Source organism: Polynucleobacter ibericus, from assembly GCF_018687955.1.
GTDB lineage: Bacteria > Pseudomonadota > Gammaproteobacteria > Burkholderiales > Burkholderiaceae > Polynucleobacter > Polynucleobacter ibericus.
In genome coordinates, this window is record NZ_CP061309.1 from 342,133 (window position 1) to 570,152 (window position 228,020).

A 228,020-nucleotide genomic window follows, 5' to 3' on the forward strand; every position below is an offset into this window, starting at 1 on the left:
CAACCAGCGGGTAAAGGCTGCTTTCTCAGTATCGGTAGCAAGGTCAATGACTTGCTCAATTGTTAAGGCGGATAAGTTTTTGTAAGCAGGCTTAGTGAAGTGCTTAGCGACACGATCCCATTCTGCTTGCGTGAAGTTGTCATCACCATTTTTGATATGTAGCCATTCACCTTCAACTTGGCGACCGAACTCTTCTGGACCTAAGGCTTTGACTAATATCTTGATGCGTGCCTTATAGAGGTTGTCTCTTCTACCAAAGCGGTTATATACACGCAATAAGGCAGTCAAATAGCTTGGTAATGCATTCCACGAAAGGTCGTTCTTGATGAGTGAGCCTAGAATAGGTGTACGTCCCATGCCACCGCCTGCATAGACATCCGCTATGAGTTCACCTTGTGCATTCTTCTTCAGCTCAATACCAACGTCATGGCAAAGCAATACAGTGCGATCTTCTTTGGCGCCATTGACTGCAAACTTAAACTTGCGTGGTAAGTGGGCAAATTCAGGATGTAGTGTTGACCACTGACGTAAGAGTTCGCAAACTGGACGTGGATCAACATACTCATCAGCAGCCACTCCTGCAAAAGCATCGCTCGTAATATTACGGATGCAGTTGCCTGATGTTTGGATAGCGTGCATTTCTACTTTAGCTAGTTCAGCCAAAATATCGGGAGTGTCTTCGAGTGTGACCCAGTTGTATTGGATATTTTGTCGCGTCGTGAAGTGACCATAACCGCGATCATATTGTTCAGAAATCAATGCCATGGTGCGCAATTGCTGAGCGCTAAATAGGCCATAAGGAATAGCAACGCGCAACATGTAGGCGTGACGTTGGTGATACAGACCATTCTGAAGGCGAAGAGGGCGGAATTCTTCTTCGGCCAGAGTACCATTCAGGCGTCTGGCTACTTGATCCCTAAATTGGGCAACCCTTTGATCTACAAGGGTTTGGTCGATAGAGTCGTATTTATACATAGCAATGGATTGTCATGTATTTTCAATATTCCTTCAAATACTCAAAAATCGATTCTATATATCTAAATTCATATAAAAGGCCTTTATCTATTTAATTTATGAAAACTCTATGAAAAATGATAAATATTCCATTGTACAGATTCTGTTATATGGAATATCATGAGCTATGATCCGCTCATTTTCTTGTGCACTTACTAGAGATTTATTTGAAAGCAGGGCTACAAGAAGGTCTGTAAACATAGAAAGGGTGGCGCGACGCAAGTTGTTGCAAATACATGGAGCTGTTAATTTGTTAGATTTGAGAGTGCCGCCAGGGAATTTGCTGGAGGCCTTAATAGGAAATCGCAAAGGACAACATAGCATTCGAATTAATAGTCAGTGGAGAGTTTGCTTTATTTGGCGAGAAGATGGCGCGTATGGCGTAGAAATTGTGGATTACCACTAAGGATATGACGATGACAAAATTACTTGATGAAATTCATCCCGGTGAAATATTGTTAGAAGACTTTATGAAGCCAATGGGTATTACAGCGCGACAGCTCGCCGCCGATATCGATGTCTCACCAAGTCGCATTAGTGAGATTGTGAATGGTGCTCGCCCTATTACTGCCGATACTGCCTTGCGTCTTGGCCTCTTCTTTTCAATGGAGCCTAGATTTTGGTTAAATCTGCAATCAGAATATGACATGCGGATTGCAAAAAGGACTCTACAGAAGGAAATGGAATCTAGAATTCGAGTCTTTAAGATGGCTGCATAATTGTTAGACTCACAAATTAAAAAGCCCCGATACTTCGGGGCTTTTTAATTAGGCAGGACTATTGAAAGGGTGGGCTTAGTTCCTACAGTCTAAATTCTCGATAGTGCCTGTAGAGATTGGCGATAGAGGCAAAGCCAAGGACCACGATGAGTACTGAAAATAAGTATTCGATAGTGAGGTAAGTGAAGATGCCCATCTGAATCAAGATAGCTGCACCAATAAAGGCAGCAATAGAACCAAAGGCTACGTATTTGAAATTGGGGATAAAGGCGCCCAAGGTAATTGCCACAAAAATAAGATATAGCTCAGACACCAATTGATCGGCAGTGACAAAGATGCTATTGGTAAGTTCTGGGTTGGTCAATTTGCCCAAAACAGCAATCACTAGAATACTTCCCAAGATGGCAAAGTTCAGTTTTGCCTTAATCAGAATCGTTTTTAGTTGATCGCCCATAGTCTTATGAAGCGCTACCGTTAAAGACTAGGGTGATACCAACCCACAGGATGATGAAGGCAATTAAAACAGTGGAGCCAATTTTCTTGAGGAAATATTCCAAGCTATCCATGTAAGCTTCATCGCCCCTACCAAAGTAGTGATCAAAGCGCTTCCAAAAAAGACGGCCTACAACCAATGGCAGCAATATTGCGACGATTCCTAAAATAATGGTGAGCGTGTTGTCCATGCTAAAGCCTTCTCTGCTAACAATCCCAAGTGACTGGGTGTAAAAGGGTAAAGAATACCCGTTTTTATTTTCCCCCCTCATAGGGCTGATCTGATCTGGGTCTTTCTGACTTATTTAGGCTTAAAAGGGGATTGTTGATACAGTAGAGGCTACTTTTCAATTACTTTTCTCGAAAGCCAAATATATGACCGAATTATCGAACTCTCAGATTCAAGAGCTCCGTGCAAAAGTATTAGGCGCAGCCGCTAAAGTTCCCGGTGCATTAATCGGACTCGGAATTTTATTCATTGTGCTAGGGATGATTGGTGTTGCAGGTCAAACATTGTTTTCTTTTGTTTCCGTAAATATTCTGGGTATTTTCTTATTTGCTGGCGGTCTATTGCAAGGTGCCCATGCCCTCAAATCACAAGGCTGGAAAAGCGTTGGCGTGCAACTCATTTTGGCAGCGCTTTATATTGCTGCAGCAATCTTTACTTGGGCTTTCCCAATTCCGGCGCTTGAGGCAATCACACTATGGTTAGCAGCAATCTTTTTTGTAACTGGTGCATTGCGTCTAATCACAGCATTTCAGCATCGCCTCTTTCGTGAATGGTTCTGGTTAGTATTGTCTTCGGCGATCTCTATCTTGATGGGCGTGTTGATAATGAACGGCTACCCAGAATCCAGTCTTTGGTTGCCAGGAATGTTGATTGCGATTGAGCTCTTGTTACAAGGCTGGTCCTTATTATTTATGGGCCTAGCAGCGCGCTCACTTGTTAAGTAAATCAGCACGTAAGTAATTAAATTGAGTTCAGCAGAGTAAAGAGCATTCATCATGACCATGAAAAAAACAGACCTCTATAAGAATTTAGCTTTGAAAACAGCTCAGGGAATGAAGAATGCCGCCAAGACTCCTAAACTCGGTGCAGATGAGAAGGCAAAGTCTAAAAAAGAGCTAGCAAGTGCCAACCCCTTGCTAGCTTCCTTGATGGGTAAGACCAAGTCTAAGTAATTCTTGAAGCAATCATCCCCGCTTATTCTGATTGATTTTCTAAAGGTCTTTGCGGCCTTGATGATTATTCTTCACCATCTCTCAAGTTATGGACAGATTGCAGAGGATGCGCGCGGCGTCCTTCCTGGGGTAATGACTTGGCTATTCGAGTATGGCCGTTATGCGGTACAAATCTTTTTAGTCATGGCGGGCTACTTGGCTGCTCAGTCCTTAAGTCGACATGCAAATACCAAATTTAGTGCCCATGGTCTACTCAAGCTGATTCTGAATCGCTATCTTCGTTTATTTACGCCTTATGCCGCAGCACTGATTTTCACGATTGTGTGCGCATACATTGCGCGCTTATGGGTCAATGATGAATTTGTTGGCGAATCAGAAACGCTTGCTCAATTTTTAGCGCACCTCTTTTTTATTCAGGGCATCTTAGGGCTTGATTCGATCTCTGCAGGTGCCTGGTATGTTGCGATTGATTGGCAGCTCTATTCTGTATTGGCAATCTTGTTCTTATCGTTTCCAAGCTACCAGGCGCTGATTTGGTTGCTTAGCATTTTGGCAGTCAGTTCTTTATTGTTCTTTAATCGCTCTACTGACTATGAAGCATATTTTATTTATTTCATTGGCTCATATGGTCTAGGTGTCCTGGCGTATCTAGCGAGTGGTTTTCAAGATGCTGGTGTGAAGCGTGTAGCTAAGATAGCCCTGATTCTTATTGGCCTTCTTATTGCCGCCGCCTCGTTGCAGGAAATTTGGCTCAGAAACTTCCTTGCTTGGTTTGTAGCTTTGGCTTTGTACCTATGGGGTAGCACTCAATACCCTCAAGGCATTGCTCAAAGCGGCTTATCAAGAGTGATAGCCTGGGGTAGTCAGCGCTCTTATTGTGCTTTCCTGATTCACTTCGCTTTTATCTTATTGGCAAACACGCTCTACATTGCCATTGGTTTGCATGCTCGCGAAAGTGGAGCATTGGCCATAGTTTTGATGCTAGGTGTCCTGGCTTGCAGTATCTTTACAGCTAATTATGTCTATCGTTGGATAGAGATTCCAGCAAACAAACTCAAGGTCTAGAAGTAAGTCTGGAACACAGCCTAGATCAAAGCCCCATATCCTTCAGTACGCGGAAGATTTCACGATAAGCCTTGGGTGGTTTATTTTGTTCTTTCTCACGACGTGCATTTCGAATGAGGGTACGCATATTCTGAATGTCCATATCAGGATATTGCTCAATCATTTTGGTAAATGCTTCATCATTGGCAATCAGCCTGTCACGATAGCTTTCTAAAAAATGTAGCTTTGCAGTTTCGGCTTTGCTAACACCCTGAATGGCGTCTAACCTTTTTTGAATGGCATCCAACTCTTCTTCGTCTAAGAAGCGCATGAGCTTACCTAGATATTGCTTATGACGGCGAATGGCTTCAAAACTCTTAATCTTGTTTGTTTCAGCAATGGCAGTCTTAATTGCCTCATCAAGAGGGATGGTCTTTAGGGCATCGCTACTCAGAGCAGCCAAAACCTCTGCCAATTTCTGGCGCTCCGTCATTTGGCGCTTTAGCTCGGATTTGCTTGGCCCCTCATCCAAATCATCTTTCTTGGGGGTGCGATTCTTTTCGTTGACATGCATATGGCTATTTTAGACGGGTATTTGATCTTTCTAGCGTAATTGCCTAATTTCTTCAAATTCGGAAATTTGGTAAATAATGGAGTTTAAATAGAGCCATATATAAAAGTAGAGACATGAGTACAACAAGTCATCCAAACGTATACGACTACATCATTATTGGAGCCGGTAGTGCAGGCTGTATGTTGGCAAAGCGTTTAACCGAAGACCCCAATAAGAAGGTTTTGTTGATCGAGGCTGGCAAGAATGACAACTACATCTGGATTCATATTCCGGTTGGGTATCTCTATTGCATTGATAACCCCAGGGCAGATTGGCGTTTCAAAACTGCTGCTGAAAAAGGTTTGAACGGTCGCTCATTGTTATATCCCCGTGGCCGCGTATTGGGTGGATGTTCATCCATTAACGGCATGATCTATATGCGTGGGCAAGCTCGTGACTACGAGTCTTGGGTGCAGGCTACTGGTGATGAATCGTGGTCTTGGGAAAATGCTTTGCGTCGTTATAAATCATTTGAGGATTACCACGGTGCTGCTAATGAGTGGCATGGTAAAGGCGGGGAGTGGACCGTTTCAAAACAGCGCTTACGTTGGCCCATCATGGATCGCTTTAAAGAAGCTGCGGTGGAGGCGGGCATTCCAGCTACAGATGACTTTAATCAGGGTGATAACTTTGGCGTGGGTTACTTTGATGTGAGTCAGCGTGCTGGTTGGCGTTTAAATACTTCTAAAGCTTTTTTAAGAGATGCTGCTAAGCGTAGCAATCTCACTGTACTGACCGAAGCTGTCGTCAGTAAGCTGAAGATTGATCCTGTAACTAAAAATTGTTTAGGCGTTGAGTACCTAAAAAATGGTGTTGCTGCAGAAGCACTATGTGCAATCGAGCAAGGTGGTGAAGTCTTGTTAAGTGCTGGTGCCATTGGTAGCGTACAAATTCTGGAGCGCTCTGGCATTGGTGCGGCTGCCCATTTACAGTCTTTAGGTATTCCGGTGGTAGAGGACTTGCCTGGCGTTGGTGAGAATTTACAAGACCATTTGCAATTACGCATGGTTTATAAAGTCAACGGCATCAAGACATTGAACACCAAGGCCAATACGCTCTGGGGCAAGATGATGATTGGTTTGGAATATGTGCTCAAGCGCTCTGGCCCCATGTCGATGGCGCCATCACAGCTGGGTGCGTTTGCATACAGCTCACCAGAACAAAAGAGCGCCAATGTGGAATATCACGTGCAACCATTGTCGTTAGAAAAGTTTGGTGAAGATTTGCATTCATTCAATGCATTCACAGCGAGTGTTTGTAACTTGCGCCCCACTTCACGAGGCAGCGTGCATATCAACTCCACTGATCCGGAAGCGCCACCAGTCATTAGCCCAAATTATTTATCGACCGAAGAAGATCGCAAGGTTGCTGCCGAATCTTTGCGCTTGACTCGTAAGATTGTTGAGCAATCTGCACTTGGACCTTATGCGCCAGAGGAATATAAACCTGGAATGCAATATCAAACCGATGCAGAGTTAGTAAAAGCTGCTGGTGATATCGGTACAACGATTTTCCATCCAGTAGGTACTTGCAAAATGGGGCGCGCTGATGATCCAACAGCGGTGCTAGATTCTGAGTTGCGCGTCAGAGGCATTCATCATCTGCGCGTAGTGGATGCTTCTGCCATGCCAACCATTACCTCAGGCAATACTGCAGCTCCCACCATGATGATGGCCGAGCGTATCGCGGAATTGCTGACGAGTGCCTAAGACTTCTCAGAAAAGTTACTCATTACCCGCTAGCCATCTATTGCTAGCACTTGCGATTGTGGCGGTGTGGGGGACGAACTTTGTGGTGATTAAGTTATCGCTGCATGCTTTTCCACCATTCTTATTTGCAGCACTACGCTATACCTTTGCCTTTATCCCTCTTGTGTTCTTTATGAAAAAACCCAAAGTATCTTGGGCCAATCTGTGCATTTATGGTCTTGCAGTTGGGGTGGGGCAGTTCGGGGTGCTGTATTTCGCGATCGATGGTCGCATTTCTCCAGGGCTGGCTTCACTAGTGATTCAGACGCAGGTATTTTTTACTATCGGCTTTGCCATGTTTTTTGCTAGAGAGCGTTTGCGAACTTATCAAACAATTGCGTTGCTCGTGGCAATCATAGGCTTGATAGTTATTGCACTGCACACGGATGCCAATACTACTTTCCTGGGGCTTGCTTTGGTTGTGTTTGCCGGTCTTTCTTGGGGTGTAGCCAATACCGTAAGTCGCAGGGCCGGTTCTATCAATATGTTGTCCTATGTAGTTTGGGCGAGTGCTTTTGCAATTCCTCCTTTATTTGCTATCTCCATAGTCTTTGAGGGTGGCTGGGATCATATGAGTACCTCATTAACCTCAGCCCCAGCAGGGGCTTGGGCAGGTGTTCTTTGGCAGTCTTGGGCAAATACCATTTTTGGCTACTCTGCTTGGGCCTGGCTACTCTCCAGACACCCAGCGGCAGTAGTGGCACCCGCTCCCTTGTTGGTGCCTATTTTTGGTATGGGGGCTGCAGCCTATTTCTTGGCTGAACCATTGCCTCTATGGAAGATCATGGCGGCAGGGTTAGTGATTACTGGCTTAGTCATAAACCTTTTTTGGCCCAATATCGAGCGCAGTCTAAAGCGGCGATTTTCCTGAGCTGTTGGGGCTAATGTAAAACCCTAATACAAGGCTCTTTTTTTGCCTTTGTATTAACAGTAAGATAACTGTTCGTTTGTGTTTTACCTATAAAAAAGTATTTATTCATTAGCAATTTTTAGTCATGGAGACTTTATGAACATTCGTCGTCACATTTTTGCAGTAGCTGCTACTGCAATGCTCTCTACCGGTGCTTACGCTGCCGATATCAAACTAGGTCTATCTGGACCATTCACTGGCGGCTCAGCCTCAATGGGCGTGAGTATGCGTGATGGCGTGCGTCTTGCCGCTAAAGAAATTAATGCTGCTGGCGGTATCAATGGCAACAAAATCGTTTTGATTGAACGCGACGATGAAGCAAAAAATGAGCGTGGCGTGCAAATTGCACAAGAGTTGATTAACAATGAAAAAGTTGTTGCTACTTTGGGTTACATCAATACTGGTGTTGCATTGGCTTCACAGCGCTTCTATCAAGATGCGAAGATTCCAGTGATGAATAACGTTGCTACTGGTTCTATCTTGACTAAGCAGTTCCCAAATGCACCAGAGAACTACATTTTCCGTAATGCTGCACCTGACAATATTCAAGCACCATTGATCGCTAAAGAAGCGGTTGAGAAACGTGGCTTGAAAAAGGTAGCGATTTTGGCTGACTCTACAAACTACGGCCAGTTGGGTCGTGAAGACTTAGAGAAGGCATTGAAAGGTTATGGCGTAACACCAGTAGCTGTTGAGAAATTCAACATTGGTGACGTTGATATGACTTCACAATTGCTCAAAGCAAAAAATGCTGGTGCAGAAGTCATTTTGACTTACGCAATTGGACCTGAGTTGGCGCAAATTGCTAACGGCATGGCTAAGTTGGGTTGGAAAAAACCAATGATTGGTAGCTGGACTTTGTCTATGGCTAGCTTTATTGATACAGCGGGTAAGAATGGTGACGGCGCAACAATGCCACAAACCTATATTCAAACTCCATCTACAACTCCTAAGCGTAAGTCTTTCCAAGAAGCTTACTTAAAAGAGTTCAAGCCAAAAAATAACAACATCGCTTCACCGGTTTCTGCTGCTCAAGGTTACGACTCTGTATACCTCTTGGCTGCAGCGATCAAGCAAGCAAACAGCACTGAAGGACCAAAGATTTTGGCAGCATTGCAAGATCTGAAAGCTCCAGTTGATGGCGTTGTTATTACTTACAACAAACCATTCTCTGCAACTGACCACGACGCTATCAAGATGAAAGATGTTGTGATGGGTGTAGTTGAAAGCGGTCGCGTTGAATTCTTGAATGCTGAGGATGCAACAGCGAAGAAGAAGTAATTTAAGCTAAATTGCAGTGCAATCTTTTTATATATATATTGCGCTGCAACATTAGAAAAACAAAGCGCCGCCCAAAAGGCGGCGTTTTGCTTACAATGTCGGATTCGTTAATAAAACAGTTTTAAGTATCTTTTAGGCCAACAAAATGGACATGCTTGCACAAATCCTCTCTAGCGGTATCGCTGTGGGGATGATCTATGCGGTAATCGCTTTCGGTTTCCAGCTCACCTTTGCCACATCGGGCACTTTGAACTTCGGTCAAGGTGAAGCGCTGATGTTGGGCGCTCTCGTAGGTTTAACCTGCGTTGATACCTTTGGAATGAACTACTGGGTCATGATTCCAGTAGTTTGTTTATTCGGAATGATTCAAGGTAGCTTTGTCGAGCTTATCGGTGTACGTCCTGCGATCAAAATTAAATCTGAGTTTGGTTGGATTATGTCCACCATCGCTCTCGGTATTATTTTTAAGAACGTTGCTGAAAACATTTGGGGTCGCGATGCATTGCCATTCCCATCGCCTTTACCAATGGAGCCAATGAGCTTCTTGGGCGCGAGTATTCTGCCAATGGAAATTTTGGTGGTGTTTGGCGCGCTGGTAATGATGTTATTAGTCGAGTTCTTTAACCGTAAAACGATTTACGGTAAGGCTGTAGTAGCAACTGCAAACGATCGCGATGCTGCTGGTTTGATGGGTATTAACACTAGCGTGGTGATTACCTTCTCTTATGCCCTATCTTCCTTGACTGCTGCGTTTGCTGGTGTATTGATTGCACCTCTGACATTGACTGGCGCGAGTATGGGCGGCGCCTTGGGTCTAAAGGCTTTCGCGGTTGCGATTATTGGTGGCCTCTCAAGCGGTATGGGAATTATTGTAGGCGGCCTCATTCTAGGTATCGTTGAAACGGCTACCGGTTTTTATATCTCTACTGGTTACAAAGATGTTCCAGGTTTGATTTTGTTATTGCTCGTATTGGCATACAAACCATCTGGTCTCTTCGGCAAATCTGCGATTAAGAAAGTTTAATGATGAAATTGAAGTCTCTATTACCTCTATTAATTGCGATTGGGGCACTCTTTGCCCTGCCGTTATTTGTTCATAATCCGTATTACATTCACTTAGTTGAAACCATTCTGATCTACACCATCTTGTTATATGGTTTGGATATTGTGGTGGGCTATGTTGGTCAGGTTTCCTTGGGTCATGCTGCTTTGTTTGGAATTGGCTCCTACACCGCCGGTGTTTTGTATTTCCATTTCGGCTGGACTATTTGGGGAACATTACCTGCGTCTATCGTAGTCACTTCCATTTTCGGCGGTATTTTGGCTTTGCCAGCCTTGAAGGTAATCGGACCTTATTTAGCGATGGTGACCTTGGCTTTTGGAACGATTGCACAGATTCTCATTAACGAGATGACTTGGTTGACTGAAGGTCCATTAGGTATCAAGATTCCTAAGCCAGACTTAATGGGCGTGCCAATGACTAAGGCCGAGTACTTCTGGATGGTTGGCATCATTTTGATTCTCTCCATGATCGTAGTAGATCGCTTTGTTAAATCACAAGTAGGCCGTGCATTTGAGGCTTTGCGTGACAGCCCAATTGCTTGCGACTGTATGGGTGTGTCCGTATATCGCTTTAAGGTGATCGCATTTGTGATCAGCGCAGCCTTTGCAGGTTTGGCTGGTTGCTTGTATGCCTACTCTGAGCAATATATTTCACCTAACACCTATAACAACGAACTTGCTGTTCTGTTCTTGCTCGGCATCATCATGGGTGGACGCAAGTCTCGCTTGGGTGCGTTGATTGGCGCGGCCATTATTGTGTTGTTGCCTAAGCTCTTGGATGACATCAACTTGTTCCGTATTGTTGCTTCGATTATTGCGATCGTAGTGTTGGTTGGTGCTGGTATGGCCCTTTCCAAGCAACAAACTACTCCAAGACGTGTAGCGGTTCCGATCGCTGGCGTTGTAGGTTTAGCTGCATTCTCATTCTGGCTCAACACGATCTCTGACTGGCGCTTGAGTATTTTCGGCTTCATGATTTTGCTCGTGGTGTACTACCTGCAAAACGGTATTGTTGGTTTTGCAAAGAGCTTCTACCAATCTATTGCCGGTAAAGCTAAAACAGTTCGCGGTGGTGATCACGAAGAGGTGGATGATTCCATCAGCTTTATTAGCGCCGTTGGTCAACAGAATGCAGGTGCAGAGCTTCTCAAAGTAGACTCATTGTTAATGCAGTTCGGTGGTCTAAAAGCGTTGAATAACGTTGATCTTAGCGTCAAGCGCGGCACCATTCATGGTCTGATCGGTCCTAACGGATCTGGTAAGAGCACGATGATGAACGTATTGACTGGTATCTACATACCTACAGCTGGTAGCGTCTTATATGCTGGTGAAAGCGTTGTTGGTAAGACATCTTCTGACATCGCTTTGTCTGGTATCGCACGTACCTTCCAAAACGTTCAGCTGTTCGGTGAAATGACTGCTATCCAAAATATTTTGGTTGGCTTGCATCACACCTTTAAATCGAACATGGTAGAAATTGCTTTAAATCTGCCGCGTTATAAGAAAGAAGAGGCTGATGCACATGCTCGTGCAATGGCGCTTCTCAAGTTCGTAGGCTTGGATGACTTGGCAAATGAAGAGGCGCGTAACTTGCCATACGGTAAGCAGCGTTTGCTCGAGATTGCCCGTGCCCTGGCATTGGATCCTGAGTTGCTCTTGTTGGATGAGCCCGCTGCAGGTTTGACAGCTCCTGATATTAAAGAACTCTTGCGCATTATTCGTAAGATCCGCGATAGCGGTATTACCTTCATCCTGATTGAGCATCACATGGATGTGGTGATGTCAGTTTGCGATACCGTTTCTGTATTGGACTTCGGTCAGAAGATTGCAGAAGGTAAACCAGCTGAAGTTCAGGCAGACGAGAAGGTGATTCATGCCTACTTGGGTACTTAATCACTAGAACATATTGAATCGGTAAATACCATGTTATCTATTAAGAATCTTGAAGCAGGCTACGGCAAAGTAAAGGTCCTCCACGGCATCAATATTGATGTTCCTAAAGGACAAGTCATTACTTTGATTGGCTCAAACGGCGCTGGCAAAACCACTACCATGCGCGCTATTACAGGCATGATCAAGCCAACGGCTGGTGAAGTGACATTAGGCGGCGAAAAAATTGATGGTTATGACTCTCATAAAATCGCCCGCCTAGGTTTAGCGCACAGTCCTGAAGGCCGTCGCGTGTTTACGACGATGTCAGTCACTGACAACCTTTTATTGGGTGCATTTCCACGCTTTACAGGCAGTCGCCCTAAAGGCGATATTAAGAACGACCTCGAGAAGTCTCTCGAAATGTTCCCGCGCCTGAAAGAGCGTCGCAATCAGTTAGCTGGCACTTTGTCTGGTGGTGAACAGCAGATGTTGGCAATGGCACGCGCTGTGATGCTCAATCCAGAGATTATTCTCTTGGACGAGCCATCCATGGGCCTTGCACCAATCTTGGTTGAAGAAGTATTTAGGATTATTTCTAATCTGAAGTCACAAGGCGTAACGATGTTATTGGTTGAGCAGTTTGCTGCTGCAGCCTTGAACGTAGCGGATTACGGTTATGTACTGGAAAACGGTAAGATTGCCACTCATGGCCCTGCTGCTAAGCTCAAAGATGATCCAGCTGTGAAAGCTGCTTATTTGGGTGGTGCAGGCGGTCACTAAGTAGTTATCGAAACTGTGAGCAATAAAAAAGCCCTTAGTAATAAGGGCTTTTTCTTTTCCTAGTTAGATAGCAGTTTTACCGCTTCCCGAATCAGTAGGGCACGGTAGCCCATATACATGGCAACTAAAGTAAATCCAAATAGAAATAATTTTGGAATGAGAGCACCCTCTGCTACCAGTTCACTATTGAGCAATCCAATTGCTACCGCAAAGAAGAAGAGGGCGCCAAGACCCAGCATGATCCAGTTTTCGTTGCTGCTGACTTGTTGAGTTTGGTTGTTATAGGCGAGAACCTGAAGAGCTTCGCCTTTTTGATATCCCGCTACTGTTATGTGATCACCATCAGCAATTTTCATCGGCGATGAAAATTTTGCTTCGATACTTTTATCGCCCAAATTAAATTGAGAGATGAAGAAGCGCTGATAGTAAACCGATGAATGGTCATGGGTTGGCTTTTCAGGATTTACGTATTCGAGCAATTCATGATTTAAATTGCTGACCGTTCCTGAAATAGCGCTAATTGAGCTAGATAGGAAAGAGCTAGGCTTGGCAGTAAACATCAGCAAAACTCCTAAAAGGCTGAATATCAGAATATAGACTACGGACGTTAACGGTCTTCTCATAAGGCGTTGATGCCCTTTAGAGCAAGGCTGACTGCTACGGCAAAAGTGAATAAGGCAAAAATTTGCTGTAGCCTAGGACCACTTAATTTTTTGCCAAACGCCCTGCCTATTAAAAGACCGCTTAAAGCACCTAGGGAAAAGGGAGCTGCAAGCGCTAAATCTAGATTGCCTGAGACTGCAGAAAATATTACTCCACCGCTGGAGATGATTGCAAGCACGCCCAATGAGGTGGCAACTATCGAATGGGCTGGTAAATCGGTATAACGTTTCAATGCGGGAACAATCACAAAGCCGCCACCTACACCCAGCAAGCCAGACAAGAAACCGGCCCAACCGCCAGACAGCATCAGTGATCTAGCGCAAGGGATATTCCAATTTAATTTACCAATTTCTGAATTCAGAAGACATGGAGGTGGTTTATTTTTCGGCGCGGGGAGGCGAAGGATTTCTCCTCTGGCCTTTATAAATAGACGGGTGGATACAAAAAATAGGGTGCAACTAAATAGAAGCAGCAATGGTGTATTCGGTACTATTTGCGCCACCCAGAGACCAAGTGGGGAAAGGAGTAGTCCAAACATGGCCATGAAGCCAGCAGCTTTATAGCGCAAAATTTTATTTTTTAGACCCAAGAGCGCGCCGACTCCTGCGGAGAGTGCAATTGCAGAGAGGGAGATGGGTGCCGCCTCGGCAATGGGTAGGTGCAGGACGAAGACGAGTAATGGAACTGACAAAATGCCGCCGCCAGCGCCAGTAAGGCCCATCAATAAGCCTACGATGAGACCCAGGGAGGGGCTGATAAGTATTGAGTAGTCCATTGCAATTAATTTTATATTAAGATAATATATAAATATATATATCAAACACTATTTTTAACATTCAATGCGATATTGTCATGAAAGGTCATTGTGAGCCAAAGCCCTAAAGCAGATGTTAAAGCGTTTTTTGATCCAGATACCTGGACCTTTACCTATGTTGTTTTTGCGGGCAAACAAAGCCCATGCATAGTGATTGACTCGGTACTGAACTATGACTCTAAATCCGGTAGAACCTCCACTCGGTCGGCTGATGAAGTGATTAGCTATATACAAAGCGAGCAATTGCAGTTGACTTGGGTTTTAGAAACCCATGCGCATGCAGATCATTTAACAGCGGCGCCCTATATACAAAGTAAGTTAGGCGGCAAGATTGTTATTGGCGATCACATCACTAGTGTGCAAAACGTATTTAAGAGTGTTTTTAATCTGGATGAGCAGTTTGTAATTGATGGATCTCAATTTGATTACTTGCTAAAAGATGGGGAGTCATTGAAATTCGGAGACTTATCTTTAAAAGCCCTCTATGTACCTGGACATACGCCAGCTTGTATGGCTTATGAAATTGGCGATGTCTTGTTTGTGGGCGATACTTTATTCATGCCAGATGTGGGTACAGCGCGTTGCGACTTTCCTGGCGGTAACGCTCAGACCTTATATCAGTCGATTCAGAAGGTCTTGTCATATCCTGCTGAAACCAAGTTATACATGTGTCATGACTACCCTCCAACGGATCGTCCGGTAGCCTATTGCACAACGGTGGGCGAAGAGAGGAAGTCGAACATTCACGTGCACGATGGAGTGAGTGAGGAAGAATTTGTGCGGATGCGCAATCAACGTGATGCTACCTTAGAGATGCCTAATCTCATATTGCCATCGATTCAGGTTAATATCCGTGCGGGACATCTGCCCGAGCCAGAGGCGAATGGAAAATCGTACTTAAAAATTCCACTGAATGCACTTTAATATGGCTATCACTAAATCGGAACTTAAAAAAATGCAAGCGTCAGCAGACGATGCTTGTAAGTTGATGAAGGTTTTATCCAATAGCGATCGTATGATGTTGTTATGTGAAATTGGACAAGGCGAAAAATGTGTCAGCGAGCTTGAGGCTGCCCTAGATCTACATCAACCAACGTTATCTCAGCAATTAACCGTGCTTCGTAAAGAAAAGCTAGTAAAGACACGTAGAGAGGGTAAGCAAATTTACTATTCTCTGGCTAGTGAGGTCGCTATAGCGGTAATGAGTTTGCTCTATAAGCATTATTGTAAAAAATAGCTGTCTCAATCGGTAGGATTGGGACCGTGAGTTTTTTTGAATGCATGCAGTACAAAAGTAGTAATGAAGATTAAGCCTGCTATCCAATGGATATCGACTACCCACTCACGAGTCTCTGCGGGGCCGTAGTAGAGTAGGGCACCAGAAATGAGTAGCACAGCCAAAAAGGTCAATTGACCAATGCCGCTCCACCATTTTTTCTTGGATTTATAGCCTGCCTTGATGTGAGAGGGCAGTACTGAACCTATTGCTAGGGTGGCTAGCATCGCTGCAATTCCGTGGGTCGCTAAGATGCCATGGGTTCCAAGGGTAGATCGTTGAATTTGGAATTGATGCCCTAGCAAATACACCAGTCCAGTAATAGAGCAGGTCATCATTCCATAGATAACAAACAATCTTTGCCAGCCTGGCATTTTGCCCAAACGACTCATACTGAAATCCTAAGGGCTTGTGCTGAGAAGTGCTTAAAGCAGGGGTGATCTTCGTTATTTGATAAGGCTAAGACTTTAGTGAGGGCATCTGCATAGACGCACTCTTTAGCGAGAATGGAGAAGGAGCCTAAAACCTCAGCATGTACTTCGGAAAAATTCTGAGCTAAGGGGTTAATGATGTGGCTAATCTGTTGATCCCTTTTTGCAAAGTAAAGACTACTAGTGGCAATGGCACCATCTTTCAAGGATCCAATCTCAATCAACTTTTCAGGAGTCTCTGGATCGCGGATCTGAATTGGTAGGGCGGTTTTGCCAAATACCCGTAAGTCACCACCAGCATTTACTGAGCCTGATGTTATTCCCTCGGAGATTAAGACTCGCACTGCCATATCAACTGCAAACCCCTTGGCGATTCCACCCAAATCTAGGCAGACTGGACGTGTCGATTTAATGAGATCGGGAGCTAAGAACTGAATATCTTCAATTCCACCAAGATCATGATTTTTAAATGTGATGTGCCGTGGCAATAAGCCGGCAGCCACAAGACGATGCCCAATGCCACAATTGAATAGACCATCTGATGCAAAATGAACATTCTTGGCAATCTTGATGACTTGGGCAGTCCATGGATGAACTTCAACGGCCTCTTTATGGGCAAGATGATTAATGATGCTCAGTTCGGTATCAGGATTGTGAAACCCCATGAGATCTTGTACTTTTTCAATTGCTGCAAATGCGTTCTCAACCGCCATGAATCCATCCTCATCTTCTCGAGTACAGATTTCCACAAAAGTCCCCAGCAGAGGTTTGCAGCGAATCATTTTGCTTTAGCTGTTTGGGGTTGAGCGGTTAGTTTGGAGATATTCCTGAGTGTTAACTCATGAAGAACTGCAACCCGCTTCACCCCATCAGTGAGGTGCTTGCAAGATAAGGTGGCACCCCCAATATTTTGAATATCTTTATTGAGCTTAATAGGATCATTCGCAGTCTTGCCAATAAATTGCTTGCGCCATTGCGCTTCTGCAACTTCATAGCCGTAGGACTCGACATATTCCAGAACTTCAATACCAGCGATACTGCCATTGGGATGAATGGCAACAGCATAGGTAATCATTTCATGTTTACCAACCACTTCATCAATGACTAGCCAACTACCATCAGATGCCTTCCAGATGCGATCACCTTGAAAGGGGTGGCGAATACTGGATGCAATACGCATCTTTTCTTGTAAATCATCGGTAATGATGATGGGGGTCTTTGAGAGCGCCTTATTGGGGAGGAGAATTTTTTGTGCCTGTTCTACAGAAATATAAATCTTGGCGTGAGCAATGATGGGTGCGCTCATCATTGCCAGGCTAAATACAGCTAACGGGTAAGGTTTCCAAATCATCATTTCTTTTATGCAGTCAGCAATTCATTTGCTTCGTTGCAAAGCGCTTGGATTTCTGGATTAACGCCCTGAAGATTGGAGAGTTTTTCAAACATCATGAGTGCCCTTTGCTTGGCGGTTTGACATTGCGTGGCCTGAAATTTCACTAAGTGAGTCAGCGCTGCAACTAATAGGTTCTGAATTTCCATGAATTCTTTCGTTTAGTTTTTAATTAAGAGGGAAGCCAACTTTGACAATGAATTCGTTTACTGAATGACTATCCCAGACGCGTGCATTTGAGCACTCGGCCTCGCCACCGCCCATACAGTTTCCGCCTGCAAGTTGATAACGCCAAGCGCCAGTGACCCACCAATCTTTTGCGGCATAGTGCATATTGGGGCCCACAAAAGTAGCTCTTTGTACTTGATTGCGTAAATTCAACTCTGAATAGTCGTTATGAAAACGGGCTTCAACACCGGCAGACCATTTGGGTGCGAAACGATAGCTAGCACCTACTAAAAAATCTAACATCGATTCCGGTACATTGCCGTTCTCAATAAACTTCAAACGTTCATTGGCTACGACAACGTTGCCCGCCACAATCAGTCGGTCATCAATAAAGTTCGATTGCAGTAGAAGCCGCGCTGCGAGCTCATCTTTATTCCTACCCCATGTCGGCTCCAAATACAGCCCCAAGCCCACAGGTGAGGTCACTGGATTGGTAATGCGATAGATGGCTTCAAGGGACCCGCCTTCAATTCCACTTTTCTTATAGGCAGTGGATGGGTCATGTGAGGACGGGACGCCATAACCACCAGTGCAGGTTGGTGAATCTCCGCACGCATCGGGGTTGGTGTAGTTTTGACTGGCGTTGGTGTAGTAAGAGTTGATATAGCCCGCTATTTGTAAATCATTTGTCAGGCCGTACTCCAATTCCGTCCTTGCAGTCCAGGCATCGTAAGAACCGGCAGCTTGTTGTTTGTTTAATTGCAAGCGTTGCTCAAATTCCCACTTACCCTTAGGTTGTAAATCTAAGGTGTAGATCCAGCCAAAAGCACCCTCACCAGCATGGGCAAAAGAAAAATGAAGGGTGGCAACGAGGAAGAGGCTAAATGCGAGAAGTCTATTAATGGTCAATTTCATGGTCACTTGTAGTTGATGGTTAAGAAGTCTAAATGAGAATGGTTCTCAATATAGCATCAAATGAGAATGATTCTCAAGTAAAAAAATGACCATGAAATCAAAAATGGTGTTTCTTGTAAGGCTTTCTAAATTTGCTTGTAAGATTTCCCAAGATGAATGCTGAGTCCTTGGAAAAACTGGTTTTAATGAAAATGCCTTTTGGTAAGCATGCAGGACGTGCTTTGGCTGATTTGCCTGGAAACTATTTGGCTTGGTTTGCTCGCGAAGGATTTCCCAAGGGTGAGCTCGGTGAGTTATTGGAGTTAATGCACACGCTAGACCACAACGGATTGCGCGGACTCCTGGCGCCTATACAGCGGGCTCATGGCCTGCAGGCCAAATCTAAATTACTTTGAGCGAATGATGAGGGTGACGCGATTGCGTTCGTAAGTCACGGTTAGCGATTCAGGTGGACTACTTTGCATTAAGCTTGCCTGTAAGTTGGCCTGAGATTCGATTTGAGAGGCAATCTGTTTCGCCAGATTCTCATTTCGGTCGTATTGAATCTGAATACTCTCAATCTTGCCTGCCTTGATATTTTCAATGACGCCATTTAGCTTACTAGATGAGTAATCGTCAAAAAATACGGGATACCATCCACCAAGTAATGGCCTGGGAGCCTTTGTTTTTAGGGGTTCTGTCGATATAGTTGATTGCTTATTCGCATTGCCATCAACTGCCAAATGAAAATCAATCCCCGTCTTTTGGACTAGTTCTTGATAAGTAATGGGAGGTGTCATATGTGCTTCATTCGTGTTCTCAACCCAATAGGCCCAGGCAGTATTTTTATTAGGGTCGTAAACCAATTTATATAAATGCGTAGGAATAGTTACGCGATTTCTCCCAATGCTGCCTCCATTCCCAGTGGAGCCTGTGAAGATATAAACATCGCCATCTGCTCTTTTGACATAAGCTCTAGTCGGCTCTTCCACGTTCTTGGCCCAGATCCCCTGATTATTTTGTCTTGCTTGAGGCATCATATTGGCCAGTGAGAATGATTGAGCCATGGAGCGTTCATTGCTCATGTCTCCGGCAGGGGCGTTGTGACCGCGGTCAAAACCGCTGCCGCGGTAATCAGAGAGTAGGGCGCGCTCAGAGATCGGCAGTCTAGCTTCTTCATAGAACTGGTTACTCCTACGGGGGCGTGGAGAAGAGAGTTGCTCTTTATTCAGTTTCTCCACTGTGTAGATCGGTTTTTTATCTTGCGGGGAGTAATAGATGGCAAAGCTATCAAAACATAGATCTCGCCCCGCTTGCGGGCTAGTTGGAACTTGCTGCGCTGGGAACAGATCCTTGCAGTCCTCAAAAGCAGCAAACGCATTGAGCGAGGCAGAAATTGCGACAAGGGCAAGAAGGTTGCGTAAGAATTTCATCGCTTCATAGTGTATGACCTCTGCTTTGTATATTCCCCTCTTTTTGTCTTTAGCTAGCCCCGAGGCTAATAAGAAATAGCGCTCGATGGATGTTTTTCTAGATATCAAAAGTCGTTTTTTAATAGCAGCCCCTATATCAATACAAGGTGGCACTAGTGCTTGACTTGCTACTACCCATAGAAAAGCTGAGGGGCTGAAACACTAGATGTATGGTTTTGGGGTTCAAATTTTTGGTCTAAATCGCAAAAAAGTCCTCTTTAAGGCATTTTTTTATAGAGTGAAATTAGCGCTTCCTAACTTCTATAAGTGATTGATTTTATTCATGAATATACATATTTAGAGTGAGGTCTAGGTAATCTCCCCAATTTCTAGATCAATAAGTTATTGATTTGTGCTTCCTTATTCTTGACTTGATATAAGAATCTTCTTAGGATGACCCATGTTTTTAAGATATTGCAATGCAGCATAAAACGGCAGTCCAGTTTTTTGAGGTCTTGCAAACAATGAATGAGTAAATATTTATCAAACAATTTGAGTAATATGCAGAATGCGCAGCCTACAGTATTGGCTGCTAAAGACCTGCTTGCGCATGCCATGGCTCCAGTCTATCGAGTCATCAATGGCTTAATTGTTGTAACTGTATTTATGGTTGTTGGCCTTTGGCTCTCAGGCAACGGCACCAATGCTGGACCTTTTGATTTGGCTCGCATCTTGGTTCCGGACGAAGCGCGCCATATGGTTTGGAGTAATGGCTTTGGGATGCTCAACCAATATAAGGATTCGAGTGAGCTATCTTCAGCTCAAGCTGCCGATACTGAAATTGCAGCAGTCATCTATGGCAAGTCTAAGGTGCAAACTGCAACAGGCTTAGTCAGTGCGAAGCAGCAGACTGTAGCCTTGTTAATGCCTTCAGTAGCGCAGATGCAGGTGAAGTCTATTTCTCATTTGTCCGATCGCATTCCAACATCGAAGATTGATCCACAGGCTTTAGATAGCAATCTCATGGGATCTATTCAGAACCAACGTGCAGTTGCAGATTTTTTTGAGAAAAAATACAAGCTTGATCGCGCCAAGATCGAAGAGTATGTTTCAAATACCATCCTGATTGCTAAAGAAGTGAACATTGATCCTGTACTACTATTGGCGGTGATTTCGGTTGAATCTAATTTCAACCCAAATACCAAGAGTCATGCCGGCGCAGAAGGTCTCATGCAGGTTATGACATCAGTACACAAAGATAAGTACGCTATTTTCGGCGGAACTTCTGAGGCCGTTAAGCCAGAAGTTAATATTCGTGTTGGCGCCTATATTCTGAAGTACCTGATCGCTACAGCAGGCTCATTGCGCAATGGTTTGAAGTATTACGTTGGTGCTGCGAATGCTGAGGATGATGGTGGCTATGCCGATAAGGTAATGGCCGAGAGAAATCGTCTCATTGGCTTATGTCAAAACCGCTCGCCTAATCGCTTGACATTGAACGGCAAGGATCTACGTTCTTAATCTAGCGAGCATTGAGATAGAAATATAAAAAGCCACCCTTGGGTGGCTTTTGTTTTACTGCAGCAACTAAATGTTTTAGTTAACGCCGTGGAGTTCCACATCAAATACAAGAGTCGCATTTGGAGGAATCACGCCCCCCGCACCGCGTGGGCCATAACCCATCTCAGAAGGAATGATCAGAGTGCGTTTGCCGCCAATTTTCATGCCAGCTACGCCTTCATCCCAACCCTTGATCACATGACCAGCGCCCAAAGGGAAGCTAAATAATTGGCCACGATCTAATGAGCTATCAAACTTCTGGCCTTTGTGATCTGCTGCTTTCTCATCGAATAGCCAACCGGTGTAATGCACGTCTACATGATTGCCGGCAGCAGCTTCTTTACCTTCGCCCACAACAGTATCGATTTTTTTGAGTTCACTCATCATGTTTTCCTATTTCACGCAAATTGATTGGCTAGTATATTCTGAGCTCTGTAAATTCTCACGGTGAGCTTACTTTAGCTAAAAAGCATGACAAATTATTGGACAAATTCTGCCTATAGCACCCTGGCAATCAGCCCTGACCGCCAATTATTGGTAACAGACGACTTTTTGCGTACTTATATGCAAAGGCCAGAGCTGAAGCTAGTACCGGAATCGTGCCCTGTGGAGTGCTCACTACACCAGCGCCTGACCGAACACCCACGAGCAGAAGTACTCGAGTCTGAAATCTCTGCGATGGCAGATGAGGATATTCAGGAGAACTATCGCGTCTGGTTGCGCTTTCGCACGCGTTTATTAGCTGCAAACTCTTTAGAGTCTTTTTACATGAGTTTGTTTAAAGGCGAGGGGGTCGATGTTCCCCCATTGTTTATTGCCCAGCTAGCTCAAATATTCGTTCGACATATTCTAGGGGATGAAGTGCATCCTTTAGAAGCCCGTATGGGAGAGCTCTTTTTTAGGACTCAGAAAATTAGCGTCATTGATGACGGCATTGTGATGGGCGCGGATGAAGAAGTGGTAGCCAAAAATGCTCAGGCAGGCGATACAGGGAACATCATGGATTTGCTAAAAGGTAAGTCAATGACTATGCGCTCAGCCGATCTAGATGTGATCCACGAAGACAATGCCGATGAGTACTGGCCGCGTAATGAAGATTTTGATTTGGCGGTGCAGCTCAATTTTGGGCATGAGCCTATTAATCATTTTTGCCGTGTCTTGGAAAAATGGATCCAGCATTTTCTGGGCGCTGGTGTACGTATTACGCCGATGCAGCAGATTAGCGATCCGAAGTGGTCTTGGCATGTTGGCTTAGATGCAGCTGCTACTGAAATACTCAATAAGCTTTACAACAAAGAGCTGGTGGAGTCCGACGAGCTACAAAAAGTCATTTGTTTATTTCGTCTCGACTTTATTGATGAGGCCGCTGTAGCCAAGGCGCAGGCTGGCAAGCCGGTCTACATGGCTATTGCCATGAATGATCAACAGCAGCTCAAATTAAAACCGCAAAATCTATTGTTTAACTTGCCACTGGCAAAAACTTCCTAGACTGTTACTCGCGATTTCTGGCGCTGCCGTGCAAGCCAGAAAATCGCGAGGCCACTGACAACCACGGGAATAATCGATCCCCAGTTTAGGATGCTCCAGCCATGTGATGTGATGAGTGCGCCTGATCCAAAAGAAGTGAAGGCCATTGTGCCAAACACACAAAAATTAATGGCAGCCTGCGCTTTATCACGTTCATTAGGCTGATAGGCAGTCATTGCCAAAGAAGTGGCGCCAGTAAATAAAAAGTTCCAGCCAACACCGAGTAAAAATAGGGCGATGAAGAATTGATGAAGATTAGTGCCGCTCAGCGCAATAGCAATACAAATGAAGTTCAGCACAACGCCGACCCCCATAATTTTGAGCACTCCAAATCGTTGGATGAGAGAGCCTGTAAAAAATCCAGGGGCAAACATACCAATCACGTGCCACTCTAAAACTAAAGCGGTGTCTGAAAAAGGCAAGCCACAGATTTGCATCGCTAAAGGGGTAGCGGCCATCAAGAGATTCATGACGCCATAACCTAAGGCTGCGCCAATAATGGCGACCATAAAAGCCGGCTGCCGAAGAATCACTTTTAGAGGGCGACCATCGGTAAGTGCATGCTGGGTCTTAAATTCTTGAGGAAAGTGTATGAACTGCATCACTCCTATGCCAATCAGTCCCGCGATAGATAGAGTGAGGTAGGCCCCCAAAAAGGCGGTATCAAATAGATCACGCGTCCAGGAGGCCAGATTAGGCCCAATAACGGCACCCAGAATGCCGCCAGCCAATACCCAAGAAACGGCCTTATCCCGCTGACTAAGGTCTGTGAGCTCTGCGGCAGCAAAGCGGTAGAGCTGGCCGTTGGCGCTGTAATAGCCTGCAATAAATGTTCCCAGGACCAATAGCCAGAAGTTTCTACTAATAGCGGCATAAGCGCATAAGAGCGCAGACAGCATTGCCACCAATAGGCCAAGCTGGAAGGAAATCTTGCGACCAAAGTAATTTTGGGACTTGGCCACTATTGAGGTTGAGAAGGCTCCCCCAACAACATATCCCATGACGGGTAGGGTGGCCATCCAGCTTACCGGCGCCAGACTAAGCCCTACCAGGCCATTAATCGCGATAAAAGTGACGTTATTGGTGAGGAACAGACCCTGGCAAATGATCAGTAGCACCAGGTTTTTATTGAGTAAAGGGTGCTTGCTGGCCATGGCTTGCAGTTTACGTCGAATTTGAGGTCTCTATTAGCTTGGTGGATTCCCTTAAATTGGCCTTCTTCAGCGACTTTAAGCAGCAAAAGCACCATTTTGACTAAGGCCGATGATTTAAAATGAAGGACTCGCCTCATTGGCAAAAGGTACGCTAAAAGCGACTTGCGCAATGTGGATTTGAGAGCGACAGGGTAAAAACCTGACTCTGTAATTTGTTCAATATTGAGGAAACATTCATGGCTTCAGAGAAATCAAAGATTATTTACACGCTGACAGATGAAGCGCCACTTTTGGCGACTTGCGCATTTCTGCCAATCATTCGTACATTTGCAGCACCTGCTGGCGTAGAGATTGTGACGAGCGACATTTCTGTTGCTGCTCGTATCTTGGCTGAGTTTTCTGATTGCCTGACTCCTGAGCAACAAGTTCCAGATAACCTAGGCGCTCTCGGCAAGATGACTTTATTGCCTGACACCAACATCATTAAGTTGCCAAACATTAGCGCCTCTGTTCCTCAGTTACTTGCTGCTATTAAAGAACTGCAATCTAAAGGCTACAAGATCCCTAATTTCCCTGAAGATCCAAAAACAGACGAAGAAAAATCTATTCGTACCCGTTATTCCAAATGCTTAGGTAGCTCTGTAAACCCGGTATTACGCGAAGGTAACTCTGATCGCCGCGCTCCTCCTGCTGTAAAACGCTACGCTCGTAAGAACCCACATTCCATGGGTGAGTGGAGTCAAGCTTCCCGCACGCACGTATCCCACATGCACGGCGGCGACTTTTACTCAAGCGAGAAGTCAATGACGATGACTAAGGCATGTGACGTAAAGATGGACTTGGTAACCAAGAGCGGCAAGACTATTGTTCTTAAGCCAAAAGTCTCTTTGCTAGCCGGCGAAATCATCGACAGCATGAATATGAGTAAAAAAGCGCTCTGCGAGTTCTATGAAAAAGAGATCGAAGACGCATACAAGACTGGCATGATGTTGTCCTTGCACGTCAAGGCAACCATGATGAAGGTTTCTCATCCAATCGTATTTGGTCACGCAGTCAAGATTTTCTACAAAGACGCTTTTACAAAACACGCAAAATTGTTTGAAGAGTTAGGCGTCAATGCCAACAACGGCATGAGCAGCTTGTATGAAAAGATCAAAACTTTGCCAGAGTCTAAGCGCGAAGAAATCATTCAAGATTTGCATGCTTGCCACGAGCACCGCCCAGCATTGGCGATGGTAGATTCCGCTAAAGGAATTACCAATCTCCATTCTCCAAGCGATGTGATCGTGGATGCTTCTATGCCAGCAATGATTCGTGTTGGAGGCAAGATGTGGGGTGCTGATGGCCGCCTCCATGACACCAAGGCGGTTATTCCAGAAAGTACTTTTGCCCGCATCTATCAAGAAATGATTAATTTCTGTAAGACACACGGTAACTTTGATCCAACGACGATGGGTACAGTACCTAATGTGGGTCTAATGGCTCAACAGGCTGAAGAGTACGGTTCACACGACAAGACTTTTGAAATTCCAGAGGCTGGTGTAGCCCGCATCGTTGCTGACGATGGCACCGTATTGCTTGAGCAAAATGTTGAAGAGGGTGATATCTGGCGTATGTGCCAGGTTAAAGATGCCCCAATTCGTGACTGGGTCAAGTTGGCCGTTAATCGTGCACGTCTTTCCAATACTCCAGCAGTATTCTGGTTAGATGAGTACCGCCCACATGAAGCTGAGCTCATTAAAAAGGTTAAAACCTATTTAAAAGACTACGACCTCACGGGAGTAGATATCGAGATCATGTCTCAGACTCGTGCAATGCGCTACACCTTAGAGCGTGTGATTCGTGGCAAGGACACTATTTCTGTAACAGGTAATATTTTGCGTGACTACCTCACCGACTTATTCCCGATTATGGAATTGGGAACCAGTGCAAAGATGTTGTCTATCGTGCCTTTGATGGCTGGTGGCGGCTTATTTGAAACCGGTGCCGGTGGTTCTGCTCCAAAGCACGTTCAACAGTTGGTAGAAGAAAATCACTTGCGTTGGGATTCGCTTGGTGAGTTCTTGGCTTTAGCGGTATCTCTTGAAGATATCGGCGATAAGACGGGTAACAATAAAGTCAAAATCTTGGCGCGTACCTTGGATGAGGCGACTGGTAAGTTATTGGATAACAATAAGTCACCTTCACCACGTACCGGTGAGCTGGACAACCGCGGTAGCCAGTTCTACCTGGCAATGTACTGGGCTGAAGCATTGGCTGCTCAAACCGAAGACAAGGAATTGCAAGCGTTCTTTGCACCTTTGGCAAAATCATTAATCGAGAATGAGCAAAAAATTACAGCTGAACTCAAGGCAGTTCAAGGCAAGCCAGCAGATATCGGCGGTTACTTTATGCCTGATGCCGAGAAGTTTGAAGCGGTGATGCGCCCTAGTCCCACTTTGAATGCGGCTCTGAAAGCAGCAGGGATGTAATAGGTAAAAATGCTAAGTACATAATTTTTAAATTAAGTATAGTATTTATAGGCAAACCTTTGGGTTTGCCTTTTTAATTTATAAATACCTATTTACTATTTTTGAGTGATGCCTAAACCAAAAGACCTGGTTGAATTGAGCTATCTGAGTGAAGCGATCTCGGATATGTCTTTTCTTGGCTTAATGCGTTTATTGGAGTCAGCTCGCGCTTTTAATCAGCAAAATGGTATTACCGGAATTCTGTTGTACGACAACCAGCAGTTCGGTCAAATCATTGAAGGTGAGCGCGCAAGCGTAATGAAGGTTTGGAAGCGCATTCAGGAAGACAAGAGACATCATCGCGTTGAACTCTTGGAGATTCGGGAAATTTCGGAACGTAGTTTTCCAGAGTGGTTGCTGCGTTTCTATGGTGGTGAAACGCTCACTCGAGACTACCCAGCCCTGGCTGACATGGTTGGGGGTATGGACAAGCACAGCTTGGCCCTAATGAACAAAATGCGCGCGAGTCAGACTTAAGCAAGAAATTCCCATCGGTAGCAAAATAGGTCTATTCCATTCCTGAGGGAGCGCGGCATGCGTTTTATCGATAAGACCATTCTGGCGAGTGATATCACTCCTAAAGCCGTATTTGAAAACCGTCGCAATATCATTAAGACCGCTGCAGCAGGTGGCTTCGGTATGGCACTGGCGCCATGGTTCTCGAGAGAGGCTCTTGCTGCTACCCCAGAAAAGCTAGCGGCAACCTTAAATCCTGCTTTCGCAGATAGAGATGGTCTTACTGCGTATAAATACGTTACTACCTACAACAATTTTTATGAGTTTGGTACGGATAAGGCAGACCCAGCTGCGCATGCTGAGTCCTTACAAACGCGTCCCTGGACAATATCTATTGAGGGCTTGGTAAAAAAACCCATGACACTCGATATTGATGCGCTTCTGAAATTAGCGCCAATGGAAGAGCGTATATATCGGATGCGCTGTGTTGAGGGATGGTCAATGGTTATTCCTTGGGATGGCTACTCACTTTCTAAGTTAATTAATAAGGTTGAACCCCTGGGATCAGCAAAGTATGTGGAATTTATTTCATTGGCAGATCGCAAGCAAATGCCAGGAATTAAAAGCAACATCATTGATTGGCCCTATCGCGAAGGACTGCGTATGGATGAGGCCATGAATCCTTTGACGCTCTTGACCTTTGGCTTATATGGTGAAGTCTTACCTAAGCAAAATGGGGCTCCAGTTCGCATTGTAGTTCCTTGGAAGTACGGTTTTAAGAGTGCCAAGTCAATTGTCAAAATCCGCTTTACTGAGGAAATGCCTAAGACGAGTTGGAATCAATTTGACGCGCGTGAGTATGGTTTCTATTCAAATGTAAACCCCCAAGTAGATCACCCGCGATGGAGTCAGGCGGTTGAGCGGCGCATTGGGGATCCTAAAGGTATGTTTGCGCCGAAAATAAAGACGCAAATGTTTAATGGCTATGCTGATCAAGTAGCGAATATGTACGCGGGAATGGATCTGAAGAAGTACTATTAGTAATGAACAAACTTTATTCAGCACTTTTTAGTACCTGCATTTTGGTGCTGAGCTTTTCTGCTTATGGGCAGGGTAGTGATGTACCAGTCAAGACAATCCCGTCACTAGATGTGCCGCGCTATTTAGGTACCTGGTATGAGATTGCAAAATATCCCAATTGGTTTCAGAAGAAATGCGTGAGTAATACCAAAGCAGTCTATTCGGCCCGGACTGATGGCACTCTCAAAGTCTTGAATAGCTGTAAAACTGCTGGAGGTGAAACATCCGAGGCGGAGGGTACGGCGCGTCAGATCGGAGCAAAAGATTCTCCCAAGTTAGAGGTGCGCTTTGCCCCAGCATGGTTATCTTTCATACCCTTGGTATGGGGTGATTATTGGGTGATTGATTTAGACCCACAGTATCAGGTGGCTGTGGTGAGCGATCCAAGTCGTGAATATCTCTGGATTCTTTCTAGAACTCCGCAATTAGATAAAAAAGTCTATGAAGATGTTTTGCAGCGCATACAAAATCAACTGTTTGATATACGTAAGCTAGAGCTAACTACGCAGGCTCCTGCAAAGTAAGCTCGTAAAGTCATTTAATAAGTAATGAGGTTATGACAGCGCATTTACTGCCACCCGGTATTGAAGTTTTCGAAAGAGGCTGGCTCTCTGCGAACAATATTTTTCACTTTGGTGAGGAAGATGTCTCCTTGGTGGACTCCGGCTATTGTGCTCACCAAAATCTGACACTCGATTTAGTCCATAACGCTTTAAAAAAACACGAGCTGCCAAAGCTCAATAAGCTTGTAAATACGCATCTTCATTCGGATCACTGTGGTGGCAATGCCGCACTAGAGGAGGCATTCGGCTGCAAGATATACATTCCTGCTGCTGAAGAAGTGGCAGTGAAGAACTGGGATAGTACTTTGTTAAGCTATGACAACTTGGGGCAGGAATGTCCGCAGTTTACGCATCACAGTCTATTAATTCCAGGGCAGGAGATATTGCTTGGAAGATATCTCTGGAAAATATTATCCGCGCCAGGACACGACCCCCATTCGGTGATGTTGTATCAGGTAGAGCATCGCGTCTTAATCTCTGCTGATGCTTTGTGGGAAGAAGGTTTTGGAGTCATTTTTCCTGAGCTCTGGGGTGAAGCTGGGTTTGAAGAGGTAGCGCAAACCTTGGATTTGATTGAAAGCTTAGCGGTGGATCTCGTGATTCCAGGACATGGTGCACCGTTTATGGATGTTGCGAAAGCGTTGGCTACTGCACGCTCACGCTTGGATTACTTAGCCTCAGATCCGGATCGCAACGCACGTCACGGCGCTAAGGTGCTTCTAAAATATCGATTATTGGAATGGCGTAATCGCGATATAAATCAAGTGAATGGTTGGATTGCCAAGACGCCAGCATTAATCAGCGCAGCAAAATTACTGAATATGGATATGGACGAATTTGTTCAGTGGTTGCCTAAGGCGTTAGTGAAATCTGGCGCAGCAAAATTAGATGGCGACACCTTGATTGATCTGGCTTGATTGCTTAGTTTAAAAGCTTAGAGAAATCTTTCCGTAGACAGACCAATCATAAAGTTGGTAGGTTTGAATCACTTGTTTCGCACCACCAATTGCTATTAATAGATTTTTACTAAGGCGTTGAGTCAGCATTGCATCGATTGGCACAAACCAACCTCCGCCTGCAGCGTTATATACGGCGCCATTCTCATCCCAAAAACGAATCTGCGTACTAGGGCCTAAGTTCAGCCCAACGGTTGGATATAGCTCAAGACGGCTTGCTAGGGGTGGTAGAGCGCTTCCAGCTGGCGCTTTTGCATTAAAGCCGATCATATATCTGGCTAATGGCGAAATATCCGCAAGCACATTTTGCCCATTATCTGCTGGTTTAAAAGAAGTACTCACTTGAGGTCCCGCAAGCCATTGACCAGTATTGCCAAGTGGCGCGAATAATCTTGCGCCAACATTGGCGATCCACCCTGCCTGGCCACCCCATATTGTCAACATGGCATTGTTAGCAGAAAAGGTTCCGGTGGATTGTGCTGGAAGCTGTGGCCCATAGGCAGCGGTGTAGGCGGTATCAAGCCTAACCATGCCATGCCAATCCCCAATGTTGACGGGGTTGTAGTAGCGCAACTTCAGGGTATCGACATAATTTTGTGAGCCTTCATAGTCATGGTATCCCCAGAATTCCAGCGTATGATCTTTTGATCTATCTTGTGATGTGTTTACAAGCCCTAAAATAGATGTAGATGAAGTCTGTTCTGCAGCACTCACCAAAGCAGTAGAAATGCATAGCAAGAAAAAGATGATTGTGCGCAGAAATGCCATATAGGCATTAATATTAAATTACAAACCCCTATTTACTAAAGATTCGAAGAGGAAGTATGGAACATACCGTATTAGTTACTGGCGCTACTGCAGGTTTTGGAGAGGCGACTGCTCGCCGCTTTTTGGCTAATGGCCACAAAGTAGTTGCTGTTGGTAGAAGAGCAGAGCGCTTAGAGGCTTTAAAAAAATCTTTATCAGCGGAGCAGCAGCAAAAAATCTTCACTATGGTGGTGGATGTTTGCGATAGTGCTCAAGTCGATGCTTTAGCATCTGCCCTGCCAGCAGAGTTTTCAAAAGTTACTGTTTTAGTCAATAACGCTGGTCTTGCCCTAGGCTTGGAGCCGGCACATAAAGCATTTTTGAGTGATTGGGATCAGATGATCGACACCAACATTAAAGGGCTCGTACACATGAGTCGTGCATTTTTGCCTGGCATGGTGGAACGTAAGTGTGGCCATGTTATTAATTTAGGCTCTGTTGCCGCAAATTATCCTTATCCAGGTGGGAACGTGTATGGCGGCACCAAAGCATTTGTAAAACAATTTAGTTTAAATTTACGAGCGGATCTCATTGGTACTCCGGTACGTGTGACTTGTATTGAACCCGGAATGTGCGCTGGCACTGAGTTCTCTAATGTCCGCTTTAAAGGTGACGATGCAAAAGCAGAAAAAGTCTATACCGGTGTGCAAGCCTTGAGTGCCGATGATGTAGCAGAGACAATTTATTGGTCAGCTACTCTACCAAGTCATATTAATATCAATGTCTTAGAGGTAATGCCGGTCCAGCAAGCCTTTAATGCATTTAATGTACATCGCGGCGAGTTTTAAGGTTTAGGTTTATTCCACTGGTAAAACTTGGGGTAGACACGCATTACTACGGGGCCATCAAAGTCCCACGATTTACAGGTTCCCAAGTAAAGCGGTGGTTTGTTGCCTTCGGGGTCAAAGAAGGCTCCTGGAATGGATTGAAAGGCTGCGGTAGCAAGGTTGGTAAGTAGTTCCCGCAAATGTGTGCAGCCTTTGATTCCGCCTAGGTGAGTGTCTATCGTTTTGCGCCAACCTTTACCAATGCGCTCTCCAATCAGAGAGTCCATCGGTGGAATGGCTGCTGAACATTCTGCATGGGGTTGTTCATCCATCACTACCTCAATTTCTTGAATGACAAATTCTCTATTCAGGGTGACGCGTACCCACATATCGTGAAAGGCTTCGCCTGGTTGCCAGAGATGTGCGGTAGTCTGGAAAGGATTTGTTTTGAAATCCTTTAGATGTCCTTCGATATCCCATAAGCCATCTTCTCTGGCATAGCCCTGAAAAGTAACTTCTCTGGTATGGAGTAGAGCACGTGGTTTTGGGGCGGAGAGCATAGGGTAGGCGTCTTTAATTGCAAGGATCTCTAATAATAATGAATTACTAAAAACTGCTGACAGGCTTAATGCCAGCCTGCTCTGTAGTATCCTTTGCAGCATATGGCAAAACCTATTTCTTTAGAAAAAATTCTCTTTAGCCAAGGCTTTGGTACGCGTCGCTACTGTAGCGATTTGGTATATGCCGAGCTAGTAAAGGTGAATGGCGAGCTAGTACAGGATCCTGAAGAAAGAATTGCCACCGAAAATCTAATTCTCAATGTAGAGGGTAAGGATTGGGAGTATCACGAGAAAGCCTACTTAGCATTTAATAAGCCAGCTAACTACGAGTGCTCGCATAAAACAACGCATCATCCGAGTGTTTATAGTTTGCTGCCAAGTCCTTTTGTGGAGAGAGGTTTGCAGTGTGTTGGTCGTCTAGACTACGACACTACTGGGTTGCTCTTAATCTCGGATGATGGTCAGTTCATTCACAAAATGACGACACCCAAGAAAAATATTGGTAAGGTGTATGAGATCACCACACCAGAACCGATTACGCAGAAACAAATTGATCATTTAATGAATGGTGTTGTGCTTGATGATGATCCAAAACCTTGCTTTGCTACCGCATGCAAACAGTCGTCAGAAAATGTTTTAGCAATGACAATTGTCGAAGGTCGCTATCACCAAGTAAAGCGCATGATGGCAGCGGTTGGCAATCATGTTACCAAGCTTCATCGCACTGAAATTGGCGCATATAAAATGCCTGCCGATCTAGCCGAGGGTGAATGGCGCTGGTTGTATCCAGAAGATCTAAAACAGCTCTCGCAGAGCGTTTCTAATTAAAGGAATTCTGCTTTGATAATCGATAACTTCAATTTAGATAAAGAAATCCCCCTTTGGTCCTTGGACGCAGATGGAAAAGCAATTACGCGGCAGTTTGCTTTTGTAGACTTCAAGCAAGCTTTTGAATTTATGACGCTAGCTGCGCAATATGCTGAAGAAATTGACCATCATCCTGATTGGTCGAATTCATGGAATAAGGTGAAGGTGAGTCTAACTACCCATTCAGCTGGTACTCTGACTAAATTGGATATTCAGTTAGCAAAGGCAATGGATGCCTTTGCTTCCCAAGTAAATCAAGTGTAATTAGTGCTCTTCGCCTTCGTGGTCTTCCTCATTCATACTCATGAGGATGGTGGCTAATAAACCATAGACTACTTCGGTAGAGATCATCCCGTCTTCATCGAGCTCATCAATTAAGTCATTTAGTCGATCCTCGGTAGGCTCATTGAGCAAGGTCATTGCACACTCGCACCCATAGTCAAAATCTTCATCATTCTGGGTTTGGTTCTCTTCGGTCATATTTATCCTTAATTGAGCAATCAGGATAGCAAATTGCAGCAAAATTCGATACAGCTAAATCAATCCTTTTTGTAAGTCTCCAGCTCTATCTGTGGTGAAGGCCGCAGTACTTGCCAAAATAGTCTTGGGCTTGGTTTACAGTGCTACTTATGAAGCTATTAAAGCCAATGATTTTCTTATTTTGCCTGGTGCCCCTGGCTCGCTTAATATGGCTTGGCGCATACGATGGGTTGGGCGCTAACCCTATTGAGTTCATTACCCGCTCAACCGGTACTTGGGCGCTGGTCTTTCTCTGCATCACCTTGGCGATGACGCCTTTGCGTTTAATTACAGGTTTAAGCGCTTGGATTAAGCTGCGCCGTATGTTGGGACTCTTTTGCTTTTTCTACGCCTGCATCCACTTTTTGATCTGGTTTTGGCTGGATCAGAATTTAGATCTTCAATCGATGTGGAATGATGTTGTGAAGCGTCCATTTATTACGATGGGTTTTCTGACTTTAGTATTGCTGACCCCTTTGGCGTTGACTTCAAATCAGTGGTCAGTCCGCCAACTGGGAAGACGCTGGACCATCTTGCATAAGCTTGTATATTTGATTGCCTGTACTGCAATACTTCACTATTGGTGGCATAAGGCGGGTAAGAACGATTTAGATACCGTTTCTATTTATGGGGCAATCATTTTGCTATTGTTGATTTGCCGTATTCCTATAGTTAGAAATATTCTGCAGCGCAAACGAAACTCTGTGACTTAAAATTCCGTGGTGTAGCGCACGATTAGGCGGCGCGTTTCGACAAAACCATTCTTGATTTCCATGTCACGTCCATACTGCAGGCTAATCCTACCAAAGGGGTAGTACGCAAGTGCGCTTAATAAAAATCGCTGAGTATTTACGACATTATTCTGATAAGTATTGCCAATCGTAGTGGCACCGCCAGCGACATAAAAGTAAGAGGCACCCAAAGTGTAGTTTTGATTAATCTTATAGATTGGGCCAAGCTGTGTGGTTGTCAACGGCTTCTGGTTTAAGGAGGTATTGGTCGCTGATAAACACGCTGCAGCACACTGGCTATTCCCACCAAACCACATCGTATCCACTGCGATCATGCCATCTAGATTTTCGATGATAGGTTGTTGATAGCCCATCTGAATATCAGATCTATAACGGTTCTCACTAGTATTAAAAACTTGTTGGCTGTTATAGCCACCAGTGGGCACTGTTAAATAGCCAGCCAATCCAAAGTATTTTCTTTTCTCTCTATCAGCATACGGCCAAATGGCTGTTGCAAGTGTGATATCCCCAAACCCAGTACTTGCTGGGTAGCTTGCTAAAGAGCCTGCTGGCTTTATCGTGCCATAGGGAAGTTGTAGATACGATATGGCTGGTAGATCTTTTATCGCATAACTCGTGCTAACACGGGCGATCGCACTTTGAGTGCCAATATCAGGACTGCCATATGGCCTGGTTGATACAGCCGTACCATTTCTATAAAAAGTGCTGTTATCTGTATTAACGTAGCTAATCATCGCGTGACTCTTCCCCGGTAGGGGCGCAACAATATCGTTAGGTTGTAGATCAATTGCCAAGACAGTCGTTGGTAACGCCAAGAGGGTGAGGGCAATAAAGCGAGTTAAATTCATGCCAGCATTGTAATTAATATAAAAAGAAGAGGTAATGCAGGGCTACCCTACAATAGGCTGCATGAATATACCCCTCTCAAAGCTAAGTCCATTCCTCTTATTAATGGGTGTCGTAGCCTGCTCTCAAACTGCTCCTAAACCCCCTGGGTCAACTACTTTTTCTCCTTACAGCCCGCAGCAGATTCAGGAATTTAATAAACAGCCTCTTTCTCCGGTGGAGGGTCCGTTTGGCCCGGTGGATCGGCAGGCAGAAGATCTTCGTCTGGCTAAAGAACGCGCATTAGATTCAAAATTTTATAATCAACCAAAAGGCGAAGAAGAGGCTGAGGCAATCGAAACACAATCAGCTGATCCCTACCAGGCTACAAAACCACTTTTAACCTTCTAAGCAAGAATAAGTTCTGGCATTGAATTGAATTGCAATAGTGCTTGAGCTTCTTGAGGTGTAGCATTTAGCCATGCGCTAAATAGCTCGGAACGTAATGGAACCACGGTACGTTTTTCATCTTCAGGTTTATGCATACGCTGCATGACTGGATGGTCAGCAGCATTAATTGTGAGCATGGAAAAAGAAACAATCAGTTCACCAGTCTCTGGTTCAGTCCAAGTATCCCAAATTGAAGCTATGGCCATTGGTTCTTGATTGGCTTGCTTGATGGTAGAACGTACTGCTTTGCCTGACTCATAACAAGGCTCATAAAAAGCATCTGCTAAAGCTAGGGCGTAATGCCGCTTAACCCAAGCATGTTTATATGAGGGTTTTTCAGCTACTGTTTCTGCTCTGGCGTTATAGGTCTTTCTACCAAATGTTTCCTCTTTGGCCCAAGATGGTAGTAGGCCAAAGCGTGCCAAACCAATGGCAGTTCGGTCGGTATTGTGGCTTTTGAGAATGATCGGCCCAGAGTAAGTCGGAAAGATATCGTGGGCGTTAGATGCGGGCAGATCAAGGTCAAAATGGGATTTAACCCAATCTACGTTGGTAGTCGTGAGGTATTGAACACACATGGCTTGATTTTACTGCTGCTTATGACGATTTATTGAATGCCTACTGGTAAAATTGAGGTCAAATTTTAGAAAGATCTATTCCTAATGAAACCTTTTACTTCGATATCCAATTCAATAGTAGTCCGCTTTATTGCTGCTGGCTTATTCTCTGCTGCCCTGATGGGTGGTGCTCATGCGCAACAAAGTGGTTTACCAATTAATGCTGCGGCATCAGTTAATGGCGTGATTATTACTAATGACATGGTTGAACAAGGTATTAAGGCTGCCATTTCTCAAGGACAAAAGGATTCTCCAGAATTGCGCAAAGTGGTGATAGAAAAGTTTATTGAGGTGCTCTTGCTTTCACAGCAAGCTGAGAAAGATGGTCTAGCAAATTCTGAGAGAGCTAACACGCAATTAGCCATGATTCGCCAAAATTATTTAGCAGATCTTGAGCTATCTACTTATATGTCAAAAAATCCCATCACTGATGCAGATGTCCAGGCTGAATACAACAAAGAGCTTGCCTCTTTGGGTCCGCAAGGCATGATTGTGGAGTACAAGGTGAGTGATATTGCAGTAGCTAGCGAAGCCGATGCTCAAGCAGCGTTGGCCCGTATCAAGAAAGGCGAGGCATTCGATAAGGTTGCCAAGAGCGTTTCTTTGGCGCCAAACAAGGTACAGGGTGGTGCCGTAGGCTGGATTCAGCCTGGTCAGATAGCCCCGCAATTGTCTTCAGTGTTGATTTCTCTTGCAAAGGGTCAGGTTTCACCAGCGCCAGTTCAGGTGCAACAAGGTTGGTACTTAATTAAGTTGGAAGATAAAAAATCAACCAAACCACCTTCATTTGAACAAGCAAAGCAAGCTATTCGTTCTGGGATGATGCAAAGAAAGCAATTTGAGTTCTTGAGTCAGATTGCAAAAGACGCCAAGATCGTAGTGCAGTAAAAATAGATAAAAGCAGCTGTAGTTGGATAAAAGGACTCCTCGGAGTCCTTTTTATTTACGCTCTAATGTAATAAAGCTGAAGGTAATGTCACCTTCCGAGCCGGGAGTGCGCTCAACCTCTTTCCAAGCGGATAGATTGGGTACTTCGAAAAAGGTGTCGCCACCCTCAATATCTAAATCGATTTCAGTAATGTAAAGACGATCGGCCTTATCAAAGGCTTGCTTAAAAAGTTGTTCACCACCAATGACAAAGACACGCTCAAACTCGCTTAAGCTATTCAAGGCTTCATCTAACGATCCAACTAACTCGCCGCCGGTTGCGACGTAGTTAGTATTGCGGCTCACTACGATATTGCGACGACCAGGCAGAGGGCGTCCAATCGATTCCCAGGTCTTGCGTCCCATGATGACTGGATGACCCATAGTGACACGCTTGAAGAACTGTAAATCAGCCGAGATCTTCCAAGGCATTTGATTATCACGACCAATGACGTAATTACGTGAGCGCGCAACAATCATAGAGATAGCAGGTTGAGTCATAAGTACGATTCTTAAATGGCTACAGGAGCTTTAATATGGGGATGGGATTCATAGCCAACAATTTCGAAGTCTTCAAACTCGTAATCAAAAATTGAATCTGGCTTACGTAAAATATTGAGTTTAGGCAATGGTAAGAAGTCTCTAGAGAGCTGTAGATCAACTTGTTCTAGATGGTTGCTATATAAGTGGCAATCACCACCTGTCCAAATAAAATCACCAACCTCTAGATTGCATTGTTGCGCCATCATATGGGTGAGCAAGGCATAGCTAGCGATATTGAATGGTACGCCCAAGAAAATATCAGCGCTGCGTTGATAGAGTTGGCATGATAATTTTCCATCGGCTACATAAAACTGGAAGAATGCGTGGCAAGGCGCTAAAGCCATGCGCGGAATATCTGCTACGTTCCATGCGGAAACAATGATGCGGCGTGAGTCTGGATTCTTCTTAATAGTCTCTACTACTTCGGAGATTTGATCGATATGCTGACCGTTTGGTGCGGGCCATGAGCGCCACTGATAGCCGTAGATAGGGCCTAAATCACCATCAGGCGCAGCCCATTCATTCCAGATGGAGACACCACGATCTTTGAGCCAATTATTGTCCGTGCTACCTTTGAGAAACCAGAGTAATTCGTAAATGATGGATTTGAGGTGCAGTTTTTTAGTGGTCACCATCGGAAAGCCGTCAGCCAAGTTAAAGCGCATCTGGTGCCCAAATACGGAGACCGTGCCAGTTCCAGTCCTATCAGACTTTTGAACCCCCTTGGCGAGGACTTCCTTCATGAGATCGTGATATTGACGCATATATATTGGCTAAAAGTGGTTATGTATTAACAAACTAAGGATAGCTTACTCGAATGTGGGCGACTTTACTCCCAGTACCTTGTGAAGCTTAGGGGACGTGGTCGTATATTGGAGTTGAATCTGCTTTTCGGGGTTCAGATACTCGGCAGCTGCAAAAGCGGCTAAGGCAGCCTCATGAAATCCAGAAAGAATCAGTTTTTTCTTGCCCGAGTAGACATTGATATCGCCAACGGCATAAATTCCTGGGATGCTAGTTTCAAATTTTGCGGTATCAACACAAATTTGTTTGCGATCGATATCCAGGCCCCACTCTGCAATCGGCCCTAATTTAGGAGAGAGTCCATAAAATACCAAAAGGTCGTCTAAGGGGATTTGCTTCGATTCACCATCAATATTCGTGAAAGTGATCTCAGTAAGTAATTCATCTTGCGCTGTATAAGCAGTTACTTGCCCGATGAGAAGTTGCATTTGATTCTGGGCGCAAAGCTCACGCATTTTGGCAATCGATTTTGGAGCTGCTTTGAATTCATCGCGTCGATGAATTAAGGTGACACTAGCAGCAATTTCAGAAAAATGAATTGCCCAATCCAAGGCGGCATCCCCACCACCGCAAATTACAATTTTTTGGTTTGCAAATTGCTCAGGATTTTTGACGTGATAGAAGACTTGCTGATTGACATAGGCATCAATGCCTTCAAGGTTCATAGTGCGAGGCTGGAAGGCCCCTACACCCGCAGCGATAAAAACTGTTTTGCTAATGAAGTGCTTATCTAGTGAGGTGCCAATCAGAAAGCGGCCATCAGCTTGACGCTCTAGCTTGCTCACCTCTTGACCCAAATGAAATTGGGCGCCAAATGGCTCAATTTGCTTTAGTAAATTATTGGTGAGTTCACGTCCAGTGCACACTGGAATTGCGGGAATGTCATAGATAGGTTTGTCTGGGTAAAGTTCGATGCATTGACCGCCCACTGCTGGCAGTGAATCAATGACATGAGCTTTAATTTCTAGCAGGCCTAATTCAAAAACCTGAAAGAGGCCCACTGGACCGGCGCCAATAATAAGGGCATCGGTTTCTATGGGTGAGTGCGACACGAACTGAATGGATTAGAAAATTACTTTACTAGCTGATCAAGTTTGCTCTTAACGTCTTTCCACTCATCAGCATCTGGAAGTGCTGCTTTAGACTTTGTAATCGAAGTCCAGGAAGGGGAGAGGTCAGCATTGAGCTTGATGAATGCTTGTTGATCGCCGGGTACATCGTCTTCGGCATAAATCGCATTTACTGGGCACTCTGGTACGCAAACTGCACAGTCAATGCACTCATCCGGGTCGATGACTAAAAAATTAGGACCTTCACGAAAGCAGTCAACAGGACAAACATCAACACAGTCGGTGTATTTGCAACGGATACAAGCTTCGGTAACAACGTAAGTCATGGCGGTTTTGTTCAAGAGCCCCAAAAAGCCGGGTGCTAAGTTATAAAACCTCGATTTTAGCCGAAATAGCCTATTTTTCAGGCGAAAGGGTTAATTTACTTGAGGTAAAGTTCCCACTATGAATACACAAGCCAGCAAGCAAAAACCCAAAATTCTCGTGGCAAGAGCCATTTTTCCGGAGGCTTTGGCCAAGCTGGAGGAGTCTTTCGAGGTTCGCTCTAATCAAGGGGATCGGATTTTTAGTCCCGAAGAGTTGCAAAAAGAACTCTCCGGTGTTGTAGGGGCTTTAGTCGCAGGCAGCGAAAGAATTGATGCTCAAGCCCTTGCTCATGCCAAAGATCTCAAGGTGGTGGCCAATATCTCTGTGGGGTACAACAATTTTGATGTACCAGCAATCACTGCAGCTGGCGTGATGGCTACCAATACTCCGGATGTATTAACAGACACCACAGCGGATTTTGGTTTTGCTTTGTTGATGGCAACAGCAAGACGCATCACCGAATCGGAACATTGGGTGCGTGCAGGCCAATGGGATAAGTGGTCAATTGTGAACAACCCACTTGGTATGGATTTACATCACAGCACCGTGGGTATTATTGGTATGGGCCGTATTGGTCAGGGCATTGCTAAGCGTGCTTTAGGTTTTGGTATGAATGTTATTTATCACAATCGCAGTCATTTATCAGAAGCTGATGAAAAGGCTTGTGGCGCAAAGTACGTTTCTAAAGAAGAATTACTTCGCACTGCCGATCATGTGGTTTTGGTTTTGCCATACAGCGCTGAGAGTCACCATACGATTGGCGCCAAAGAAATCGCTTTCATGAAACCGACTGCAACCCTCATAAACATTGCCCGTGGCGGTATTGTGGATGATGCGGCTTTGGCCCAAGCGCTGCAAGAGAAAAGAATTTTTGCTGCTGGCCTTGATGTATTTGAGGGTGAGCCAAAAGTGCATCCAGAGTTGCTTAAATTAAGCAACGTTGTGCTTGCTCCACACATTGCTAGTGCTACAGAAAAAACGCGTAGAGCAATGGTAGATTTAGCTGTAGATAATTTACGTGCAGCACTTGAGGGAAAAAAACCGCCTAGCCTCATTAATGCGGAAGTGCTTAAGTCTTAGTAAAGCCAATCAAATTCATAAAGTAGTTGTAGTAGAAAAAAATAAAGCCAAGTCATGCTTGGCTTTATTGCTTGAAGCAATGCTTCGAATCAATATTGGCTATTCAGCGTCAATTTCTTCTGTAAGCTCGCGCATTGCTAATTCAATACCACCGAATTTTCCAGCAACCCAGTTATACACTTTGCAGGCAATCCATAGCAATCCAAAGCCTAGCAGGGCATTGAGAATGAGTGCGGAAAGTACAGTAAATCCTGGAATAGCCCCATCACGAATAAAGGCTACGAATAGCGCCAGTAAAACAATGGGTACCGAGAAGCAGAGGTAAACCAAAACTAAAGTTTTGGCGGTGTGCATTGGGTCGAGAAAGACGAGTTCTTTTTTGGTGAGTTTCATGATGACGCAATCTTAAAGCAGTCCATCAAAAAGCGCTATATCTACCCAGTCTCCAGCGGCAATATTTCCCTGGTCGTGACCAAGAATCACAAAGCAATTAGCCTCACTCATAGAGCGCAAAATTCCGGCGCCTTGGCTGCCAGTCAGTCTGACCGAAGGCTTACCATCAGCTCCTCGTCCCAAGATGGCGCGCTGAAACTCGGTGCGACCTGGTTTTTTCCGGATTGGTGCCTCGGCTATTGCTTGGGTCAATGGAGGTTCGGTTTGATTTGCGCCGTTCAGTTGCAAAAGAGCTGCGCGGACAAATTGATAGAAGGTCACCATCACTGCCACTGGATTTCCTGGCAAACCAAAGAAGAGGGTTTTGCGAGCAGGTGATTTTCCAGCCACTGGCTTGAGGACTCCAAAGGCCATGGGGCGTCCGGGACGCATCGCAATTTTCCAAAAACCGACATCGCCTAGTTCTTGCATGATCTGTTTTGTGAAATCCGCCTCACCTACAGATACGCCACCAGAAGAAATAAGTACATCTGATTTACTGGCTGCTGCAATAAAGGCTTGCTTCAAAGAGGCGGGGTCATCGCGCACAATGCCGCAGTCAATGATGTCTAGATTGAGTCGATTTAGTAGGCCAGTCAGACTATAGCGATTGCTGTCATAAATGCTACCTGCATCTAAGGGTTCACCCAGAGTGCGTAATTCATCGCCTGACGAAAGGATGGCTACTTTAAGCCTGCGCTTAACTGGTAGGGATGCAATACCGAGTGATGCGGCTAGACCCAGATCGGAAGGACGTAGCAAGCGACCGGCTGAAATGGCAGGCTTGCCTTGTTGCAGATCTTCACCACGTAAGCGCCTGTTCTCACCAAGTTTTAATTGATCCTGCTTGAATTCAATTGCGAGATCATCTTTGCTAGTTGTAAATTCTTGTGGAATGACCGTATCGCATCCAACCGGCATGACCGCACCGGTCATGATCTTGAGGCACTCTCCTAGTCCAACACTGCCTTCATAAGGCTTGCCTGCAAATGCAGTACCAATAATCTTTAGTGAGATAGTTGGGTAACTCGTATCGAGGCATTTGCCATCAAATGCATAGCCATCCATAGCGGAGTTGTCTGCAGCGGGAACATCGATTGGTGAAAGAAGATCTTTTGCTAGGATTCGATTGATTGCTTGATCTAGCGCCACAGTTTCAATGTCGGCAGGATCATTAATGGCTGCAGATTCAGCAATGAGGTCATCTACCAACTCGGCAATAGCCTTACGTGCATCATTCACATGGAGTGAGGAAGTCATCAGGATGGGCTGGTTTGGTGAATGGTTCATGCTGATACCGCTTCTAGTGACTTGAGTTCTTCGGGGGTATTCACGTTGGCAAAAACCAAAGGATCATTAAAGATCACTGTACCGCTGCGTAACTCTTTAAACCAGCGATCTATTTTCAGATCACCCTTCAGTAGAAAGTGGGTAAGAGAGTCTAGTAAGTTTGCGCGCATCAAACAAAATACAGGCTGAGCCCATACCTTGCCATCTACCTCCTTGCTAGAGGCATAGACCAATTGAAAATCACCACGCTCCATCTCAGCACTCATTAGCTCCGCGAGATTGTTGGGAAGCAAGGGTGAGTCACAAGGAGAAGTAAGAAGGAGGGGAGTTTTGCATGCCTTCAGACCAACAGAGAAGCCAGCCAAGGGGCCTGAGAAGTCTGGAGTTTCATCCATGATCACGGGGTATCCATAGCTCGCATACTTTGTAATATTGCGGTTGGCATTAATGATGATGGACTGAGTTTGAGGCTTGAGCTTTGCAATGGCTGACTCTATCAATGGCTTGTCATGGAAAGGAATTAATCCTTTATCAATGCCGCCCATTCGTTGTGCGCGCCCACCTGCGAGAATGAGCCCAGTGATGTCTTTACTTGAAATCATTAGCCACCAATGTAAGACATTTCAACCTTGCGATTGCCGGAGGCTAGATTCGCAGTATGAGAACCACGAATTTCTGAATAGTGATCTTCGCGAGTCGACCAAGTATTCATTACGGCATTAGCAATTTCTAAATCTGATTTGCCAGAGCGTAATAGAGTTTTGAAATCAAAACCTTCGTTGGCAAAAAGGCAGAGGTACATTTGCCCATCGGTAGAAATGCGCGCCCTTGTACATTCATGGCAAAAGGTTTGAGTAACACTAGAGATCACTCCAATTTCACCTGAGCCATCAACGTAACGCCAGCGCTGTGCAACTTCACCGGTGTAATTAGCCTCAATGGTTTCCAATGGAAAGACTTCATTAATGCGGGCAATCACTTCTTTGGAGGGCAGGACTTGCTCCATATTCCAACCATTGGAGCTACCCACATCCATAAATTCAATAAAGCGCAGAATGACACTGCTACCTTTAAAGTGTTTTGCCATCGCTACGATCTCATGATCGTTGGTACCTTTTTTGACGACCATGTTCACTTTGATGTTTTGGAAGCCAACCTCTTGCGCTGCTTTAATACCGTCAAGCACATCAGCGACTGGAAAATCAACATCATTCATTTTTTTGAATATCGCGTCATCTAGTCCATCGAGGCTTACCGTTAATCGTTGTAGGCCTGCTGCTTTTAAGGCAGCCGCTTTTTTACGCAGAATGCTACCGTTGGTTGTTAGTGTCAGATCAAGCGCCTTACCTTCGGATGTCTGAATCTTTGCCAGCATCTCAATCAACACTTCTAAGTTCTTGCGAAGCAAAGGCTCGCCACCAGTTAACCTAATTTTTTCAACGCCTAATGTGGCGAAGATAGAGGTGAGGCGAGTGATTTCTTCAAAGCTGAGTAATTCTTTATGAGCAAGATAGGGATAGTTTTGATCGAATACTTCTTTGGGCATGCAATAAGTGCAACGGAAATTGCAGCGATCCGTTACGGAGATACGGAGATCTCTTAGGGCGCGCCCCCGAGTATCTTTGGTATGACCATGAGGCGTGACAAGTTGCGAGCCAATAGAAGGCGCTAGGCCTCTGCCTTCATCAATGCGGATCGGGATTACTTTTGGGTTTACTTTTTCAACCATGATCTCAATTATGGCTGTGAAACGGGGTTTCTGCCAAACCGCCAAATATCCTTTTGGGATAAATGGCAGTCTGGAGAAAAGCTTGAATAAGCGTTAAACCGTTTTTTCTTGGCCGCCGGTTTCCACTAAAACCATTGGACCTTCAGGAATACTTGCTGCAGGCTTAGGTGTTCTACCTAAGTTTTGGATACTAGGTTCACCCTGTATCTGGCTTTGTGCTTCAGCGTGCTTGGAAGAGTCGGTGGCAACCCAAATCATGCCAGCTGATTGCACAACGCTATGCAAAGGCGTTTCTTCAAGTGCCTGGAAGGCAACTTTAGGAAGTTCCGGCGCAGGCTTAGCAATCACTTCTAACTTAGCAGCTGCAGCAACTGGTGCTGGAGCAGATGCTGGAGCTGAAGTCGGAGCCGGAGCCGGAGCAGAATTTTGTGCAGGGCGATTCGATTGACGTGGAGCACGTGGTGCGCGCTCTGGTCTTTCTTGCTTCTCTGTAACGGGTTTTGCATTGCCAAAGCTATTAGCAAGGTTTTGCATTGGCATAGTGGCAGATGTACCAGCCATCCCTACGGGAGGGCCTGCAAATGGACTTGCTGATGGAGTAGCGGAAACAGCAGTTGCTGCATCACCATTCTCTGTACGCTCACCACGTTGACCGCGACCACGACCACGACGGTTGCGACCACGACCACGACGCTCTTCACCATCAGCACTCGGAGTTGCTTCGCCAGCAGGAGCCGCTTCAGTTGCAGGGGTTGCTGCTGCTGGATTAGCTTGACGCTCTGGCTTTGGACCATTCTGGTTACGATTGCCGTTGCGGTTGTTACGGCTACGATTGTTATTAGTGCCTTCTGCTGGAGTGCCATCGGCCGCAGTTGCTGCTGGGCGCTCTGTACGCTCACCGCGACGATTACGGCCACGATTGCGATCATTACCATTGCGGCCTTGATTGCGACCACGTGGGTTACTTGGCGCAGGCTTTTCTTCAACAGCAGGAGATGAACCAAAAAGGCTCTTAATAAATCCAAAGAAACCACCAGAGCTCTCTGCTTTGACTGTTTCAGTACGGGCAGGACGAGGTTGGCTAATTGGTGCAGGTTGTGTTGGAGTGATGCCTTTAACGGCAGCTTCTGGACGCACTTTGACATCAGCGTCTTTTTTGCTAACGGTTGTGTCTGTTTCCAATTCGCGAGCAGCTTCTTCTGCCATGACATAGCTAGCCTTTTGATCATCAAGACGTGGATCATCATGACGCAAACGCTCTAGTTTGTAATGTGGAGTTTCTAAATGCTTGTTTGGAACCATCAAGACATTGACTTTGAAGCGAGTTTCAATCTTGATTACTTCAGCACGTTTTTCATTCAATAGGAACGCAGCCACTTCGACTGGTACCTGTGTATGAATCGCTGCTGTGTTTTCCTTCATTGCTTCTTCTTGGATGATGCGCAGAACTTGCAATGCAGAAGATTCAGTGTCGCGAATGTGGCCTGTGCCGTTGCAACGTGGGCAGGTTACATGGCTACCTTCAGATAATGCTGGACGCAAGCGTTGACGTGACATTTCCATCAGGCCAAACTTGGAGATCTTACCCATCTGTACACGAGCGCGGTCATGGCGCAAAGCATCGCGCAAGCGATTCTCAACATCCTTCTGAGCCTTGCTGGATTCCATATCGATGAAGTCGATCACGATCAAGCCACCCAAGTCACGTAAACGTGCTTGACGGGCGATTTCATCCGCAGCTTCTAAGTTTGTACGAGTAGCTGTTTCTTCAATATCAGAACCACGAGTTGCGCGAGCTGAGTTCACGTCAACTGAAACTAAAGCTTCGGTGTGGTCGATCACGATTGCGCCGCCTGATGGCAGTGGCACAGTACGTGAGTACGCAGTTTCGATTTGATGTTCAATCTGGAAACGAGAGAACAACGGCACGTCATCTTGATAGCGCTTCACGCGTGGCAAGTTGTCCGGCATGACTACCGACATAAATGCGGCAGCTTGTTCGTAGATGTCATCAGTATCGATGAGGATCTCGCCAATATCAGGCTGGAAGTAATCACGAATAGCGCGAATCACTAGGCTAGATTCGAGGTAAATCAATAGTGGAGCAGAGTTGCCTTTAGCAGCCTCATCAATCGCTTTCCACAACTGCATGAGGTAACTTAAGTCCCATTGCAATTCTGTAGCGTCACGACCAATACCAGCTGTACGAGCAATGATGCTCATGCCATCTGCTACTTCTAGTTGAGCCATCGCTTCGCGGAGTTCTTGGCGGTCTTCACCTTCAATACGGCGAGAAACACCACCTCCACGTGGGTTATTTGGCATTAAGACCAAATAGCGGCCTGCCAAGGAAATAAAGGAGGTGAGTGCAGCACCTTTTTGGCCGCGCTCTTCTTTTTCTACTTGAACAATGATTTCCTGACCTTCGCGCAAGGCATCCTTAATGGAAGCGTTGCGGACGTCGATTCCTTCTTTAAAGTAGCTGCGGGCTACTTCCTTGAATGGCAAAAAGCCATGACGTTCTTCGCCGTAATTGACAAAGCAGGCCTCAAGGGAAGGTTCAATTCGGGTAATGACACCTTTGTAAATATTGCCTTTGCGTTGTTCGCGACCGGCGGCTTCGATATCGATATCAATCAGTTTTTGACCATCAACGATGGCAACTCGCAACTCTTCTTGTTGAGTTGCATTAAACAACATGCGTTTCATATAACACTCTCCTATGGGGGAGGGCGTCGTTGCGCGCTGCGTTAGGGGACAAGTTAGATGCCGCTTGGGACTAAGCCTAAGGCGGTATATGAGTGTGGATCATGCAAATCTAGGCATTTTTTGCCTAGTTCACCCAGTTAACGGTTGGTTAAATCGGTGCCACACTTGACGATCGCCGCAGAGACCTCCTTTAGGTCATCAATGCAGGCGCGCGCCTAAAAAACTGTCTTCTAATCGCGGGTCGCGGCATACGGCACACCAACCCTGCGCCTCATTACAACGGGGGAGGGGCAACCCCGGGAGTCTTTTAAAGGGCGACTCCAAGCTCCACGATTCAAACCTGACTTCAGGCTCGTCTCGGGCCAATAAATTGGCTAGAGCGTTGATTATACGGCACAAGTTGCGTGACAATGGGGTATTGTTGAGTCCCTTGTCATCCCTCGCTGGGGTCACAAGAGAGATAAATCATGAAATCCGAACCCATTTCCAAGCCTTCTACGGTAAAAACGCCCTCTACCTCAGTGCCCGCTGCGGTGCGCCTTCAGACCATTGGTCCGGAAGAGGCTGGCCAGCGTTTGGATAACTATTTACTGCGCTGGGCTAAAGGAGTCCCTAAAAGCCACGTTTACCGAATTATTCGTTCAGGAGAGGTCCGGGTCAATAAAAAGCGGGCTGAGCCAACAACGCGCCTCATTGAGGGTGATGTGGTGCGCTTACCGCCGGTTCGAATTGCCGAGCCTGCCCAAATTGCTGCTGTTAATAGTGCTCAAACCAAATCCCGGGCGCATGGCTATTCCGACAAAATGCCTATCCTTTTTGAGGATGAGGCACTCTTAATTGTGAATAAGCCAGCCGGTTTGGCTGTTCATGGCGGATCAGGTATTGCCCTTGGGGTCATTGAGACCTTGCGCATTACCCGTCCAGAACTCAACTTTCTGGAATTGGTACATCGCTTAGATCGCGATACCTCTGGAGTATTGCTCTTGGCTAAAAAGCGCAGTGCTTTAGTAGAGTTACATCGTCAAATCCGCGAGGGTCAAACTGACAAGCGTTACTTCTTACTCGCGCATGGTGAAATCGTTCAGGGCGCACAAACCATGCAACTAAAGTACCCGTTGCATAAATATCTACTGCCCAATGGTGAGCGTCGCGTTCGCGTTGACCCAGATGGTTTACCAAGCCATACCGCTTTGCGAGTCACTAAAACATTGAAGCGTGAAGATGCCACCATTACTTTGGCTGAGGCTCAACTCAAGACAGGACGTACCCATCAGATCCGGGTGCACTTGCTAAAGCTGGGCCACGCAATTTTGGGCGATGATAAATACGGCTTTGAAGATTTAGATAAGGCGATTAAATCAAAACGCCTTTATCTGCATGCGCATCTAGCTGGTTTTACGCATCCCCGAACCGGTGAAAAGATGCGTATTGAGTCACCATTGCCCCCAGAATTTACCGCCATGATGAAAACTTTTGAGCAGTAAGAATAAGAATTCAGAAGAATGCCGCATACAAATAAATCAAATCGACCTTATGACCTCATTGTTTGGGATTGGGATGGAACCATTATGGATTCCACACCAACGATCGTGCATTGCATTCAGCAAGCGTGCCGCGATTTAGGTTTTAAGGCGCCCGATGATACCTTGGCCAGTTCAGTGATTGGCTTGGGTATTCAGGACTCATTAAGAAGAGCGGTGCCTTGGGTTGAGCCAATTCATTTTCAAAAACTCACAGAACGTTTTCGCTATCACTACTTAGCAAAAGACCATGAGCTTGATTTGTTTGTCGGCATCCGTGAGCTCTTGCAAGAATTACATGATCAGCAGTATTTACTGGGCGTTGCTACGGGCAAGTCCCGTGTGGGTTTAGACCGCTCACTCAAGCATCATCAAATTGGCCATCTTTTTCATGAGACCCGAACTGCCGATGAATCTTTCTCTAAGCCTCATCCGGGAATGTTGCTGGAGTTATCGGATGTGATGCAGGTGCCGACACGCCGTATGTTGATGATTGGCGATACGACGCATGATCTAGATATGGCAGCCAATGCTGGTGTTGATGCGGTAGCTGTTACCTATGGGGCTCATCCCCCGAGCACTCTAAAGGAGTCACCATCATTAGTGCATGTAGATGATGTTGTGCAGCTTTCGCAGTGGCTTAAAAATAATGTGTAATTTCATAATTGAATGAGTTAATTAGTAAGTAAATTAGCAAGACTGAGGAATTTAAAAGATGGAAAACAATCCAAACCCAAACTGGGAACGTCAAGCGCTTGAACATCTTCTCTTGGAGAATTTAAAAGAGACTCGCAAAGCCCGTCGCTGGAAAGCGGTATTACGAGTACTTACATTGCTAGTCATCGTGGGCGCACTTCTTTCGATATTTGATTTTCATCTACCAGGCAAGGGCATGGGGGTTGAAAAGCATACGGCCTTAGTGACGCTCGAAGGTGAAATTTCCTCTAGCTCAATGGCCAATGCAATGGATATCAATTCCTCTTTATTAGCAGCTTTTGAGAATGAGCAAAGCGCTGGTGTTGTATTGCGCATTAACAGTCCCGGCGGCTCTCCAGTTCAGGCAGGGATCATTAATGATGAGATTCATCGCTTACGTAAATTACATCCTAAAAAACCATTTTATGTAGTGGTTGAAGATATTTGCGCTTCAGGTGGTTACTACGTTGCAGTAGCGGCCGATCAAATCCTGGTTGATAAAGCCAGCTTGGTTGGGTCTATTGGCGTAATCATGGAGGGCTTTGGTTTTACGGGTTTGATGGATAAGCTAGGCGTTACTCGTCGCATGATTACCTCAGGCTCTAATAAAGGCATGATGGATCCATTTAGCAAAGAGAATCCCAAGCAAGTTGAAATGGTGAAGACCATGATTGATGAGATTCATCAGCAATTTATTACGGTAGTGAAAGAGGGGCGCGGGGATCGCTTAAAAGATGTGCCGGATTTATTCTCTGGGCGTATTTGGAATGGTGAGCAGGCTGTGAAGATCGGCTTAGCAGATGGTTATGGCACGGTTGAATCGGTTGCGCGCGATATTTTTAAGGCGCCGGATATTCTGGACTACACCATGAAAGAAAACTTTGCTGAGCGTGTTGCCAAACGCTTTGGTGCTGAGGCTGGAGCGGCTGCCGGTAAAGCTCTGGTAAAGACCCCAGATCTAAAGTAAAACGAAGGCGCTAAAGATCTAGGCCAATAGTAGAAATACTGTTGGCCTATTTTGTAATGGGGCGCAGGCAGCTTTATTCGGATAGCGTTTACGCCAATCCGCAATCGATAGGGTTGTGATCATTTCTGATGGCAGGCTGAGATCTACTCCAAGACAGAGCAAGCTTTGTGGCGCCAATGAATTGAGACAAGCCATCAACATCGCAGTATTGCGATATGGAGTCTCAATCCAAATTTGGGTTTGTTGTAATTTGCGAGACTCCACTTCGAGTTGTTTGAGTTTGGCGGTTCGCTCATGAGCATCATTTGGAAGATAGCCCTGAAAAGCAAAGCGTTGGCCATTCAGTCCGCTAGCCATTAGCCCCAGCAAAATCGAGCTTGGGCCCACAAGTGGCCTTACTGTGGCGCCTAGCTTATGTGCTGCTAACACTAACTCTGCACCTGGATCCGCCACCCCTGGTACGCCTGCCTCCGACATTAAACCCATGTCATTTCCAGCAAGTAAGGGCTTGAGTAAATCTGCAGGTTTTACCGAGTCACCATACTTAGCATTGCGAGCTGCTCCACGCCATTCACTCATTTGCATTTCTTGGATGGTGCATGCCAATGGTGACACAGCATCAATGGCTTTTAAGAGGGCGCGCGCTGTTTTAGCGTCTTCCACAATCCAATGTTTTAGCTTGGCGGATTGCGTAATAGTTTCGGATGGCAGTACCCAAGGTAATTGCTCTACACGACCATCGTCACCCAATGTGTTGGGAACTAAATACAGAGTACCGAGCTTAGTCATGAATTACTTTTTGTTTTAAGTTTTAGATGGAATCGCAAAACCTGCATCACGCAGCAGGCCTGTCAATGCAATCAGCGGCAAACCAATTAAAGCAGTTGGGTCATCACTTTTAATCGACTCTAGGAGGCTGATGCCTAGACCTTCAGACTTAGCGCTGCCGGCACAATCGTATGGCTCTTCAGCAAGTAAGTAGGCCTCTAAAACACTGTCAGATAGTTTACGAAAGGTCACTTCAGTGGGAACGCATAAAGTAGTTTGGGTATCGCCCTTCATTAGGCATAGAGCAGTTTGGAAAATGACTGTTTGACCGCGCATGAGTTGCAACTGAGCAAGAGCCCTTTCAAAATTACCAGGCTTTCCAATAGCTGCGCCACAGAGGTCCGCAACTTGATCGGAGCCAATCACCCAGGTATGAGGATGTTCTTTAGCAACGGCTGCTGCTTTTGCGTGCGCAAGGCGTAATGCCAATTCGAGCGTGCTCTCACCGGTGAGTGGCGTCTCATCCACTTTAGGTGAGATCACTTCAAAAGGAATGCGCAGACGCTCTAAAAGTTCACGGCGATATTTCGACGTAGATGCCAAGATGAGACTTGGGTTTTGAGGCGAGCTGCTTGAGATACTCATGGTGTTCTGCACTTTCGGGCTGGCATTCATTTAGACTAATGCTATGAATCGTAATCAAGTTTTACCTCAAGTCGAACTATCTGCTGAACCTAGTGCTTTGAAGAGGGTGGATTTTTGCGCCCCCCAATCCTATAAAGGGACTGGTTTTTTAAGCATCCCAGATATGCCCAGGGTGGCCCAGGAGGCTTCAGCCATTAATGCAGGGGATGGCTTTGATTGGTCGGTTCAAACCCACTTTGAAGATGCTCCTGGCAGTGATCCACATCAAATTCTGGAATTAGGTCTGAAAGGCCGTTTGCACCTGGTTTGCCAGCGTTGTTTGCAGGATTGCGCCGTAGATTTGGATGAAAACCGTCGATTTTTGCTGGTTACTACTGATGAGGAGGCCGATTCGTACCCCTTAGAGGACGAAGAGCAAGAACCGTTGGTCGTTACCCAGCATTTCAACCTACTGGAAACCATTGAGGATGAGATTTTGTTGTCCTTACCCTTGATTCCAAAGCACCCAGAGGGATTTTGCGAACCCCATGCTTCCACCTTTGGGGATGAGGCGGATGAAGATGCCCCAAATGAGCGGGAAAATCCCTTTAACATATTGAAAAATATGAAGAAAAACTGAAATCAGAGGTTTGATTTCTATTGTTGTTTTGAGGACGTTTTGTCAATAAATCAAGCATTTAGGCGCTTTTCCATGTTAGAATGTCGCCTTGCTTAGGAGTTCAATATGGCCGTTCAACAAAATAAAAAATCACCTTCCAAACGTGGCATGCACCGTGCGCACGACTTTTTGACCGCACCTGCTACGGCTGTTGAAGCCACGACTGGTGAGGCTCATTTGCGCCACCACATTTCACCAAATGGCTACTATCGTGGTCGTAAAGTTGTTAAAACTAAAAACGACTAATTTTTTAGTCTAAACAGATAGAAGCGGCTCCAGTTAAAGCCGCTTTTTTCTTGGATAAATCACTTGCAGCAATCAATGAGCTTATGAGCGTTACTCTCGCTATTGATGCCATGGGCGGAGATCATGGAGTCGTCGTGACGGTTCCCGCTGCCTGCGATTTCCTGGAGAAACACGCGGATGTGAGGATCACTCTCGTTGGCGATCCCGATTTAATCAAACAAGTGTTGAGTAAATCTCCTAAAGCTCCCATGGAGCGCATTCAAATTATTCCCGCTAGTGAAGTTGTCTTGATGGATGACCCCATCGAGGTTGCTTTGCGCCGTAAAAAAGATTCCTCTATGCGCATTGCCATTGAGCAAGTTAAAGAGGGCGCTGCTGATGCAGTGATCTCTTCTGGCAATACCGGCGCGCTCATGGCGATCTCTCGCTACATTCTGAAGACACTTGAGGGTGTTGATCGTCCCGCAATTGCAACTGCCATCCCTAATGAATTAGGACGTGGCACAACTATGCTGGATCTTGGCGCAAATGCTGATTGTGAGCCGATGCATTTAGTGCAGTTTGCACAAATGGCCAATGTCATGGTGCAAGTAGTCGACGGTAACCCAAACCCCTCAATCGGCTTGCTAAATATTGGCGAAGAAGTGATTAAAGGTAATGAGGTTGTTAAGCAAACGAGTGAGTTGCTGCGCAAAACCTCTTTAAACTTTTACGGCAACGTAGAAGGTAATGATATCTTTAAAGGCACAACCGACATTGTGGTGTGTGATGGTTTTGTTGGTAATGTGGTGTTAAAAGCTAGCGAAGGTTTAGCAAAAATGATGAGTGGTTTGATTCGCGAAGAATTTAATCGCTCATTGCTCACTAAGCTGATGGCAATCTGCGCTATGGTGCCCTTATTGCGTGTTCGTAAGCGTGTTGATCATCGTCGCTATAACGGTGCAGTATTGTTAGGTTTGCGTGGTTGCGTGATTAAGAGTCATGGATCCGCCGATCGATTTGCATTTGGCTTTGCATTGGACCGTGCTTATGAAGCTGCTAAGAACCGTATGGTAGAGCGCATTGCTGCAGCCTTTGTGGTGGAGACAAAAGAATGAGTATTTTTGCAAGAGTCGCAGGAACCGGTAGCTATCTTCCAGAGCTGCGCTTAACCAATCAAGATTTAGTGGATCGACTTGCTAAAACTGGCTTAGAGACTAGTGATGAATGGATTAAAACGCGCAGCGGTATTTCTGCACGCCACTTTGCCGCTGAAAATGAGCTTACTAGTGATCTCGCAGTAAAGGCCGCTCAAGCAGCATTAGATTCTGCGGGGATTACTTCAGAAGACTTAGATCTGATTATTTTGGCCACCTCTACACCTGATCATTTGGGCGGCTTTCCAAGTACTGCTTGCGTAGTACAGGACAAATTAGGTGCGCATACTGCTTGTGCCGCGTTTGATGTTCAGGCAGTTTGTGCTGGCTTTACTTATGCGCTCGCCATTGCCGATGCTTTTATTCGTTCTGGTACATACAAAAAAGTTTTAGTCATTGGCGCAGAAACATTCTCCCGGATTCTGAATTTTCAAGACCGTGGTACCTGCGTTTTGTTTGGTGATGGTGCTGGAGCAGTTGTGCTCGAGGCCTCTAAAGAGGCTGGCATTTTATCTACGGCATTGCATGCAGATGGAAGCCAGCGCGATATCTTATGTGTCCCTGGGCGCGCTGGTAACGGTGAAGTTCATGGCTCCCCATTTATGACGATGGACGGTCAAGCGGTATTTAAATTGGCAGTTAAGGTTTTGGAGCAAGTGGCTCACGAAGCGCTTGAAAAAGCCAATCTCAAGCCGGAGCAAATCGACTGGTTGGTTCCGCATCAGGCAAACATTCGCATCATGGAGGGTACAGCCAAGAAGATGGGTATGTCCATGGATAAAGTCATTGTTACCGTGCATGAGCATGGCAATACCTCGGCTGCATCGATTCCATTAGCCCTCGATGCGGGTGTACGTTCTGGTCAAATTCAACGTGGTCAGTATCTTTTATTAGAAGGTGTTGGCGGCGGCTTCGCTTGGGGTGCGGTTGCCCTCAAGTATTAATGCGTAATATAAGTATTCTTATTTATTCAAATCATTATTTAGCGAATTAATCTCATGACATTTGCATTCGTATTTCCAGGCCAAGGTTCTCAATCGGTTGGCATGCTCAATTCTATTGCGCAGCGCCCAGAGGTACGCGCAACATTACAAGAGGCCTCAGATGCTTTGGGCGAGGACGTCACCAAACTGATCGCTGAAGGCCCTGCAGAGGCCTTGTCATTAACTACCAATACGCAGCCAGTGATGTTGACTGCTGGTGTGGCTTTTTATCGTGCCTGGTTAGCTGCCGGTGGCGCTACTCCAAAAGTGATGGCTGGTCATAGCCTCGGTGAATACTCTGCCTTGGTGGCATCGGGCGTAATTTCTTTTAAAGACGCTGTTCCGTTGGTGCGTTTTCGTGCTGAGGCAATGCAAAGTGCAGTACCGGTTGGTACTGGCGGTATGGCTGCCATTTTAGGTTTAGATGATGCAACTGTCATTAAGGTTTGCGCTGAAGCGAGTGCAGCATCTGGTGGCGTTGTTGAGGCCGTGAATTTCAATGCCCCGGGTCAGGTAGTGATTGCTGGTGCAAGTGATGCGGTCACTAAGGCATGTGAGTTATTGAAGGCTGCCGGTGCAAAACGTGCATTGCCATTGCCGGTGTCTGCACCGTTCCATTCTTCTTTATTGCAGCCGGCTTCTGAAAAACTCAAAGGCTACTTAGCCAATATTGAATTCAACGCCCCAAGCATTTCTGTCATCAATAACGTGGATGTGGAAATCTTAAATGATCCTGTAGCGATTAAAGATGCGTTGGTGCGCCAAGCTGCTAAGCCTGTTCGCTGGCAAGAAACGATTCAGGCAATGGCGGGTCAAGGAATCACCCAAGTGGTTGAGTGTGGTCCTGGCAAGGTATTGGCGGGTCTCACCAAGCGTATTCATGATCAAGTCACAGGCGTACCGGTATTTGATGACGCCAGCTTGAATGAAGTTCTGGCAAGCTTGAAATAAAACAATCGACATAGCGGAAGATAAATATGAATCTCGACTTAAGTGGACAAATTGCTTTGGTAACTGGCGCCTCACGGGGCATTGGCCAGGCGATTGCAGATGAGTTAGTGAAGTGTGGTGCAAAGGTAATTGGTACTGCTACGTCAGAAAGTGGCGCCAAAGCGATTGATGAGCGTTTAAAGGCTTCGGGTGGCGCAGGCAAAGTGTTGAATGTGACTGCACCAAATGCTTGTGAAGAAATAATCGACCTGATCGTGAAAGAATATGGTGGCATCAATATTTTGGTGAATAACGCTGGCATCGCGCGTGACAACTTAGCTATGCGCATGAAGTCCGAAGAGTGGACCGATGTAATTGACACTAATTTAAGTTCAGTCTTCCGCCTGTCTCAAGCAGTGATGCGCCCAATGATGAAGGCTCGCGGTGGCCGCATTATTAACATCACCTCTATTGTTGGTCATATGGGCAATCCTGGTCAGGCGAATTACGCTGCTGCCAAAGCAGGCGTTTCTGGAATGACCCGTGCCTTGGCTCGTGAAATTGGTAGCCGCAATATCACCGTCAATTGTGTGGCTCCTGGATTTATTGATACTGATATGACTCGCGCTTTGAGTGAAGAACAGCAAAATGCCCTCAAAGTGAACATTCCTTTGGCGCGTTTGGGTAGTCCTGAGGATGTTGCTCAGGCGGTGGCCTTTTTGGCCTCTCCGGCGGCTGGATACATTACGGGTAATACCCTACATGTCAATGGCGGACTATATTTAGCCTAACGGCAAAGCTAGGATTTGGTCATTTTTAGGCGAATTTGCTAATTCGGTCCGCCAAACTGATAAAATCCTTTTCATCGTTTTTTACAACCCCTGGGGAAATTAATGGACAACATCGAACAACGCGTTAAGAAAATCGTCGCTGAGCAATTAGGCGTCGCAGAAGGAGAAATCAAGAATGAATCTTCTTTCGTGAACGACTTGGGCGCTGACTCTCTTGACACTGTTGAGCTGGTTATGGCTTTGGAAGATGAATTCGGTATCGAAATTCCTGATGAGGAAGCTGAAAAGATCACTACAGTTCAGCTCGCGATCGACTTCGCTAAATCAAAAGCTCAGGGTTAATTCCCTAGCCTAGGTATTACTGTGTCAGCATCAAATGGCCGACGCCGGGTAGTAGTTACCGGCCTTGGTCTCATCTCACCTGTTGGTAACTCGGTTGATGTCGCTTGGTCTAATTTGCTTGCGGGTAAATCAGGCATAGCGACCATCACTAAGTTTGACCACACTCCACTGAGCGTTCATTTCGCTGGAGAGGTGAAAGATTTCAATGTCGAAGAATATGTATCTGCCAAAGAGGCGCGCCATATGGATACCTTTATCCATTACGGCATTGCTGCAGGTACGCAAGCGATTCGCGACAGCGGTCTAGAGATCACAGAGCAAAACGCCGAGCGCGTAGGTGTGATGGTTGGTTCCGGTATCGGCGGCCTGCCAATGATTGAGGAAACGGGTGCTGAGTTATTGGCTCGTGGCCCTCGTCGTATCTCACCATTCTTTGTGCCGGGATCAATCATTAATATGATTTCTGGTCATCTCAGCATCTTGTTTGGACTCAAAGGTCCAAACGTTGCTGCAGTAACTGCTTGCACCACTGGTTTGCATAGTATTGGTTTGGCTGCACGCTTAATTCAGTACGGTGATGCTGATGTTATGGTTGCAGGTGGTGCTGAATCCACCATCTCTGCATTAGGCGTTGGTGGCTTTGCTTCTGCAAGAGCACTCTCTACCCGTAATGATGATCCTGCAACGGCATCACGTCCTTGGGATAAAGACCGAGATGGTTTTGTTCTGGGCGAAGGTGCTGGCGTTATTGTGCTCGAAGAGTACGAGCATGCAAAAGCACGCGGTGCAAAAATCTATTGTGAGTTACTTGGCTTCGGTATGAGCGGCGACGCGTATCACATGACCGCTCCAAATATGGATGGCCCACGTCGTTGTATGGTGAATGCTATGCGCGACGCTGGCTTAAATGCGGATCAAATTCAGTACATTAATGCTCACGGCACCTCAACTCCATTGGGTGATAAGAACGAAACTGGCGCGATTAAGGCTGCCTTAGGCGATCATGCCAAAAAGACTTTAATTAACTCTACTAAGTCTATGACTGGCCACCTTTTGGGCGGTGCTGGCGGCCTGGAGTCTGTTTTCACGATTTTGGCTCTTCATAACCAAAAATCGCCACCTACTATCAATATCTTTAACCAAGACCCTGAGTGTGATTTGGACTACTGCGCCAATACTGCTAGGGACGTGAAGATTGACCATGCAGTCAAAAACAACTTTGGCTTTGGGGGTACTAACGGTACCTTGATTTTTGGCAAACTGACCTAATATTCTCTTTATCTTCATTGTTGGTTTTCACCAAGTAGGTCTATAGCATTATGAAAAAGTATTTAATTGCGCTCTTGGCTATTTTGAGTCTGGGGCAAATCGCATTTATTCCATCCGCCTCTGCGCAAAATCCTCGCGTCAGCATTCCTGACTTTGCGGATTTGGTTGAGCGTGCGAGTCCAGCCGTTGTCAATATCCGAACCACTGAAAAAGTAGTGCAGCAACAGGCTCAGGGTGGCATTCCGGGGATGCCTGAAGATCAGGCCGAATTCTTCCGTCGTTTCTTTGGTGTACCGATTCCTGGAATGCCAGGTGGACCTAAACAGGCGCAACCAAATCCTGGCAAACCACAAGAAGCAGATCGTGGTGTGGGTTCTGGTTTCATTATTGAGTCCAACGGTTTGATCTTGACAAATGCTCACGTGGTTGAGGGCGCCACTACTATCTATGTAACATTGACAGATAAGCGTGAGTTCAAAGCAAAGCTACTCGGTATGGATAAGCGTACTGACGTTGCCGTTGTCAAAATTGAAGCGCGAGATCTACCGAAGTTGCCTTTAGGTGACTCATCTAGAGTGCGTGTGGGTGAATGGGTGTTGGCGATTGGCTCCCCGTTTGGCCTTGAGAACACGGTCACTGCAGGCATTGTCTCGGCTAAGAGCCGTGACACTGGTGACTACTTGCCTTTCATTCAGACTGACGTTGCAGTTAATCCAGGGAACTCTGGAGGACCACTCTTAAATACTGCTGGTCAAGTGATTGGCATTAACTCTCAAATTTTTAGTCGCTCTGGCGGTTACATGGGTATCTCCTTTGCGATTCCAATTGATGAAGCAATGCGTGTAGCAGATCAGTTACGCACTAATGGCAAGATGACTCGGGGTCGCATTGGTGTTGCATTGGGTGAGATGACTAAGGAGGTGGCTGAGAGTTTGGGCTTAGGCAAACCTCGTGGCGCCTATGTTCGTAATGTCGAACCAGGTGGTCCTGCCGCTGCTGGTGGAATTGAAGCGGGCGATGTGATTCTGAGTTTTAACGGTCGCGATATTGCTAGATCAACCGACTTACCAAGAGTAGTTGGCGAAACTAAGCCCGGAACTTCAGCGCCATTGCAAGTTTGGCGCAAGGGTGCGACTCGTGATTTAACCGTAACGGTTGCAGACACAGACTCCACTCAGGCAGCCAACAAGAAGTCTGATGCGCCTGCAGCAAACGCCAATAGCGCAAATGCCTTAGGGGTGGCTGTTAGCGATCTCTCGGACGCTAAAAAGAAGGATTTGAATATCAAAGGCGGGGTTGAGGTGACTGGTTTAGGGGAAGGGCCCTTGGCTAGAGCCGGAATTCGCCCTGGAGATGTCATTATTCGGGTTGCAGATGCCGATATTACGGGTGTCAAGCAGTTTGAGGCGTTAGTGAAGGGCTTGGATGCTAATAAGGCGGTCCCGGTCTTCATACGGCGCGCTGACAGTACTTTGGTGGTGCCTGTAAGGCCTAAATAACCCTATTTTGAGCCCTAAAATGGGGATTGGCGCCTTTTGGGCGCCACCCATTACAATCACTTTAAGACGACTTTTTGCAGCGCATCATCGTGGTGCGTTCTGACAAGGCGTTTTTTGAATGACCTATAAGACGCTATGGATTTAATCCGCAATTTTTCTATCATCGCCCATATCGATCACGGCAAATCGACGCTTGCTGATCGCATTATTCAACTATGTGGCGGTCTTTCTGATCGCGAAATGGAAGCCCAAGTTCTTGACTCAATGGATATTGAGCGTGAGCGCGGCATTACGATTAAAGCTCAAACTGCAGCTTTAAATTACAAGGCTAAAGACGGCAAGATTTACAACATCAATCTTATTGATACTCCGGGACACGTTGACTTCTCTTATGAGGTAAGCCGCTCCTTATCTGCCTGTGAAGGCGCGTTGCTGGTGGTAGACGCTAGTCAAGGTGTTGAGGCTCAAACAGTGGCCAACTGCTACATGGCACTGGAGTTGGGTGTCGAAGTTGTACCGGTACTGAATAAGATTGATTTACCCCAGGCAGATCCTGAGCGCGCTAAAAAAGAAATTGAAGACGTCATTGGTATTGATGCGTCTGAAGCAGTCACTTGCTCAGCCAAAACAGGTTTGGGTGTTGAGGATGTGATCGAGGAAATGATTGCTAGGGTGCCCCCACCAACCGGCAATGCAACAGACCCATTACAAGCCTTGATCATTGACTCCTGGTTTGATAACTACGTAGGCGTTGTCATGCTGGTGCGCGTTGTGAATGGCACCTTAAAGCCAAAAGAAAAAATTACCTTAATGGCTAATGGTTCAAGTCATTTAGTTGAGCACGTCGGCGTGTTCAGTCCGAAGTCTGTGGACCGTCCAGAGTTATCTGCTGGTCAAGTAGGTTTTGTGATTGCTGGCATTAAAGAATTAAAAGCAGCTAAGGTAGGCGATACAGTGACGCATTCTCCGGGACAGCAAGGCAGAGCCCCTGCTGCTGCACCGTTACCTGGTTTTAAAGAGGTTAAGCCACAAGTATTTGCTGGTTTGTATCCAGTCGAGTCTAGCGAATACGATCAGTTACGTGAATCCTTAGAGAAGTTGCAGCTCAATGATGCCTCGCTCTTGTATGAGCCAGAGGTTTCTCAGGCGCTTGGTTTTGGTTTCCGTTGTGGCTTCTTGGGTTTGTTGCACATGGAGATTGTGCAAGAGCGCTTAGAGCGTCAGTACGGAATGAATCTCATCACTACCGCTCCAACGGTGGTGTATCAGGTGGAGCAATCTGATGGCTCGATCATATTGGTAGACAATCCATCGAAGATGCCTGAGGCCAGCAAGATCAATACGATTCTTGAGCCTATCGTGACAGTGAATTTATATATGCCCCAAGAGTATGTGGGTGCAATCATTACCTTATGCGTTGGTAAGCGCGGCATTCAGATGGATATGAATTACCTCGGTCGTCAGGTCAAACTGACTTATGAGTTGCCAATGGCTGAGATCGTTTTAGACTTCTTTGACAAAATGAAATCCATCTCACGTGGCTATGCCTCGATGGATTATGAATTCAAAGAATATCGCCCGGCAGACGTGGTAAAGGTAGATATCCTCATTAATAGCGAGCGAGTGGATGCACTCTCTGTGATTGTTCACAGAAGCAATAGTCAGCATCGCGGCCGTGAAGTGGTTGCCAAGATGCGCGGCATCATTCCCCGTCAAATGTTTGATGTAGCGATTCAGGCGGCCATTGGTAGCAATATTGTGGCGCGTGAGAACGTCAAAGCTTTGCGTAAGAACGTCTTGGCTAAGTGCTACGGCGGAGATATTTCTCGTAAGCGCAAGCTATTAGAGAAGCAAAAAGAAGGTAAGAAGCGTATGAAGCAGGTGGGTAACGTAGAGATTCCACAAGAAGCCTTCTTGGCGATTCTGCAGGTGGAGGATTAATGAACTTTGCTCTCATCCTCTTCATCCTCGTAATCATTTCTGGAATTGCTTGGGTTGCTGACAAACTTCACTTTGCCCCGCAAAGACGTTTGGCTGGCAATGATCGTATGCCTTTATGGCTTGAGTACACAGCCGGCTTCTTTCCGGTCATTTGTGCAGTCTTTGTATTACGATCCTTTATTGCTGAGCCCTTCAAGATTCCTTCTGGCTCCATGATCCCGACTTTGCAAATTGGTGATTTCATCTTGGTGAATAAATTCACCTATGGCATTCGTTTGCCAGTGATTAATCAAAAGATAGTAGATCTTGGTTCCCCTAAGCGTGGCGATGTTGTTGTGTTTCGTTACCCGCGGGATGAGTCGGTCGATTACATCAAGCGTGTAGTGGCTTTGCCAGGCGATGAAATCACTTATGAAAATAAACGCTTAACAATCAATGGCCAACCCCTGCAATATAGCGGGGGCGAATCATATCTTGATCCTGAGAGCATGCGTTATGCCAAGCGTTTTACGGAAACCTTCCCAGTAGATTTGGGCGGCAACCGTCATGAGATCCTCAATGACCCCGATCGTCCGTCTGCTGTATTTCCGATGGAGCGTTTCCCGGGTTCTGAATTCTGTCAGTATCAGCAGTCTGGTATGACATGTAAGGTGCCTGCAGGACATTACTTTGCGATGGGTGATAACCGCGATAACAGCGCAGACTCACGCTACTGGGGTTTTGTGCCAGATAAAAACATTGTTGGTAAGGCCTTCTTTGTTTGGCTTAATTTGGGCAATCTTGGCCGTATAGGCGGATTCGAGTAAACATCATGAATGCGCGCGCCGTTATCGAAATTGGACCGCTGCAAGAGCGCCTTGGATACACCTTCAAGAAACCAGAGTTACTAAATCAAGCCCTGACTCACCGGAGTCATAGCAAGAAAAATAATGAGCGCCTTGAGTTTTTGGGAGACTCTATTCTCAATTGCGTCGTCGCTGAAATGCTCTATGAGCGATATTCCGATTTAGATGAGGGTGATCTCTCAAGAGTGCGTGCCAATTTGGTGAAGCAACAAGCCCTATATGAAATCGCCCAAACTTTATCTTTGTCGGATTACTTACGCTTAGGTGAAGGTGAGTTGAAGAGCGGGGGCTTCCGTCGTCCTTCAATCCTTGCAGACACATTAGAGGCAGTTACAGGGGCTATCTTCATGGATGGCGGTTTTGAGGCAGCGAAGACGAGCTTACGTAAGCTATATTCCATTATCTTGGCGCACGTTGATCCAAAAACTTTAGGTAAAGATGACAAAACGCTTTTACAAGAGTGTTTACAAGGCTACCAATTGCCATTGCCAACCTACAACGTTACCGGCACTACTGGTGCTGCACACAATCAACAGTTTGAGGTTGAGTGCTTAATTCCTAGTCATAAGGTAGCTGTTAAAGGTGAGGGCGCGTCACGTCGTGCCGCTGAGCAAGCTGCAGCAAAGCTGGCATTAATTGCCATGCTAAAGGCATTGCCACAAGAATCTCGAAAACCTAAAAAGACTCGGTCAGCCAAAAAGAAAGCAGCTAAAAAAGAAGTGACCGAAGAGCAGTTCAATCTTAAGCTGAAGGGCTAATTGTGTTTAGATGCGGCACTATCGCCATTGTTGGGCGTCCTAATATGGGTAAATCAACTCTTCTGAATGCCTTGGTTGGTCAGAAGATCAGTATTACCTCTCGTAAAGCGCAAACGACACGTCATCGTATTTTAGGTATTCAAAATCGCGAAGAAGCGCAATTCATCTTTATTGATACGCCTGGTTTTCAGACACGTTTAATGAATACTCTAAACAAGGCACTCAATCGCACGGTTACAACTGCCTTGCAGGATGTCAACGTAGCGTGCTTTGTAGTTGAGGCGGGTTACTTTGGCGAAGATGACAAAAAAGTATTGAAGTTGCTTCCGGATGATTTGCCAGTGGTTTTGGTGTTAAACAAGTTGGATTTATTTAATAGCCGCTTTCAGACTCCATCTGAGCGCGACCAGGCTTTGCTGAGTTTTATTAAAGAGATGGCTCGCCCTTGGTGTGAGTTAGGCGGCCATGAGGACCAGAAGTGCGAGTTTGCTGAAATCGTGCCGATGAGTGCCAAGAGCCCAGGCGATATCGAAAGATTATTGGATGTGCTTGAAGGCTATTTGCCTGAAGCTGAGGCTGTATATGATGGTGATACCATCACGGATCGTAGCGAGCGCTTCTTAGCAGCAGAAATTCTGCGTGAAAAAGTATTCCGTTTCACTGGCGAAGAGTTGCCTTACACCAGCACTGTAGTGATTGATCAATTTAAGATGGATGGCAAGATGCGTCGCATTGCAGCAACCATTTTGGTTGACCGGGATAGTCATAAAGCGATGATCATCGGTCAAAAGGGTGATCGTCTTAAAAAGATTTCTACTGATGCCCGTATCGATATGGAAAAGCTTTTTGATGGCAAGGTCTTTTTGGAGACTTGGGTCAAAGTGAAACGCGGCTGGGCTGATGATCGAGCTGAATTGCGGGCTCAAGGTCTGGAATAAATTCAATGGCCTCGATTCGCATTGCTGACGAGCCTGCTTTTGTATTGCATAGCATTCCCTATAAAGAAACCAGCTTAATTCTGGATGTCTTTACTCGGCAATATGGCCGGATGGCTTTAATTGCTAAAGGCGCCAAGCGTCCTCACTCCACATTGCGTCCGGTTTTGCAGCGCTTTCAGCCGCTCCTAGTTTCTTGGAGCGGTAAATCCGAGTTACGTACCTTAACAAAGTCAGAGTGGGTGGGAGGTATGCCTTCATTGGTGGGCGATGCTCTGCTTTGTGGCTTCTATCTCAATGAATTACTTGTGAAGTTTTTGGCGCGTGAGGATGATTACGAGAAGCTCTATGATCGCTATGCTGAAACCATTAACGCCTTATCTAATTTAGAATTTGAATCTAAAGGATTAGAAGAAATCCTGCGCCCCTTTGAGTTATCCCTTCTCCAAGAGACGGGTTATGCAGCTGCTTTAGACCGCTGTGTTGAAACCAATGAATCGCCTATCGCACATGAGCAGTATGTATATCAACCAGAGCGTGGAGTTCGTCCAGTTCAGGTGGATGATCCAGGGCATTGGCCAGTACTTACAGGAAAATCATTGTTAGCCATTGCTATCGGGGATTTTTCGGACCCAGAAACGCTTTCTGAGAGTAAGCAATTAATGCGCTTTTTGCTCGGCTTGCACTTACAGGATCAGGTTTTGACAACCCGTCAGATTTTGATTGATTTGAAGAAAATCTAGTAATCTATATAAATGAATAGCCCCCAAACCATTGAACTGGGTATCAATATTGACCACGTTGCCACTTTGCGTAATGCACGTGGCACGGTTTATCCTGACCCGCTAAGAGCGGCAGCCTTGGCTGAGGAGGCGGGCGCAGATCTCATTACGCTGCATCTACGTGAAGATCGTCGTCATATTAAAGATGCTGATTTATTGGCTTTACGCCCACTCATTAAAACGCGTATGAATCTCGAGTGCGCAGTAACGCCTGAGATGATTGATATTGCGTGCAAGGTAAAACCGCACGATGTATGTTTAGTGCCAGAGAAGCGCGAAGAGGTTACTACTGAGGGTGGTTTGGATGTGGTAGGTCACTTTGATGCTGTTAAAACAGCTACCAAGAAATTAATGGATGCTGGAATTCGGGTCTCTCTTTTTATTGACCCTGAGGAAAAGCAAATCCAAGCCGCTAAAGATGTTGGTGCAACTGTAGTCGAGCTGCACACCGGTCGTTATGCCGATTTAGACGGTGCCGAGCAGGTAAAAGAATTAGAGCGTATTCGTAAGGCTGCAATCTTTGGAAAGCGTATTGGCATGAGGGTGAACGCCGGTCATGGTTTGCATGAAGGCAATGTAATGCCTATTGCAGCTATCACCCAATTATCTGAACTCAATATTGGCCATGCCATTGTTGCCGAGGCCTTATTTAAAGGTTGGCAAAAAGCAATTACTGATATGAAGGCCTTGATGATTCAGGGTAGAGCAAGCGCTTAAGCATCAATAACAAAAAACTACTGACATCAATGATCATCGGTATCGGCACTGACATTCTGCAGATTGAGCGCTTACAAGCAGCTTACGATCGCACTAATGGTCGCTTAGCCGAAAAAATTCTTGGTCCTGATGAGATGCTGGTATTCAAACACCGCCTCTCTAGAAACCACAAACGCGGTATTGCCTTCTTGGCAACCCGTTTTGCCGCGAAAGAAGCCTTTTCAAAAGCGATTGGATTAGGCATGAGAATGCCAATGACTTGGCGCTCACTCCAAACTTTAAATGAGCCTAGCGGTAAACCAGTCACCTCATACCTAGGTGCTTTAGCTCTATTTATGCAAGAAAAAAATTGGGAAGCTCACGTCACTGTGAGTGATGAACAAGATATGGCAATTGCGCATGTCATTGTGACGCAAAAATAACTCCAGAAATTAATATACAAAGAGGAAGAGATGAATAAAGCGACCATGAATCCAGGCCCAATTACATTAGATGTAGTTGGGCAGGAATTAAATGCTGAGGATCGTCGCCGTATCTTGCACCCTTTAACTGGTGGCGTCATTTTATTTGGCCGGAACTTTGCTAATCGCCAGCAGCTCACAAAACTCACCGCTGCGATTAAAAAATTACGTCCTGATGTGTTGATTTCAATTGACCATGAGGGTGGTCGAGTGCAGCGCGCTAAGACTGATGGCTTTACTCACCTGCCTGCAATGCGCAAATTGGGCGAGTTGTGGAGTGCTAAAAGCAACTCTACTCATCCTGCAGAGTCTGCTGCGATCGCTATGGCGGCAGCTACTGCTTGTGGTTATATGCTGGCAGCCGAGTTACGGGCTTGTGGTGTTGATTTCAGTTTCACACCAGTTCTAGATTTGGATTTTGGTCGAAGCGGTGTGATTGGTGATCGATCTTTTAGTCGTGATCCACAAATTGTTTTTGCTCTAGCGAAAAGTTTGAACGAAGGCTTGCGTCTTGCGGGGATGGCTAACTGTGGCAAGCACTTTCCAGGCCATGGTTGGGCTGAGGCTGATTCACACGTAGCCATTCCAGTGGACGAACGAAGCTTAAAAGAAATCCTAAATGATGATGCTAAGCCTTATGAGTGGCTTGATCTCAGCTTGGCTTCCGTGATGCCAGCGCATGTGATTTATCCGAAGGTGGATAAGAACCCAGCAGGCTTTTCTAAGGTCTGGCTGCACTCTATCTTGCGCCAGGAATTAGGATTCGAAGGCGTGATCTTTAGTGATGACCTGTCAATGGAGGGCGCAAGCGTTGCAGGCTCTGTAGTGAAGGGTGCCGAGATGGCTTTAGAAGCTGGCTGTGATGCAGTGCTTATCTGCAACCGTCCAGATCTTGCCGATCAATTGCTCTCAAAACTCAAAGTTTCAAAAGCAAAACAAGCGGAATCTGCAACACGGTTAAATCGTCTCATGCCATTAGCGCCAGCGCCAACATGGGGCGAGTTGCAAAATGAGGCCCAGTATCAGCACGCTAAAGGCTTGCTTTCACAGCTAGGTTTGATTGTTGAGTAAATTAAATTCATTCGTAGAAATAAAAAAGCCCGGCATGCCGGGCTTTTTACATCGTAACAAGCTATTTGCAAATTAGTTAGCGCGGCTACGATATTCACCGGTGCGAGTATCGATTTCGATCTTGTCGCCAGTGTTGCAGAACAATGGAACTTGCAATTCATAGCCAGTAGCCAATTTTGCGTTCTTCAATACTTTGCCTGAACTAGTATCACCTTTAACTGCTGGCTCTGTGTAAATGATTTCACGAACTAATGAGTTAGGCATCGCTACTGAGAGTGCTTTACCTTCGTAGAACACCACTTCACAAGGCATGCTTTCTTCGAGGTAGTTCAGTGCATCACCCATGAATTCGGCTTCAACTTCATACTGGTTATATTCAGTATCCATAAATACATACATTGGATCTGCAAAATAAGAGTAAGTGCATTCTTTCTTGTCGAGGATCACAACATCAAATTTGTCATCAGCTTTATAAACACCTTCATTTGGCGCGCCAGTTAACAAATTCTTGAATTTCATCTTCACAACTGAGGAGTTGCGGCCAGAGCGGCTGTATTCGGCCTTTAAAACGACCATGGCATCAGTGCCAATCATTACTACGTTACCAACGCGGAGTTCTTGTGCTGTTTTCATCTTGCTATTCCTGGGGGCAGAGCTAATTTTCTGCAGTTTTTATCAAAAACAAGATTGTAACCGCCCGCAAGCCTTTATTGCTTGGGATTAGGCGACAAAGCGGATTAAACGCGCTGGCAAGCCACCATCTGCTTGCTTTTCCAGTAAATGAGCACGCCAGTGCTTGGCATGTGTATTCCAGATACCCAAGCTATCGAACCATACGTTTGGCATCGCCCAGGTCATTGCCGCAATCGTGGCAAGCCTTAATTCTTGACTAGCATCCTCTAGATATAGATCCAGAAAGGCAGCTAATTTGACTTCATGGGCGCGATCTTCTTGGGGGTAAATATGCCAAATAAATGGTTTGCCTGCTAGCTGGGCTCGCACAAAAGAATCTTCACCACGGACGATATTGAAATCACATTGCGATAGCACCCAGTCATATTCATCTTGGCATGCGAATGGCATGGATAGCAACTGTAAATTTTTGGTTAAAGAGATTGGCTGCGCTCCATAAAGATTGAGTTGCTCTGCATGACCATGGGTAAGTAAGACATCAATATCTTCACCAAGGTTAGCTAAATCAGCTAACCATTTTTTAAGAGGCGCTCCTGGGTAGCAAAAGATGCTAATTCGTTTTGCATTGGGACGCATCTTCGACCAGATGACTTGTAGGTCTTTCGGTATTTGTTTCTCGGTGAGATGACCTTCTGCTGGAATGGGATCGAGCAGTAGCCCGCCTGCTTCATCTTGAAAGCCGGGAAAGAAAAAATACTTCGGAATACCATGAGATTGAGGAGATGCCTTGCCATGAAACTCGGTCACCCAAGGTTCCGCACTCAAATACTCTAGGTTAATGATGATGGGCTTAATGGGGGCAATAAACAGTCCTGCAAGATAGCGTTCTGGTAAGTCGCATCCAAAAGCCTCAATCACAACATCGGATATCTGTACCGGATGTCTGGCATTGGTATAGCTTGCTTCCCATGGCTGCAGGTCAATTCTTTGCTTAATAACTGGATCTACGCCCGAAGCGAGTAAATTAAGGGTTGGCAGATCATCGCAAAAAATACGGACCTCTTGCCCATGAATGCTTGATAAGCTTCGGGCTAGACGCCAGCAAACACCAGCATCACCATAGTTATCGACGATTTGACAGAAAATATCCCAACGCATGAGTAATTCGCTTTTTGAAACCCTTCAGCAGGATGTTAAACGGCTACCCGGATTGCCGGGGGTATATCGCTTTTTTGATGAAGCGGGACATATTCTGTATGTAGGCAAAGCTCGCAACCTTAAAAAGCGTGTTTCTAGTTATTTTCAACGCACCCAGTTATCACCGCGTATTGAGCTGATGGTGGGCAAAATTGCCCGCTATGAGACAACGGTAACACGGACAGAAACTGAAGCCCTTATTCTAGAGAACAATCTCATTAAAGAGTTGGCTCCACCATTCAATATTCTGTTTCGTGATGACAAGTCATATCCCTATGTCATGTTAACGGGGCATCAGTTCCCCAGATTAGCTTCTTACCGTGGGAAAATTGATAAACGTAATCATTACTTTGGACCATTTCCCAATAGCTGGGCGGTGCGGAATAGCGTGCAGATTCTGCAAAAGGTATTCCGCCTAAGAACCTGTGAGGACTCGGTATTTAAGAATCGCAGTCGTCCCTGTCTATTGCATCAAATTCATCGCTGTAGCGCTCCTTGTGTTGGTCGTCTGAGTGTTGAACAGTATGGTCAAGATGTGGCTCAAGCCACCCGTTTTCTAGAGGGCGACCATAGTCAAGTTTTATCTGAGCTTGAAAAAGAAATGCACAAGCATAGCGAATCAATGGAATTTGAGATGGCCGCCGTATTGCGTGATCGCATTGCAGACTTGTCTAGCGTTTTACAGCAGCAATCGATGGACACGGTTGCTGACGGCGAGGGTGACGTTGACATCATCGCAGTTGCGCAAATGGAGGGTATGGTTTGCGTCAACTTAGCAATGGTACGAGGTGGACGTCACTTGGGTGATAGGGCATATTTCCCCAAAGGATTACGCACTATTTCTGGTGAGTTACCGCCTCCTACAGAGATATTAGAAGCCTTTATTGCTCAGCATTATTTAGAAGAGCATGCAGATGAGACAAGTACTAATTTAATTCCGCCTGTATTGGTTTTAAATCATGCTTTGCAATCAGCAAGTGATGATCTAACTCAGTTAAGCGAATCTCCCCCTGAAGATTTGCATGAGCTATTAAATTCACAAGCAGGTAGAAAAATTACTTTCTTACATCAACCTCAGGGGCAAAGACGTCACTGGCTTGCAATGGCTGAAGGTAATGCCAAGATTGCTTTAACTAAGCGATTGGTAGAGACTGGTGGTCAGTTAGCAAGAGCGCGCGCATTAGCTGATGTACTCAGTCTCGAGCTAGAGAGTCTTGAGCAGTTGCGAATTGAGTGTTTTGATATTAGCCATACTTCAGGTGAAGCAACCCAAGCATCTTGTGTGGTTTACGCGAAGAATGCAATGCAATCGAGTGAGTACCGACGCTTCAATATCAATGACATTACCCCAGGTGATGATTACGCAGCAATGCGTCAAGTACTACACAGACGTTACGCTAATTTTCAGGAGCTTCCTGTGGAAAAAATCCCGCAGGTCATTTTGATTGATGGCGGTAAAGGTCAGGTTGAAATGGCAAGGCAAGTGCTCTCTGAGTTCGGCATGGATATTGGTTTGATTGTCGGTGTAGCCAAGGGTGAGGGCCGAAAGGTTGGGCTGGAGACGATTATTTTTGCGGACGGGCGCGAACCTTTGGAATTGGGTATCGATAGTGCAGCGCTGCTACTGGTGGCTCAGATACGGGATGAGGCCCATCGCTTTGCCATTACCGGCATGCGGGCTAAACGCGCTAAAGCAAGGACGATTTCTCGCTTAGAAGAAATTGAGGGTATCGGTGCCAAGCGTCGTCAAAAGTTGCTTGCGCGATTTGGCGGTCTAAAAGGCGTTGCCAATGCCAGTGTTGAAGAGATTGCCAGTGTGGAGGGTGTCTCTTTAACGCTGGCTGAGCAGATATATCGCCAGCTTCACTAGAGCTGCTCTACTTAGTTTATGCTTAGCAAATGCCCTTCAATCTACCGATCGCCTTAACCTGGTTGCGTGTTGCAGCGATTCCGCTCCTAGTGGTGGTGTTTTATCTTCCAAATTCTTGGCTCACTCCATTTGAGAAGAATCTGATTGCGGCAATCATCTTTATTTCTGCCGCCATTACTGATTGGTTAGATGGATTTTTGGCGCGTCGCTTAAAACAAGAATCGGCGTTTGGACAGTTTTTAGATCCTGTCGCAGACAAACTCATTGTTGCTGCTGCATTGCTAGTTTTATTAAATATGGATCGGGTGCAAGTTTGGGTGGCCCTCATCATCATTGGTCGAGAAATTACTATTTCAGCTCTGAGGGAGTGGATGGCGTTATTAGGCGCTGGAAAAAGCGTGGCGGTTCACATGGTTGGTAAGCTCAAAACGACTGCTCAACTCGTAGCAATCCCATTTTTATTGCTCAATGACACATTATTTGGTTGGCTAAATTGCGCGCGATTGGGCACCTGGTTAATTTGGATTGCCTCTTTTTTAACGCTTTGGTCGATGTTTTATTACATGAAAAAAGCCTTGCCGCAGCTTGCTGGAAAAATCGACTAGGCATTACAAAGCCCAGCCAGTTAAGCTTTTGAGGGCCATTGAATTACAGTAAATTTTAGGTTTTACAAGGAATAATGCTTTCTTGTAGATTGTTTGTTAAACTACTGCCCTGTTATGCGGGAATAGCTCAGCTGGTAGAGCGATACCTTGCCAAGGTATAGGTCGGGAGTTCGAACCTCCTTTCCCGCTCCAAGTTCGATGGGAAGCCCTCAAAAGCTTCCCATTTTTGATTTGGGTATATGGCGCGTTGGCCGAGTGGTTAGGCAGGAGCCTGCAAAGCTTCGTACGGGGGTTCGATTCCCTCACGCGCCTCCAACAATTTGTCTTGACGAATTAGGCGCATCACCTAAAATGCTTTTAAATTAGTTAAGTAAATTTGTTAACCATCTAAAACAAAAAATGATCACTACCAATAATCTTAAAGTCAGTGCGATAGCACTGTTTTTGTCAGCTTTATTGGGCGCTTGCGCGAGCTCGGGTGATTCTCCATCTGGCTCCCCACAGGAAGTCCAGGAATTGCAAACCCAGTTACTAGGCGACATGTTGTTACCCCAAGGTGCGCGATTAAACGGTACTGATTCAATCATTATTGGACGTGGCAATGAATGGGTTGGAAGAGCGGTTGTGAATGCCTTGCAAGGCGCTACCGATGTTTATGCATTCTTCCAGTCTGAATATCCTAAGAATGGTTGGACTACAGTAACAGCGGTTAAAGCAAAAACCAGTATTTTGGTTTTCACAAAAGCCGATAGAACTGCAACGATTGAAGTAGTGGATGGTTCATTAGGCGGCCCTAAATCAGTCATTATTATTACTTCATCACCTAAAAATGCAAATGTAGTTGCTCCTGCACGTAAGTAAGGAAATTGCCAATCAGTCTGCTGATTGATGGAAATAAAAAAGGCCTCTTGTCAGAGGCCTTTTGCTTTAGGGGCTCTAGCTTAAAGCCCTTCAGCCCTGATTAAACCAACAGCTTGTCCTTCGACCGCAAAGTTCGGCTGGCGATCATCTACCAAAATATTTTTGAAGTCTGGATTTTCGGCTTGTAATTCGATGATCATACCGTTCGCAGTTTTCTTTTGCTGCCAACGCTTCACAGTAACTTCATCATCAAGGCGAGCAACAACGATGTCTCCATTGCGAACTTCAGTTGTTTTTCTCACAGCCAAATAATCACCATCTAAAATTCCAGCATCGCGCATGCTCATGCCTTTTACTTTTAATAAGTAATCAGCACCTTTGCTAAACAAGCTTGGGTCAATCGGCACATGTTTCTCAATATGTTCTACAGCCATGATGGGGGAACCAGCGGCAACTCTTCCAATCAAGGGCAACGTGAGTTGCTGTAATGCACCCGAGGGTAAAGACAGTTGGCGATATTTATTGCTGTTGTGCGATTGATTAAATCGTTGTGGAATACGAATGCCGCGAGAGGTGCCTGGTGTTAATTCGATATAGCCTTTTTTGGCTAGCGCTCGAAGGTGCTCTTCAGCTGCATTGGCGGAAGCGAATCCCAATTGCGTGGCAATCTCTGCACGAGTGGGTGGAAGACCACTCTCATCGATGGCCTTGGTAATTAACTCCAAAATTTCATTCTGACGTGGAGTGAGCTTTGGGAGGGCAGTCAGCTCCTCCGGAAAATCGACTGTGTTTATGTCCATACTGGGATTGTATACAGCAGTATTTGAGATATCAAGTTATTTAAGGGGGATAATGGGGTATGAGTTCACATCAAAATACTCCTGAAACTTCACCCCATATTCTGGTTTTAGGTATGGGCGGCACAATTGCCGGCCTAGCGCCAAGCCCGGCAGATAATCCTATGCAATATGAGGCTGGCCAAGTGGAAGTTGCCTCTTTGTTAGCTCATATTCAATCTGCCGTACCCGAGAGTATTCAGCTGGTTTCCAGCCAGGTAGCGAATATCAATAGCCGCAACCTCACGGAGCCCTTGCTGACCCTTTTAGGCGAAGCTGTGAGAGAAGCCCTTGCTAATACCTTGGTTAGGGGCGTAGTGATCACTCACGGAACAGACACTCTGGAAGAGACGGGGGTCTTTCTGCAATTGACTTGTGGCAAATATGCTCAAGATTTAGGCAAAAGAGTGATCTTGACTGGCTCGATGTTGCCCGCTAATGCGCCTAAGGCCGATGGACCATCCAACTTGTTGGATGCCATTCGCTGGGCCTCAACCCCAATTGATAACTGCCCTGGCGGTATTTATGCCGTAATGGATGGCAGGGGTTGTTTGGCTATGGATCTTGCAAAACGGCACGGTAGCGCCCTGAATGCCCCCATTCAGGACTCACCTAGTAGTTCGGTTGGACTCATTAACCCATCCTGGCTATACGGCGTAAAGGCGGTTCAGGCCCTCTGGACTGAGGATTTGCCGATTCCAAAGGAAAACGAATGGCCATGGGTGGAAATTTTGACTAGTCATGCTGGTGCTCGTTCAGAGACCATTACCCATTGGCTGAATTCCAAGGTAAAGGGTCTGGTTCTTGCTGGTACTGGGATGGGGAGCATTCACGATGCCTGGAAGGATTCTCTGATTGCTGCGGTAAAGCATGGAATTGCTTTGGTGCGAACCACCAGAACTGGGGCTGGCGAAACCATGCCTAATCTTCCTGAAAAGGATATGGTTGGATGTTTGGCATCAGGCAGTCTGACAGCTCCCAGGGCCAGAATTGCTCTTCAGTTATCTCTCAATGCTGAAAAACAAGCCCAAGCAGCAGGTAAATCCCTGACTTGGCAGGATTTTTTTGCTAGAATAGCGGTCTTGCCTGTAATTCGGTAAGCGCTGAAAAGCGGCTGTAAAAGTGTTGTAAGTTTTACCTACAATTTGTTACTACCTTGTCACACTGGCGCTGGGTTCACAACCATCAGAACTTAGCAAGACGCCCAGGTGACTTAATCCTTAAGGAGTGTTTGATGCGTCATTATGAAATCGTCTTTATCGTCCATCCGGACCAAAGCGAGCAAGTACCAGCAATGATCGATCGTTACAAAGCTACATTAGCAGCTGCGGGCGGCAAAATTCATCGCATGGAAGACTGGGGTCGTCGTCAGATGGCTTACATGATCGACAAGCTTGCTAAAGCCCATTACGTTTGCATGAATATTGAGTGCGACCAGAAAACCCTGGAAGAGCTCGAGCATGCGTTCAAATTTAACGATGCTGTTTTGCGTCACCTCATCATCAAGACTAAGAAAGCCGAAACAGAGCCTTCTATCATGATGAAAGAAGTGCAACGTGAAGAAGCACGTAAATCAGCTCAAGCCGACGCTCCTGTAGCGGCAGCCTAAGTTAGAAATTTGAAGAGGAATACACAGACTAGAAAACGTATCAGAGAAGCGGAGTGGCGTTGAATCATTTCACCCTAACTGCAATCTTGGTATCTAAAGACGCGATTCGATTTACACCAGCAGGAATACCGGTGATGCATTGCCAGCTAGAACATAGCGGCCAAGCAAACGAGGTAGGAGTGGCAAGGAAAATTCAGATGAACGTTGAAGCCATCACAATCGGTCCGATACAAAAGGATCTAGAGCGAATGGATTTAGGAACTGAGGCAGTGTTTGAAGGATTCTTAGCACCCAAGACTCTACGTAATCAAAGACTTGTTTTCCATATTACCCATATTCAATTGAAAAATTAAAGAGGAAATCATCATGGCGTTTGGAAAGAAACCCGATTTCAAAAAGAAACCAGCTCAGAACCCATTGTTCAAGCGTAAGCGTTATTGCCGTTTCACTGTTGCTGGCGTAGAACAGATTGACTACAAAGATGTAGATACATTGAAGGACTTCATTGGCGAAAACGCTAAGATCACTCCTGCTCGTTTGACAGGCACAAAAGCTAAATACCAGCGTCAGTTGGACACTGCTATTAAGCGTGCTCGTTACTTGGCTTTGTTGCCATTCTCCGATCAACACAAGAAATAATTAGGAGCCCTCAATGCAAATCATTCTTTTAGAAAAAGTAACAAACCTGGGCAACCTCGGCGACATCGTGCGCGTTAAAGACGGTTTCGCTCGTAACTTCTTAATTCCACAACGTAAAGCTCGTCGTGCGACTGAAGCAGCTATTGCTGACTTTGCAGTACGTCGTGCTGAGTTAGAGAAATTGGCTGCTGAGAAATTGGCTGCTGCTGAAGCTGTTGGCATCAAGCTCAAGGACTTGGTTCTTGAAATTGGTCAAAAAGCAGGTGTTGACGGTCGTTTGTTTGGTTCTGTAACCAACCATGACATCGCTGATGCTTTGAAAGCTAAAGGCTTCACAATTGAGAAGTCTTCAGTTCGCATGCCTACTGGCCCATTGAAAATGGTTGGTGATCACCCTGTAGCGGTTGCTGTTCATACCGACGTAGTTGCAGACATCACTATTCGTGTAGTTGGCGAGCAAGCTTAAGTTTTAGAACTGTAAATAAGCCACATGGCTGAATCCCGTTCACGTTCCGTTACGCTGAATCCCGGCATGATGGGTTCTGGGGATGCAGTCGTGCAGGCTTTAAAAGTCCCGCCACATTCTGTAGAAGCCGAGCAATCATTGCTCGGCGGTCTACTGATCGATAACTCTTCTTGGGATAACCTGGGTGGAGTATTAAACGATAAAGATTTCTATCGCCCCGAACACGCTTTGATCTACAAGGCGATTGCTCGTTTGGTTGGCGAAAATCATCCCGCTGACGTCATTACCGTTCATGATGCAATTAAATCTGAGCAGGGTGGTGATTTGGTTGGTATTGATTACCTTAATTCCCTAGCCCAAAACACACCTAGTGCCGCGAACATTAAAGGCTACGCCGATATTGTTCGTGATCGTAGTATTTTGCGTCGTCTGATTGAAGTGTCAGACAGTATTGTGAATTCTGCATTCGTACCAGAAGGTCGCACTGTTAGAACCTTGTTGGATGAAGCCGAGTCACGCATTTTGCAAATTGGTGAAGAAGGTAGTCGCAAAGCCGACTATCTCGAGATTGAACCCTTGCTAAAGGCTGTAGTAGCTCGTATTGATGAGCTCTACAACCGTCAAGGCGGCAGTGATATCACTGGTATTGCAACTGGCTTTTTGGATTTAGATAAGCAAACTAGTGGCCTACAAAAAGGCGACTTAGTAATTGTGGCTGGAAGACCTTCGATGGGTAAGGCGCAACCTCTAGATGCAAAAGTAAAGACTGTGGATGGGTGGAAGTTAATGGGTGATCTGAAGTTTGGTGATCGCCTTGCTTCTGTCGATGGTCAGCACTCTATGGTGACTGGTATTTATCCACAAGGCATTAAACAGATTTATAAAGTCACTTTCTCCGATGGGCGAGTGGCTGAGTGTTGCGATGAGCACCTATGGCGTGTGATGTACCGAGATTGGTCGGGGCCACGCGTTATCAATACAGCTCGCTTAATGGAAATGCTGCAGTGTGTCCGCTACAAAAATAGATTATGGGTTGATCCTGTGTCTGGCGATTTTGGTCACTCGAATGCATTGCCGATTCATCCATGGGTTTTAGGTGCGTTGCTAGGCGATGGCACTCTCGCACTATCTCATAGCTCTGTGATGTTTTCGACCAAGTCGCCTGAGCTTATTGAGCGCATGAATATGCTTGCTAACTTTGAGATGGAGTTAGTGCATGCTAATGCTTATGACTGGAGATTAGTCTCGAAAGAGAGAATTGCCGCTAATGGTCAAAGAGCGGCCGTAAAGACAAATTATTTTAGATCTGCCTTAAATGAATTAGGCGTTCTAGGCTGTAGAAGTTTTGATAAATATATTCCAGTTACCTATCTTGAGGCGAATAAGAATTCTCGTCTCGCGTTGTTCCAAGGATTAATGGACACTGATGGTTGGATTGAAAAGTGGGGCTCCATTCGTTTTTGTACAGCAAGCAAGCAATTGTCTGAGGACGTTGCATCTTTGGCTAGATCATTAGGCGGTATTTGCTCCATAGCGCATAAACAGTCTAACTACACCTACAAGGGTGAAAAGAAGCAAGGTCGTGTATCTTATTTTTTGAATATGAGCTTTGGACCTGGTTTTCAAGCGTTTACTCTGCCTGAAAAGACTGAAAGATTAAGAGTAAGTTGGGATCGTCAACGTAGACTTTCATTCAGGAGTATTGAGCCTTCTAGAGTGTCTCAGGCCCAATGTATTTCAGTAAGCCATCCTCAAAGAACTTATATAACGAATGATTATGTTGTTACCCACAACACTGCATTTGCATTAAATATTGCTGAGAATGTCGCTCTAGCAGAAGGTTTACCTGTCGTCGTGTTCTCCATGGAGATGTCAGGCGAACAGTTAGCAGCTCGTTTGCTCGGATCAGTAGGGCGTGTTGATCAAAGTCGTATGCGTACTGGTAAGTTGCAGGATGATGAGTGGCCACGTGTTACCGATGCCATTGCTCGTTTAAGTAATACCCAAATTTTGATTGATGAGACTGGCTCTTTATCCAGCTTAGAGTTGCGTGCTCGGGCGCGTCGCATTGCCAGAAACTTTGGTGGAACGCTAGGTTTAGTGGTGATCGATTATTTGCAGTTGATGAGTGGATCTGGTTCAGAGAATCGCGCTACTGAGATTTCTGAAATATCTCGCTCACTGAAATCTCTCGCAAAAGAATTGCAATGCCCTGTAGTAGCGCTCTCTCAGTTAAATCGTGGTCTTGAGCAACGGCCAAATAAACGTCCGATCATGTCTGACTTGCGTGAATCTGGCGCTATTGAACAAGATGCAGACTTAATTATGTTCATCTATCGTGATGAGGTGTATCACCCAGATACCACTACTGATAAAGGTGTTGCCGAAATTATTATCGGTAAGCAGCGTAATGGACCAATCGGAACAGTTCGCCTCAGTTGGCAAGGTCCGTATACCAAGTTTGATAACTTGGCGATGGGATCGATTGGTTACTCTTCTGGTGGATACGAGCCGTTCTAAGCAAAGAAATAATCTAAAAACTAAATAGAAGAGCAAATAGATAAAAAAGCCTCACACTGTGAGGCTTTTTTTATGAAGCAAATAAATGAGATCAACTAAGCAATCTTATTTACCGCCTTCACATTTTTTGATGGAGGCTGCTTTAGCTGCACCATACAGCGGCTTACCGTCTTTGCTAACTGCCTTAGCTTCACAATCATTTGGTTTTGCATCTCCCATACATTTTTTGATAGAGGCATCTTTTGCTGCCCCATACAGAGGCTTACCCTCTTTGCTGACTGCCTTGGCTTCACAAGCCGCTTGATCAGCAAAAGCATAGGTTGGCAGAGCAAAACTCAGAGCAATACTTAAGGCAACGATGATTTTTTTCATGACATCTCCTGTAGGGGGCAAATGAGTAAATAGATTACTCGATAAATGACTGTAATCAAAATGCAGAATTTCGGAAACATAGGGAAAGCGCTATTAACCCTAAAGAATCTGACGATCAAGGCGTCATACGACGTGCTTCCGTAAACTTTGCCGCCCAATAGGGCGAAGTGATGTAGTCGAGCCGCACGGTTCCGCCAGCGCTTGGAGCATGGACAAATCTGCCTTGTCCGACATAGATTCCAGCATGTGAATATTTTTCTCCGGTGGTGTTAAAGAACACCAGATCCCCCGGTGCGGGTGGCTGACCTTCAATACTTCTGCCTTTACTGCTCATTAGCTGAATAGTCCGCGGTAGCTTGATCCCTGCCGCTTTGTTATAGACGTACACAATTAGCCCACTGCAATCAAATCCACCCTTTGGGGTATTGCCGCCGTATCGATACGGAACATCTACCAAGCCTACCGCAGTAATAGAAATATCCTCAGTGCCAACGCTGGTGTCCTGCTTAAATTGGGCAACCCTAGTGGACGACGCTGATTTTCCGCTGAATATGCTACAGCCGCTTAAGATCAGCAAGCTACAAATAAAAATGCCGCACCCTACAAGAGTGCGGCATGAGAAAGGTTTCTTAGAGCGCGTCAGCAGCATGATCCGCTAGACGTGAACGCTCACCGCGGGCTAGAGTCACATGACCACCGTGACGCCAGCCTTTGAAGCGATCAACCACATAAGTTAAGCCAGAAGAACCTTCTGTCAAATAAGGCGTATCAATCTGAGCAATATTACCTAGGCAAACGATTTTGGTTCCTGGGCCTGCACGGGTAACCAAAGTTTTCATTTGCTTAGGAGTCAGATTTTGCGCCTCATCAATGATCACAAACTTACTGACGAAAGTTCTGCCACGCATGAAGTTCATGCTCTTTACTTTAATGCGGGAGCGAATGAGTTCTTGAGTTGCGGCACGACCCCATTCTCCAGCACCGCCATCTTCATTGCGTTGAAGTACTTCAAGGTTATCGTCAAATGCACCCATCCACGGCTGCATTTTTTCTTCTTCGGTACCTGGTAGGAAACCGATGTCTTCGCCAACGGGTACTGTTGCACGGGTAATGATGATTTCGTTATAGCGCTTGCTATCAAGTACTTGCTCTAGGCCAGCAGCCAAAGCAAGCAGGGTTTTTCCAGTTCCTGCTTGACCTAACAAGGTCACAAAATCCACATCTGGGTTCATCAGTAGGTTCATGGCAAAGTTCTGCTCGCGATTGCGGGCGGTCACGCTCCAGACATTATTTTTCTGATGAGAAAAGTCACGCAAGGTTTGCAAGAGCGCAGTCTTGCCATTGATTTCTCGCACTTGAGCATAGAAGGGCGTTGATCCGTCAGGGTTCTCTTGGTAGACAAACTGATTGACCAACATACTTTGTACAGATGGCCCAGTGACGCGATAGAACATAGTCCCAGATTTGGAGTCAGCCCAGCTTTCCATATCTTTACCATGTTTAGGCCAGAAGTCTGCATTCAAAGGCATGACACCGGCATACATCAGATCGCGATCTTCTAATACTTGGTCATTAAAATAGTCTTCAGCAGGTAAGCCAAGCGCGCGTGCTTTGATGCGCATATTGATATCTTTCGATACCAACACTACCTCTTGACCTTTTCGAGTTTTCTGTAATTCGCTAACAACAGCAAGAATCAGGTTGTCACCCTTTCCTTCGGGAAGTCCTTCTGGCAATGCTTGTGTAGTTAATTTAGTCTGGAAAAATAAGCGACCTGTGACATCTTGATTGCCAAGCTTATTAAGAGGGATGCCTTCATCTAGGGTGCCGCTGGTGCCGGCAATCAATTGATCCAATGATCTGCTAACGGTTCTGGCATTACGAGCTACCTCGGTCATGCCTTTCTTGTGGTTGTCCAACTCTTCAAGCGTCGTCATTGGCAAGTAAAGGTCATGCTCCGAGAAGCGGAACAGGGAACTTGGATCATGCATCAAGACGTTTGTATCGAGAACGAATAGGCTAGGAGGCCCAGTACGCACTACCCGTTTAGGTTTTGCAGGTGTAGCTGCCTTGTTCTCATTGCGCTGATTATGCGCAGGCCGATGATCCGCCTTAATTTTTTCGAGGGCTACTTCAGCTGCTGATAAATCTTCTTCCACATCGTTGGTCCAATCAATAGCTTCCACTACCACTGGTTTTGCTGGTGCAGGACGTTTCTTTAAGTCGGGAGTATCTTTACGACTGAGTTTTACTTGATCAGCAATTTGAGTGGGTATCGGGGGCAATGGCATGGACTCTCCTAAAAGAAAAAACCGTCAAGCGGAGTGCGTTGACGGTTTATTACAAAACTGGTTGCATCGATGGTTAAAAAACGGAGGGGGTTGCTCTCCGCACCTGATCTGAGATATTCAGGTTTCTGGTTCAAACGGATTGTCAGACTTTCCCGTCGTTTACGGTGCATATGAATCACTTTACCCCAAATTTTGGGGTTTGCAAGCACCTCGGATCAAATTATTGTAAAAATTATTTAGTGGCTTGAGCCGCTTGTAATACTTCTGTCACATGACCTGGAACCTTAAGGCCGCGCCACTCTTTTGCGAGCTTACCGGAGGAGTCAAACAAGAAGGTGCTGCGCTCAACGCCACGGACTTGTTTGCCATACATATTCTTCATCTTCATAACGCCAAAGATCTGGCAAAGCTTTTCTTCAGTATCTGCAACCAACTCAAAAGGCAGCTCTAATTTGCTACGGAAGTTGTCGTGCGATTTGAGGCTATCGCGGGAAACACCCACTACTAGTGTATTGGCTTTGGTAAATGCTTCGATGTTGTCTCTGAATTCACCAGACTCAGCAGTGCAGCCTGGGGTCATATCTTTAGGATAAAAATAGAGAACCAGTTTTTTACCTTTTGCGGACGCTGGTGAAAACGTCAATCCAGATGTTGCTGGAATTGCGCACTGTGGCATGGGTTGACCAATGGCTACTGTCATGATGATCCTTCGTTGGTTGATTGTCTCTTGGTTCTAACTATTTTGAATAATTAAATCACCACTGCGATTGGGGATTTCACCCCAAGTCACTGGCAGTACAGCTATTTTATCGAGTTGCTTGGTGGCTTCCCAGGATTTATGAAGCTCGCCCATGGTGACAAGGTCGTGACCTTGATTTAGCCATCCAGCAAGCAGTTGCTCAAATGCGGGCAATAACTTTTGACCTTCCAGTTCAGCGTGGAGAGTAAAGACCTGGTCATTCGGATTGCTTTGGGTGATCTCTAAAAGCTTTTTGACTGCGCCAAATTCATCGGCACCATCGATGCCAATCAGTTCATCAAAAGTAGGGAGTGTTGTTGGGTATTGCACATGTTTCGCTTTGCCAGATGGTAAGGCAAGGCGATAGGGCATGAGATTGGGCTCAGCTCTACCATCGGAAGAGTAAGTAATTCCCCATTGATCAAGTTGCTCAAAAGCAGTTTCGTTCATTTGCCAACCAGCAGCACCATAAGTGACTGGCGTATGCCCAAAGATTTCTACAAAACGATCCCAGCTTTTTTGCATCATTGCTTTAGTCCATGCTGCGTCTTGATTGCGCACAGCATCTTGCCAAGCCACATGATCCCAAGTATGAATACCAGTCTCATGACCTGCCTGATCAATGGCACGCATCTCTGCGGCTGCTTTTTTACCGATATCAGGGCCCGGGATAAGTACGCCATAGAGCAGTGTTTTTATGCCATAGTGCTCAACGACAGAAGTGCGGCTAACCTTTTTCAGAAAGCCCGGACGAAAGACGCGCTTTAAGGCCCAGCCAGTGTGGTCTGGCCCAAGGCTAAATAGGAAAGTGGCTTTTAAGCCAAAGCGCTCCAAGGTGCGGGCAAGATTGGGAACGCCCTCTTTGGTGCCGCGTAAGGTATCAACATCAACCTTGAGAGCAATCTTAGCCATGAACTCTTAAATTTACTTTTACTTATTCTTTATCAACTAGATGACGTGCTTTTTCTACATCTTCACGATAGGCTTCAAAAATATTCTTCAGCGCATCAGACATAGTTGTAGTTGGCTTCCAACCAAGCTCACTCATCGTGTTATCAATCGCTGGCACACGATTCTGCACATCTTGATAACCTTCGCCGTAATAAGCGCCAGAAGTAGTTTCGACAATCTTCACTTCATTGGCATTCTTGGCGTACTCAGGAATACTGCGAGCAATCTCTAACATTTGGTTAGCGAGTTCGCGAATAGAGTGATTGTTTTTAGGATTGCCAATGTTGTAAATCTTGCCATTAGCAACACCATCTTTATTATCGATAATGCGCATCAAAGCATCAATGCCATCATCAATATAAGTAAAGGCACGTTTCTGGGCGCCACCGTCAACGACGTTGATAGGTTCGCCGCGTACGATGTGACCCAAGAACTGAGTCACCACACGGGATGAGCCTTCTTTTGGTGTGTAGATGCTATCTAAGCCAGGTCCAATCCAATTAAATGGACGGAAGAGCGTAAAACGTAGGCCTTCCATGCCGTAACCCCAAATCACTCGGTCCATCAACTGCTTGGAGCAAGCGTAGATCCAGCGTGGCTTATTGATTGGGCCGTAAACCATATTGGATTTAGAAGGATCAAATTCACCGTCCTCACACATTCCATACACTTCAGAAGTGGATGGGAACACCAAATGCTTTTTGTATTTGACTGCGGAGCGCACGATCGGAAGGTTGGCTTCGAAGTCGAGCTCAAATACCTTGAGTGGTTGCTGTACGTAAGTCGCAGGCGTTGCAATGGCAACTAAGGGCAGAATGACATCACATTTACGAATGTGGTATTCAACCCATTCTTTGTTGATGGTGATATCACCTTCAAAGAAGTACATACGTGGATGGTTAATCAAATCACCCAGACGATCATTTTGCATGTCCATGCCATAGACATCCCAATCGGTTGTCTCCAGAATGCGCTTGGAAAGGTGGTGACCAATAAAACCGTTAACACCAAGAATGAGTACTTTTTTCATCTTTACTGCCTCGTCTTAATCTAATTTATTTGCTTGCTGGAAACCATTCCAATATTTCAACTGCTTGATGGTCGCCACAAATGCCGAATACCCGATTATCAACCACTTGGACGCCGCAAACCCCAAGATCTAGGTTGGCTGGAAATGGCCCTTTTAGGCTGGTGCGAGCCACAATCATGACTTTGCCATTGTGTTCAGTAAAGGCGCCTGGATAAGGGGGTGCAACGGCTCTGACAAGGTCGTGGACCTGTTTGGCTGTCTGATTCCAGTGAATTTGCCCATCTGCGGGCTTTCTGCCACCAAAATAGCTGCCTTTTTGCAGGTCGTTCGCTTGGCGGGGGACGATTCCCTTCAAAAGGCTTGGTAGGACTTGATTTATTACGTTTACTGCTGCCTGACTTACTTTGCTAAATACGTCTGTAGCGGTCTCATCTGGGCCAATATTGACTGCGGCTTGACCAACAATATCACCTGCATCTGGTTTAGCTTCCATCACATGCAAGGTTGCACCTGTTTCGGTTTCACCATGCAGGATGGCCCAATTGACGGGTGCACGACCACGATACTTTGGTAGTAGCGAGCCATGCATATTGAGTGCAGCAATTTTGGCGCAGGCCAAAATCTGTGCGGGAATCATAAAGCGATAGTAAAAAGAAAAAATATAGTCGGGCGAGATTACCTCGAGCTTCGGAATTAAATCTACTAGTTCAGGTGCACTTGGTGTGATGTACGGAATATTTTTTTCTTGGCAGAGCTTTGCCACACTGCCGAACCAAACATTCTCATTGGGATCATCTTCGTGGGTGACAACCAAGTCAATCTGTATACCCGCACTGAGAAGTGCCTTTAGGCAATTAACACCTACATCGTGATAAGCAAAGACGACTGCGTGCAATTATTTTTTCTCTAAAACAGTTTGCACAACATAGCGAGGGCGCTTGCGGATCTGTTGATAGATGCGACCAATATATTCGCCTAACAGACCAAGCCCAAAGAGCATCACGCCAATGAGGAAGAACGTCAGAGCGAATAGAGTGAAAACGCCCTCAACCTCAGCACCCAGAACGAAGCGACGCACGAGCAGATAAGCAAACAAGCTGCCTGCTGCAAGGGATAGGAGCATGCCGAGGATCGAAAAGATCTGTAGTGGCATTACAGAGAAGCCAGTGACCAAATCAAAATTCAAGCGGATGAGTTGATACAAGCTGTACTTAGATTCACCAGCAAAGCGCTCTTCATGTTTGACAGAAATTTCTACTGGGTTAGCAGAAAATGTATAAGCCAGCGCTGGGATGAAGGTATTGCTCTCATCGCATTGACGCACTAAATCAACGATACGACGGCTATAGCCGCGTAACATACAACCTTGATCAGTCATTGTGATACGCGTAATGTTTTCGCGTAAGCGATTCATGGCGCGTGAAGCAAATTTTCTAAAGAAGCTGTCTTGACGATCTGCGCGAATAGTACCGACGTAATCATGACCTTTTAAAAGTTGCTCAGTCAATGCATCAATTTCTTCAGGTGGATTTTGTAAGTCAGCATCCAAAGTAATGATGTGTTCACCTTTGGCGTATTCAAAGCCAGCCATGATGGCCATGTGTTGCCCAAAGTTGCTGTGAAATAAAACTGCGCGTGTCACATCAGGACGCAACTCCACTTGCTTGGAAAGGATGCCTGCCGAACGGTCTTTACTGCCGTCATTGACGAAGACAATTTCATAGGCAATCTTGCGCTTGGTGGCTAAAGCATCCAATGCAGGATAGAGACGGTCAAATAGAGCCTGGAGACCATCTTCCTCGTTGTAAACGGGGATAACAATACTGAGTGTTGGGTTAGCAACTAAATTTGCAGTCATGCCGCAATTTTGCCTGATTCTGTAGACTTAACCCAAGAACACTAGTTTTTACGGTATTTCTGCAAAATTCCGACGAAACCCTTGGCGATGCGGCCAATATCTTCATCTGCCATCGCGGGGAATAGAGGAAGAGTCAGAATGGATTTACCAATACGTTGTGCAATTGGCGTGTCTGAGGTTTTATAGCCTTGGTTTTTATAAAGCGTAAAACCAGTGATCGCGGGGTAGTGAACACCAGTGCCAATGCCCAAATCTTTTAAGTCCGTCATCACTTGAGCGCGATCGGCTTTTAACTGATCTAAGGGCAATACAACTTGGAACATATGCCAGTTGCTATCGGTGAAGTTTTCCACTGGAAGTTCTAATTGAAGATCATCTAAGCCGGCAGTTTTTAATTCAGCACGAATGGCATCAAAGTAATGGCGTGCTAATTGAGTACGACGTGCTTGATAATTGGGAAGTTGCTTGAGTTGCTCAAGGCCGATTGCCGCATTTACATCCGTCAAATTATCTTTGCCACCTAATACGTCAACATCCATGCCGTCCATACCCTGACGGGTTAATCCTTGTAGGCGGAATTTCTCAGCCAGCTTTGCTTCATCAGCATTGCTTAATACAAGGCAACCACCCTCAACAGTGGTGAGATTCTTGTTGGCCTGAAAACTAAAGCTGACTAAGTCTCCAAAGCTTCCAATTTTTTTGCCCTTCCACAGGGATCCAAAGGCTTGCGCAGCATCTTCAATGACGCGAAGATTGTATTGACTGGCTAATGCGTATAGCTGATCCATGTCAACTGGCAAGCCTGCCAAATAGACCGGCATGATGGCGCGCGTCTTTGGTGTGATTGCAGTGGCAACCTTATTTAAATCAATATTGCGTGTCACGGGATCGATATCTACAAAGACTGGTTTTGCGCCCACACTCAAGATGACATTGGAAGTTGCGACCCAAGAAATAGGTGTAGTGATGACCTCGTCACCTTCACCAATGCCTGCGACTTGCAGTGCAATCTTCATGGTTGCAGTGCCGTTAGCAAAACAGCGCACCGGACGATCGCCAAAGTATTTACTTAAAGTCGTTTCAAATTCTGCCAACTTTGGACCTGATGTTACCCAGCCCGAACGCAGCACTTCAGAAACGGCGTCAATAGTTTCTTGGTTGAAGCTGGGGCGCGTAAACGGGATAAATTCAGGAGTGGAATTTGACATGATGTCTTATATTACTTTAATGAGTTACTGCGTCACGTTCGATGTATCTGGATGCTTCACGATGACCCTGCGAGAGTCGCGATCAACTTCTTGCATGGGGAAGTTTTTAGCCTTCAGTGCATCAAACTGCTCAGGAACCATAAGTGCATAGGCTGTTTGATCTTCTTGCCAACGGGCTATAAATGCATCTAAAGTCGGCATCCACAACTCTGGCTGCTGATTGACGCCAAATTCAAGCTCGTCGGGTGATTCCACCATGATCATCGTTCTGCCTAAATAGAACGGCACGGTGTGGTCAAGGAGTTTTACAGAATAGAAATTTACTTTTTCAGGAATAGAAGCTTTTACTCGTTGCACCAGATCGATACCAGAAACTGCGCGACCTAAAGTCTCATGACCCGTACCTGCGATGATGGCGCATAGAAAAAATCCACAAGCAAAACTCACAATACTTTGAATGCCATTGCGCTTGCTTTGCCATGCTGCGTAGGCGCTAAAAATAACCAACGCTACCAATGCAGCTATGACCCAATAGGTGTAACGCGCATAAGCTTCAATCTCATCAGGCCTAGCTTGCTTGCCAATGGCATCCAAAAAGAAAAATCCAATACAACCGAGAATGGCAAACCCAATGGTCTGCAGCTTCCACGGTAAAGCCATAGTATTGGTGTGTCCAAGTAAGTGATCTAAACGGTTGCCAACGATTAAAGCAAGCGCTGGAAATACGGGAATGATGTAGCCAGGTAGCTTAGAGCGAGAGACGCTAAAGAAAGCAAAGATGACCACAAACCAACACACCAATAACCAGCCTGCAGAGAACTCGCGGCGGCGCTCACTCCAGGCTTGGGCAATGGCTCCGGGGATTTGAAGAGCCCAAGGAATGATGCCAATGAGAAGCAGCGGAATAAAGTAATAAATGGGACCTGTTCTGCTATGCGCATCTTGGGTGAAGCGCTGCAGATGTTCGTGAATAAAAAAGAATTCTAAAAACTCAGGGTTACGTTGTGCAACCAATACAAACCAAGGTGCAGTAATTGCTAGGAACAAAATACTGCCGCTGAAGATACGGAGACGAGACCAAATTTTCCAGTCCCAAGTGCTGATAGAGTACGCAATAAAAACCATTGCAGGAATTGCTGCGCCAATCACACCCTTAGATAAAGTAGCTAATGCCATGAAAGCCCAGCAAGCCCACATCCAATTTCGACAACTATTTTTATTGTGGGAAGTTTGTGCAATTAACAAGCTACATAGAGCTGCAACTAAAAATGAGGACAAGCCCATATCTAGCGAGTTGAAGTGTCCACTAATGATCCACATCGGACTAGAAGCTAAGACTACTGCTGCTAACCATCCTGCTCTGGCGTTATAAATTCGTGCGCCAGTAAACCCGACAAATAGAATTGTGAGAAAGCCAGTTAGGGCAGTCCATAGACGTGCTTGCCAATCACCAATACCAAAGACCTGAAATGTAGTTGCTGTTGCCCAAGCCTGTAATGGTGGCTTTTCAAAATACTTATAGCCGTTGTAGCGGGGTGTGATCCAATCGCCAGTTACCAGCATCTCGCGGGCAATTTCTGCATAGCGCCCCTCATCAGACGGAATGAGGTGACGATAGTTCAGGGTGCCAAACCAGAGTAAGCCGTAAATGATGACCAACAGCAAAATCTTGCCTGGATGTAGAGCGGACGACTGCCGAATTTGACCAAATTGCATTAAACGGGCTCCACAATCAGGGCCAGCAATACTTGGCGACCTTCACCAACCAGGATGTTGTATGTCCGGCAAGCAGCTTGCGAATTCATAATTTCAAAGCCAATTTTGGCCTGAACTAGGGCTTTGAGCAGTTCTGGCTTGGGAAAGCGTTGGCGACTACCAGTCCCAATGATGACTAATTCTGGTTTTAAATCAACCATTTGCGAGAAATGGCTAGCCTCTAGGCTATCAAATGACTGGGCCGACCAATTTGAGATGGCGCCATCGGAGCTCAGAAGAACTGCATGGTCGTATGGGGCCTTATTGATCTCTACGTAGCCATCGCCGTAGCCAGTGATCGTATTTGCTCCGGAGTGGGGGTCAGATTGAAGCTTCAAGTGGACTCTCTGTCATAATTATGTGGATTATAGCTAGCTGTTTTTTCTCATATTTCAAGAACTTACCTTTAAATTTATTGTGAAACCGATCCTAAAGTCCCAAAAGCTCAATAACGTCTGTTACGACATACGTGGGCCGGTGCTCGAGCTTGCTCAGCGCATGGAGGAAGAGGGTCACAAAATCATCAAATTAAACATCGGAAACGTAGGGGTTTTCGGTTTCGATCCGCCTGAAGAGATTCAGTTGGACATGATTCGCAATTTAAGTAATGCCTCAGCATATTCTGATTCCAAGGGAATCTTCGCTGCTCGTAAAGCCATCATGCAGTATTGCCAAGAAAAAGGCATTCAAGGCGTGACCTTAGATGATGTGTACACCGGCAATGGCGTTTCGGAACTCATCGTACTTTCAATGAACGCACTGTTGAATGACGGCGATGAAGTTTTGGTACCGATGCCGGATTATCCGCTCTGGACTGCAGCTGTGAGTTTGTCGAGTGGTACCCCTGTTCATTATCTTTGCGATGAATCCAAAGATTGGGCTCCGGACTTAAATGATCTGCGTAAAAAAATAACGCCGCGCACTAAAGCAATTGTGGTGATTAATCCAAATAATCCTACTGGTGCGATTTACTCCAAAGAAGTCTTAATTGAGATGATAAACATCGCTCGCGAACATGGTTTGATTTTGTTTGCCGATGAAATCTACGACAAGATGTTGTATGACGGTGAAAAGCATATTTCTCTAGCATCCTTATCAACTGATGTAGTCACCATCACCTTTAATGGCCTCTCTAAGAATTACCGTTCATGCGGCTACCGCGCTGGCTGGATGATTGTTTCGGGCGATAAAGAAATGGTGCGCGATTACATCGAAGGCCTCAATATGCTGGCCTCGATGCGCCTGTGTGCAAACGTGCCAGGTCAATACGCAATTCAAACTGCTTTGGGTGGTTATCAGAGTATTAATGACTTAGTTGGTGAGGGTGGCCGCCTTGCGAAGCAACGTGACCTTGCTTGGAAATTGATTACTGATATTCCTGGTGTTACCTGTGTGAAGCCGAAGTCAGCCTTGTATTTATTTCCAAGGTTAGACCCCGAGGTTTATCCAATTGAAGATGACCAACAATTTGTTGCTGATCTCCTGAAAGAAGAAAAAGTTTTGTTAGTGCAGGGCTCTGGTTTTAACTGGGGTAAGCCTGATCACTTCCGCGTAGTGTTCTTGCCTCACGAAGATGTTCTCAAGGAAGCTATTAGCCGCCTTGCCCGTTTTCTGGAGCGTTATCGTAATAAGCACAGCCGTAAGGCTTCTTCAACTGCAGCAAAGGCATCATGAAACCGATTCAAGTAGGTCTATTAGGTATTGGCACTGTTGGTGGTGGCGTATTTACCGTTCTCGAGCGCAACCAAGACGAGATTACACGTCGCGCTGGGCGTGGTATTCGAATTAATACGGTTGCCGATTTAAATGTAGAGCGCGCTAAAGAATTGGTCAAAGATCACGCCCAAGTAGTGAGTGATGCGCGTGCGGTGATTAATAACCCAGAGATCGATATTGTTGTTGAGCTCATTGGTGGCTACGGCATTGCTAAAGACTTGGTTCTTGAAGCTATTGCAGCTGGTAAGCATGTTGTTACAGCAAATAAGGCATTGATTGCCGTTCACGGTAATGAGATTTTTAAAGCAGCCCATGCTAAAGGCGTGATGGTGGCATTTGAAGCTGCTGTTGCTGGCGGCATCCCTATCATTAAAGCCTTGCGTGAAGGTTTAACAGCTAACCGCATTGAATGGGTCGCTGGCATTATCAATGGCACAACCAACTTCATCCTGTCGGAGATGCGTGACAAGGGTTTGGATTTTGGAACCGTTCTTAAAGAAGCACAACGTTTAGGTTACGCAGAAGCAGATCCTACTTTTGATATCGAAGGAGTGGATGCAGCTCATAAAGCAACTATCATGAGTGCGATTGCCTTTGGTATTCCAATGCAGTTTGAAAAAGCGCACGTTGAAGGTATTACCAAATTAGATGCGATTGATATTAAATACGCCGAACAATTGGGCTATCGCATTAAGTTGCTAGGCATTGCCAAGAAAACTACCTCTGGTGTCGAGCTACGCGTACACCCAACCTTAATTCCTTCGAAGCGTTTGATTGCAAACGTTGAAGGCGCTATGAATGCAGTACAAGTATTTGGTGATGCTGTCGGTACTACCTTGTATTATGGTAAAGGTGCAGGCTCCGAGCCAACTGCTTCTGCAGTGATTGCCGACTTAGTGGATATAACCCGTTTATTAAGTGCCGATGTAGCGCATCGCGTGCCTTACTTAGCCTTCCAACCAGATGCTGTTCATGACACACCCGTTCTCCCGATTGGCGAAATTACTACTAGCTACTACTTGCGCTTGCGTGTAGCAGATCAAGCTGGTGTATTGGCAGACATTACTAAGATTTTGGCTTCACATGGCGTATCTATTGATGCGCTCTTGCAAAAAGAAGCTGATGAAGGTGAAAGCCAAACTGATTTGGTGGCGTTGACTCATGAAACCAAAGAAAAGAACATGCTTGCCGCAATTAAAGAGATTCAAAATCTCAAAACGGTTGCTGGTGAGGTAGTGAAGATCCGTTTAGAAAATTTGTCTTAAGTAAAACTCAGCAAAATACATGCGTTACCAATCTACCCGTGGCAATAGTCCAGAACAATCCTTTCTAGAAATTTTATTGGGTGGATTGGCGCCTGATGGCGGCTTGTATTTGCCTACCCAGTATCCAAAAGTTACTGCGGCGCAATTAGATTCTTGGCGTGGTTTGTCCTACGCAGATCTTGCTTATGAAGTATTGAGCTTGTATTGCGACGATATTCCTGAGTCAGATTTAAGAGCGCTATTGCGTAAAACCTATACCGAGCAGGTGTATTGCAATGGCCGCCCTCAAGACAATGCTAAAGACATCACGCCGATACATTGGTTGGGTGAAGAGCATGGCGCACGTATTGGTCTTTTAAGTCTATCGAACGGTCCTACATTGGCTTTCAAAGATATGGCCATGCAGTTACTGGGCAACCTCTTTGAATATGCTTTAAAGAAAAATGGTCAGCATCTCAATATTTTGGGTGCTACTTCTGGTGATACTGGAAGTGCTGCTGAATATGCAATGCGTGGCAAAGAGGGCGTGAAGGTGTTCATGCTTTCTCCACGCGGCAAGATGAGTTCATTCCAGTCTGCGCAAATGTATTCCTTGCAAGACCCCAATATTTTTAACTTGGCAGTCGCTGGCGTCTTTGATGATTGCCAAGATATTGTTAAGGCAGTGAGCAATGATCACGCTTTTAAAGCTAAAAACCAAATTGGCACGGTGAACTCCATTAACTGGGGACGTGTAGTTGCTCAAGTGGTGTATTACTTCCAAGGATATCTCTTGGCTACTAAGTCTAGCTCCGAGAAAGTCTCATTCACTGTTCCTTCAGGTAACTTTGGCAACATCTGTGCTGGCCACATTGCCCGCATGATGGGATTGCCTATCGAGCACTTGATTGCTGCCACAAATGAGAATGATGTACTCGATGAGTTCTTCCGTACTGGTGTTTATCGGGCACGTAAGTCTGCTGAAACATTGCACACTTCAAGCCCTTCCATGGATATCTCCAAGGCCAGCAACTTTGAGCGTTTTGTATTTGATTTTATGGGTCAAGATGGCCAAGCCACTGCAGCTATGTTCAAGCAGGTGGATGAAGCAGGCGGCTTTGATATCTCAAAAGATGCTGTCTTTAAAGACCTTGGTAAGTATGGCTTTCAATCAGGTCGCAGTACTAACGAGAATCGCCTAGCAACGATTCGTGACATCGACCAACGTTATGGCGTCATGATTGATACGCATACTGCTGATGGTGTGAAGGTTGCCCGAGAGCATTTGCAAGCTGGCATACCGATGATAGTTCTCGAGACAGCATTACCGATTAAGTTTGAAGAGACGATTGAGATTGCTTTGGGTCGTCCCGCTGAATGTCCGCCGGCTTTTAAGGATATTAAGTCCAAGCCACAGCGTGTAGAGAATATTGATGCGGATGTAAATCAGGTGAAAACTTTCATCACTACACATCTGGGTTAATTTTTAACCCAGAAAAATTCAAGTAATAAAAAATCATATGACTAAGCCACCAATGTTGACCGCACAGCAGGCTTTGGACCATTTGCTTTCTCATGCTCAAGTTGTTGTTGAGAATGAAAAGGTTCCAATGCAAGCTGCTCTAGGGCGCGTGCTTGCTGAAAATGTGAATAGCTTAGTTGATGTGCCGCCTTTGGATAACACTTCTATGGACGGTTATGCTGTGCGAACTGCTGATACCCAATCAGTCGGTAGTGTTCTTAAAATTGCGCAACGTATTCCAGCTGGCTCAGTTGGAACGCAGCTGGAGTCAGGTACTGCTGCCAGAATCTTTACTGGTGCCCCTGTTCCTCCGGGCGCTGATGCAGTTGTGATGCAAGAAGATTGCACAACAGACAGCGAAACTAATCAGGTAACTATCAACATTGCACCAACATCAGGTCAGTGGATTCGCCGGAGGGGTGAGGATTTAACAACCGGCAAGGCTTGTTTAACTGCCGGCACATTTTTGCGCCCACAAGAGTTGGGGGTAGCAGCTTCAGCTGGTTTAACTCATTTGCATGTAAAACGTCGTGTAAAGGTTGCTGCATTCTTTACCGGTGATGAGTTAGCGCTTCCTGGTGAGCCACTGAAACCAGGTGGTATTTATAACTCGAATCGCGATACCTTATTAGCCTGTCTCAAATCATTGGGTTGTGACGCAACGGATTTAGGTATTGTTCCGGATCGTTTAGATGCAACGCGTGAGGCATTGCGCAAGGCTAGCAAAAATCATGACTTGATTATTACTTCTGGTGGTGTATCCGTTGGTGAAGAGGATCACATCAAGCCTGCAGTGACTGCTGAAGGAAGATTGGATTTATGGCAGATCGCCATTAAGCCTGGCAAGCCTCTGGCATTTGGTACGGTACGTAAATCATCTGAGCCCAAAGATGGTGAAGCTTGGTTTATTGGTTTACCTGGCAATCCTGTATCCAGTTTTGTGACCTTCCTACTGTTTGTACGTCCTTTTATTTTGAAGTTACAGGGTCGTGAAGCAAGGCAAGCTCAGTCCTACCCAATGCGCGCAGATTTTGATTGGTCAAAAGCGGATCGTCGCAATGAATTCTTGCGAGTCAAAATCAATGATCAAGGCGGTCTAGACTTATTCCCAAATCAAAGCTCTGGTGTACTTACGAGCGCTTCTTGGGGTGATGGCCTGGTTGACTGTCCCCCAAATCAGCCAATTAAAGCGGGTGATCTTGTGAAGTACATCCCCTTTGATGCGCTTCTCAAATAATCGGTTTACGATTAACTCATGAAACTCGAATTACGATTTTTTGCCTCACTACGTGAAGCGCTTGGCGTCTCGCAAGAGAGCGTCACTATTACGGATAACGTAAAAACGATTGCTGACCTCAGGGCGCACCTCGTTACGCGCGGCAATCCTTGGTCTGAAGTTTTAGCGGATGGCAAGGTATTGCGCTGTGCTCTAAATCAGCATATGGTTGATGCAAATACTGCATTACAAGATGGTGCTGAAGTGGCTTTCTTTCCACCAGTGACCGGAGGCTGATATGTCGATCAAAATCCAAGAAAGCGATTTTGACCTTAGCGCTGAAATAGCTGCGCTGCGCAAAGGCGATCCACGAGTGGGCGCAGTAGTCACCTTCTTGGGTACCGTGCGCGATATGAATGATGGTAGTCAAGTAAAGGGCATGACCCTTGAACATTACCCTGGTATGACTGAGAAGGCGCTAGAGCAAATTCTGGAGCAAGCTAAAGCACGTTGGGATATCTATCAAACCTTAGTCATTCATCGTGTTGGACCGCTACTACCTGAAGATCAAATCGTTTTGGTTGCTGTAACTAGTGCTCACAGGGGTGAAGCTTTTTCTGCCTGCGAGTTCATCATGGATTACCTTAAAACGGCAGCCCCATTCTGGAAAAAAGAAGATACCCCTGAAGGTGCTCGTTGGGTTGACGCCAGAGTGACTGACGAGGCTGCAATGGCCCGTTGGGAAATGAAGTAGTTCCCGTCAGTATTTCTCATTACCTATTTAATTTTAAAAAACGCCAATTTCTCTGACCGAGGAAGTTGCTTTAATTTGATCTCTGCCTTTGAGGCTTCAGATCGATCCGTATGCTCTTGTGTAGCTAAAAGGACAACTGGTCTGCGAGCTCTTGTATAGCGAGCGCCTTGCCCTGAGTTGTGAGCTTCTAGGCGATGTTCTAGACGGTTGGTGATGCCGGCATAGTAGGTGCCGTCAGCGCATTCCAGTAGGTAAACAAGCCAGGTCAAAATCGGTATAAATTCGCTTAAAAAGAAGGTCTAAAAACCTTGAAATTTGTCATATTGCCCTTATATTCTATAGATAGATATATGGAGTACATAAATGAGAATAGATAAATTAACAACTAAGTTTCAAGAGGCCTTAAGTGAGGCCCAAAGTATCGCTTTAGCCAAAGACAACCAATATATTGAGCCAGCCCATGTCTTGCTGGCAATGTTGCGTGATTCTGATGGTGGCGCAAAGAGCTTGCTAACAAGAGCGGGCGTCAATGTGGCCGGTCTCGAAAAAGGTGTGGAAAAAATTATCAGCAACCTTCCTGAAGTGCAGGGCACTAGCGGGGAAGTCCAGGTTGGCCGAGATCTCAGTAATTGGTTGAACTTGTGCGAAAAAGAAGCTAACAAACGCAATGATCAATTTATTGCTGGCGAGTTGTTCTTGTTGGTGGTTGCAGATGACAAAGGCGAGCTCGGCAAGGTTGCTCGCGAGAATGGCTTAAATCGTAAATCGTTAGAAGCGGCTATTGATTTAGTGCGCGGAGGAGAATCAGTGAATAGTGCAGATGCTGAAGGTCAACGTGAGGCCTTAAAGAAATACACAGTGGATTTAACAGAGCGTGCTCGCATGGGCAAGCTCGATCCAGTAATTGGTCGTGACGATGAGATTCGTCGCACCATTCAGATATTACAGCGCCGCGGTAAGAATAACCCTGTACTCATTGGTGAGCCAGGCGTGGGCAAAACAGCGATTGTTGAGGGCTTAGCCCAGCGCATTGTGAATGGCGAGGTTCCTGAAACACTGAAGAACAAACGTGTCTTGGTGCTGGATATGGCTTTGCTACTGGCTGGCGCTAAATACCGCGGTGAATTCGAAGAGCGTTTAAAGGCAGTTCTCAGTGACGTTGCTAAAGACGAGGGTCAAACCATTATCTTTATCGATGAGATTCATACGATGGTTGGCGCTGGTAAAGGCGATGGCGCTATGGATGCCGGCAATATGCTCAAGCCTGCCTTGGCGCGTGGTGAGTTGCATTGTATTGGCGCCACTACGCTCGATGAATATCGTAAGTACATCGAAAAAGATCCAGCGCTTGAGCGTCGTTTCCAGAAAGTGATTGTAGAAGAGCCTAGTGTTGAAGCAACGATTGCTATCTTGCGTGGTTTGCAAGAGCGCTATGAACTTCACCATGGTATTGAAATTACCGATCCAGCCATTGTGGCAGCTGCCGAGTTATCGCATCGCTATATTACTGATCGTTTCTTGCCAGATAAAGCTATTGACTTGATTGATGAAGCCGGTTCACGTATCCGCATGGAGATTGATTCCAAGCCAGAGGTGATGGACAAGCTCGAGCGCCGCCTCATTCAGTTAAAGATTGAACGTGAAGCCGTTAAGAAGGAAAAAGATGAGGCTTCTCAAAAGCGTCTGGGCTTAATCGAAGAAGAGATTAAGCGTCTTGGTGCTGAGTATGCCGATTTAGAGGAGATCTGGAAAGCGGAGAAGGGTGCTGTATTGGGTGCCGCCAATCTCAAAGAAGAAATCGAAAAAGTGAAAGCAGATATTGCGAAGCTGCAGCGCGATGGCAAGTTAGAGCAAGTTGCTGAATTGCAGTATGGCAAGCTACCTGAGCTCGAGGCAAAGTTGAAGTCTGCTGCTGCAGCAGAGGCTAAAGGCGATAAAGATGGTGTAGTGAAGAACAAATTACTGCGCACTCAAGTTGGCGCAGAAGAAATTGCAGAAGTGGTCTCTCGTGCGACTGGTATCCCGGTATCGAAGATGATGCAGGGTGAGCGCGACAAGTTATTGAAGATGGAAGAGCTCTTGCATAAGCGCGTGGTTGGCCAAGAAGAGGCTATTCGCGCAGTGTCTGACGCTATCCGTCGTTCACGTGCTGGCTTGGCGGAAGAGAATCGTCCGTATGGATCATTCTTATTCCTTGGGCCTACTGGCGTTGGTAAGACCGAGCTTTGTAAAGCATTAGCTGGTTTCTTGTTTGATAGTGAAGATCACCTTATTCGTATTGATATGAGTGAGTTCATGGAGAAGCATAGCGTGGCGCGTTTAATTGGAGCGCCTCCAGGTTATGTGGGTTACGAAGAGGGCGGTTACTTAACTGAGCAAGTGCGTCGTCATCCTTACAGCGTGATCTTGTTTGATGAAATCGAGAAAGCACATCCAGACGTATTTAACGTGCTACTGCAAGTGCTGGATGATGGTCGCTTGACGGATGGTCAAGGCCGCACTGTGGATTTCAAGAACACCGTGATTGTGATGACTAGCAATATTGGTTCGCATCTCATTCAGTCCATGACGGACAAAAAGCAGTCTGAGATTAAAGAGGCTGTATTTGAAGAGCTGAAGAATCATTTCCGCCCTGAGTTCTTAAATCGGATTGACGAAATCGTCGTGTTCCATGGTTTAGATAAGGGCAATATCGCGAATATTGCGAAGATCTTGCTGAAGAACTTGTCAGATCGCTTAGCAAAAGTGGATATGCAGCTTGAGGTGAGTGATGCTGCCTTAAATAAAATTGCGGAGGTCGGCTTTGACCCAGTCTTTGGAGCAAGGCCACTTAAGCGGGCAATTCAGCAGCACATCGAGAACCCTGTCTCTAAGATGATCTTGGAAGGCAAGTTTGGTCCTAAGGATGTGGTGCCAGTGGATGTTGATAAGGCGGGTGACTTTAGCTTTAGCCGTCAGGTTCACTAAGCAGTATAAAAAGTAGTTCAGCAGGAATATTCCTGCACCAGTAAACTCGGCACATGACTGTTGCGCTTAGTAGGCGTGCCAGTGATGTCCGGGTTATTGGTCTCATTAGCCTGGCTCACGGCAGCTCTCATTTTTTCCATTTAGTACTTCCTCCCATGTTCCCATGGTTGAAGGATGCTTTTGCACTAAGTTATGCCGAACTCGGCTTGCTGATGTCAGTTTTCTTTGTAGTGTCTTGTATTGCTCAGGCCACATCTGGTTTTCTAGTAGATCGCATAGGCGCACGACCGGTGTTGTTCGGTGGTGTTGGATTGCTGGTGCTTGCAGCCCTGGTGTATTCCCAAAGTAATGGTTATGCGATGTTGTTATTGGGGGCAGTCATTGCTGGCTGTGGTAATGGTATTTTTCACCCCGTTGATTACACGCTCATCAATCACAAGGTATCACCACCCAATCTTCCTTATGCATACTCAATGCATGGTGTAACGGGATATTTAGGTTGGGCAGCAGCTCCCGCCTTTATGGTTGCGATTGCGCAATTTTCTGATTGGCGTATTGCATTCTTGTCTGCTGCCTTACTAGAGGCATGTATCTTAGCGATCCTTTGGCTAAATAAAAGCTACCTCCTTGATAACGTCAAGGAGCGCCATGAGAATACCCATGCAAGCACCCAAGCCGCTAATCCTGGGCTTGCTCAGGAGAGTCCATTTGCGTTTCTGAAGTTAACTGCAGTTTGGTTATGCTGGATTTTCTTTTTCTTCAGCATGGCATCTACGTCGAGCTTGCAATCATTTGCTCCGAGTGCATTATTTAATATCTATCAAGTTCCTATAGATGTAGGAAGTTATTACATTACCTTGCTAGCACTTGGTAGTGCTGGCGGTGTTTTGTTTGGGGGTTATCTCGCCGCAAAACTTCAAGCACCAGAACGCATCGTTTCTACTTGTTTATCTGTAACGATTGTGATGTGCTTATTGCTGGGAGCGGGATTTATTCCGGTGAGTCTGATTCCAGTATTGTTCTTTGGATTGGGTTTTGGTTATGGTGTGGTTGCTCCATCAAGAGACCTCTTAGTGAAGTCGGTGACTCCTAAAGGGGTAGCGGGGCGTGTATATGGAATCGTTTATTCGGGAATTGATTTAGGCGCTGCTGTTGGCCCATTTATTTTCGGTTTCTTCATGGATGCTGTATTACCAAAGGCCTTGTTCTTTGGCATTGTTTTATTCCAATTGATGATCATTCCAACCGTGTTCAAGGTGTCAGCTGGAGTTGTGCCCAAGACCGCTTAATCGCAGCTTATAAATTTCATAATATGAAATGTCATTACGCTGCATAAAATTCCCTGCAGAAAGTACCTAGCCATTTCATTTCAATCAGTGGGTAGCCATTCCACATTGCAAAAAATACAATATAAGTTATTGAATTTAAATAACTAAATATTTTATTAAATTCCTTCAATTTTACTTGCTTGCTTTTTTGAACTAGCTAAACTCTTATATAAGACATAAGACTTAAATGAGTCTTAAGAGTCCTTAAATTTTGAAGTACTTGTTTAACTTAGGGAGAAAAACATGGCAGATCGCAAAGCAGAAATCGCAGCACTACAAAAAGACTGGGATACCAATCCACGCTGGAAAGGTATTACACGGGGTTACACGGCTGAGGACGTAGTACGTCTGCGCGGCTCATTGAAGATTGAGCACACTTTAGCTAAGCATGGCGCTGAGCGTCTTTGGGACTTAGTGAACAATGAAGCTTACGTAAACTGTTTAGGTGCTTTGACTGGTGGTCAAGCAATGCAACAAGTTAAAGCTGGCGTACAAGCTATTTACTTGTCAGGTTGGCAAGTTGCTGCTGACGGTAATTCTTACGCAGCAATGTATCCAGACCAATCTTTATATCCAGTAGATTCAGTTCCTAAGATGGTTGAGCGTATCAATAACTCATTCCAACGTGCTGATGAGATTCAAACAGCTAAAGGCATCAACAAAGGCGACGCAGGTTACATTGAGTATTTCGCTCCTATCGTTGCTGACGCTGAAGCTGGTTTCGGTGGCGTATTAAATGCTTTCGAATTGAGCAAAGCATTGATCAAACAAGGTGCTGCTGGCGTTCACTTCGAAGACCAATTGTCTTCTGTTAAGAAGTGCGGTCACTTGGGCGGCAAGGTATTGTTGCCAACTACAGAATCAGTACAAAAATTGATTTCTGCACGTTTGGCTGCCGATGTTATGGGTGTTTCTACCATCATCTTAGCTCGTACGGATGCTGAGGCTGCCGATTTGTTGACATCAGACTACGATGCAAATGACAAGCCATTCTTGACAGGTGAGCGCACTCCAGAAGGCTTCTATAAAACACGTAAAGGTTTGGATCAAGCGATCTCCCGTGGTTTGGCATATGCTGCTTACGCTGATATGGTTTGGTGTGAAACAGGTACGCCTGATCTTGAGTTTGCTCGTCAGTTTGCTGAAGCAATTCGTGCGAAGTTCCCAGGCAAGATGTTGGCTTACAACTGCTCACCATCTTTCAACTGGAAGAAGAACTTGGACGACGCAACTATTGCTAAGTTCCAACGTGAATTAGGCGCTATGGGTTACAAGTATCAGTTCATCACATTGGCTGGTATCCACTCTATGTGGTACAACATGTTTGACTTGGCTCAAGACTACATGCAGCGCGGTATGACTGCATACATCGAGAAAGTACAAGAGCCTGAGTTTGCTGCTCGTGACCGTGGTTACACATTCGTTTCACATCAGCAAGAAGTTGGCACTGGTTACTTCGACGACGTAACTACTGTTATTCAAGGTGGTAAGTCTTCTGTAACAGCGTTGACTGGTTCTACTGAGGAAGAGCAGTTCCACTAAGAATCCCTAAGTAGTACGTAGTAAGCAGTCATATACCAATGCTGCCGCGGCACCTAAATGACCCCACAAGGGTGACTTAGGTGCCGTTTTCGTTTACATTCTCCCCATGACCAATTGCGTACTCTGTAAAGACGAACTTAAGATCGAAGATGGGCAACTGATTTGGCGCGGAGATGACTGCCGTGTCATTCTGGTAAACGACCCCGACCTGCCTGGCTTCTGTCGGGTGATCTGGAATCGCCATGTAGCCGAGATGACTGATCTGACCTATGGTGAGCGCGATCATTTAATGGCTTTGGTGTTTGCTGTTGAAGAAGCTGTACGCCAAGTCATGCATCCAGATAAGGTGAATATTGCCGCCCTGGGTAACATGGTTCCCCACATTCATTGGCATGTCATCCCTAGATTTAAGGATGATGCATTCTTCCCAGGGTCGATTTGGTCAAATAAGACTCAAGATACTTCACTTGCAACACTAGATGCTAGAAGAAAAAAAGCGCAGGATTTGCCTGCCGCCATCAAAGCTGCGATTGCAGCACTTTCGTAAACATCAGGCTGATATTCATGAATTTATTTAAGCAATTAATTGTCGTTGTCGGAATTTTTCTGGCCGGTTGCTCCACTGTAGCAAACTACCAGGCAGATCTACAAACTTGGGTCGGTCAATCTGAGCAAGCTCTGGAGGCTGGTTGGGGGGTGCCAGTATCCATTGTGATTAGTGGGCCAACTCGATACTTAACTTATGCTCGTAATGATGGAGTCTATGTTCAAGGTGGTTATTGGGGTAGAACAGTGACTCCTTTGTATTGCTCAACAGTATTCTCAATTCAAAATAATATTGTGGTGCGGGCACAATTTCAGGGAAATGAGTGCACTGCCTATTAATCTTAGGGCGTATTCATTAGGGTTTGCCCGTTTTAGTCGAGATTTATTGCTATAACTATTGCAATAGAATTTGATACATATCCACTAACTTTTAAGGCTATCTATGCATTCGCTTAGCAAGTTTGCTTCAGCGCTGATTTCATGCTTTATCTTCAGTGTAGCTAGCGCTCAATCCGGCGTTAATAATCGGCCTGAGGCCCCAAAAAGACCTCAGCTACCCAAGGGGATGACTGCAATCGAGCCGGCTGCCTTGGATTTGCTCAAGGCAATGACAAATAAGCTTTCGGCAGCAAAGTCGATGCAATTTGAGGCTCTGGTCCAGTCTGAATTTCCATCAATTGATGGTCTTCCGGTAATTTATTCAACTGCCGCAAAGGTTGCGCTACAGCGTCCAAATAAATTTGATGTTGTCGTCTGGGGTGATGGTCCTTCGAGTGAGGTTCTATTCAATGGCAAGAAGCTATTTGCCTATAGCCCTGAAAAGAATCTCGTTGCTGTTAGTGATTGTCCGGACAATATTGATGAGGCTGCAAAATTTGCCTACGATAAAGCTGGCTTATTTTTTCCTGGCGATGACCTGATCCTTTCTAATCCCTATGAGCATTTAACCCAAGGCTTAACGGATGCTTTTGTAGTAGGTAAGACTAAGCTAGTTGGTGGTGTTGAAACCAATGTGATTGTGATGGCTGGTAGACAGTTACAAGGTCAAATTTGGATTGGAGCGAAGGACAATCTTCCTTATATGGCTTCCTGGATTTATCTTGGCGATAAATCTTTACCGAGAACAACGCTCCAATATAAGAATTGGAAGTTAAATACCAGTATTCCAGATGCACGTTTTGACGCCAGCAGATTCTCTAAAGCCCTCACCATTGAATTTGCGCAGCCAGATGCGCCACTTAAATAGAAGAATCGGGGACATCATATGAAAATTTTTGCTTATGTTTTATTAAGTTTGGTTGGATTAATAACATTAACTGCCACTACTGATACTCAAGCTTACTGGCATGGATATCGCGGGGGTTGGCGCGGTCCAGGCTGGGGTGGTGGATGTTGGCGTTGTGGACCTGGATGGGTTGGTCCAGCGGTGGTGGCAGGCGCTGAAGTTGTTGAGGGATCTACTGCACCGGTGGTAGTAGAGCAGGCTCCTCCCCCTGTTTATGTGCAGCAGCCTACTCAAGTAGTGGCGGCTCCTGCTCAACAGGTGGTATCTGCACCCGGACCAGCGGCTCCAGCGGGTACTTATTCCATTCCACCGGTTGGATCTACCTTCCCTAACTTGTTGCCGGGATGTTTTCTGGCGCCAAGAAATGGTATTAATTTCTACCAGTGCCAAGGATTTCGGATGAGGCCTCTATATGGCGGAAATGCTTTTTACTACCGAGTAGTTCCTGGATGAAAAAAACCACCTTCGGGTGGTTTTTTGTTCTCGTTAATATTCGATTTGAAAATCTAGATGAGTTTCTTTAACGCCTCTAGATACTTCTCTGGATTTAGTGGCTGACCTTCTCGCTGTGCTTCCCACATCACCTGTCCTAGACATTCCATGATGGCGTGTTGCGCATCATGCATTGAGCCTAGTTTCTGCGACAGCTTCTCCGCAATCTCTTTAATGCCCGGCGGTTGATTAATGGAGATCTGCTCACTGATCGACAGGTGCATTGATAGATGCAAGAACGGATTGGTTTCACCGCGTTCCGGGGTGTAGTCTTGTCCTAGGGCGCCTTCTGGATCCGTGAGTAAGTCGTGATATTCGGGATGCTCAACCATCCAATCACTTGCAAGTGTTTCCATGGGATCAAGAATATGATTCTCAGTCTTCTTTTTCCAGGTATCGCAGAAAAAACGACGTACTTCTTCACGGGTTGGATTAAATATCGCCACGAACTTTTCCTTTACCTGTTTTTTGTTTGAAACCGCACAAGGGTTCAACAATGCATTGTGCGCAATCTGGGTTGCGTGCCTTGCAAGTATATCGGCCATGCAGAATAAGCCAATGATGCGCATCTAATAGATATTCTTTGGGCACGCGCTTAAGTAATTGCTGCTCCACTTTGAGAACATCCTTGCCTGGCGCTAGGCCAGTTCGGTTGGATACTCTAAAAATATGAGTATCAACAGCCATGGCAATTTTTCCAAAGGCAGTGTTCAGAATGACGTTGGCTGTTTTTCTACCAACACCTGGAAGAGCCTCTAATTCTTCGCGAGTCTGTGGAACTTCGCCTCCATGCTTTTCAAGAAGTAGTCTGCAAGTTTCCTGAATATGTTTGCCCTTGGAGTTGAATAAGCCAATATGCTGAATATAGGGTCTGACACCTTTCTCGCCCAAGTCCAGCATGGCTTGTGGGGTATTGGCAACTTTATATAGCTCGCGTGTGCCCTTGTTGACTGATATATCGGTAGCTTGTGCAGATAGTAATACTGCAATTAATAGCTCAAATGGCGAGCTGTATTCCAGTTCAGTTTCTGGTTTAGGATTATTGGCTTTGAGCTGCTCAAAAAAAGCACGCCGCTTTTCTGGATTCATCATTGCTTTTGCTGTGCTCGTGCAATGGCTGCAGCAATGATGGCGCGCTTACGTTCTTGCTCTTTCAGTTCATCTGCTGATGATGGGTTTTCAGAATTGATCGCCACTAACTTGTTTGCAGCTTTTTTTGCCAAGCGATCATCATTATCTTTTTGTTCACGATCAAGACGTTGCTCGCGATCGTGATAGCGCTGACGAGAAACATCTGCTAAATCTTGAGACCAAGCATCCCAGCCAGTTTGATTGTCGGTCACATCAATCATGCTGATGCAATCTACGGGACATGGTGGAATACAAAGGTCACAACCCGTACACCATTCTGTCAACACCACATGCATTTGCTTGGAAGCCCCAACAATTGCATCAACAGGACAAGCCTGAATACATAAGGTGCAGCCAATGCATTTTTGAGGATCTATTAGCGCTACCGGTCTTGGGCGCTCAAATCCACACTCTGGATCGATAGTGGGGTGAAGATCAAAGGCATCTTGCGGGTAGATAGGTATCAAGACCTTACTAAGGCGTTTGATGCCTTCTATGCCACCGGGAGGGCAGCGGTTAGGTAGAGCATCGCCAGACGCCATTGCCTCAGCATATCCGTGGCAATCAGGGTAGCCGCATTTAGTGCACTGGGTCTGTGGAAGAATATCTTCCAGTTGATCGATGAGGTTATTGGAATGACTCATTGAAGTGCAATCTTCTTAAAATTAAAGGCTCCGAAGAGCCCTTAATTTATGCCGACTTAGTAGTCCGAGTAGCTGTTTTCTTCGTATTCTGATGCTCACGTATGAACGTTTTGATTTTCGGGTAAACCTTCTCACGCCAACGACGACCAGCAAAGATACCGTAGTGACCGGCACCAGCAACTTCATAATGGTCTTTATTATCTTTCGAGATGCCTGCACACAAATCATGTGCTGAGCGCGTTTGGCCGCTTCCGGAAATATCGTCAAGCTCACCTTCAATAGTGAGGAGTGCTGTCTTTTTAATATCTTGTGGTTTGACTAACTCACCAGATACTTTCCAGGTGCCATTAGGTAATGCATAGTCTTGGAAAACAGTTTTAATGGTATCGAGATAGAACTTGGAATCTAAATCTAGCACCGCGTTGTACTCATCATAGAAACGAATGTGAGATTCCGCATCCTGTTCATCTCCACGAACTAGGTTTTGGAAGTAATCCCAATGAGACTGTAAATGGTTCTGCGGGTTCATAGCGATAAAGCCAGTGTGCTGTAAGAAGCCTGGATAAACCTTGCGGCCAGCGCCTGGATATGTAGGTGGCACGCTATAAATCACGTGACTTTCAAACCACTCATAAGACTTTTGATCAGCCAAGTTATTTACGGCTGTTGGTGATTTGCGTGCATCAATTGGGCCACCCATCATGATCATAGAGCTTGGTGTTGCTTCACCAGCGCTTGCCATTAGAGAGATCGCGCCTAAAGTTGGAACGGTTGGTTGGCATACAGAAATAACATGTAAATTTTCTGCGCCGATAGTACGAATGAAGTCTTGAACATAATGAACGTAGTCATCAAGACCAAACTCGCCATCTTCTACTGGCACTAAGCGCGCATCAACCCAATCAGTGATGTAAACCTTGTGATCTTGCAAGAGGGTACGTACAGTATCGCGCAATAAAGTTGCGTGATGACCAGACATAGGAGCAACTACCAATACAACAGGATCTTGTTTGAGGCTCTTAATGGTTTCTACATCATCAGAAAAGCGCTTAAAACGAACTAGATTGCAAAAAGGTTTTGCAACGATTGTTCTTTCATGAATCGCGACTTCGTGACCATGTGCTTTAACAGAGCGAATGCCAAATTCTGGTTTCTTATAGTCTTTGCCTAGACGATAGAGAAGTTCATAGCTAGCTGCCAGTCGATCTGATCCTGGAACTTTGGAGGCAGGATTAGATGCATTAATAAAGGCTTCAGAAGCGGCGCGCGCCCATGAGCTAACAGGTTGAAGTAGAGCTTTTTGAAATTCGTGTAACTGATATAGCATGGTACCTCCGGTAATTCAGTGTATCCGCTTATTACGCTTAATTAAGCTAATACGCGGGCGATTGCTTTAGCCACCTTATCAATATTTTTAGTATTGAGTGCTGCAACACAAATGCGTCCAGTAGATAGGGCATAAATGCCGTCCTCTTTCTGTAAGCGCTCAACTTGCTCAGCCGTTAAGCCTGAGTAAGAAAACATGCCACGCTGCTTCTCGATAAAAGCAAAGTCTTGCTTCACTCCAGCGGCAGCGAGTTTTTCAACCAGACCATGACGCATTGATTTAATGCGATCACGCATTTCTGCCAACTCATCTTCCCAGAGCTTTCGTAACTCTGGTGAGTTCAAAACAGCAGCAGCAATTGCGGCGCCATGAGTTGGGGGGTTGGAGTAGTTGGTTCGGATCACACGCTTTAATTGCGAAAGCACGCGAGTAGATTCATCTTTGCTTTGTGTCACGATAGACAGGGCGCCAACACGCTCGCCATAGAGCGAGAAAGACTTAGAAAAAGAGCTAGATACAAAGAAAGACATGCCTGATTCAGCAAAGAGGCGCACAGCAATACCATCTTGCTCAATCCCAGCCGCAAAGCCTTGGTAGGCCATATCTAAGAAGGGGATGAGACCTTTGTTTTTACAGATGTCGATCACTTGACGCCATTGCGCCTCAGTAATATCCGCGCCAGTTGGATTGTGGCAGCAAGCATGCAACAACACGGTCGTGTTCTTTGGGAATGACTCTAAAGATTTCACCATGCCATCAAAATCGACACCGCGAGTTTTGCCGTCGAAGTAGGTGTACTCCACTACATCAAAGCCAGCGGATTCAAAAATACCGCGATGGTTTTCCCAAGTTGGGTTACTAATCGCGCAAGGTGCATTTAGGTTTAGGCGCTTAATAAAATCAGCGCCAACTCGTAATGCACCTGTACCGCCAAGACATTCAGCAGTCACAACGCGACCATCTTTGATGAGTGATGATTCAGCACCAAACAATAAATTTTGCACTGCACTGTTATATGGATTTGGGCCTTCAATAGGGATATAACTACGTGGCGAGTGTTTTGCAACAATTGCCTCTTCCGCTTTAATTACTGCCTTCAAAAGTGGAACCTTGCCTTCGTCTGTGTAATAAACGCCAACACCTAAATTTACTTTGTCAGCACGTTGGTCTGCAACGTAGGCTTCTGTGAGGCCAAAAATAGGATCTTTAGGGGCTAATTGAACGGAGGCAAACAGTGTCATTTGAGGTCGAAATTGGTAGTTAGAGGGTAATTAGAGGTCGTTTTGTTCGTAATTGACGTTAAATTCAGCTTAATTGTCGGTTTTTGAGGCCAGAATCAACTATTTCCTAAGAAAAACGGCAAAATCATTGTTTGTACAAAATTCGCTGTGAAGAAAACTCACAGATGAAATGATAGCCGAGATGCCCCCTAAGTTACCGAAAACTGGATCAAAAACTGAAGTAAAAGCGGTTGAGAAAAGCCCTGCTGCGGATCCTTTGGGTGAGGCTGGTCACGACCTGGATCCAGCCAAGTTCGTTACCTTCCCAGACTCCCCTTACCAGCTCTATCAGCCATTTTCCCCTGCTGGAGACCAGCCACAGGCTATTGATGCCCTGGTGGAGGGTGTTGAGGATGGATTGACCTTCCAGACGCTTTTGGGGGTTACCGGCTCCGGCAAGACCTTCACCATGGCCAATGTGATCGCTAGAACCGGTCGTCCAGCCATCATTTTTGCCCCTAATAAGACCCTAGCTGCCCAGCTTTATAGTGAATTTAGGGAGTTTTTCCCTAGAAACGCAGTTGAGTACTTTGTCAGTTATTACGACTATTACCAGCCAGAGGCCTACGTTCCACAGCGTGATCTCTTTATTGAAAAAGACTCTTCGATTAACGAGCACATCGAGCAGATGCGCTTATCCGCGACCAAGAGTTTGTTAGAGCGTCGTGACGTCATCATTGTTGCAACAGTATCGGCAATTTACGGCATTGGTAATCCTGGCGATTATCACAGTATGGTGATGACTTTGCGTCCAGGTGACAAGATGAGTCAGCGCGATATTTTGATGCGCCTCATTGCTATGCAATACGACCGCAATGAAACTGATTTCAAGCGCGGCGTATTTCGAGTACGTGGCGATACGATTGATATTTTCCCAGCTGAACATAATGAGCTGGCAGTACGCGTTGAGTTGTTTGACGATGTCATCGAAAGTTTGCAATTCTTCGATCCTCTCACTGGAAAAATTCGTCAGAAGATTCCACGGTTTACCGTATACCCAAGTTCGCACTACGTGACTCCGCGCGACACAGTTCTGAAAGCCATCGAAACAATCAAAACAGAATTGCGCACTCGCTTAGATGAGTTTGTAAAAGATGGCAAGTTAGTTGAAGCACAACGTCTTGAGCAACGTACTCGATTTGATTTGGAGATGCTTAATGAGTTAGGTTTCTGTAAGGGTATTGAGAACTACTCCCGTCACCTGTCTGGCGCCGCCCCTGGCGAGGCCCCGCCAACGCTGGTGGACTATTTGCCAAATGACGCGTTGATGTTCCTAGACGAGAGCCACGTGCTGATTGGGCAGCTTAATGCCATGTACAACGGCGATAAATCTCGTAAACATACTTTGGTGGAATTTGGTTTCCGCTTGCCTTCGGCAATGGACAATCGCCCGCTCAAATTTACTGAGTTCGAAACGAAGATGCGTCAAACTATTTTTGTTTCTGCAACACCTGCTGATTATGAAAAAGAACATCAAGGTCAAGTAGTTGAGCAAGTTGCTAGACCAACGGGGTTAGTGGATCCTGAGATTGAAGTCTTGCCAGCAAGCACGCAGGTCGATGATTTGTTAGATCAAATTCATGCACGCGTCAAAGTGGGTGAGCGTGTATTGGTCACTGTATTGACTAAGCGTATGGCGGAGCAATTAACAGACTATCTTTCAGACAATGGTGTAAAGGTGCGCTATGTTCACTCGGATATCGATACTGTGGAGCGTGTAGAAATTTTGCGTGACTTACGCTTAGGTGTCTTTGATGTACTAGTCGGTATTAATTTATTGCGTGAAGGTTTGGACATTCCTGAGGTATCTCTCGTTGCAATTTTGGATGCCGATAAAGAAGGCTTCTTACGTTCTGAGCGCAGCTTGATTCAGACCATTGGACGAGCGGCTCGCAATGTGCGCGGTAAAGCCATTTTGTATGCCGATCGCATCACAGACTCCATGAAGCGGGCGATGGGGGAGACTGAAAGGCGCAGAACCAAGCAAGTTGCTTTCAATAAGCTCCATGGTATTGAGCCCAAAGGGGTCCAAAAGCGTATTAAAGACATTATTGATGGCGTTTACGACGTCAAAGAGAAGCGCCAGGAGATGCAGACTGAGCAGGAGCGGGCTCGCTATGAGGATATGGGCGAGAAGGATTTAGCAGCTGAAATTAAGCGCCTAGAGAAACAAATGAACTCCGAAGCTAAGAATTTAGAGTTTGAAAAGGCTGCCAGCACCCGCGATAGGCTTACCAAGGTCAAAGAAATGGCTTTTGGAGCCCGATCTAGGGACTCTGTCTAGAGTCAAGTAGCTAATTCCTGGCTTGTATTGAGGTTTTTGGGATAATTCCCGAGCAGATTGCTAGGGATTATGTTAAAGTTGAGTGGAATGGTCGGGTATTACCCGCCCGACTGTTAGCTGTCCATAACAATCCATTACCAAGGTGACATATGAGACTTACAACCAAAGGTCGTTTTGCAGTAACCGCAATGATTGATTTAGCCCTGCGTGAAACGCATGGCCCTGTAACTTTGGCCGGAATTAGCCAAAGACAAAAGATTTCCCTTTCTTACCTCGAGCAATTGTTCGGCAAATTACGCCGCTTCAATATCGTGGAGAGCACGCGTGGTCCCGGCGGTGGTTACACCCTGGCCCGCCCCTCTTCAGAGGTGAGTGTTGCCGATATTATTGTTGCGGTCGATGAGCCTCTCGATGCAACTCAATGCGGCGGCAAAGGAAATTGCCATTCCGATGATGAGAATCATGGTCGCTGTATGACGCACGATCTCTGGAGCAATCTCAACTCTAAAATGGTCGAGTACCTGAGTTCGGTGAGCTTAAAAGATTTAGTGCATCAACAAGAAGGGCGCGGTATCGTCATTCAAGATATGCGCCAGAAGAAAATTAAAGTTGAAAGTTCAAAAGCTGAAAAACTAGCTCCAGCACTTGCGGCTAAAAAAGAAGCGGCGCCAAAAGCACCATTAGTGAATTCAGTATTCAATTTGGCACGCCAAAGTTAATAACAAATCACCTAACAATAGATAAATCATGAACGCACCACAAGCTTTACCGCAGCAACCGGTTCCTATGTTTAGCCCTGAACACTTCCCTGTGTACATGGACTATTCGGCTACTACACCGATTGATCCTCGCGTGGTTGACAAAATGTTGCCTTACTTACGTGAGCAGTTTGGTAATGCCGCTTCCCGTAGCCATGCTTATGGATGGGCTGCAGAAGAAGCGGTTGAGTGGGCGCGTTCTGAGGTTGCTCAATTAGTGCACGCTGATCCAAGAGAAATTGTGTTTACTAGTGGCGCTACTGAAAGTATTAATTTGGCCTTAAAAGGTGCTGCGCATTTCTACAAGGATCGTGGCAACCACATCATCACCGTTAAGACCGAGCACAAAGCTACTTTAGATACTTGTCGTGAGCTCGAGCGCGAAGGTTATGAAGTCACTTATTTAGACGTATTGCCAAATGGCTTGATTGATTTTGCACAGCTTGAAGCTGCGATGAAGCCAGGTACGATTTTGGCATCAGTAATGTATGTCAATAATGAAATTGGTGTTGTGCAAGACATTCCTGCGATTGGTGATTTGTGTCGTTCGCGCGGTGTGATTTTGCACGTAGATGCGGCTCAAGCTACTGGCAAAATAGAAATCGATCTTGAAAAGATCAAAGTAGATTTGATGAGTTTTTCTGCGCACAAGAGTTATGGTCCAAAAGGTATTGGTGCTTTGTTTGTACGTCGTAAGCCCCGTATCCGCATTGAAGCGCAGATTCATGGTGGCGGTCACGAGCGCGGCATGCGTTCGGGAACTCTTGCGGTTCACCAGATCGTAGGCTTGGGCGAGGCATTTCGCATTGCCCGTATCGAGATGGCAGAAGAGAACAAACGTATCCGTGCCTTGCGCGATCGCTTGCTCAATGGTCTGAAGGATATTGAAGAGGTCTATGTCAATGGCGACATGGATGATCGTGTTCCCCATAACCTTAATATTAGTTTTAACTATGTTGAAGGCGAGTCTATGTTGATGGCGCTTAAGGATTTAGCGATCTCATCTGGTTCAGCATGCACCTCCGCCTCCCTTGAGCCTTCTTACGTGTTGCGTGCCTTGGGCCGTAACGATGAGTTAGCGCACAGCTCTATACGCTTTACCTTAGGCCGCTTTACAACTGAAGAAGAAGTCGATTTCACCATCAAGTTGGTGAAAGAAAAGATTGCCAAGTTGCGTGAGCTATCACCACTTTGGGAAATGTATAAAGATGGGATCGATCTCAGCACGATTCAATGGGCAGCACACTAAAAATATAAATACATAAAAATTACAGAGGAAATACCATGGCATATAGTGAAAAGGTTATCGACCACTACGAAAATCCCCGTAACGTTGGCTCATTCGAAAAGGGCGACGAGAGTGTGGGTACTGGCATGGTTGGCGCACCAGCTTGCGGCGACGTAATGAAGTTGCAAATTCGCGTGAACGATCAAGGTGTGATCGAGGATGCAAAATTTAAGACTTATGGCTGCGGCTCTGCAATTGCCTCATCTTCATTGGTTACCGAGTGGGTCAAAGGTAAAACTTTGGATCAAGCGCTCGAGATAAAGAACTCCCTGATTGCTGAAGAGTTGGCTTTGCCACCAGTAAAAATTCACTGCTCTATCTTGGCGGAAGACGCTATAAAGGCAGCTGTAGCTGATTACAAAGAAAAGCATCCGGCGAAATAAAGAAAAAATAAGAAGTCAAAACTATGGCAATTACCTTAACCGACAAAGCAGCTGCACACGTAAACCGCAATCTAGAAAAGCGCGGTAAAGGTTGTGGTTTGCGCTTGGGAGTTCGCACAACCGGTTGTTCCGGTTTGGCTTATCAACTCGAGTATGTGGATGAGCCTGCAGCTGAAGACCAGGTATTTGAATCTAATGGTATTAAAGTATTTGTCGATCCAAAGAGCTTGGCTTACTTAGACGGTACAGAGCTAGACTTTGTACGTGAGGGTTTGAACGAGGGGTTTAAGTTTCAAAATCCAAACGTAAAAGATGAGTGTGGTTGTGGCGAATCCTTCCGCGTCTGACGATTACTTTCGCTTCTTTGGATTAAATCAGCAATTCAAAATCGACTTGCCTGCCCTTGATCAGGCGTACCTAGCAATTCAGAGGGAAGTACACCCTGATCGCAATGCACGCGGCAGTGATGTAGAGCAGCGCCTTGCAATGCAGATGGCCACCTTAGCAAATACTGCTTTGCAGACCCTCAAGAATCCTATTCAACGTGGGCTCTATATTTGTCAGCTTCATGGGGTTGATGCCAAGCTAGAAACCAATACCGCCATGCCTGCCGCCTTTCTAATGAAGCAAATGGAATGGCGCGAGAATTTAGATGAGCAGGCAGAAGATCTGGCTGCCCTAGAAGTCTTGATGTCTGAGGTCGAGCAATCTAAGCAAGATACTCTTGCTGAAATTGCTCAGGCAATCGATGGTGCTAAAAACTATACGCGTGCTGCCGAGTTGCTGCGCGGTCTACTTTTCATCGATAAGTTCGCCGCAGAGCTCGATGACACCATTTCTACGCTGGTTTAACTCTCGCGTAAATTAAACTCAATCCCTTATGGCTTTATTACAAATCTCCGAACCTGGTAAATCACTAGCGCCTCATCAGCGGCGAATTGCCGTAGGTATTGATTTAGGCACTACCAATTCCTTAGTGGCTATCGTGCGCGATGCACTGCCTAAGGTATTACCAGATGCGCAAGGTCGAGAGTTATTGCCTTCAGTAATTCGTTACTTGCCAAACGGTAGAACTCAGGCAGGCTTTGAGGCGCTTGAGAGTGTGGTGATTGACCCCAAGAACACCATTGTTTCAGTGAAACGATTTATGGGACGCGGCTTATTGGATATAGAGCATATTGAAAGTGCTCCGTATGACTTTGTTGATCAGCCTGGCATGCTCAAGCTGAGAACGGTGGCTGGTGATAAGAGCCCCATTGAAGTCTCCGCAGAAATACTCGCGCGTTTACGCCAACTAGCTGAAGACTCTGTCTCTGATGACATCGTGGGTGCGGTGATTACAGTTCCCGCCTACTTTGATGATGCACAACGTCAAGCAACTAAAGATGCTGCGAAGTTAGCGGGGATTGAAGTTCTGCGTTTACTAAATGAGCCTACTGCCGCTGCCATTGCCTATGGTCTAGATAATGCTTCTGAAGGTGTCTACGCAGTTTATGACTTAGGTGGTGGTACCTTTGATATCTCCATACTGCGTATGAGTAGAGGGGTGTTTGAAGTGCTCTCTACTGGTGGTGATTCTGCATTAGGCGGCGATGATTTTGATCATCGCTTGTATTGCTGGGTGATTGAGCAGGCAAAGCTTTCTCCGCTCTCGATCCATGATCACGCAACGCTCTTGCAGGCATGTAAGCATGCCAAAGAACAATTAAGTCACAACCCTTTGGCACGAGTTCATGAAACTCTTGCTGATGGCACTGTAGTTAATGTTGGTGTAAGCCAAGCGCAACTCTTTGAGATCACTCAGAACTTAATCAATAAAACATTAGTAGCCTGTAAAAAAGCTTTGCGTGATGCTGGTCTAAAGGCTGAGGATGTTAAAGGTGTTGTGATGGTAGGCGGTTCAACCCGCATGCCTAATGTACAACGTGCCGTTGGAGAACTCTTTGGTACACAGCCATTAAACAATCTGAATCCAGATCAAGTGGTTGCATTGGGAGCAGCGATGCAGGCTGACTTACTAGCAGGTAACCAAAGCAAAGATGATGAGTGGCTTCTTTTGGATGTCATTCCACTATCGCTCGGTATTGAAACCATGGGCGGTCTGGTGGAGAAGATTATTCCTCGTAATACGCCGATTCCAGTTGCTCGAGCTCAGGATTTCACGACCTTTAAAGATGGTCAGACTGCTTTGGCGATTCAGGTGGTGCAGGGTGAGCGTGAGCTGGCTCAAGACTGTCGCTCATTAGGTAAGTTTGAATTACGTGGCATCCCAGCTATGGCTGCAGGTGCAGCGCGCATCCGGGTTACCTTCCAGGTAGATGCTGATGGCCTTCTATCTGTCAGCGCTACTGAGCAAGGCTCTGGCGTGAAAGCCTCTATCGATATCAAACCCTCTTATGGCTTAACGGACGCGGAGATTACCCGCATGCTGCAAGACGGTTTTGCCTCCGCTAATGAGGATATGCTTTCCAGGTCTTTGCGCGAAGAACAGGTAAATGCACAGCGTTTATTAGATGCAGTGCAAACAGCACTAAATAGTGATCGTGCATTGCTGAGTAAGGAAGAGCAAGTCGTCATTGATCAAGAAATGGCGACATTACAAAAGATTTTGAATGACGAAACTGATAGCGCTGTTGTTCGTAAGGCAGTTGATCATGCTGCCAAGGCAACCGATGATTTTGCACAAATGCGCATGAACGCTAGCATTCAGAAGGCTTTATCCGGCAAGAATGTTGCTGAAATTTAAAAATACAAATTGACCAACAATAGAAAAGAATCATGACTCAAATCGTCGTACTACCGCATAGTGAGTATTGTCCGGAAGGGGCCGTTGTAGAAGTTGCTCCAGGCACTTCGATCTGCGAAGCTTTATTAGAGAATGACATTCCGATTGAACATGCTTGCGATATGGTGTGTGCTTGTACTACTTGCCATGTCATCGTGAAAGAGGGCTTTCAAAGCTTGAATCCTCCTGATGAGAATGAGGAAGATATGCTTGATCGTGCGTGGGGATTAAATCCGCAGTCCCGTCTGTCTTGCCAGGCTATCGTGGCCAAACAGGACCTAGTGATTGAAATTCCTAAATATTCAATCAATCATGCCAAAGAAAACCATTGATGCACCAATATAGAGCATAAGGCTCTAAATCCATGCAATAGCTACAAAGTAACAGAGGTACGAGGATTAATATGAACTTGTAGTCGATGCAGTAGTTCATTCTTTAGGTAGTACCTCCAAAAAAATCTTTTAAGCCATCCTTCGGGGTGGCTTTTCTTTTGCTTAATAATTTTTATTATGCTAAATTACATTATGTAAATATACATATTGTTAGTGAATGTCATTTTCAGCACCATTCAAAGAGGAGAATTAAATGAAATGTAACGTTGGTGGTATCGATCGCGTTCTGCGCATCGCAGTAGGTTTGGTGTTAACTGGGCTGGCAGCAAGCAATGTAGTTGGCGCTTGGGGTTGGATTGGCATCGTGCCTTTGGCGACAGGTTTGTTTAGGTTCTGCCCACTCTATCCAGTTCTTGGAATTAATTCATGTGGAACAGGCCCTGATTCCAGTAGTGGCGGTTGCTGTAAATAATGATGAAATGAAAAAAGCCTCGTAATACGAGGCTTTTTAACGTGTCATTTACTAGGTAATGCTTACTAAGCTACCGCCTCACGAATCATTCCGGCTGCAACGGTATGGTTTGTTGCTTCATCAATTAGGATGAATGCACCAGTGCGTTGGGACTGATCAAATAAATCGGCAACAATCGGTTTTTGTAGGATGAAGTCCACACGGCCGATTGCATTGGTAGAAAGTGTATGCACATCGCTTGATTGCAAGAGTGTTTGCACATCTAGCACCTGTTGAATTGCTTTTACCTTTGCGCCAACGGTATTGGTGGTGTGGCGTAAGGCATATTTGCGGCTCAAGGAAAGTGGTTCGCTATCTAGCCAGCACAAATCAGCAGAGAGCTGCTTACTCAGCACTGGCGGATGACTATCTTCCGCGCTAATGAATAGAGATCCGCGTGACACATCAATATCTTCGGATAATTGAATTGCTACTGCTTGACCTGTTTGCGCAGAATCCACCGCATTGCTGCCATTAGTCTGCTTACTGCTTGAGCGATTGTCTAGGTATATCTCAGTAACGGTTGCTTCTGAGCCGCTAGGAAGGACCTTAATCTTTTGACCCTTACGGATACTGCCAGACTCAATCTCACCAAGGTAGCCGCGGAAATCATCAGAAGCACTGCCATCTTGACGGGCTACATATTGAACCGGGAAGCGAAGTGCCAGTTTTTCTGACTCAGGGCTAGTGTCTAGGCTCTCTAGCCACTCAAGCAGGGTAGGTCCTTTATACCAAGGTGTATTTTTACTAGCAGTAACTACGTTAGCACCCAGCAATGCGGAGATTGGAATCAAAGTTGGTTTAGGTAAGCCAATCTTTTGGGTCAGATCTTCGATCGATGTCTTGATAGTATTAAATACTTTTTCATCAAACTCATACAAGTCCATCTTATTGATGGCAAACACTACGTGACGCAGACCCAATAAATGAACAATCGCAGCATGACGCTTAGTCTGTGCTAAAAGCGTTGCTGGTGTAGTGTTGAGATCAACGCGAGTTGCATCTACTAGGATCACAGCGACATCCGATTGAGATGCGCCGGTAACCAAATTGCGAGTGTATTGCTCATGCCCTGGGGCATCAGCCACGATAAATTTACGCTTCTGAGTAGAGAAGTAGCGATAAGCTACATCAATGGTGATGCCTTGTTCACGTTCAGCCTCTAGTCCATCAGTCAAAAGGGCTAAATCTACACCTGCATCAGATGAGGTAACACGGGCATGCTTGGTTTTGGAGAGTGACTCTAGTTGATCTACCAGAATAGATTTGGTGTCATAGAGTAAGCGGCCAATTAAAGTGCTCTTGCCATCATCCACGCTGCCGGCAGTAATGAAACGCACCACGTTTTGGTTCATATTTTGATTGGTAGTCATCAGAAGTAACCTTCTTTCTTGCGGCGCTCCATAGAGGCCTCATTGGTTTGGTCGTCCATGCGGGTAGCTCCACGCTCAGTAATTTCAGTAATAGCCGTCTCCGCAATAATCTCGAGTGGAGTTGCGGCGGTGCTTAAGACTGGGCAGGTACAGCTGATGTCACCAACGGTACGAAAACGCACACTTAATATCTCGCTGATATCGCCAGGTGCTTTAGGAGTTACATCGGTTACTGGAACTAATAGACTGTTTTTCTTTACCACTTCACGTTGGTGAGTGTAGTAAATGCTTGGAAGCTCTAGTTTCTCGCGAGAAATGTATTGCCAGATATCAAGCTCCGTCCAGTTGGAGATGGGGAACACGCGCATGTTTTCACCTTTAGCGATGCGAGCGTTATAAAGATTCCAGAGCTCAGGGCGCTGGGCTTTAGGATCCCATTGGCCGAATTCATCGCGGAAAGAGAAGATACGTTCCTTGGCACGGGCTTTTTCTTCGTCGCGACGGGCGCCGCCCATTAGGGCGTCGAATTCATGTTCTGCAATGGCTTCGAGCAAAGTTACGGCTTGCGCAGCATTCCGAGAATCTGTTTCTTTGCGTAAACGCACAGTCCCTTTTTTGATGGAGTCTTCAACATGACCCACAATCAGCTTTACGCCAGTCTTTTCAACCACGGCATCACGATAGGCAATGACTTCTGGATAGTTGTGGCCAGTATCAATATGCAAAATGGGGAAAGGAAGCTTTACAGGACGATCACCGAATTGAAATGCCTTGCACGCTAAGTGAAACATCACAATAGAGTCTTTGCCGCCAGAGAACAGCATGGCTGGGTTGGCGCACTGCGCTACTACTTCGCGAATGATGTAAATCGATTCTGCTTCAAGCCAGTCTAGGTGATCATCTAATAATTTTTTTTCTTGCATTTTCTACTTCGTTCTTTGCTAAGTTCTATTAAATATTTTCTTAATCTTTAATACTTTATTTGTTGACGTGTAAGCCACATTCTTTGCTATCACTTTGCAGCCACCACCAGCGTCCAGCACGAATGTCTTCGCCCTTCTTGACCTCACGGGTGCAAGGCTCGCAGCCTATGCTGGGATAGCCTTTGAGGTGTAGCGGATGGATAGGAACGTTCTCTTGCTTGATGTAAGCCCAGATATCAGATTCAGTCCAGTCAAATAAAGGATTGAATTTGGCGATACCTCTCGCATCATCTAATTCTTCTAAATTGAGTTCAGTACGTGTAGTCGATTGCTCGCGTCTTTGGCCTGTCAGCCATGCATCAGCACCGAGTAATGCTGCATTAAGTGGTTTGATCTTGCGAGCGCCACAGCAAGCTTTTTTAGGCTCTTCGCCATCATAAAAACCATTCATACCGTATTGATCGATGAAGCCCTGAACATCTTCTTCTTTGGGATAAACCTTTTCAATGGATATACCGTAGCGATCTTCAGTAGTCTTGACCATATCAACAGTCTCTTGATGTAAACGACCGGTCGCTAAGGTAAATAATTTGATAGATGCAGCAGCTTTACTAATGGCATCGGTAATCACCATATCTTCAGCGGCAAGGCTGGTTGCAAAACGGACATCAGAAAAGCGCTTAGAAATGTCTAAGAGTCGTTGCTTGAGGGTTATTGATTTCTCGGCAAGCTCAGCAGGAGTCAAAGTGCTCGGGGGGATAGACCAAAATTCAGGGGTAATCATGAAGAGACGAGCTTAATTCCAACTAAAAAGAGGGTTGCTGCAAGCGTATTTCTAGTTGCCTTTTCAGAAAGGGAGCTAGAGAGCTTAGCGCCTAGCCATATGGCTGGAACAGAGCCCAATAAGAGTCCAAACAATAAATCAAAATGCACGTTACCCAACCACCAGTGCCCTATTCCAGCAAGGGCAGTAAGTGGTACGGCGTATGCAATGTCAGTGCCAGCAACTTCGGCAGGCTTGAGGTGTGGATATAGAATTAATATCAGAGTAGCGCCAATGGCACCAGCACCAATTGAGGATACCGTTACTAGAACCCCAATCACTGCACCAACGGCAATAGTTGCAACTTTTAAATTTGAGCCGCTGGGCAAAAATTTTGGATTAGCTTGTACCCACCCCAGAATCTTAGCTCGAAAGAGTAAGGAAATGGCAGTAAGTAAAACTGAAATTCCGATAGAGACGCTAATAAAGTGATTAAAGTTTTTTGAAACAGGGCCAATGATCTTTAATGCCAGGATAGAAAGGATCGCTGTACTAACACTTCCAATGCATAGCAATTTCACTATATCCCAACGAACATTGCCGTGAAGTCTGTGTGCGGCAGTGCCAAAGCCTTTGGTGATTGCAGCAAATGCTAGATCAGTTCCAACTGCTGTTGTTGGAGCAACGCCAAAGATAATGGTTAACAAAGGGGTCATTAACGATCCTCCACCCACGCCTGTCATTCCCACCAGTAAACCCACTAAGGCGCCAGAAATAATAAATTGGGATGAGTCTTGAAAAAATTGCAGCATGAGATAAATCCTGATTTAGGCGAATGATTGTTCAAACTCTTCGAGTTTGATGGCATTCATGATGAACAGAATTTGACGTTGAAAGCTTTTGCGTTCTTCAACTTGATCATGGGGTAAACGATCGTGCTGACGCAGTAAGTTGGTGATCACTGGATTGAAGTGCTCTCTAACTGGTGACATTGCAATTCCTTCGTAAATATCTCGTTATAGAGAATTTACCAAGGCGTCTATATATTCACAAGGAATATATAGCGATATCTAAATGACTTTTAGATATATAGAACTAGGCTGAATTACTTTTCTACGAAAGCACGTTCAAACACATAGTCACCAAGTTGACCGAGGCTAGGGGAGACTTTGAAGCCTTTGGCATCTAGCATCTCAGAAGTTTCTTTGAGCATAGAAGGGCTACCGCAGATCATGGCGCGATCTACTGCTGGATCTAATGGTGGCAGGCCGATGTCTTTAAACAATTGACCAGATTCAATGGCAGTAGTGAGTCGCCCAGTGTGTTTGAAAGCCTCACGGGTCACTGTTGGGTAGTAGATCAACTTTTCACGAATGAGTTCGCCTAGATATTCGTCTTGTGTGAGCTCATTTTTGATGTAGTCCTCATACGCGAGTTCACTCACAAGGCGTACACCATGAATTAAGACAACCTTCTCAAACTTTTCATATGTTTCAGGATCACGAATAATGCTCATGAAAGGCGCAAGTCCAGTGCCAGTACTAAATAAGTAAAGATGCTTGCCTGGATTTAAATCATCTAACACTAATGTGCCAACTGATTTTTCACTCACCAAGATGGGGTCTCCAACTTGAATTTTTTGAAGTCGGGAGGTAAGGGGGCCATCTTGAACTTTAATGCTCAAGAACTCTAAATGCTCTTCGTAATTCGGGCTAGCAACGCTGTAGGCTCGGACTAAAGGCTTGCCTTCAACCTCAAGACCAATCATCAAGAAGTGACCGCTGCGAAAGCGTAAGCCTTTATTGCGGGTTGTAGTAAAGCTAAATAGAGTGTCATTCCAGTGATGAACTGACAGAACGGTTTCGGTATTGTAGGCGGCCATAAATGCGTATTAATTGGTGATAGCAAAAGGGTAATTATCCCATTCTTGGAGCGTGATATTGAGCTTAATCCCGCTAAAAATAGGACTCTGTAGTGATATAGATCAGACTTTTAGTAATAAAGAATTGATTTATCGACCCACATGGGCCCATTAGCTATTATCTAGATATGAGAAATGGCTATTATTTGCTTTTATCGCTTCTGAGTTTGAGCTTGGTCGTATTTGCGGTCATCCTGCAGCAAGTGGGCTATCAGGGTGTGAGCTTTTTGCCTTGCCCCCTCTGTATTTTGCAAAGAGTGGGTTATTTGGGCATCGCTATTTTTTGCTTTTTGGCAGTGGGTATTGCTCCTCTACGGAAGTTCTTTCATGGTTTGGCAGTTTTAGCTGCCGCTTATGGCTTATCCATTGCGGCTCGCCAAGTTTGGCTTTTATCTCACCCAGAATCTTCTTGTGGCATTGATCCATTAGAAACTTGGATTAATCAATTTCAGTTAGTACAAAACTTACCTTGGCTATTTAAGGCGGATGGTTTATGTTCTGCAAAGCTCCCGGCTATTCTAGGATTGCAGGTGCCTGAGTGGTCATTATTGTGGTTTGCTGTTTTCTTATTGGTATTGGTGCTGACCTTCTTTAGAAAACCTTAGCTTATAAAAGATTTGATTCTCGGCAAACGATTACCCTCAATTTCTGAGAAATAAAAAAGCACCCTAGGGTGCTTTTATTTTTACTCTTCTTCGCGACGTAAGTGCGGGAAGAGGATGACATCGCGAATGTTAGGTGCATCAGTTAGTAGCATTACCAAGCGATCGATGCCAATACCGCAGCCACCAGTTGGAGGCATGCCGTACTCGAGAGCGCGGATGAAGTCATGGTCGAAGTACATGGCTTCTTCATCACCAGCCTCTTTTTGCTCTACTTGCTTACGGAAGCGATTCGCCTGATCTTCAGCATCGTTTAGTTCTGAAAAGCCATTGGCAATCTCACGACCAGTGATAAAGAGTTCAAAGCGCTCAGTGATGCCTGGGCGAGTATCAGATTCTCTTGCGAGTGGACTCACTTCAATTGGGTAGTCGATGATGTAAGTCGGCTCCCACAGATGTTCTTCAGTAACTAATTCAAATAAGGCGAGTTGGAGGGCGCCAATCCCTGCGTTCTTGAGAGTTGGTGCGTCTGGATTCTCGCCACCTTTCTTCAATTCAGCGCGAATGAAGTTGATATCTTCGAGTTGAGCTGCTTCATAGCTCTTACCTGATTGGCCGCAGTACTTCAATATGGCTTCAGTAATGGTCAAGCGTTGGAACGGCTTGCTCAGATCAAGCTCGCGGCCTTGATGTGTCAATACGGCAGTGCCTTGTGCATCAATTGCGGCAGCACGAATTAATCCTTCGGTAAAGTCCATGAGCCAACGGTAATCTGTATAGGCTGCATAGAATTCCATCATCGTGAATTCTGGGTTATGACGTGGGCTTACGCCTTCATTGCGGAAGTTGCGGTTAATTTCAAAGACACGCTCAAAACCACCAACCACTAAACGCTTGAGGTAAAGCTCAGGAGCAATACGCAAGAACATTTGCATATCGAGTGCGTTGTGGTGAGTAATAAAAGGCTTGGCTGCTGCGCCACCAGGAATAGGGTGGAGCATCGGAGTTTCAACTTCCATGAAGTCGGCATCTAACATATGGCGACGTAATGAAGCAATCGCATTACTACGCGCTTTAAATGTATTGCGGCTTTCGGGATTCACAATCAAATCCACATAGCGCTGACGGTACTTAGTCTCTAAGTCTGAGAGGCCATGGAACTTATCTGGCAATGGCCGCAATGATTTGCTGAGGAGGCGTAAATTGCTGCACTCTACTGATAGCTCCCCTTTATTGGTCTTAAAGAGATTGCCTTCAGCAGAGATGAAGTCACCCATATCCCAATGCTTGAATGCACCATGAACATCAGCACCACTGAGTTCATCATTAATATAAAACTGAATCTGTCCACTGCGATCTTGAATGGTTGCAAAGCTTGCCTTACCCATTACGCGTTTCAGCACCATACGTCCGGCTACTTTGACATGAACTTTCTTTGCCGCTAGTTCTTCTTTGGTCAGACTGTCATAGTGCGCATGCAAATCTGCCGCCAAATGCGTTGGAACAAAGTCATTTGGAAAAGCAACGCCGCCAGCACGAAGCTTGGCTAATTTTTCACGGCGCTCCGCAATGATGTGATTCTCATCTACTACTTCAGTAGCGGGGGCAGCATCTAAGTTGGTTTTATCGTTCATATCTATCGTGGTGCAGTAATGGGTGTGGGGTTGTTATACGCCTTGTTTTAGGCTGGCTTCAATAAAGGCATCGAGATCACCATCTAATACTTTTTGTGTATTAGAGATTTCAACGTTAGTTCGTAAATCTTTAATGCGACTTTGATCAAGAACGTAGGAGCGGATTTGATGGCCCCAGCCTACATCAGTCTTGCTAGCCTCTAATTTGTCTTGCTCGGCACGACGCTTTTGCATCTCATGTTCATACAGTCGTGACTTGAGCATACTCATCGCTTCAGCGCGGTTGCGGTGTTGGCTGCGATCGTTTTGACACTGCACCACGATTCCAGTTGGAATATGGGTTAAGCGGACCGCTGAGTCTGTTTTATTAATGTGCTGACCACCCGCACCAGAGGCGCGGTAGGTATCGGTACGAATATCTGCGGGATTAACATCAATCTCAATCGAATCATCAATCTCTGGGTAAACATAAATAGAGGCGAATGAGGTGTGACGACCGTTTGAAGAATCAAAAGGAGATTTACGTACTAAGCGATGCACCCCAGTTTCTGAGCGGAGATGGCCATAAGCATATTCACCATCTACCTTGATGGTTGCGCTCTTGATGCCAGCAACGTCGCCATCAGATTCTTCCAGGATTTCTGTTTTGTAGCCTTTGCGTTCGCAATACTTAAGGTATTGACGATAGAGCATGCTAGCCCAGTCGCAGGCTTCAGTACCACCAGCACCAGCTTGAATATCAATAAAGCAGTTGCAAGAATCCATCTCGTTATGGAACATACGGCGGAACTCTAAATCGCCGATGATCTTGCTATAGCTTTCAACATCTTGCTCAATGGCGGCAATAGTTTCAAAATCACTTTCCTCTTTAGCCATATCGAATAGCTCAAGAGCGCCAGTAATGTTGGTATTAAGATCGGTGAGAGTGGCAACTACGCCATCGAGCAACTTCTTCTCTTTGCCCAGCGCTTGCGCTTTCTTTTGATCATCCCAAATGGTGGGATCTTCCAGAATAGAGTTAACTTCGGTAAGACGACGTGACTTTACGTCGAAGTCAAAGATACCCCCGAAGTGCTTGCTCACGGGTGAGCAGATCGGACAAGGTATTCGAAATAATATTGAGTTGTTCAGCTTCCATCCCCTAATTATAAGGGGGTTATTGCGTCGGACCCTTAGGCGCTGGCGGCCTCATCATGGGCTTCAATCATCAGTTGTACACGGGCTTGGCCTTGGTAGCGGTCAGTGACTAGACGGTAGGCCAATTTTGCTTTGGCTGGCAAGCTTTGGGTGTGGTTAAACCAAACGGCAGTGAGTGGTTTATTGCCTGCCTTGAGCTCTGCTGCCCCAATAGGGCGCACCATCAGGCGCAAATGCTTTTCTTTCATAAGGCTTTGCTGGGTAATCTCAAATTCCCCATAAAAAACAGGCTGAGGAAAGCCTTGGCCCCAGATCTCTTCGGCGAGGAGGTCGCCAATTTCAGGGGTAAATTCTGAAAGCTCCAATACTCCATCATGAGCATGGCGACGCTCTAGCAATTCGTCGGTTAGCAAGCTACTCGCTACTTCCTGAAAGCAGGCGTCAAACTTTTCAAAATCACTTTTACGAATGGTTAAGCCTGCAGCCATTGCATGACCACCAAACTTTAAGATGAGCCCAGGTTCACGTTTGGATACCAGATCTAAAGCATCTCTTAAATGAAAGCCGGTGAGCGAGCGACCGGAGCCACGCAATTCTTCGCCGGTGCTGCCATCGGCAGGAGCAAACACAATTGCTGGACGATTAAAGCGTTCCTTTAGACGTGAGGCAACAATACCCACTACACCTTGATGCCACTCTGGATTCCATAAACAAATGCTAGTGCGCTCAGCCATGGTGCCATCAAGCTGGTCTTCAGCAAGATGTGAGAGGGCGGTTTCTTGCATACCCGTTTCAATCACGCGGCGCTCACGATTAATACGATCGAGCTCATGCGCAAGGTTGATTGCTTCATCGGCGTTATCGGTCAGGAGTAGACGAATGCCTAAGGTCATATCCGCTAGACGTCCAGCAGCATTGAGTCTGGGGCCGATAGCAAACCCAAGATCAAAGGTATTGGCCTTGCGTGGATCACGTGTTGCCGCCTGAAAGAGGGCTTGCATCCCGGGTTGAGATATTCCCGCACGAATCCGCTTTAAGCCATTTGAAACCAATACTCGATTGTTGCGATCCAGTTGAGCAACGTCAGCAACTGTACCCAAAGCGACGAGGTCTAGAAGGTTCTCTACTTTCGGCTGCGTCTCATTCGTAAATTTTCCGCGCTTACGTAGTTCAGCACGTAATGCGACTAGAAGATAAAACATGACGCCAACACCGGCGAGTGCTTTACTCGGGAAAGTGCAACCTGGTTGATTGGGATTAACGATTGCCAGAGCTTTGGGTAAATGATCTCCAGGAAGATGGTGGTCAGTTACGATGACTTCCATACCTAGTTCTTTGGCACGGTCAACACCGGCTTCACTAGCAATACCGTTATCGACAGTAATCAAATATTTTGGTTTGGGATTTTGCTGTGCAGCCAATTCCACAACTTCAGGGGTCAGGCCGTAGCCCATCGTGAAACGATTTGGGACTAGAAACTGAATCGGGGTCTCCGGCCCACCCAGCATGCGTAGGCCGCGCAGGCCAACGGCACAAGCAGTAGCACCATCGCAGTCGTAGTCAGCAACGATGAGCATCGGCTCTTTTTTTTCAAGGATATCGGCTAGCAAAGAAGCGGTAGCGATGCAATTCTTGAGCTCGACTGGTGAGAGTAGCTGCTTTAGATCAAGTGAGAGTTCTTCTGGTGATTGCAAACCCCTGGCAGCATACAGTCTCGCCAACAGCGGATGTAAACCACTTTGTGCTAACCAAGTAGCAGTGCGCTCGGAAAAAGGGCGTTGAGAAAAAAGACTCATGCTTGAGTTATTTCTTTCCAGGTAAGTACTTCTGGTTTCTTCCAGAAAGCCCAAGATTTTTTATTGAGATCTTTAGCAGTCAAGATTCGTTCACGTTTTTTACCATTGGGAAAATCAATGATCAATACTTCGTCTAGCGATTTATCTTGCAGTGCTTTACTTAATTGTGGCCATGCTAGTTGTGGCTGATCAATCCAAGCAAAACTGCCACCCAGATTTTTTTCATTAATCTGAGTTTCTTGCGGCAGCGCTAAAAGCCTTGCCAAGCCGGACAGTATAGGGTGTTGACCAATGATTCGCTGTGACTCCTTCAGGGCGGATGGGGTCTGAACATCATTCAGTTTGCCAATACCGCTAATCCATAGCGAGTTAATGCTCGGCATGCCGCGTTGCTCCCGTTCTTCATTGACAGGGCCGATATGCCATAGCATCTGAATTTCATTCTGGAGTTTGCGCCAGCGTTTTGCGATACCTTCTTCGTTGGTATCTCGCGGCATCCACCAATCAATATTGCGACCATGCGCTTGATCAACGCTGTAACTAGCTAAGCTAGCAAATGGCCCTGCTGGAATAAACCAATAGTGACGATTCTCAAAAAGAATGTTCCCCTGAAAATCTTCTTCTATAAAAGGAAGCGCCGCTTTGAGGAGTTGTGTAGATTCTTCTGCTGTAAGATCAATCTGATTCTGACCCATCAAAATTAAGTGGTCTCTAGTGGCATGCAGATGAACTGGCTGTAGGCAGGCAATCCACTCAGTTGGATTGATGTTTTGTTTTGATTGCCCTAGAAGTAATACAGGTGCCAAAGGGGCTTTTTCACCTAGCAAGAAGCGCTCATGGGGCAAGCCTTGGATGGGGCAAGAGATATCGCCTTCATCATCCAAGGCATCTTCCCCTGAAAGCATCAGGGTAAAGCGGCGCAGAGCGGCTTTGGAGAGGGTCGAATTAGTAGTCATTCCCCTGATTTTAGGTGGCATTTGAGTATTCCATCAGATCGCCCGCGCGATTCACTAAACTGTGGCTATGTTGAAACTCCCTATTGAGCTAGAAATTGGCCTGCGCTACACCCGATCTAAGCGTCGCAAGACGGTAGGGAAGCGTGATGGCTTTCTGTCCTTTATTTCCGGAATCTCTACCGCTGGCATCGCTTTAGGTGTTGCTTCGCTGATTGTGGTGCTTTCAGTGATGAACGGTTTTCAAAAGGAAGTGCGTGATCGCATGCTCTCAGTGTTGTCCCATGTAGAGATTATTTCTCCAGAAGGTTTAGCAAATTGGGAACCACTTGCACTTAAGGTAGCACAGCAACCCCATATTGTCGGTGTAGCTCCAATGGTGAGCTCGCAAGGCTTACTGAGTCGCGACAACATGATGAGAGGTGTGGTCATTCGTGGCATCTTGCCAAGTGAAGAAGGAAAAGTTTCTGATTTACCAAAGCAATTTGTCGCTGGCAATATTGATGATTTAAAGCCAGGTAGTTTTGGCGTGGCTCTAGGTGCACAACTGGCAGCAATTGTGGGTGCGCGGGTTGGTGATCGCATTAACTTAATTGTTCCTGAAAGTGATTTAACTCCGGCAGGTGCCATGCCACGCATGCGCGCACTTCAAGTAGTAGGCATTGTTGACAGTGGACATTATGAATACGACAGTTCCTTAGCTATCATGCACTGGAAGGACGCCGCCGCCTTGTTACGCTTACGTGATCCGTCTGGTTTGCGTGTCAAAGTTGATGATATGCAGCGGGCTCCGCAAGTTGCTAATGAGCTGGCAGCCATTGTTCCTCAGGCACTTTGGGTAACTGATTGGTCAAGATCTAATCGCAATTGGTTTGCTGCCGTTCAGACCGAAAAGAAAATGATGTTCATCATTCTGACTTTGATTATTGCAGTCGCTGCTTTTAACTTAGTGTCGACCTTGGTGATGACAGTAAATGAGAAGCAGGCTGATATTGCCATTCTGAGGACAATGGGTGCAAGCCCTGGGCTGATTCAAAGAATCTTTTTAATTCAGGGCCTCTCTATTGGATTACTCGGCTCTCTAGCGGGGGTCGCACTTGGCTTATTGATTGCTCTCAATATTGATGTCATTGTGCCGGTTATTGAAGCGATCTTCCGTGTGCAGTTCTTGCCACGCGAGGTGTATTTTATTAGTGAGTTGCCTTCTGATGTTAGAGCTAGTGATGTATTTACTGTAGGCTTAATGGCTTTTGGTCTATCCGTGTTGGCAACCTTGTACCCAAGTCGTCGTGCGGCCAAAGTACAACCTGCGGAGGCTCTGCGCTATGAGTAATACAGAAAATTTGGTCCTTAAAGCGAGAGGCTTGGCCAAGACCTATGGCCAAGGACCTACTGCAGTTGAGGTTCTTAAGGCGATTGATTTGGATGTTTCTCCATCAGAGAAGGTGGCTATTGTTGGCTCCTCAGGTTCCGGGAAGAGTACTTTGCTGCATCTCTTGGGCGGTTTAGATAATCCGAGCGCTGGTTCTGTAATTTTAGCCGGCTCTAATTTGAATAACTTATCAGTAAAAAAGTTAGATCAGCTGCGCAACCATAGCCTAGGCTTTATATATCAATTTCATCATCTCCTAGATGAATTTAGCGCTGTTGAGAATGTGGCTCTTCCTTTGCGTATTCGTGGGCTGAGTAATGACGAGTCTATGGACCGAGCCAGCAATATGCTTAAAGCAGTAGGCTTATCTAGCCGTGAACTCCATACCCCCGGAGAATTATCTGGTGGAGAGCGTCAGCGTGTTGCAGTTGCTCGCGCCTTGGTGGGTAATCCGGCTTGCGTCCTAGCAGACGAGCCAACCGGCAATCTGGATACAGAGACTGCTGATGGCGTATTTGATTTGATGTTAGATATTGCTCGCGATCAAGGTACAGCCTTTGTGATCGTGACACATGATCCAGTGCGCGCTAAACGTTGCGATCGTATATTGCATTTAGAGCGTGGAGTATTAAAGACATTTTCAGTATGAGTGGACATCCCATGTGGATCGATACCCATTGCCATTTAGATGCTCCTGAGTTCGCGAGCTCATTGGATTTAGTTATTCAGAGAGCCGCTGGCAGCAACGTCAAGGCAATTCTTCTGCCTGCAGTTAAAGTAGCGGACTGCTCCCATGTAAAAGAGCTCGCCCATCAGTATGGCCAACAAATTCCCGGTTTGGTCTACACCCTGGTGGGGGTACATCCCCTCTATACCAATCAAGCTCAAGAGGGTGATATTGAGATTCTCGAGAAGCACATCATTGACTCGCTAGCCGATCCACGCTTTGTGGGGGTTGGTGAAATCGGTCTGGATTATTTTGTGGAAGACTTAGATCCGCACAAGCAAGAATTTTTCTTTAATGCTCAATTGGATTTAGCGCAGAAATATCAGTTACCTGTAATTTTGCATGTTCGTCGCTCACAAGATGCGATATTGAAGGCTTTACGTCGTCGAAACATCCCCAGTGGAATTGCCCATGCTTTTAATGGCAGCTTTCAACAGGCAGAGCAATTTATCGAGCTTGGTTTTAAGCTAGGATTTGGCGGCGCAGCAACTTACGAGCGAGCATTACAAATCCGCAGACTCCTAAAAGAATTGCCTATTGATAGCATCGTTACTGAAACGGATGCACCAGATATTCCGCCAGCATGGTTAAGGGCGGAGGGTATTGCCTTTAACGAACCCGCTTTTGTGGAGAGAATTGCAAGAGAATTAGCCGCAATTCGAGGGGTTGGTGATGCTGAGTTTGCTTCTGCGGTTTGGAGTAATGCAATGCAGGTATTGCCCCGCTGGTCGGCTCTCTGCGCTGATCTACCCAATCTCAATCTAGCACCTTAATTCATTGCGCTTAGCTATTACGGCGTTTATCGCCGGGGGATCACTCCTTCTCCTTTTGCCGCAAGTTCCAGGAGATTGGGTGTTTATCTGCATAGCAGTCAGCACTCTGTGTTTGTCAGTAATTTACTTTGCCCATCAATCCGCACTAACAAAAAAGCTTGCCATCATAGGCTTACTATTTACGTTGGGGTTTGCATGGAATGCGCACTATGCTGAGAAGCGCTTGGAGAATATTCTTGCCATAGAGTTAGAAGGCAAAGAATTTACTCTTGAGGGTAGGGTCGCAGCATTACCGCAAAGTAATTCATCAGGTGCTAAGTTTGCATTTGAAGTAGACCATGCTATCTCTGGAAGAGAAGCTCTCGCTCAATTCCCAAAGAAAATTTATCTAGGTTGGCAGCCGGCCTGGAGAAATCCTCAAGATATCCCTGAGATCATTCCAGGTCAACGCTGGAAACTGAAGGCTAAGCTCAAGCGCCCCTACGGCTCACTGAACTCCTATACCTTTGATTTTGAACGATGGTCCTTTCATCAAGATTTTGGTGCTAGTGGCTCAGTAAGGTCTGGGGAGTTATTAAATGCGAAAGATATTGCTTGGACTGAATTTGAGTTGCGTATTGAGCTTACGCGTTGGCACTTACGAAAAAAGATTCTGACCATGCTCCCAGCAGATGCGCGTTATGCAGGCGTCTTGGTAGCTTTGGTGATGGGCGATCAAAATGCGATCAACCAAGATGACTGGCAGGTGTTTAACGCAACTGGTATTGGGCATCTGATATCGATATCAGGACTACACGTCACTATGTTGGCGGGTGTAGGGGCTTCATTCGCTGCATTTATCTGGCGTCGACGTACTTGGCCTCTCATTGCACCCGTCAGCAAAGTGGCGGCTGTATCGGGATTTGTCACTGCGTTTATTTACGCATGGTTGGCGGGCTTTCAGATTCCGGCACAAAGAACAATGTATATGGTCGGAGTAGTCGCATTTGCTTTATGGACTGGCAGAAATCCCCGTTCATTTGATATTTGGTGGTGGGCTCTAGCATTTGTATTGCTCATCGATCCCATGGCGCCTTACACCCCCGGTTTTTGGTTATCTTTTGGTGCAGTAGCTGCCATTTTGTATGCCATGGGGAATTCCTCTGGTTTATTGGGAATTCCTACTGGCAAAGAGTTAGAGGTGCACTGGACATGCCGTGCATTACAGGCTCTACGTGAAGCCTGTCGGGTACAGGTTGTTGTTACCTTGGCATTACTACCATTTACTTTGTTTTGGTTTTATCAAGTCTCCCTCGTTTCGCCATTGGCAAATGCATTCGCTATCCCACTGGTGAGTTATATCGTGACACCGCTAGCGATTACAGGTTCCTTGTTGCCAGAATTTATTGGCCGTTGGCTATTATGGCTAGCCCATGCCTCAATGGAATATTTGACAATTGCCCTCGAATGGATGGCAAGCTGGAGTTGGGCTGTCGCTTGGTCGAGGCAGCCTGAGTGGTGGATGCTACTTATTTCTGGTTCTGGAATTGTGTATGCCATTCATCCTGGGGATATTAGTAAAACATGGAAGCGGAGATTCATTGCCATCGCCTTATCCGCACCTTTATTTTTTTGGCCGACCCAATGGAATGCAAATCTTGGTCAAGGAGAATTTAGAGCAAACGTTTTAGATATTGGGCAGGGGACTGCGGTTCTCATTGAGACTGCTAATAAAAAATTGCTATATGACACTGGTCCCATTCAGGGAAAAAAGGATGATGCAGGACAGAGAATTATTCTTCCGTATTTGCGGGGGAGGGGAATTCATCAGATTGATCGCATGGTGATTAGTCATAGCGATAGTGACCACGTTGGTGGTGCAGCAACCCTTCTAAAGCACATTCAATTTGAATCTATGATGGGATCCTTACCTAGCGCTAATCCACTGTTACAAAACTTAGAGGCAAGAAAGATCCCTGCTATTCCTTGTCGCTTTGGACAACGCTGGGTATGGGATGGTGTGGAATTTGTGATTTGGCATCCCCATGAAGAAACGGTATTTTCTGAACAATATCCAGGTAAGCCAAATGAAATGAGTTGTACCCTTGAAGTGCGCAATCAGGAAAGCTCACTGTGGTTAACTGGCGACGTAGAAAAGCAAGGTGAAGCTGAAATTACTGAGCGTTTAGATTCTGCAATGTTGCGAGAGATTGGTAAGCGAGAATTGATATTGATGGCGCCACACCATGGAAGCAAAACCTCTTCATCATTAGAGTTATTAAAACGATTAGAGCCTGATCAGGCTTTCGCACAAAATGGGTATCGAAATCGCTATGGGCATCCGCATCCCGATGTCAAGACGCGTTATAAGGTTTTGGAGATTCCTTTTTATCAAACTCCAGAAACTGGAGCTCAGACTTGGTTATTTAAAAATAATGCAAAGCCTTCGACACAATTTTTGAGGCATGATATAAAACGACTATGGCATCGCTAGATGTCGAATTGAATAAAAGGATTTGCATATGAATAAGCTACTCGCCTTATCTTCTTTGGTTGTTGCTATTACAGTTGGTTGTGCTGGAGCGAATGTGCGACCCCTCGTAGATATGAAGGGCGTGAATGAAGCTGCTTATGAGAAAGATTTAAGTGATTGCCAGGCTTATGCTCAGCAGCAATCTGGTATGGGTGGAACTGCTGCAAAAGGTGCTGGCGCTGGCGCTGTTGTAGGCGGCCTACTGGGTCTGGTTACTGGTGGTAATACAACGGGCATTGTTCAGGCTGCTGGAGCTGGTGCCGTGATTGGTGGTGCAGGAGGTGCGTTTACAGGAAATCAGGCCCAGGAGGCTGTTGTAAAGAGATGTTTGAGTGGCCGTGGGTATAAGGTTTTGAACTAAAACTGCCCTCAATCATCCTTAGATCGCTAAAAAGCCTGAGAAATCGGGCTTTTTTAATGCCCAGAAAAGCAAAAAGCCCTTAAAAATTAAGGGCTTAGTACGTAATTCTTGGTTGCGGGGGCAGGATTTGAACCTACGACCTTCGGGTTATGAGCCCGACGAGCTGCCAGACTGCTCCACCCCGCGTCTGAAGCTGAAATTCTACCATTTTTTGGGGGTCTCTGTCGAGGCATTCCTGTAAATAACGCATAAATAAGGCGTTTTTAGGAAGAAATTCTCGTTTTAATGAGTGCCAGCAAGGAGTAACATATTGCCACGCAACATCACCTTAGGGTTTATTAATGTCCGTTAGCAATCCAGAGTTTTCAGAGTCATCCTTATTAAGACCTGTAGAGATTTCTCGAGAGGATCACCCTCATAAAAAGGGCGCTTCAATTTCGTTGATGTTTGCTGCTATCGGGATAGTCTTCGGCGATATCGGCACTAGCCCTCTATACGCATTAAAAGAATGTTTTAGTCCTGAGCACGGTATTCCGTTTTCAACGGATGCAGTCTATGGAGTGATCTCCATGGTGTTCTGGGCTTTTGCGATTGTGGTCTCACTTAAATATGTTTTGTTTGTGATGCGTGCAAACAATCATGGTGAGGGCGGCATTCTGGCTCTCATGGCTTTGGCATTAAGAACAGCGCCTGCTAACTCTAAGCGATCATTGCTCATCATCATGGCCGGAGTGTTCGGCGCCTGTATGTTTTATGGTGATGCCATCATTACGCCAGCGATTTCGGTTTTATCTGCAGTTGAAGGTCTGGAGGTAATTTCACCTGATCTCACTCGGTATGTCATACCAATCACCATTTTTATTTTAGTTATCCTCTTTTTTATCCAGAAGACAGGCACTGATCTAGTTGGAAAGCTGTTTGGTCCCATCATGATCCTCTGGTTTGTTGCTATTGGCGTGATGGGTGTACATCAGGTTATTCAGAACCCAGCGATTTTTGCAGCTATTAATCCAATGTATGCGATTAGCTTTCTGATTGAGCACTCATTACAAGGCTTTATCGTTTTGGGCGCAGTCTTCCTAGTATTGACTGGTGCAGAAGCTTTGTATGCTGATATGGGTCACTTTGGACTCAAGCCTATTCGTATGGGTTGGTTCTTTATTGTGATGCCTTGCTTGCTCCTGAATTACTTCGGACAGGGTGCAATGTTTTTGAATGATCCAGAAACCATCACGAATCCATTTTTCTTGATGGTGCCTGAGTTCTTGGTATTTCCGTTGGTCATTTTGGCTACTTCAGCAACTGTTATTGCTTCACAAGCAGTTATATCAGGCGCTTTCTCAATGACCAGTCAGGCAATTTTGCTGGGCTTTTTACCTCGCATGAAGGTGCGCCATACCTCTGACAGAGAAATTGGACAGATCTATATGCCGCTAGTGAATTGGGTGCTGTTGATTCTGGTGATTGCTGTAGTGTTGGCGTTTAAGCAATCAGCGAACCTGGCTGCTGCCTATGGTATCGCCGTGACAACCACTATGATTGTGACAACTTTCTTGGCAGCAATCGTGATGCGTGTTGTATGGCGCTGGAACTCTCTGTTGGTTGCTTTAGTAATTGGCGCTTTCTTAGTAGTCGATTTGGCTTTCTTAACCGCCAATCTATTAAAAATCATGGAAGGTGGCTGGTTCCCATTATTGTTAGGCGCTGTTTGCTTCCTATTCTTGATGACCTGGTATCAGGGGCGTAAGATTTTGCGTCAGAATGCCATGAATAACGGCATTGAATTAAAGAGTTTTATTGACTCATTGATGATGCATCCTCCTCATCGGGTAGAGGGAACTGCAATCTTCTTAACTGCACACGTGGATTATTTGCCAGTCTCTTTTCTGCACAACTTAAAACATAACCATGTATTACATGAAAGAGTATTTTTCTTAAAGGTAAGCATCTGGGATGTGCCATACGTAAAAGATAGCGAGCGTATTACTCTGCGGGATCTTGGAAATGGAATTTATGTAGTGCGTGCGGTGTATGGCTTTAACGAGACCCCAGATATGGGTCAGATTATTGAATTGATCCAGACATCATCCGATCTCAAGTTTGATTTAATGAACACCTCCTTCTTTTTATCGCGTGATACGATTGTTTCAACGAGTGTTCCAGGAATGGCCGTCTGGCGTGAAAAACTGTTCTGTTGGATGTATCAAAATGCTGGACGCCAGTCTGACTTCTTTAAGATCCCTGCAAACCGCTTAGTTGAATTGGGCGCAAAGGTCGAGATTTGAGAAAAAGTCTTTTGCTCCAATCAAAGATATTCATCTCAATATTTTTGTTATCTACTGCGTTGAGTGGCATTGTAGTGGCCACTCCCGCAGAAGAGGCCGAGCTTGAGCAATTAGATAAGATTGAGCAAGAGCTTGAGCTTCAGCGTGAGTGGGCTAAATACCGTTGGGGTAAAGCATCTTCCGAGTGCTACCAAAAGTATTGGGTTAATTCTTGTATCAAAGATGCCAGGGCAGACTATCGCAAAGAAATTGATCCAATTCGTACGCAAGAAGTCGCTTTGCATGAAGTGCAGCGTAAGCTTCGTGAGAGCTTGAAAAATCAGGAAGATATTAAACGTGCTGCTGAGCGTGCATCACCAGAAAAAGCTGCGGAACGAGCCGCCAATCAACGCGAGTTTGAGCAGAAACAAAAAGATGCTGCAGTACGAGCGGCTGACTTAGAGCAACGTCGTAAAGATGCGCCTAAACGCGCACAAGAAAATAAAGCGGGCACTCAGCTCGATTAATTTCTCCCCATTTATTTTTATATTCATTTAGGTAACTCTTGGCTAAAGTCAAAACAGTTTATATCTGCCAGTCTTGTGGCGGCACCTCTGCTAAGTGGCAGGGTCAGTGCCCGTCTTGTCAGGCTTGGAATACTCTGGAAGAAGGTCTGCCCGAAACCACATCCAATGCTCGTTTTCAGGGCTTGGCACAATCATTGCCAAGACAAAAGTTATCCGCCATTAGCGCGGAAGATCTCCCGAGGTTTAGTACGGGTGTCGAGGAGTTTGATCGTGTGCTTGGCGGTGGCTTAGTACCTGGCGGAGTTGTACTGCTCGGTGGTGATCCTGGGATTGGTAAATCTACATTACTACTACAGGCATTGGCGGAGATGAGTTCTGCTGGTATGAATGTGCTCTATAGCAGTGGTGAAGAATCTGCTGCCCAGATTGCCTTACGCGCTAAACGTATTGCATTAGACGCTCCGCAACTGGAAGTTTTGGCAGAAATTCAGTTAGAAAAACTGATCTCTATTATGGATACCGTGAAGCCGCAGGTATTGGTAGTGGACTCTATTCAGACTTTGTATTCAGAGGTGTTGAGTTCAGCTCCGGGTTCGGTAGCCCAAGTGCGCGAGTGCGCAGCCCAATTAACCAGAGCCGCTAAATCGAGTGGAATCTGCGTATTGATGGTGGGTCACGTCACCAAGGATGGTCATCTTGCTGGTCCTCGAGTGCTTGAGCATATTGTCGATACCGTTTTGTATTTTGAAGGCGACACCCATTCATCTTTCCGCTTAGTCCGTTCTATTAAGAATCGCTTTGGCGCTGTGAATGAGCTAGGTGTGTTCGCTATGACTGAAAAAGGTCTACGTGGCGTTACTAATCCATCAGCTATCTTCTTATCGCAACACGAGCAAATGGTTCCGGGTGCTTGCGTATTAGTTACACAAGAAGGTAGTCGCCCTTTGTTGGTAGAGATTCAGGCTCTGGTAGATACGGCGCATGTCCCTAATCCCCGTCGTTTAGCAGTCGGCTTAGAGCAAGCTCGCCTAGCAATGCTGTTAGCGGTATTGCATCGTCACGCTGGCGTTGCTTGTTTTGATCAGGATGTTTTCTTGAATGCAGTTGGCGGTGTCAAAATTTCTGAACCAGCGGCTGACTTGGCTGTCTTGCTCGCGATTCAATCGTCGATTCGCAACCGCGCACTACCTAAAGAGTTAATTGTGTTTGGTGAGGTTGGTTTGGCCGGAGAGATTCGTCCTTGCCCTCGTGGCCAAGAGCGCTTAAAGGAAGCTGCAAAGCTAGGCTTCACAGTGGCCATCATTCCAAAAGCCAATATGCCTAAGAACAAGATCCCAGGGTTAAAAGTAATTCCAGTTGAGCGCATCGATCAGGCAATTGCAGCTGCAGCAGAACTTAGTTAATTAGCGCAGATCTTCTGCTTGAATCAATAAGACCTGCTCTTCACCGGCAGATACTTCCATCCAGATAGCCGGAATTTGTGGGAATGCTTTTTTGAAGTTCTCATACTCATTACCTATCTCGAGCAAGATTGCGCCACGTTCTGAAAGGTAGTCAGGTGCAAGGGCAATAATGCGTCTGATGATATCCATGCCATCATCACCACCTGCTAAAGCTAACTCTGGTTCCGCGTGATATTCCGCAGGGAGTGCGCTCATTGAAGTGGCATTCACATAAGGCGGATTGCAAATAATGAGATCGAAGAGATTGTCTTCATTGGGTTCGGGTAGCGCATCCCACAGGTCACCATTCAATAGCTCTACTTGAGAGCTCAAGCTATGACGATCAACATTGCGTGCTGCTACGGAGAGTGCAGGCATGCTGATATCGCAGGCGCTCACATGAATGTCTGGGCATGAGAGCGCCAAGAGAATGGCCAGCGAGCCATTGCCAGTACAAAGATCAAGCGCTTTACCGTCGGCTGGCAACCAAGGCTCCAAAGAGCCATCAACGATGAGCTCTGCAATCCAAGAGCGCGGAACAATGCTTTGCTCGCTGCAGAAAAACGGCACACCCATGAGCCATGCTTCACCCAAGATGTAAGCAAGCGGTTTGCGTGTGGAGATCCTGGTATCTGCTACGACTGCTGACTTTTGTTGGAGTTCTGCTGAAATAGCGTCTTCCAAGTGCTCAAGGGCGTCGGTAGGGCTGAGATTGAGTTGCTTGCTCACAATCCATAAAGCCTCACTTTGTGCATCGATTGCACCATGACCGTAATGCAGATTGGCTGCGCTAAGCTTCTGTGCAATCAGATCGATGCACTGGTTAACTGTAATTTGTTGCTGAGGCTCAGGGTCCATGATGGAGGAGGTCTTTAGAGAAAATGGCGGTACGCAATTAAGCAAGTAAGTACTTAGGCAATTAACTGCTCGAGCGTCTTGCGATAGATATTTTTGAGTGGCACCACATCATCAACAATGACGCACTCATCAATTTTGTGGCTTGTTGCATTGAGGGGGCCAAACTCTACAACTTCTTTGCAGATCTTGGCGATAAAACGTCCATCACTAGTGCCACCAGTAGTGGAGAGTTCTGTATCAATATTGGTTTCTGCTTTGATAGCTGTGCGTAGTGCACCTGCTAGAGCACCATCACCGGTGATGAATGGGCTACCACCCAATACCCAATCGATCTCAAATTCTAGACCAGCATCTTTCAGAATCTTTTCTAAGCGCTCACGCAATTGCTCTGGTTTGCTTTCGGTAGAGAAGCGGAAATTAAAGTCCACGACCAACTCACCAGGGATGACATTATTTGCGCCAGTGCCTGCATGTACATTCGAAATCTGAAAACTTGTAGGTTGGAAGTATTCATTACCTTTATCCCACTCAGTTTCAACTAATGCGGTAATTGCTGGCGCAGATAGATGAATAGGATTCTTGCCAAGGTGAGGGTAGGCGATATGTGCCTGAATACCTTTTACTTTGAGTTTGCCGGATAAGGATCCGCGACGACCATTCTTAATCATGTCACCAAGTTGATCAACCGAAGTCGGTTCACCGATGATGCAATAGTCCAAACGTTGACCTTGCTTTTGTAAACGCTCACACATGATGACGGTGCCATCATTGGCAGGACCTTCTTCGTCACTAGTAATCAAGAAGGCAATGGAGCCTTGATGATCTGGGTGCGCGGTGACAAATTCTTCTGTAGCTACTACAAAGCCAGCGAGAGAGGTTTTCATATCCGCTGCACCACGCCCATAGAGCATGCCGTCACGAATTGTTGGAGCAAAAGGATTGCTCGTCCACTTTTCTAATGGACCTGTTGGTACTACGTCAGTGTGACCAGCGAATACCAAGACTTTGCCTTGATCGCCACCCAGACCTTTTTTGATTGCCCACAAGTTGGTTACCTGAAAATTTTCAGGACCACTCACAACACTCTCAGTATGAAAACCAATTGCTTGCAGACGCTTTGTAATTAAATCTTGGCAGCCACCATCAGCTGGCGTTACGGAATGGCAGGCAATGAGAGCTTCAGTGAGCTCAAGTGTGGCGCTCATAGGCTTTACTTAGTCGCGGAGTAATTCGTTAATGGCAGTCTTTGCTCGTGTTTGGGCATCAACCTTCTTCACAATGATTGCTGCATACAAGCTGTACTTACCGCAAGCCGAGGGAAGTGAGCCTGGCACAACTACTGAACCGGCTGGAACACGACCGTAGTGAACTTCACCAGTTTCACGATCGTAGATCTTGGTGCTTTGGCCAATATAGACACCCATCGACAAAACAGCATTTTCTTCGATAACAACACCTTCAACCACCTCAGAGCGGGCGCCGATGAAGCAGTTGTCTTCAATAATGACTGGACCAGCCTGGATTGGCTCCAAAACACCACCGATGCCAACGCCACCAGAGAGGTGTACGTTTTTGCCGATTTGGGCACAAGAGCCGACAGTTGCCCAGGTGTCCACCATGGTGCCTTCGCCTACATAGGCGCCAATATTGACGTAGGAAGGCATTAAAACAGCATTTTTGCCAATAAATGAGCCGCGGCGTGCTACAGCAGGAGGAACTACGCGAAATCCGCCGGCAGCAAAGTCGGCGGCAGTGTAGTTTTCAAACTTACTAGGAACCTTGTCGTAAAACTGGGTAAACCCCCCAGCACTCATTGGTTTATTGTCTTCCAGGCGGAAAGAGAGCAAAACGGCCTTCTTAACCCATTGATTTACTTCCCATTTGCCTACATCGCGGCGCTCAGCTACGCGAATAGTGCCGGCATTAAGACCCTCTAAGACGGCATTTACGGCATTACGGACATCCCCGGGGGCGCTATCTGGAGAGAGGTTTGCGCGGTTTTCCCAGGCTTGTTCAATGATGTTTTGTGGTGATTGGCTCATGCTTTTTAGTTAACTATCAGATTGTTAAGGGATTTTGTCCCTGAGGGTAGATTAATCATTATATAGATGGGGCAAAAACGCGTCTAAGTAGGCAAGAGCTTGCTATCATCTTCCCACTTTAGCTTTAATTTTCACCCCCTTATTTGAACCTCTTTTTTCCCTGCAAAGTACGCCGTGCAACTGAAATCCATCAAACTTTCCGGCTTTAAGTCTTTCGTCGACCCAACCCATTTTGAAATGCCTGGCCAATTAATTGGCGTTGTGGGTCCTAACGGTTGCGGAAAGTCAAACATTATTGACGCCGTCCGCTGGGTTTTGGGCGAATCTCGTGCCAGCGAATTGCGCGGCGAATCCATGCAAGACGTTATTTTTAATGGTTCAGGTTTACGTAAGCCATCTGGCCGCGCTAGTGTTGAACTCATTTTTGATAACACTGAAGGTCGTGCTCAAGGTCAGTGGAGCGCTTTTACAGAATTAGGTATTAAACGTGTTTTGACACGTGATGGTAATTCCAGTTACTACGTGAATAACCAAGTAGTCCGTCGTAAAGATATTCAAGATATTTTCTTGGGCACTGGTATGGGTCCAAGAGGTTACGCCATTATTGGACAGGGTACGATCAACCGTATCTTAGAAGCCAAACCAGAAGAGTTGCGTGTGTTCTTGGAAGAAGCAGCGGGTGTTTCTAAATACAAAGAGCGTCGCAAAGAAACTGCTTCCCGTTTAGAAGACACTGTCGAAAATTTAACTCGCGTTGAAGATATCTTGCGGGAGCTTGATCAGCAGCTCACTCGCTTAGAAAAACAAGCCACTGTTGCTGAGCGTCATGCCGAGCTTTCTACGCAGATGAAATCACAACAGCAGTTATTGTGGTTTGTGCGTCAGACCGAGGCTGGTAAAGAGCAAGAGCGTCATGCCAATGGCATCCGCGACACCCAGGTTGGCCTAGAGGAGCAGACCGCAAAGCTGCGTCATGCCGAGGCTGAATTAGAGACTATGCGTACTCAGCAGTACGCATTACAAGATAAAGTTTCGCAAGCGCAAGGTGACTTGTATCAGACTAATTCTGATGTAAGTCAGGTTGAATCACAGATTCATTACGTGCAAGAAGCGCGTCAACGTTTGCAGCAACAAACTCAAGATTTACAAGCACAGTTACAACGCTGGACAGTGCAAGAAACAGATGCAGCACAAGCGCAACGCACAACAGAGCATGAGCTGTCGTTAGCTGCCGAAAAAGAACAAAGACTCTTAGCAGATTTAAATGGTTTGCAAGAGCAGATGCCTGGTCGCGAAGAGGCTTATCAAAATGCGTCACGTGAACTCAATAGTGCCCGTGATTCATTAGCATCAATTGAACAGCGTTTAGCTAGTTTGGGTGAGCGCCTTCGTTCAATGTCAGCTCAATCTGATGAGCTAAAAGGGCGCGAGACTCGCTTAGTTGGTGAGTTTGACGGTTTACGTCGCCCTGATGCTGAAGCATTGCAGATGGCGATTGATCGTCAGGCAATGGCTGCACGCAAAGTGGAAGAAGCCAAGCAGCGTGCTGGTGAAGCTCAACAACGTGTTCCTGCTGCCGATGAAGCGCGTAATACTGCACAACAACAAATTCAAGTAGCAAATCAAGATCTTGCTCAGACCGAAGCTAAGCTTACTGCATTGACTGCTTTGCAAGCGAGCGTTCAGGCTCAAGGCAAGATCGGACCTTGGCTGGAAAGTAAGGGTCTTAAAGAAAGTAAGCGCCTCTGGCAGGAGCTTAAAGTAGAGAGCGGCTGGGAAGCTGCCTTGGAATCTGTATTGCGCGAACGATTAGCCGCTGTTACCGCCAAGAGCGTACAAGAAACATTGGCTTTGGCTAATGATGCGCCTCCTAGCCGTTTGGCAATTTTGCTTACCGAAGAAATTACGCCAGCACATACCTCTGCTCCAGCCGACTTCACGCCATTATTGAGTCGCGTACAAAGTGCTGGTGCTGCAAGACTCACCTCAGTATTGCAAGAGTGGTTAGACAATATTTACATTGCTAGCAGTCTTGAAGATGCTTTACATCGCCGTGAAAAATTACCGGCTGGTGGTGCATTTGTGACTCAACAAGGTCACTTAGTAAGCCGTGTTGGTGTTCAGCTCTATGCAGCTGACTCTGAGCAGGCTGGTATGTTGGCGCGTGCGCAAGAGATGGAAAGTCTTGAGAAGCAGTTGCGTGCACAACAACTGATGCAAAGCGAATTGAAGGGTGAGTTAGACCAATGTGTTGCTAACTACCAAGCAGCACATCAAGCTGCAGAGCAGGCACGTGAAAATGCTGAGCATGCCGTTCAAGAAGCGCATGGCTTTGAAGTAGAAAGAATGCAGCTAACTCAAGCTGAAGAGCAATACAGTAATCGTGCTGCACAGATTCAGGGTGAGTTAAGCGAATTACGCCAGCAAATGGAGCAATTAGCTCAGATTCAAGAGCAATCTGCCGCTGAGTTAAATGAATCTGAAGAGTCCAAACAAGGTTTGCAAGAAGCTTTACAGATTGCCCAGGAAAAATTAGAGCGATCCACTGAAGAGCGCGATCGTTTGCGTGAGTCACTGCGTGCCGCTGAAATGGCTGCGCAAGAGGCAGCATTTGCAACACGTTCACTCCAGCAGCGTATTGCTGATTTGCAGCGCGATCAAAGTACTGCACGTACTCAGATCATGGAGATTCAGGATAAGCATGATGCCGCCGCTCAAGAACTAGAAACTTTGAGTGATGAAGAGGCGCAAGATAAATTACAAGGCTTGTTATTGGCTCGTAGTGCTCGCGAAGCCGCTTTAGCCAATGCGCGTACTGAACAAGATGCCTTATTGCATCAATTACGTGAAGCCGATGAGGCTCGCATGCAAGTAGAGCGTAGCTTGCAGCCAATGCGTGACAAGGTAGTGGATTTGCAGTTGCGTGAACAAGCTGCTCGTTTGAACTTTGAGCAATTTGCTACCCTGTTGTCTGATGCCGAGGCTGACCTCACAGCGCTTGAAGCCAACTTCAGCACAGACCTGAAAGTTGGTGCATTGCAGAGCGAAGTCAATAGCCTGAATGCCGAGATTCAATCATTGGGCCCAGTCAATATGGCCGCATTGGATGAATTATCTAGCTCACGTGAACGTAAGCAGTTCTTGGATGCGCAGTCTGCTGACTTGAACGAAGCGATGCAGACTTTGACAGATGCGATTGCTAAGATTGATGCAGAAACCCGCGATCTATTGCAGGGTACTTTTGATCAGGTGAATACCCACTTTGGCAAGCTCTTCCCTGAGTTGTTTGGTGGCGGTCACGCTGAATTGGTAATGACAGGTGAAGAAATCCTTGATTCTGGCGTCCAAGTCATGGCCCAGCCTCCTGGCAAGAAGAACAGCTCCATTTACCTTCTCTCCGGTGGTGAAAAGGCTTTGACAGCGATTGCTTTGGTCTTCTCACTCTTCCTCTTAAATCCAGCACCATTCTGCTTGCTTGATGAGGTTGACGCTCCATTGGATGATGCAAATACCTTGCGTTATGCAAATCTTGTCGCCAAAATGTCAGATAAGACACAGTTTTTGTTCATCTCACATAACAAGATCACTATGGAAATCGCTCATCAATTGATTGGTGTCACAATGCAAGAGCAGGGCGTATCCCGCATTGTTGCGGTAGATATTTCTTCTGCTGTTTCAATGGTAGAGGCCGCCTAAGTGTACGTAGAACAAATCATGACGATGTTAGGTTTGTCAGATTTGCAATTTGCGCTGGCCGTTATAGGAATATTAATTCTGATAGCAGTGGCTATTCTGAATATTAAGTACGCTCGGGCTCGCCGTAAGGCCAAAGAGCAAAATGAATATTCTCTAGATGATCGTTTTGCACGTGAACCTACTTTTGGTCAAGGTTTTGCAGATGGCGATGCTTCTGGCCGAGCTGAACCTAGTTTCGGTGAATCTATCCCAACGATTTCTGCCCCAGAAAAGTTTGCCATTGATCCCCGTATTGATTGCGTCATCACACTTCGCTTTGATGAAGGTATTAGTGGTTCAGAAATCTTGGCAGAAATTAATGCCTGGACAGATCTAGAGGCTCAATCGACTGCACGCTGGATGTGTGAAGGCTTAAATGCCAACTTAGATGTTGCTGAAGATTGGGAAGAGCTTCATCCTGACTCAAGCTACTCAGATTTGCAGCTGGCTATTCAGTTGGCTAGCCGTAAAGGCCCGATTGGTGTTCTAGAGTTATCCGATTTTTGTTCTCGCGCTCAAGCACTTGCCGAGACTTTGGGGTCGCAAATCGATATGCCTAGCGTAAGCACCATGCTAGATGGCGCTAAAGAACTAGATGTGATGGCTGCCGAGAGTGATATTCAATTGAGTATCAATATATTGTTTGATGAGCCATGTCCTTGGGGTAACTTCGATGCTTTGATGCGTCAACGTGGTTTCAAGCTGTCTCGTAATGGTCGTCAGTATGAATATCAAAGCAAGGGCATCGTGCTTTTCACCAGCGCTGATTTAGATCCGAATAAATCCGTAACCCAAGTAACCCTATTGCTAGAGGTTCCTTTAGTTCCACAGGATGAGCGTGCATTTGAAAGAATGCTTGCCGAGGGCGTTGAAATCGCACAAGCTGCTCACGGCCGCCTGGTAGATGACAATGGCATTAACTTAAGTGAAGCTGCTGTCATTAGTATTCGTCAGCACCTCGATATTCTCTATGCCAATCTTGAGAAATCCGGCGTTCCTGCTGGATCTTCTACAGCTAGCAGACTATTTAGCTAGGAAATTACTTTGTCGTCCACTAGTCCGACAAATTTAGCGGAGCGTTACGCATTTCTACAGGCAGAGCTTGCTCGTCTAGAGCATGCTTACTACGTTCTGGATAATCCTCTTCTTCCCGATATTGAATATGACCGTCTCTACAGAGAATTGCTTGAGATTGAGGCTGCTCATCCTGAATGGATCACTCCAGAATCTTTATCTCAGCGCGTAGGTGGGGTTGCATTAAAAGAATTTGATTCGGTTACTCATGCAGTACCAATGCTCTCTCTAAATAATGCATTTGAAGATGCTGAGCTTATTGCTTTTGATCGTCGTTGCCGTGAGGCACTTCATTCAGATCATGTTGCTTATGCAGGTGAATTGAAGTTTGATGGCCTAGCAATTTCTCTTCGCTATGAGAATGGTTCATTGGTAACGGCAGCTACTCGTGGTGATGGTGCCAGCGGTGAAGATGTTACTGCCAATATCAAAACGATTCGAGCCATTCCACTCAAACTCACTGGCAAAGATATTCCGAAGGTTTTAGAGGTGCGTGGTGAGGTCTTTATGTACCTCAAGGACTTCGAAAAAATGAATCGCCAAGCAGCAGAATTGGGTGAGAAAGAATTTGCCAACCCCCGTAATGCTGCAGCAGGTAGCCTTCGTCAATTAGATTCGAAAATCACTGCTAAGAGACCACTTTCTTTCTTTGCTTATGGATTAGGCGCCCTAGAGCCGCAGTCTTGGCTACCCAAAACTCATGAAGAGTTGCTTAATGCCTATGCAGATTTGGGTTTACCAGTGTGCTCTGAGCGCAAAGTGTTGCACTCAGTAAAAGAGATCTTAGCTTTTTATAACGAGATTGGTGCCAAGCGGGATTCACTGCCGTATGACATTGATGGCGTTGTCTATAAGGTGAACTCATTTGCCGAGCAAGCTAAGTTAGGCTTTGTCTCAAGAGCCCCTAGATTTGCACTTGCCCATAAATATCCTGCTCAAGAAGCACTCACTACAGTGTTGGGTATTGATGTGCAAGTAGGGCGCACAGGAGCAATTACTCCGGTAGCGCGACTGGCTCCGGTAGAGGTTGGTGGAGTCACTGTCACTAATGCTACGTTACACAACGAAGATGAAGTTAAGCGCAAGGATGTGCGCATTGGCGATACGGTATCAGTCAGAAGGGCGGGGGATGTAATTCCTGAGGTGGTATCAGTGATCAAGGATCGTCGTCCTGAAAACACGCAAGAGTTTCAAATGCCAACCCGCTGTCCTGTGTGTGACTCTCATATTGAGCGTCTGGCAGATGAGGCGGTAGCTCGTTGTAGTGGTGGACTCTTCTGCGGTGCTCAGCGCAAACAGGCTTTAATTCACTTTGCTCACAGAAGAGCTCTAGATATTGAGGGTTTGGGCGAAAAGATTGTTGATCAGTTGGTAGACAACAACCTAGTTAGAACTCCAGCAGATCTCTACAGATTAGGCTTCACAGCGCTAGCCAATCTTGAACGTATGGGCGAGAAGTCATCAGATAACCTCATTCAAGCAATTAACCAATCCAGAAATACTACGCTAGCAAGATTTATATTTGCCTTGGGTATTCGTCATGTAGGTGAAACCGCGGCGAAAGATTTGGCCAATCATTACCGGTCCATGCATGCATTAATGGATGCAAATCTCGAAGACCTGTTAACAGTAAAAGATGTTGGCCCTGTAGTTGCAGACTCGATCACGAGCTTTATGCAAGAGGCTCACAATCGTGAAGTAATTGAGCAACTGCTGGCATCCGGAATGCAGCTCGCTGTAGAAGAAAAAGTCATTAGCACTGCAGTAGCTGGTAAAACTTTTGTTCTGACAGGTGCATTCCCAACGATGACAAGAGATCAAGCTAAAGATCTTCTCGAAAAAGCAGGCGCTAAAGTTGCAGGATCTGTCTCCAAGAAAACTGATTATGTGGTTGCCGGTGCGGATGCTGGTAGCAAGCTAACTAAAGCAGAAGAATTAGGTATTCCGGTAATTGATGAAGCGGCGATGCTCGATTTGCTAAATTAATTAAGTAAATTTTGTTTTACTTCAGATTTTGCTGCTGAAAGCTAATAAATGTATCTGGATTAATTCGCATGCTACCTTGGAATGGGTGCCCAAAAATAACAATTAAGAATAGTGTTGCAGCTAGTGAGGCCGTAATAAAGCCCGTTACAATCACATGCATCGTAACGCTCTCAGCTGTATACAGATAGCTCACTGCAATAGTTAAAAATGCTGATAGAAACATCACCATCCATATAACCATTGGCACAGGAGTTTTGGTAGAAATAATTCTGTCTCTACGTGCATCAAAAAGCTCGCTTAATCTATCTAGCGCCTTAGATTGGGTATTTGCCATGATTAAGTTATTAGTTTTAAATTGAAGCAACGCATCATTGCTATGCATCAGGATAAGCCTTCCTTTATCGCTTACGGCTTGATTTGCATTCATTGCAGGCCATTCTTCTTTAATGACCACATCTACATACTCTCTAACATCCTTTATCAATAGAGATCTTGTCGGCTCAGAAACGCCTTGAGCTGCTTTATAGAAATCCTCCACAGCGTGAGCCTCTTGGTTTACCCCCTGATCAACACTCGTATAGAAATTCCAAGTACTTACAACGATGAGTGAAATCAACACGGAGCTAAACAAACCAACTGTACTCAGGGACAAGCTAATGCAGTCATTGTTGGCTTTATTCAATGCGTTTGGAAATATTTTTTTAAATACCAGCAATCCAATTATGGCTAGAGCCGTGGAGATTGACACTGCAAGCAAGCAGACCAACCATGCCGGAGCATCAAGATGATTAACGTAGATAAGGTTTATTAAATACATAATTAAGCCCCTAAAGCTTCTAACAACTCTGTCTCTAGCTGAATCTGCAGTTTAGGATTCTTGCCCAAGTTAGCTGCATCTAAGAGCAGAACGTCTTCTACTCTTTCGCCAAGCGTATTAATTCTGGCCGTATGAATCGATACCTGATGCTTCGCTAACACTCTAGAAATTGTGTACAGGAGGCCTGTACGGTCGCTTGCTGATAGCGCCAGTGTGTAATACCTACCGCGGTCATCTGGAACCATGTGTACCCGTGGTTGAATCGGGAAGGTGCGTGATTGTCTTGAAAGGCGACCCATGCTTGGATTGGGTAAAGGTTCACTGTTAGTAATGGCTGCGGTTAATTCAAACTCGACTAGCTGAATGATGTCGCGATAGCTGCCACCTTCATCTACCAAGTTACTGCCAGAAATTTGGAAAGTGTCTAAAGCATAGCCATGACGCGTTGTGTGAATGCGCGCATCCCAAATTGAGAAGCCGTGTCTCTCAAAGTAGGCGCAGATTCGGGCAAACAGATCTTCTTGGTCTTTTACGTAGACGGCAACTTGCAAGCCTTCACCAATTGGTGACAACCTTGCTCGCACAATTGGCTGATCACTGTTCACCTTGTTATATAGGTGGCGCGTAAGCCATGCAATATCGGATGAATCCTGTCTTAAGAAGAAAGCTACGTCTAACTGCTTCCATAAATCTTCATATGATTCATCGTTGATGCCATACAGCCGTAATTTAGCTTTTGATTCCTCTTGATGCTGGGCTAACTCGGAAGATGCATCAGGCTTTGCTCCACCCAATACTCGGAGTGTTGCGCGATAGAGATCCTCTAAGAGTTTGCCTTTCCAGGCATTCCAAACTTTAGGGCTAGTACCGCGGACATCGGCAACTGTTAATAGATAAAGTGCAGTGAGATGACGCTCATCGCCTACTTTTTTGGCAAATGCTTTCACTACATCAGGATCGGTAATGTCTTGTTTCTGAGCTGTTTGGCTCATATTGAGATGCTCAGCAACTAACCAAACTAATAACTCGGTATCTTTTTTATCGAGACCATGGTCCTTAGCAAACTTACGCATGTCTGCTTTACCTAATTGCGAATGATCACCTCCGCGTCCCTTGGCAATGTCATGGAAGAGGGCTGCAATAACAAGCAGCCAAGGTTTCTCAAAGTGCGCGATGAGACTGCTGCAGAATGGGAATTCATGAGTATGCTCAACAACCATGAAGCGGCGCACATTACGCAACACCATGAGGATGTGTTGATCAACGGTGTAGACGTGAAATAAGTCATGCTGCATCTGTCCGACGATTCTTCTGAAGGCGGGAAGATAGCGACCTAATACGCTACTGCGATTCATGAGATGGAAAGCGCGACTCACGCCTTCAGGTTGTTTCAAGATCTCAATAAAGAGCGCTCTATTAATGGGGTCAGCGCGCCACTTACTATCCATCTTGGTTCGGGCGTTATACAGTGCCCTAAAGATAGTTGCGGATAGGCTTTTGACATTCGATGTTTGAGCAAATACTAAGAAGGTTCTCAGAATTTGCTCTGGATGTTTTTGATAGAGCTGAGGGTCAGTAATGTCTAATACACCTTGGCGCTCAATAAAGTGCTCGTTACCTTCGCCTGGAATAGCAAGAATTGTTTTGGACTCTTGTGGAAAGAGAAGGGCTTCAATGTTTTGCAAGAGAACGTCATTTAATTGAGTTACCGCTTTGGCTGCCCAATAGTAGCGACGCATAATGGCTTCGCTTGCTTGACGCGACGATTCTTCTTTGATGCCCATCGATGCTGCAAGCGCCGCCTGTAAGTCGAAGGCGAGTACATCCTGCCTCCGCCCCGCGAGTAAATGTAAATTAGCGCGCAGAGTCTCTAAAAAGCGTTGATTGCGATTGAGTTCAGTCAGCTCTCTTTGGGTAACTAGGCCTGCCTCATTGAGGTCTTTGAAGGTGTTGCCTAGTAAAGCCGCCTTACTAACCCACGAGATCGTATGTAGGTCACGCAAACCTCCAGGACTTTCTTTGCAGTTCGGTTCTAAGGAGTAGGGGGTATTTTGATACTTGTAATGACGCTGAATTTGTTCGGCCTGTTTAGCTTGGAAGAATGCCTTGGGATCCATTGCGACTTCAAAAGCATTTGCAAAGTCTTTAAATAAGGACTTCTTGCCACAAAGGAGTCGCGCCTCAAGTAATGAGGTGCGCACAGTTACATCTTGATCGGATTCAGAAATACACTCCGCAACATTTCTGACGGAGGCGCCGATTTCTAATCCGGCATCCCAACAGCTTGCAATAAATTGCTCCACTTGCTTGGATAAAGCTCTGGCTTGCTCTTCATCCGCTGGAAGCAGAATCAATATATCGATATCAGAGTAAGGAAATAAAGCGCCTCTACCGTAGCCTCCAACCGCTACTAAAGTAGCTTCATTATTTAAGCCGCAGCTATTCCATAAATGACTAAGGAGTTGATCGCTCAGCTTAGTAAGTTGCTTCGTGAGTTTACCTACGGACTGTGATTTTTTGAATTCTGAATAAGCAATTTCTCGAGCAGCACGAAGACTTGCAGCATCAACAATTGTTTTGCTCATGTTGGCTGACTGCGCTGTTTCCATTGATTAAGCAGTTGTTATCGCGGGTCTAAATGAAAGGCCTTTTACGCAGTCAGGGGGAGGGTTGCTGCCTTCTGACCAAGTAAGTACTTCAACGCCAGTTTGAGTGACTAAAAGGGTGTGCTCCCACTGGGCTGACAAGCTGCGATCTTTTGTTTTAACAGTCCATTGATCGGGCATAGTGCGAATATCTCGCTTGCCAGCATTAATCATGGGCTCAATTGTGAAAGTCATGCCAGCCACCAGTTTTTCACCAGTGCCAGGTTTGCCGTAGTGAAGAATTTGTGGATCTTGATGAAACACTTTGCCAATGCCATGGCCACAGTATTCACGTACTACTGAGTAACCTGCTTTTTCAGCATGCGTCTGAATGACGTGACCGATGTCACCAAGTGATGCACCTGGTTTTACTTGAGCAATGCCAAGCCACATGCATTCAAAAGTAATTTGAGTAAGACGTTTTGCCATGACAGAAACTTCACCCACCATGAACATGCGACTTGTGTCACCGTAGTAACCATCAGGCGTGATAACAGTGATATCTAAGTTGACTACATCACCAGTTTTGAGAATCTTGTCTCCAGGAATGCCGTGACAAATCACATCATTTACTGAGGTGCAGATAGATGCCGGAAAAGGAGGGTAGCCTGGCGGTTGGTAGTTCAATGGCGCGGGGATGGTCTTTTGGACGTCGCGCATGTATTCATGGCAAATCCGATCCAATTCGCCTGTGCTCACTCCTGCTTTGACGTGAGGGGCTACATGATCGAGAACTTCGCTGGCTAAGCGGCCAGCTTCGCGCATCCCGAGGATGTCTTTTTCTGCGGTAAATACACTATTCATGCCTTGATTATCAACGACTTGGAAGGTTTTGGCTTGACCATATTGCCTAAAAATTAGGCAATTAACCCGTTTTTAGACTATCTGAGGGCTATTTCGAGCATCAGGCCCTTTATTTGAGTGGGGGTGACCCTGGCTAGAGCATTGATATTTAAGCTATAATTTTGGTCTCAGGTCTATTTTGGACTTGAAATCGCGAGTTGAGCCTTCCAGGGTGGCGTTTTTTAGCGCAGCTAGGACTCAACTTTAGAAAGAACCCTTAGGAGAAGTTATGTCAGTAACTATGCGTCAAATGCTGGAAGCCGGTTGCCATTTTGGTCACCAAACTCGCTTCTGGTCCCCAAAGATGGCCCCATTTATTTTCGGTCATCGCAACAAAATCCACATCATCAACTTGGAAAAAACATTGCCAATGTTTCAGGACGCCCTGAAATTTGCAAAACAAGTTGCTGCTAACCGTGGCACGATTTTATTTGTTGGTACTAAGCGTCAATCTCGCGAGATCATTGCTGAAGAAGCTGCTCGTGCTGGTATGCCTTATATCGACAGCCGTTGGTTGGGCGGTACGCTCACTAACTTTAAAACTGTTAAAGGTTCCCTCAAGCGTTTGAAAGACATGGCAGTTGCTAAAGAAGCTGGCGACTGGGAAAAGCTTTCTAAGAAAGAAGCTTTGACTAATGATCGTGATCTCGATAAGTTACAAAAAGCACTTGGCGGTATTCAAGATTTGAATGGCGTTCCTGATGCGATTTTCGTAGTGGACGTTGGTTATCACAAGATTGCTATTACCGAAGCGAACAAGCTTGGTATTCCTGTAATTGCTGTTGTAGATACCAACCACTCACCAGAAGGTGTTGATTACATCATCCCTGGTAACGATGACTCAAGCAAAGCTGTAACCCTCTATGCACGCGGTATTGCTGATGCAATCCTCGAAGGCAAAGCAAACTCTGTACAAGAAATCTTGACAGCAGTTAAAGAAGGCGAAGAAGAGTTCGTTGAAGAAGGGAAAGCTGAATAATGGCCGCTATTACCGCTGCAATGGTTGGCGAATTACGTGCCAAAACTGATGCTCCGATGATGGAGTGCAAAAAAGCCTTGACTGAGGCTGATGGTGATATGGCTCGTGCAGAAGAGATTCTGCGCGTTAAGCTAGGTAGCAAGGCTGGTAAAGCAGCTTCTCGTGTAACGGCTGAAGGTATTGTTGCTTCTTCTATCAATGGCACTACTGGCGCATTGTTGGAAGTGAACTGCGAAACTGATTTCGTTTCTAAGAACGATGACTTCTTGGCATTCACTGATGCATGCGTCAAGTTGGTTGCTGAAAAGAACCCAGCTGACGTTGCTGCATTGTTGGCCTTGCCAATGAATGGTCAAACAGTTGATGAAGTTCGTAGCGCATTGATCGGTAAGATCGGCGAGAACATCATGCCACGTCGCTTTAAGCGTTTCGCAGGTAGCAATAAGTTAGTTTCTTACCTCCACGGTACTCGTATCGGTGTCATGGTTGAGTTTGAAGGCGACGAAACGGCTGCTAAAGACGTTGCAATGCATATTGCTGCAATGAAGCCTGTAGCTTTGTCTATGGCTGACGTTCCTGCTGAAGCGATTGCTGTTGAGCGTAGTGTGGCGGTTCAAAAAGCTGCTGAATCTGGCAAACCACCAGAAATCGTTGAAAAGATGGTTGAAGGCTCTATTCAGAAGTACCTCAAAGAGGTTTCTTTGTTGAACCAGACTTTCGTGAAGAACGACAAGCAATCTGTTGAGCAAATGCTCAAGGCTGCAAATACAACAATCAAGGGTTTCACCATGTTTGTTGTAGGCGAGGGCATTGAGAAGCGTCAAGATGACTTTGCGGCTGAAGTAGCTGCACAAGTGGCTGCCGCCTCTAAAGCAACTGCTTAATTAGCCAGTTCGGGGCTTGCCCCACTTGTTGGTAATACCCAAAAGGGCATGGAAACCTTAGTTTCTGTGCCCTTTTCTTTGATCCCACCCAAGCCCTTTATAATTTGGCGGAGATATTAAAAAGTGCTTAAAGATCAATAAGCTAAGTAAGTAAATTACTTGGCAAATTACGGAAAATAGAAAACATGCCAGCCTACAAACGAGTCCTCTTAAAACTATCTGGTGAAGCCCTTATGGGTGATGATGCTTTTGGCATCAATCCAGTCACCATCGATTCCATGGTTAAGGAAATCGCCGATGTTGTGAATAGCGGGGTAGAGCTAGCAATTGTGATCGGTGGTGGCAATATTTTCCGTGGGGTTGCTGGTGGTGCTGCTGGAATGGATCGTGCAACTGCCGATTACATGGGTATGTTGGCAACCATGATGAACTCCTTGGCATTGCAAGATGCATTGCGTCAAAAGGGTGTTGAAGCGCGCGTGCAATCCGCCCTTCGTATGGATCAAGTAGTTGAGCCCTATATTCGTCCGCGTGCGATTCGTGCGATGGGCGAGGGTAAAGTAGTGATCTTCGCAGCAGGAACCGGTAATCCATTTTTTACTACCGACACCGCAGCTGCTCTGCGTGGTGCCGAGATGGGTGTTGAGATCATGCTCAAGGCAACCAAGGTAGATGGCATCTATAGCGCTGACCCAGTAAAAGATCCAAGCGCAACGTTATATAAGACCATTACGTTTGACGAAGCTTTAATCAAGAATCTACAAGTCATGGATGCAACAGCATTTGCTTTGTGCCGTGATCGTAAGTTACCAATCAAGGTATTTTCAATTCTCAAGCCAGGCGCATTGATGCGTGTAGTGCAAGGTGAGCCTGAAGGTACTTTGGTGCACGTTTAATAGGAGGCCTGATGTCTGCAACAGAAATTAAAACCAATACCGATCAAAAGATGCAAAAGTCTCTTGAGGCATTAAAAACTAATTTAGCCAAGATTCGTTCTGGTCGTGCTAATCCAGGAATTTTGGAGCACATTCATGTCGATTATTACGGTAACCCAACGCCATTAAGTCAGGTTGCAAGCTTAGGTTTAGCTGATGCCCGCACTATCAACGTTCAGCCATTTGAGAAGACGATGGTTGCAGCAATTGAAAAAGCGATTCGTGACTCAGATTTGGGTTTAAATCCTGCATCTCAGGGCACTGTGATCCGCGTACCAATGCCTGCGTTGACTGAAGAGCGCCGTCGTGAACTCACTAAAGTTGTCAAGAGTGAGGGTGAAGATACCAAGATTGCTGTGCGTAATTTGCGTCGCGATGCGAATGAGCATCTTAAGCGCTTAACGAAAGATAAAGAAATCTCTGAGGATGATGAGCGTCGCGCTACTGACGATATTCAGAAGATGACTGACAAGGCAGTGATTGATATTGACAAGATCATCGTTGAAAAAGAAAAAGAGATTATGACGGTTTAAAAACCCGATTGAACTTTAAGCTTCTAATGACTCAACATTCCAGTTCAACCCTAGCCATCCCTGAGGTCAGTGCAGTACCTCGCCATGTGGCAATCATCATGGATGGTAACGGTCGCTGGGCCAGCAAGCGCATGATGCCTCGTGTTGCCGGGCATTCTGAAGGTTTGGGAGCTGTTCGTAAAATTGTTCAAGAGTGCCGCAAGCTAGGCGTTGAGTATTTAACAGTATTTGCTTTTAGCTCTGAAAACTGGCGTCGCCCACCAGAAGAGGTGGGTTTCTTGATGAAGTTATTTTTGAAATCACTCAAGGGAGAAGTTTCTCGTTTAGCTGAGAACGATATTGCCTTGCGACTCATTGGCGACTTAAGCCGCTTTGATTCAGCCATCCAGGAGATGGTGGAGTTTTCCGAGAAAAAGACAGCGGGCTGCAAAGGTCTCACTTTTACGATTGCTGCAAACTATGGTGGACGTTGGGATATCTTGCAGGCAATGCGTCAATGCCTCACTGCCAATCCAAGCTTAAAGGCAGAACAGGTAACCGAGGAATTACTTCAACCTCATCTATCGATGGCTTACGCACCAGAGCCTGATTTATTCATTCGTACGGGTGGTGAGCAGCGTGTCAGTAATTTCTTGTTATGGCAATTGGCTTATACAGAGTTATATTTCACGGATGTTCTTTGGCCAGACTTTGATGAGCAAGAGTTGCACAAAGCATTTGAGTGGTTTAGTCAGCGTGAACGCCGTTTTGGTCGTACTAGTGCTCAGCTTGCATCACAAGCTATGAGCGATGCAGTTTGATGTAGTCCATTACAAAGCTCATTTCCCCATGTTAAAAACCCGAGTCATTACTGCCCTTGTTCTAATGGCGGTGTTACTGCCTGTTTTGTTCTTGCTTCCACCGATTTATATTGGCGGTCTTTTTTTGGTGGCTATGCTTGCTGCTGCCTGGGAGTGGAGTCGCTTGCTTACGCCTGAGGCAGGGCGTGCAGCCTGGATATACGCTTTATTTTGCTTGGTGATTATTTTATTTCTACTAGGTATGCAAAATGCTTCCTGGCAATTTGCCCTATTACTTCTAGCGGTCATCTTTTGGTTCTTTGTCGCACCTTTTTTATTGGCAAAAGGCATGAATCTTTCCTTGCAAAAGCTGCGACCTTTTTATGTGGTGCTCGGTTTAATTATTCTGCCGGCTACTTGGTTCTCATTAGTGTTCTTGCGTGAACTGGGTCTCATCTTTTTGCTTACTAGCATGGCGTTTGTTTGGGTGGCAGATATCGGCGCTTACTTTGTTGGTAAAGCTTTTGGTAAACGTAAGCTAGCCGAACAAATAAGCCCAGGAAAATCGATTGAAGGTGCCATTGGTGGCTTGGTGCTTTGTTATGTTTACGCGTTCTTATGTGTTTACTTTTTGCCTTTTGAGTCCACTTTGTTCGGTGCATGGGCCATTCGTTTTGGTTGGGTTCCATTGTTCCTGATGGTGACGGTACTAACTGCTTTCAGTATTTTTGGGGACTTGTTTGAGTCACAGTTAAAGCGTTTAGCTGGAGTGAAAGATTCCAGTCATTTATTACCAGGCCATGGGGGAGTATTGGATCGAGTGGATGCATTAATTCCGACTATGCCAATCGCAGCGCTTTTGGCAGGATTGGTGTGATGCCAGTAAAGCAGGTTGCCATCTTAGGTTCAACGGGATCTATTGGCGTCAATACGCTAGATGTTATTCGTGCTCACCCAGATCGTTTTAATGTAGTTGCGCTGACTGCAGCAAAACAAGTGGATTTACTTGCGCAGCAATGTGCAGAATTTAAGCCGGCTATTGCCGTAGTGGCGGATGCAGATGGTGCAGCTCGCTTAAGCAAACTCTTGCTTGAAAAGCAAATTAATACTCAAGTACTTTATGGGCCACAAGCGTTAGTGAGTGCCGTTACTGAATCCAATTGCGATACTGTGATGGCAGCTATTGTGGGTGCGGCAGGATTAGTACCTGCATTGGCTGCAGCAAAAGCGGGCAAAAGAGTGCTGTTGGCTAACAAAGAGGCCTTGGTGATGTCTGGCGATATATTCATGCAGGCCATGAAACAGAGTGGCGGTGAGCTACTCCCTATCGATAGCGAACATAACGCCATCTTTCAATGCTTACCCGCTCAGTTTTCTAAAAATCCTCATCCTGCATTAGGGGTAGAGGAGTTATGGTTGACTGCTTCAGGCGGGCCATTTAGAAATACCCCACTCGATGAGCTCGCAAACATTACTCCCGAGCAAGCTTGCGCGCATCCCAATTGGGTGATGGGTAGAAAAATTTCTGTGGATTCTGCGACGATGATGAACAAAGGTCTTGAGGTTATCGAGGCATTTTGGTTGTTTGGCTTGCCTTTGGAGAAAATTAAAGTATTAATTCATCCGCAAAGCGTAGTGCACTCAATGGTTCGTTATCGCGATGGTTCAGTATTGGCTCAATTAGGTCAGCCAGATATGCGTACCCCTATCGCTTATGGTCTTGCATGGCCAGAGCGCATTCATGCGGGAGTGGCGCCTCTGAGTTTGACGCAACTAGCATCATTAAGTTTTTCTGAGCCCGAACTAGAGCGCTTTCCTTGCCTTTCATTGGCGTTTGCAGCAGCTAAAAAAGGCGGCACTGCGCCGGCAGTGCTTAACGCCGCCAATGAAGTTGCTGTTGCCGCTTTTCTGGATGACGGTTTGCCGTATCTACAAATTCCAATTGTGGTGGAGAAAGTGTTGAGTTCTATCCCCTCGGTTAATGCAGATTCACTGGAATTAATCTTAGACGTGGACGCGCGCGCTCGACACGCTGCGAAAGAAGTGGCAAAGGATATTCTTTGCAGGCATTAATTACTCTTGCTGCATTTTTGCTGACCTTAGGAGTATTAGTCAGCTTTCATGAGTTTGGCCATTTTTTAGCAGCTCGCTGTTGCGGGGTGCGCGTACTCCGCTTCGCAATTGGATTTGGTAAGCCGTTGTTTACTTATCATGCAAAAAATAAAACAGAGTGGGTATTGGCTTCCATCCCATTGGGTGGCTATGTGAAGTTGCTTAATGGTCGGGATTCTCAGCAAGTCATTACGCCAACTGAAGAGTTCCAGTCTTTTGATCGCAAGCCACTTTGGCAACGCTCCATGATCGTGGCTGCAGGTCCATTTGCCAATTTTTTCCTGGCAATCCTCTTTTTTGCCCTAATTTATATATCTGGCGCCCCTCAATTGCCGGCAGTTCTGCAAAGCCCTCCTGAGAATTCTGTTGCAGCCAAGCTCGGGTTGACAGCTGGGGATCGGGTTATTGGATGGCAGGATTTAGGCTCTAGTCAGGATAACGTGCCCCTTTTTGGTGATTTTGAACCTGTTCGTAGTTGGAATGCATTGCGTTGGAGTTTGATGGATGCACTTACTGGGGAAAATGGATTCACTTTGGAGCTTCAAACCCCTGAGGGAGGTAGCTCGGTAAAAACCTTTTATGCCAAAGATTTGCCCAAAATCACCCCCGATAAGGATCCAATGCTGGCTTTGGGAATTCTGCCGTTAGTAACGCCCTTGACCCAGTGGCAGGATCTGAAATTGGGGCCGATGGATGCGCTCATCTTTGCATCTGAGAGGGTGTGGGTCATTACCAAGGTATCTACAAGGCTAATGGCTGGATTATTTACTGGAAATACCTCCTTAAAACAGCTGGGTGGACCAATTAGCATTGCAGATATGGCTGGTAAATCAGCTCAGGTGGGATGGCAGCCATTTTTAGCCTTTTTAGCACTTATGAGTATTAGCATTGGTTTGCTCAATTTGCTGCCTTTTCCGATGCTTGATGGGGGTCAGCTACTGTATGATGCATGGGAGTTGGTTGCCGGTAAGCGGATTTCGACATCAATGCAAGAACAGCTCCAAAAAGTGGGCTTTATTTTGCTGATTTCTATGTCATTGCTGGCCTTGTTTAACGATTTACAACGCTACATTTCGCCTTGAATTCTCTGACACATTCTTTCCGTATTTTTGCTCGTTTCATTGCCCAAATCTTGGTATTTTCTGTGCTCGGATTGAGTTTAGGCGCATCTGCAGCTGATTCTTTTGTGGTGAAAGATATTCGTGTTGAAGGTTTGCAGCGCGTCGAGCCGGGAACGGTATTTAGCTATTTACCCGTTCAAGTAGGTGAAACCTTTACAGAAGAGAAGGGTGCTGAATCTATTAAAGCGCTCTACAGCACTGGGTTTTTTAGGGATGTTCAAATTCAGGCGCAAGGCAATCTTCTGATCGTTATCGTTGAAGAGCGACCAACAATTTCCCGCATTGAATTTACTGGCATGAAAGAGTTCGATCCTGAGCTCGTACGCAAATCTTTAAAAACAGTGGGCGTAGCCGAAGCGCGTTTTTACGATAAAGCGTTGATCGATAAAGCTGAACAAGAATTAAAGCGCCAATACGTTGGTAAAGGTTTGTATGCATCGGAGATCGTTGCTACTGTTACTCCTGTTGAGCGCAATCAAGTGGCCGTTTACTTCAACGTCGATGAAGGGCCTGTAGCGAAAATTCAAGAAATTAACTTCATTGGTAATGAAGTATTTAGCGAAAGCACTTTAAAAAGTGAGATGCAGTTAAAAACTGGTGGATGGTTATCTTGGTACAGTAAAGATAATCTCTATTCCAAGCAAAAACTGACTGCGGACTTGGAAGCTATTCGCTCGTACTATCTTAATCGTGGTTATCTTGAGTTTGTGATTGAGTCTACTCAGGCTTCAATTACGCCAGATAAAAAAGGCATCTATCTCACGATAAGTATTCGCGAGGGTAAGAAATTTACCGTAAAGGATGTTCGTTTGGCTGGAGATACTCTAGGCAAAGAGTCTGAATTAATGCAGTTGGTTCGATTAAAGCCAGGCGATACTTTTTCTTCTGCACGCTTGACTGAGAGTACCAAGGCGATTGCAGAAATCTTGGGCTCCTATGGTTATGCTTTTGCAAACATTAATCCGCAACCTGATATTCGTCGCGATGTAGCAGAGGTGGATATCACATTAGTAGTTGATCCAGGTCGCCGTATTTATGTGCGTCAAGTAGCCATTTCTGGAAATGCTAAAACTCGCGATATGGTTATTCGTCGCGAAATGCGTCAGTTTGAGAGTTCTTGGTTTGATAGTGACAAAGTCGAGCTTTCCAAAAAGCGCCTTGGACGCTTAGGCTACTTTACTGAGACCGATATCACCACGGAAGATGTACCTGGTTCGCCAGATCAAGTGGATGTCAACGTAAAAGTTACAGAAAAACCTACTGGCGCGATTACGCTTGGTGCAGGCTTTTCTTCAACAGAGAAATTGATTTTATCTGCCGGTATCAATCAAGATAACGCCTTCGGTACTGGTACGTCAGTTGGCTTGAATTTCTCCTTGGGTAAGATTAATCAAAGCTTAGCCCTATCCAACTACGACCCTTACTTTACTGAGGATGGCATTAGCCGCTATACCGATATTTTCTATCGATCATCAAAGCCGCTCTATTACGTTGGCGATCCTGATTATCAAATCAAGTCAGTTGGCTCCAACATTAAATTCGGTGTTCCTTACACAGAAGTCGATAGAGTCTTTTTTGGAACTGGAATTGAAGCGTTTCAAATCCAAACCACCATCAACACACCGCAGCCTTACTTAAATTACGCCCAGAGTTACGGTATTGCCGCCCCTGGTTATCCTGCTACCTTGACTACTTACAATGTGCCGCTGACTGTTGGTTGGGCGCGGGACGGACGAGATAGCACGCTTATTCCATCCACTGGTTCATTGGAGCAATTATCAGCAGAGGTTGGTACGCCGGTTGGTAATATGACTTTTTATCGTTTATTTGGACAGTACCAAAAATATCACTCGTTCTCAAAGGGCAATATCTTGTCCTTTAACGGTGAGGTTGGGTACGGAGAGCAGTACGGCAATAATCCCTTCCCGATTACGAAGAACTACTTCGTTGGTGGTATCGGCTCTGTCCGTGGCTACTCGCCAGGATCTTTAGGTCCACAGTATTACAACACGGCAATTGGCTCATATCAGCCAACTGGCGGGCAGTCCAAGATTGTGACTAACGTGGAATACACCTTCCCAGTTCCAGGCTCAGGCGTTGATAAAACACTTCGCTTATTTACCTTTGTTGACGGTGGTAATGCCTTCGGGGAGAATATCAATTTAGTCTTAAATTACTCATACGGAATGGGTTTATCATGGATATCACCGCTAGGTCCGCTGAAATTTAGCTACGGTATTCCTTACAAGCCTTACCCATCCGCCAATGTTCAGCGTTTGCAGTTCCAGGTAGGTACTGCGTTTTAATTGTTTAAGGAAAGTTTTATGAAGCTTCATCAATCTTTTAAATGGATTCAAATTAGCGTAGTTGCTGCAATAGCAACTATTGCAGCTCCTCAGGTTTTTGCTCAAGATGCGGGAACACGTGTTGCAGTTGTGAACTCAGAAAAAGTATTTAACGAGTCTAACTTAGCCAAAGCAATGCAAACACGTTTGCAAAACGAATTTACTAAACGTCAAAATGATTTGCGTGATAGCGCTCAAAAAATTAAGTCTGCTGCCGAGAAGCTTGATCGTGATGCTGCAGTAATGAATGAAGCTGAGCGTGTTCGTCGTCAGCGTGAGTTGGCTGATCAAGATCGCGAATTACAACGCAAGCAACGTGAATTTACCGAAGATTTGAACCAGCGCACTTTTGAAGAGCGCGCGAAGATTGCTGAAAAAGCGAACTTGGTATTAAAGCAAATTGCTGAACAAAGAAAAATTGACCTCATCGTTCAAGAAGCAGCTTATGCCAGCCCTAAGGCTGATGTAACCGATGACGTTATCAAGGCTTTAAATAGCCAGAAATAAGTTTTATGCCGACCGCCATTGAGCTGGCCGAACAGTTTCAAGCAAGCTTGGTGGGCGAAGCTTCCCACACATTTGCTGGCCTCGCTCCTTTGGAGCGAGCGCAGTCGGATCAAATATCCTTTCTTTCCAATCCGCTTTATAGGCAACAGGCTAGTGATAGTGCTGCAGGCGCATTGATTGTTAGTCAGTCTGATTTAGAGTTCTTGCAGGCTAATCCCAGCGCAAATTCTGCTAAGCGGGTCTACTTTGTCTCCAAAAATCCATACGCAACTTTTGCCAGAATGGCTCAGCACTTTGCAAAAGCAAGTAGTCCAGTTCATGCGCCCGGAATTCATCCAAGCGCAGTGATCGATGCTACCGCCATCGTTCCATCCTCTTGTCATATAGGCCCATTTGTGCAAATTGGTGCGGGTGTAAAGCTCGGTGAGCGCGTTGCTATTTTAGGAAACACCAGTATTGCAAAAGATAGTGTGATTGCAGGCGATACGCTGATCTACCCATCCGTTTCCATTTATTACAGCACTCAAATTGGTGAGCGCTGCATTATTCATAGCGGCGCAGTGATCGGCGCAGATGGTTTTGGTTTTGCGCCTGATTTTTCCGCTACTGGTGGTGAGTGGGTCAAGATTCCGCAAACGGGTAGAGTGGTCATTGGTGATGATGTAGAAATTGGCGCTTCGACAACGATTGATCGTGGCGCAATGAGTGACACCAGTATTGGCGCTGGAACGAAAATTGATAACCAAGTGCAAATTGCACATAATGTGGTGATTGGGAGTTGCTGTGTGGTAGCAGGTTGCGCTGCAATTTCTGGCAGTACCAAGATTGGTAATTTCTGCATCATCGGAGGCGCAGCTAACTTTGCAGGTCATCTGACTATTGCTGATAGAACAACGGTTTCTGGAAATACTTCCATTATTCGCTCCATCTCAGAGCCGGGTCAGCATTTCACGGGTGTATATCCATCAATGCTGCATAGTGCTTGGGAGAAAAATGCTGCTATTTTGCGTGGCCTAGATAAAATACGTCAGCGCTTGCGCTTACTGGATAAAAACAAATCTACTGAGTCATAGGGCTCTGTAATCTAAAACCAATATTCACTTCTAAGCAGGTTATTTATGAGCACACCAATCGCAATTGATATCAACAAGATTCTTAAATTACTGCCGCATCGCTATCCATTTCTGCTGGTAGACCGCGTTCTAGAAATTACTCCACGTGAGACGATTACAGCATTAAAAAATGTGACTATGAATGAGCCATTTTTTCAGGGGCATTTCCCCGATTTTCCGGTAATGCCTGGGGTGCTGATCATTGAGGCATTAGCTCAGACGGCCGCTTTACTTACTTTCTCTGAAGAGCGTGCTGAGGATGCGATTTATTATTTCGCCGGTATCGATGGTGCGCGCTTTAAAAAGCCAGTATTGCCTGGTGATCAACTGATTATGACTGCCAAGTTAGAGCGTGGTCGTGCAGGTATTTATAAGTTTGCAGTACAGGCAACTGTTGATGGTGAAATTGCTGCAGAGGCCAACATCACTTGTGCGGTACGTACGAAAGGCGCGTAATGACTCGGATTCATGCATCTGCTGTAGTAGACAGTAAGGCTGAACTAGCTAGTGACGTTGAAATTGGCCCATATTCGGTTATTGGTCCGAACGTCAAAATCGGCGCTGGAACCAAGATTGGTTCTCATACTGTGATTGAGGGCCATACAACCATTGGCAAAGAGAATAATTTTGCACATTTTGCTGCTATTGGTGGCGCCCCACAGGATATGAAGTACCGCGGCGAGCCAACTCAATTATTTATTGGCGATCGCAATACCATCCGCGAATTCACGACGATTCATACAGGTACATCGCAAGATGTCGGCATTACTCGGATTGGTAATGACAACTGGATCATGGCCTATGTTCACATTGCCCATGATTGTCAGGTTGGTAATCACACCATTTTCTCAAGCAATGCACAGATTGCTGGCCATGTTCAGGTTGAGGATTGGGCCATCATGGGTGGCATGTCTGGTGTTCATCAATTTGTTCGCATCGGTCAACACGCCATGTTAGGTGGCGCATCTGCCTTAGTGCAAGATATTCCGCCATTTGTTATTGCTGCTGGTGATAAAGCTTCCCCGCATGGAATTAATGTAGAAGGTCTTAAGCGACGCGGTTTCTCAAGCGAGACGATTTCTGCTTTGCGTCAGGCGTATAAAGTTTTATACAAAGATGGCCTCAGTTTTGAGGATGCCAAAGTAGAGATCCAGAAGATGGTGGTTGCGTCTGCCGCAGATGCTGCTACTGCTGAAAAGCTTGCGCAGTTCCATGATTTTATTGCCGCCTCAACGCGCGGCATTATCCGTTAACGGAATTGCCTTGCCAAAGTTAGCTTGTGTAGCTGGAGAACCCTCTGGTGACTTATTGGCTGCGCCAGTTCTGGGCGCGCTAAATCAAATACCGGATATGGCCGGGCTTGAGGTGTATGGCATTGGCGGTCCACGCATGCAGGCTGAAGGTATGCGCTCTGATTGGCCCATGGAAACTTTGAGTGTGCGTGGTTATGTGGAGGCCATAAAACAGCTTCCAGCGATTCTGAAGTTGCGTAAAGAGCTTATTCAAAATCTCCTTCATGAAGGCCGACCTGATGTCTATCTGGGTGTTGATGCACCTGACTTTAATTTGGGTGTTGAATTAGAGTTACGTAACGCAGGTATTCCGACTTTGCATTTAGTCTCACCCTCAATTTGGGCATGGCGCGCAGGGCGCATTAAGAAGATTTCCCAAGCAGTAGAGCGCATGCTCTGCATCTTCCCCTTTGAAACCGAAATCTATGACAAGGCTGGTGTTGCTTCTACCTATGTAGGACATCCATTGGCTAGTGAGATTCCGCTTGAGCCAAATACCTATCAAGCTAGAGAAAAATTAAGTCAGCATCTAAAAATGTCTGCTGCATCTTTGGATGGATTGGTAGTGGCGGTCTTACCTGGCAGTCGTGGCTCCGAGATTGAACTCATTGCCCCAGTCTTTTTTGAAACCATGCAGCTTCTATCTGAGAGATTAAAAGGTCAGAAGCTCCATTTTTTAATTCCGGTGGCAACCCCGCGATTACGTGAACCCCTTGAGCAACTATTACTCAAGGCTAAGAACATAAATCCAGAGATACAAATTCATTTGCTAGATGGTATGGCTGATGAAGTGCTTGAAGCAGCTGATGTTGTTCTTATTGCTAGCGGCACTGCAACTTTACAAGCAGCTTTATGGAAAAAGCCCATGGTGATTTCTTATAAGGTGCCTTGGTTGACAGCACAGATCATGAAGCGTCAGGGTTACTTACCTTATGTTGGCTTACCAAATATATTGTGCGGCGAGTTTGTTGTTCCCGAGCTGCTTCAGAATGATGCCACCCCTGAGAAGCTCGCTAATGCATTGCAAGAATGGCTAGACCATCCAGCTAAGGTTACTAAACTCAAAGAGCGTTTTGCGCAGATGCATGAAACTCTGCGTCGTCCTACTGGTTTATTGGTTGCGCAAGCAGTAGCACAAACGATTGCTAATCAACGCAAGAACAAAAGCAGCGTATGAACCACATCTGGGTCTGTGGAGTGGATGAGGCGGGGCGTGGCCCACTGGTTGGTGCAGTGGTGGCTGGTGCAGTAGTACTGGACCCCAATAATCCTATTGAGGGTCTGAAAGATTCCAAGAAGTTAACTGCTGCTCGCCGTGAATATCTCTATGAGCAGATCATGGAAAAGGCAAAAGCCTGGGGTGTAGGTGAAGCCAGTCCAGCAGAAATTGATGAGATCAATATTTTGCAGGCCACTATGTTGGCAATGCGTCGTGCTATTGAAGATCTCACTACTCGCTTAGGCACATGGCCTGATAAAGCTTTAATTGATGGTAATCGTTGTCCTGAGTTACCGATTGCTGCAGAAGCAATTATTAAAGGTGATGCTAAAGAGCCCGCAATTTCTGCTGCATCCATAATTGCTAAAGTAACTCGTGACCACCAAATGATGTCACTACATGAACGTCATCCTGAATATGGCTTTGCCCAGCACATGGGTTATCCGACTGAAGCCCATTTTGCGGCACTTCAACAATATGGCGCTTGCGATCAACATCGACGGAGCTTTTCACCGGTGCGTAAAGTGCTTGAGTCAAATACTAAATAAGTTATGAACTTTGATCTGATCACCTCTAAAGAAAATCCGCTGTTTAAGGAGATTCGCAATCTACAAGCCACAGGTGCTAAGGGGCAGAAGGCTAGGTTAGCGAGTGGACAGGCTTTGTTGGAAGGTATTCACCTTGTGCAGACTTGGGTAGGCGATCCTGCCTTAAAAATTCTACTGACTTCAGAGATTGGTTTGAAGAATGTAGAAATCTCCCAAGCCGTCTATGAGCACCTAGAAATTTGTCCTGAGACTAAAGTATTTCAGTTGGATAGTGCACTCTGGGATTTGCTGAGTGACTTAGTCAATGCTCCGCATCTTTCAGGTTTGCTAGATCTTCCTAAATCAACGATTACCCCACCGCAATCCATTGCAACCCTGGAAGGAGATGTGGTGATCTTGGACAGAGTGCAAGATGCAGGCAACGTTGGCTCCATCTTACGCACTGCGGCTGCGGCAGGCTTTACACAAGTGATTGCTTTATCAGGCTGTGCTCATCTATGGTCTACCAAGGTATTGCGTGCTGGTATGGGCGCTCACAAACTACTAGATTTATATGAAGGCTGGTCTAACCAACAAGTGTTGAGTGCAGTCACTGCGCAGCTATTGGCAGCTACGGCAGAGGCCGAGCAGGATCTCTATTCCCTAAAGAAAGAGCTACTCCAACCAGTTGCTTGGGTCATGGGTAGCGAGGGGCAGGGAGTCTCTGACGACCTGCTCGCGCAAGCAAAAGGGATATCAATTCCAATTGATCCGCGAGTCGAATCACTTAATGTCTCCACAGCCGCAGCTATCTGTCTGTTCGAGACCCAGCGGGTAAGGCGCTTTTAAATCCCCGCTTTAAACAATCTAACCCAGAATCGTTCTATCTGACTTAATTGCTTGCAGTACTGTAGTGGCGATCTCTTCAATCGATTTACTGGTGGTGAGTACCCAAGGAATAGACTGCTTTTTCATCATCGCCGTTGCTTCGTTAATCTCATAACGACAGTTTTCTAGCTTGGCGTAATTGCTGCCAGGTCTGCGTTCATTCCGAATCTCTGACAAACGTTCCGCGTCAATCATGAGGCCAAAGATTTTCTGGCGGAAGGGAACTAGATCTTTGGGCAGTTGACCTCTTTCGAAGTCTTCCGGAATGAGGGGATAGTTGGCAGCCTTTAATCCGTATTGCATGGCGAGGTAAAGACTGGTGGGTGTCTTGCCCACCCGGGAGATACCAATCAAGATAACGTCTGCTTCTGCCAAGTTTTGATTGGACTGACCATCATCATGGGCTAAGGAGTAGTTAATAGCCTCAATCCGGTTCTTATAGGCCTCGGTATCCGCATTGTGGTGGAGACGATTCATGGCATGGGTGGATTTCATGCCTAGCGCTTCCTCGAGAGGGGCTACGAAGGTCTGGAACATATCCAGAATCAGACCATTAGCCTTCCCAACAATGGCATTCAACTCAGAGTTCACCAAAGTGGTGAAAACTATCGGCTGCACCCCATATTTACTAGCCGCCTGGTTGATGCTGCTCACAGCATCATGGGCCTTATCTACGCTATCTACAAATGGCACCCTAATGTGCTTAAAAGTAGCCTCAAATTGGGCCAAAATCGACTGGCTGAAGTTCTCGGCGGTAATACCGGTACCGTCAGAGACAATAAAAACAATACGGGTTTCGTTAGACATGGATTTGGCTCAAAAGTCAGGGTCAGCACTACAATAGAATCATATTAAAGCATGCCCTATTGAGGGTGGCCGCTACACCAGTTTCCTTATCCTTAGAGAGTATTTTATGTCCAACCAACAGCAACAAAATAGCAATATGGCCGATGCCTACGTTTTGCCTTTTGAGCAACTTCGCATGACTGATGTCGAATCAGTCGGCGGTAAAAATGCTTCATTAGGGGAGATGATTTCTCAGTTAGCCTCCACTGGAGTGCGCGTGCCAACAGGTTTTGCAACCACCTCATTAGCATTCCGAGATTTTCTAAGGCACAATAATCTCACCGAGCGTATTCAGCAACGTTTAGATGGTTTGAACATTGATGATGTCCGTGCATTGGCGCAAGCTGGCGCAGAAATTCGTAACTGGATCGAAACAGCACCATTCCAACCAAAGCTGGACGAAGAGATTCGTAAAGCATTTGCAGTCTTGGATGACTCTGGTAAAGGCTCATTTGCTGTTCGCTCCTCAGCTACTGCAGAAGACTTGCCAGACGCCTCTTTTGCTGGACAGCAAGAAACTTTCTTGAACGTCGAAGGTATTGATGATGTTCTAAAGAAGATTCGTGAAGTATTCGCTTCGCTGTATAACGACCGCGCTATTTCTTACCGCGTTCACAAGGGCTTTGCCCACGCTGAAGTGGCTTTATCTGCTGGTATTCAGCGCATGGTACGTTCTGACTTAGGTGCTGCTGGCGTGATGTTTACGCTTGATACGGAGTCCGGATTTGAAGATGTAGTGTTTATTACTTCAAGCTATGGCTTAGGCGAAACAGTAGTGCAGGGTGCAGTCAACCCAGACGAATTTTATGTCTTCAAAACTACTTTGGCGCAAGATAAGAAGGCTATTATTCGCCGCTCTTTGGGGTCTAAGTTAATTCAGATGCAATTTGCGCCAGCAGGCTCAGCCGAGAAGGTTGTGACTGTTGATGTCTCTCCAGAAAAGCGTAATCGCTTCTCCTTGGAAGATGCAGACATCACTGAGTTGGCTAAGTATGCAGTGATCATTGAGAAGCACTACGGTCGTCCAATGGATATCGAGTGGGGTAAAGATGGTCAAGATGGCCGTATTTATATTCTTCAGGCTCGTCCTGAGACTGTGAAGAGTCAAGCTGCCGGTCAAGTGGAGATGCGCTACAAGTTAAAAGGTAGCTCCAAGGTATTGGCAAAAGGTCGTGCGATCGGTCAAAAGATTGGTGCAGGTCCTGTCCGGATTATTCGTGATCCAAGCGAGATGGATCGTGTCCAGCCAGGCGATGTCTTGGTAGCCGATATGACTGACCCTAACTGGGAGCCAGTCATGAAGCGCGCTTCTGCAATTGTGACTAATCGCGGCGGTCGTACTTGTCACGCAGCAATTATTGCTCGTGAACTAGGCGTTCCTGCGGTGGTAGGTTGCGGTGATGCGACTGAGCATTTGCAAGACGGCATGATGGTGACCGTTTCTTGTGCCGAGGGTGACGAAGGTCATATCTATGACGGCTTGATCGAAACAGAAGTCACTGAAGTATCTCGCGGTGTATTGCCAGAGATTCCAGTGAAGATCACCATGAATATTGGTAACCCTCAATTAGCATTTGATTTCTGTCAAATTCCGAATGCAGGTGTTGGTTTGGCTCGCCTCGAGTTCATCATTAACAACTATATTGGTGTGCATCCACGTGCGGTATTGGAGTACCCAAATATTGATCCTGATCTCAAGCGTGCTGTAGAGAGTGTTGCTCGTGGCTACGCTAGCCCACGTCAGTTCTATGAAGATAAACTGGTTGAGGGTGTTGCAACGATTGCTGCTGCTTTCTATCCAAAGCCAGTTATCGTTCGCTTATCAGACTTTAAATCCAATGAATACAAGAAGTTGATTGGTGGATCACGTTACGAGCCGGATGAAGAGAATCCGATGTTAGGTTTCCGTGGCGCATCACGTTATGTGTCAGAAGATTTCGGCGAGGCATTTGCTCTTGAGTGCGCAGCAATGAAGCGTGTACGTGAAGACATGGGCCTAGATAACGTAGAAATCATGGTTCCGTTTGTACGTACTATCAATCAGGCTAAGCGTGTGATCGATATGATGGAGAAGTTTGGTCTGAAGCGTGGTGTGAATGGCCTGCGCCTCATCATGATGTGCGAGATTCCATCCAATGCGATTCTGGCCGATCAGTTCCTTGAGTACTTTGATGGTTTCTCAATCGGTTCAAATGATATGACTCAGCTAACCCTAGGCCTGGATCGTGACTCCGGTATGGAATTGCTAGCGATTGACTTTGACGAACGTGATCCAGCGGTAGAGTTCATGATTGCTCGCTCAATTGATGCTTGCCGCAAGCAAAACAAATATGTTGGTATTTGCGGTCAAGGCCCTTCAGATCATCCAGACTTTGCTCGTTGGTTGGTTGAGAAGGGGATTACCTCAATCTCGTTGAATCCAGATAGCGTAGTTGCTACCTGGGAGATGTTGGGTAAGAACTTAAAAGCCTAAACACTATCAGTACACGTAAAAAGCAGAAGGCCTAGATTTTTCTAGGCCTTTTTGTTTGTTGATATATCGTTCACGCCCGAGTTAGGTGACTTTCATTTTTTCTTGGCAACCACTTTCTTTGCAGCAACTTTCTTTACCACCTTCTTTGCAGGAGCAGCCTTGCTTATCCTTGCTCTCTTTAGAGCTCCCGCTTTGGATGGAGGGTGATTGATTGGAACAATCCCCATTTTTTTAGCGGGGGTAGAGATATCACTCGATTTATTAGCGCCGCTCCAGCTTGGTTCGGCTATAGAGTTAAAAGCCTCGCGCAACTTCTCGCCCCATGCCCGATGAATCATTGCGAAATAGGGATTTGCATCATCTAGGGTAACGAGCTTAGTTGCTTTCAGAGAGTTCTTTTCATATACCAACATATCCAAAGGTAGCCCCACTGAAATATTACTTTTCAGAGTGGAGTCCATGGAGATGAGGGCGCACTTAGTCGCCAGGTTGAGAGGCGTATTGAAATTGAGTACTCTGTCCAAGATTGGCTTGCCGTATTTGGATTCACCAATTTGGAAATAGCAAGTCTCTGGAGTAGCTTCAATAAAATTTCCTGCCGAGTAAACATTAAAAAGGCGAGGTTTTTCACCTTTGACTTGGCCGCCAAAAATCATATTGCAGTTAAATTCAAGGCCCGATTTTTCTAGTGCCGCATGATCGCGCTCATAAACTTGTTTAATAGCATTGCCTACAACAACAGCGGCTTCATATGAGTTATTGGCTGTCCAGAGATTCTTACCCTTAAAAAGCTGTCCTTGAAGCAGTATTTCTTTTACAGACTGGGTAATAGCGAGATTACCGGCGCTCATCAGAGTGAAGAAACGATCCCTGTTTTGAAACAAAGTCATTTTTCTAAAGGTGCCAATTTGGTCAACACCTGCATTGGTGCGGGTGTCTGATAAAAATACAAGGCCATCTTTAAGGCAAAGCCCGATGCAATACGTCATACCTAAATCCTCTTCATTATTTCTTGAGATTATCTCTTAAAAGACGGACAGACCTAGGCTAGCTGTTGAATGGAGATATTGGCGCTAAGTTCTTCGCCGCCACCACCAGTGCGAACACCCTTAACGGGGGCTGCAGAATAATAGTCGCGACCAATAGCCAGTCGGATATGACGAGAATCAATCAGGCAGGCATGGGTGATATCAACGCTCGTCCAAATACCTTTTTCAATGTCGCTGCAAAAGTCTATCCAAGCATGGCTAGCAAGGTTTGGAGACTCTTCTGCGAAGAAGTAGCCGCTGACATATCGAGCTGGAATACCTGAAGCACGGCATAGACTCAACATAATGTGGGCATGATCTTGGCAGACGCCAGATTTCATAGCAAAAGATTGTGCAGCAGTTGTTGCAAAGTTAGTCTGTCCTGGTGTGTACACAATCAAACCTTGAACAGCCTCGGCAAGTTTAAGCACTTGATCAACAGAATTTTTCTTTGGCAGGCTATAAGAAAAATATTCCAACATTTTTTCTGTTGGCTCAGTTAAGTTGGTTTGCTGTAAAAGGTAGTAGGGGGATACTGCCCTTGCATCGTCCACAAACTCAAAGGCATCTTGTGTGCGAACTTCGCCCTCCGCCTCTATCATCATCGAGGTATAGGGACTTTCTTGGACGAATACGTTGCATGTGTTTCCGAAAGTATCTATAGAGCTAGACGCTTTAATAGGCGTGCCGATCTTCCACTTATCAATCTGTTGACCTGCTACAGAAGGAGGAGTTAAGCGCAGTTCCTGAATGGAGTAACGCACAGGTGTTTCATAGCGATATTCAGTGCGGTGGCGAATTTTGAGATGCATATTTTTATCGTTTCTTAGGCAACAGCCAACGGTATGAGGTAGGCGCTACTGAACTCGTCAGCCACATGATTGATGCGCTCCAAGAAGCTTTCAATGAATTCCTCTAAACCTTGTTCAAATACCTCATCAATATCAGAGTAATCCAGGCTCGCCTTGAGCTTTCCGAGTAAGCGTTCAATTTCTTTGGATTGCTGATTCTTCATCTCAGAAATCAGGAGAATTAATTCATTGACACAACACACTAAGGAGCGTGGCATCTGCTTGTTGAAAATCAGTAATTGGGCGACTTGTTTGGGGGTTACCTGATCAGAATAGATTTGACGATAAATCTCAAATGCTGATACAGATCGAAGCAGGGCTGCCCAGTGATAGAAGTCAAAGAAGTTACCATCCGGTCCTTCTTCACTCCCTTTATTTGGGCGTAATACTTTGAGTGCTGCCTGGTCTTCGTATTTTGTTTCCAAAATACGAGCAGTATTATCGGCTCGCTCAAGCAGTGTTCCGACGTTAATAAAGTAGAAGGCTTCGTTCTTAAGCATGGTGCCATAAAGCACGCCTCTAAATAGATGGCAGCGGTGCTTTACCCACTCCAGGAGGCGGCTGGGATCTGCTTGATGCCTAGCCTCTAGAATGCGCTGTAACTCAAGCCAAGTAGTATTTTGCGTTTCCCAAACCTCGGAAGTAATCTTGCCGCGAATCACGCGAGCATTTTCACGCGCAGCATACAAGCAGGAAACAATGCTTGATGGATTGCTGGTTTCGTAGATCATGAAATCCAAGACATTCTCGCGATTGACCACATCATATTTGCTCAGGAAAGATTCTTCGAGTTTCGAAATCGTCAATAATTTTTTCCAGCTCTGCTCTAAAAACTCTGCAGGCTGAGGTAGTAGTGATGTTTGATGGTTTACATCGAGCATGCGGGCAGTATTTTCTGCGCGCTCGGTATAACGGGCCATCCAATAAAGACAATCAGCGGTACGACTTAACATGTGTTTCCTTATCCCTCTTACTCTTCCAAGACCCAGGTATCTTTAGTACCACCACCTTGGGAGGAGTTCACTACTAAAGAGCCTTCTTTGAGCGCGACCCTAGTGAGTCCGCCAGGAACCATCTTGATCGTTTTGCCTGAGAGAACGAAGGGCCTTAAATCGATATGTCTTGGCGCAACGCCTGACTCTACAAAAGTAGGACAGGTGGATAGGGCTAATGTTGGTTGAGCAATGTATTTATCTGGATTGGCAATGAGATGCTTTCTAAATTCTTCAATCTCTGCTTTGGTGGAGGCTGGACCAACCAACATGCCATAGCCACCAGCTCCATGGGTCAGTTTCACCACCAGCTTATCTAAGTTGGCTAAGGTGTAAGCTAAATCATCTGTCTTGCGACATTGGAATGTCGGTACGTTATTCAGAATCGGTTTCTCACCCAAGTAAAACTCAATCATCTCGGGGACATAGGGATAAATAGATTTGTCATCGGCAATGCCGGTACCTATTGCATTAGCTAATGTCACATTGCCGGCGCGGTGTGCAGATAAAAGTCCTGCAACACCCAGAGTGGAATCGGAGCGAAATGCTAATGGATCCAAGAAATCATCATCAACACGACGATAGATGACATCTACTCGCTCAGGTCCTTGAGTAGTGCGCATAAAGACTTGTTCATTTTTAACAAATAAGTCCTTACCCTCTACTAGCTCAACACCCATCTGCTGAGCAAGGTAGCTGTGCTCAAAGTAGGCAGAGTTATACATGCCTGGCGTGAGTACTACTACGTTCGGCTTTTTAACATCATCTGGTTTAACGGATTTAAGGCACTCCAGTAAAAGATCAGGGTAGTGCTCTACAGGCGCAATGCGATATTTCTGAAATAGATCCGGAAAGAGACGCATCATCATCTTGCGATCTTCAACCATGTAAGACACGCCAGAAGGAACGCGTAAGTTATCTTCTAGTACATAGAACTCGCCCTCACCAGCTCGAACGATATCAATCCCTGCAATTTGTGCATAGATGTCGCGTGGCACGCTGACATTACGCATCTCAGGACGATATTGGGCATTGTTATAAATCTGTTCAGCAGGAACGATGCCTGCTTTAATAATTTCTTCGTCGTGATACACGTCGTAGATGAAGCGGTTAAGTGCTTTCACGCGCTGACGTAATCCTGCTTCTAGCTGTTCCCATTCTTTTGCGGTAAAGATGCGCGGCACCTGATCAAAAGGAATTGTTCTTTCTGACCCCAAGTCATCTCCATAGACGGCGAAGGTGATGCCCACCCGCCTAAAAATGAGGTCGGCTTCAGCGCGTTTGAGCCCCATGAGGGTGTCACTTTGCTGTTTTAACCAGTTGTGAAAGATTTGGTAGTGGGGACGCGCTTTGCCTGCGGCGTCGAGCATTTCGTCAAAAGGCAATTTCATAGTTACAAAACTAATGCCTTTATAAAAGCGGGAATGAACGATTTGAAGCGGCTTGGTGCTGAATTGCACCATAAAAGTGCATAAATGCTCAGATATTCGCCCTAAGGGCAGTCTACCCTAGATTTTGGGGGGCTATGCGTTTAAATCGCCTCTAGCAATACGACCTTTTTGAACTTCCCATTCCCGTTCTTTGGTGGCCGCGCGTTTGTCATGCTGCTTTTTACCTCTTGCTAAGCCAATTTCGCATTTGACATTGCCTTTAGAGAAATGCAGGTTTAACGGTACTAAGGTGTAGCCCTTTTGCTCTACCTTCCCAATAAGCTTGCGGATCTCAATAGCATTCAGAAGAAGCTTTCTTGTACGGGTGTTATCCGGAAGGATATGGGTAGAGGCTGAGAGTAAAGGGGTGATGTGGCAGCCGATCAAAAATAGCTCCGCCTTGCGAATGACGACATACGCTTCTTTGATGTGCACGCGACCTGCGCGGATGGCTTTTACTTCCCAGCCTTCCAGCACAAGCCCTGCCTCGAAACGTTCCTCGATAAAATAATCGAAGAAGGCTTTTTTGTTATCGACGATACTCATATTTATTTAGCTCTCAAGAACGATTATGGCAGACGTCTACAAGACCGTTTTAATTGGCCAATCAGCCGACCGCATGTACGGCTTAGTGACTGATGTCGCCCGTTACCCTGAGTTCCTGCCTTGGTGTGGTGGGGTAGAAATTTTTGAGCAGACAGAGACCGTGCTTGACGCCAAAATCAACATCCATTTCAAGGGTATTAATCAGTACTTTCACACCCGGAATGTAAATCACCGTCCAGAAACGATTGATATGGTCTTTGTGGATGGCCCGTTTAAGCATTTTTCTGGTCAGTGGAACTTTATCCCCTTGCGAGAGGATGCCTGTAAGGTCGAGTTCAAGCTCCATTGGGAATTTAAGAGCGTCATCCTCGATAAGATCATTGGCCCAGTCTTCGGTCATATCGCTGGTACCTTTGTAGATTGTTTTGTGAAGCGTGCCGAGGACCTCTATGGCTGAGTACTCGCTCGAGCTGATTCTCTGTGACGCCAGACAAGGGGTGCCACAGCTGAGGCCCTTCAAGCTCCTTCTAGATGCTAATGAGCCGGCGACGGTTGGTTTAGCTCTGGTCAAGGCGGGTTTCGCAACTGGCCCAGATGACCCTGTTTTAGCCAGAAAAGGGTGCTTTGGGGTCTTTGGTAAACGCAAGGACTGGGATAGTCCGATTTATGCTGGAGATCGCTTAGAGCTTTATTCCCCGCTGCTAATCGACCCCAAGACTGTCCGGCGTAAAAAGGCCAATCAGAACCAGGATGCCAAATTCCAGGCGGCCGCAGCTAAAAGAAAGGCTAGGAGGCTATAATCTGTTTTTGCGACTAGGGGTTTTGCATGCGACTCATTCAAAAAGCACTCACTTTTGACGATGTGCTCCTCGTACCGGCCTATTCATCGGTACTCCCTCGAGATGCCAGCTTGGCAAGTAAGTTAACTCGAGATATTTCACTCAATACACCATTGGTGTCTGCAGCTATGGATACCGTTACAGAAGGTCGTTTGGCAATTGCTATGGCCAGCGAGGGTGGTATTGGCATCGTTCATAAAAACTTAAAGCCTGCCGAGCAAGCACGTGAAGTAGCTAAGGTAAAGCGTTACGAATCTGGAGTTCTGCGTGATCCGATCACCATCAGCCCAGATGTTACTTTGCGTCAAGTAATTCAGCTTTCTCGTGAACATGGTTTCTCAGGATTCCCGGTTCTCGTAGGTAAAGAAGTTGTCGGAATTATTACGAACCGCGATTTGCGTTTCGAGGAAGATTTAGATGCGCCAGTAAAAACCAAAATGACTCCACGCGAGCGTTTAATTACTGTAAAAGAAGGTTGTTCATTAGAAGAAGCAAAACGTTTAATGAGCCAGCATCGTTTAGAGCGTGTCCTCGTTGTAAACGATCAGTTTGAATTACGCGGCCTGATTACGGTTAAAGATATTCTGAAGGCGACTGAACATCCTAACGCTTGTAAAGACAGTGAAGGCAAGCTGCGTGTTGGTGCTGCGGTAGGTGTTGGTCCTGATAACGATGAGCGTATTGAGTTGTTGGTACGTGCAGGCGTTGATGTCATCGTAGTAGATACGGCTCATGGCCATAGCCAAGGCGTATTAGACCGTGTGAAGTGGGTTAAGAAAAACTATCCTCATGTACAAGTGATTGGTGGCAATATTGCTACTGGTGAAGCTGCTAAGGCATTAGCTGATCATGGTGCTGATGGTGTCAAAGTCGGCATTGGTCCAGGCTCTATTTGCACTACTCGTATTGTCGCTGGTGTTGGTGTTCCGCAAATCACTGCGATTGTGAATGTGGCTTCCGCACTTAAGGGTACAGGCATCCCATTGATTGCTGATGGTGGCGTACGTTACTCTGGCGATGTCGCTAAAGCATTGGCTGCTGGTGCTAGCTCTGTGATGATGGGCGGCATGTTTGCTGGCACTGAAGAAGCTCCGGGCGAAGTGTTCTTATATCAGGGACGTTCATATAAGAGTTATCGTGGCATGGGTTCATTGGGCGCGATGGCCGATGGTTCTGCTGATCGCTATTTCCAAAGTGACATTGTTGCGAATGCAGAGAAGCTTGTTCCTGAAGGTATTGAAGGTCAAGTACCTTACAAGGGCAGCGTACTCGCCATCTTGCATCAGCTTACTGGCGGCATTCGCTCTTCCATGGGATACCTTGGTTGCAAAACCATCGATGAGTTGCATGAAAAAGCCAACTTTGTAGAAATCACCTCAGCCGGCGTGCGTGAGTCGCACGTTCATGATGTGAAGATCACTAAAGAAGCACCTAATTACCATATTGATTAAGACTTAAATAAGATTGCTTCATTCGTGCACGACAAAATACTGATTCTCGACTTTGGTTCACAAGTAACTCAACTGATTGCTCGGCGTGTGCGCGATGGACGCGTGTATTCAGAAATTCATCCCCATGATTGCGATCCAGAGTTTATTCGCAAGTTCATTCAAGATCAGGGTGGCAAAGGCATTATTCTTTCTGGTGGCCCTAGTTCAGTAACTGAAGACGGCAGCCCCCGCGCACCGCAAATCGTTTTTGAGCTCGGCGTTCCGGTTTTGGGAATTTGCTACGGCATGCAAACCATGGCTACTCAATTGGGTGGAGCAGTTGCTTCTGCTGAGTCTTTAGGCAAAGCCCGTGAGTTTGGATATTCTGAGGTGCGTGCGCATGGCCACACCAATTTACTCAAAGGTATTCAGGACTTTTCGACCAGTGAAGGTCATGGCATTCTGAAGGTGTGGATGAGTCATGGTGACTCCGTCACTACATTGCCGCCATCATTTAAGTTAATGGCTTCAACTGAGTCCTGCCCAATTGCTGGCATGGCGGATGAAGAGCGTCGTTTTTATGCATTCCAGTTTCACCCTGAAGTAACCCATACGATTCAGGGTACCGCCATCATCGAGCGCTTTGTGCATGAGATTTGCCATTGCAAGCCTGATTGGGTGATGGGTGACTACATTGCAGAAGCTGTTGAGAATATCCGTCAACAAGTTGGCAATGAGGAAGTCATTCTCGGTCTATCTGGTGGCGTGGATTCTAGTGTTGCTGCAGCCTTAATTCATCGTGCGATTGGTGATCAACTTACCTGCGTATTTGTTGACCATGGCCTACTTCGCTTGAATGAAGGCGATATGGTAATGGAGATGTTTGCACGGAACTTAGGCGTGAAGGTCATCCGTGTCGATGCTAAAGAGAAGTTTATGGGTGAGCTAGCTGGTGTTGCTGATCCAGAAGCTAAGCGCAAAATTATCGGCAAAGAATTCGTAGAAATATTCCAGACTGAATCTGGGAAGATTCAAAATGCCAAGTGGCTTGCTCAAGGAACTATTTACCCAGACGTGATTGAATCTGCTGGCAAGGGTAAGAAGGGTGCTCATACGATTAAGAGTCACCATAATGTTGGCGGCTTGCCTGAAGATATGCATCTGAAATTGCTTGAGCCATTGCGTGAACTCTTCAAAGATGAAGTGCGTGAGCTAGGTGTTGCGTTAGGCTTACCCCGCGAGATGGTATATCGCCATCCATTTCCAGGACCCGGTCTTGGCGTGCGCATCTTGGGCGAGGTCAAAGCAGAGTTTGCTATCTTGCTCCAGCGCGCTGATGCTATCTTTATCGAAGAATTGCGCAATACGATTGATGAAGTCAGTCAAAAGTCTTGGTATGACCTCACTAGCCAGGCATTTGCTGTTTTCTTGCCAGTGAAGTCGGTAGGCGTCATGGGTGATGGCAGAACTTATGAGTATGTTGTTGCTCTGAGGGCGGTACAAACTCAAGACTTTATGACGGCGCATTGGGCTCATCTGCCACATGAATTACTCGGTAAAGTTTCCAATCGCATTATTAATGAAGTCCGCGGTATCAATCGAGTTGTATACGACATCAGCGGAAAACCGCCAGCAACGATCGAGTGGGAATAGGAAATAGGCGATTTAAGCCTATCAACACCCATGCTTGAATTACGAGAAGCTGCACTCGCAATCCTGGCAAGCACTGATGCACAAAATAAAGTTGCTCAGTTGTTCAGTTTGTTTGATGGTTATCAAAATCAACAAATTACTCTCGACCTTGCGCGCAAGATTAATGCCCAAGATCTTTCTCTTCCTGGCCGTCCCTTAAAGCCAGAATTGGTTCTTCCTAAGCTTGTTCCCAAAAGAAGAATGGATACGCCTGAAGGTAGGGCGGGCTTATTGCATTCGCTTGCCCATATTGAATTTAATGCCATGAATCTTGCGCTCGATGCGATCTGGCGCTTTCCTGATATGCCTCAGGAATACTATGAAGATTGGCTCAAGGTTGCCAAAGAGGAGGCTTACCACTTCAGCTTAGTAAATGAGCATCTGCATGCACTTGGATTTACCTATGGCGATTTTCCGGCGCACAATAGCTTGTGGGAAATGGTTGAGAGAACAACCGATTCGGTGATGGCCAGAATGGCACTTGTCCCCAGAACAATGGAGGCTCGGGGGCTTGATGCAGTCCCTTCGATTCGTGATCGCTTTCAGCAAATTAAAGAAGTGCGCGCGGTGGAGATACTAGAGATCATTCTTCATGACGAGATTGGTCATGTACTGATAGGCAATCGTTGGTTTAATTTCTTGTGTAACAAAGAGAATCTTTCTCCAATCACTGCTTATCGAGAATTGGCTGCAAAATATCGAGCACCCGTTCTCAAGCCCCCATTTAATATGGAAGCTCGCAAGCAAGCAGGTTTTACAACGGAAGAGTTAAATCTTCTGGAGGCTTAGTCAATAAGCATGAAGGTATTAAGCCTCATCCCGCCAATGACGCAGCTCAATACGCCGTATCCTTCTACGGCCTATCTCACAGGATTTTTGAGATCGCGTGACATTGATGCTGTACAAGAGGACCTTGCACTAGCTTTAGTCCTTAGTTTTTTTTCGCCAGAGGGTATGTCTGAAATTCATGCTGAGGCGCTTAAGGTGCCTGAAGAGCGGCGTAGTGCCAGCGTCAATTTTTTCTTGGATTATTTTGATGTCTATCAATCTACTATCTCACCAGTCATTCGCTTCTTACAGGGTAGAGATAGCACCTTAAGTCATCGGATTAATGCCCGCGATTTTTTACCTGAAGGGCCACGGTTTGTTGCCCTCGATGAATTTGATGATGAGGAAGTGGCTGATCCCTTGGCTTGGGCCTTTGGTGCTCTTGGCTCACAGGATAGGGCGCGTCATTTAGCAACTCTGTATTTGAATGATTTATCGGATGTATTGCGCGATGCTGTTGATGATCGTTTTGAGTTCGTGCGCTATGCGGAATCGTTAGCTAGCAGTCAGCCTACCTTTACACCTTTGGCTGATGCATTGAAGGCTAGTCCAACACTCATGGATTTGCATTTACAAGATCTTGCCACTAAGGCAATAGAGTGTCATCAGCCAAGCTTAGTACTCCTATCTGTCCCTTTCCCTGGGGCAATGTATGCAGCCTTACGTATAGCTCAGGTAATCAAAGTAACTTACCCAGATATTAAGATTACCTTAGGCGGCGGCTATGTCAACACAGAGTTGCGGGAGTTATCTGATTCTCGGATTTTTGATTATGTTGATTTCATCACCTTAGATTCTGGCGAGAGACCATTGCTCTCCTTGCTTGAGCATCTTAATGGTAAGCGCTCAACTGAGCGGTTGGTTCGCACCTTTATTCGCGACTCAAATGGTCATGTGAAATATCTCAACTGGCAAGAACCCGATATTCCTTTTGAGGAAGTCGGCACTGCTACTTGGGATGGGTTGCCGCTGGACTCGTACCTCTCGCTTCTAGATATGCTCAATCCTATGCATCGTTTGTGGAGCGATGGCCGCTGGAATAAGTTGACCGTTGCCCACGGTTGCTATTGGAAAAAATGTAGCTTCTGCGATGTATCTCTTGACTATATTTCTCGGTATGAGACCGCATCTGCAAACTTACTGGTAGACCGTATAGAGCAAATCGTTGCTGAGACTGGCCAAACTGGATTTCATTTTGTAGATGAAGCAGCACCTCCCAAGGCTCTAAAGGCTTTGGCTGAAGAGCTCATTCGTCGCAAGGTGCTGATTTCTTGGTGGGGCAATATTCGCTTTGAGAAAACCTTTACTTCTGAGTTGGCGGAGCTCTTGGCGAAAAGCGGTTGTATTGCTATGTCGGGTGGTCTTGAGGTAGCGTCTGACCGTTTACTCAATCTCATGAAGAAGGGTGTATCTGTTGAGCAGGTTGCCCAAGTGACTAAAGGTTTTTCGGATGCAGGTATCTTAGTTCATGCCTATTTGATGTATGGCTTTCCTACGCAAACCGTACAAGAAACAGTGGATGCTCTGGAGTATGTCAGGCAGCTGTTTGAGAATGGCTGCATTCAGAGTGGATTCTTTCATCGCTTCACCTGTACTGTTCATTCTCCAGTGGGCCTGAACCCGCAAGAGTATGGAATTGAATTAATCCCATTGCCAGAAACCACCTTTGCTAAGAATGATGTTTTATTTGTTGATCCCACTGGGGTTGATCATGATGCGCTGGGTCGGGGATTAAAAAAAGCTATCTATAACTATATGCATGGCGTAGGCTTTGATATCAAAGCCCAGTCATGGTTTGATGATTTGGGGATGACCATCCCTAAGACAACGGTGCCAAAAAAATTCATAGAGAATGCGCTATACCGGTAAACATTTCTAATTTGGAGGATAGCTTTGAATGGCAACTGACTTCTTGCAAATAAGTACTTTCTGCCGCCTTGGTTTGTTAATGATGCCCCTAGTATTGGCGGCATGTATTTCTTCTCAACCCCTCCCAAGCGGAGTCATAGAGAAGCAGCCTCATCCAACTCCCATAGTGCGACCTCCAAAAGTAGGTCAGGAATGGGTATATCAAGTACGCAATGTATTCAATCAAGCAATAGTTGATATCGTCACCGAAAAAGTAGTTTCGGTAGGGGAGCAAGTTCGAATATCTAGGGTCGGCATCAAAGCAGGCCCATTACCTGATGAGATTCAAACACCTTGGGGTTTTGTCATTCAGGATCCACACTGGAGTCCGCCACAAAAATTCATGACAGCAATTCCTTTGTGGCCAGAGCAATTAACGGTCAATTGGAAAGGTTTTTATAGGTCCAGATATCAGGTTCTAGGTTATCCAGATGGAAATTACTATTGGGGTATAAATCTCAATTCCTATCAATGGGAGCGCATATCTGTCGCTGCTGGCGAATTTTTGACTCTCAGATATCAAAATGAAATCCCTTACTTTGAAAGTCAGGACGTCTTTAGGGTGGCAAATTACCGCGAAGAACAGATTTGGCTTTCCCCGGAAGTGGGGCGCTGGGTAATTCGAAGGAGTTATGGACGTTACATTACGCCAGGCGTTTATTGGGCAAATGCTTACTGGGAAGATTATTTAGAGTGGGAGTTAATTTCTTGGAAGTAGGCAATACGCTTAAAATAGATGGATTGCTATGTATACCGTAAAAGAACTATTTCCTACCCTCCAGGGCGAAGGTACCCACGCTGGCAGAGCGGCAGTATTTTGTCGCTTTGCTGGGTGTAATCTTTGGAGTGGGCGAGAGGAAGATCGCGCTACTGCCGTATGTCAATTTTGCGATACCGATTTTGTCGGTAGTGATGGCTTAGGCGGTGGGAAGTTTGAAACAGCTACCGCGTTGGCAGAGGCGATTGAGTCTTCGTGGCGCAGCACTTCAGCAGGACCTCAACAACGTTACGTAGTCTTCACTGGCGGAGAGCCTCTGCTGCAATTGGATGAGGAATTAATTACAGCACTTCATCAAAAAGGTTTTGAAGTTGCTATAGAAACGAACGGCACAATTAAAGTCCCCAAAGGAATTGATTGGGTTTGCGTTAGCCCTAAGGCCGGCTCCGAGTTAATCGTTCTCCAGGCGGATGAGTTAAAGCTGGTGATTCCGCAAGACAAGCATCAGCCATTAGAGAAGTTGATGGCTCGTTTTGAGGGGATGGATTATCGCAATCGCTTCTTGCAACCCATGGATGGCCCAAATCTGAAAAGTAATACTGAATTAGCGGTAAGCTTGTGTCAAAAACGTCCCTTATGGAGGTTGAGCCTGCAATCCCATAAACTGATTGGGATTCGGTAATTTAGCTAAGCACAATATATTAAATAAGCACCCAATGACTAATAAACAACCTGCTATCTCCATTACGCGTCGTCTTGAGTTTGATTCGGGACATCGAATTCCTAACCATGATGGTCAATGCCGTCATTTGCACGGACATCGCTATGCCATTGAAGTCACACTCACTGGTGAGGTGGCGGATCATCCTGGTAAAGCAGATGATGGAATGGTGCTCGACTTCGGAGATATCAAACGTTTAACAAATCAATACGTTGTTGACCTTTGGGACCATGCATTTTTAGTGGCAAAAGAGGATGAGGGCTTGGTGGCTTTCTTGGCAACGCTGCCCAATCACAAGACAGTCATCATGGAGCATGTACCAACCGTTGAAAATCTTGCTAACGCTGCCTTTGCCATTTTGCAACCAGTATTTAGCAAAGCATTTGGTGGTCGCTTGGAGCTCTCTTCCATCCGTTTGTACGAGACGCCTAATTGTTGGGCCGATGTTCATCCTGCTTAAATGACTCAAGCAGAGCTTGACCTGCAATATATGCGCATGGCAATTGAGCAAGCTCAGTTGGCAGCGCAAGCGGGCGAGGTTCCTGTTGGGGCCGTAATAGTTAAGGATGGTCAAGTTATTTCCAGGGCGTTTAATAAGCCGATTGCTACTCATGATCCTAGTGCGCATGCTGAAATGCTGGCGTTACGAGAAGCTGCTTTGACCGAGCAAAATTACCGCATTCCTGGCAGTACTCTATATGTCACTTTAGAGCCTTGTGCCATGTGTTCCGGTGCAATGCTTCATGCTAGAGTAGAACGGGTGGTTTATGGCGCACCTGATCTAAAGACGGGTGCAGCTGGCGGCGTACTAGATCTATTTTCTTCTAAGCAGATTAATCACCAGACTAGCGTTGAAGGTGGCATCATGAGTGAAGAGTGTGGTCAATTGCTACGTGTTTTTTTTAAGGGGCGACGTTGAAATCTATTCACCTCATTGCTCCCTCTGGAGCAAGTTTAGATAGTAAAAGTCCTCAAGCCGGTATTGACTGGTTGGGGAGTCAGGCTATTGCCGTGCAAAATACAGATTGTGTACATCGAGTATATGAACGCTTCGCTGGTAATGACGAAGAGCGCCTTGCCGAATTAAATGGTATTCCCCAGTTGGAGTCGACCCTAGTCATGGCTATGCGCGGAGGTTATGGTCTTCATCGCTTGCTTCCCGGAATCCAGTGGGACGCAATTGCAAAGTCAGTTCAAAATGGGATTCAGATATGTGGTCATAGCGACTTCACTGTTTTTCAATTGGGCTTATTGGCAAAGACTGGCGCAATTACTTTGGCTGGCCCAATGCTCAATTACGACTTTGGGCGCCTGGGCGATGATGGTGCTCCAGAAGTTCCAGATGCATTTATGTGGCAGCACTTTCAGAATGCTGTTGAGAATCGCAAGCTGGAATGTCGGGTTTCTAGTCCCCAATCCTTTTTGGGTAAAGTAAAAGAGAGTTCGCTAACGGGTTTATTGTGGGGCGGCAATTTAACGGTATTGGCTGGTCTCGTTGCTACTCCATACCTCCCAAATATTGCGCAAACACAGGGCGGCATCTTGTTCCTAGAAGATGTCAATGAGCATCCTTATCGAATTGAGCGCATGCTGATGCAGCTCATGGATGCTGGGATTCTTTCCAATCAGGGCGCCATCTTGCTGGGAGGATTTTCTGCCTATCGTCTATACGATAACGACAAGGGATATTCTCTTGAGCGTGCAATTGACGCAATTCGTAAACGTTTGCCACAAGAAATTCCAATATTGACGGGTCTACCATTTGGTCACCAAGCCAATAAATTAACTCTGCCGGTTGGCGCAAAAGCAAACTTAAATTTCACTACAAGTGGGTTTGAAATCGTAGCGCAATGGTGATCACATAGGAAATCGTTTGAGCCATTCTTTTTTAAAAGGCGCTCTCATTTCAATTGCGCTCATGTTTATAGGGGCAGCAATGGCAACTGAAGAGCCAAAATATTCTGTACTTGAAAAAGAACCTCCTTTTGAAGTCCGACTCTATGCACCAATGATTGTGGCTGAGGTTCAGGTAGAGGGCGATTTAGATGAGGCTTCAAGCCAGGGGTTTCGCTTGATTGCCGGCTATATTTTTGGTCAGAATCAAGTAAATGAAAAAATCGCAATGACTGCGCCAGTGACAGTTGAAGATCAAGCTGTCAAGAACGCAAAGATTGCTATGACTGCACCAGTTGGAATCGAGTCTAAAGCAGGCAAATGGACTGTATCATTTGTGATGCCTGCTGAGTATTCAATGGAATCGATACCTAAGCCGATCAATCCGCTAGTGCAGTTGCGTCAAATTCCAGCAGTAAAAAAAGCGGTGATTAGTTTTACTGGTTTCTATAGCCAGCAAAAAGTCGCAGTGAAAACGCTAGAGCTTGAGCAGTGGATGCAGGTGCGCAACCTGCAAGGTTCAGGAGCTCCTAATTTTGCGCGCTACAACCCGCCATGGACATTGCCATTCATGCGGCGCAATGAGGTCATGATTAATCTGCGTGACTAGTTCTTGGCTTCAAAGCTCTTTAGTAAAAATTGGCCACCACCAGTTATTCCTAAGGCTTTAGTTAGTGTTGGCAGTGCTTGAGCCAAGTGTTTTTCTAGGGTCCATGGTGGATTGATGATGAACATCCCGCTAGCTTGTAAACGACGCTCACCAGGGGCATTTTCAACACGCAATTCTGTGTGTAGCCAAGAGCGCTTATGGGCAGCAGCAATCTTTTTTAGACGATCTGGCAGGGCTATCGATTCTCTCCTTGAGATTACGGGGTACCAAATTGCATAGCAGCCTGTAGCAAAGCGTTGTAAGGCCTCTTCCATAGCAATCTCAAGATAGCGATAGTCTTGCTTGTCTTCGTAAGACGGGTCAATTAAGACTAGGCCGCGACGACTAGGCGGAGGCAATAGGCCCTTGAGTCTGGCAAAGCTATCCTCGGCGTAAATATCAATCTGTTTGGACTGCTTTAATTCACCAATATTGTGGCGAAGAATATCAATCTCTTTGGGATGCAATTCAAATAATTTCAGACGGTCTTGCGGGCGCAATAGACGAGCCAGAATGAAGGGAGAGCCAGGGTACGTAATGAGACTGCCTTCTATATTTTCAACATCAATACATTTCAAATACTCTTGAATACTCTCTGGGATCGGCGCGTTTGCTTGTTTACACGTTTCAAGATATTGATAAAGGCGGAAGATTCCACCATCTGCTTCTTTACTCACTGTGGAAAATCCATCTTGCAGACTGTATATGCCAGCGCCAGCATGGGTATCAACAATCGTTAGCGCGCCAGGCTTTTCTTGCAAATAATCAACCAAATGAATTAGCGTCAGATGCTTCAGAATATCTGCGTGGCTTCCTGCATGAAATGCATGTCGATAGCTAAACATTGTGAATCATTCTGTTTTGTAGGGTACTTGAGTAAATTGCGCTTTGACAAAGAAGACAAGCGTAGAGCCCACAATCGCAATTGATAAGTATTGCAACGGAAGATTCAGTGCTAGATCCATAGTTTGATTGAGGTGAGCATACATTGCCACAACTCCACCAAACGCAATCAGACGTGCCCAAAATTTTTTGGGACCAAGTTGACTTTTAGAAAATTGATTGGCGAGTAGGGCGCCGATCATACCGCACCAAATACCAAATCCAGCGCCGCCTAAAACATCGGTGAGCCAGTGTGCCCCTACTGCATTGCGCGATAGTCCTACCAATGCAGCGAGCACAAACAAAAGGGTAAGCGGAGCCCTTTTATCCCTGTCTGCAGAGAAATAAAAGGCGCTTGCAATTGCAAATGCAGTGAGCGTATGGCCGGATGGGAAGGCTTTATGCAGTAGTACTTCACCGATGCGATAAAAACTTCCATCAGTTAGGACGCCAGCAGGCCTTGGAAGCTTAAAAAAGCCTTTTAAAACAGGGCTCACTAATGCTGCAATTGCACCGGCAAAAATACCGGCAGACAGCATTCTCGGTGCTAGTAATAACAGTGGAAAGGCGATTGCAAAAATACCCCAGCCATTGCCTAAAAAAGTCAGCCAAGCCCAAAGGGTATCTGGTAGTAATTGGGTAAATCGGTTGATGAATAAAAAACTACTACTTTGAAATTCGCCAAAGTAAATGGCACCAGCGAGTGCGAGAGGCGCTAACGGAATAAACCACGCAAACTTAGAAATTGCTTTGTTGCCCATTGGACTTAGTGAGCCTTAGCCTTATCTGCATCTTGTAACTGTTTAATCACTTTATCTAGAACCTGCGGAACGGTGATGGCTTGCATGCACACGTTGTCATGACAAGGTGTCTTACGATGATTGGCGGCACTCACACAAGGCGAGCAGGCTAGGTTTGCAGTAATCGCAATAGAGTTTCCAACCGAGCCATACAGTGCTGGAGTCTCAGGCCCAAAAAGAACTACAGTTCTCAATGGTGTCACTGCTGAAAAGTGTCCAGGACCAGAATCATTGGTCACCATGACATCTGACAGTGTGTAGAGGGGCGGTAATTCAGCGAAACTTACTTGCCCGGCAAAGTTCAGGGCATTTTTAACATTCGCTACAGTACGAACCTTTTCGACATAGGCTAATTCAGCGGGTGATCCAGTAATCAGTATCAAATCATTTGGATATTGCTGGTGAATTGCCTGAATCAATTCAGAAAAACGCTGTTGAGCCCAACGACGCTGTGGGAGTAAGTCACTTGCATTCGGATTAATCAGAATAAGACGTTCTTTGCCTGGTGTGTAATGAATATTCGCTTCTTTGGCCAATTTTTCGATGCGCTCACGAACTTTTTCTAAAGCGCTTGGATCGATGATGGCTTGTTCCAAACGAACTTCAGAGTCTGGAATCTCAATCTTGCTAAAAGGCACTTCTATCTTCTGAGCAAAAGCCGCATGAATTAAAGATATGAAATTTTTTGTAATGTGAATATGCGGGTTGTAATGTACCTTACGAGTTAGCATGAACCCGCGCCATAAACCTTCACCATGAAAGATGTGATAACCCACGCGACGACGTGCGCCACACATACCGGTCAGTAGGGCGGTAAAACGAGAAAACAATTCCAAGTCAATGACAGTATCGATGCGGTGCTTACGCGCAATAATCAAAAAACGCAGGGTATCTTTAATTAGTCCAACCAAGCTTGAAGAGTCAATTGTGAAGATATTCTCTGGCTTCACAGTATTTAGCAGGGTTAAGCTGGCTCGATTGCTTTTAAAGATCAAGAAAAATAATTCAGCCCCACGTGCTTGTGCATTTCGCATGGCCGGGTCAACCAAAATAGCGCTACCCATTTCTGAGAGCTCAATAAATAGTAATTTTTTGGGTGTTTCTGGGCCACGGCTAAATAGGTTTTTTACAGCATCTATCAAGGCGATAAATGGGCTAACGATTGCGCAAAGCGGTACTCCGACCCAGTGATCGATGGCGCGCATTGTGTTGACGCTAATAGTCATGGCTTTACTCTACAGAATTACTTACGTTTTAATAAAAAATAGGCACCGGGCAAAACTGATACAACAGTGATTGCACCGTAGCTAATAGAGGCTAGAACAGTTAATGAGGGATTAACACCCCACAACGCCAAGACTGATGACAGTGTAGCTTCACGCAATCCCCAGCCAGAGATGCTGATTGGCAGCATCAGCAGCAAGCTCAGAGCGGGCAATCCAATCATGAGGCCTTCAATAGGTGCGTCTACCCCATAAGCCTTGAGACAAAACAGCAGAGTCAAAATAGTGAGGAAGTGAATGCCAATTGCTAAGCATGCTTGAGCAATGTTATTGGGCCATGCAAATGCGAGATTGATGCCTGGCATTGCGTTATTCATATTGAAGCGATCTAAAAATTTTTGCAGAAGCTGCTTGCTAGGAGCCCAAGCCAAGATCAGTGCAATTGCTACACCGGCTAATAGCATTACAAACAGGACTGCATAACCTAAATCCTTGCCCCATGCAGCAAGTGTGGCACCGCCTAATATCAAGCCTATTGCACCAAGTAAATTATTACCAGCTAAGCCTAGTAGGCGATCAACTAATACCATCGCAAAACTCAAGCGTAATTTTGGTGTCGCGTGTTCAAGATCTACTGAGTGATGAAGTTCTTCATCTAACTCTTTAGTTTCGGATAAATTGCCGGTGCTAGTTAGATGGGTAGCAGTGATTGCGCGGTAACTGTCACCGCCCAATGTACTTGGTAGACCTTGATTAATTAAGCCGCCTGCAAAATAGAGTCCAATATAGGATCGGATACGGCGTGGAAATCCTACGGCCTGCATAAATAATCCCCAACGATATCCACCGCAAACAAAGGCGCAAGTCATGCTAGCCAGTGCCGCTAAGAACCATAAAGGTTGCATCTGAATATGGGCATCAAAGAGTGAGTGCCAATCAATTCCACTCGTTGCTTTCCAGAGTAGGGCAATGGAGAGCAGAACGCGAATAGTGGGCCAAGCTCGCTTCAGGATGGATTTCCACCCCGATTGGGTTTTAGGGGTTGGCTGGGCTTGTGAACTCATAAGCGTAAGGATAATGCCTTAGGCGCCTAAGGTCTTGAATTTGGGGGTATTACTCCGCGCGGCCAGGGCCTCGCCAATTACTGCAAAGGCTAAAGTCAAATTTCGATAAAACTCGGCCAAACCGCTCAATTTCTAGGCTGTCCAAGGGCTCACAGGCTTCAAAGGCTGATTTATTGCCAACTGGTAAGGAATATTGCATGCCTGACCAGTTAATCAGGAGCACATTTGCCCCTGAAGGCAAATCTCCAAACCAAAGGTCAAACTGATCTTGTCGCTGATCTAAAACAAATACTGGAGTTGGTGATGCGTACCAGGCTGCGCGACTACCCAAGGTCCAGTTTTGAACTGCAATGCCATTGGCTTTGGTGGCTTTCGCTAGCTCAGCTGCTTTTTGGCCCGCCACTTTCCAGCCATATAAGTCAGCAATAGGATTCGATTTGATGGATGCCGAGCTAATGCCGCCGGACAACACATATCCAAAGCCAATGCAACACAGAGCGATTTGGATAAAAAATAAAATACGAATCCAAAACCGATGTTGCGTAGCCCAAGCCCTTGCTAAACCAATTCCGGCAAATGGCGCCAGACAAAACCATGCGGGTGAAGTCCAGTGAGGAAGTCCACCGCCACCAGAAAGGCTGACAAAAATAACAAACGGAATTAAGAAGAATCCGAAGAGTGCAAGCAATGACAGTTTTGTTGCATGCATACAGTCTTTTAAAAATACAAAAGACCCCAAGAGAAAGAGGGGACCAAAGACAAGTATCTGAATACCAATATAAGCACCCAACCTGCGCCAGAGCCATTCGCCGCCGCTGCCATGGGCTAGTTGGTATTTAAAGGAAATCCAATCGTTGGTCCAATTCCAGTAGAGGACGGGGGTGATCAGCAATAAAGCACAGATGACAGCCAACCAAAAACCTACTTTAGTAATCCATGGTTTTCTGGGGGTACTCAGAAATACTAATAACAATGCAATTGCAGTAAAAGCAGCTGTGTACTTGCTTAAGCCTGCTAGACCCAGAAGCATGCCGGTAATAATCCAGTCGCCAATACTAAATTGATCTTTGCTCAACCAACGTAGCGCCATCCACATCAAGCCAAGACTTAAAGGTGCCAATAATGTATCTGGTAGCAAGCCAATCGCCAATATATGCAACATGGGCGCAGCAATAACAATCAAGACTGCCATCAATCCACATAAGTTTGCCGATGGCAATGCACTTGTTAGATAACCTGCGTTACGACCGCGAATAAAGTGGTGTACTTCAACCGTTACTCGATAGACCAAGTAAGAAGAAATAATCCACAGTAGTTCTGGAATTAGACGAATGATGCCCTCTGAGGATGTTAGTGCTACTAGAGGCCACTGAATCCAACCAACCAACGGTGGGTGATCAAAATAGCTCCAGGCGAGATTTTGGGCGTACAAGGCATAGTGCGCCTCATCTACTGAAAACTCGATTGAAAAGCCCAAAGCCAGATGCACGGCCGCGGCAATCAAGATGCAGATTGCAGCCCAGCTGGAAGGTGATTGATGACGCATAAGAGGATTTTAGACTCACAGAGAACATTCTTTGGGACAATTGAAGTATGTTGAAGCAAGTCTCCCTACTTTCAATCATCAGCACAGTCCTATTTTTGACTGGATGCGCTGGACTGAGTGGCGATTCTGTGCAAAACGAGGCTGGGCAAGCGTTTAATGTGGATCAGTTGCCGGCCCAAGATGAGCTACCCAAGTTCTCGGTTGAAACTGCGCGTGATGGTATGCCTCATGGTTGGAATTTCTATCGCATCGCGCCATTTAAAAAGAACACCGTATATCGCCTTGAAAACTATCAAGGTAAAACAGTGCTCAGTGCCAACTCTAAGACATCTGCCTCTGGACTGGCTGTTAAGTTGCGCCCGCGTCAGGCTACAAATTTATTGCTGCAGTGGGAGTGGAAGGCTACTAACCCAATTGTGAATGCTGACAATGCTGATGGGTATGCTGATGATGCACCCCTGCGCATCTTGGTTGCATTTGATGGTAATAAATCAAAACTATCTTTAAAAGAAAAAATGACTTTTGAGATGGCTCATCTTATCAGTGGACAAGAGATGCCTTTTGCAACCCTGATGTATATCTGGTCTGGGAAATCTCCAGTGGATACCATTATTACCAATGCTCATACCTCTCGCATCAAAATGATTGTGGTGGATTCTGGTTGGGATAATTTAGGTCAATGGCATAAGCATCAGCGCGACTTAGCGGCTGACTATAAAAGGGCTTATGGAGAAGCGCCAGGGGAGGTGATTGGTATTGCCTTGCTCACCGATACGGACAACACCAAGTCAGAGGTGCGTGCTTTTTATGGTGATATTGAATTGATTCGAAAGAATCAGAAATAAATAGAGCGTTAAAAATATTGACTGTTTATTAGCGGGCAGGGCGCCATCGTTTTAGCAGCAGTGCATTGCTGAGCACGCAAAAGCTTGACAGGGCCATAGCGCTGCCAGCCAGCATCGGCGAGAGATAGCCTAGAGCGGCCAAAGGGATGCCTGTGGTATTGAAGATAAACGCCCAAAATAAATTTTGCTCAATCTTTTTCCATGTCCGCTTGGAGATATCAATCGCATTTGCCACTAAGGTTGGGTCACCTCGCATTAAAGTGATCCCAGCTGCTTGCATGGCTACATCGGTGCCCGTGGACATTGCCAACCCCACATCTGCAGTTGCTAGAGCAGGTGCATCGTTCACACCATCGCCAACCATGGCCACAAATTGACGTTGCCCATCTTTTGATTGGAGCTTGCGAATCACCGCTGCTTTATCGCTCGGCATCACTTGTGCAAATACTTCTTCAATGCCAATCGATTTTGCAACACGATTTGCTGCGGCGATATTGTCACCAGACAGCATAACTGTGTGAATATGTAGAGCACACAACGATGAGATAGCTTCTTTAGCATTGTCTTTGAGTTCATCACCAAAAGTGATGAGTGCGATCGGTAATGATGCGGTTGATTGGTTATTCATCAACACGGAAACAGTTTGCCCCGCATCAAAACAAACTTGTGCATTTTCTAGAATTGCATGGTGATGGGGTCCATCCTCTAAGGACGCAATGCTTTGTAGGGCAAGGCTCTGACCAATCCAATTGCCGCCACTCGGTTGACCGCTAATGCCAATGCCAGGCAGAGCCTTGCTCTCTGTTGGGGTAATGGGACTTAGACCTCGTTGCTTAGCAGAATCTAAAAGCGCCTTTGCAAGAGGGTGCTCGCTGCCAAGTTGCAGGCCTGCCGCAGTTGCCAGGATGTCATCCTTACTAAATGCGCTCGAAAACGGAATGATCTCTAGCAATCTTGGTTTGCCAACAGTCAACGTACCAGTTTTATCAAAGGCAACGACATTTAAGCGATGCGCTAACTCTAAAACTTGTGGGTCTTTAATTAAAATACCGAAGCGTGCTGCAACGCCAGTACCCGCCATGATGGCTGCTGGGGTTGCAAGACCTAAAGCGCAAGGGCATGCAATCACGAGAACAGAGACTGCTCGCAAAATAGCTATTGATGCTGAGTCTAAATAAAACCAATTTACCAATCCAGTGATGAGTGCAATCCCAATCACGCTGGGAACAAAAATGGCGCTGACTTGATCTACCAATTTTTGTATAGGCGCTTTTTGAGTTTGCGCATCCTCCACCATGGAGATGATTTTTGATAGAACGCTTTCAACCCCGACTGCTTGGGCTTCAATAACCAATAGGCTCTCACCATTGAGAGAGCCGCCGATGACTTTTTCGCCGACGTGCTTTTTAATAGGAGCACTTTCTCCTGTGAGAAGTGATTCATCGATATGACTATTGCCAAGCAAAATAATTCCGTCTACAGGAATGCGTTCCCCAGGTAGCACCAAGATACGATCTTTTGGGAATACTTGATCTAATGGAAGATCACGAAATTGATCTAGCGGAGAGCTCTCGGTAATGACAATGCTCCGGTCGATGACTTTGGCATGTTCTGGCCAAAGCTTTTGCAAAGCACGTATCGCTTCACTAGTTTGTTGCTTCGCTCTAGCTTCTAACCATTTGCCAAGTATGACCATGCAAATGATGACCGCGGATCCCTCAAAGTACAGTTCATGCACTGCATGTGCAGAGCTTGCCATTTGGTAAACGCTTAAACCATATGCGGCACTTGTACCCAAGGCTACTAGCAAATCCATATTGCCAACACCTGACATTAAGGATTTAAAGCCTGCTTTGTAAAAGCGCCAGCCCAAAAAGAATTGAACTGGGGTTGCAAGTAATAACTGCCATTTGGGGGCGAGGGCCCAATGAATACCAAAAGGCATTAGGAGCATGGGCAAAAAGAGCGGAGCGGAAAGACCAAAACCCAGAATGACTCGGCCCAAACCGTCACTTCCCCAGAATAATTTAGAGGGCGCTAATTCAGGGATTTGATGAGGGGTGCTGAGTTGGGCTGTGTAGCCTGTTTTCTGAACTAGAGCGATGACCTCACCAAGAGAGGTCTCGGAATTTACCTTGAGGCGTACTTTGGCCTGTTCAGTCGCCAAATTCACGCTAGCTGCTTCCACTCCCGGGATCTTATCTAAGGCCTTTTCAACCCTGCCAACACAGGAGGCACAGGTCATTCCGCCGATGTCTAGCGTAAATAGCTGTGTATTGCTGTCTTTTTGGGGGGTCATATAGAAGATAATCTACTGCATCAAAGCCATATTGAGAACAAAAGGCCTTTATGTTGAGTTTAAAAGTATCCGGTATGACCTGTGGCGGCTGTATTAATGCCGTAACAAGAGCGATCCAAACCCAGGATCCGGCAGCCATCGTTCAGGTGGATTTAGCAACGCAAATAGTTACCCTCCAAACGTCCCTTAGCGCAGACGAGGCTGGTCAATTGATCGCGGATGCTGGGTTTCCCGTATCTAATTAAGCTAAAACATAGTGGTGGTAAGCAATTTTTTGCTGGCGCGGTTAATCTACCTACCATTCATAAATATTACATATCCTAGGAGAAGGTAGTGTCAGTAACTGTAGAAGCTGTTCAGGGCGCACTTAAGAACTTAATTGATCCGAATACAAAGATTGATTTTGTTACTGCTAAAAACGTTAAAAATCTCCGTGTAGAAGATGGCGATATTTCTTTGGATATCGTGTTGGGCTATCCTGCAAAAAGTCAGTTTGATTCGATGCGTAAATCAGTGATCAATGCCTTGCGTGAGTTACCAGGCGTAAAAAATGTCAGTATCAATATCTCCAGTCAGATTGTGGCGCATGCAGTTCAGCGTGGCGTGAAGCTGTTGCCAGGTGTAAAAAATATTATTGCAGTAGCGAGTGGCAAGGGCGGGGTTGGCAAGTCCACAACAGCAGTGAACTTAGCGCTAGCTCTTGCTGCAGAAGGTGCTCAAGTTGGTATTTTGGATGCAGACATTTACGGACCGAGTCAGCCAATGATGTTGGGTATTACTGGTAGACCAGACTCTATTGAAGAAAATACGATTGAGCCGATGGAAGCATATGGCTTACAGGCTAGCTCAATCGGTTTCTTGATTGATGATGATGCGCCAATGGTTTGGCGTGGCCCGATGGTGACTTCAGCGCTCGAGCAGTTGCTCCGTCAAACTCGATGGCGTGATTTGGATTATTTAATAGTGGATATGCCGCCCGGTACAGGTGATATTCAGCTGACGTTGGCACAAAAGGTTCCCGTTACAGGATCTGTCATCGTCACCACGCCTCAGGATATTGCTTTGCTTGATGCTCGTAAAGGTTTGAAGATGTTTGAGAAGGTAGGCGTGCCTATTATTGGCATTATTGAAAACATGAGTACTTACGTTTGTACAAAGTGCGGACACGAAGAGCATGTATTTGGCACTGGCGGTGGACAGAAAATGTGTCAAGAGTATGGGGTCGATTTCCTGGGATCTTTGCCTTTGAATCTTTCAATTCGTGAGCAGGCTGATGCAGGGCGCCCAACTGTCGTTGCAGACCCTGATGGTGCAATTAGTGCTATCTATAAAGGTATTGCTAGACAGGTTGCTATCCGTGTTGCTACTCTATCTAAAGATATGAGCAGTAAATTTCCGAGCATTGTGGTTCAGAACACTTAAGGCCCTGAATATTTATGCGCTTTGCTGTACTAATGCGTAAGCAAAATATGGATAACCCATGGGTTTCATACCGTTGGGTCCCTCAGGAAGTGTTGCCTGATTTTGGGGAATTTAATAGCAATCAACGTAACTCCATCTCTGGTCAGTTCCTTGGACGAGATGATGATGGCGAATCTTGGTTATTCACGGGGTATGAGTTAGACCTTTTTCCTGATGAAGCTGAGGGCTACTACCTGAATGTTTCTGCTACTGCTCCGAGTTGGTTTGTGATGTGGCGATTAGAAGAGGATATCGAGCGCTACGTAGATGAAGAATCAATTACTTTGGCAAAATCTGAATCATCATTTGCAGTACCACATCGGATTTGTGTCAGCTATAACGAAGCAGCACGATTACTAGATGGAGGCGAGTCAGTTGATTTGGTGCCGATGAGCGAGCAGCATGTGTCTTGGTTGCAAGAGTATGTCAACGATAAATACCATCCAGAGCCAAAAAAACGCCATAAGCCAGCATCATTCAAGGGTGCTCAACGCACTGCGGAGGAATAATGGCTGATGGATTTCTCGGTCGTTGGTCTAGGCGTAAAGCAGGAGTGGAGGCTGATGCTTTAGAAAAGAAGGTGGATACACCTAAGGAGCTTGCTCCAGCTCCCTCGATTGAGAAAGCTGTAGAAGAGGCTCCGCCACCGCCAACCTTAGATGATGTCGCGAAGATCGATCGCTTTGACCCCGATTTCTCTGCTTTTATGAAGCCGGATGTAGATCCAACAGTACAGCAAGCGGCTTTAAAGAAAATGTTTACCGATCCGCACTTCAACATCATGGATGGTTTGGATATCTATATTGACGATTACAGCAAACCAGACCCTTTGCCTCCTGGCATGCTCGAGAGAATGGTTCAAAGTGATATGTTGAATCTTTTCAAAAAGACTCCAGAAGAGGCACCTTCAGATATTCAGGAAACTGAAATTCAAGCGTCTAAGCCTGAGCTGGAGACTGATACATTAGAGTTACAGAAGCAAATTGATTTAACATCCTCACAGCAAATACCCTCCGCTCCATTGGATAAAGTTTCCGATGAGCCATCAATTGAGTCTGAACCAAAAAAAACCTAAGAAGATAGCGCATGAGTCAAAAATTAGTCTGCAACTGTAATAGCACCATGCCCTTGGATGCAAAAGCACTTGGCGTGCCGATGCACACTGCTTTGTGTAGACAAGAGGTCGGATCATTTTTGAAAGCTTTGGATGGCTCGGATTCGGTGGTGGTGGCCTGCACCCAAGAGGCTGCACTTTTTGGTGAGTTAGCCGATCAAGCAGAGAAGCCTTTAGTTGCTCCACTGCGTTTCGTCAATATTCGTGAAGTTGCTGGTTGGACTCAGGAAGCAAAAACGTCTAGCCCTAAGATTGCAGCGCTCCTAGCTTTAGCTGATATGCCAGAAGCAGAACCTGTTCCAGTGGTGAATTATGAAAGCCAGGGTAGATTACTCATTATTGGCGCTGGCTCTCAAGCCATTCCATGGGCCGAGAAATTAGCCAGCTCCTTAGATGTCTCCGTGTTATGTACTGAGGCTGGTGATTTGCCGTTAAATAGAAGCTATCCTATCTATACCGGTGATGTGACTAAGTTAGATGGTTATCTTGGTAAATTTTCAGTTGATTGGGATTTACAAAATCCGATTGATCCTGAGATGTGTACACGCTGCGGCGCTTGCGTTGAGGTTTGTCCCGAAGGCGCCATTGATCTCTCTTTCCAGATTGACTTAGATAAGTGCAAATCCCATCGCGCTTGTGTAACCGCCTGCGCAAGTATTGGTGCAATTTCTTTTGATCGAAAAGAGCGCAAGCGTAATTCTGAGTTTGATCTGATTTTGGATTTACGTGTTGATCCAAAAATGCGCATGAGCCAAACACCCCAAGGCTATTTCTCTCCTGGTAACAATCCCCTTGATCATGCATTGGCAGTCAATCAATTGACTGAGATGGTAGGTGAGTTTGAGAAGCCCAAATACTTTACCTATAACGAAAAGATTTGTGCGCATGGTCGTAATGGCAAAGTAGGTTGTAGTGCATGTATTGATGTTTGCTCAACCGGCGCTATTGGATCCATATTTAAAAATGGTCAAGGTTCTGTAGAAGTTAATCCAAATCTGTGCATGGGTTGTGGAGCTTGTGCTACCTCCTGTCCTTCGGGTGCAATGAGCTACAACTATCCGAGTGTTGCTCACCAGGGTAAAGAATTAAAAACAGTAGCGAATGTATTTACAGCTGAGGCTAAAAAGCTCAACCAGGCAATGGCTCCTAGTTTGCTGCTGCACTCTTTAAAAGCTGGCACGCAAATGATTGATGGCTTGGGTAGATCAGCGCATATCCTGCCAAAACAGTTTGAAGGCCTTCCTGCGTTTGTCATTCCTTATGGTATTGAGCATATTGCTTCAACTGGTTTGGACTTATGGCTTGGCGCCATCTCGTATGGTTTTGCAGAAGTTATTTTGTTGTTAAGCGGTGATGAAGATCCTGCATACCGCGCAACTCTCGAAGAGCAGGCAGAGTTAGCAAATAGCATTCTGAAGGCATATGGATTTGACGAACGTATTCAGTTGATATTGGCAAGCTCTACTGATGACTTATTAACGGTATCGAAAGCAATGGGAGCATTGCGTCAACGTGGTTCACTGAATTCAATTTGCACTCCTGCCACGATTGGCCTGTCCAATCAAAAGCGTGAAACATTGGAAGCGGTTTTAGAGCATTTGCAAAAGCAAGCCAAAACACCTTTGCCAGAAGCAGGTGTGGCGCTGCCTAAGTCCTCATTATTGGGCGGACTGACGATCAACAAAGATGCTTGCACCTTGTGCATGTCTTGTGTGAGCAGCTGTCCTGAGGGCGCGCTTTTAGATAACCCCGATGAGCCCATACTTTCCTTTATTGAGAAACAGTGCGTTCAATGTGGAATTTGTGCACAAACATGTCCAGAGCATGCGTTAACTCTTGCCCCACGTTTGCAGACAGTAGAGCAGCGTAAGCAACGAGTGACGCTGAATGAAACCCAAGCTTTTCATTGCATCAGTTGCGGCAAGGCTTTTGGAACACTCAAAATGGTTGATCTGATGTTGACGAAATTGGGTGCGCACGGCGCTTTTGCTGGCGCAGCAATGGATCGGTTAAAGATGTGTGGTGATTGTCGAGTAGTAGATATGGTGAAAAAAGAACATGAGTGAATCAGCAAAAGAAGCGGCTAAAGAAAATTTGACGGCAGAGGTAGGGGATGTTGGTTTGCCAGAGGATTTGGCAAGAGCAGATTTATATGGCCTGATTTCGCGCTTGTTTCAGTTGCCGCCAGACCAGGAACTCTTAGATCAAATTGCGGCTACGGCTGAGCAACATGACGCCGCTGACGAGGCCCCTTTGGCAAAAGTCTGGATGGATGTGGTGGAGGTTGCCAAAAATAACCCCGCTAAGGCTTGGCATGATGAGTTTGATTTGAATTTCATCAGCATCGGTAAACCTAACGTAGTGCTCAATGGTTCTTTCTATATGGCGGGCCATCTCAATGAAAAGCCTTTGGTCAATATTCGCAGGGCTTTGCAAGAGTTCGGGCTCGAAGCCGCTGAAGAGATTACTGAAACGGAAGACCATATCTCAGCGCTTTGCGAGGTGATGCGCTACCTCATTGCCGGGGATGATGTTGAAATTTCAAACCTTACTAATCAAAGGGTTTTTTTCAATGAGCATATTCGTCCTTGGTACGACGAATTGTGCGATGCAATAGAAGGTATCCCAGAGATGCATTTGTACCACCCAGTTGCCGCTCTAACGAGGGAATTCCTGGATATCGAGGGACAAGGCTTTGACATGATTTGATGTTGCGCTGCATCAAAGGGAAAGTCCTAGCACTCCTTTGTGAATCAAATATGTCAAAAATGCAATTACCAATTACACTTGAGCGAAATCAAGAAAAATTACATAGGAGCATGCCATGAGCACTAAATCCAAAGTTGCTTTAAGCGAAGAAAACAAGCCGTCCCGTCGCAAGTTTTTTGTAGGCGCAGGTGCCGCAGTCGGTGCTGTTGCGGTTGCGTCACAAACTTCGATTGGTAAAGCGGTTATTCAAGAAATTGGCAGCACAGTTAAGCCAAATCATGATGGGCAGCAAATTACTGCGCACATGCGTAAGTATTACGAAACTACAAAGCTGTAAGCATTAGATCTTGTTGGTTATTCAATAAATAAAAAAACTTTCTCAGGGACACCATATGAGTCTGACTCGTAAATCAAATACCCCACAAAGCAGCCGCTCTTCATCTCATCTGATAGGTAGCCTATCTCGTGGCTTGAAGGCAGCAGTTCCAACAATGGACCGTCGAACTTTCTTAAAGCGTTCAGGCGTTGGAGTTGGAGCCGGTATCGCTGCTAGCCAATTGACCATGGTACAAAAAGCGGTTGCTGAACCTAGCAAAGCAATGCTGGATGGCAAGGGCAAGATTGAAGTTAAGCGAACCATTTGTACTCACTGTTCAGTAGGCTGCGCCACAGACGCTACTGTTGAGAATGGTGTGTGGGTTCGTCAGGACTCTGTATTTGATTCACCAATCAATATGGGTGCGTATTGTGCAAAAGGCGCTTCATTGCGTGAGCACGGTCACGGCGACTATCGTTTACGTTACCCAATGAAGTTGGTTGACGGAAAGTATCAGCGTATTTCTTGGGATCAAGCACTCACTGAAATTACAGCGCAGATGAAGAGCATCCGTGAGAAATATTCTCCAGATGCAATGTTCTTTATTGGATCTTCTAAGCACAACAACGAACAGGCCTACTTACTCCGTAAGTGGGTCTCTTTCTTTGGCACAAACAATACAGACCATCAGGCTCGTATTTGTCACTCCACAACAGTTGCTGGTGTTGCAAACACCTGGGGCTATGGTGCGATGACTAACAGCTACAACGACATGATGAACTCGAAGGCTGCGTTGTACATTGGCTCCAATGCAGCTGAGGCTCACCCAGTTTCTATGTTGAGCTTGTTGCACGCTAAGGAGAATGGCTGCAAAGTGATCGTGGTTGATCCTCGTTACACCCGTACAGCAGCAAAGTCAGATCAATACATCCGCATTCGCTCTGGTACAGATATCCCATTCTTGTTCGGACTTCTGTATCACATCTTTAAAAATGGCTGGGAAGATAAGAAGTACATCAATGACCGCGTTTACGGCATGGAAGAAATTCGTAAAGAGGTTATGGAGAAGTGGACTCCTGCGGCTGTTGAAGAGGCTTGTGGCGTTCCGGAAGCGCAAATGTACAAAGCTGCAGAGACCATGGCTAAGAACCGTCCAAGCACTGTTGTTTGGTGTATGGGTCAAACACAGCACACCATTGGTAACTCCATGGTTCGCGCATCTTGCATCTTGCAGTTGGCATTAGGTAACGTTGGTAAATCTGGTGGCGGTACCAATATTTTCCGCGGTCACGATAACGTTCAAGGTGCAACTGACGTAGGTCCTAACCCAGACTCATTGCCTGGCTACTATGGCTTGGCTGCTGGTTCATGGAAACACTACGCAACCGTTTGGGGTGTTGACTACGAATGGATCAAGGGTCGCTATGCACCGGACATGATGGAGAAATCTGGTACTACCGTTTCTCGTTGGGTTGATGCTGTTCTTGAGAAGAACGACATGATCGATCAGCAGACAAACGTGAAGGGCTTGTTCTTCTGGGGTCATGCGCCTAACTCACAAACTCGCGGCTTGGATATGAAGCGCGCGATGAATAAGTTGGATTTGTTGGTAGTTGTTGATCCATACCCAAGTGCTACTGCAGCAATGGCAGCAATGCCTGCAGCCGAAGGTGATGTTGTTAATAAAAACCGTAATGTGTACTTATTACCAGCGACGACACAGTTTGAAACTTGCGGAACTGCGACAGCATCCAATCGTTCTTTACAGTGGCGCGAGAAGGTTATCGATCCATTGTTTGAGTCAGTACCTGACCACGTGATCATGCAAGCTTTTGCTGATCGCCTTGGCTTTGGTCAAGAGTTGTCTAAGAACTATAAAATTCTCAATTCCAAATTTGCCGGTAAGCAATGGAAAGAGCCGCAAATCGAAGATATCTTGCGTGAGATCAATCGTTCCGTTTGGACTATTGGTTACACAGGCCAGACTCCTGAGCGCCTCAAGGCCCATATGAGAATGGTTGCAACATTCGATCCTAAGACTCTGAAGTCTCGTGGCGGTGTAGATCCAGTTACTGGCTACGACACTACAGGTGATTACTATGGTTTGCCTTGGCCTTGCTACGGAACTGCTGCGATCAAACACCCAGGCTCACCAAATCTTTATGACACCAGTAAGAGTGTGATGGAAGGTGGCGGTAACTTCCGCGCCAACTTCGGTGTTGAGCGTGAAGGTGTGAGTTTGTTAGCTGCCGATGGTTCTTATTCAAAGGGCTCAGCTATTACAACTGGTTACCCAGAGTTTGATCACGTATTGGTGAAGAAGTTAGGTTGGTGGGATCAGTTAACTGAAGATGAGAAGAAGCTTGCTGAAGGTAAGAACTGGAAGACTGACTTGTCTGGCGGTATACAGCGAGTAGTCATGAAAAACGGCTGCCATCCATTTGGTAACGCTAAAGCGCGTGCAGTGGTTTGGAACTTCCCAGATCCAGTTCCAATTCACCGTGAAGCGCTCTACAGTACCAATGCGCCAATGATGCGCAAGTATCCGACTTCTGCAGATAAGAAGAATTTCTGGCGCTTGCCAACACTCTATAAGACTGTTCAAGATCAAAACTTGAATGAGAAGTTATATGAGAAGTTCCCAATCATTCTGACCTCTGGTCGTTTGGTTGAGTACGAGGGCGGTGGTGATGAGACTCGTTCGAACCCATGGTTGGCTGAACTTCAGCAAGAAAACTTTGTGGAGATCAATCCTAAAGCTGCAGCTGATCGCGGTATTAAGAATTGGGATTACGTTTGGGTGAAGTCTCCAACTGGAGCAAGAATCAAAGTGCGCGCCTTAGTAACGCAGCGTGTTGACCAGGGAACTGCTTTCATACCGTTCCACTTCGCTGGATGGTGGCAAGGTAATGACTTGCGCAAGTTCTATCCGGAAGGTGCTGCGCCTGTTGTATTGGGTGAGGCGGTCAACACTGCAACTACCTATGGTTACGACCAGGTGACGATGATGCAAGAGACCAAAACCACTATGTGCCAAATCGAAAAATTTGCCTAAGTCAAAAAATAAAGTCAGGAGAACACAATGGCAAGAATGAAATTTATTTGCGACACAGAACGATGCATTGAGTGCAACGGTTGTGTCACTGCTTGTAAGAACGATAACGAAGTACCTTGGGGTGTTAATCGTCGTCGTGTTGTTACCGTAAATGACGGCATCATCGGACAAGAAAAATCTATCTCAGTGGCTTGTATGCACTGTAGCGATGCTCCTTGTATGGCAGTTTGTCCGGTAGATTGTTTCTACCGTACTGATGAAGGTGTTGTGCTGCACGATAAAGATATTTGTATCGGTTGCGGTTACTGCTCTTTTGCTTGCCCATTTGGTGCACCACAATTCTTGAGCAAGGGCGCCTTCGGTACCCGCAGCAAGATGGATAAGTGCACATTCTGTAGTGGCGGCCCAGAAGAGAACGGCAGTGTTGCAGAGTTTGAGAAGTATGGACGCAATCGCTTGGCAGAAGGTAAGTTGCCACTCTGTGCTGAGATGTGTTCTACCAAGGCATTGATCGGTGGCGACAGCGACATTATTTCTGGCATCTTCAATAATCGTGTTGCTATTCGTGAGAAGAATGGCAAGTACGCAGGATCTAAAGCGTTTGGTTGGACTACTGCCTACGGTGGCCCAGATACGCCAGCGCCAACACCAACACCTGCTGCAAAAATTCCAGGAGCTAAATAATGAAAGTTAATTTCAAAACTCTCGGTTTATGTTTTGCAGCAGCAACGTTGTTGGCTGCTTGTTCTGAACCGCCAGAAATTGCTGCTAAGGCTGCTAAACGTCCAGACGTAGCTCCTTACATGGGTGCTAATAATGGCTTTATGACTAAGAATTGGACGCCAGGCAATCAGGCTAGTTGGACAGAGTCTATTGACAAGCGCACCCAAGGTCAAAACGAATACAGTCGCGTTAAGTGATCAACTAAATAACAATAAATAAAACGAAAACGTTTAAGGACATGTGTATGAAACGATCATTTTCAAAAGTTCTACGCGCTTTAGTGGTGACCGCAGGTTTGTCGCTAACTTTGGCAAGCGGGATGAGTTTTGCAGAGCGCGCACCAATGGCGCCGCTACCATCTCCTAGCGGAGTAGATATTCCGCCCTCATCGGTGCCGGTAAATCCGAATGCGTTGGCTAATGGAACCCAAGCGCAGTCTCAGCCAGCGAACCCTTCCATTTTTACCTCTGCTAATAGCGATCCTTACAACTACGTCAGTATTCCAGACAAAGAGGCTAGTGTTTTGATTCAGCGCTCTGGTCAACAGTGGCGCGTGATTCGTAACGGCGTCATCACTGTATATGGAGGTTGGTTGCTAGCACTGGCATTTTTTGGTGTAGTTGCAATGTATACGATTAAAGGTTCAATCAAGCTGCATGAACCAATGTCAGGCGTCAAGATCAAGCGCTTCAGTGCTTTCGATCGTTTGGTCCATTGGTTAATGGCATTTAGCTTCTTAGCCTTGGCATTTACAGGCCTATTGATTCTGTACGGCAAGTATTTTGCAATGCCGATCATGGGCGGTGTGGCTTATGGCGCATTCCTAGACGTTTGTAAAAATATTCATAACTTCACTGGTCCACTATTTACTATTTGTATCGTTGTTTTCTTCTTGCTCTTTGCTCATAAGAATCTCCCGGGCAAAGGCGATTGGAATTGGATAGTAAACTTCGGTGGAATTTTGAATGGTAAGCACATACCAGCAGGTTTCTTCAACTTCGGTGAAAAATTCTGGTTCTGGTTCGGCATGACTTTCTTGGGTCTTCTCATTTCAGCCTCAGGTTTTGTGCTCGATATGATCGTGCCATTCATGACTATTGAATACACACGTGGCACGATGCAGATTGCGAACATTATTCATAGCAGCGCTGCGATCTTGATGAGTGCACTTGCGATGGGACACATCTATATCGGTACTATCGGTATGCAAGGTTCAATCGATGGTATGAAAACTGGTTACGTTGATGCTACTTGGGCTAAAGAGCACCATGAGCTTTGGTACGACGATCTTAATAAAAAGGGTTAAGCCATGAAGAAAATCATTGCTTTTACATTTTGTGCATTTGCTGGATCTTCAGTGCTTGCTGCGCTCCCACCATTAACTCCTGAGCAGGCTGAAGCCGCAGCGTTAACTAAAGCTAAAGCTGCTTATGGCGATAGAGTGGGTGCCTATAAGTTATGTTTGTCACAAAACAAAGTGGCAGATCAATTTAGGGTGCCAGGAACACCGGCGCCAGGTGCTTGTACTGCGCCACCACCATTTGTGCCGCCTGGAGCGGTTGCCGCAGCCCCAGCAGCGGCACCTGCTGCTAAGTAATTACTCGGCGAGTAATTCTTGGTGTAAATAGCGTTTAGCAGCTGCTGTTTGAGGATTGGAGAAGAAAGGACCTGCGGGTCCTTTTTCTTTTATCTCGCCTTGGTCGATAAAGATGATGTGCTCAGCCAGTCTTTGTACTTGAGCTAGCTGATGAGAAGAGAAAATAACATCCGCCCCTTGCCGATCAAATTGACGGATGAGATTCTCTACTTGCTCGGTAGTATTAGGGTCGAGATTAGCGGTTGGTTCATCTAGTAAAACCAAATTCGGCTTTTGGAGAATAGCTCTGCCTAAACATAGTTTTTGTCTTTCACCAGCAGACAATTTATGAGCAGGGCTATTGCCTAGCTTTCCTAGACCGACTTCTTCCATCACCTTTTTAATATCGTTTTCTGTAATGCCGGAGTCGATGTCTCGAACCATTCCAATATTGGCAGCAGCAGAGGCTTTAATCATTGGCGTGTGATGCAGAACTAATGCAGTCTTTGTTTGGAATGAGTAGCTCACAGTGCCGCTGTCTGGCTTAATCAATCCATCTAGCAATTTTAGAAAAGTCGTCTTCCCAGCACCATTCGGTCCAATACAGGCAGTAATCCTGTCGCTAGGAATAACAGCGTGCGGGATATTGAGAATAGTTCTGCCATTACTCTTAACGATGATGTCCTTGAGCTCAATGAACTTTTCAAAACTGGGCGATAAATTAACCATAGCGACGCTCCGCAATTTGGCGAACTGCAAAGGTAAATAAATTTGCTAGTAAAACAATGCCAAGCAAGACGATTCCTAAGGCAAGGGCCAACGGAAGATCTCCTTTGCTAGTCTCTAGGGCAATTGCGGTTGTCATTGTTCTTGTGGAGCGATCAATATTGCCACCCACAATCATGACAGCCCCAACTTCGGATATTGCTCTAGCCAAGCCGGCAAGGATCGCAATAGTAAGGGAGAAGCGGCAATCCCAAATGAGCCACTTGAAGCGGGATAAAGGAGGCAATCTCAGACTTAGAAATGAATCGCGGTGTATTTTCCAGGAGTCCTCCAGTATTTGTCGGCTGAGAGCGGCGATCAGGGGCGTTGTGAGCAATACTTGAGCCACAATCATGCCCTTGACTGTAAATAGCCAGCCCCACATGCCGAGAGGGCCTGTACGAGACAGCATGAGGTAGACCACGACACCGACAATGACTGTGGGAACACCCATCAAGGTATTGAGGGTCACGATAATCGTTTTTTTGCCAGTAAATTGCTCGGTTGCAAGGAGGGCGCCAATAGGAAGCCCCACAAGCGTGCCAATCAGTAGGGCGGTCAGGCTGACTTGAAGCGAAACCAAGACGATCCCTAGGACCCCAGCATCAAGGTGGGTAAGAAGGGATAAGGCATCCTGAAAAGCTTTCAACATGCGCTAGATTCTATCAAGGCAATGGCAAAATGACTGTAATGATATTAATTCCCCTATTTTTGACCTATGGCTGAAGTGGTTTGCCTCTGCAATGAGGTCCTCGACGTGGATTTACGTGAATATTTAGATGCTCACCCGATAGACTCGATTGATGAGTTGCGGGAGCAGGCTTCTATTTGCAATAAATGCATGCAGTGTCAAGAATTGGTTGAAGGTGAAATTTACTTGGCACGTGTTCGACGACAGCGTGCAGCAGGGCAGTTTTAATGAGTGCTGATAAAACTACCCGTTTTACTGTATTGAGCATGAATGTGCATAAAGGTCTTTCGCCTTTACATCGACACTCCACTATTTATCAGTTACGCCAAAAAATGCGCAGCCATCACCCTGATTTACTTTTCTTGCAAGAGTTGCAGCAAGAGCATCGAGGTAGAGTCAGGCGTTTTGGTCAATGGCCACTCATGGAGTTAACGCACTTTCTCTCCGAGGATTTTTGGCACGACTGGCATTACGGAAAGAATGTCGAGTATCGCGATGGTCATCATGGTAATGCGATTCTCTCCAAACATCCGCAGCAAAAAGGAAATAACTACGATATATCCGCATATCGTTTTGAGAGTCGTGGCCTACTACATAGCATCACTAGGTTGGATGGCATCGATACTCCTATCCATTGTTTTTGTGTGCACTTAGCGCTGTTTGAGCGGGGCAGGGAGCGTCAGCTAGAAGCTATTATTGGCCATATCCAAGACCTGACGCAAAATGGCCCCACGATCGTAGCGGGTGACTTTAATGATTGGCGCAATCGTGTGAGTGCCCCCATGAAGGCAGCTGGCTTTGATGAGGTATTTGAAGTGCTGACAGGTTCACCGGCTAAAACCTTTCCAAGCGTAAAGCCGCTACTGCCTATGGATAGAATTTATGTGCGTGGATTAAAAATTCATTCTGCAGAAATTTTGCATGAATGGTTAAAGCTATCTGATCATCTAGGCATTACTGCTGAACTGGAACTTGTATGAATATATTGTCATTTATTTTCGGATCCCTTTTTGGATTCTCGTTGATATGGGTTCCGATTACGCATGTCACTATCGTATTCTTATTTGGTATCCATTTGATTTCGGTAAGAAGGCCGGTTGGAGTGGCATTCGCATGGTTTTTAATCGTGATTCTGTTGCCTCTTCTGGGTATTGCCTTGTACATTCTCATTGGCGAGAGACCGGTTGGGCGCAAGCTTACTCGAAAGATAGTGCGCATGAATCGCGAATTCGAAAAAATTACCGAGATGATGCGCCAGCAGTATGTTGCTGATAGGCAAGAGTTGCCTGTTGAGGGGAGAGCCCTTAGTCTGTTAGCCGAGTCCAAAAATGGTTCACCAGTAGTAGCTGGCAATAAGATTGAATTGCATACGGATTCACTCAAAATTCTGCAAAATTTTATCGATGAAATCAATCAAGCCAAAAAAAGCTTGCACCTAGAGTTCTATATTTGGGCTTTAGGTGGTGATGCCGATCGAGTCTGTGAAGCCCTAATTGCGGCCTCTAAACGGGGTGTTGCATGCCAAGTTTTGCTCGATTCCTTGGGAAGTAAGGGTTGGTTTAAATCGCAATGGCCTGCACGTTTTCGTAATGCAGGCATCAGAGTGACAGAGGCATTGCCGATTCAGATTGGTCGTTTTCAGTTCCGCCGCGCAGATCTGCGCCTTCACCGAAAAATATTTGTGATTGATGGTGCAGTTGTCTGGACCGGTAGTATGAATTTGGTCGATCCTCGGACCTTTAAGCAAGATTCCGGAGTAGGTGAATGGGTTGACGCCATGGTTCGTATTGAAGGTCCAGTAGCTGCACAATTCGAATTAACTTTTGCGTTTGACTGGAGTGTGGATGACCCTAGTATTACCAATTTTAGAGATCGCGAACCACCTGCATCTCCTCATGAGGGTGGCGCGTTAGCACAAGAGTTCTCCTCTGGACCGGTTTATCGCGACGATATCCTGTATCAGGTTTTGCTTTCGGCAATCATGGATGCTCGGGAGGAGTTGACTATCACCACACCTTACTTTGGCCCTGATGATGGTTTGATTCAAGCCCTGATGGCTGCTGCTGCCAGGGGTGTTAAGGTGACCCTCATAGTCCCTAAGTTGAACGATTCAACCTTGGTTGCGTGGAGTAGCAAAAGCTTTTATGAAGACCTTATGAACTCCGGCGTAACAATTGCTGAGTTCCATGGCGGCCTATTGCACACAAAGAGTTTATTGATTGATAAACGCATTGCTATTTTTGGATCAGTGAACTTTGATCAACGCAGCTTGCGACTCAATTTTGAAATCAGCCTAATCGTTTATAACGTTGACTTCTGTAACAAGCTAGAAAAGTTAATTGAGTCTTATCTGGCGCAATCAGATTATGTGGATCCTAAGGTCTGGGCAAAGCGACCCACATGGCGACGTTATCTAGAGAACGCTGCACACCTTACATCGCCACTACTTTAGATTGCTCCGCTAGCCCGCATACTCGCGATATCAGACTCTGCAACTCCCAATTCTTTTAGGATGGAGTCTGTGTGCTCGCCAACCGCTGGAATGGGGTCCATGCGATATTCGTAACTGTCGTTTAGGCCTGGCGGCAATAGCGCAGCAATAGCCCCATTAGGGGTGTCTACTTCGGTCCAGCGATTGCGCGCTTTAAGCTGCTCATGTTTCCAAAGACCTTCCATATCATTGAGATGGGCATTGGCAATTTGTGCTTTTTCAAGCCGAGCAATTAATTGCTCTGCGGTGAGCTTGCTAAAGCAGGCATCAATAATTTGCAATAGTTCAGCTCGCTTCTCATTACGCTTAAAGTTGCGATCAAACCGCTCATCCTTTGCAAGTGCAGAATTCTCCAATACAGTCTCGCAAAATTGCACCCATTCACGTTCGTTTTGCAGGCCCAACATGACAGTTTTTCCATCACCCGCTTTGAATGGGCCGTATGGATAGATGGTTGCATGCGATGCGCCATTTCTTGGGGGTGGCTCGGCGCCTTTATAGGCGTAATACATTGGAAAATTCATCCACTCGCCTAGGGATTCGAGCATGGAAATGTCAATGACAGAGCCTTTGCCTGTTTTTCCTCTTTGTAATAGAGCCGCCAAGATATTGGTATAGGCATACATGCCTGCAGCAATGTCGGCTATGGAGTTGCCAGCTTTACTAGGTGTTTCAGGGGTTCCCGTGATTGACAAGAAGCCCGCTTCACTTTGGATAAGTAGGTCGTAGGCTTTTTTATCGCGATAAGGACCATTATTACCGTATCCGGATATATCGCACAAAATCAGTTTTGGGTTCTCTTTTTGTAAAACCTCTGCTGTTAAGCCCATACGAGCAGCAGCACCTGGTGCGAGATTCTGTACCAAGACATCAGCGGTCTTTAACAAAGTCTTTAGTGTTGCAATTGCGGCGGGCTGCTTGAGATCTAAGGTCAAACTTTCTTTTGAGCGATTTACCCACACAAAGTGAGAGCAGAGTCCCTCAACCTGGGTATCATATCCTCTGGCAAAGTCACCACCACCAGGGCGTTCAACTTTAATTACTCTAGCACCTAAATCTGCTAATTGACGTGTGCAGAAAGGTGCCGCAATAGCATGCTCTAAAGAAACAACGGTAATGCCATCTAACGGGCGAACGCTCATATCACTGGCCCCTTAGAAGGATCTTGGTAGACCCAGAACGTGTTCAGCGATGTAGGAGTAAATCAAGTTAGTTGAAATGGGTGCGACTTGATAGAGGCGAGTTTCTCTGAATTTACGCTCTACATCATATTCATTCGCAAAGCCGAAGCCACCATGAGTTTGTAAGCAGACATTTGCAGCCTCCCAGGATGCCTTAGCAGCTAGGTACTTGGCCATATTGGCTTCAGGACCGCAGGGTTGATGATTATCAAATAGCTCGCAAGCCTTAAAGCGCATGAGGTTAGCTGCCTCAGTTTCAATGTAGCTGTCCGCAATGGGAAACTGAATACCTTGATTCTTACCAATTGGACGATCAAAAACGACGCGATCGTTTGCATAACGGCGCGCACGATCAATAAACCAGTAGGCGTCACCAATACATTCTGCTGCGATGAGGACACGCTCTGCATTTAGACCATCCAAAATGTATTTAAAGCCTTGACCTTCAACGCCGATAAGATTCTCTGCGGGGATTTCTAGGTTGTCAAAAAATACTTCATTAGTTTCATGATTGACCATATTGGCGATTGGCCGTACTTCCATGCCCTTACCAATGGCATCGGCAAGATTGACGATAAAAATCGACATCCCTTCAGACTTGCGTTGTACTTCGCTAAGCGGGGTCGTGCGCGCTAGTAAGATCATGAGGTCAGAATGCTGAATACGGGAGATCCATACTTTTTGACCATTAACTACATACTTGTCACCTTTTTTTACTGCTGTAGTTTTGAGTTTGGTTGTATCGGTTCCAGTAGTAGGTTCAGTAACAGCCATGCTTTGAAGACGTAGTTCACCACTTGCAATTTTTGGGAGATACATTTGCTTCTGAGCTTCTGAGCCATGACGCAGTAATGTGCCCATGTTGTACATCTGCCCATGGCAAGAGCCAGAGTTACCACCCGAAAAGTTAATCTCTTCCATAATCACTGAAGCCTCAGCTAAGCCTAAACCAGAACCACCATATTCTTCTGGAATGAGGGCTGCCAGCCAGCCTGCCTTGGTCATAGCATCCACAAAGGCCTCTGGATAGCCGCGTTCATGATCAATCTTCTGCCAATAAGCGGAGTCAAAAGAGCCACAAAGATCGCGTAACGCTTCACGCATTTCTTGATACTGGTCGGGCTTAGGAATGGGATGATTCATGAAAGTCTCAATTTATAGGTTTTATGGTTTATTTGCGGATTTAGGCACTAGTTTAAGCAAGATTTGAAATTCATGGAGGATGCTCAAAACAAGGCAAAATAGGCGAATGAGACTGAAAGAATTTTGCTCCCATGTCGGCGCATTAGAGGCTATTGCTTGATGGAGCATATGTTCGATCATTTTTTCAGTTGGTTTGGCATGCCGTCAGTCGGACTGCCAGCGGTATTTATCAGCGCCTTTATTTCAGCGACATTAATACCTGCCGGCTCTGAACCCATTCTATTTGGCTATATCACCCTTAATCCCCATTTATTTTGGCTAGCAGTCTTGGTTGCTACTGTTGGTAACACCATGGGGGGCATGGTCGACTGGTGGCTAGGAGTAATTGCGCGTAATAGTTTTAAGGCGATGGATGAGCCAAAAAATGGTCGGCTTAAACGTTGGCTGGAGGGTTGGGGTCCTAAGTTGCTCTTGCTTTCTTGGCTCCCAGGGGTGGGTGATCCACTCTGCTTGGCAGCCGGGTGGTTAAAGTTGCCTTGGCAGCCATGCCTTATTTATATGTTTATTGGTAAGTTATTCCGCTTCGTAACGCTTACCTGGTTACTGACTTTAGTGCCAGATAGTTTCTGGCACCAATTGGGTCACTGGCTTCATTTAATCTGAGCTTACTCGTTGTATCCTATGTTTTTATTGCTTCTCACCGGAGAGTATTTGTATGTCATTTTTAAAAGGTAAGACCGCGCTGGTCACTGGCTCCACTAGTGGTATTGGTTTAGGTATGGCCATTGCATTGGCAAAGCAGGGCGTCAATATTATGGTTAATGGTTTTGGCGAGAAAGATGGGGCCATTGCGCAAATTAAAGCCTGTGGCGTAGAGGTTGATTATCACGGTGCAGACATGAGTAAGCCTGCCGAAATTGAAGATCTCATTCAACAAACAGAGAAGCGCTTTGGGTCATTGGATATTCTTGTGAATAACGCGGGTATTCAGTACACCGCAAATATTGAAGAGTTTCCGACGGACAAATGGGATGCCATTATTGCTATTAACTTGAGTTCAGCATTTCACACCACGCACCATGCATTGCCTGGCATGAAAAAACGTAACTGGGGTCGCATTATCAATATCGCTTCAGTACATGGTTTGGTTGCCTCTACCCAGAAGGCTGCCTACGTAGCAGCGAAGCATGGCATCATTGGATTGACAAAAGTGACTGCCTTGGAAAATGCACGCACAGGTATTACATGCAACGCGATTTGTCCAGGCTGGGTTTTAACTCCACTTGTTCAAAAGCAAGTGGATGCACGTGCAGAACGCGAAGGTATTTCTAATGAAGCTGCTAAGACTGCTCTAGTTTCTGAGAAGCAGCCTTCAGGCGAGTTTGTGAGCCCAGAGCAGTTAGCTGCGTTGGCAGTATTCCTCTGCGGCCCAGATGCGTCTGAAGTGCGCGGTGTTGCCTGGAATATGGATGGTGGTTGGACTGCTCAATAGGCCATCACCGCTCCCAAACTAAAGCCGGCAAGTCCCCCTTGCTGGCTTTTTTGTATGAACAAACAAAAAAGCCAAAATAGTCTATAGTTATCGCAAAATAAACCCTATTTTGCTTAATGTAATTAAAAGGAATACAAATGGAACATACCCTACCTCAGTTGCCATACGGACTCGATGCTTTGGCTCCTTACATCTCTAAGGAGACTTTGGAGTATCACTATGGCAAGCATCATCAGACTTATGTCACTAACTTGAATAATTTAATTAAAGGCACTGAGTTTGAAAATGCTTCACTTGAAGAGATTATTCAGAAATCTTCCGGTGGTGTTTTTAATAACGCCGCACAAGTATGGAATCACACCTTTTATTGGTTTGGCATGAAGCCAAATGGCGGTGGCGCACCTACTGGTCCTTTGGCGGATGCTATTAATGCTAAGTGGGGATCATTTGATAAGTTCAAGGAAGAGTTTACAAAGTGCGCTGTAGGAACTTTTGGTTCAGGTTGGGCCTGGTTGGTTAAAAAAGCAGATGGTACTCTTGATTTAGTCTCCACTAGTAATGCTGCGACTCCTCTCACCACTGATGCTAAAGCATTGTTGACTTGTGATGTTTGGGAGCACGCTTACTATATTGATACTCGTAATGCTCGTCCAAAGTATTTGGAAAATTTCTGGAACTTGGTTAATTGGGATTTCGTTAGTCAAAATTTTGCTTAATTAATTTTCTGGTTATTTAGGGATATCACATGACTTCTATCTTGACCTCTTTGGGGCGCACTGTTTTAGCTGGCTTTGTCCTCCTGGTATTGATTATTTTTGCTTTGGGTGGCAACTTCAGTTCTGCTGAGCTGCCATTTATCTTCCGTTGGTTGCACGTGATGTTTGGTGTGATGTGGATCGGTTTGCTTTGGTATTTCAACTTCGTGCAAATTCCTTCAATGCCAAAGATTCCTGACGAGCAAAAGCCGGCGATTGGTAAAGTGATTGCGCCAACTGCATTATTTTGGTTCCGTTATGCAGCGCTGCTTACCGTCTTAACTGGATTGATCCTGGCGGTTTTGAATGGCTACGCACACCAAGCTTTCACTCTTCAACCTCCATTCCGCGCTATTGGCTTGGGAATGTGGATTGCCTTGATAATGGCTTTCAACGTTTGGTTCATCATTTGGCCAAATCAAAAACGTGCTCTTGGTATCGTTGCTGTTGAGGCTGATGTCAAAGCTAAATCTGCACGTGTTGCAATGCTGACATCTCGTTTGAATACAGTGTTATCTATCCCAATGTTGTTCTTGATGGTTGCACAGTCACACAACACTACTTGGTTTGTGATTGTTTCCTAAGAAACTAGCTGCTTACAAAAAAGGCCCGCAATGCGGGCCTTTTTGTTTTGCGAATTTTATTAAGCCAGAATGGCTGGGAGCTCTTTAGTTAAGGCACCACGTTGTGCTGTGGCTGTTCCCATCAGCGCAAAGCCCAATAACTTCCCATCTACCGACTCAAAACGTGCTTCAAGACCACCATCGACTGGCGTTGTTACCCACTTGCCTTCAGATCCCTTGGCTGGTGGTGAAACTATGGTTGCTAAGGCAGGGGTTTTGACCATCACTGGCATTGCGGGGTAGGTGAGTGCAGTCGTTTGGCCTATTAGGGTTGGAGCTAATGCTCTTGCAGCTTGCATGATAGGCATCACATAAGGCAAAACTAAACCTTCAACTTCAGCACAATCTCCAATGGCAAAGATATTCTTAATATTGGTTTCTAGCTCACGATTTACTTGAATGCCCACTCCGATATTGATCCCAGCCGCTTTGGCTAGGTCAACTCTAGGCTTGAGGCCAACAGCTGATAAAAAGACATCGCAAGCAATGATCTTGCCATTCGCTAATGTCACTTGCAGAGAGTCTCCCTGCCGATCAATTGTTTGAACGGTTGTGGAAAGGTGCCAACGTACTCCGGCTGCACTTAATTTTTCTTGAAGTTCTAGAGCCGCGGCTTCTGGTAAAAGTCGACCTAAGGCTTGTGGAGCGAGGTCAATCACATCTACTTCATAACCACCCAATACAAGATCGTTGGCAAATTCACATCCAATCAGACCGGCACCTAAAATAGCCACCTTCTTTTTACCAGTGATGGCATTACGAAAGCGATCGTAGTCTTCCAGATCATTGACTGTGATGACTTCGTTAGCAGCGTTACCTTGCAGAGGTAAGCGAATTTGATCGGCACCTAGGGCTAACACAAGCTTCCCGTAAGGGAGGATACCTTTATTAGTATGAATGGTTTGTTTACCAGTATCAATTGAGCTGACATCAGTCTCAGCTAAGACAGTCATTTCCAATTGGGTGACCATACCATCTGCTGGCGTAGAGATTAATTGCGCCGCGTCTTTCTTGCTCGCCAGAGCGGTAGAGAGCATTGGCTTGGAATAAAAATAACCTGGCTCCCGCGTTATCAAGGTAATGGAAACCGCTTTATCCAATTTACGGATTTCACGGATAACGGTATAGCCAGCCAATCCGCTACCAATGATGACGATTGCTGATTGGGATTGAGGTGTAGTTTGATCCAAAGCTGGACTCTCCAGGGTGGCGAAAATATAAAGTAAAAGTGTGTTGGTGTTTAGCTTACTTGAACCATTTCAAAGTCAGCTTTTGCAACACCGCAGTCAGGGCATTCCCAGTCATCAGGCACATCAGCCCAGACTGTTCCAGCAGGAATACCATCTTCAGGTATTCCCTTTGCTTCATCGTAAATATAGCCACATACGATACATTGCCAAGTTTTCATATCGATTCCTTAAATAGTGGATTCATTTTAGATTTAATTTGCCATATTCACTGAGTTGTAAAACTTTTGCTTTTTCGAGTTCTACTTGCATTTAGGCTTTTAGTCATCATTCTTGTGATTTGATTTGTACACATAGCATTTATCGCTCTAGTCAATCATTATGATAGTATTTATCTAATAAATCGATAGTAGAGGCTATATGGCTTATTTACCATCCTTAAGGCAGCTAGGGTATTTCGTAGCCTTGGCAAAAGAGCTCAACTTCACGAGAGCGGCCCAAGCTTGTTTCGTGGGGCAATCCACCTTAAGCGCTGGCTTAAAGGAGTTAGAGGATGCCTTAGGCATCCACCTGGTTGAGCGCGACCGTCAAAATGTATCGATCACTCCCATTGGACTGGAGGTACTTGAGCGTGCCAAACTCATTTTGGCAGCATCTGAAGATTTGGTGGAATATGCAGGTGCCACTGGTAAGCCGATGACTGCCACAATTCGTTTAGGCGTCATACCAACCATCGCCCCATTTTTATTGCCTACAGTCTTGCCAGAAATTCGGAAGCGCTTTCCTGATCTCAAAGTTACTTTAAGAGAAGATCTCACCGCAAATTTACTGACTAGATTGGGTGAGCATAGATTAGATTTTGCGTTGATTGCACTGCCATATGATATCGACGGCCTTATGGTGCGAGAATTATTTGATGATCATTTTTGGTTGGTTGCCAGAGAAGGTGACCCTGCATTGAAAGGTAAAGAGGTAACCCTACCTGCAAAGATGGCCGAACGACTTTTATTATTAGAGGAAGGCCATTGTTTGCGCGAGCACAGCTTGCAGGCTTGTAAGCGTGCTGATATTCGTAAGGCAGAGGGCCTGGAAGCCACTAGCCTATTGACCTTGCTGCAGATGGTGGAGTCTGGCCTTGGTATTGCCTTGCTGCCTGGAATGGCAGTCAAGAGTAGTTTATTAAGCAACTCTGAATTAGTGGCAAAGGAGTTGGCTGCGCCAGCTCCTAAGCGAGTCATCGCATTAGTTGCACGTCAATCGACGGCACATACTCAAGAATTTAACGCGCTGGCCGATTGCATTCGTGATCAGTTTGGAGCAGCTTAAGTACGTTCGTTAACCGTACAGCAAGATTAAGCAATTCTTGTTACAGTCAACATCCCAATGCATTACTTACTAAGAAGGCAGCAAATGTCAGGCAAAGAAATCATGTTCACCCCGGTAAGTCTCGGATCCATTCAATTAAAAAATCGTTTAGTGATGGCACCGCTCACCAGAATGCGTGCAGTTGATGGCGATGTACCGAGCCCATTGGCAAAAGTGTATTACGCGCAACGTGCGAGTGCTGGATTAATCATTACCGAAGCTACGCAAATTTCCCCTTTGGGTAAAGGTTACCCAGCTACACCCGGAATTTATTCTCCTGAGCAAACGGCTGCATGGAAAGAAATCGTTGAAGCAGTACATGCAAAGAGCGGCTCGATTGTTGCGCAGTTATGGCATGTGGGTCGTATCTCTCACTCATCCTTGCACCCAGAGCAGGGTGTTCCTGAGGCGCCGTCAGCTATCGCTGCGACTGGTCAAACCTATGGCGCAGATTGGAAGCTGCATAACTATGAGACTCCCACTGCGATGAGCCTTGAAGATATTACTCGCTTACTGAAGGAGTTTGAAGCAGCAGCGCAAAATGCAAAGACTGCAGGCTTTGATGGCATTGAAATTCATTCAGCAAATGGTTACTTGTTAGATCAGTTCCTGCAAGATAAAACCAACCAACGTAGCGATGAATATGGGGGCTCGATTGAGAATCGTTTGCGCTTATTGGGCCAAGTCATTGAAGCTGTAAGCACAGTATTTTCAAGCGATAAGATAGGGGTGCGCCTCTCACCATATGGCACATTTAACGATATAGGTGATAGCGATCCGGTGGCATTATTTACAGCGGCAATTACTAAACTCAATACTTATAACTTGGCATATGTCCATATGATTGAGCCTCGCGCTACTAGCGCCGGCGGCGGCGATCAGGTAAATGAAGGCGCTCCAATTACATCAGAGATATTCCGCGCTGCTTACCAAGGCAAGTTCATCACTGCGGGTGGCTATGACCAGGCAATGGGCGAGAAGGTTTTAGAGGATGGGTTGGCCGATGCAGTCGCTTATGGTCGCCTCTATATCTCTAATCCCGATTTAGCAGAAAGATTCAAGCAAGGTGCTGCACTTAATCCCTATAACCGCGCTACTTTTTATGGCGGCAAAGAGGCTGGCTATACAGACTATCCTAGTCTTTAACTAATTAGTCTTTGATTAATCTGAATCAATCCCGCCTCTAAACCAGGCGGGATTATTTTTTGTCTTCGGGATCTTTTAAGAGGTCGTAGTGATTGGCTACTAGAAGTAATGCAATAGATGCACAACCCATTGCAAAAAATTGCCATTGATGCAGCATTGCAGTTCCAATCACAGTCATTAAGATTGTCCAGCCAACCGCCATTTTTGCTTTTTTAGATAGTGGCTTCATTGATGCATCACTCCAACTTTGATTTTGATATTGCTTGTATTAAACAAGGTTTTCTGACTAGGGCTAATTTCTTAGTTAATGATTCTCACCTTAGCGCTGAGCTCATTTGCCGTTCCCCGCTTATCTATTTGAGACAGTCTGAGGGCTTCAACTTCAAAGTCCAACTGTCCAGGATGAAATTCTTCATCATTCCGCAGGTGGATGACGTAGGTCCAGACAAGCTCGCGGCCACGGTTTTTAAAGACATCAACTACGCGTTTCATCAAGATCGCCTTTACTGTGAATCTTATTTTTTGCTAAAAGATGGTGCGCTTGCATCCATCTGTTGAGTTAAGTTATTTTTCAGTGCAACTAGGTTTCTAGCTTCAATACGAATAACCCCACCCCTTGGACTATCGATATCAGCAATCAAGAAAAAAGATACAGAGATAACAAAAGGGAAGATCATGAAGAGACCAGTATTTTTCTCGAAATTTCGGGCGCCAAATCCAACTAGGAGGTTAGCGCAAATAGCAATGGCCGCCATCAATACCCAGGCTGTGAAGGGAATTCGATTCCACCAGGCTGCTTGCACATAACCCTGAGAATTAATAACATCATTCATACCAGAGGCTACTAGCGCAATTGCAGGGGTAGCTTGCGTCCGAACTGTCGGAAGAATTTCCTTCCAAAGAGCAGTTTGCAGCTGATCCGTTTTGTCACGAATCTCTTGAATTTTTTCTGGACTCTGTTGCGAGTAGAACAAAATGCGTTGATCTATGTATTGAATCAGTAGCTCCTTAGTCGCAGCAGCAGTGTTGGATGGCAATAGATCTGCTCGCAAGTACTCGGTACCGATAGCATTTGCCTCCCCTTCCTCAAATATTTCCCTCTGATCATGGCGATCAATCGCCATTGAGAAGGTGAAGCCGATAATCAAGGCCAGCAAAGTTAGAGTGGCTGTCTGAATAATGCCGAGATCCACAGAGGTCTCTGTATCTTTTGTGCGGTAGCGACTCAGTCCAGCATGCCCAAACCATACAGCAAAGGCGAGTACAAGAAGGGATACGGCAAAAACTGCAAGAGGGTAGTTTAAGAGCTGAATAATTTAAAAAGTCCCTGGATATAAGATGTCTTTAGTCACGTTCTGAATGTCGCGATGGCCTGTAAATGCCATTGTGATATCCAGCTCGTTATGAATCAGTTCTAGGCACTTGGTAACGCCTGCCTCACCCATGGCTCCCAAGCCATATAAGAACGGTCGGCCAATCATTGTGCCGCGTGCACCCAAGGCCCATGCTTTAAGAACATCTTGACCTGAACGAATACCGCCATCCATCCATACTTCAATATCTTTACCAACAGCATCCACAATTCCAGGTAAGGCCCGAATACTAGAGATAGCGCCGTCTAATTGACGACCGCCGTGGTTAGAAACAATTAATGCATCTGCGCCAGAGTTTGCTGCTAAGCGTGCATCTTCCTCATCCAAGATGCCTTTGATGATGAGTTTTCCGCCCCAGAGTTTTTTAATCCACTCTACGTCACCCCAATTAAGACCCGGATCAAATTGCTCGGCAGTCCAAGAGGATAGGGAGGACATGTTGCCAACCCCAGTAGCATGACCAACAATATTACGGAAAGTTCTACGTGGGGTCATTGCCATACCCAAACACCAGCGTGGCTTGGTTGCCATATTGATCATATTGGCAATCGTTAGCTTCGGTGGTGCAGAAAGACCATTCTTTAAGTCTTTATGACGCTGCCCTAAGATTTGTAAATCTAAGGTGAGTACAAGTGCAGAACATTTAGCTGCTTTAGCACGTTCAATAAGTCGCTCAATAAAGCCACGATCTTTCATGACATACAGTTGAAACCAGAATGGTTTTGTGGTGCGCTCCGCCACATCTTCAATTGAGCAAATGCTCATGGTGGATAAGCAGAATGGCACACCAAATTTTTCAGCAGCCTTTGCTGCCAAAATTTCACCATCAGCATGTTGCATTCCTGTTAGGCCGGTAGGAGCGAGGGCAACTGGCATTGCAACTTCTTGACCGACCATCGTTGTCTTGGTGGTGCGGTTAGTCATGTTTACCGCTACACGCTGACGTAGCTTAATTTTTTGAAAATCGGATTCATTGGCGCGGTAGGTTGACTCGGTCCACGATCCGGAGTCGGCGTAGTCGTAGAACATCTTAGGGGTGCGCTTTTGATGGAGAACCCGCAAGTCTTCTATGTTGGTAATGATTGCCACAATAAATCCTTCTATTTGATGCTTTTCGTTAGAGCAATTGCTTAAATTAAGCTCTATCTTAGCAATACCAGAGGATTTGTTTCTACAATGCTAGGGTATCCCTTGTTTGGGGACGCTAAATAACCGTTCCCCCTCATCAACCTCCCTATGCTCCAACTGAATTTTGCCACCATTTTCTACCTACTCACGGCCACTGCTTTATGGGCGGGTAATGCCATTGCTGGACGTGTATTGGTAGGAAGCATCTCCCCGATCACATTAAGTGCAGTCCGTTGGGGATTAGCTGCCTTGCTTTTGCTTCCCTTAGGTTGGCGTGTCTTTATGCCAGGAAGTGCCTTGTGGCAAAACAAGAAACGTTTCCTACTCTTGGGTTTATTTGGGGTTGGCAGCTATAACGTGCTCTTATATCTTGCACTGCAAACCTCTACCGCTATTAACGTTACCTTGATTGGTGCAAGCATGCCAATTTGGATGTTATTGATTGGCGCAGTGTTTTATCAAGTCAAGCCAAATATCTTGCAAATGATTGGGGCGATTATCAGTTTGCTTGGCGTTAGCATCGTATTGACACGTGGGGACTTAGCTGCGCTCTTGTCAATGGAAATGGTGATCGGCGATCTATTGATTATGTTGGCCACCATTTTGTGGGCTGTTTATAGCTGGATGTTAACTCGCCCTGGCTCGAGTTCGGAGCGCCAGTGGCCGTGGGCAGAGTTTCTGATGGCTCAAGTTATGGTCGGTTTGTTATGGACCGGTTTTTTTGATGGCTTTGAAATTGCTGCAGGCCATGCATTTATAGACCTTAATTGGTGGACTACCTCTTTAATTATTTTTGTCGCTATTGGACCATCCCTTGTTGCCTATCGTTGTTGGGGTTTGGGTGTTACTGGAGCGGGTCCTACAGTTGCTGCATTTTTTGCTAATTTCATCCCCTTGTTTACTGCACTGTTATCGGCTGCGATGTTAGGTGAGCCTCCCCAGCTTTTCCATGGCCTTGCCTTTGCATTAATCGTAGCTGGCATCGCCATTTCCTCCAAAAAAAGTAAGTAAGAAGTCAGTAAATTCAGGGAAACGGGCAAAAATACCCCTCTAGGTGATGTTTTGACCCTAAATCCCCAAAAATGCCTTAAATCGGTATCATTTAGGGCTAATCACAGAAATCCCTAGGAAATTACTATGCCAGGCTTACTCCCCAATGTTGATCCAGACGGTTTATTAGAGTTCTCGGTTGTTTATACCGACCGCTCTTTGAATCACATGTCTGAAGAGTTCAAGCGCGTGATGGTGGATATTTCGAGTGTCCTTAAGGATGCTTACAACGCCAGCTCAGCAGTCATCGTTCCTGGTAGCGGCACTTTTGGTATGGAGGCAGTTGCCCGCCAATTTGCCAATAATGAAAAATGCTTAGTTTTGCGTAATGGCTGGTTTAGCTATCGTTGGACACAAATTTTTGATTTGGCGAACATTACTAAAGATGTCAGTGTCATCAAAGGACGTCAATTAGACGATTCAGCACAAGGTGTTTTCGCTCCAGCTCCTATCGAAGAAGTAGTGGCTTTCATCAAGAAGGAAAAACCAGCAGTGGTTTTTGCCCCGCATGTAGAAACTTCTGCCGGCATCATTCTTCCGGATGATTATCTGAAAGCAGTTGGCGAGGCGGTGCACTCTGTAAATGGTTTGTTTGTATTGGATTGCATTGCCTCGGGCGCAATGTGGGTTGATATGAAAGCTTGCAATGTGGACGTACTTATTACTGCACCCCAAAAAGGTTGGAGTAGCTCCCCTTGCTGCGCTTTGATTGCTCTTGGCGATCGTGCGCGTGAGCGCATTGAAGCAACGCAGAGCAGCAGCTTTTCGATGGATTTGAAAAAATGGTTGCAGATCATGGAAGCCTATGAAAAGGGTGGCCATGTGTATCACACCACCATGGCTACCGATGCTTTAAAGGTATTGCGTAACGTGATGAAAGAAACCCAAGCACTTGGCTTTGCGGCGCTGAAGGCCAAGCAGGTTGAGTTGGGTACAAAAGTACGTAACTTACTCGTTTCTAAAGGCTATCACTCTGTATCGGCTAAAGGCTTCCAAGCTCCTGGTGTCGTCGTTAGCTACACCAAAGACCCAGATATCCAGTCAGGCAAGAAGTTTATTGCTTTGGGTTTACAGACTGCAGCTGGCGTGCCTCTGCAATGTGATGAAAGGCCAGACTTCCGCACTTTCCGTATCGGTTTGTTCGGTCTCGAAAAACTAGCTCACGTTGATCGCACGGTTGGCCATCTAGAGGCAGCATTAGAAAAGATTACCGAAACTGAAGCTCTGCCTGCGTAATTTTTGAAGTAGTGCACCATGAATAATAAAGGCCATCACATGATGGCCTTTATTACATCTAGCAACACTAAAAAATATATTCTATAAATTATCTAGCTAGTGGGTTGGGGATAGCTTCCCCAATCTTATGAAGCGTGTTGCTATCTACGTGATGAAATAACTCTACTTGATCTTTAATTTTCATAACAGTGTCTTGTTCGTAAGACCAAGTGTCATCATCATGAATGGAAACTTGAATTCGAAACTCAACTGTTCTGAATGCGTAATTGAGAAATGGGTTGGAGGAAATCCCTGCGGCAGGATCATTCTCCTTAGCATGTAATTCAAACTGCCTAGCATTTGAGGCTGCGTTGCCGGATGCCATAGTGATCATGCCACGGGGTATAGAGAGAGTATGAATAATATTGCCATTCGCAGGCTCCCATAACCAATATCCCACCTGATCGTGATAGGTTTTTACCTGATCGGGTTTGGTGATATGGGTGTGATATCTAAGACCATAAAATAATTGGGGACCATTCGTTTGCGGGTCAATGGGCTGGAGTTCAATGCGCTCTACATAGGCTTGCTTCTTCGGACCTTCTGCTTTGGGTTTTATATCTAAACCGCGTATGCCTTCCCAAACTCCGGCCATGCCAGTGAGCGGACCGAGCTGCTCTAAAGTGTTGACTGAATAACCCTGAGGTTCAGTAAAAATGTCGCTCGGAAAATTACCCATATTCAGCCTATTAAAAATGAAGCATTAATCTCAAATTTTTGAGTATTATTAAATTATCCACAAACTTTCCTGGAGAACTACATGATTTCTCGTATCGTGCGCTTGAGCCTAGCCTCTCTCATTTCTGTTGCTATTGGCATTACCCCAATCTCAGTGATGGCTGCCGATCCAGCTCCTGCGCCAGCTGCTGTACCTGCTGCTGCTCCAGTTGCCGCACCAGCAGCAACTCCAGCTGAAAAGTCTGTTGATAAAAAGGCTAAGAAAAAAGCCAAGAAAGAAAAGAAAGCTGAGAAAAAATCGAAAAAGAAATCAAAAAAGAAGTCGAAACTAGCTACTGACGCTGCAGCTCAGTAAAGACATTCACCTCTCTTAATTGAGGGGTTCTGCACCATCGAAGTCATCAGATCTTTTGGGGTCTGCTGACTTTTTACTTGGAGCATCATTTTTGACCAGCAGCCACATAGCTGCAATCACCAAAGCCATACCGCCTATCTGTGTCCATGTAATAGGTTCTGCCAGAATTAAATATCCCATAAAAATGGTCGAGACTGGACCGAGTATTCCAGCTTGTGCTACCAAGGGTGATCCAATGCGATTAATGGCAATCATGATGAGAAGCATTGGAATGACGGTGCAAAAACTCGCATTGAGCAGGCTAAACCAGTAGATTTGTAGCGGTTGCTCAAATATGGCAAGTGGGTTGTGGATGGTCGACTGAGCAATGCTCAAGATAGCAGAGGCTGAACTTGCATAAACAACTAAGCGCACGCTACCGATGCGCTTTACCATTTCTCCCGCGCCTATCATATAAGCTGCATAGGAACAGGCACTACCAAAAACTAAAAACATTCCAAGCCAGGCACTTAGCCCTGAAGAGCTCGCATCTTGTATGAATACGATAAATACCCCAATGTAGCCAACGATCAGCGAATACCACTGGAGTTTAGAGATTGGTTTTTTTAATACGAAGTAAGAGATGAGCAGAACAATTGTTGGGGTGAGATAGAGGACGATGCGCTCTAAGCCAACCGAGATGTATTGCAGACCTAAGAAATCAATATAGCTAGATAGGAAGTAGCCCAAGAACCCTAAGAAAAATAACTTGCCACGATCAAGCCAGGTGATTGGGCTCATTTCCTTGCGACGAGATTCCCACCAGAAGATCCCCCAAAACAATGGAAGAGCCATGAGCATGCGTAAAGCTAAAAGTGTTTCCGCGTTTGCGCCATAACCAAAAGCGAGTTTTACCAAAATCGCTTTTCCAGAGAAAAGCATGGAGCCAACCCCGGCCATCAAGATGCCATAAAGGTAACGTTGGTGATGATGTGCTGCGCTTACAGAATGCATCACTATTTATAACAGTTTATTTAGCAGCGCTCTCATTTCTAAGATGGTTTCGGAAGGTGTAAGGCCAATAGGGCCGACCCCTTCGTTCACTAGGCTATCAGCTGCAGTAGCATGAAGCTCAACCGCAATTCCGGTGGCCTGCCATAAGTCCAAATGATGACGAACTCCTTGAGCGGCTATTGCAGCAATACTTCCAGTCAGAATGTCCCCCATGCCACCAGTGCCCATGCCGGGGTTGCCAGCAAGACATTGCACTGGCATATGGTGTGGGGAGGCAATCAGGGTATGCTGGCCTTTAAGGACCACAATTGATTGGGTGAGATCAATTAATTGTCTAACAGCACGCACGCGATCAGATTGCACGCTTTCTGTTGTTGTCTTTAAAAGCTTTGCAGCCTCACCAGGGTGCGGTGTGAGAACGGTAGAACCGGGAAATTGTTGATTACGAATCTGAAGTTGCTTAAGCAACTCAGGAGATTCACTGATGAGATTGAGGGCATCGGCATCAATCACTAATGGAATGCTTGGGTATGCCAGTACTGCATGCAAGCAGTATGATGCCAACTTTGATTTTCCAAGACCTGGGCCAATAGCAATCACATCAGGTTTGGCAGTAGCAAGGCTTTCTTGGGTAACCAACGTAGCAAGACGAATCATGAGCTCGGGTTGATTTTCTTGGGCGTGTGCTGATGCAGGGTCCAGCATCTCCAGTATTGTCCAGCCTGCGCCTAAATGTAAGCAGGCATTACCGGCCAATAGTAAGGCGCCAGCCATTCCAGGTGCGCCACCAATCAAGACAACTTTTCCTGCGCTGCCTTTATGTTCCGCGGACTGACGCTTGAGAAGTTTGACTAACTTAAATGTATCGAGGGCAGTAGGCTGTTGAATCATATGAATAGTATCGCCCTAATTACAGAGCTCTTGAGCTAATTATAGGAAAGAGTATCCTGAGTATATGAATATCCAATTTTTAGGTGCGGCAGGTGAGGTCACCGGCTCTCGCCACTTGATTAACGCCATGCTGTCTGGAAAGTCCAGACATTTCATGGTTGACTATGGCATGTTCCAAGGCGGGCGGGAAGCAACGAATAAGAATCTGGAGGTGTTGCGGTTCTCGCCAAAAGATCTTGATTTTGTAGTGTTAACGCATGCGCATATTGACCATAGTGGTTTATTGCCTCGTTTATGTGCCCAGGGATTTAGCGGTCCTATTTACTGCACAAAATCAACCTTTGAGTTATTGAAAATTCTCTTGCTTGATAGCGCTCACTTACAGCGCGCAGATGTAGAGCGAGCTGAGAGAAAGCAAAAGGCGGGCAAGTGGCGAGGAGAAATGCCTGTTGCTTTGTATTCTCGGGAAGAGGTTGAGATGGCTCTGAACCAGTTTGAACCACTGGAATATGAGCAGTTTGTTGAACCAGCACATGGAATAGGGCTAGAGTTTCGTAATGCGGGGCATATTTTAGGTTCCGCAATCGCAGTGATCGATATCGCTGAAGATGGGATTCAAAAAAAACGTTGTGTTTTTTCGGGTGACATTGGAATGAAGGGCAAAGTCTTAATGCCAGACCCGGATTTAATAAAAGACGCCGACGTTATTGTGGTCGAGTCTACCTATGGCGATCGTTTGCACCGGAGCTTGCAAGATACTGAAGATGAGTTGGTAGATGTGATCTCTTCAACAATGGCTGCGCATGGTAATGTAGTAATGCCCGCTTTTGCAGTTGGGCGCACACAAGAGATACTTTTTCTCTTAATTGACTTGGTAAGAAGAGGGCGCCTCTCTCATTTGAGTATATGGGTAGATTCGCCAATGGCTACTGCAGCAACGCACCTCACACAAAATTTTTTCTCACAATTGGATAGTCAATCACAAGCAACTTTTGATTGGTATAAAAATAATCCCAAGGCAGTTGATCTCCGCTTTATTGCCGATGTGGAAGAATCTAAAGCACTGAATAAAGTGAAGGGCGGCGCCATCATTATTTCAGCGAGTGGCATGTGTGATGCAGGTCGTATTGTTCACCACTTAGCTAGTAATTTACCGCGTGCACAAAATGCCATTGTGATTACTGGCTTTCAGGCCTATGGCAGTCTTGGCAGGCGTTTGGTAGATAAAGCGCAAAAAGTCCGGTTATTTGGTGAAGAAGTTCCAGTTAGAGCCTCAATACATACTATTGGTGGTTTATCCGCTCATGCTGATCAGGCTGGGTTGTTGGATTGGCTGAGGGGATTTAAAAGAGCGCCTAACACTGTTTTTGTAGTGCATGGCGAGCCAGAATCTTCTTCAGTACTTGCCGAATGTATTAGAGATCAGTTGCATTGGAGGAATGTCATTATTCCAGAGCGCTTACATACCTACCAATGTTAATTTATTCGGCTACTCTTGCACCTTGAATATGGTGACGCTTCATGGCGTCCGCCACAAATCCGGATTGCTTGAGTTCTGCGATGACATTACTTAAGTAGGCGGTGGTGGTTTCATAATGCCCTCTTGCCTTTGGAATGCCAATTGCCTGGTTAATTACCATGAAGCGTCCAGGAAGCATACGTAAATCTTTATAACGCTTTGCATCACTTTCTAATTGTTGTTTAACACCTGCAGCTACATTTCCATTGCCAGACATAAAATCGTCCACTACAGCTTGGGAGCTAGCAGCACGCAAGAGGCTGGCATTTTTAATCTCTCGTGTTAGGTAAAGATCGTATGCACTGCCTTTACCAACCACGATTTCGTTACCAGCAACATCGACCTCTTCATTGGTCTGTAGTGGGGATGAGGCTTTGACCATATAGGCCCCTTCAATCTGAATATAGGCTGGCGTATAGCTAATGTCAGCCCCGCGCACTGGATCAATTGCTACAAATACTAAGTCGATATTACCTGTCTTCACCGCATCGAGTGTTGTCGCAGCTGTTTTAAAAGGGGTAAGTTGAACAGGATATGAAATTCGCTTACCAATTTCATCCGCGATATCAATCGTGACGCCATGTAATGTTTTGGTAGCTGGATCTTCATTGGCCAGAATAGGATTTCCTAAATTTATACCGACGCGTAAAGTGCCCGTTGGGGCAAAAGAGAGTAGAGATACGGAATCAATAGTATTCATATGGGGGTTGCTTAGCTAATTGCAAATTGTAAAAACTCGGAAATACAAGAGTAAGGACTAGAGAGAAAAGTAGTTTCATCAAAAGCATGAAACAAAAAACCGCGGCGGACCGCGGTTTTCTATGCAATTGAAGTGATTACTTTTTAGCGTCAGCTGCAGGGGCTGCTGCTGGAGCGGCTGGAGCAGCTGCAGGAGCATCTTTTTTAGCTTCTTCCATGTGCGCAGCTTCGGCACCATGCTTTTCGCCACCCATATCAATGTCGCCATCGCCTTTGAGGAGTAAATAGGCTGTGGCAGCTACTAGTGCCAGAACGAGAATGATAAGTGAACGGTTGCTCATTGCTTTTCCTTCGATTTAGTTGAAATTAGCGCAATATTAACTCGGGAAGGGCGCTGGGTAAATCCCAATAATCCCTAGAAGCTTATATCTGTGCTTGAACTAGGTATTAACACTTATTCAGGGCGGGAGTTAAGATGGACTTATACAGATGAATAAGGTTGCAATATGAAATCTAAGCTGCCGGCCAATAATTCGCAGACAATTACCGAGTTTTTAAATCTTCATCTGGGTCAGCTTTCAGAGGGGGACTCAGAGGACTCTTATAAGTTTGCTTTCGATGATGAAGCTTTTTTAGCTCGTCGAGAAACCATGGGTATCCGCTTTGAATTAGAGTTACTCAAGCCCGAGGTCTTGCTTAAAGAACACGGTATTGAGCATACGATTACTGTTTTTGGCTCAACCCGTTTCGTTAGCAAGGCACAAGCCTTGGAGATGGAGAAAAATGCAAAGACTGTAGATGAGGTTGCTCTGGCAAATAAGGCGCTACTGCATAGTGAATACTACGAGTCTGCCAGGGAATTCGGATCCTTGGTTGCTCATTACAACGCAACGCAAAAACAAGCCTCCAATAAGCTTCATATCTGCACAGGTGGTGGACCTGGAATTATGGAGGCTGCTAATCGTGGTGCCTTTGAAATGGGTGACAAGACGATTGGTTTTAATATCAGCCTTCCTAGAGAGCAGCACCC

General features: G+C 45.8%; 240 protein-coding genes and 3 tRNA genes (2 of these 243 only partly in view). 149 read left to right on the forward strand and 94 right to left on the reverse strand.

What is annotated here, in order from left to right:
- Positions 1-975 carry the 5' portion of a nitrite/sulfite reductase gene (locus AOC20_RS01820; RefSeq protein ID WP_215360939.1) on the reverse strand. It extends 741 nt beyond the left edge of the window, so 975 of the gene's 1,716 nt are visible here — the first part of the coding sequence; it begins with the start codon at positions 973-975; its stop codon lies off the left edge, out of view.
- A 166-nt stretch (positions 976-1,141) separates the two neighbouring features.
- Here AOC20_RS01820 and AOC20_RS01825 point away from each other — a divergent pair, with 166 nt between their 5' ends.
- Positions 1,142-1,420 carry a type II toxin-antitoxin system RelE/ParE family toxin gene (locus tag AOC20_RS01825; protein ID WP_215360946.1) on the forward strand — a complete coding sequence of 93 codons (279 nt, stop codon included), beginning with the start codon at positions 1,142-1,144 and terminating at the stop codon, positions 1,418-1,420.
- Positions 1,421-1,430: 10 nt separating this feature from the next.
- The gene (locus AOC20_RS01830) at positions 1,431-1,733 is read left to right on the forward strand and encodes a HigA family addiction module antitoxin (protein ID WP_215360948.1); all 303 of its coding nucleotides are present in this window, start codon (positions 1,431-1,433) and stop codon (positions 1,731-1,733) included.
- A gap of 82 nt (positions 1,734-1,815) precedes the next feature.
- Here the strand turns inward: AOC20_RS01830 and AOC20_RS01835 are convergent, their stop codons facing one another.
- Together AOC20_RS01835 and AOC20_RS01840 are read right to left on the reverse strand one after the other, a co-directional pair.
- The gene (locus tag AOC20_RS01835) at positions 1,816-2,187 is read right to left on the reverse strand and encodes a hypothetical protein (RefSeq protein WP_215360950.1); all 372 of its coding nucleotides are present in this window, start codon (positions 2,185-2,187) and stop codon (positions 1,816-1,818) included.
- Positions 2,188-2,191: 4 nt separating this feature from the next.
- Positions 2,192-2,416 (reverse strand): hypothetical protein, encoded by a 225-nt coding sequence (locus AOC20_RS01840; protein ID WP_215360953.1) that lies wholly within the window; start codon positions 2,414-2,416, stop codon positions 2,192-2,194.
- 184 nt (positions 2,417-2,600) lie between these two features.
- Here AOC20_RS01840 and AOC20_RS01845 point away from each other — a divergent pair, with 184 nt between their 5' ends.
- Genes AOC20_RS01845 through AOC20_RS01855 form a run of 3 tightly spaced genes read left to right on the forward strand, consistent with a single transcriptional unit; the run spans position 2,601 to position 4,472 of the window.
- Positions 2,601-3,179 (forward strand): HdeD family acid-resistance protein, encoded by a 579-nt coding sequence (locus AOC20_RS01845; RefSeq protein WP_215360956.1) that lies wholly within the window; start codon positions 2,601-2,603, stop codon positions 3,177-3,179.
- 51 nt (positions 3,180-3,230) lie between these two features.
- Positions 3,231-3,407 (forward strand): hypothetical protein, encoded by a 177-nt coding sequence (locus tag AOC20_RS01850; RefSeq protein ID WP_215360959.1) that lies wholly within the window; start codon positions 3,231-3,233, stop codon positions 3,405-3,407.
- Positions 3,408-3,410: 3 nt separating this feature from the next.
- Positions 3,411-4,472 (forward strand): acyltransferase family protein, encoded by a 1,062-nt coding sequence (locus AOC20_RS01855; RefSeq protein WP_251373125.1) that lies wholly within the window; start codon positions 3,411-3,413, stop codon positions 4,470-4,472.
- A 25-nt stretch (positions 4,473-4,497) separates the two neighbouring features.
- Here the strand turns inward: AOC20_RS01855 and yjgA are convergent, their stop codons facing one another.
- The gene (gene yjgA, locus AOC20_RS01860) at positions 4,498-5,025 is read right to left on the reverse strand and encodes a ribosome biogenesis factor YjgA (protein WP_215360962.1); all 528 of its coding nucleotides are present in this window, start codon (positions 5,023-5,025) and stop codon (positions 4,498-4,500) included.
- Positions 5,026-5,138: 113 nt separating this feature from the next.
- Between yjgA and AOC20_RS01865 the strand changes: the two genes are divergently transcribed.
- From AOC20_RS01865 to AOC20_RS01890, 6 genes are all read left to right on the forward strand, one after another.
- Complete coding sequence (locus AOC20_RS01865; RefSeq protein ID WP_215360965.1) at positions 5,139-6,773, forward strand: GMC family oxidoreductase; 1,635 nt, start codon at positions 5,139-5,141, stop codon at positions 6,771-6,773.
- A complete protein-coding gene (locus AOC20_RS01870; RefSeq protein ID WP_215360968.1) occupies positions 6,766-7,683 on the forward strand; it encodes an EamA family transporter in 918 nt (305 codons plus the stop codon). Before AOC20_RS01865 ends, AOC20_RS01870 begins: the two co-directional genes overlap by 8 nt.
- 135 nt (positions 7,684-7,818) lie before the next feature.
- Positions 7,819-9,003 (forward strand): ABC transporter substrate-binding protein, encoded by a 1,185-nt coding sequence (locus tag AOC20_RS01875; protein WP_215360969.1) that lies wholly within the window; start codon positions 7,819-7,821, stop codon positions 9,001-9,003.
- A 145-nt stretch (positions 9,004-9,148) separates the two neighbouring features.
- Positions 9,149-10,027: a branched-chain amino acid ABC transporter permease gene (locus AOC20_RS01880; protein ID WP_215360970.1), complete on the forward strand. Its 879-nt coding sequence runs from the start codon at positions 9,149-9,151 to the stop codon at positions 10,025-10,027.
- Positions 10,028-10,029: 2 nt separating this feature from the next.
- Positions 10,030-11,958 carry a branched-chain amino acid ABC transporter ATP-binding protein/permease gene (locus AOC20_RS01885; RefSeq protein ID WP_215362088.1) on the forward strand — a complete coding sequence of 643 codons (1,929 nt, stop codon included), beginning with the start codon at positions 10,030-10,032 and terminating at the stop codon, positions 11,956-11,958.
- 30 nt (positions 11,959-11,988) lie between these two features.
- Entirely contained in the window at positions 11,989-12,717 is a 729-nt protein-coding gene (locus AOC20_RS01890; RefSeq protein WP_215360973.1) for an ABC transporter ATP-binding protein, read from the forward strand.
- A gap of 59 nt (positions 12,718-12,776) precedes the next feature.
- On the opposite strand, the gene AOC20_RS01895 is transcribed toward AOC20_RS01890, so the two are convergent.
- Both AOC20_RS01895 and AOC20_RS01900 read right to left on the reverse strand, forming a co-directional pair.
- Complete coding sequence (locus AOC20_RS01895; protein WP_215360975.1) at positions 12,777-13,277, reverse strand: hypothetical protein; 501 nt, start codon at positions 13,275-13,277, stop codon at positions 12,777-12,779.
- A 59-nt stretch (positions 13,278-13,336) separates the two neighbouring features.
- A complete protein-coding gene (locus AOC20_RS01900) occupies positions 13,337-14,155 on the reverse strand; it encodes a sulfite exporter TauE/SafE family protein (RefSeq protein ID WP_215360977.1) in 819 nt (272 codons plus the stop codon).
- Between the two features lie 90 nt (positions 14,156-14,245).
- Between AOC20_RS01900 and AOC20_RS01905 the strand changes: the two genes are divergently transcribed.
- Both AOC20_RS01905 and AOC20_RS01910 read left to right on the forward strand, forming a co-directional pair.
- Complete coding sequence (locus AOC20_RS01905; RefSeq protein WP_215360979.1) at positions 14,246-15,118, forward strand: MBL fold metallo-hydrolase; 873 nt, start codon at positions 14,246-14,248, stop codon at positions 15,116-15,118.
- A 1-nt stretch (position 15,119) separates the two neighbouring features.
- On the forward strand, positions 15,120-15,431 hold the full coding sequence (locus AOC20_RS01910; RefSeq protein WP_215360981.1) for an ArsR/SmtB family transcription factor: 312 nt from the start codon (positions 15,120-15,122) through the stop codon (positions 15,429-15,431).
- A 5-nt stretch (positions 15,432-15,436) separates the two neighbouring features.
- Here AOC20_RS01910 and AOC20_RS01915 read toward each other — a convergent pair whose 3' ends face one another.
- The 5 genes from AOC20_RS01915 to AOC20_RS01935 are packed head-to-tail and all read right to left on the reverse strand — an operon-like array spanning position 15,437 to position 18,374.
- Complete coding sequence (locus AOC20_RS01915; RefSeq protein ID WP_215360982.1) at positions 15,437-15,862, reverse strand: hypothetical protein; 426 nt, start codon at positions 15,860-15,862, stop codon at positions 15,437-15,439.
- Complete coding sequence (locus AOC20_RS01920; protein WP_215360985.1) at positions 15,859-16,683, reverse strand: FAD:protein FMN transferase; 825 nt, start codon at positions 16,681-16,683, stop codon at positions 15,859-15,861. Before AOC20_RS01920 ends, AOC20_RS01915 begins: the two co-directional genes overlap by 4 nt.
- A complete protein-coding gene (locus AOC20_RS01925) occupies positions 16,680-17,255 on the reverse strand; it encodes an FMN-binding protein (protein WP_251373127.1) in 576 nt (191 codons plus the stop codon). The genes AOC20_RS01920 and AOC20_RS01925 overlap by 4 nt, the downstream gene beginning before the upstream one ends.
- 5 nt (positions 17,256-17,260) lie before the next feature.
- Positions 17,261-17,440 carry a hypothetical protein gene (locus AOC20_RS01930; protein ID WP_215360988.1) on the reverse strand — a complete coding sequence of 60 codons (180 nt, stop codon included), beginning with the start codon at positions 17,438-17,440 and terminating at the stop codon, positions 17,261-17,263.
- 19 nt (positions 17,441-17,459) lie between these two features.
- Positions 17,460-18,374 (reverse strand): DUF6662 family protein, encoded by a 915-nt coding sequence (locus tag AOC20_RS01935; protein WP_215360990.1) that lies wholly within the window; start codon positions 18,372-18,374, stop codon positions 17,460-17,462.
- A 152-nt stretch (positions 18,375-18,526) separates the two neighbouring features.
- On the opposite strand from AOC20_RS01935, the gene AOC20_RS01940 reads away from it, so the two are divergent.
- Positions 18,527-18,769, forward strand: coding sequence for a DUF3820 family protein (locus AOC20_RS01940; protein ID WP_215359302.1), 243 nt, complete (start codon positions 18,527-18,529; stop codon positions 18,767-18,769).
- On the opposite strand, the gene AOC20_RS01945 is transcribed toward AOC20_RS01940, so the two are convergent.
- Complete coding sequence (locus AOC20_RS01945) at positions 18,761-19,786, reverse strand: DNA/RNA non-specific endonuclease (protein ID WP_215360994.1); 1,026 nt, start codon at positions 19,784-19,786, stop codon at positions 18,761-18,763. The genes AOC20_RS01940 and AOC20_RS01945 overlap by 9 nt on opposite strands.
- A gap of 507 nt (positions 19,787-20,293) precedes the next feature.
- Between AOC20_RS01945 and AOC20_RS01950 the strand changes: the two genes are divergently transcribed.
- Positions 20,294-21,286 carry a transglycosylase SLT domain-containing protein gene (locus AOC20_RS01950; RefSeq protein ID WP_215360996.1) on the forward strand — a complete coding sequence of 331 codons (993 nt, stop codon included), beginning with the start codon at positions 20,294-20,296 and terminating at the stop codon, positions 21,284-21,286.
- A 75-nt stretch (positions 21,287-21,361) separates the two neighbouring features.
- Here AOC20_RS01950 and AOC20_RS01955 read toward each other — a convergent pair whose 3' ends face one another.
- Positions 21,362-21,709 carry an FKBP-type peptidyl-prolyl cis-trans isomerase gene (locus AOC20_RS01955; protein WP_215362092.1) on the reverse strand — a complete coding sequence of 116 codons (348 nt, stop codon included), beginning with the start codon at positions 21,707-21,709 and terminating at the stop codon, positions 21,362-21,364.
- An 87-nt stretch (positions 21,710-21,796) separates the two neighbouring features.
- On the opposite strand from AOC20_RS01955, the gene AOC20_RS01960 reads away from it, so the two are divergent.
- Positions 21,797-22,813: a DUF6352 family protein gene (locus AOC20_RS01960; protein ID WP_215360997.1), complete on the forward strand. Its 1,017-nt coding sequence runs from the start codon at positions 21,797-21,799 to the stop codon at positions 22,811-22,813.
- On the opposite strand, the gene AOC20_RS01965 is transcribed toward AOC20_RS01960, so the two are convergent.
- A complete protein-coding gene (locus AOC20_RS01965) occupies positions 22,810-24,006 on the reverse strand; it encodes an MFS transporter (protein WP_215360998.1) in 1,197 nt (398 codons plus the stop codon). The genes AOC20_RS01960 and AOC20_RS01965 overlap by 4 nt on opposite strands.
- A gap of 236 nt (positions 24,007-24,242) precedes the next feature.
- On the opposite strand from AOC20_RS01965, the gene AOC20_RS01970 reads away from it, so the two are divergent.
- From AOC20_RS01970 to AOC20_RS01990, 5 genes are all read left to right on the forward strand, one after another.
- Positions 24,243-26,477 carry an NADP-dependent isocitrate dehydrogenase gene (locus tag AOC20_RS01970; RefSeq protein WP_215361000.1) on the forward strand — a complete coding sequence of 745 codons (2,235 nt, stop codon included), beginning with the start codon at positions 24,243-24,245 and terminating at the stop codon, positions 26,475-26,477.
- 108 nt (positions 26,478-26,585) lie between these two features.
- Positions 26,586-26,993 carry a BLUF domain-containing protein gene (locus AOC20_RS01975; RefSeq protein WP_215361002.1) on the forward strand — a complete coding sequence of 136 codons (408 nt, stop codon included), beginning with the start codon at positions 26,586-26,588 and terminating at the stop codon, positions 26,991-26,993.
- A 57-nt stretch (positions 26,994-27,050) separates the two neighbouring features.
- Positions 27,051-28,013, forward strand: a complete 963-nt coding sequence (gene msrP / locus AOC20_RS01980; RefSeq protein WP_215361004.1) for a protein-methionine-sulfoxide reductase catalytic subunit MsrP — start codon at positions 27,051-27,053, stop codon at positions 28,011-28,013.
- A gap of 2 nt (positions 28,014-28,015) precedes the next feature.
- The gene (locus AOC20_RS01985; RefSeq protein ID WP_215361006.1) at positions 28,016-28,576 is read left to right on the forward strand and encodes a lipocalin family protein; all 561 of its coding nucleotides are present in this window, start codon (positions 28,016-28,018) and stop codon (positions 28,574-28,576) included.
- A 32-nt stretch (positions 28,577-28,608) separates the two neighbouring features.
- On the forward strand, positions 28,609-29,532 hold the full coding sequence (locus tag AOC20_RS01990; RefSeq protein WP_215361008.1) for an MBL fold metallo-hydrolase: 924 nt from the start codon (positions 28,609-28,611) through the stop codon (positions 29,530-29,532).
- 9 nt (positions 29,533-29,541) lie between these two features.
- On the opposite strand, the gene AOC20_RS01995 is transcribed toward AOC20_RS01990, so the two are convergent.
- Entirely contained in the window at positions 29,542-30,339 is a 798-nt protein-coding gene (locus AOC20_RS01995; RefSeq protein WP_251373128.1) for a hypothetical protein, read from the reverse strand.
- Positions 30,340-30,395: 56 nt separating this feature from the next.
- Here AOC20_RS01995 and AOC20_RS02000 point away from each other — a divergent pair, with 56 nt between their 5' ends.
- Positions 30,396-31,166: an SDR family oxidoreductase gene (locus AOC20_RS02000; protein ID WP_215361010.1), complete on the forward strand. Its 771-nt coding sequence runs from the start codon at positions 30,396-30,398 to the stop codon at positions 31,164-31,166.
- Here AOC20_RS02000 and AOC20_RS02005 read toward each other — a convergent pair.
- On the reverse strand, positions 31,163-31,705 hold the full coding sequence (locus AOC20_RS02005) for a DUF2889 domain-containing protein (RefSeq protein WP_215361013.1): 543 nt from the start codon (positions 31,703-31,705) through the stop codon (positions 31,163-31,165). The genes AOC20_RS02000 and AOC20_RS02005 overlap by 4 nt on opposite strands.
- 102 nt (positions 31,706-31,807) lie before the next feature.
- On the opposite strand from AOC20_RS02005, the gene AOC20_RS02010 reads away from it, so the two are divergent.
- Positions 31,808-32,533, forward strand: coding sequence for a pseudouridine synthase (locus AOC20_RS02010; protein ID WP_215361014.1), 726 nt, complete (start codon positions 31,808-31,810; stop codon positions 32,531-32,533).
- 12 nt (positions 32,534-32,545) lie between these two features.
- Entirely contained in the window at positions 32,546-32,836 is a 291-nt protein-coding gene (locus AOC20_RS02015) for a 4a-hydroxytetrahydrobiopterin dehydratase (protein ID WP_215361017.1), read from the forward strand.
- On the opposite strand, the gene AOC20_RS02020 is transcribed toward AOC20_RS02015, so the two are convergent.
- Positions 32,837-33,052 carry a hypothetical protein gene (locus AOC20_RS02020; RefSeq protein WP_215361018.1) on the reverse strand — a complete coding sequence of 72 codons (216 nt, stop codon included), beginning with the start codon at positions 33,050-33,052 and terminating at the stop codon, positions 32,837-32,839.
- 149 nt (positions 33,053-33,201) lie between these two features.
- Between AOC20_RS02020 and msrQ the strand changes: the two genes are divergently transcribed.
- Positions 33,202-33,804 carry a protein-methionine-sulfoxide reductase heme-binding subunit MsrQ gene (gene msrQ, locus AOC20_RS02025; RefSeq protein ID WP_215361020.1) on the forward strand — a complete coding sequence of 201 codons (603 nt, stop codon included), beginning with the start codon at positions 33,202-33,204 and terminating at the stop codon, positions 33,802-33,804.
- Here msrQ and AOC20_RS02030 read toward each other — a convergent pair.
- Positions 33,801-34,691, reverse strand: a complete 891-nt coding sequence (locus AOC20_RS02030; RefSeq protein WP_215361025.1) for a transporter — start codon at positions 34,689-34,691, stop codon at positions 33,801-33,803. The genes msrQ and AOC20_RS02030 overlap by 4 nt on opposite strands.
- 61 nt (positions 34,692-34,752) lie before the next feature.
- Here AOC20_RS02030 and AOC20_RS02035 point away from each other — a divergent pair, with 61 nt between their 5' ends.
- Positions 34,753-35,079, forward strand: a complete 327-nt coding sequence (locus AOC20_RS02035) for a hypothetical protein (RefSeq protein WP_251373129.1) — start codon at positions 34,753-34,755, stop codon at positions 35,077-35,079.
- Here AOC20_RS02035 and AOC20_RS02040 read toward each other — a convergent pair.
- Positions 35,076-35,696 carry an SOS response-associated peptidase gene (locus AOC20_RS02040; protein ID WP_215361027.1) on the reverse strand — a complete coding sequence of 207 codons (621 nt, stop codon included), beginning with the start codon at positions 35,694-35,696 and terminating at the stop codon, positions 35,076-35,078. The genes AOC20_RS02035 and AOC20_RS02040 overlap by 4 nt on opposite strands.
- Before the next feature lie 84 nt (positions 35,697-35,780).
- On the opposite strand from AOC20_RS02040, the gene AOC20_RS02045 reads away from it, so the two are divergent.
- Positions 35,781-36,623 (forward strand): foldase protein PrsA, encoded by an 843-nt coding sequence (locus AOC20_RS02045; RefSeq protein ID WP_251373130.1) that lies wholly within the window; start codon positions 35,781-35,783, stop codon positions 36,621-36,623.
- A gap of 51 nt (positions 36,624-36,674) precedes the next feature.
- On the opposite strand, the gene AOC20_RS02050 is transcribed toward AOC20_RS02045, so the two are convergent.
- Genes AOC20_RS02050 through fdxA form a run of 4 tightly spaced genes read right to left on the reverse strand, consistent with a single transcriptional unit; the run spans position 36,675 to position 39,405 of the window.
- Complete coding sequence (locus AOC20_RS02050; protein ID WP_215361029.1) at positions 36,675-37,163, reverse strand: dihydrofolate reductase; 489 nt, start codon at positions 37,161-37,163, stop codon at positions 36,675-36,677.
- Positions 37,164-37,174: 11 nt separating this feature from the next.
- On the reverse strand, positions 37,175-37,969 hold the full coding sequence (locus tag AOC20_RS02055; RefSeq protein ID WP_215361031.1) for a thymidylate synthase: 795 nt from the start codon (positions 37,967-37,969) through the stop codon (positions 37,175-37,177).
- 45 nt (positions 37,970-38,014) lie between these two features.
- Positions 38,015-39,061 carry an NAD(P)/FAD-dependent oxidoreductase gene (locus AOC20_RS02060; protein ID WP_215361032.1) on the reverse strand — a complete coding sequence of 349 codons (1,047 nt, stop codon included), beginning with the start codon at positions 39,059-39,061 and terminating at the stop codon, positions 38,015-38,017.
- 20 nt (positions 39,062-39,081) lie between these two features.
- Positions 39,082-39,405 carry a ferredoxin FdxA gene (fdxA, locus tag AOC20_RS02065; protein ID WP_215361033.1) on the reverse strand — a complete coding sequence of 108 codons (324 nt, stop codon included), beginning with the start codon at positions 39,403-39,405 and terminating at the stop codon, positions 39,082-39,084.
- A gap of 118 nt (positions 39,406-39,523) precedes the next feature.
- On the opposite strand from fdxA, the gene AOC20_RS02070 reads away from it, so the two are divergent.
- Positions 39,524-40,525 (forward strand): 2-hydroxyacid dehydrogenase, encoded by a 1,002-nt coding sequence (locus AOC20_RS02070; protein WP_215361038.1) that lies wholly within the window; start codon positions 39,524-39,526, stop codon positions 40,523-40,525.
- Positions 40,526-40,624: 99 nt separating this feature from the next.
- Here the strand turns inward: AOC20_RS02070 and AOC20_RS02075 are convergent, their stop codons facing one another.
- From AOC20_RS02075 to AOC20_RS02095, 5 genes are all read right to left on the reverse strand, one after another.
- Complete coding sequence (locus AOC20_RS02075) at positions 40,625-40,918, reverse strand: hypothetical protein (RefSeq protein ID WP_215361039.1); 294 nt, start codon at positions 40,916-40,918, stop codon at positions 40,625-40,627.
- Positions 40,919-40,930: 12 nt separating this feature from the next.
- Positions 40,931-42,247: a molybdopterin molybdotransferase MoeA gene (gene moeA, locus AOC20_RS02080; protein WP_251373131.1), complete on the reverse strand. Its 1,317-nt coding sequence runs from the start codon at positions 42,245-42,247 to the stop codon at positions 40,931-40,933.
- Positions 42,244-42,849, reverse strand: a complete 606-nt coding sequence (gene mobA, locus AOC20_RS02085) for a molybdenum cofactor guanylyltransferase MobA (protein ID WP_215361040.1) — start codon at positions 42,847-42,849, stop codon at positions 42,244-42,246. The genes moeA and mobA overlap by 4 nt, the downstream gene beginning before the upstream one ends.
- Positions 42,849-43,976 (reverse strand): GTP 3',8-cyclase MoaA, encoded by a 1,128-nt coding sequence (gene moaA / locus AOC20_RS02090; protein ID WP_215361041.1) that lies wholly within the window; start codon positions 43,974-43,976, stop codon positions 42,849-42,851. Before moaA ends, mobA begins: the two co-directional genes overlap by 1 nt.
- Before the next feature lie 93 nt (positions 43,977-44,069).
- Positions 44,070-46,685 (reverse strand): Rne/Rng family ribonuclease, encoded by a 2,616-nt coding sequence (locus tag AOC20_RS02095; protein ID WP_215361044.1) that lies wholly within the window; start codon positions 46,683-46,685, stop codon positions 44,070-44,072.
- Positions 46,686-47,152: 467 nt separating this feature from the next.
- Between AOC20_RS02095 and AOC20_RS02100 the strand changes: the two genes are divergently transcribed.
- Genes AOC20_RS02100 through AOC20_RS02110 form a run of 3 tightly spaced genes read left to right on the forward strand, consistent with a single transcriptional unit; the run spans position 47,153 to position 49,868 of the window.
- Positions 47,153-48,169 (forward strand): RluA family pseudouridine synthase, encoded by a 1,017-nt coding sequence (locus AOC20_RS02100; protein WP_215361046.1) that lies wholly within the window; start codon positions 47,153-47,155, stop codon positions 48,167-48,169.
- An 18-nt stretch (positions 48,170-48,187) separates the two neighbouring features.
- A complete protein-coding gene (locus AOC20_RS02105) occupies positions 48,188-48,862 on the forward strand; it encodes an HAD-IA family hydrolase (RefSeq protein ID WP_215361048.1) in 675 nt (224 codons plus the stop codon).
- A gap of 58 nt (positions 48,863-48,920) precedes the next feature.
- A complete protein-coding gene (locus AOC20_RS02110) occupies positions 48,921-49,868 on the forward strand; it encodes a S49 family peptidase (protein ID WP_215361053.1) in 948 nt (315 codons plus the stop codon).
- 18 nt (positions 49,869-49,886) lie between these two features.
- On the opposite strand, the gene AOC20_RS02115 is transcribed toward AOC20_RS02110, so the two are convergent.
- Together AOC20_RS02115 and AOC20_RS02120 are read right to left on the reverse strand one after the other, a co-directional pair.
- Entirely contained in the window at positions 49,887-50,657 is a 771-nt protein-coding gene (locus AOC20_RS02115; protein ID WP_215361055.1) for an SAM-dependent methyltransferase, read from the reverse strand.
- 15 nt (positions 50,658-50,672) lie between these two features.
- The gene (locus AOC20_RS02120) at positions 50,673-51,311 is read right to left on the reverse strand and encodes a Maf family nucleotide pyrophosphatase (protein ID WP_433915461.1); all 639 of its coding nucleotides are present in this window, start codon (positions 51,309-51,311) and stop codon (positions 50,673-50,675) included.
- Between the two features lie 13 nt (positions 51,312-51,324).
- Between AOC20_RS02120 and AOC20_RS02125 the strand changes: the two genes are divergently transcribed.
- From AOC20_RS02125 to nagZ, 17 genes are all read left to right on the forward strand, one after another.
- The gene (locus AOC20_RS02125; protein WP_215361057.1) at positions 51,325-51,900 is read left to right on the forward strand and encodes a YceD family protein; all 576 of its coding nucleotides are present in this window, start codon (positions 51,325-51,327) and stop codon (positions 51,898-51,900) included.
- Positions 51,901-52,005: 105 nt separating this feature from the next.
- Positions 52,006-52,185, forward strand: coding sequence for a 50S ribosomal protein L32 (gene rpmF / locus AOC20_RS02130; protein WP_011902241.1), 180 nt, complete (start codon positions 52,006-52,008; stop codon positions 52,183-52,185).
- An 83-nt stretch (positions 52,186-52,268) separates the two neighbouring features.
- Entirely contained in the window at positions 52,269-53,282 is a 1,014-nt protein-coding gene (plsX, locus tag AOC20_RS02135) for a phosphate acyltransferase PlsX (RefSeq protein WP_215361072.1), read from the forward strand.
- Positions 53,279-54,265 (forward strand): beta-ketoacyl-ACP synthase III, encoded by a 987-nt coding sequence (locus AOC20_RS02140; protein ID WP_215361074.1) that lies wholly within the window; start codon positions 53,279-53,281, stop codon positions 54,263-54,265. The genes plsX and AOC20_RS02140 overlap by 4 nt, the downstream gene beginning before the upstream one ends.
- Positions 54,266-54,319: 54 nt before the next feature.
- Complete coding sequence (gene fabD / locus AOC20_RS02145; RefSeq protein ID WP_215361076.1) at positions 54,320-55,255, forward strand: ACP S-malonyltransferase; 936 nt, start codon at positions 54,320-54,322, stop codon at positions 55,253-55,255.
- Positions 55,256-55,281: 26 nt separating this feature from the next.
- The gene (gene fabG, locus AOC20_RS02150) at positions 55,282-56,025 is read left to right on the forward strand and encodes a 3-oxoacyl-ACP reductase FabG (RefSeq protein ID WP_215361077.1); all 744 of its coding nucleotides are present in this window, start codon (positions 55,282-55,284) and stop codon (positions 56,023-56,025) included.
- Between the two features lie 102 nt (positions 56,026-56,127).
- Complete coding sequence (gene acpP, locus AOC20_RS02155; RefSeq protein WP_215361078.1) at positions 56,128-56,367, forward strand: acyl carrier protein; 240 nt, start codon at positions 56,128-56,130, stop codon at positions 56,365-56,367.
- A gap of 21 nt (positions 56,368-56,388) precedes the next feature.
- Complete coding sequence (fabF, locus tag AOC20_RS02160; protein ID WP_215361083.1) at positions 56,389-57,636, forward strand: beta-ketoacyl-ACP synthase II; 1,248 nt, start codon at positions 56,389-56,391, stop codon at positions 57,634-57,636.
- 50 nt (positions 57,637-57,686) lie between these two features.
- A complete protein-coding gene (locus AOC20_RS02165; protein ID WP_215361085.1) occupies positions 57,687-59,135 on the forward strand; it encodes a DegQ family serine endoprotease in 1,449 nt (482 codons plus the stop codon).
- A 135-nt stretch (positions 59,136-59,270) separates the two neighbouring features.
- On the forward strand, positions 59,271-61,076 hold the full coding sequence (gene lepA, locus AOC20_RS02170; RefSeq protein ID WP_215361087.1) for a translation elongation factor 4: 1,806 nt from the start codon (positions 59,271-59,273) through the stop codon (positions 61,074-61,076).
- The gene (gene lepB, locus AOC20_RS02175) at positions 61,076-61,882 is read left to right on the forward strand and encodes a signal peptidase I (RefSeq protein WP_215361088.1); all 807 of its coding nucleotides are present in this window, start codon (positions 61,076-61,078) and stop codon (positions 61,880-61,882) included. Before lepA ends, lepB begins: the two co-directional genes overlap by 1 nt.
- A gap of 23 nt (positions 61,883-61,905) precedes the next feature.
- On the forward strand, positions 61,906-62,679 hold the full coding sequence (gene rnc, locus AOC20_RS02180; RefSeq protein ID WP_215362105.1) for a ribonuclease III: 774 nt from the start codon (positions 61,906-61,908) through the stop codon (positions 62,677-62,679).
- Positions 62,680-62,723: 44 nt separating this feature from the next.
- A complete protein-coding gene (gene era, locus AOC20_RS02185) occupies positions 62,724-63,617 on the forward strand; it encodes a GTPase Era (protein WP_251373132.1) in 894 nt (297 codons plus the stop codon).
- 5 nt (positions 63,618-63,622) lie between these two features.
- On the forward strand, positions 63,623-64,357 hold the full coding sequence (gene recO / locus AOC20_RS02190; protein WP_215361091.1) for a DNA repair protein RecO: 735 nt from the start codon (positions 63,623-63,625) through the stop codon (positions 64,355-64,357).
- A 12-nt stretch (positions 64,358-64,369) separates the two neighbouring features.
- Entirely contained in the window at positions 64,370-65,113 is a 744-nt protein-coding gene (gene pdxJ, locus AOC20_RS02195) for a pyridoxine 5'-phosphate synthase (RefSeq protein ID WP_215361092.1), read from the forward strand.
- Positions 65,114-65,142: 29 nt separating this feature from the next.
- The gene (gene acpS / locus AOC20_RS02200; RefSeq protein WP_215361093.1) at positions 65,143-65,535 is read left to right on the forward strand and encodes a holo-ACP synthase; all 393 of its coding nucleotides are present in this window, start codon (positions 65,143-65,145) and stop codon (positions 65,533-65,535) included.
- 30 nt (positions 65,536-65,565) lie between these two features.
- Positions 65,566-66,645: a beta-N-acetylhexosaminidase gene (gene nagZ / locus AOC20_RS02205; protein WP_215361094.1), complete on the forward strand. Its 1,080-nt coding sequence runs from the start codon at positions 65,566-65,568 to the stop codon at positions 66,643-66,645.
- A gap of 72 nt (positions 66,646-66,717) precedes the next feature.
- Here nagZ and efp read toward each other — a convergent pair whose 3' ends face one another.
- Entirely contained in the window at positions 66,718-67,278 is a 561-nt protein-coding gene (efp, locus tag AOC20_RS02210; RefSeq protein WP_114637212.1) for an elongation factor P, read from the reverse strand.
- An 87-nt stretch (positions 67,279-67,365) separates the two neighbouring features.
- A complete protein-coding gene (earP, locus tag AOC20_RS02215) occupies positions 67,366-68,436 on the reverse strand; it encodes an elongation factor P maturation arginine rhamnosyltransferase EarP (protein ID WP_215361095.1) in 1,071 nt (356 codons plus the stop codon).
- Between earP and uvrC the strand changes: the two genes are divergently transcribed.
- From uvrC to AOC20_RS02240, 5 genes are all read left to right on the forward strand, one after another.
- Positions 68,435-70,345, forward strand: a complete 1,911-nt coding sequence (uvrC, locus tag AOC20_RS02220; RefSeq protein WP_215361096.1) for an excinuclease ABC subunit UvrC — start codon at positions 68,435-68,437, stop codon at positions 70,343-70,345. The two genes, earP and uvrC, sit on opposite strands and share 2 nt — an antisense overlap.
- A gap of 29 nt (positions 70,346-70,374) precedes the next feature.
- Positions 70,375-70,950 carry a CDP-diacylglycerol--glycerol-3-phosphate 3-phosphatidyltransferase gene (gene pgsA / locus AOC20_RS02225; RefSeq protein ID WP_215361097.1) on the forward strand — a complete coding sequence of 192 codons (576 nt, stop codon included), beginning with the start codon at positions 70,375-70,377 and terminating at the stop codon, positions 70,948-70,950.
- Between the two features lie 116 nt (positions 70,951-71,066).
- Positions 71,067-71,142: transfer RNA gene (locus AOC20_RS02230), tRNA-Gly, on the forward strand.
- A 49-nt stretch (positions 71,143-71,191) separates the two neighbouring features.
- Positions 71,192-71,265, forward strand: a tRNA-Cys gene (locus AOC20_RS02235).
- A gap of 84 nt (positions 71,266-71,349) precedes the next feature.
- A complete protein-coding gene (locus AOC20_RS02240) occupies positions 71,350-71,811 on the forward strand; it encodes a hypothetical protein (RefSeq protein WP_215361098.1) in 462 nt (153 codons plus the stop codon).
- 80 nt (positions 71,812-71,891) lie between these two features.
- Here AOC20_RS02240 and lexA read toward each other — a convergent pair whose 3' ends face one another.
- Positions 71,892-72,611: a transcriptional repressor LexA gene (lexA, locus tag AOC20_RS02245; RefSeq protein WP_215361099.1), complete on the reverse strand. Its 720-nt coding sequence runs from the start codon at positions 72,609-72,611 to the stop codon at positions 71,892-71,894.
- 59 nt (positions 72,612-72,670) lie between these two features.
- Here lexA and AOC20_RS02250 point away from each other — a divergent pair, with 59 nt between their 5' ends.
- From AOC20_RS02250 to dnaB, 6 genes are all read left to right on the forward strand, one after another.
- On the forward strand, positions 72,671-73,747 hold the full coding sequence (locus tag AOC20_RS02250; RefSeq protein WP_215361100.1) for an asparaginase: 1,077 nt from the start codon (positions 72,671-72,673) through the stop codon (positions 73,745-73,747).
- 134 nt (positions 73,748-73,881) lie between these two features.
- A complete protein-coding gene (rpsF, locus tag AOC20_RS02255; protein ID WP_215361101.1) occupies positions 73,882-74,256 on the forward strand; it encodes a 30S ribosomal protein S6 in 375 nt (124 codons plus the stop codon).
- A 53-nt stretch (positions 74,257-74,309) separates the two neighbouring features.
- Positions 74,310-74,609, forward strand: a complete 300-nt coding sequence (gene priB, locus AOC20_RS02260) for a primosomal replication protein N (RefSeq protein WP_251371550.1) — start codon at positions 74,310-74,312, stop codon at positions 74,607-74,609.
- Between the two features lie 13 nt (positions 74,610-74,622).
- A complete protein-coding gene (rpsR, locus tag AOC20_RS02265) occupies positions 74,623-74,895 on the forward strand; it encodes a 30S ribosomal protein S18 (RefSeq protein WP_011902267.1) in 273 nt (90 codons plus the stop codon).
- 13 nt (positions 74,896-74,908) lie between these two features.
- Positions 74,909-75,361, forward strand: a complete 453-nt coding sequence (gene rplI, locus AOC20_RS02270; RefSeq protein ID WP_215361102.1) for a 50S ribosomal protein L9 — start codon at positions 74,909-74,911, stop codon at positions 75,359-75,361.
- A gap of 69 nt (positions 75,362-75,430) precedes the next feature.
- Positions 75,431-77,881 carry a replicative DNA helicase gene (gene dnaB / locus AOC20_RS02275; RefSeq protein WP_349814561.1) on the forward strand — a complete coding sequence of 817 codons (2,451 nt, stop codon included), beginning with the start codon at positions 75,431-75,433 and terminating at the stop codon, positions 77,879-77,881.
- A 105-nt stretch (positions 77,882-77,986) separates the two neighbouring features.
- Here the strand turns inward: dnaB and AOC20_RS02280 are convergent, their stop codons facing one another.
- The 11 genes from AOC20_RS02280 to AOC20_RS02330 all read right to left on the reverse strand — a co-directional run bounded on the left by AOC20_RS02280 (position 77,987) and on the right by AOC20_RS02330 (position 88,423).
- Entirely contained in the window at positions 77,987-78,253 is a 267-nt protein-coding gene (locus AOC20_RS02280) for a hypothetical protein (protein ID WP_215361103.1), read from the reverse strand.
- Between the two features lie 115 nt (positions 78,254-78,368).
- Complete coding sequence (locus tag AOC20_RS02285; protein WP_433915462.1) at positions 78,369-78,830, reverse strand: C40 family peptidase; 462 nt, start codon at positions 78,828-78,830, stop codon at positions 78,369-78,371.
- A 52-nt stretch (positions 78,831-78,882) separates the two neighbouring features.
- Positions 78,883-80,544 (reverse strand): PhoH family protein, encoded by a 1,662-nt coding sequence (locus AOC20_RS02290; RefSeq protein ID WP_215361105.1) that lies wholly within the window; start codon positions 80,542-80,544, stop codon positions 78,883-78,885.
- Positions 80,545-80,776: 232 nt separating this feature from the next.
- Complete coding sequence (locus AOC20_RS02295) at positions 80,777-81,244, reverse strand: peroxiredoxin (RefSeq protein WP_215361106.1); 468 nt, start codon at positions 81,242-81,244, stop codon at positions 80,777-80,779.
- A gap of 33 nt (positions 81,245-81,277) precedes the next feature.
- The gene (locus tag AOC20_RS02300; RefSeq protein WP_215361107.1) at positions 81,278-82,195 is read right to left on the reverse strand and encodes a polysaccharide deacetylase family protein; all 918 of its coding nucleotides are present in this window, start codon (positions 82,193-82,195) and stop codon (positions 81,278-81,280) included.
- Between the two features lie 22 nt (positions 82,196-82,217).
- Positions 82,218-83,264, reverse strand: coding sequence for a bifunctional UDP-4-keto-pentose/UDP-xylose synthase (locus tag AOC20_RS02305; RefSeq protein ID WP_215361108.1), 1,047 nt, complete (start codon positions 83,262-83,264; stop codon positions 82,218-82,220).
- A gap of 25 nt (positions 83,265-83,289) precedes the next feature.
- Positions 83,290-84,159, reverse strand: a complete 870-nt coding sequence (locus AOC20_RS02310; protein ID WP_215361109.1) for a formyltransferase — start codon at positions 84,157-84,159, stop codon at positions 83,290-83,292.
- On the reverse strand, positions 84,160-85,122 hold the full coding sequence (locus tag AOC20_RS02315) for a glycosyltransferase (RefSeq protein ID WP_215361111.1): 963 nt from the start codon (positions 85,120-85,122) through the stop codon (positions 84,160-84,162).
- A gap of 41 nt (positions 85,123-85,163) precedes the next feature.
- On the reverse strand, positions 85,164-86,330 hold the full coding sequence (locus AOC20_RS02320; protein WP_215361113.1) for a DegT/DnrJ/EryC1/StrS family aminotransferase: 1,167 nt from the start codon (positions 86,328-86,330) through the stop codon (positions 85,164-85,166).
- A gap of 24 nt (positions 86,331-86,354) precedes the next feature.
- On the reverse strand, positions 86,355-88,046 hold the full coding sequence (locus AOC20_RS02325; protein ID WP_215361115.1) for an ArnT family glycosyltransferase: 1,692 nt from the start codon (positions 88,044-88,046) through the stop codon (positions 86,355-86,357).
- Positions 88,046-88,423: an Mth938-like domain-containing protein gene (locus tag AOC20_RS02330; protein ID WP_215361117.1), complete on the reverse strand. Its 378-nt coding sequence runs from the start codon at positions 88,421-88,423 to the stop codon at positions 88,046-88,048. The genes AOC20_RS02325 and AOC20_RS02330 overlap by 1 nt, the downstream gene beginning before the upstream one ends.
- A gap of 79 nt (positions 88,424-88,502) precedes the next feature.
- Here AOC20_RS02330 and AOC20_RS02335 point away from each other — a divergent pair, with 79 nt between their 5' ends.
- The 6 genes from AOC20_RS02335 to moaE are packed head-to-tail and all read left to right on the forward strand — an operon-like array spanning position 88,503 to position 94,537.
- A complete protein-coding gene (locus AOC20_RS02335; RefSeq protein ID WP_215361119.1) occupies positions 88,503-89,759 on the forward strand; it encodes a pyridoxal phosphate-dependent aminotransferase in 1,257 nt (418 codons plus the stop codon).
- Entirely contained in the window at positions 89,756-91,066 is a 1,311-nt protein-coding gene (locus tag AOC20_RS02340; RefSeq protein WP_215361121.1) for a homoserine dehydrogenase, read from the forward strand. The genes AOC20_RS02335 and AOC20_RS02340 overlap by 4 nt, the downstream gene beginning before the upstream one ends.
- 19 nt (positions 91,067-91,085) lie before the next feature.
- On the forward strand, positions 91,086-92,528 hold the full coding sequence (thrC, locus tag AOC20_RS02345) for a threonine synthase (protein ID WP_215361123.1): 1,443 nt from the start codon (positions 91,086-91,088) through the stop codon (positions 92,526-92,528).
- Between the two features lie 37 nt (positions 92,529-92,565).
- On the forward strand, positions 92,566-93,804 hold the full coding sequence (locus tag AOC20_RS02350; RefSeq protein ID WP_251373133.1) for a molybdopterin molybdotransferase MoeA: 1,239 nt from the start codon (positions 92,566-92,568) through the stop codon (positions 93,802-93,804).
- Between the two features lie 18 nt (positions 93,805-93,822).
- Positions 93,823-94,080, forward strand: coding sequence for a molybdopterin converting factor subunit 1 (moaD, locus tag AOC20_RS02355; RefSeq protein ID WP_215361124.1), 258 nt, complete (start codon positions 93,823-93,825; stop codon positions 94,078-94,080).
- 1 nt (position 94,081) lies between these two features.
- A complete protein-coding gene (moaE, locus tag AOC20_RS02360) occupies positions 94,082-94,537 on the forward strand; it encodes a molybdopterin synthase catalytic subunit MoaE (RefSeq protein WP_215361126.1) in 456 nt (151 codons plus the stop codon).
- A gap of 23 nt (positions 94,538-94,560) precedes the next feature.
- Here moaE and AOC20_RS02365 read toward each other — a convergent pair whose 3' ends face one another.
- Positions 94,561-94,806, reverse strand: a complete 246-nt coding sequence (locus tag AOC20_RS02365; RefSeq protein ID WP_215361127.1) for a GIY-YIG nuclease family protein — start codon at positions 94,804-94,806, stop codon at positions 94,561-94,563.
- Positions 94,807-94,900: 94 nt separating this feature from the next.
- Between AOC20_RS02365 and clpB the strand changes: the two genes are divergently transcribed.
- The 7 genes from clpB to AOC20_RS02400 all read left to right on the forward strand — a co-directional run bounded on the left by clpB (position 94,901) and on the right by AOC20_RS02400 (position 102,658).
- Positions 94,901-97,504 carry an ATP-dependent chaperone ClpB gene (gene clpB / locus AOC20_RS02370; protein WP_215361129.1) on the forward strand — a complete coding sequence of 868 codons (2,604 nt, stop codon included), beginning with the start codon at positions 94,901-94,903 and terminating at the stop codon, positions 97,502-97,504.
- A 53-nt stretch (positions 97,505-97,557) separates the two neighbouring features.
- On the forward strand, positions 97,558-98,793 hold the full coding sequence (locus tag AOC20_RS02375; RefSeq protein WP_215361130.1) for an MFS transporter: 1,236 nt from the start codon (positions 97,558-97,560) through the stop codon (positions 98,791-98,793).
- Positions 98,794-99,075: 282 nt separating this feature from the next.
- Positions 99,076-100,374: an isocitrate lyase gene (gene aceA, locus AOC20_RS02380; protein WP_215361133.1), complete on the forward strand. Its 1,299-nt coding sequence runs from the start codon at positions 99,076-99,078 to the stop codon at positions 100,372-100,374.
- Positions 100,375-100,480: 106 nt separating this feature from the next.
- On the forward strand, positions 100,481-100,921 hold the full coding sequence (locus tag AOC20_RS02385; RefSeq protein ID WP_215361135.1) for an HIT family protein: 441 nt from the start codon (positions 100,481-100,483) through the stop codon (positions 100,919-100,921).
- Between the two features lie 17 nt (positions 100,922-100,938).
- A complete protein-coding gene (locus AOC20_RS02390) occupies positions 100,939-101,259 on the forward strand; it encodes a hypothetical protein (RefSeq protein WP_215361137.1) in 321 nt (106 codons plus the stop codon).
- Positions 101,260-101,485: 226 nt separating this feature from the next.
- Positions 101,486-102,166, forward strand: coding sequence for a DUF2092 domain-containing protein (locus tag AOC20_RS02395; RefSeq protein WP_215361139.1), 681 nt, complete (start codon positions 101,486-101,488; stop codon positions 102,164-102,166).
- 18 nt (positions 102,167-102,184) lie between these two features.
- Positions 102,185-102,658, forward strand: a complete 474-nt coding sequence (locus AOC20_RS02400; protein WP_215361140.1) for a hypothetical protein — start codon at positions 102,185-102,187, stop codon at positions 102,656-102,658.
- Between the two features lie 53 nt (positions 102,659-102,711).
- On the opposite strand, the gene AOC20_RS02405 is transcribed toward AOC20_RS02400, so the two are convergent.
- The 5 genes from AOC20_RS02405 to AOC20_RS02425 are packed head-to-tail and all read right to left on the reverse strand — an operon-like array spanning position 102,712 to position 107,040.
- On the reverse strand, positions 102,712-103,137 hold the full coding sequence (locus AOC20_RS02405) for a DUF1841 family protein (RefSeq protein ID WP_215362113.1): 426 nt from the start codon (positions 103,135-103,137) through the stop codon (positions 102,712-102,714).
- Positions 103,130-103,786: an endonuclease III gene (nth, locus tag AOC20_RS02410; protein ID WP_215362111.1), complete on the reverse strand. Its 657-nt coding sequence runs from the start codon at positions 103,784-103,786 to the stop codon at positions 103,130-103,132. The genes AOC20_RS02405 and nth overlap by 8 nt, the downstream gene beginning before the upstream one ends.
- Positions 103,786-104,472 carry an electron transport complex subunit RsxB gene (rsxB, locus tag AOC20_RS02415; protein WP_215361142.1) on the reverse strand — a complete coding sequence of 229 codons (687 nt, stop codon included), beginning with the start codon at positions 104,470-104,472 and terminating at the stop codon, positions 103,786-103,788. The genes nth and rsxB overlap by 1 nt, the downstream gene beginning before the upstream one ends.
- 46 nt (positions 104,473-104,518) lie before the next feature.
- Positions 104,519-105,799, reverse strand: a complete 1,281-nt coding sequence (locus AOC20_RS02420) for a polyhydroxyalkanoate depolymerase (RefSeq protein ID WP_215361144.1) — start codon at positions 105,797-105,799, stop codon at positions 104,519-104,521.
- 41 nt (positions 105,800-105,840) lie between these two features.
- Positions 105,841-107,040 (reverse strand): amino acid aminotransferase, encoded by a 1,200-nt coding sequence (locus AOC20_RS02425; RefSeq protein ID WP_215361146.1) that lies wholly within the window; start codon positions 107,038-107,040, stop codon positions 105,841-105,843.
- Positions 107,041-107,221: 181 nt separating this feature from the next.
- On the opposite strand from AOC20_RS02425, the gene uvrB reads away from it, so the two are divergent.
- The 9 genes from uvrB to AOC20_RS02470 all read left to right on the forward strand — a co-directional run bounded on the left by uvrB (position 107,222) and on the right by AOC20_RS02470 (position 115,381).
- Positions 107,222-109,363 carry an excinuclease ABC subunit UvrB gene (uvrB, locus tag AOC20_RS02430; RefSeq protein WP_433915463.1) on the forward strand — a complete coding sequence of 714 codons (2,142 nt, stop codon included), beginning with the start codon at positions 107,222-107,224 and terminating at the stop codon, positions 109,361-109,363.
- Between the two features lie 149 nt (positions 109,364-109,512).
- Positions 109,513-110,082 (forward strand): Fe-S cluster assembly transcription factor, encoded by a 570-nt coding sequence (locus AOC20_RS02435; RefSeq protein WP_215361147.1) that lies wholly within the window; start codon positions 109,513-109,515, stop codon positions 110,080-110,082.
- Between the two features lie 28 nt (positions 110,083-110,110).
- A complete protein-coding gene (locus AOC20_RS02440; protein ID WP_215361148.1) occupies positions 110,111-111,370 on the forward strand; it encodes an IscS subfamily cysteine desulfurase in 1,260 nt (419 codons plus the stop codon).
- Between the two features lie 35 nt (positions 111,371-111,405).
- Positions 111,406-111,792, forward strand: a complete 387-nt coding sequence (gene iscU / locus AOC20_RS02445; protein ID WP_072583083.1) for a Fe-S cluster assembly scaffold IscU — start codon at positions 111,406-111,408, stop codon at positions 111,790-111,792.
- A gap of 23 nt (positions 111,793-111,815) precedes the next feature.
- Positions 111,816-112,139, forward strand: a complete 324-nt coding sequence (gene iscA, locus AOC20_RS02450; RefSeq protein ID WP_012357505.1) for an iron-sulfur cluster assembly protein IscA — start codon at positions 111,816-111,818, stop codon at positions 112,137-112,139.
- Entirely contained in the window at positions 112,117-112,644 is a 528-nt protein-coding gene (gene hscB, locus AOC20_RS02455) for a Fe-S protein assembly co-chaperone HscB (RefSeq protein ID WP_349814558.1), read from the forward strand. The genes iscA and hscB overlap by 23 nt, the downstream gene beginning before the upstream one ends.
- A gap of 28 nt (positions 112,645-112,672) precedes the next feature.
- Positions 112,673-114,538 carry a Fe-S protein assembly chaperone HscA gene (gene hscA / locus AOC20_RS02460; RefSeq protein ID WP_215361151.1) on the forward strand — a complete coding sequence of 622 codons (1,866 nt, stop codon included), beginning with the start codon at positions 112,673-112,675 and terminating at the stop codon, positions 114,536-114,538.
- 32 nt (positions 114,539-114,570) lie between these two features.
- Positions 114,571-114,909: an ISC system 2Fe-2S type ferredoxin gene (gene fdx, locus AOC20_RS02465; RefSeq protein ID WP_215348652.1), complete on the forward strand. Its 339-nt coding sequence runs from the start codon at positions 114,571-114,573 to the stop codon at positions 114,907-114,909.
- Between the two features lie 253 nt (positions 114,910-115,162).
- Entirely contained in the window at positions 115,163-115,381 is a 219-nt protein-coding gene (locus tag AOC20_RS02470) for a YgaP family membrane protein (protein ID WP_215361153.1), read from the forward strand.
- A 65-nt stretch (positions 115,382-115,446) separates the two neighbouring features.
- On the opposite strand, the gene AOC20_RS02475 is transcribed toward AOC20_RS02470, so the two are convergent.
- The 6 genes from AOC20_RS02475 to AOC20_RS02500 form a co-directional block, all read right to left on the reverse strand.
- A complete protein-coding gene (locus AOC20_RS02475) occupies positions 115,447-116,793 on the reverse strand; it encodes a sulfate adenylyltransferase subunit 1 (RefSeq protein WP_215361155.1) in 1,347 nt (448 codons plus the stop codon).
- Positions 116,793-117,716, reverse strand: a complete 924-nt coding sequence (gene cysD / locus AOC20_RS02480; protein WP_215361156.1) for a sulfate adenylyltransferase subunit CysD — start codon at positions 117,714-117,716, stop codon at positions 116,793-116,795. Before cysD ends, AOC20_RS02475 begins: the two co-directional genes overlap by 1 nt.
- A gap of 55 nt (positions 117,717-117,771) precedes the next feature.
- Positions 117,772-118,500 (reverse strand): phosphoadenylyl-sulfate reductase, encoded by a 729-nt coding sequence (locus AOC20_RS02485; RefSeq protein ID WP_215361159.1) that lies wholly within the window; start codon positions 118,498-118,500, stop codon positions 117,772-117,774.
- Positions 118,497-119,291, reverse strand: coding sequence for a sulfite exporter TauE/SafE family protein (locus AOC20_RS02490; RefSeq protein ID WP_215361161.1), 795 nt, complete (start codon positions 119,289-119,291; stop codon positions 118,497-118,499). Before AOC20_RS02490 ends, AOC20_RS02485 begins: the two co-directional genes overlap by 4 nt.
- Before the next feature lie 15 nt (positions 119,292-119,306).
- The gene (locus AOC20_RS02495) at positions 119,307-119,471 is read right to left on the reverse strand and encodes a hypothetical protein (protein ID WP_215362335.1); all 165 of its coding nucleotides are present in this window, start codon (positions 119,469-119,471) and stop codon (positions 119,307-119,309) included.
- A 113-nt stretch (positions 119,472-119,584) separates the two neighbouring features.
- Positions 119,585-120,361, reverse strand: coding sequence for a ferredoxin--NADP reductase (locus AOC20_RS02500; protein WP_215348661.1), 777 nt, complete (start codon positions 120,359-120,361; stop codon positions 119,585-119,587).
- Positions 120,362-120,528: 167 nt separating this feature from the next.
- Between AOC20_RS02500 and AOC20_RS02505 the strand changes: the two genes are divergently transcribed.
- On the forward strand, positions 120,529-121,005 hold the full coding sequence (locus AOC20_RS02505; protein WP_215361163.1) for a disulfide bond formation protein B: 477 nt from the start codon (positions 120,529-120,531) through the stop codon (positions 121,003-121,005).
- 80 nt (positions 121,006-121,085) lie between these two features.
- Here the strand turns inward: AOC20_RS02505 and lysS are convergent, their stop codons facing one another.
- The 4 genes from lysS to AOC20_RS02525 form a co-directional block, all read right to left on the reverse strand.
- Positions 121,086-122,636, reverse strand: a complete 1,551-nt coding sequence (gene lysS / locus AOC20_RS02510) for a lysine--tRNA ligase (RefSeq protein ID WP_215361165.1) — start codon at positions 122,634-122,636, stop codon at positions 121,086-121,088.
- A gap of 33 nt (positions 122,637-122,669) precedes the next feature.
- Positions 122,670-123,774 (reverse strand): peptide chain release factor 2 gene (gene prfB / locus AOC20_RS02515; RefSeq protein WP_215361168.1). Its coding sequence is split into 2 segments (ribosomal slippage): positions 122,670-123,692 and positions 123,694-123,774, totalling 1,104 coding nucleotides; the frame shifts between segments, so codons are not numbered across the junction.
- 34 nt (positions 123,775-123,808) lie between these two features.
- Positions 123,809-125,569 carry a single-stranded-DNA-specific exonuclease RecJ gene (recJ, locus tag AOC20_RS02520; protein ID WP_215361169.1) on the reverse strand — a complete coding sequence of 587 codons (1,761 nt, stop codon included), beginning with the start codon at positions 125,567-125,569 and terminating at the stop codon, positions 123,809-123,811.
- On the reverse strand, positions 125,566-126,525 hold the full coding sequence (locus AOC20_RS02525; protein WP_251373135.1) for a hypothetical protein: 960 nt from the start codon (positions 126,523-126,525) through the stop codon (positions 125,566-125,568). The genes recJ and AOC20_RS02525 overlap by 4 nt, the downstream gene beginning before the upstream one ends.
- A 67-nt stretch (positions 126,526-126,592) precedes the next feature.
- Between AOC20_RS02525 and AOC20_RS02530 the strand changes: the two genes are divergently transcribed.
- From AOC20_RS02530 to AOC20_RS02550, 5 genes are all read left to right on the forward strand, one after another.
- A complete protein-coding gene (locus AOC20_RS02530; protein WP_215361173.1) occupies positions 126,593-127,855 on the forward strand; it encodes a lipoprotein-releasing ABC transporter permease subunit in 1,263 nt (420 codons plus the stop codon).
- Positions 127,848-128,543: an ABC transporter ATP-binding protein gene (locus AOC20_RS02535; RefSeq protein ID WP_215361175.1), complete on the forward strand. Its 696-nt coding sequence runs from the start codon at positions 127,848-127,850 to the stop codon at positions 128,541-128,543. Before AOC20_RS02530 ends, AOC20_RS02535 begins: the two co-directional genes overlap by 8 nt.
- A gap of 11 nt (positions 128,544-128,554) precedes the next feature.
- Entirely contained in the window at positions 128,555-129,394 is an 840-nt protein-coding gene (locus AOC20_RS02540; protein WP_215362118.1) for a TatD family hydrolase, read from the forward strand.
- Between the two features lie 79 nt (positions 129,395-129,473).
- Entirely contained in the window at positions 129,474-131,867 is a 2,394-nt protein-coding gene (locus AOC20_RS02545) for a DNA internalization-related competence protein ComEC/Rec2 (RefSeq protein WP_251373136.1), read from the forward strand.
- Positions 131,868-131,895: 28 nt separating this feature from the next.
- On the forward strand, positions 131,896-132,267 hold the full coding sequence (locus AOC20_RS02550) for a glycine zipper family protein (protein WP_215361183.1): 372 nt from the start codon (positions 131,896-131,898) through the stop codon (positions 132,265-132,267).
- A gap of 109 nt (positions 132,268-132,376) precedes the next feature.
- Here the strand turns inward: AOC20_RS02550 and AOC20_RS02555 are convergent.
- A tRNA-Met gene (locus tag AOC20_RS02555) sits at positions 132,377-132,453 on the reverse strand.
- Positions 132,454-132,710: 257 nt separating this feature from the next.
- On the opposite strand from AOC20_RS02555, the gene AOC20_RS02560 reads away from it, so the two are divergent.
- From AOC20_RS02560 to radA, 3 genes are all read left to right on the forward strand, one after another.
- Positions 132,711-134,552 (forward strand): potassium transporter Kup, encoded by a 1,842-nt coding sequence (locus AOC20_RS02560; protein ID WP_433915468.1) that lies wholly within the window; start codon positions 132,711-132,713, stop codon positions 134,550-134,552.
- 74 nt (positions 134,553-134,626) lie between these two features.
- Positions 134,627-135,058 (forward strand): hypothetical protein, encoded by a 432-nt coding sequence (locus AOC20_RS02565; protein WP_251373137.1) that lies wholly within the window; start codon positions 134,627-134,629, stop codon positions 135,056-135,058.
- A 38-nt stretch (positions 135,059-135,096) separates the two neighbouring features.
- Positions 135,097-136,461 carry a DNA repair protein RadA gene (gene radA / locus AOC20_RS02570; protein WP_215361190.1) on the forward strand — a complete coding sequence of 455 codons (1,365 nt, stop codon included), beginning with the start codon at positions 135,097-135,099 and terminating at the stop codon, positions 136,459-136,461.
- Here radA and prmB read toward each other — a convergent pair whose 3' ends face one another.
- Genes prmB through dapD form a run of 3 tightly spaced genes read right to left on the reverse strand, consistent with a single transcriptional unit; the run spans position 136,462 to position 139,400 of the window.
- Positions 136,462-137,358 carry a 50S ribosomal protein L3 N(5)-glutamine methyltransferase gene (gene prmB, locus AOC20_RS02575; protein ID WP_215361191.1) on the reverse strand — a complete coding sequence of 299 codons (897 nt, stop codon included), beginning with the start codon at positions 137,356-137,358 and terminating at the stop codon, positions 136,462-136,464. It abuts the gene before it with no gap.
- A gap of 53 nt (positions 137,359-137,411) precedes the next feature.
- Positions 137,412-138,563, reverse strand: coding sequence for a succinyl-diaminopimelate desuccinylase (gene dapE, locus AOC20_RS02580; protein ID WP_215361192.1), 1,152 nt, complete (start codon positions 138,561-138,563; stop codon positions 137,412-137,414).
- 9 nt (positions 138,564-138,572) lie between these two features.
- A complete protein-coding gene (gene dapD / locus AOC20_RS02585) occupies positions 138,573-139,400 on the reverse strand; it encodes a 2,3,4,5-tetrahydropyridine-2,6-dicarboxylate N-succinyltransferase (RefSeq protein ID WP_068322474.1) in 828 nt (275 codons plus the stop codon).
- Positions 139,401-139,574: 174 nt separating this feature from the next.
- On the opposite strand from dapD, the gene smc reads away from it, so the two are divergent.
- From smc to ligA, 3 genes are read left to right on the forward strand one after another with little or no spacing between them, the layout of a single operon-like run.
- Positions 139,575-143,096: a chromosome segregation protein SMC gene (gene smc / locus AOC20_RS02590; RefSeq protein WP_215361197.1), complete on the forward strand. Its 3,522-nt coding sequence runs from the start codon at positions 139,575-139,577 to the stop codon at positions 143,094-143,096.
- Positions 143,097-144,170: a cell division protein ZipA C-terminal FtsZ-binding domain-containing protein gene (locus tag AOC20_RS02595; protein ID WP_251373138.1), complete on the forward strand. Its 1,074-nt coding sequence runs from the start codon at positions 143,097-143,099 to the stop codon at positions 144,168-144,170.
- 9 nt (positions 144,171-144,179) lie between these two features.
- Positions 144,180-146,195: an NAD-dependent DNA ligase LigA gene (ligA, locus tag AOC20_RS02600; protein WP_215361199.1), complete on the forward strand. Its 2,016-nt coding sequence runs from the start codon at positions 144,180-144,182 to the stop codon at positions 146,193-146,195.
- Positions 146,196-146,211: 16 nt separating this feature from the next.
- On the opposite strand, the gene AOC20_RS02605 is transcribed toward ligA, so the two are convergent.
- From AOC20_RS02605 to map, 3 genes are read right to left on the reverse strand one after another with little or no spacing between them, the layout of a single operon-like run.
- The gene (locus AOC20_RS02605; RefSeq protein ID WP_215361201.1) at positions 146,212-147,012 is read right to left on the reverse strand and encodes a bestrophin-like domain; all 801 of its coding nucleotides are present in this window, start codon (positions 147,010-147,012) and stop codon (positions 146,212-146,214) included.
- Positions 147,013-147,014: 2 nt separating this feature from the next.
- The gene (locus AOC20_RS02610; RefSeq protein WP_215361203.1) at positions 147,015-149,621 is read right to left on the reverse strand and encodes a [protein-PII] uridylyltransferase; all 2,607 of its coding nucleotides are present in this window, start codon (positions 149,619-149,621) and stop codon (positions 147,015-147,017) included.
- 3 nt (positions 149,622-149,624) lie between these two features.
- Positions 149,625-150,461: a type I methionyl aminopeptidase gene (map, locus tag AOC20_RS02615; RefSeq protein WP_215361206.1), complete on the reverse strand. Its 837-nt coding sequence runs from the start codon at positions 150,459-150,461 to the stop codon at positions 149,625-149,627.
- A 268-nt stretch (positions 150,462-150,729) separates the two neighbouring features.
- On the opposite strand from map, the gene rpsB reads away from it, so the two are divergent.
- The 16 genes from rpsB to AOC20_RS02695 all read left to right on the forward strand — a co-directional run bounded on the left by rpsB (position 150,730) and on the right by AOC20_RS02695 (position 165,694).
- On the forward strand, positions 150,730-151,479 hold the full coding sequence (rpsB, locus tag AOC20_RS02620; RefSeq protein WP_215293857.1) for a 30S ribosomal protein S2: 750 nt from the start codon (positions 150,730-150,732) through the stop codon (positions 151,477-151,479).
- The gene (tsf, locus tag AOC20_RS02625; RefSeq protein ID WP_215361208.1) at positions 151,479-152,363 is read left to right on the forward strand and encodes a translation elongation factor Ts; all 885 of its coding nucleotides are present in this window, start codon (positions 151,479-151,481) and stop codon (positions 152,361-152,363) included. Before rpsB ends, tsf begins: the two co-directional genes overlap by 1 nt.
- Before the next feature lie 185 nt (positions 152,364-152,548).
- Entirely contained in the window at positions 152,549-153,259 is a 711-nt protein-coding gene (gene pyrH, locus AOC20_RS02630) for a UMP kinase (protein WP_215361212.1), read from the forward strand.
- A gap of 11 nt (positions 153,260-153,270) precedes the next feature.
- Entirely contained in the window at positions 153,271-153,831 is a 561-nt protein-coding gene (gene frr / locus AOC20_RS02635; protein ID WP_215361214.1) for a ribosome recycling factor, read from the forward strand.
- A gap of 26 nt (positions 153,832-153,857) precedes the next feature.
- Complete coding sequence (gene uppS, locus AOC20_RS02640; RefSeq protein ID WP_215361216.1) at positions 153,858-154,631, forward strand: undecaprenyl pyrophosphate synthase; 774 nt, start codon at positions 153,858-153,860, stop codon at positions 154,629-154,631.
- 28 nt (positions 154,632-154,659) lie between these two features.
- Positions 154,660-155,487, forward strand: a complete 828-nt coding sequence (locus AOC20_RS02645) for a phosphatidate cytidylyltransferase (protein ID WP_215361220.1) — start codon at positions 154,660-154,662, stop codon at positions 155,485-155,487.
- Positions 155,487-156,683, forward strand: coding sequence for a 1-deoxy-D-xylulose-5-phosphate reductoisomerase (gene ispC, locus AOC20_RS02650; protein WP_215361223.1), 1,197 nt, complete (start codon positions 155,487-155,489; stop codon positions 156,681-156,683). Before AOC20_RS02645 ends, ispC begins: the two co-directional genes overlap by 1 nt.
- Positions 156,671-157,804 carry a M50 family metallopeptidase gene (locus tag AOC20_RS02655; protein WP_215361224.1) on the forward strand — a complete coding sequence of 378 codons (1,134 nt, stop codon included), beginning with the start codon at positions 156,671-156,673 and terminating at the stop codon, positions 157,802-157,804. Before ispC ends, AOC20_RS02655 begins: the two co-directional genes overlap by 13 nt.
- Positions 157,801-160,149, forward strand: coding sequence for an outer membrane protein assembly factor BamA (gene bamA / locus AOC20_RS02660; RefSeq protein ID WP_215361226.1), 2,349 nt, complete (start codon positions 157,801-157,803; stop codon positions 160,147-160,149). The genes AOC20_RS02655 and bamA overlap by 4 nt, the downstream gene beginning before the upstream one ends.
- Before the next feature lie 18 nt (positions 160,150-160,167).
- Positions 160,168-160,695: an OmpH/Skp family outer membrane protein gene (locus AOC20_RS02665; protein WP_215361228.1), complete on the forward strand. Its 528-nt coding sequence runs from the start codon at positions 160,168-160,170 to the stop codon at positions 160,693-160,695.
- A gap of 5 nt (positions 160,696-160,700) precedes the next feature.
- Positions 160,701-161,768, forward strand: coding sequence for a UDP-3-O-(3-hydroxymyristoyl)glucosamine N-acyltransferase (gene lpxD, locus AOC20_RS02670; protein ID WP_215361230.1), 1,068 nt, complete (start codon positions 160,701-160,703; stop codon positions 161,766-161,768).
- Positions 161,769-161,813: 45 nt separating this feature from the next.
- A complete protein-coding gene (fabZ, locus tag AOC20_RS02675; protein ID WP_215361232.1) occupies positions 161,814-162,263 on the forward strand; it encodes a 3-hydroxyacyl-ACP dehydratase FabZ in 450 nt (149 codons plus the stop codon).
- Positions 162,263-163,060 carry an acyl-ACP--UDP-N-acetylglucosamine O-acyltransferase gene (gene lpxA, locus AOC20_RS02680; RefSeq protein WP_215361234.1) on the forward strand — a complete coding sequence of 266 codons (798 nt, stop codon included), beginning with the start codon at positions 162,263-162,265 and terminating at the stop codon, positions 163,058-163,060. The genes fabZ and lpxA overlap by 1 nt, the downstream gene beginning before the upstream one ends.
- 4 nt (positions 163,061-163,064) lie before the next feature.
- Positions 163,065-164,276 (forward strand): lipid-A-disaccharide synthase, encoded by a 1,212-nt coding sequence (gene lpxB, locus AOC20_RS02685; RefSeq protein ID WP_433915469.1) that lies wholly within the window; start codon positions 163,065-163,067, stop codon positions 164,274-164,276.
- Positions 164,273-164,866, forward strand: coding sequence for a ribonuclease HII (rnhB, locus tag AOC20_RS02690; RefSeq protein ID WP_215361239.1), 594 nt, complete (start codon positions 164,273-164,275; stop codon positions 164,864-164,866). The genes lpxB and rnhB overlap by 4 nt, the downstream gene beginning before the upstream one ends.
- Positions 164,867-164,869: 3 nt before the next feature.
- Complete coding sequence (locus tag AOC20_RS02695) at positions 164,870-165,694, forward strand: TrmH family RNA methyltransferase (RefSeq protein ID WP_215361240.1); 825 nt, start codon at positions 164,870-164,872, stop codon at positions 165,692-165,694.
- 18 nt (positions 165,695-165,712) lie between these two features.
- On the opposite strand, the gene ppsR is transcribed toward AOC20_RS02695, so the two are convergent.
- Entirely contained in the window at positions 165,713-166,540 is an 828-nt protein-coding gene (gene ppsR / locus AOC20_RS02700; RefSeq protein ID WP_215361242.1) for a posphoenolpyruvate synthetase regulatory kinase/phosphorylase PpsR, read from the reverse strand.
- A gap of 106 nt (positions 166,541-166,646) precedes the next feature.
- Between ppsR and ppsA the strand changes: the two genes are divergently transcribed.
- Entirely contained in the window at positions 166,647-169,052 is a 2,406-nt protein-coding gene (gene ppsA / locus AOC20_RS02705; protein ID WP_215361244.1) for a phosphoenolpyruvate synthase, read from the forward strand.
- 92 nt (positions 169,053-169,144) lie between these two features.
- Here ppsA and AOC20_RS02710 read toward each other — a convergent pair whose 3' ends face one another.
- The 5 genes from AOC20_RS02710 to smpB form a co-directional block, all read right to left on the reverse strand.
- On the reverse strand, positions 169,145-170,041 hold the full coding sequence (locus tag AOC20_RS02710) for a proteasome-type protease (protein WP_251373139.1): 897 nt from the start codon (positions 170,039-170,041) through the stop codon (positions 169,145-169,147).
- A 53-nt stretch (positions 170,042-170,094) separates the two neighbouring features.
- A complete protein-coding gene (locus AOC20_RS02715) occupies positions 170,095-170,892 on the reverse strand; it encodes a transglutaminase family protein (RefSeq protein ID WP_215361247.1) in 798 nt (265 codons plus the stop codon).
- Positions 170,893-170,906: 14 nt separating this feature from the next.
- Positions 170,907-171,884, reverse strand: a complete 978-nt coding sequence (locus tag AOC20_RS02720; RefSeq protein ID WP_215361249.1) for an alpha-E domain-containing protein — start codon at positions 171,882-171,884, stop codon at positions 170,907-170,909.
- A 17-nt stretch (positions 171,885-171,901) separates the two neighbouring features.
- Positions 171,902-173,314 carry a circularly permuted type 2 ATP-grasp protein gene (locus AOC20_RS02725; protein WP_215361251.1) on the reverse strand — a complete coding sequence of 471 codons (1,413 nt, stop codon included), beginning with the start codon at positions 173,312-173,314 and terminating at the stop codon, positions 171,902-171,904.
- Positions 173,315-173,446: 132 nt separating this feature from the next.
- Entirely contained in the window at positions 173,447-173,899 is a 453-nt protein-coding gene (smpB, locus tag AOC20_RS02730; RefSeq protein WP_215361253.1) for an SsrA-binding protein SmpB, read from the reverse strand.
- Between the two features lie 25 nt (positions 173,900-173,924).
- Between smpB and AOC20_RS02735 the strand changes: the two genes are divergently transcribed.
- The 12 genes from AOC20_RS02735 (at position 173,925) to AOC20_RS02790 (ending at position 184,538) form a co-directional block, all read left to right on the forward strand.
- On the forward strand, positions 173,925-174,356 hold the full coding sequence (locus AOC20_RS02735; RefSeq protein ID WP_215361255.1) for a type II toxin-antitoxin system RatA family toxin: 432 nt from the start codon (positions 173,925-173,927) through the stop codon (positions 174,354-174,356).
- Positions 174,349-174,699: an RnfH family protein gene (locus AOC20_RS02740; protein ID WP_215361257.1), complete on the forward strand. Its 351-nt coding sequence runs from the start codon at positions 174,349-174,351 to the stop codon at positions 174,697-174,699. The genes AOC20_RS02735 and AOC20_RS02740 overlap by 8 nt, the downstream gene beginning before the upstream one ends.
- Before the next feature lie 26 nt (positions 174,700-174,725).
- Positions 174,726-176,189: an IMP dehydrogenase gene (guaB, locus tag AOC20_RS02745; protein ID WP_215361259.1), complete on the forward strand. Its 1,464-nt coding sequence runs from the start codon at positions 174,726-174,728 to the stop codon at positions 176,187-176,189.
- 24 nt (positions 176,190-176,213) lie between these two features.
- Complete coding sequence (gene guaA, locus AOC20_RS02750) at positions 176,214-177,821, forward strand: glutamine-hydrolyzing GMP synthase (protein WP_215361261.1); 1,608 nt, start codon at positions 176,214-176,216, stop codon at positions 177,819-177,821.
- A gap of 30 nt (positions 177,822-177,851) precedes the next feature.
- Positions 177,852-178,649, forward strand: coding sequence for a ferritin-like domain-containing protein (locus tag AOC20_RS02755; protein ID WP_215361263.1), 798 nt, complete (start codon positions 177,852-177,854; stop codon positions 178,647-178,649).
- A 9-nt stretch (positions 178,650-178,658) separates the two neighbouring features.
- Positions 178,659-180,557 carry a B12-binding domain-containing radical SAM protein gene (locus AOC20_RS02760; RefSeq protein WP_215361266.1) on the forward strand — a complete coding sequence of 633 codons (1,899 nt, stop codon included), beginning with the start codon at positions 178,659-178,661 and terminating at the stop codon, positions 180,555-180,557.
- A 28-nt stretch (positions 180,558-180,585) separates the two neighbouring features.
- Complete coding sequence (locus AOC20_RS02765; RefSeq protein WP_215361268.1) at positions 180,586-181,314, forward strand: hypothetical protein; 729 nt, start codon at positions 180,586-180,588, stop codon at positions 181,312-181,314.
- A gap of 28 nt (positions 181,315-181,342) precedes the next feature.
- Complete coding sequence (gene queE / locus AOC20_RS02770) at positions 181,343-181,996, forward strand: 7-carboxy-7-deazaguanine synthase (protein WP_215361270.1); 654 nt, start codon at positions 181,343-181,345, stop codon at positions 181,994-181,996.
- A 34-nt stretch (positions 181,997-182,030) separates the two neighbouring features.
- A complete protein-coding gene (gene queD / locus AOC20_RS02775; protein ID WP_215361272.1) occupies positions 182,031-182,495 on the forward strand; it encodes a 6-carboxytetrahydropterin synthase QueD in 465 nt (154 codons plus the stop codon).
- A complete protein-coding gene (gene tadA / locus AOC20_RS02780) occupies positions 182,496-182,954 on the forward strand; it encodes a tRNA adenosine(34) deaminase TadA (protein ID WP_215361273.1) in 459 nt (152 codons plus the stop codon).
- On the forward strand, positions 182,951-183,892 hold the full coding sequence (locus AOC20_RS02785) for an LD-carboxypeptidase (protein ID WP_215361274.1): 942 nt from the start codon (positions 182,951-182,953) through the stop codon (positions 183,890-183,892). The genes tadA and AOC20_RS02785 overlap by 4 nt, the downstream gene beginning before the upstream one ends.
- Before the next feature lie 79 nt (positions 183,893-183,971).
- A complete protein-coding gene (locus AOC20_RS02790) occupies positions 183,972-184,538 on the forward strand; it encodes an SOUL family heme-binding protein (RefSeq protein ID WP_215361275.1) in 567 nt (188 codons plus the stop codon).
- Here AOC20_RS02790 and AOC20_RS02795 read toward each other — a convergent pair.
- Genes AOC20_RS02795 through AOC20_RS02815 form a run of 5 tightly spaced genes read right to left on the reverse strand, consistent with a single transcriptional unit; the run spans position 184,535 to position 190,092 of the window.
- A complete protein-coding gene (locus AOC20_RS02795; RefSeq protein WP_215361278.1) occupies positions 184,535-185,422 on the reverse strand; it encodes a 23S rRNA (adenine(2030)-N(6))-methyltransferase RlmJ in 888 nt (295 codons plus the stop codon). The genes AOC20_RS02790 and AOC20_RS02795 overlap by 4 nt on opposite strands.
- A gap of 6 nt (positions 185,423-185,428) precedes the next feature.
- Positions 185,429-186,220 (reverse strand): phosphatase PAP2 family protein, encoded by a 792-nt coding sequence (locus tag AOC20_RS02800; protein ID WP_215361279.1) that lies wholly within the window; start codon positions 186,218-186,220, stop codon positions 185,429-185,431.
- 5 nt (positions 186,221-186,225) lie between these two features.
- Positions 186,226-187,485, reverse strand: a complete 1,260-nt coding sequence (locus AOC20_RS02805) for a glycosyltransferase family 9 protein (RefSeq protein WP_215361280.1) — start codon at positions 187,483-187,485, stop codon at positions 186,226-186,228.
- Between the two features lie 17 nt (positions 187,486-187,502).
- Positions 187,503-188,546, reverse strand: coding sequence for a lysylphosphatidylglycerol synthase transmembrane domain-containing protein (locus tag AOC20_RS02810; protein WP_215361281.1), 1,044 nt, complete (start codon positions 188,544-188,546; stop codon positions 187,503-187,505).
- A gap of 49 nt (positions 188,547-188,595) precedes the next feature.
- The gene (locus AOC20_RS02815; protein ID WP_215361283.1) at positions 188,596-190,092 is read right to left on the reverse strand and encodes a glycosyltransferase family 39 protein; all 1,497 of its coding nucleotides are present in this window, start codon (positions 190,090-190,092) and stop codon (positions 188,596-188,598) included.
- A 47-nt stretch (positions 190,093-190,139) separates the two neighbouring features.
- Here AOC20_RS02815 and AOC20_RS02820 point away from each other — a divergent pair, with 47 nt between their 5' ends.
- Positions 190,140-190,937, forward strand: coding sequence for a DUF3047 domain-containing protein (locus AOC20_RS02820; RefSeq protein WP_215361284.1), 798 nt, complete (start codon positions 190,140-190,142; stop codon positions 190,935-190,937).
- A 28-nt stretch (positions 190,938-190,965) separates the two neighbouring features.
- On the opposite strand, the gene AOC20_RS02825 is transcribed toward AOC20_RS02820, so the two are convergent.
- Entirely contained in the window at positions 190,966-193,236 is a 2,271-nt protein-coding gene (locus AOC20_RS02825; protein WP_215361286.1) for a heavy metal translocating P-type ATPase, read from the reverse strand.
- 50 nt (positions 193,237-193,286) lie between these two features.
- Between AOC20_RS02825 and AOC20_RS02830 the strand changes: the two genes are divergently transcribed.
- The 12 genes from AOC20_RS02830 (at position 193,287) to AOC20_RS02885 (ending at position 204,211) form a co-directional block, all read left to right on the forward strand.
- Entirely contained in the window at positions 193,287-193,481 is a 195-nt protein-coding gene (locus AOC20_RS02830) for a heavy-metal-associated domain-containing protein (protein ID WP_251373140.1), read from the forward strand.
- Between the two features lie 88 nt (positions 193,482-193,569).
- Positions 193,570-194,658 (forward strand): iron-sulfur cluster carrier protein ApbC, encoded by a 1,089-nt coding sequence (gene apbC / locus AOC20_RS02835; RefSeq protein ID WP_215361289.1) that lies wholly within the window; start codon positions 193,570-193,572, stop codon positions 194,656-194,658.
- Between the two features lie 14 nt (positions 194,659-194,672).
- Positions 194,673-195,206: a DUF3305 domain-containing protein gene (locus AOC20_RS02840; protein WP_215361291.1), complete on the forward strand. Its 534-nt coding sequence runs from the start codon at positions 194,673-194,675 to the stop codon at positions 195,204-195,206.
- Positions 195,206-195,772 (forward strand): DUF3306 domain-containing protein, encoded by a 567-nt coding sequence (locus AOC20_RS02845; protein WP_215361293.1) that lies wholly within the window; start codon positions 195,206-195,208, stop codon positions 195,770-195,772. Before AOC20_RS02840 ends, AOC20_RS02845 begins: the two co-directional genes overlap by 1 nt.
- An 11-nt stretch (positions 195,773-195,783) precedes the next feature.
- Positions 195,784-197,877, forward strand: a complete 2,094-nt coding sequence (locus AOC20_RS02850) for a 4Fe-4S binding protein (protein WP_215361295.1) — start codon at positions 195,784-195,786, stop codon at positions 197,875-197,877.
- On the forward strand, positions 197,870-198,520 hold the full coding sequence (locus tag AOC20_RS02855; RefSeq protein ID WP_215361296.1) for a TorD/DmsD family molecular chaperone: 651 nt from the start codon (positions 197,870-197,872) through the stop codon (positions 198,518-198,520). Before AOC20_RS02850 ends, AOC20_RS02855 begins: the two co-directional genes overlap by 8 nt.
- A gap of 115 nt (positions 198,521-198,635) precedes the next feature.
- Positions 198,636-198,857, forward strand: coding sequence for a twin-arginine translocation signal domain-containing protein (locus AOC20_RS02860; protein ID WP_215361297.1), 222 nt, complete (start codon positions 198,636-198,638; stop codon positions 198,855-198,857).
- 55 nt (positions 198,858-198,912) lie between these two features.
- Positions 198,913-201,891 carry a formate dehydrogenase subunit alpha gene (locus tag AOC20_RS02865; protein ID WP_215361298.1) on the forward strand — a complete coding sequence of 993 codons (2,979 nt, stop codon included), beginning with the start codon at positions 198,913-198,915 and terminating at the stop codon, positions 201,889-201,891.
- Between the two features lie 27 nt (positions 201,892-201,918).
- Positions 201,919-202,575 carry a formate dehydrogenase FDH3 subunit beta gene (fdh3B, locus tag AOC20_RS02870; protein WP_215361299.1) on the forward strand — a complete coding sequence of 219 codons (657 nt, stop codon included), beginning with the start codon at positions 201,919-201,921 and terminating at the stop codon, positions 202,573-202,575.
- Entirely contained in the window at positions 202,575-202,811 is a 237-nt protein-coding gene (locus AOC20_RS02875) for a hypothetical protein (RefSeq protein WP_215361300.1), read from the forward strand. Before fdh3B ends, AOC20_RS02875 begins: the two co-directional genes overlap by 1 nt.
- Positions 202,812-202,858: 47 nt before the next feature.
- Positions 202,859-203,920 (forward strand): formate dehydrogenase subunit gamma, encoded by a 1,062-nt coding sequence (locus AOC20_RS02880; RefSeq protein WP_215361303.1) that lies wholly within the window; start codon positions 202,859-202,861, stop codon positions 203,918-203,920.
- Positions 203,921-203,923: 3 nt separating this feature from the next.
- Entirely contained in the window at positions 203,924-204,211 is a 288-nt protein-coding gene (locus tag AOC20_RS02885; RefSeq protein WP_215361305.1) for a hypothetical protein, read from the forward strand.
- Here the strand turns inward: AOC20_RS02885 and AOC20_RS02890 are convergent, their stop codons facing one another.
- Together AOC20_RS02890 and AOC20_RS02895 are read right to left on the reverse strand one after the other, a co-directional pair.
- Positions 204,212-204,919, reverse strand: coding sequence for an ATP-binding cassette domain-containing protein (locus AOC20_RS02890; protein ID WP_215361307.1), 708 nt, complete (start codon positions 204,917-204,919; stop codon positions 204,212-204,214).
- Positions 204,912-205,607, reverse strand: a complete 696-nt coding sequence (locus AOC20_RS02895; RefSeq protein ID WP_215361309.1) for an ABC transporter permease — start codon at positions 205,605-205,607, stop codon at positions 204,912-204,914. The genes AOC20_RS02890 and AOC20_RS02895 overlap by 8 nt, the downstream gene beginning before the upstream one ends.
- A gap of 66 nt (positions 205,608-205,673) precedes the next feature.
- Here AOC20_RS02895 and AOC20_RS02900 point away from each other — a divergent pair, with 66 nt between their 5' ends.
- From AOC20_RS02900 to cls, 3 genes are read left to right on the forward strand one after another with little or no spacing between them, the layout of a single operon-like run.
- A complete protein-coding gene (locus AOC20_RS02900; RefSeq protein ID WP_068321724.1) occupies positions 205,674-205,874 on the forward strand; it encodes a (2Fe-2S)-binding protein in 201 nt (66 codons plus the stop codon).
- On the forward strand, positions 205,874-206,626 hold the full coding sequence (locus AOC20_RS02905; protein WP_215361311.1) for an endonuclease/exonuclease/phosphatase family protein: 753 nt from the start codon (positions 205,874-205,876) through the stop codon (positions 206,624-206,626). Before AOC20_RS02900 ends, AOC20_RS02905 begins: the two co-directional genes overlap by 1 nt.
- Entirely contained in the window at positions 206,623-208,098 is a 1,476-nt protein-coding gene (gene cls, locus AOC20_RS02910; RefSeq protein WP_215361315.1) for a cardiolipin synthase, read from the forward strand. The genes AOC20_RS02905 and cls overlap by 4 nt, the downstream gene beginning before the upstream one ends.
- On the opposite strand, the gene AOC20_RS02915 is transcribed toward cls, so the two are convergent.
- Both AOC20_RS02915 and AOC20_RS02920 read right to left on the reverse strand, forming a co-directional pair.
- Positions 208,095-209,279 (reverse strand): CaiB/BaiF CoA transferase family protein, encoded by a 1,185-nt coding sequence (locus AOC20_RS02915; RefSeq protein WP_215361317.1) that lies wholly within the window; start codon positions 209,277-209,279, stop codon positions 208,095-208,097. The two genes, cls and AOC20_RS02915, sit on opposite strands and share 4 nt — an antisense overlap.
- Before the next feature lie 12 nt (positions 209,280-209,291).
- Positions 209,292-210,461, reverse strand: a complete 1,170-nt coding sequence (locus AOC20_RS02920; protein WP_215361319.1) for an acyl-CoA dehydrogenase family protein — start codon at positions 210,459-210,461, stop codon at positions 209,292-209,294.
- Positions 210,462-210,620: 159 nt separating this feature from the next.
- On the opposite strand from AOC20_RS02920, the gene AOC20_RS02925 reads away from it, so the two are divergent.
- The 4 genes from AOC20_RS02925 to AOC20_RS02940 all read left to right on the forward strand — a co-directional run bounded on the left by AOC20_RS02925 (position 210,621) and on the right by AOC20_RS02940 (position 213,292).
- Positions 210,621-211,124 carry a YqaA family protein gene (locus AOC20_RS02925; RefSeq protein WP_215361321.1) on the forward strand — a complete coding sequence of 168 codons (504 nt, stop codon included), beginning with the start codon at positions 210,621-210,623 and terminating at the stop codon, positions 211,122-211,124.
- 52 nt (positions 211,125-211,176) lie between these two features.
- Positions 211,177-211,953 (forward strand): 3-hydroxybutyrate dehydrogenase, encoded by a 777-nt coding sequence (locus AOC20_RS02930; RefSeq protein ID WP_215361324.1) that lies wholly within the window; start codon positions 211,177-211,179, stop codon positions 211,951-211,953.
- A gap of 137 nt (positions 211,954-212,090) precedes the next feature.
- Entirely contained in the window at positions 212,091-212,669 is a 579-nt protein-coding gene (gene sodB / locus AOC20_RS02935) for a superoxide dismutase (protein WP_215361327.1), read from the forward strand.
- Between the two features lie 29 nt (positions 212,670-212,698).
- A complete protein-coding gene (locus tag AOC20_RS02940; RefSeq protein WP_215361329.1) occupies positions 212,699-213,292 on the forward strand; it encodes a urate hydroxylase PuuD in 594 nt (197 codons plus the stop codon).
- A 59-nt stretch (positions 213,293-213,351) separates the two neighbouring features.
- Here the strand turns inward: AOC20_RS02940 and AOC20_RS02945 are convergent, their stop codons facing one another.
- Both AOC20_RS02945 and AOC20_RS02950 read right to left on the reverse strand, forming a co-directional pair.
- Positions 213,352-214,521 (reverse strand): NAD(P)/FAD-dependent oxidoreductase, encoded by a 1,170-nt coding sequence (locus AOC20_RS02945; protein ID WP_215361334.1) that lies wholly within the window; start codon positions 214,519-214,521, stop codon positions 213,352-213,354.
- Positions 214,522-214,571: 50 nt separating this feature from the next.
- Positions 214,572-214,739 (reverse strand): rubredoxin, encoded by a 168-nt coding sequence (locus AOC20_RS02950; RefSeq protein WP_215361336.1) that lies wholly within the window; start codon positions 214,737-214,739, stop codon positions 214,572-214,574.
- A gap of 199 nt (positions 214,740-214,938) precedes the next feature.
- Here AOC20_RS02950 and AOC20_RS02955 point away from each other — a divergent pair, with 199 nt between their 5' ends.
- Both AOC20_RS02955 and AOC20_RS02960 read left to right on the forward strand, forming a co-directional pair.
- Positions 214,939-215,844: a hydrogen peroxide-inducible genes activator gene (locus AOC20_RS02955; RefSeq protein WP_215361338.1), complete on the forward strand. Its 906-nt coding sequence runs from the start codon at positions 214,939-214,941 to the stop codon at positions 215,842-215,844.
- An 84-nt stretch (positions 215,845-215,928) separates the two neighbouring features.
- Positions 215,929-217,029 carry an alkene reductase gene (locus tag AOC20_RS02960; protein WP_215361339.1) on the forward strand — a complete coding sequence of 367 codons (1,101 nt, stop codon included), beginning with the start codon at positions 215,929-215,931 and terminating at the stop codon, positions 217,027-217,029.
- Between the two features lie 52 nt (positions 217,030-217,081).
- Here the strand turns inward: AOC20_RS02960 and AOC20_RS02965 are convergent, their stop codons facing one another.
- The 4 genes from AOC20_RS02965 to AOC20_RS02980 all read right to left on the reverse strand — a co-directional run bounded on the left by AOC20_RS02965 (position 217,082) and on the right by AOC20_RS02980 (position 219,491).
- Entirely contained in the window at positions 217,082-217,258 is a 177-nt protein-coding gene (locus tag AOC20_RS02965) for a hypothetical protein (RefSeq protein ID WP_161484699.1), read from the reverse strand.
- A gap of 71 nt (positions 217,259-217,329) precedes the next feature.
- The gene (locus AOC20_RS02970; RefSeq protein WP_215361340.1) at positions 217,330-217,521 is read right to left on the reverse strand and encodes a hypothetical protein; all 192 of its coding nucleotides are present in this window, start codon (positions 217,519-217,521) and stop codon (positions 217,330-217,332) included.
- Between the two features lie 23 nt (positions 217,522-217,544).
- Complete coding sequence (locus tag AOC20_RS02975) at positions 217,545-218,345, reverse strand: bestrophin-like domain (protein WP_215362124.1); 801 nt, start codon at positions 218,343-218,345, stop codon at positions 217,545-217,547.
- Positions 218,346-219,491, reverse strand: a complete 1,146-nt coding sequence (locus AOC20_RS02980; RefSeq protein ID WP_215361341.1) for an alpha-hydroxy acid oxidase — start codon at positions 219,489-219,491, stop codon at positions 218,346-218,348. It lies immediately after the preceding gene.
- 147 nt (positions 219,492-219,638) lie between these two features.
- Here AOC20_RS02980 and AOC20_RS02985 point away from each other — a divergent pair, with 147 nt between their 5' ends.
- The gene (locus AOC20_RS02985; RefSeq protein ID WP_215361342.1) at positions 219,639-220,541 is read left to right on the forward strand and encodes a DMT family transporter; all 903 of its coding nucleotides are present in this window, start codon (positions 219,639-219,641) and stop codon (positions 220,539-220,541) included.
- Between the two features lie 126 nt (positions 220,542-220,667).
- Positions 220,668-221,816: an aminotransferase class V-fold PLP-dependent enzyme gene (locus AOC20_RS02990; protein WP_215361344.1), complete on the forward strand. Its 1,149-nt coding sequence runs from the start codon at positions 220,668-220,670 to the stop codon at positions 221,814-221,816.
- An 88-nt stretch (positions 221,817-221,904) separates the two neighbouring features.
- Here AOC20_RS02990 and AOC20_RS02995 read toward each other — a convergent pair whose 3' ends face one another.
- Positions 221,905-222,534 carry an FABP family protein gene (locus AOC20_RS02995; RefSeq protein WP_215361345.1) on the reverse strand — a complete coding sequence of 210 codons (630 nt, stop codon included), beginning with the start codon at positions 222,532-222,534 and terminating at the stop codon, positions 221,905-221,907.
- Positions 222,535-222,615: 81 nt separating this feature from the next.
- Between AOC20_RS02995 and AOC20_RS03000 the strand changes: the two genes are divergently transcribed.
- Positions 222,616-222,888: a protein tyrosine phosphatase gene (locus AOC20_RS03000; protein ID WP_215361347.1), complete on the forward strand. Its 273-nt coding sequence runs from the start codon at positions 222,616-222,618 to the stop codon at positions 222,886-222,888.
- A 15-nt stretch (positions 222,889-222,903) separates the two neighbouring features.
- Here the strand turns inward: AOC20_RS03000 and AOC20_RS03005 are convergent, their stop codons facing one another.
- Together AOC20_RS03005 and AOC20_RS03010 are read right to left on the reverse strand one after the other, a co-directional pair.
- The gene (locus AOC20_RS03005) at positions 222,904-223,881 is read right to left on the reverse strand and encodes a DMT family transporter (RefSeq protein WP_215362126.1); all 978 of its coding nucleotides are present in this window, start codon (positions 223,879-223,881) and stop codon (positions 222,904-222,906) included.
- Between the two features lie 6 nt (positions 223,882-223,887).
- A complete protein-coding gene (locus AOC20_RS03010) occupies positions 223,888-224,772 on the reverse strand; it encodes an NAD(P)H-hydrate dehydratase (protein WP_215361348.1) in 885 nt (294 codons plus the stop codon).
- A 64-nt stretch (positions 224,773-224,836) separates the two neighbouring features.
- Between AOC20_RS03010 and AOC20_RS03015 the strand changes: the two genes are divergently transcribed.
- A complete protein-coding gene (locus tag AOC20_RS03015; RefSeq protein ID WP_215361349.1) occupies positions 224,837-226,252 on the forward strand; it encodes an MBL fold metallo-hydrolase RNA specificity domain-containing protein in 1,416 nt (471 codons plus the stop codon).
- Between the two features lies 1 nt (position 226,253).
- On the opposite strand, the gene AOC20_RS03020 is transcribed toward AOC20_RS03015, so the two are convergent.
- Both AOC20_RS03020 and AOC20_RS03025 read right to left on the reverse strand, forming a co-directional pair.
- Positions 226,254-226,991: an ABC transporter substrate-binding protein gene (locus tag AOC20_RS03020; protein WP_215361350.1), complete on the reverse strand. Its 738-nt coding sequence runs from the start codon at positions 226,989-226,991 to the stop codon at positions 226,254-226,256.
- 136 nt (positions 226,992-227,127) lie between these two features.
- Positions 227,128-227,331 (reverse strand): hypothetical protein, encoded by a 204-nt coding sequence (locus AOC20_RS03025; protein WP_215361352.1) that lies wholly within the window; start codon positions 227,329-227,331, stop codon positions 227,128-227,130.
- A 165-nt stretch (positions 227,332-227,496) separates the two neighbouring features.
- Here AOC20_RS03025 and AOC20_RS03030 point away from each other — a divergent pair, with 165 nt between their 5' ends.
- A protein-coding gene (locus AOC20_RS03030; RefSeq protein WP_215361354.1) for an LOG family protein crosses the window boundary here: on the forward strand, positions 227,497-228,020 show its 5' portion. It continues 334 nt past the right edge of the window; 524 of the gene's 858 nt are visible here — the first part of the coding sequence; it begins with the start codon at positions 227,497-227,499; its stop codon lies off the right edge, out of view.

Bases quoted from the DNA above. Each gene is read 5' to 3' on its own strand.
- AOC20_RS02900 (WP_068321724.1), top strand. From the start codon at position 205,674: ATGGCTGAAGTGGTTTGCCTCTGCAATGAGGTCCTCGACGTGGATTTA.
- AOC20_RS02385 (WP_215361135.1), top strand. From the start codon at position 100,481: ATGACCAATTGCGTACTCTGTAAAGACGAACTTAAGATCGAAGATGGG.
- AOC20_RS02725 (WP_215361251.1), bottom strand. From the start codon at position 173,314: ATGAAATTGCCTTTTGACGAAATGCTCGACGCCGCAGGCAAAGCGCGT.
- AOC20_RS02825 (WP_215361286.1), bottom strand. From the start codon at position 193,236: ATGACCCCCCAAAAAGACAGCAATACACAGCTATTTACGCTAGACATC.
- fdh3B (WP_215361299.1), top strand. From the start codon at position 201,919: ATGGCAAGAATGAAATTTATTTGCGACACAGAACGATGCATTGAGTGC.
- ispC (WP_215361223.1), top strand. From the start codon at position 155,487: ATGCCAGTAAAGCAGGTTGCCATCTTAGGTTCAACGGGATCTATTGGC.
- AOC20_RS01965 (WP_215360998.1), bottom strand. From the start codon at position 24,006: ATGGCCAGCAAGCACCCTTTACTCAATAAAAACCTGGTGCTACTGATC.
- uvrB (WP_433915463.1), top strand. From the start codon at position 107,222: ATGCCCCCTAAGTTACCGAAAACTGGATCAAAAACTGAAGTAAAAGCG.
- era (WP_251373132.1), top strand. From the start codon at position 62,724: ATGGGTAAATCAACTCTTCTGAATGCCTTGGTTGGTCAGAAGATCAGT.
- AOC20_RS02095 (WP_215361044.1), bottom strand. From the start codon at position 46,685: ATGAAACGCATGTTGTTTAATGCAACTCAACAAGAAGAGTTGCGAGTT.
- AOC20_RS02880 (WP_215361303.1), top strand. From the start codon at position 202,859: ATGAAACGATCATTTTCAAAAGTTCTACGCGCTTTAGTGGTGACCGCA.
- fdxA (WP_215361033.1), bottom strand. From the start codon at position 39,405: ATGACTTACGTTGTTACCGAAGCTTGTATCCGTTGCAAATACACCGAC.
- AOC20_RS02100 (WP_215361046.1), top strand. From the start codon at position 47,153: ATGAAATCCGAACCCATTTCCAAGCCTTCTACGGTAAAAACGCCCTCT.
- AOC20_RS02005 (WP_215361013.1), bottom strand. From the start codon at position 31,705: ATGCTCTCCGCCCCAAAACCACGTGCTCTACTCCATACCAGAGAAGTT.
- AOC20_RS02010 (WP_215361014.1), top strand. From the start codon at position 31,808: ATGGCAAAACCTATTTCTTTAGAAAAAATTCTCTTTAGCCAAGGCTTT.
- guaB (WP_215361259.1), top strand. From the start codon at position 174,726: ATGCGACTCATTCAAAAAGCACTCACTTTTGACGATGTGCTCCTCGTA.
- AOC20_RS02475 (WP_215361155.1), bottom strand. From the start codon at position 116,793: ATGACTACCAATCAAAATATGAACCAAAACGTGGTGCGTTTCATTACT.
- AOC20_RS02530 (WP_215361173.1), top strand. From the start codon at position 126,593: ATGTTGAAACTCCCTATTGAGCTAGAAATTGGCCTGCGCTACACCCGA.
- AOC20_RS02850 (WP_215361295.1), top strand. From the start codon at position 195,784: ATGAGTCAAAAATTAGTCTGCAACTGTAATAGCACCATGCCCTTGGAT.
- lepB (WP_215361088.1), top strand. From the start codon at position 61,076: ATGAACTTTGCTCTCATCCTCTTCATCCTCGTAATCATTTCTGGAATT.
- AOC20_RS01990 (WP_215361008.1), top strand. From the start codon at position 28,609: ATGACAGCGCATTTACTGCCACCCGGTATTGAAGTTTTCGAAAGAGGC.
- AOC20_RS02280 (WP_215361103.1), bottom strand. From the start codon at position 78,253: ATGAAAAAAATCATCGTTGCCTTAAGTATTGCTCTGAGTTTTGCTCTG.
- AOC20_RS02890 (WP_215361307.1), bottom strand. From the start codon at position 204,919: ATGGTTAATTTATCGCCCAGTTTTGAAAAGTTCATTGAGCTCAAGGAC.
- fdx (WP_215348652.1), top strand. From the start codon at position 114,571: ATGACTCAAATCGTCGTACTACCGCATAGTGAGTATTGTCCGGAAGGG.
- AOC20_RS02990 (WP_215361344.1), top strand. From the start codon at position 220,668: ATGCCAGGCTTACTCCCCAATGTTGATCCAGACGGTTTATTAGAGTTC.
- AOC20_RS02715 (WP_215361247.1), bottom strand. From the start codon at position 170,892: ATGCATCTCAAAATTCGCCACCGCACTGAATATCGCTATGAAACACCT.
- AOC20_RS01975 (WP_215361002.1), top strand. From the start codon at position 26,586: ATGCCTAAACCAAAAGACCTGGTTGAATTGAGCTATCTGAGTGAAGCG.
- AOC20_RS01970 (WP_215361000.1), top strand. From the start codon at position 24,243: ATGGCTTCAGAGAAATCAAAGATTATTTACACGCTGACAGATGAAGCG.
- rpmF (WP_011902241.1), top strand. From the start codon at position 52,006: ATGGCCGTTCAACAAAATAAAAAATCACCTTCCAAACGTGGCATGCAC.
- sodB (WP_215361327.1), top strand. From the start codon at position 212,091: ATGGAACATACCCTACCTCAGTTGCCATACGGACTCGATGCTTTGGCT.
- AOC20_RS02795 (WP_215361278.1), bottom strand. From the start codon at position 185,422: ATGTTTAGCTATCGACATGCATTTCATGCAGGAAGCCACGCAGATATT.
- AOC20_RS01995 (WP_251373128.1), bottom strand. From the start codon at position 30,339: ATGGCATTTCTGCGCACAATCATCTTTTTCTTGCTATGCATTTCTACT.
- AOC20_RS02425 (WP_215361146.1), bottom strand. From the start codon at position 107,040: ATGACACTGTTTGCCTCCGTTCAATTAGCCCCTAAAGATCCTATTTTT.
- AOC20_RS01960 (WP_215360997.1), top strand. From the start codon at position 21,797: ATGACAAATTATTGGACAAATTCTGCCTATAGCACCCTGGCAATCAGC.
- AOC20_RS02830 (WP_251373140.1), top strand. From the start codon at position 193,287: ATGTTGAGTTTAAAAGTATCCGGTATGACCTGTGGCGGCTGTATTAAT.
- lexA (WP_215361099.1), bottom strand. From the start codon at position 72,611: ATGGACATAAACACAGTCGATTTTCCGGAGGAGCTGACTGCCCTCCCA.
- AOC20_RS01840 (WP_215360953.1), bottom strand. From the start codon at position 2,416: ATGGACAACACGCTCACCATTATTTTAGGAATCGTCGCAATATTGCTG.
- AOC20_RS02920 (WP_215361319.1), bottom strand. From the start codon at position 210,461: ATGAATCATCCCATTCCTAAGCCCGACCAGTATCAAGAAATGCGTGAA.
- AOC20_RS02000 (WP_215361010.1), top strand. From the start codon at position 30,396: ATGGAACATACCGTATTAGTTACTGGCGCTACTGCAGGTTTTGGAGAG.
- AOC20_RS02050 (WP_215361029.1), bottom strand. From the start codon at position 37,163: ATGACTCAACCTGCTATCTCTATGATTGTTGCGCGCTCACGTAATTAC.
- nth (WP_215362111.1), bottom strand. From the start codon at position 103,786: ATGAATCCAGAAAAGCGGCGTGCTTTTTTTGAGCAGCTCAAAGCCAAT.
- AOC20_RS01935 (WP_215360990.1), bottom strand. From the start codon at position 18,374: ATGAAATTGACCATTAATAGACTTCTCGCATTTAGCCTCTTCCTCGTT.
- AOC20_RS01875 (WP_215360969.1), top strand. From the start codon at position 7,819: ATGAACATTCGTCGTCACATTTTTGCAGTAGCTGCTACTGCAATGCTC.
- AOC20_RS01825 (WP_215360946.1), top strand. From the start codon at position 1,142: ATGATCCGCTCATTTTCTTGTGCACTTACTAGAGATTTATTTGAAAGC.
- AOC20_RS03015 (WP_215361349.1), top strand. From the start codon at position 224,837: ATGAATATCCAATTTTTAGGTGCGGCAGGTGAGGTCACCGGCTCTCGC.
- AOC20_RS02790 (WP_215361275.1), top strand. From the start codon at position 183,972: ATGGCAACTGAAGAGCCAAAATATTCTGTACTTGAAAAAGAACCTCCT.
- AOC20_RS02035 (WP_251373129.1), top strand. From the start codon at position 34,753: ATGAATATACCCCTCTCAAAGCTAAGTCCATTCCTCTTATTAATGGGT.
- AOC20_RS02665 (WP_215361228.1), top strand. From the start codon at position 160,168: ATGAAGCTTCATCAATCTTTTAAATGGATTCAAATTAGCGTAGTTGCT.
- lepA (WP_215361087.1), top strand. From the start codon at position 59,271: ATGGATTTAATCCGCAATTTTTCTATCATCGCCCATATCGATCACGGC.
- AOC20_RS03010 (WP_215361348.1), bottom strand. From the start codon at position 224,772: ATGATTCAACAGCCTACTGCCCTCGATACATTTAAGTTAGTCAAACTT.
- AOC20_RS02470 (WP_215361153.1), top strand. From the start codon at position 115,163: ATGAAATGTAACGTTGGTGGTATCGATCGCGTTCTGCGCATCGCAGTA.
- AOC20_RS02495 (WP_215362335.1), bottom strand. From the start codon at position 119,471: ATGTCACCAGTTAGAGAGCACTTCAATCCAGTGATCACCAACTTACTG.
- AOC20_RS02995 (WP_215361345.1), bottom strand. From the start codon at position 222,534: ATGGGTAATTTTCCGAGCGACATTTTTACTGAACCTCAGGGTTATTCA.
- AOC20_RS02895 (WP_215361309.1), bottom strand. From the start codon at position 205,607: ATGTTGAAAGCTTTTCAGGATGCCTTATCCCTTCTTACCCACCTTGAT.
- AOC20_RS02960 (WP_215361339.1), top strand. From the start codon at position 215,929: ATGTCAGGCAAAGAAATCATGTTCACCCCGGTAAGTCTCGGATCCATT.
- prmB (WP_215361191.1), bottom strand. From the start codon at position 137,358: ATGGACCCTGAGCCTCAGCAACAAATTACAGTTAACCAGTGCATCGAT.
- AOC20_RS02115 (WP_215361055.1), bottom strand. From the start codon at position 50,657: ATGACTAAGCTCGGTACTCTGTATTTAGTTCCCAACACATTGGGTGAC.
- rpsR (WP_011902267.1), top strand. From the start codon at position 74,623: ATGGCGTTTGGAAAGAAACCCGATTTCAAAAAGAAACCAGCTCAGAAC.
- AOC20_RS02390 (WP_215361137.1), top strand. From the start codon at position 100,939: ATGAATTTATTTAAGCAATTAATTGTCGTTGTCGGAATTTTTCTGGCC.
- AOC20_RS02875 (WP_215361300.1), top strand. From the start codon at position 202,575: ATGAAAGTTAATTTCAAAACTCTCGGTTTATGTTTTGCAGCAGCAACG.
- AOC20_RS02040 (WP_215361027.1), bottom strand. From the start codon at position 35,696: ATGTGTGTTCAATACCTCACGACTACCAACGTAGATTGGGTTAAATCC.
- dapD (WP_068322474.1), bottom strand. From the start codon at position 139,400: ATGAGCCAATCACCACAAAACATCATTGAACAAGCCTGGGAAAACCGC.
- msrQ (WP_215361020.1), top strand. From the start codon at position 33,202: ATGAAGCTATTAAAGCCAATGATTTTCTTATTTTGCCTGGTGCCCCTG.
- dnaB (WP_349814561.1), top strand. From the start codon at position 75,431: ATGGGTTCTGGGGATGCAGTCGTGCAGGCTTTAAAAGTCCCGCCACAT.
- AOC20_RS02810 (WP_215361281.1), bottom strand. From the start codon at position 188,546: ATGAGTTCACAAGCCCAGCCAACCCCTAAAACCCAATCGGGGTGGAAA.
- smpB (WP_215361253.1), bottom strand. From the start codon at position 173,899: ATGAGTATCGTCGATAACAAAAAAGCCTTCTTCGATTATTTTATCGAG.
- AOC20_RS02955 (WP_215361338.1), top strand. From the start codon at position 214,939: ATGGCTTATTTACCATCCTTAAGGCAGCTAGGGTATTTCGTAGCCTTG.
- AOC20_RS02755 (WP_215361263.1), top strand. From the start codon at position 177,852: ATGCTTGAATTACGAGAAGCTGCACTCGCAATCCTGGCAAGCACTGAT.
- hscA (WP_215361151.1), top strand. From the start codon at position 112,673: ATGGCTTTATTACAAATCTCCGAACCTGGTAAATCACTAGCGCCTCAT.
- AOC20_RS02120 (WP_433915461.1), bottom strand. From the start codon at position 51,311: ATGAATGCCAGCCCGAAAGTGCAGAACACCATGAGTATCTCAAGCAGC.
- AOC20_RS02845 (WP_215361293.1), top strand. From the start codon at position 195,206: ATGGCTGATGGATTTCTCGGTCGTTGGTCTAGGCGTAAAGCAGGAGTG.
- AOC20_RS01985 (WP_215361006.1), top strand. From the start codon at position 28,016: ATGAACAAACTTTATTCAGCACTTTTTAGTACCTGCATTTTGGTGCTG.
- yjgA (WP_215360962.1), bottom strand. From the start codon at position 5,025: ATGCATGTCAACGAAAAGAATCGCACCCCCAAGAAAGATGATTTGGAT.
- AOC20_RS02290 (WP_215361105.1), bottom strand. From the start codon at position 80,544: ATGCCATTGCCCCCGATACCCACTCAAATTGCTGATCAAGTAAAACTC.
- AOC20_RS02855 (WP_215361296.1), top strand. From the start codon at position 197,870: ATGAGTGAATCAGCAAAAGAAGCGGCTAAAGAAAATTTGACGGCAGAG.
- AOC20_RS02240 (WP_215361098.1), top strand. From the start codon at position 71,350: ATGATCACTACCAATAATCTTAAAGTCAGTGCGATAGCACTGTTTTTG.
- AOC20_RS02740 (WP_215361257.1), top strand. From the start codon at position 174,349: ATGGCTGAGTACTCGCTCGAGCTGATTCTCTGTGACGCCAGACAAGGG.
- fabG (WP_215361077.1), top strand. From the start codon at position 55,282: ATGAATCTCGACTTAAGTGGACAAATTGCTTTGGTAACTGGCGCCTCA.
- AOC20_RS02940 (WP_215361329.1), top strand. From the start codon at position 212,699: ATGACTTCTATCTTGACCTCTTTGGGGCGCACTGTTTTAGCTGGCTTT.
- msrP (WP_215361004.1), top strand. From the start codon at position 27,051: ATGCGTTTTATCGATAAGACCATTCTGGCGAGTGATATCACTCCTAAA.
- AOC20_RS02075 (WP_215361039.1), bottom strand. From the start codon at position 40,918: ATGAAACTCACCAAAAAAGAACTCGTCTTTCTCGACCCAATGCACACC.
- AOC20_RS02485 (WP_215361159.1), bottom strand. From the start codon at position 118,500: ATGATTACCCCTGAATTTTGGTCTATCCCCCCGAGCACTTTGACTCCT.
- clpB (WP_215361129.1), top strand. From the start codon at position 94,901: ATGAGAATAGATAAATTAACAACTAAGTTTCAAGAGGCCTTAAGTGAG.
- AOC20_RS02560 (WP_433915468.1), top strand. From the start codon at position 132,711: ATGTTTGCTGCTATCGGGATAGTCTTCGGCGATATCGGCACTAGCCCT.
- AOC20_RS02300 (WP_215361107.1), bottom strand. From the start codon at position 82,195: ATGGCTAAGATTGCTCTCAAGGTTGATGTTGATACCTTACGCGGCACC.
- AOC20_RS02165 (WP_215361085.1), top strand. From the start codon at position 57,687: ATGAAAAAGTATTTAATTGCGCTCTTGGCTATTTTGAGTCTGGGGCAA.
- acpP (WP_215361078.1), top strand. From the start codon at position 56,128: ATGGACAACATCGAACAACGCGTTAAGAAAATCGTCGCTGAGCAATTA.
- AOC20_RS01835 (WP_215360950.1), bottom strand. From the start codon at position 2,187: ATGGGCGATCAACTAAAAACGATTCTGATTAAGGCAAAACTGAACTTT.
- AOC20_RS01920 (WP_215360985.1), bottom strand. From the start codon at position 16,683: ATGATTCGCTGCAAACCTCTGCTGGGGACTTTTGTGGAAATCTGTACT.
- AOC20_RS02860 (WP_215361297.1), top strand. From the start codon at position 198,636: ATGAGCACTAAATCCAAAGTTGCTTTAAGCGAAGAAAACAAGCCGTCC.
- AOC20_RS01950 (WP_215360996.1), top strand. From the start codon at position 20,294: ATGAGTAAATATTTATCAAACAATTTGAGTAATATGCAGAATGCGCAG.
- fabD (WP_215361076.1), top strand. From the start codon at position 54,320: ATGACATTTGCATTCGTATTTCCAGGCCAAGGTTCTCAATCGGTTGGC.
- moaD (WP_215361124.1), top strand. From the start codon at position 93,823: ATGAAACTCGAATTACGATTTTTTGCCTCACTACGTGAAGCGCTTGGC.
- iscA (WP_012357505.1), top strand. From the start codon at position 111,816: ATGGCAATTACCTTAACCGACAAAGCAGCTGCACACGTAAACCGCAAT.
- AOC20_RS01930 (WP_215360988.1), bottom strand. From the start codon at position 17,440: ATGGAAATTCAGAACCTATTAGTTGCAGCGCTGACTCACTTAGTGAAA.
- AOC20_RS02420 (WP_215361144.1), bottom strand. From the start codon at position 105,799: ATGCTATATCAGTTACACGAATTTCAAAAAGCTCTACTTCAACCTGTT.
- AOC20_RS02535 (WP_215361175.1), top strand. From the start codon at position 127,848: ATGAGTAATACAGAAAATTTGGTCCTTAAAGCGAGAGGCTTGGCCAAG.
- frr (WP_215361214.1), top strand. From the start codon at position 153,271: ATGTCTGCAACAGAAATTAAAACCAATACCGATCAAAAGATGCAAAAG.
- AOC20_RS03000 (WP_215361347.1), top strand. From the start codon at position 222,616: ATGATTTCTCGTATCGTGCGCTTGAGCCTAGCCTCTCTCATTTCTGTT.
- AOC20_RS02505 (WP_215361163.1), top strand. From the start codon at position 120,529: ATGAGAAATGGCTATTATTTGCTTTTATCGCTTCTGAGTTTGAGCTTG.
- AOC20_RS01845 (WP_215360956.1), top strand. From the start codon at position 2,601: ATGACCGAATTATCGAACTCTCAGATTCAAGAGCTCCGTGCAAAAGTA.
- AOC20_RS02985 (WP_215361342.1), top strand. From the start codon at position 219,639: ATGCTCCAACTGAATTTTGCCACCATTTTCTACCTACTCACGGCCACT.
- AOC20_RS02315 (WP_215361111.1), bottom strand. From the start codon at position 85,122: ATGACTGCAAATTTAGTTGCTAACCCAACACTCAGTATTGTTATCCCC.
- AOC20_RS02045 (WP_251373130.1), top strand. From the start codon at position 35,781: ATGAAACCTTTTACTTCGATATCCAATTCAATAGTAGTCCGCTTTATT.
- ppsA (WP_215361244.1), top strand. From the start codon at position 166,647: ATGTCCAACCAACAGCAACAAAATAGCAATATGGCCGATGCCTACGTT.
- moeA (WP_251373131.1), bottom strand. From the start codon at position 42,247: ATGAACCATTCACCAAACCAGCCCATCCTGATGACTTCCTCACTCCAT.
- pdxJ (WP_215361092.1), top strand. From the start codon at position 64,370: ATGAATAGCCCCCAAACCATTGAACTGGGTATCAATATTGACCACGTT.
- AOC20_RS02490 (WP_215361161.1), bottom strand. From the start codon at position 119,291: ATGCTGCAATTTTTTCAAGACTCATCCCAATTTATTATTTCTGGCGCC.
- iscU (WP_072583083.1), top strand. From the start codon at position 111,406: ATGGCATATAGTGAAAAGGTTATCGACCACTACGAAAATCCCCGTAAC.
- AOC20_RS01865 (WP_215360965.1), top strand. From the start codon at position 5,139: ATGAGTACAACAAGTCATCCAAACGTATACGACTACATCATTATTGGA.
- AOC20_RS02915 (WP_215361317.1), bottom strand. From the start codon at position 209,279: ATGAGCGTTCGCCCGTTAGATGGCATTACCGTTGTTTCTTTAGAGCAT.
- AOC20_RS02540 (WP_215362118.1), top strand. From the start codon at position 128,555: ATGTGGATCGATACCCATTGCCATTTAGATGCTCCTGAGTTCGCGAGC.
- AOC20_RS02550 (WP_215361183.1), top strand. From the start codon at position 131,896: ATGAATAAGCTACTCGCCTTATCTTCTTTGGTTGTTGCTATTACAGTT.
- efp (WP_114637212.1), bottom strand. From the start codon at position 67,278: ATGAAAACAGCACAAGAACTCCGCGTTGGTAACGTAGTAATGATTGGC.
- AOC20_RS01880 (WP_215360970.1), top strand. From the start codon at position 9,149: ATGGACATGCTTGCACAAATCCTCTCTAGCGGTATCGCTGTGGGGATG.
- AOC20_RS02820 (WP_215361284.1), top strand. From the start codon at position 190,140: ATGTTGAAGCAAGTCTCCCTACTTTCAATCATCAGCACAGTCCTATTT.
- rplI (WP_215361102.1), top strand. From the start codon at position 74,909: ATGCAAATCATTCTTTTAGAAAAAGTAACAAACCTGGGCAACCTCGGC.
- AOC20_RS01955 (WP_215362092.1), bottom strand. From the start codon at position 21,709: ATGAGTGAACTCAAAAAAATCGATACTGTTGTGGGCGAAGGTAAAGAA.
- AOC20_RS02695 (WP_215361240.1), top strand. From the start codon at position 164,870: ATGAACTTTGATCTGATCACCTCTAAAGAAAATCCGCTGTTTAAGGAG.
- recO (WP_215361091.1), top strand. From the start codon at position 63,623: ATGGCCTCGATTCGCATTGCTGACGAGCCTGCTTTTGTATTGCATAGC.
- AOC20_RS02930 (WP_215361324.1), top strand. From the start codon at position 211,177: ATGTCATTTTTAAAAGGTAAGACCGCGCTGGTCACTGGCTCCACTAGT.
- AOC20_RS02325 (WP_215361115.1), bottom strand. From the start codon at position 88,046: ATGCAATTTGGTCAAATTCGGCAGTCGTCCGCTCTACATCCAGGCAAG.
- mobA (WP_215361040.1), bottom strand. From the start codon at position 42,849: ATGATTTCAAGTAAAGACATCACTGGGCTCATTCTCGCAGGTGGGCGC.
- AOC20_RS02865 (WP_215361298.1), top strand. From the start codon at position 198,913: ATGAGTCTGACTCGTAAATCAAATACCCCACAAAGCAGCCGCTCTTCA.
- AOC20_RS02250 (WP_215361100.1), top strand. From the start codon at position 72,671: ATGAGTTCACATCAAAATACTCCTGAAACTTCACCCCATATTCTGGTT.
- rpsF (WP_215361101.1), top strand. From the start codon at position 73,882: ATGCGTCATTATGAAATCGTCTTTATCGTCCATCCGGACCAAAGCGAG.
- AOC20_RS02105 (WP_215361048.1), top strand. From the start codon at position 48,188: ATGCCGCATACAAATAAATCAAATCGACCTTATGACCTCATTGTTTGG.
- moaA (WP_215361041.1), bottom strand. From the start codon at position 43,976: ATGGTTGAAAAAGTAAACCCAAAAGTAATCCCGATCCGCATTGATGAA.
- AOC20_RS01895 (WP_215360975.1), bottom strand. From the start codon at position 13,277: ATGTTTACTGCCAAGCCTAGCTCTTTCCTATCTAGCTCAATTAGCGCT.
- AOC20_RS02140 (WP_215361074.1), top strand. From the start codon at position 53,279: ATGAGTATTTTTGCAAGAGTCGCAGGAACCGGTAGCTATCTTCCAGAG.
- AOC20_RS02885 (WP_215361305.1), top strand. From the start codon at position 203,924: ATGAAGAAAATCATTGCTTTTACATTTTGTGCATTTGCTGGATCTTCA.
- AOC20_RS02905 (WP_215361311.1), top strand. From the start codon at position 205,874: ATGAGTGCTGATAAAACTACCCGTTTTACTGTATTGAGCATGAATGTG.
- AOC20_RS02400 (WP_215361140.1), top strand. From the start codon at position 102,185: ATGAAAATTTTTGCTTATGTTTTATTAAGTTTGGTTGGATTAATAACA.
- nagZ (WP_215361094.1), top strand. From the start codon at position 65,566: ATGAATAAAGCGACCATGAATCCAGGCCCAATTACATTAGATGTAGTT.
- AOC20_RS03025 (WP_215361352.1), bottom strand. From the start codon at position 227,331: ATGAGCAACCGTTCACTTATCATTCTCGTTCTGGCACTAGTAGCTGCC.
- cysD (WP_215361156.1), bottom strand. From the start codon at position 117,716: ATGCAAGAAAAAAAATTATTAGATGATCACCTAGACTGGCTTGAAGCA.
- queD (WP_215361272.1), top strand. From the start codon at position 182,031: ATGACTAATAAACAACCTGCTATCTCCATTACGCGTCGTCTTGAGTTT.
- moaE (WP_215361126.1), top strand. From the start codon at position 94,082: ATGTCGATCAAAATCCAAGAAAGCGATTTTGACCTTAGCGCTGAAATA.
- AOC20_RS02020 (WP_215361018.1), bottom strand. From the start codon at position 33,052: ATGACCGAAGAGAACCAAACCCAGAATGATGAAGATTTTGACTATGGG.
- thrC (WP_215361123.1), top strand. From the start codon at position 91,086: ATGCGTTACCAATCTACCCGTGGCAATAGTCCAGAACAATCCTTTCTA.
- AOC20_RS02765 (WP_215361268.1), top strand. From the start codon at position 180,586: ATGGCAACTGACTTCTTGCAAATAAGTACTTTCTGCCGCCTTGGTTTG.
- AOC20_RS02525 (WP_251373135.1), bottom strand. From the start codon at position 126,525: ATGACTACTAATTCGACCCTCTCCAAAGCCGCTCTGCGCCGCTTTACC.
- uvrC (WP_215361096.1), top strand. From the start codon at position 68,435: ATGAGTAATTCGCTTTTTGAAACCCTTCAGCAGGATGTTAAACGGCTA.
- AOC20_RS02500 (WP_215348661.1), bottom strand. From the start codon at position 120,361: ATGGCCGCCTACAATACCGAAACCGTTCTGTCAGTTCATCACTGGAAT.
- earP (WP_215361095.1), bottom strand. From the start codon at position 68,436: ATGCGTTGGGATATTTTCTGTCAAATCGTCGATAACTATGGTGATGCT.
- AOC20_RS02760 (WP_215361266.1), top strand. From the start codon at position 178,659: ATGAAGGTATTAAGCCTCATCCCGCCAATGACGCAGCTCAATACGCCG.
- AOC20_RS02375 (WP_215361130.1), top strand. From the start codon at position 97,558: ATGACTGTTGCGCTTAGTAGGCGTGCCAGTGATGTCCGGGTTATTGGT.
- AOC20_RS02320 (WP_215361113.1), bottom strand. From the start codon at position 86,330: ATGTCAAATTCCACTCCTGAATTTATCCCGTTTACGCGCCCCAGCTTC.
- AOC20_RS02395 (WP_215361139.1), top strand. From the start codon at position 101,486: ATGACTGCAATCGAGCCGGCTGCCTTGGATTTGCTCAAGGCAATGACA.
- uppS (WP_215361216.1), top strand. From the start codon at position 153,858: ATGACTCAACATTCCAGTTCAACCCTAGCCATCCCTGAGGTCAGTGCA.
- aceA (WP_215361133.1), top strand. From the start codon at position 99,076: ATGGCAGATCGCAAAGCAGAAATCGCAGCACTACAAAAAGACTGGGAT.
- rnhB (WP_215361239.1), top strand. From the start codon at position 164,273: ATGAACCACATCTGGGTCTGTGGAGTGGATGAGGCGGGGCGTGGCCCA.
- AOC20_RS03020 (WP_215361350.1), bottom strand. From the start codon at position 226,991: ATGAATACTATTGATTCCGTATCTCTACTCTCTTTTGCCCCAACGGGC.
- AOC20_RS01885 (WP_215362088.1), top strand. From the start codon at position 10,030: ATGAAATTGAAGTCTCTATTACCTCTATTAATTGCGATTGGGGCACTC.
- lpxA (WP_215361234.1), top strand. From the start codon at position 162,263: ATGACTCGGATTCATGCATCTGCTGTAGTAGACAGTAAGGCTGAACTA.
- AOC20_RS02350 (WP_251373133.1), top strand. From the start codon at position 92,566: ATGACTAAGCCACCAATGTTGACCGCACAGCAGGCTTTGGACCATTTG.
- AOC20_RS01945 (WP_215360994.1), bottom strand. From the start codon at position 19,786: ATGAAATTCTTACGCAACCTTCTTGCCCTTGTCGCAATTTCTGCCTCG.
- AOC20_RS02925 (WP_215361321.1), top strand. From the start codon at position 210,621: ATGGAGCATATGTTCGATCATTTTTTCAGTTGGTTTGGCATGCCGTCA.
- dapE (WP_215361192.1), bottom strand. From the start codon at position 138,563: ATGAGCGCCACACTTGAGCTCACTGAAGCTCTCATTGCCTGCCATTCC.
- AOC20_RS02965 (WP_161484699.1), bottom strand. From the start codon at position 217,258: ATGAAGCCACTATCTAAAAAAGCAAAAATGGCGGTTGGCTGGACAATC.
- AOC20_RS01850 (WP_215360959.1), top strand. From the start codon at position 3,231: ATGACCATGAAAAAAACAGACCTCTATAAGAATTTAGCTTTGAAAACA.
- AOC20_RS02030 (WP_215361025.1), bottom strand. From the start codon at position 34,691: ATGAATTTAACTCGCTTTATTGCCCTCACCCTCTTGGCGTTACCAACG.
- AOC20_RS01925 (WP_251373127.1), bottom strand. From the start codon at position 17,255: ATGATGATTTGGAAACCTTACCCGTTAGCTGTATTTAGCCTGGCAATG.
- AOC20_RS01910 (WP_215360981.1), top strand. From the start codon at position 15,120: ATGGCTATCACTAAATCGGAACTTAAAAAAATGCAAGCGTCAGCAGAC.
- AOC20_RS02340 (WP_215361121.1), top strand. From the start codon at position 89,756: ATGAAACCGATTCAAGTAGGTCTATTAGGTATTGGCACTGTTGGTGGT.
- AOC20_RS02720 (WP_215361249.1), bottom strand. From the start codon at position 171,884: ATGTTAAGTCGTACCGCTGATTGTCTTTATTGGATGGCCCGTTATACC.
- tsf (WP_215361208.1), top strand. From the start codon at position 151,479: ATGGCCGCTATTACCGCTGCAATGGTTGGCGAATTACGTGCCAAAACT.
- acpS (WP_215361093.1), top strand. From the start codon at position 65,143: ATGATCATCGGTATCGGCACTGACATTCTGCAGATTGAGCGCTTACAA.
- AOC20_RS02815 (WP_215361283.1), bottom strand. From the start codon at position 190,092: ATGCGTCATCAATCACCTTCCAGCTGGGCTGCAATCTGCATCTTGATT.
- AOC20_RS02800 (WP_215361279.1), bottom strand. From the start codon at position 186,220: ATGGGCAACAAAGCAATTTCTAAGTTTGCGTGGTTTATTCCGTTAGCG.
- AOC20_RS02950 (WP_215361336.1), bottom strand. From the start codon at position 214,739: ATGAAAACTTGGCAATGTATCGTATGTGGCTATATTTACGATGAAGCA.
- AOC20_RS03005 (WP_215362126.1), bottom strand. From the start codon at position 223,881: ATGCATTCTGTAAGCGCAGCACATCATCACCAACGTTACCTTTATGGC.
- ppsR (WP_215361242.1), bottom strand. From the start codon at position 166,540: ATGTCTAACGAAACCCGTATTGTTTTTATTGTCTCTGACGGTACCGGT.
- queE (WP_215361270.1), top strand. From the start codon at position 181,343: ATGTATACCGTAAAAGAACTATTTCCTACCCTCCAGGGCGAAGGTACC.
- AOC20_RS02110 (WP_215361053.1), top strand. From the start codon at position 48,921: ATGGAAAACAATCCAAACCCAAACTGGGAACGTCAAGCGCTTGAACAT.
- rpsB (WP_215293857.1), top strand. From the start codon at position 150,730: ATGTCAGTAACTATGCGTCAAATGCTGGAAGCCGGTTGCCATTTTGGT.
- AOC20_RS02605 (WP_215361201.1), bottom strand. From the start codon at position 147,012: ATGTATTTAATAAACCTTATCTACGTTAATCATCTTGATGCTCCGGCA.
- AOC20_RS02055 (WP_215361031.1), bottom strand. From the start codon at position 37,969: ATGCGTCAATATCACGATCTCATGAAGGAAGTCCTCGCCAAGGGGGTT.
- AOC20_RS02295 (WP_215361106.1), bottom strand. From the start codon at position 81,244: ATGACAGTAGCCATTGGTCAACCCATGCCACAGTGCGCAATTCCAGCA.
- AOC20_RS02645 (WP_215361220.1), top strand. From the start codon at position 154,660: ATGTTAAAAACCCGAGTCATTACTGCCCTTGTTCTAATGGCGGTGTTA.
- AOC20_RS02610 (WP_215361203.1), bottom strand. From the start codon at position 149,621: ATGGAAACAGCGCAGTCAGCCAACATGAGCAAAACAATTGTTGATGCT.
- AOC20_RS02840 (WP_215361291.1), top strand. From the start codon at position 194,673: ATGCGCTTTGCTGTACTAATGCGTAAGCAAAATATGGATAACCCATGG.
- AOC20_RS02070 (WP_215361038.1), top strand. From the start codon at position 39,524: ATGAATACACAAGCCAGCAAGCAAAAACCCAAAATTCTCGTGGCAAGA.
- tadA (WP_215361273.1), top strand. From the start codon at position 182,496: ATGACTCAAGCAGAGCTTGACCTGCAATATATGCGCATGGCAATTGAG.
- AOC20_RS01915 (WP_215360982.1), bottom strand. From the start codon at position 15,862: ATGAGTCGTTTGGGCAAAATGCCAGGCTGGCAAAGATTGTTTGTTATC.
- AOC20_RS02305 (WP_215361108.1), bottom strand. From the start codon at position 83,264: ATGAAAAAAGTACTCATTCTTGGTGTTAACGGTTTTATTGGTCACCAC.
- AOC20_RS02710 (WP_251373139.1), bottom strand. From the start codon at position 170,041: ATGACGTATTGCATCGGGCTTTGCCTTAAAGATGGCCTTGTATTTTTA.
- plsX (WP_215361072.1), top strand. From the start codon at position 52,269: ATGAGCGTTACTCTCGCTATTGATGCCATGGGCGGAGATCATGGAGTC.
- AOC20_RS02435 (WP_215361147.1), top strand. From the start codon at position 109,513: ATGAGACTTACAACCAAAGGTCGTTTTGCAGTAACCGCAATGATTGAT.
- map (WP_215361206.1), bottom strand. From the start codon at position 150,461: ATGAATAGTGTATTTACCGCAGAAAAAGACATCCTCGGGATGCGCGAA.
- cls (WP_215361315.1), top strand. From the start codon at position 206,623: ATGAATATATTGTCATTTATTTTCGGATCCCTTTTTGGATTCTCGTTG.
- AOC20_RS02735 (WP_215361255.1), top strand. From the start codon at position 173,925: ATGGCAGACGTCTACAAGACCGTTTTAATTGGCCAATCAGCCGACCGC.
- fabZ (WP_215361232.1), top strand. From the start codon at position 161,814: ATGAGCACACCAATCGCAATTGATATCAACAAGATTCTTAAATTACTG.
- AOC20_RS01830 (WP_215360948.1), top strand. From the start codon at position 1,431: ATGACAAAATTACTTGATGAAATTCATCCCGGTGAAATATTGTTAGAA.
- rsxB (WP_215361142.1), bottom strand. From the start codon at position 104,472: ATGAGTCATTCCAATAACCTCATCGATCAACTGGAAGATATTCTTCCA.
- recJ (WP_215361169.1), bottom strand. From the start codon at position 125,569: ATGAGTCTTTTTTCTCAACGCCCTTTTTCCGAGCGCACTGCTACTTGG.
- lpxD (WP_215361230.1), top strand. From the start codon at position 160,701: ATGCCGACCGCCATTGAGCTGGCCGAACAGTTTCAAGCAAGCTTGGTG.
- AOC20_RS02805 (WP_215361280.1), bottom strand. From the start codon at position 187,485: ATGACTATTAGCGTCAACACAATGCGCGCCATCGATCACTGGGTCGGA.
- AOC20_RS01890 (WP_215360973.1), top strand. From the start codon at position 11,989: ATGTTATCTATTAAGAATCTTGAAGCAGGCTACGGCAAAGTAAAGGTC.
- AOC20_RS02440 (WP_215361148.1), top strand. From the start codon at position 110,111: ATGAACGCACCACAAGCTTTACCGCAGCAACCGGTTCCTATGTTTAGC.
- pgsA (WP_215361097.1), top strand. From the start codon at position 70,375: ATGCCCTTCAATCTACCGATCGCCTTAACCTGGTTGCGTGTTGCAGCG.
- pyrH (WP_215361212.1), top strand. From the start codon at position 152,549: ATGCCAGCCTACAAACGAGTCCTCTTAAAACTATCTGGTGAAGCCCTT.
- AOC20_RS01940 (WP_215359302.1), top strand. From the start codon at position 18,527: ATGAATGCTGAGTCCTTGGAAAAACTGGTTTTAATGAAAATGCCTTTT.
- lysS (WP_215361165.1), bottom strand. From the start codon at position 122,636: ATGAACGATAAAACCAACTTAGATGCTGCCCCCGCTACTGAAGTAGTA.
- AOC20_RS02125 (WP_215361057.1), top strand. From the start codon at position 51,325: ATGAATCGTAATCAAGTTTTACCTCAAGTCGAACTATCTGCTGAACCT.
- AOC20_RS01900 (WP_215360977.1), bottom strand. From the start codon at position 14,155: ATGGACTACTCAATACTTATCAGCCCCTCCCTGGGTCTCATCGTAGGC.
- AOC20_RS02970 (WP_215361340.1), bottom strand. From the start codon at position 217,521: ATGAAACGCGTAGTTGATGTCTTTAAAAACCGTGGCCGCGAGCTTGTC.